Below are 230686 nucleotides of genomic sequence, written 5' to 3'. Positions count from 1 at the left end.
AGATTCAGTTTGCCCGCCTGCGCAAGCTCCTGGATGATCGCAAGATCGATCTGCTGCTTGATGCCAAGGGGCGGAACTGGCTGGCTTACAAGGGATGGGACCCTGCCTATGGCGCCCGACCGCTGAAGCGGGCGATCCAGCGCTACGTCCAGGATCCGCTTGCCGAGATGATCCTGGCGGGCGAGGTCGGCGACGATATGAAGGTGAAGATCTCCGCCGGCAAGAAGAGCCTCACCTTCAATGGCAAGACTCCGGAAATCGTGGACGAGGATGAGTTCGAGGCGGCCTGAAGCTCCCCAATGTCATCCGATCGATAGCTGTATTGCGTATGGGACCAACAAAGGAGAAGGTGTGATGAAAGAGCAGATCAAGCCAAATATGGACGTGATCGGAGCCGATGGCGTGCATGTCGGGACGGTGGATCGCGTCGTGGGCGATCGTATCGAGCTCAAATTGAGCGACAGCTTCGGAGCGCATCGAGGACACCACCACTATATCGAGCTCGGTTTCGTGGCTGGGGTCGAAGGCGAGAAAGTCAGGTTGTCCGCCAATGCCGACATTGCCGTGACCCTCGAAGAAGAGCAGTCCGGGCGTCCCGTCGATTTGGGCTGAAGCCCATCAGCCGCCGGATGGATAGCCGTATGGAGTCGAGTTTGCCCTCTATCGTTTCGCAGCCTGTCGTAGCCTCCCTGACGGGCAGTGCGATATTTCTGGTGGTGACGGTCCAGCCTGGCGCGGAGGCGGAGGCGGCGATCCGGGCGTTGTGCGCGGATCTGTCGGGTCTGTTGCGGGCGGTGGGGTTCCGGGACCTGGAGGGGCGGCTGTCCTGCGTGATGGGCCTGGGCTCGCAGATGTGGGACCGTCTGTTCGGGGCGCCCCGGCCGAAGGAACTGCATCCCTTCCGCGAGATCCATGGTGTGCATCATGCGGTGTCGACGCCGGGGGACATCCTGTTTCACATCCGCGCCCGGCGCATGGATCTTTGCTTCGAACTGGCGGCGCAGATCATGGCGCGGATCGGGGAGGCGGCGGCCAATGTGGACGAGGTGCACGGCTTCAAATATTTCGACGACCGCGACCTGATCGGCTTTGTCGACGGCACCGAGAACCCGGTCGAGCAGGCGGCGGTGGATGCCACCCTGATCGGCGAGGAGGATGCGGCCTTTGCCGGCGGCAGCTATGTGATCGTGCAGAAATACCTGCATGACCTGGCGGGCTGGAACCGGCTGCCGGTGGAGATGCAGGAGAAGATCATCGGGCGTGCCAAGCTGTCGGACATCGAGCAGGAGGATGCGCTCAAGGCGCCCTATGCCCACAATGTCCTGACCTCGATCGAGGAGAATGGCGAGGCGGTGGAGATCCTGCGCGACAACATGCCGTTCGGGGATGCGGGCAAGGGCGAGTTCGGCACCTATTTCATCGGCTATGCCCGTTCGCCCCGCCGGATCGAGCAGATGCTGGAGAACATGTTCATCGGCCGCCCGCCGGGCAATTACGACCGGCTGCTGGATTTCAGCCGGGCGGTGACGGGTTCGCTGTTCTTCGTGCCCTCGGCGACGTTCCTGGACGATGTGGCGGCCGCTGCCGGCGCACCGGCAGCGGGCGAGGCGGCCCCGCCGGAGCCCGAGCCGGCACAGAATCCCGGTTCACGACCGTCCGGCGGCGATGGTTCGCTCGGCATTGGATCGCTCAAGAGGAAGGCAGACCATGAATAATCTCCATCGGGAGCTGGCACCGATCTCCGAGGCTGCGTGGGGGCAGATCGAGGAAGAGGCGGCGCGCACCCTCAAGCGTCATCTGGCGGCGCGGCGGGTGGTCGACCTCGAGGGCCCGCAAGGCCTGGCGGCCTCGGCGGTGGGAACCGGGCATGTGCGCCCGCTTGCCGGGTCTGGCGAGGGCATCGAGGCGGTGCAGCGGGAGGTGCAGGCGCTGGTCGAGCTGCGCGTGGGCTTCGAGCTAGCCCGCTCGGCGATCGACGATGTGGAGCGGGGGGCGCTCGACTCGGACTGGTCGCCGCTGAAGGAGGCGGCGCGCAAGCTGGCCTTTGCCGAGGATCGGGCGGTGTTCGACGGCTTTGCCGCGGCCGGGATCGGGGGCATCCGCCCGGGTCTCAGCAACCCGGCGCTGACGCTGCCGGCCCAGGTGAAGGCCTATCCGGATTTGGTGGCGCAGGCGGTGAGCCAGTTGCGGCTGGCGGGTGTGGAGGGCCCCTATGCGCTGGTGCTGGGGGGCGATGCCTATACGGCGGCGGCCGGGGGGCAGCGATGACGGCTATCCGGTGTTCCACCATGTCGAGCGCCTGGTGGACGGGCCGGTGATCTGGGCCCCGGCGATCGAGGGCGGGCTGGTGCTGACGACACGGGGCGGGGATTTCGAACTCTGCGTGGGCCAGGACATCTCCATCGGCTATGCCAGCCATTCGGCAACGGCGGTACAGCTCTATTTCCAGGAAAGCCTGACCTTCCGCCTGCTCACGGCCGAAGCCGCCGTCGCCCTCCTGCACGCCAAGAAATAGCATGGCGCCGGCAGAAGGCGCGCTCCATGCCGGACGGGGCTTCAGCTTCTCAAGCGCTCGCCCCCTGGGTCGAAGGCAGGCTCGGCGAGGATGCGCGCCTTGCGCGAGGTGCCCAATATGGCCACCGTCACGACATCGCCGGGCTGGGCCAGATCGGCCTTGACGTAGGCAAGGGCCAATGACTGGCCGACCCAATAGCCATAGCTGCCGGAGGAAACCTGTCCGAGCGGGGTGCCGTCCGGCAGGAAGACGGGCTCGCCGCCGGTGGCGTCGGCATCCTCGGTCTCGATGGCCAGCGTGACGAGCCGATCGCGCGCCGGGTTGCCGGCGATGGCCGCATAGGCATCGCGATTGAGGAACTCGCCCTTGTCCAGCTTGATCAGGCGGGCGAGACCGGATTCCTGGGGCCAATATTCGGGTGAGTATTCCCGGCCCCAGCTGCCATAGCCCTTCTCGATACGCAGAGACGTCATCGCCCTCGCACCGACAGGGCCGGCGCCGAGTTCCTTTCCGGCCGCGAGCAAAGCGCGATAGAGCGCTTCCTGGTCACCGGTCCGGCAGTGAAGCTCCCAGCCGAGGTCACCCGTGAAGGAAACCCGCAGGGCCACCACCTCGATGCCGGCTGGATTGAGATGGCGTGCCTGCATGAAGGGGAAGGAGCCGTTGGAAAGGTCTTCGAAGGTCAGGCCCTGCAGGAGTGCCCGCGCCTTGGGGCCGGCGACGCTGAACCCGCACAGGGACTGCGTCATCGAGCGGAACAGCGTTCCCTCCGGCAGCGGCACCGCATTGAAGAAGCGCTGGTGATAGCGTTCCGCCATGCCGGAACCGAAGACCATGTAGGAATCATCGGCGAGCTTGGCGACCGTGAAGTCGCCGGCAACGCCGCCTCGCCGACCGACCAGGGGGGTGAGACGGATCTGGCCGGTCCGGTTCGGCATGCGATTGGCGAACAAAGCGTCGAGCCACGCCTGAGCACCCGGACCGGTGACTTGGTATTTGGCGAAATTGGAGATGTCGATGATGCCCGCATGCTCGCGCAGCATGCGCGCTTCCCGTCCCACCGGTTCCCACCAGTTCTGGCGCGTGAAACCGGCGGTCTCCTCCCGGGGCTCGCCCTCGGCGGCGAACCAGAGCGGATGCTCCCAGCCGAAATTCAGGCCGAAAACCGCGCCCATGCTCTGCTGCATCGCATAGGCGGGGCGCGTGCGCACCGGCCGGCCGGCGCTGCGCTCCTCATTGGGAAAGTGGATCTTGAAGCGATGACCGTATTGGTCGCGCACCCGGGCCTTGGTGAAGGCCTTGTCGGCCCAGGAGCCGAAGCGCGCGAGGTCCCAGGCGAACATGTCGAGGGAGGGTTCGCCCTCGATCATCCATTCGGCCGCGAGCTTGCCCATGCCGCCCGACTGGGAGAAGCCTGGGATGATGCCGTTGCAGCAGAAATAGTTCTTCATTTCCGGCACCGGGCCGAACAGCACGGCGCTGTCGGGTGACCAGATCATCGGGCCGTTGATCACGCGGCGGATGCCGGTCGAGCCGAGCACCGGTACGCGCTCGATCGCCCGCATCATATTGTCCTCGATGCGGTTGAGGTCGTCGGGAAACAGCTCATGGCCGAAATTGGCGGGTGTCTCATCCTCGGCCCAGAACCGCATGTCGCGCTCATAGGCGCCGACCAGCAAGCCCAAGCCTTCCTGGCGCAGATAATATTCGCCGTCTCGATCGGCGACCGAGGGCAGGCGCCGATCGAGCGCGGCGATCTCGGGGATGGTCTGGGTGACGAAATACTGGTGCTCGGTCGGCATCAGCGGCAGGGTCAGCCCGGCCATGGCGGCGACCTCGCGGGCCCACAGGCCGGCGGCGTTGACGACCCATTGGGTGCGGATATCGCCCTTCGGCGTGCGCACGATCCAGCTGCCATCGGGCTGGGCCTCGGTGCCCGTCACCGGCGTGAAGCGGTGGATTTCGGCGCCGCGCCGGCGAGCCCCGGCGGCATAGGCGGCCGTCACCCCTGATGGGTCGACATTGCCGCCTTCGGGCTCGAACATGATGCAGCGTATGCCCGAGAAATCCACGAGCGGATGCAGTTTTTCGGCTTCGTTGCGCGAGACTTCATAGAAGTTCATGCCATAGCGGCGCGCCTTGGCCTCCTGCAGCCGCAGCTGGTGCTCGCGCTCGACGGTCTGGGCCAGGTAGAGAGAGCCGGGCTGGAAGATGCCGCAGCCCTGGCCGGTCTCGGCCTCGAGCTCCTTGTAGAGCGCCATGGTGTAGTGCTGCAGGCGGCTGATATTGGTGGAATCGTGCAGGCCGTGAATGTTGGCGGCCGCATGCCAGGTCGATCCCGAGGTCAGTTCGTCCCGCTCCAGCAGGACGATGTCGGTCCAGCCGAGCTTGGCGAGGTGATAAAGGATCGAACAACCGATCAAACCGCCGCCGATGACGACGGCCTGGGCATGGCTACGCATGGAACGAACTTCCCGATGAACACTCATCCGGCGATGATCGGCTGCCCTTGGAAGGTCCGTGGCAGGGCGATCGCCTGACCGCCCAAGTCTAGGCAGCGGTGGGCAGGGCCGGTAGGCGGCCTTCCGGGCAAAAACACCGGGTTCGGCGAAGAATGACCAAATAAAACGAGGTCATTGGCCTCGCGATCTTCGCTTGTTGCCGAACCTGTCAGACCTAGGATCAGCTCGGGGAAGTCTATCGCTGGATCATCTCAGGCCATGTCGGCCCTGGCGCGGGCCAGGATCCATTCCTTCACGATCTTCACCACGCTGCCCTTGGATGAGGCATTGTCGGAAAGATAATAGCCCCAGGGGCTGGGCGGGCGCACGGCGAAGGGTTCGGCCAGGAGCCCTCTCTTCAGGAAGGGCCGGGCGAGCGAAAGTTGCACGGCGACGCAGCCCGCGCCCGCCGCCGCCAGCTCCAGGGCGATGTTGGAGGAGTTGGTGCTGAGATATTTCTCGTGGTCCGAGGTCTCGATGCCGAGGGCCGTGCCCATGCATTGCCAGTATTCCTGCCGGCTGTGCACGAAGATCCAGCCTTGCCGGAGGATGTCGGCGGGGGAGCGGATCGCATTCGGCCCCGACAGGAACTGCGGTGCGCAGAGCAGAGCGAGGCTCTCGTCCCACAGGGCGAGCGCCGCTGGCGGCTTGTTGTCGAAACGCCGCGCCGCGATGGTGAGATCGGCGGCCGGCTCGCTGGGATCCTCCCAGATCGTGCCATGCAGCACCACTTCGATATCCGGATGCCTGGCATGGAAGGCGGCGATGCAGCCCGCGAGCCAGTTGGTGGCCAGCGTCGCCGGGCAGGAAATCACCACCGTGCGATTCCTGACAGAGGCGAGGATGGCTTCTGTGGCGTGGTCGATCTGGTCGAGCGCCTGCCTGAGCGTCGGCAGGAAGGCCTCGCCCATTTCCGTCAGCTTCAGGCTGCGTGGATAGCGCACGAACAATTGCCGGCCGATATAATGTTCGAGCGCCCGCACATGGGTGCTGATAGCGGCCTGGGTATAGCCCAGTTCCTTGGCCGCCTCGGTAAAGCTCAGATGGCGAGCCGAGCATTCGAAGGAGCGGATGTAGTTGAGCGGAGGAGGGGGCTTCATGGCAGCTCTTGATGTTTGCCGGAAGCTAGTCCGACTGCCTTGGCCGGTTCAATGCCGTTTTTCGCCATGACATCATTTTTTTTGGGCAATGCCGCCAAACTAATCGCGTGAAAGGCTCGTCCCGCCGCACCTATCATGCCGAGTTGTCGGATGAATAAAACAGGGTGGGCGTAGCGGGTATGACACAGGACAGGCGTAGCGGGGGGCGCCGATCGAGAAGCATGCGGGGCGGGGGCATTCCCCAGCTGCCCTGGCAGCGCGTGTCGAATCCCTATTCACCCATGCAGATGCTGGATGAAGAGCGCATGGAGGTGCTGCATCGCAGTTCGATGCGCATCCTCTCCGAGCTCGGCATCCGGGTGATGAGCACACGGGCGATGGATCTGTTCGAAAAGGCCGGCGCGATCGTCGATCGCGAAAGCCAGACCATCCGTATCGACGAGACGCTGGTGAAGGAGGCGCTCCGCACCGCTCCGCGCCGCTTTACCCTGACCGGCCGCAATCCCGACAAGCAGCTCGAGATCGGCGGCAATGCGCTGGTCTTCGGCCTGGTAGCCGGGCCGCCCAACGTGCATGACCGCATCAATGGCAGGCGAGCAGGCAATCTAGCCGACTATGAGAACTTCACCCGCCTGGCGCATTATTTCAACGCCATCCATATCCTGGGCAACCAGGTCTGCGCGCCGATCGAACTGCCGGCCAATTCGCGCCATCTCGACACCTACAAGGCCAACCTCTCTCTCAGCGACCTCAGCTTTCACTGCAGCGCCATCGGGCGCGGCCGGGCCATGGACGCCATCAACATGATGGCGATCGGCCGCGGCATCACGCTGGAGGAGATGCGCGCTTCGCCCGGCGTCATCACCATCATCTCCGTCAACTCGCCGCGTCTCTTCGACGACGCCATGGCGGACGGCCTGATGGCCATGGCCGAGCATGGCCAGCCGGTAACGGTCACCCCCTTCACGCTGATGGGCGCGATGACGCCGGTGACCCTGGCGGCTGCCCTGTGCCAGCAGAACGCCGAGGCCCTGTTCGGCGTGGTGCTGACGCAGCTCGTCAATCCGGGCACGCCGGTGATGTACGGGGCCTTCACCTCCAATGTCGACATGCGTTCGGGTGCGCCGGCCTTCGGCACGCCCGAGAACACCAAGGCCAACATCATCGCCGGCCAGCTCGCGCGGCGCTATGGCCTGCCCTACCGCACTTCCAATGCCAACGCCTCCAATGCTGTTGATCTTCAGGCCGCCTATGAGACGGAGATGGCGACCTGGGGCGCCGTCCTGGGCGGGGCCAACCTGATCTATCACGCCGCCGGCTGGCTGGAGGGCGGCCTCACGGCGTCCTATGAAAAGCTCGTCCTCGACGTCGAGATCCTCCAGAACATGATGGAGTTCCTGCGACCCATGCCGTTCGAGGAGGACGATCTGGGCTTCGAGGCGATCAAGGCCGTGCCGGCCGGCGGGCATTTCTTCGGCAGCGAACACACGATGTCGCGCTACGAAACCGCCTTCTATCAGCCGATGCTCTCCAATTGGCAGAACTATGGCAGCTGGCAGGAGGCAGGGGCGCGTGACGCGCTTGAGCGGGCGACCGGCCTCTGGCAGCAGGCCTTGCGGGAATATCAGGAGCCCGCTTTGGACGAGGCCGTTCGCGAGGAGCTCGAGGCCTATATCACGCGCCGGCGCACGGAGATCGGCGCCGGGGAACCCTGAAGGGATCGATGCCATGGAGACCAGGCCGAGCGAAAGGCAGGCGGGCGAGGCGATCCGCTTTGCCGTGCTGATGTTCCCGGGTTTTCCCCTGATGGCATTCAGTTCGGTGATCGAGCCGCTGCGCGCCGCCAACACGCTGTCGGGCCGGCGCTGCTATTCCTGGATCACGGTCGGGCCAGACGGCGCCAAGGTGCGGGCCTCCAACGGCATCGACATCGAGCCGGATTTCGGCGTTCGGAATGCACCGTCCGTCGATCGCATCGTGGTGTGCTCGGGCGGCGATGCCGATCACCTGGTTGCCGAGGATGCCATGGCCTGGATCCGCCGCAACCTCCGGGCCGGCGCCGATCTCGGATCGGTCGCCGACGCGGCTTTCCTGCTGGCGCGGGCCGGGCTGCTCGACGGCCATGCCTGCACCCTGCATTGGACCAGCCAGCCGGCTTTTCGTGAGGCTTTTCCGGGCCTCGACATGCAGCGAGACCTCTATGTCATCGACCGACGGCGCTTCACGGCGGCGGGCGGGGTGGGCAGCCTCGACATGATGCTTGACATGATCGGCCGCGACCATGGCAGCGAGCTGTCTTCCGGCGTTGCCGAATGGTTCGTGCACAGCCCGCTGCGGTCGAGCGTGGACCGGCGGCTGATGCCCCTGCGCCTCAGGACTGGGATAGGCGACGAGCTCGTGCTGGCCGCGGTGGCGATCATGGAGGATTGCGTCGAGGACCTCCTGCGCATGGATGCGCTGGCGCGGCGCCTCGGCGTATCGGCCGACAAGCTCGAGCGCTCCTTTCGCACCGAGCTCGGCGTCACGCCGAACCATTACTACCGCAGCCTGCGCCTGAGGCGCGCTGCCGACCTGCTCACCCATTCGAGCCTGCGGGTCGGCGAGGTGGCGCTGGCTTGCGGCTTCAACAATGCGGCCAATTTTTCCCGGGCCTTCCGCGACAGCTTCGGCTATGCGCCCCGGGGCGTGCGCCAGCGCAAGTCGATCTCCGGGGAGGCGCCCCGGATATGACGAGAAGGGTCACAAAAGACCGTCCAGCGGAATTGCGCATAGTTTTCGCGGAAAGCGCGCAAACTATGCGCGCGCGGGTTGGTCACTGTTCATGGACAGGAGAACGTTCATGAGCATTGTGGTTTTCGATCCGGATCGCGTCGAAGATGTCGACTTCAAGGATCGCATGCGCCATCCGGCGGCCGCGGATCCGGCCGGCGGCATGTGGCTTTCCGACACCGAGCCTTCCTTCATCGATGCCGATGCCCTGCGCAAGGGGCGCCTTGCCCGGCTGCGCCGATGGATGGCCGAGGCGGGGTATGGCGCGGTCGTGCTGTTCGACCCCTACAACCAGCGCTACGCCACCGGCTCGCGCAACATGTTCGGCTATTTCCTGCGCAATTCCACGCGCTATTTCTTCATCCCCACCGAGGGACCGATCGTCCTGTTCGAATATCCGCAGAGCTACCATGTCTCGATGGTGCTCGACACGGTCGACGAGGCACGGCCTTCCAAGCTCGTCTGGTCGTCGGTGTCGGGCCGGGACGACGAGACGGCCGGCCCCTTCGCCGACGAGATCACCGAACTCCTCAAGACTCATGGCGGCGGGTCGATGAAGCTCGGCCTCGATCGCTGCAGCCATCTGCAGGCGCTGGCGCTGCAAAAGCGCGGCTGCGACGTCAGGGATTGCCAGGGCGAGATCCTGGCGGTGCGTGCCGTCAAGACACCGGAGGAGGTCAAATGCCTTCAGGTTTCGATGGCCGGCGCCGAAGCCGCCGTCGCCGCGGTGCGGGAGGCGATCAAGCCCGGCGTTTCGGAAAACGACCTCTTCGCCATCATGTATCACGAGGTGATCCGGCAGGGCGGCGAATTCATCGAAACGCGTCTGCTGAGTTCGGGTCAGCGCACCAATCCCTGGTTCAACGAGGCGAGCGGACGCAAGATCCGCCCGGGTGAACTGGTGGCCCTCGATACCGACACCATCGGCTGCTACGGCTATTACTCCGATTTCTCCCGCACCTTCCGCTGCGGTCCGGGCAAACCGACGACCTATCAGAAGATGCTGTACCGCATGTCCTACGACCAGGTGCAGCACAATATCGGCATCGTGAAGCCGGGCATGGCCTTCCGTGAGATTGCCGAGAAGGCCTGGAAGATTCCCGAGCGCTTCGTCGACCAGCGCTACACCTCGGTGATGCATGGCGTGGGCATGCATGGGGAAACGCCCTTCATCGCCCATTCGATGGACTACGAGACCTATGGCCGCGACGGGCACCTTGTGCCCGGCATGGTCGTCTCGGTGGAAAGCTATATCGGCGAGAAGGGCGGGCGCGAGGGCGTCAAGCTCGAGGACGAAGTCCTGATCACCGAAACCGGGACGGAACTCCTGTCACGCTTTCCCTATGAAGACGAATTCCTGGAAGGGCAGATCTAAGTGAAACGGACGCTGCATATCGACCGCAACCGGATGGCCGCCATCTTCATCGATCTCCAGGAGGAGCATCGGGCCGACCCGCGCTATCTGGTCGAAGGCTATGCCGGCGTCCTGGCGCAGGCGCGCCGCCTGCAGGATGCGGCTCGCCGGCATGGCGTGCCGCTCTATCACGCCGCCTATGTCGTGGATCCGGCTGCACCTGGCCGCCCGTTCCATCCATTGCAGCCCGACGGGCGCTCGGCCTTCAGCGACAAGGACGATCCGCGCATCGCCATCTGCACCGAAGTGGCGCCGGCGCCAGGGGAAGCGGTCATCTTCAAATCGGAGCCGAGCCTGTTCGGCGCTGCCTCGCCGGCGGAAGAATTGCGGCGTAAGGGCATCGAATGGCTGGCCATCGCGGGGGTGTGGACCGAGGCCTGCGTCGATGCGACGGTCAAGGATGCGGTGGCCCTCGGCTTCCACGTGCTCCTGGTCAAGGATGCCTGCGGCACGGCCAGCACGGCCATGCACCAGACAGCCATCCTCAACCTGGCAAACCGGCTCTATGGCGGCGCGGTGGTGTCGACCGACGAAGCTTGCCATCTGATGGCGGGCGAGCCAGTCGAGGCCTGGCAGGTCAAGGGCTCGGTACCCCTGCGCTTTACCTACGAGAACGCCTCCGGTCTCTACGCGGAACTTTGAGGAGTGATTTGCAGCTACGAACGGCGGCAACAAAACGAGGATTGCGGCACAACGGCATGATGGAAATCCTGACTTTCATCTCCGACAATCTCCATGTGATCGGTGCCAGGGCACTCGAGCACATTTCCATCGTCTTCGTGGCGGTTGGCATCGCCATCGCCACGGCGGTGCCGATCGGCATTGCGATCACCCAGTCCAAAACCGCCGCCGACGCCGTGCTCTACCTCGCCTCGATCATGATCACCGTACCGTCCATTGCGCTGTTCGGGCTGATGATCCCGCTGCTTTCGCCCCTCGGCCACGGCATCGGCTATGTGCCGGCGGTGATTGCGGTGATCCTCTATTCGCAGCTTCCGATCATCCGCAACACCTATACCGCCATCGCCAATGTCGATCCGGCCTTGCGCGAGGCGGCGACAGGCATGGGCATGAGTACGGTTCAGAGGCTGCGCCAGGTCGAGATTCCCCTGGCCGTGCCGGTGATCATGGCAGGGGTGCGTACCGCCGTGGTGATGAATATCGGGGTGACCGCCATTGCCGCCTATATCGGCGCGGGCGGGCTCGGCACCTTCATCTCGCGCGGCATCAGTCAATCCGATCCCCGGCAACTGATCACAGGAGCCTTGGCCGTGTCCCTCCTGGCGATCGCCGCAGACCTGCTCCTTGCTCTGGTGCAGTGGCTGCTGACTTCCAAGGGCATCAAGGGCGGAGCGAGCCGATGATCCGTCTCGAACATCTGACAAAGACCTTCGAAACCGCGGGCAAGCCTTTCGTCGCCGTCGACGACATCAATCTGGACCTGCCGGCGGGGGAGATCTGCGTGCTGCTGGGACCGTCGGGCTGCGGCAAGACGACGACCATGAAGATGATCAACCGCCTGATCCAGCCCACCGGCGGCAAGGTCTATATCGACGGCAAGGATACCAGCGCCACCGACCCGATCCAGCTCCGCCGCTCGATCGGCTACGTCATCCAGCAGATCGGCCTGTTCCCCAACAAGACCATCTGCGAGAACATCTGCGTGGTGCCCGATCTCCTCGGCTGGGACCGCAGGAAATCGCGTGCCCGGGCGGGCGAACTGCTCGAACTGGTGGGCATGCAGCCCGACCTCTTCCTCAGCCGCTATCCGCGTGAACTGTCCGGCGGCCAGCAGCAGCGCGTCGGCGTGCTGCGCGCGCTCGCCGCCGATCCGCCGGTGATGTTGATGGACGAGCCCTTCGGCGCGATCGACCCGATCAATCGCGAGGTGATCCAGGACGAGTTCCTGAAGATGCAGCAGGCGATCCGCAAGACCATCATCTTCGTCTCGCACGATCTCGACGAGGCGGTGAAGATGGCCGACAAGATCGCCATCTTCCGCAGCGGGCGCCTGGAGCAATATGCCAGCCCCGACGCATTGCTGGCCAGGCCGGCCAATGCCTTCATCGAGAATTTCCTCGGCTCCGACCGGGCCCTCAAGCGCCTGCGGCTCGTCACGGCGGGAGAGGCGATGGCCGCGGAGTTCGATGCGGTGCGGCCCGAGGATCCGATCGCGCTCGCGCTCGATAAGATGCAGGCTTCGGGCCAGCACGCCATCATCGTGGTTGCGGCGGACGGCAAACCCGAAGGCCTGCTTGCACTGGACCGCGCCAGGGCCGCGACCGGGACTGTCGGTGACCATGCGCGCCCGGTCGAGACCACGGCCGCGCTCCATTCGGACCTGCGCAATGCGGTGGCCTCGATGTTCGCCCAGGACATGCCGGTGCTGCCCTGCGTTGACGAGGCCGGGCAGCTCAGGGGCGTCCTGACCTATCGCTCGATCGTCGCCAGCCTCAGCCATGCCGGAGAAGCGGGATGAGCGGGCCTGCGGCAGCCATCGCGACCAGTCCGGGCAGAGGGCGTTCACACCTCTTGGTACCGCTCGCGATGTGGGCGGTGCTGCTCGCCATCTGCGTGTGGCTGTGGCTCAGCGGTATGGCGGGCGAGATCCTCGCCTATTGGGACGATATCACCTATCTGAGCGTGCAGCATATCGAGCTGGTGGCCTGGGCGGGCGGGCTTGCCATCCTCACCGCCGTTCCCGTGGGCATCCTGCTGTCGCGGCCGGCCCTTCGGCGCTTTTCCGAATTCGTGATGCAGGTCTTCAATCTGGGCAGCACCATCCCGACGCTCGCCATCCTCGCCTTGTCGATGACCTGGCTCGGCATCGGCACCCTGCCATCCGTGTTCGGGCTGTGGGCAGCGACCTTGCTGCCGATCGTACGCAACACCTATGCGGGGCTCAGGGCAGTCCCGCCCCATCTCCTGGAGGCCGCGCGCGGCATGGGCATGACGCCGCTGCAGACCCTGTGGCGGGTGGAACTGCCCAATGCATTGTTCGTCATCTTCGGTGGCATCCGCACCGCGCTGGCGATCTGCGTGGGCTCGGCCCCGCTCGCCTTCCTGATCGGGGCGGGGAGCCTGGGCGAACTGATCTTCACCGGCATCGCCCTCGACGAGCTGCCGATGATGCTCGCCGGCGCCATTCCCACCGCGATCCTGGCCGTGCTCACCGATTTCCTGGTCGGCCGGCTGCAATATTACCTCGTCCCGCGAGGCATCAATCCGCTGCGCTGAACAGCGGCAACAAGCAACAGAGGGAAAAGACGATGACAATGCTGAAGAAACTGGGCAGGAGCGTGTGTTCGGGCGTGTTTTCAGCCGTCGTGCTGGTGGCTGCCGGGGGCGTGGCCCTGGCGGCCAATCTGACGGTCGGCGGCAAGGATTTCACCGAGCAGCAGATCATCGCCGAGATGACGACGCAGCTTCTGACCGCCAAGGGCTATACGATCGACAAGAAGAACGGCATGGGCACCAAGATCGTCCGCGCTGCCCTGGAGAACGGCGAGGTCGATCTTTACTGGGAATATACCGGCACCTCCCTCGTCACCTTCAACAAGGTGACCGACAAGCTCTCGCCGCAGGCGACCTATGATCGGGTCAAGCAGCTCGATGGCGAGAAGGGGCTGGTCTGGCTGGCGCCTTCCAAGGCCAACAACACCTATGCCATGGTGGTGCGCAAGGACAACCCGAAGACCGACGGGCTGAAGACAGTCTCCGACATGGCCGCTGCCTACAAGGCCGGAACGGCGCTGATGATGGGCACCACGGCCGAATTTCCCAAGCGCCAGGACGGATTGCTCGGCCTCCAGAAGACCTATGATTTCGAGGCCGGCCGGGCCAACGTCAAGCCGATGGACCTTGGCCTTGCCTACAGGGCTTTGGCCAACAAGGATCTCGACGTCATCTCTGCCCAGGCGACGGACGGCCAGATCGCGGCGCTGGGGCTGCGCGTGCTCGCCGACGACAAGGGTTTCTTTCCCAACTATGCCCTCACGCCTGTGGTGCGCAAGACCGTGCTCGACGCCCATCCCGACCTGAAGCCGACCCTCGAGGCGCTCTCGGCCAAGCTCGACGACGCCACTATGCAGAAGCTGAACGGCGAGGTCGACGTCGACAAGAAGACGGTCGAAGTCGTCGCGGCCGATTTCCTCAAGCAGAACGGCCTGAAGTGAGCCCGATGGGCCGGCCCTGACAGGGCTGGCCCCATTCTTCCCAAATTTTCGCGCCAGTGCCGTCCGAGGGCGGCCGGCAGGAGGACAGACCATGATCAGCATTCTGCCGAAGCGCGCGATCGCCGCCTTGTGCGTCGCAGCCTCCTTCGTGGTGTCGACGACGGCCTTTGCAGCCACGCTCACGGTCGGCGGCAAGGACTTCACCGAACAGTTCCTGCTGGCCGAGATGACCAAGCAGCTCCTGGAGAGCAAGGGCTATACGATCAACAAGAAGGACGGCATGGGCACCAATATCGTGCGTGCCGCCCTGGAGAACGGACAGGTCGACCTCTACTGGGAATATACGGGCACCTCGCTGGTGACCTTCAACAAGGTGACGGAGCCGCTCTCGCCCGAGCAGACTTATGCCAAGGTCAAGGAACTGGATGGCGCCAAGGGGCTGGTCTGGCTCGCCCCCTCCAAGGCCAACAACACCTATGCATTGGCGATCCGGCCGGGCAACGCCAAGACGGACGGTCTCAAGACCTTTTCCGACCTCGCTGCCGCCTACAAGGACGGCAAGCCGGTCCTGCTCGGGGCCACGGCCGAATTTCCCAAGCGCGAGGACGGCCTGATCGGCCTGGAGAAGAAATACGGCTTCAAGGCCGGCCGTTCCAATCTGCGGCCGATGGAGATCGGGCTCGTCTATAACGCCCTCGCCAGCGGCGACATCGACGTGGCCACGGTGGGCGCCACCGATGGGCGCATCGCTGCCATGAAGCTGACCCTGCTCAAGGACGACAAGGGCTTCTTCCCGAACTACGCACTCGTCCCGGTCGTCCGCCAGGCCACGCTCGATGCCCATCCGGACCTGAAAGCCACGCTCGAAGCGCTGTCGGCCAAGCTGGACGATGCCACCATGCAGACGCTGAACGGCGAGGTCGACGTCCACAAGAAAGCGATCGAGGATGTCGCCAAGGCCTATCTCAAACAGACAGGATTGCTTTGATTTTGGTGGGCACCTGGACTTGCACGATGAATTACCGTCATTGCGAGCGCAGCGAACTAATCCAGGGCTTCGGACGCAGTGTTGGTAACCTCTGGATTGCTTCGCTGCGCTTGCAATGACGAGCGAACTGCCGACGAGACCTCACCTCATGCCTGCCTGCGGTACCCGATAATGACGCCGGACTACACTCGACTGATAGACGCCGAAACCTGGGGCTTCATCAACCGGACGAATGCCTTCTATCCGCCTGAGGCGGTCGACTGGCCGATCGAACGCAACCGGGAGGTCTATGATCGGATGGCCCGGGCCTTTCATGCCGGTCGTCCCCCCGGCATAGCCGTCGAGACCACGGCTGTGGAGACACCGAGCCATGTCATCCCGATCCGGATCTATTCGACAGAACGTGGCAATGATCGCGCGACGATCCTCTATTTCCACGGCGGCGGCTTCGTGCTGGGCGGCCTCGACAGCCATGACGACGTCTGTGCAGAGTTCTGCGCGGCAACAGGACTGGCGGTCGTCTCGGTCGACTATCGCCTGGCGCCCGAACATGGGGGAACGGCAGCGCTGGAAGATGCCATCGCCGCCTATGACTGGGTAACGGCCGGCCTCGAACGTCCGGTGGTGCTGGCGGGCGATTCAGCCGGCGGCAATCTCGCCGCCTGCCTGGCAGATCATGTGGGCAGAGAGGGGCGGGGACCGATCGGGCAGGCGCTGATCTATCCCCTCTTGGGAGCCGATATCGACAAAGGTTCCTATCTGACCCATGCCGAAGCGCCCCTGCTGACGACCCGCGACGTCCTCTATTATCGCGACGTGCGCAGCGGCGGCATTGATTGCAGCAACGATCCGCGCTTCACGCCACTCGCGAGCTCGAGCTTCCGTCATCTGCCGCCGACCGTCGTCGTCACGGCTCAATGCGACCCGCTTTCTTCCGATGGCGAGGTCTATTGCGGCCGGCTGCGCGTCGAGGGCGTGCCTGCTTCCTGGCACGAGGAGGAGGGCCTGCCGCACAGTTTTCTGAGGGCCCGCGGGATGTCATCGCGGGCCAGGGCGGCGATGGAACGCATCACCCAAGCCCTCACGACACTGGCGGTCGGGAAACGGGCCTAGGCAAGGCGCCGGCAGCGCCACCCGCATCGATATCAGGAAGGAACGAGCAATATGGTCAAGATCTCGCAGGTGCGCGTCCGGCCGCTGGTGCTGCCCCTCAAGCAGCCCTACCACTGGTCCTATGGCATCAGGGAGAATTTCGCCGTCAATCTGATCGAGATCGAGGCCGACAATGGAATGGTCGGCATCGGCGAATGCACCGTGGCACCGGACCAGGCCGGGACGGCGGCGATCCTCAGGCGCCTGACGGGCCATCTGGTCGGCCAGTCCCCCTATGACGTCGCGCCGCTGATCGCACGCATCTTCCACCAGGAATATCTCGGCCATGGCGCCAATATCATGCGTGCGGCCAACCAGATGTTCTCGGGCGTAGACATGGCGACGTGGGACCTGCAGGGCAAGCTTGCCGGCCTGCCGGTCCATCGTCTCCTTGGCGGGGCCCATCGCCCGGCCGTCGGCTATTTCTACTTCCTGCAGGGGGAGACCGCCGAAGAACTGGCACGTGACGCTGCTGAGGGCCGGGCGCGTGGGGAGCGCGTCTTTTACCTGAAGGTTGGCCGGGGCGAGAAGCTCGACCTCGAAATCACCGCGGCGGTGCGCCGCGAAATCGGCGATGCGCGCCTGCGGCTCGATGCCAATGAAGGCTGGGGCGTGCACGAGGCGATCAACATGTGCCGCAAGCTGGAGAAATTCGAGATCGAGTTCATCGAGCAGCCGACGGTGAGCTGGAGCATCCCGGCCATGGCGCAGGTGCGGGAATCCGTCGGCATCCCGATCGTCGCCGACCAGGCGGCCTTCACGCTCTACGACGTCCACGAGATCTGCCGCCAGCGCGCTGCCGACATGATCTGCATCGGGCCGCGCGAAATCGGCGGCATCCAGCCCATGCTGAAGGCGGCGGCTGTCGCCGAGGCGGCGGGGCTGAAGATCTGCATCCATAGTTCGTTCACTACCGGCATCACCACCTGTGCCGAGCACCACATCGCACTTGCCATCCCCAATCTCGATGATGGCAATCAGATCATGTGGCAGCTGGTGCAAAAGGATATCGTGGCCTCGCCTGATCTCGACCCGAAGCAGGGCCGGATCGAGGCCCTCCAAGGGCCGGGCCTCGGCTTCGAGCTCGACGGGGATCTGATCGGGGACGGCGAGAGGCGATTTGCGCAGGCGGCGTGAAGCTGGCAGGTCGCTCGCCGATGGAGCGCAACGGCCTTGGTATCGTGCCTTTGTGCGCCCGGTCAAAGGCCGAGCGCGACTTTTCGCCCGTCGAAGAAGGCATAGGGGGCCTGGCGCGGCGCGGCGCAATCGCCGATCTCGACATAGGATATGCCCTGGGCCGCCAGGTCCGATGCAAGCCAGCTTGCCGGCAAGTTGGTCATGGCCAGCACCAGGCTGTCGGCTGCAATAAACGACCGTTCGCCGCTGTTATGGTCGATGATCGTGGCGCCCTGGCCATGCCATTCGGCAATGCTGACCTCGACCTGCCAGGTGACGCCGAGCTTCTTGAGTGTCCGTCGCAGGGGAACGTCGGCGGTGGTGCGCTGCAGTTCCTTGCCGACAAAGGCGTCCGGCGTGAGGATGGTGACTTCGTGGCCTTCCTCCGCCAGCTTCCAGGCCGTTCCGCCGCCGCGCCAGCCCCCGCCTTCGTCGAGCAGCAGCACCCGTTTGCCGGGGCGGGCCTGTCGGCTCATGACGGCCTCGATCGAAAAGACATTCCCCTTATCGATGCCGGGCAGCGTCTCGATGGCTGGAAGGGCCTTCTGGAAGCCGGTGTCGGGCGGCAGGGAGCCAGTGGCAAGGATGACGGCGTCCGGCGCCATCACCGCCACGTCGTCGGCCTCCATATAGCAGTTCAGGCGGACATCGACGCCGAGCTTATGCAGCTGGCGTTCATACCAGGCAAGGAGATCGAGGATCTGGGCGCGGCGCGGCTGCAGGCCGGCGAGCAGGAAATTGCCGCCCAGCCGGCTTGAGGCCTCGGCCAGCGTTACCTTGTGCCCGCGCTCGGCGGCGACGCGGGCGGCCTCAAGGCCAGCCGGTCCGCCACCCACCACCAGGACGTTCCTTGGCGTGGTGGCCGGCTCGAAGCGGTCGCCGCCCCACATGAACTCCCGCCCGACGGAGGGATTGATCAGGCAGCTGATCCAATAGTCGCGCGAGCGGCGTCCCCAGCACATCTGGTTGCAGGAGATGCAGCCCCTGATGTCCGCGGCGCGATCTTCGCTGGCCTTTCGAGCCAGATGCGGGTCGGCGATCTGGCCGCGTACGATGGAGACCAGGTCGGCCGAGCCTTCACTCAGCACCGTTTCGGCATTTTCGGGCGTGCGGATATGGCTTTCGGCAATGACGACTGCATGCGTCGTCACGGCCTTGATCCTGGCCGCCAGATCCGCACCGAGCTTTTCGGGATAGAGAAAGGTCGGCATCAACTTGTGAAAGTCGAGATAACCGCCGGAACCACAGGTGACGTAGTCGATCAGGCCTTGGCGGTCGTGCAGGCCGACGATTTCGGCCAGTTCGTCGCGGCTGAGCGCGACGCTGTAGTCAGGCTCGTCGCTGATGGCCAGGCCGATGATGAAGTCTTCGCCGCATGTCTCGCGGATGCGGGTGAGGATTTCCCGCGACAGGCGCATGCGGTTTTCCAGCGTGCCGCCCCATTGGTCCTGGCGGCGATTGGTCCAGGGCGTCCAGAACTGGTCGACCAGGCCGAGATAGGCGGCCCAGACCTCCACGCCATCGAAGCCTGCGGCGCGGCACCGACGCGCGGCCTCAACGAAGCCCTCGATCGTCTCCCAGATCTCGGCCTCGCTCATCGCATGCGAGCCGTCGCTGTCATGATAGCTCGGCAGGCCCGACGGGGACCAATGCGGATGGAAGGAATTGTCGGAATCGCCATGGGCGCCGATGTGGTAGAGCTGCTGGATGGCGACGGCACCATTGTCCTTGATGGCGCCGACGAGTTTTTTGAACGGGGCGATGACGCTGTCGTCGCAGGGGCGGAAATTGCCGCGGGTAAGGATGGCGGCGGGGTGGACGGGCATCGGCTCCACCACGATCATGCCGGCACCGCCCTTGGCACGCTCGGCATAATAGGCGGCATGCCGCTCCGTCGGCAGTCCGTTCACCGCCATGTTGGCAGTGTGGGTGCCGAAAACGATCCTGTTCCTCAGCGTGCGCGTGCCGATCGTGAGGGATGAAAACAGGCGGGGGAACTGCTTGGACACCGTGGCCATCCGGCGGGTTGAGAGGGGGGCGAGGGGCAGAACGTTTGGCTCGGCCCCCCGGATTTCTTGCCTCGGCTGCCGCCCGTCAGTGCGAGGGCACGACGGCGGCAGCGAGCTGCCTGAGATTCACCACGCCGATGGGCTTGCCCGCCGGGTCGAGGACGGCGACGTCGTCATGCGGCTGGTGAGCGAGCAGCCGGATGGCGCCTTCCAGGGTGGAGCCGGACGAGACCGTCATGCCCTTTGTCTCGTAGCCCTCGGCGAGGGGGGACATGATCGCGTCCACCTGGATGACGCGGCCGCGATTCACTTCCTTGACGAAGTTCTCGATGTAGTCGTCGGCCGGATTGAGCACGATGTCCTGGCTCGTGCCCTGCTGGATCACCTCGCCGTCGCGCAGGATGGCGATGCGGTCACCCAGCCGCAGCGCCTCGTCGAGATCGTGCGTGATGAACACGATCGTCTTCTTGATCTCCCGCTGCAGGTCGAGGAGCACGGATTGCATGTCCATGCGGATGAGGGGATCGAGCGCGGAAAAGGCCTCGTCCATCAGCAGGATCGGGGCGTCGTTGGTAAGCGCGCGGGCGAGGCCGACGCGCTGCTGCATGCCCCCCGACAGCTGGTTGGGATAGCGGGCCTCGAAGCCGCTGAGGCCGACCCGCTCGATCCAGCGCATCGCTTCCTCGACCTGCCGGGCGCGCGGCACGCCCTGCACTTCGAGGCCGTAGACCGTGTTCTCCAGGATGGTGCGGTGAGGCAGCAATGCAAATTTCTGGAAGACCATCGCCGTCTTGTGCCGGCGAAACTCGCGCAATTCGCGCTGGTTCATCTTGACGACGTCCTCGCCGCCGACCAGCACCTCGCCGTCTGTCGGATCGACGAGGCGGTTGATGTGCCGGATGAGCGTGGACTTGCCCGATCCGGAGAGGCCCATGATGACCTGGATGCCACCGGCCGGCATACTAATGTTGATGTTGCGCAGGCCGAGGACATGACGATGCCGTTCGTTGAGCTCGGCCTTGGTCGCGCCCTGCCGAACGAGCTCAACCATCGCCTTGGCATTTGGTCCGAAGATCTTGGAAAGGTTACGGATATCGATTCCATACTGGTTCGTGCCTTCAGCCATGGACTGTCTCCCGGTGCTTCTGGAGGCGGCGGCCATAGGCCTGGCTCACCCGGTCGAAGATGACGGCGATGCCGACGATCGCCAGGCCGTTGAAGATGCCGAGGGTGAAATACTGGTTGGCGATGGCCTTCAGCACCGGCTGGCCGAGTCCCTGGACGCCGATCATCGAGGCGACGACCACCATGGCGAGCGCCATCATGATCGTCTGGTTGATGCCGGCCATGATGGTTGGCAAGGCAAGGGGAAGCTGGACGTTCTTGAGTTTCTGCCAGCCGGAGGATCCGAAGGCGTCGGCCGCCTCGAGAACATCCTTGTCGACGAGGCGGATGCCGAGATTGGTGAGGCGGATGATGGGTGGAATGGCGTAGATGACCACGGCGATCAGGCCGGGCACGCGGCCGATCCCCAGCAGCATGACGACAGGGATGAGATAAACGAAGCTCGGCATGGTCTGCATGACGTCGAGCAGGGGATTGACCGTCTTCTGCAGGCGGTCATTGAGCGACATCAGAATGCCGATGGGAATGCCGATCACGATGGAGAGCACCGTTGCCACGAAGATCATCGAGATCGTGCGCATGGTGTCGTCCCACATGCCGAAGTAGCCGATCGCCAGCAGGGTCACGAGGCAAGCGAGCACCACCGCCCAGCTGCGGCTGGCGAACCAGGCGATGGCCAGGATGATCAGGATGATGACCGGCCAGGGCGTCTGCGTCATGAAGCGCTCGGCCTGCATCAGAAAATACTGAAGCGGCGAGAAGAAGCTCTCAATGGCATCGCCATAGGTGCGTGTGAACGCGCGGAACCCCTCGTCGATTGCCTTCTTGAGGTCACGAAGGCTGTCGTCGTTCATATGGGGAAACTTGTAGAACCATTCCATCGGATAACCCCTCTTCGCCGCGATGGCAGCCCTGTTGTTCTTGTATGGGCGTCACGAAAGCGGCGCGCGCGATGCGCGCCGCCTTTTTGCCATCAGAGCGCGGCCTTGATCTTGTCGGCCGCCGCCGGGGAGACCCATTGCGTCCAGATGTCGGGATTTTCCTTCAGGAAGTGCTTGGCGCCGTCCTCGCCATTGGCCTGGTTGTCGGTCATCCAGGCCATCACCTTGTTGACGGTATCGTTGTGCCAGGCGCGCTTCTTCAGATAGTCCATGACGTCGGGAGTGACGCGTTCGGAGAACTTCTTGGCGACCAGCGTGTAGACCTTGTCGGGAACCCAGGCATTGGGCTTGGGATCGGCACAGTCGGCGACGGTATTGCAGCGCTTCCACTCTGCCTCGTCGCGCGGATAGCCGTTGTCGAGGCGCACCATCTCATATTTGCCCAGTAGCGCAGTCGGCGCCCAGTAATAGCCCATCCATCCCTTCTTGCGTTCATAGGCCTTGGCGATCGAGCCATCGAGGCCCGCCGCCGAACCGGTGTCGACCAGCCTGAAATTGGCCTTCTCGGCATTGTAGGCCTTGTAGAACTGCGCCGTCACCACGGTGCCGCCCCAGCCCTGCGGGCCGTTGTAGATGGCACCCTTGCTGGAGTCCTCGGGGTCCGGGAAGAGTTCGGGATGCTTGAGGGCGTCGCCGATCGTCTTGATGTCGGGATGGGCATCGGCCACATATTTGGGAATCCACCAGCCCTGCACACCGCCATCGGGCAGGGAGATCGCGGCCGTGATGAGCTTACCCTCGTCCATGCCGCGCTTGACCACGTCCGGCAGGAGATCGATCCAGGCCTCCGGCGCGATGTCGGGCTCGCCCTTCTCGGACATGGAGGTAATCGTCGGCACCGTGTCGCCCACCGTGATCTCGGCGGCGCAGCCATAGCCGTTGTTGAGGATGAACTTGTCGATGTTGGATAGCACTTCGGCGCTCTGCCAGTTCATGCTGGCAATGGACACCGAGCCGCATTCGGCCGCCTGAGCCAGCGATGTCGGCCCGGCCAGGCCGAGGGCAAGGCAACTCGTCAACAGTAGTTTCTTCACGGTCATATCCCTCTGCTTCAGGCGGCTTTGTCAGGCTGTCGGTGCGCCGCCGTCACCGTGCCCCTTGCAGCTAGGTCGACAGACCCATGCTGATGGATTTCCGGAACGCCGCGGCGAGACCCGCCCCGACGGCTTCGTCGAAGCCGTTCGCCTGCATCGCCTCGATGGCGGCGGCGGTGGTGCCTCGGTAGTCGAGAAACACCTCGACCGTGTCCGCCGGGTCATAGCCATTCTTTTCGAACAGCCGCCCCGTGCCGATGAGAAGCTGGGTCACGGCCTGCCGGGCCACTTTCGCCTCGATGCCGTGGGCGGCGGCGTGACGCGCCATCGCCGTAGCCAGCAGCGCCGGAAAGGCGGGGCCTGAGCCGGCAAGGCCGGTCAGATAGTCCAGTTCGCTCTCGCTCTCGAGTTCGGCACCGGTGCCGCAGGCCTCGAATATCCGGCCCACGAGGCGGCGCTCCTCCGCCGATACCGCCGCAGAGGCAACCCAGGGCGTGAAGGAGGCCCGTACTTCGGCCGCGGCGTTGGGTAGCGAGCGCACCACCCGGTCGGAGCCAACGCCCGCAACGAGCTGTTCCAGGCGAATGCCCGCCATGACGGAGATGATGAGTCTGCCCGCCGCCTCGATGTTCAGCGCCGGCCAGTCCACCGGGCGCACGCTGACGACAATGAGATCGACGCTGTCGGCGAGGTCCTGATTGTCCCGGGTCCAGCGTGCGCCGGGAAAGCGGGTCGGCTCGCCGCTACGGAGGGAAAGGACCAGATGCTCGGGTGAGGTGATGCCGGCATTGAGCAGGGCCTGGACGATGGCGCCGCCAAGCCAGCCATTTGCGCCGATCACGCCGATTTTCAGAGGCTCTCTCATCGTGCGTTGCTCATGGGGGTGGCGCAGAACCAGGGCTGGCGATGAGACGGCCACGGTTTCTCCGGTTGGAAAGCGCCGCCGCTCATGGACGGGGACATGCTGCCATAGGTATCCGTTTAGAAGCAATAAAAATGTACACCATTGTCAAAAAACATGACTAGTTCGTTAGCTCATGATTGACACTGGTGTACATTCTGCCTAGCATTTTCGACGCATATGCAACGCTGGACACCGAGCCATGTCGAACGATCCCCTCCTGCAACCCTTTCAGCTCAAGCATCTCACGCTGCGCAACCGCATCATCGTGACCTCGCATGAGCCGGCCTATCCCGAGGACGGCATGCCGAAGGAGCGCTATCGGGCCTATCACGTAGAGCGGGCCAAGGGCGGGGTCGCCATGACCATGACGGCGGGCTCCGCCGCCATTTCGAAGGACAGCCCGCCGGTCTTCAACAATCTGCTCGCCTACAGGGACGAGATCGTCCCCTGGCTCAAGGACCTGACCGACGCCGTTCATGAGCATGGCGCAGCGGTGATGATCCAGCTTACGCATCTTGGCCGCCGCACGCGCTGGGACAAGGGCGATTGGCTGCCTGTCGTGGCACCGTCCCACCAGAGGGAAGCCTCGCATCGCGCCTTTCCCAAGAAGCTGGAAGACTGGGACATCGCGCGCATCATCAAGGATTTCGCCGACGCGGCCGAGCGCATGAAGGCCGGCGGCATGGATGGCATCGAGCTCGAGGCCTACGGCCATCTGATCGACCAGTTCTGGTCACCGCTCACCAACGAACTGGATGGCCCCTATGGCGGATCGCTCGAAAATCGCCTGCGCTTCGGCTTCGACGTATTGAAGGCCATTCGCGAACGGGTCGGGCCCGACTTCATCGTCGGCGTGCGCTACACGGCCGACGAGCAGCTGGAAGGCGGCACGACCAAGGAAGAGGGGGTGGAGATTTCACGCCGCCTCAAGGACAGCGGCCTGATCGATTTTCTCAACGTCATCCGCGGCCATATCGATACCGATGCCGGGCTGACCGATGTCATTCCGATCCAGGGCATGGCGAACTCGCCGCATCTCGATTTCGCGGGTGAGATCCGCGCTGCTACGCAGTTTCCGACCTTCCACGCCGCCAAGATTCCGGATGTCGCCACGGCACGTCACGCCATCGCCGCCGGCAAGGTCGACATGATCGGGATGACGCGTGCCCACATGACGGATCCGCATCTGGTCCGCAAGATCATCGAAAAACGCGAGGACGACATCCGGCCCTGCGTCGGCGCCAATTACTGTCTCGACCGCATCTACCAGGGCGGGGCCGCCTATTGCATCCACAATCCGGCCACTGGCCGCGAGCTGACCATGCCGCATGCCCTGCAGCCGGCGGCAGTCCGCAAGACCGTCGCCATCGTCGGCGCCGGTCCGGCGGGCCTGGAGGCGGCCCGCGTCGCTGCCGAGCGGGGGCACCGGGTCGTCGTCTTCGAGGCTGCCGGCAAGCCGGGCGGGCAGGTCAGGCTCACCGCCCAGAGCCCCCGGCGCAAGGAAATGATCAGCATCATCGAGTGGCGCATGAGCCAGTGCGAGAAGCTGGGCGTGACCTTCCATTTCAACAGCTGGGCGGATGCCGACAGCATCGGGGCCGAGAAGCCGGACGTGGTGATCGTCGCCACGGGCGGGCTGCCGCATACGGAAGTGCTCTCCAAGGGCAACGAGTTCGTCGTCTCCGCCTGGGATATCATCTCCGGCGATGTCAAACCCGGTTCCAACGTGCTCATCTTCGACGATGCCGGCGACCATGCCGGCTTGCAGGCTGCCGAGATCCTGGCGCAGGCCGGGGCGAAAGTGGAGATCATGACGCCGGACCGCTCTTTCGCGCCCGAGGTCATGGGGATGAATCTCGTGCCCTATATGCGTTCCCTGCAGAAGCTGGATGTCACCTTCACCGTCACCTACCGCCTTCTTGCCGTCGAAAAGGCGGGAAACCAGCTGGTCGCCCAGATCGGCAGCGACTATGGCGGCATTGTCAGGCAGCGCAGCTTCGACCAGATCGTCGTCAATCACGGCACGATCCCGCTCGATGACCTCTATTTCGAATTGAAGCCGTCCTCGAGCAATCTCGGCGAGATGTCCTACGAGCAATTGATCGCCGGCCAGCCCCAATCCGTGGTTCGCAACGGGGAGGGCCAGTTCCAGCTCTTCCGCATCGGTGATGCGGTTGCTGCTCGCAATACCCATGCGGCCATCTATGATGGCCTCAGGCTGGCCAAGGATATTTGATCGCGAGGGTTTCGATGACGCAGCGGAGCATGGTCCTTCAGAATTTCGTCGATGCAGCCCGGGAGGCTTTCGGTCAATTCGTGCAGGACCCCGAGGCACGCCGGTCCATCGGAGAGATCTTCAGGGTGCTGGAAGAGCCAAGAGAGGCAAGAGCAGGCGCTGGCGCTCGCCTTCCGGCTTGCGAGCATCTCGATCAGGCTCTTGGGCTCGAAACAGGGCACACGACGCTCGTCAGGCTGCTGGAATGCTTCAGGGCGGTCGAGCCCGACCTCCAATGGCGCCGACGTCCGAACAATGACGGCACGGCCAGCACCAATTTCGAGGACGGGCACGCCAATGCGATGCTTCTGGGCCCCGGTGGCCTGGAGGAACGCGGGGACGTCTGGCTCGGCGTGTCGCTGATGGCGCCGAAGGTACGCTATCCCGACCATGACCATGCCCCCGAGGAGGTCTATCTGGTAATGTCGGACGGCGAGTTCCGGCAGGGGGAGGGAGACTGGTTTTCGCCAGGGATTGGCGGCTCGTTCTACAACAGGCCCGGTATCAGGCATGCGATGCGCTCGCTCGACACGCCGCTATTCGCCTTCTGGGCCTTGCAGGCGGGTAACCGGCCCTGAGGGAGCCCTGGGCTGATCGGGCTCCGAAACAAGTTACGCCCTGAAGTCATGCCTGGCGTGGAACCGATCGAGTTCGCGCTGTTCAGGCCGGACACCGGTGAAGATCTCGACATATTCGGGAATGCGCTTCATGCGAACGCCGACATCTTCCTGCGTCTGCATCGAGATATAGCCGATCTGGGTGAGATAGGTCGTCCGGGCCCGCACGTCGGCCGTGATGGCGGTGTAGCCGAACCGTGTGAACATCTGCGCAAGCGCTTCGAGACGGATCTGGTCGGCAGTCCTCACTTCAGCGAGGATGTCCGAGGATTCGAGAGCCCAGCTGCGTACGGCGAATTCGAACTGGGCGTCGAACAGGCTCTTGTCGATCCAGCAATCATTGACATTGAGCATCGCCTCGGCGATCGATTCGGCATAGGCCTGCGCCTGCTTGACGAGGTTGCCGGTGTTCTTGTCGCGCCAGCGCGCGATGAGGGCGCCGAGGAGTTCCTCGCGATCCTTGAAGAACCAATAGAAGCTCGTGCGCGACAGGCCGAGTTTCTTGGCCAGAGGCAGAATCTTGACCGTACTGACCCCGGATTCGAGCAGGAGTTCATAGGCCGCCTCCAGCCAGACTTCTGCCGAGCCCCGCCAGCCCGTTTCGCCCAAAACCTGTTCCATGAAACGCCCCCATCAAACGGCAAATCGGCGATCAGGCGAAATGCACATAGATGTCGAGCATAGCGTCAATTATGTCGATTTAGTAGACATAAATGTACAGGTCTGCAACCGCATTCGGGCGCCTTGTCGACCCTGATAGTGCCCCATTGCCGGGACGCGGCAAACCAGGACTGCGATGGACACACATGAATGCCCTCCCGCTTCCGGTTGGGAAGGTACTCAAGTCATTGTAGCATCTTGGACCGAAATCGCCTCTTCCCGGGATCGCAGGCATCCTTGGCCCTGGCGCTGGCGTGTCGATCCCCGAATCGACATCTTTCTTTCAGAGGTCTTTCAGCAAGCGCGCCATTTCCAGGACTATCGATCTGGAGATCGACAGTCCAATTCGGCAACATCCTCGTATGGTCAGCACTTATGGGTAAGGATGTCTGCGATCGGCACGGCCATTGCGGTCGGTAGGATCCGCGCCGGGGGGCTATCTGTCGATCACCAGGTCGCTCAGCGGCTTCGAGCAGCAGGGCAGGAAGAAGCCTGCCTCGACTTCGCGCTGGCGAATGCCGCCATTGTGCTGCATGTCGACGCTGCCGCTGACGAGCTTGGATTTGCAGGTGCCGCACAGGCCGTTGGCACAGGAGGAGGGCAGGCGGATGCCGGCCTTCTTGGCCGACGACAGCACCGTCTGCCCGTCGGCCACCTCGATGGTGCGCGACTGCTTGGCGAACTCGACCTTGAAGGCTCTCGCCTGTGGCAGGACTTCGGCTGGCGGCTCCTCGACGCCGGCACCGTCGAAGCTCTCCTCGTAATAGTTTTGGGCGGGGCTTCCCAATTCGGCGCTGAAGGAGCGGACAGCCTGCATGAAGGGCGCCGGGCCGCAACACATGATGACCCGATCCGCGAGATCCGGAATGGCCAGCGACAGGAATGCCTTGGATAACCGCCCGGTCAATCCCGGCCAGGATGGTTCGCCGGTGACCTGCTCGGGAAGCAGGATGAGCCGCAGGCCTTTCAAGCGGTTCGCCAGCACGCCGAGCTCGTCACGGAAGACGAGATCGCGGGGCGTCCTGGCCGCATGGACGAAGACCACGTCCGCGGCTTGCGCGGAGTCGGCAATGTCCCTGACGATCGACATCAACGGGGTGATGCCCGAGCCGCCCGACAGCAAGGCAAGCTTGGCCGGCGCTGTCGCCGGCCGCACGAAGGCGCCAAGCGGCCCCATGGCCTTGACCGTCATGCCGGCAACCAGATTGTCGTGCAGCCAGTTCGAGACGCGGCCGCCCTCGGTGCGCTTCACGGTGACGGTGATGGCCTTTCGCCTCGCCGGCGAGGACGACATGCTGTAGCAGCGGCTTTCAGGTAGGCCGTCGATCTCCAGTTCGAGCGACAGATGCTGGCCTGCCTCGAAATCGAAGGCCTTGCCGTCGGGTGACAGGAAGGTGAAGCTCTTCACGTCATGCGTTTCGTCATGGACATCGACGCACAGGAGCTGGTCGAATGCTTCGGCGTGCAGTGCAACGGCCATACCAGCGCCAGTCTGCAACGAGCTGTCAGTAGCCATTGGCGCGCATCCGATCGATGTACCAGGTGACGAAATTGTCGAGCTGGCCCTCGGTGAAGGGGGAGTAGGGACCGGGTTCATAGGCGGGGTCGACGACGCCCGAATAGGAACGGGCGACCAGTTGCGCGTCCTGTTCGTTGGTGGCGACCCACACGCTGGTCAGCTTGTCGAGATCGTAGTCGCGGCCCTCGACGGCGTCCTTGTGCACCAGCCACTTCGTGCGGACGAGCGTCTCGTCGGCGCTGAGGGGAATGATCATCGTGCACACGGCATGGTCGCCCATGAAATGATGCCAGCAATTATGGCCCCACAGATGCACGTCGCCGAGATCCTTGCGTGTCATCGAGCCGAGGAGCTTGGACGAGGCGGCAGTGGCGTCCGGCGTCTGGGATTCGCCGGCACCTGCGATGATAAGGCGCTGCGTACGGAAATTGGTGGCGCAGTCGACGAGTTGCTCGACGGCTGCCGAGGGATAGCCCTCGGCCTCCCAGGCCTTAGTACGCGCCTCGTAGAGGGCCTGGTGCTGCTCGGCCTCTTCCCGGTCCTCGGGGCTCAGGCTGGCCGGATCGAAGCCGAAATCGAGATCGATGAAGGAAACACAGAGCTCGGGATGATTGGACGAGCAGTGATAGCATTCCCGGTTGTTCTCGATGGTGAGCTTCCAATTGCCCTTCTCGATGATCTCGCTCTGGAAGGCGACCTTGCTGTTGGCGATATCGTAGGGTGCCAAGCGCTCCCGCATCACGGTTTCGAGCGTGCCGATGTCTTCGGGGGGATTGTCCGAGAGGCAGACATAGATCAGGCCGCCGATCGAGCGGAAATGGACCGGCTTGAGGCTCTTGCAGGTCTTGTCGAAGCCCGTGCCCATATGTGGCGCAAAGGCAAGTTCGCCATCGAGCTCATAGGTCCACTGATGATAGGGGCAGACGAGCTTGGAAACGATGGACGTGCCGCTGTCCAGCAGGCGGGCGCCGCGATGGCGGCAGACATTGTGAAGCACCCGGATCTGGCTGTCGTCGTCGCGCAGCAGGATGATGCTGGAGCTGCCGAGATCGATCACATGGGCGTCGCCCGGCTCGGGAACGTCGCACTCCAGGCCGACATAGATCCAGTGCCGGCGAAAGAACACGTCGAGATCTGCCTTGAAGACATCCTCGCGCGTGTAGAGACCGGCGGGGAGGGCATGGCCCGGCATGCGCTGGTCCAGGAGGGGAGAGATCGCAGATGAGAATGTGTTGAGCATGAGTTTTCATCACCAGATTTGGCCCCATATTGCGCGCATGAAACCGCCCTCTCAACGGCATAAATGTTTACGTTTGGCATAACTCAATGTAATGCGTATCTACGCTGCCCTTCTATGCTGCCGTGGGCTGTGAAACGCCTTTCTGGGCAAGAGTTTCCGAGAGCTATGAGCCATGGCCAATCTGCGGCGAAAGCTTCCCCCGCTCACCGCGCTCACCGCCTTCGAGGCGGTGGCGCGCCTGGGCGGCTTCACCAGGGCGGCGGCGGAACTGGGCGTTACCCAGGCGGCGATCAGCCGCCAGATCCATCTCCTGGAGGATATGTTCGGCTTTCCCCTGTTCCGGCGCCTGCACAGACGGGTCGAATTGACGGAGAAGGGAAGGCAGCTTTCGTCCACGGCCACGACGGCTTTCAATCTCATCGCCGAGACGATCTCGGATTGGTCAAAGGAGGAAGCGGAGGACGACCTCGCCATCGCGGCGACGATCGCCTTCTCCCATTTCTGGCTTCTCCCCCGCATTTCCTCGTTCTCGAAAGCCCATCCCGCCATCAGGCTGCGCATCATCACGCAGGACAATGCCGTCAAGGTCGATGGCGAGGACGTCGACCTCGCCATCCGCTTCGGAAGCGGTTTCTGGCCGGATGGGGACGCCGAATTCCTCTTTCGCGACGAGATCTTTCCCATCTGCAGCGCAGACTATGCGCAAGAGATCGGTCAGATCGAGCATCTCGCCCAGCTCACGCGCCATCCCCTGATCACCAATGACACGGCCGATCCCACCTGGACCAATTGGGCCGAGTGGTTTGCGGCGTTCTCCGTGCCGATGCCGAGCAAGGGCTCGGGCATGCATTGCAGTTTCTACACGGAAGCGATCTATGCCGCCTTGAACGGCCACGGCATCGCTCTTGGCTGGCGCCGGCTCGTCGAGGACCTGCTCGCGCAAAACCGGCTGGTCAGGCTGACGAACGAAGCGATCGTCACGCAAAATGCCTATTTCTTCATTGCACCCCGGCGCAAGGCGAGGAAGACGGCCGTCGACCTGTTCACAGACTGGTTGAGGCAGGAAGCGAACGCTCCCCAACCGCAAAGCCAGGACCGGTTCGATCAGCTCAGGCGAATTTGAATGAAGGCTGGAAGATCTCCTCGACCGGGGGATGGCGCCAGGTGCGCAGCGGATATTTGTCGATCAGCCGCTCGAACTGGGCCTGGGCTCGCCGGCGATAGTCTTCCAGATCGATGCCCGGCAGTTGCCGGTCGCGCATCACCACCCGACCGTTGATGATGGTGGTCTTGAAATCCCGGCCGGTGCCACTGAGCATCATGGTCTGGATGGGATCGATGACCGGGCCGAGCTCGAAGGCCCCGAGCTCGAACAATGTCATGTCGGCCTTGGCGCCGGCGGCAAGCCGGCCGAGATCGGGTCGCCCGAGGGCGTCGGCGGCCACCAGGGTGGCAGCATTGTAGAAATCGGCCGAAGAACAGGCGGCGACATCGGCGTCGGCGACCCGGCACAGGCTGATGCCGATGCGCATGTTCTCGACCATGTCGGGCGGAAAGGTGTCGGTGCCCAGGCCGATCGGAATGCCCTGGCGCTTGAGGCGTGCGAAGGATTCCATCGCGCCGCCATAACGCGAGAGCACCAGCGGGCAATGGATCAGGGCGGCACCGGATTGCGCCAGCAGGCCGATATCGTCGCCGGTTCGCGCCACCTTGCTGTGCCCGGTCAGGTAGACGCCATGGGGCAGCAGCGAGCGCCTGGAAAGGAAGCCGAGCGAGGCCAGCCATTCCACCGGCGTCTTGTCGTGGCGCTCGACGATCGTCTCGAACTCGTCCATCCCCTGGCAGCAATGCAGGCGGATCGGGCAGTCGAGCTCGTCGCGGATGCGGGCCGAGCGCAACAGCAATTCGGGGGTGCAATTCTCGATGCGGTCGGGCGCCAGCATGCCGCGGATCAGCCCACCATGCGCGCCGTCATAGGTGCGGACATAGTCCCTGGCCGTCTCCAGCCCCTTGAGGCCGCGTTCCTCGTCCCAGAAGGTATCGAAGCTGCCGTCCTGGCGGATGACGGTGACGCCGGTCATGTAGCAGGGGCCGAGATAGGCCCGGATGCCGATCTCGGCCGCGCTGTCGGCCGAGCGGGCGAACTCGTCATAGGTCTCGGCCCATTGCCTATAGAACATCGAGGTGATCGGCAGGGCGGTGGTGATGCCGTTGCGCACCAGCTGCGCGAAGGCATATTTCATCTTGAAGGTCTGTTCCTCGGTTGAATACATCTCGATCGGACCGGCGGCGAGATAGTCCTCCGGCCAGACGCGCCCCTTCGCCCAGTCGGGCTGGTTGTCGAAGGCGAGGATGGTGGTGTCGAGATCGCCCAGGGCGTTGAGATCGATGAAGCCCGGGCCGAGAATGGCATTGCCCCCGTCGATTTCCTCGTCGATCTCGCCCTGATAGCCGCGCCCGACGAAGACAATGGTATCACCGCGATAGACGACTTCGGCATCGACGAGCGTGCGATGCTGCTCGCCGTCGAAGCCGATCACATAGCGCGCTTTCACTCTGGTGGTGGTCATGGTTTCCGGTCCGTTCGGGATGAGATGCAAAGGAGAGTCAGGGCGTCATCGGCCCAGCCCAGCGATTGAGGCCGATCGGCGTGGCGAGCGCTTGGCGGTACATGCGCCGGTAGTGGGGTTCGAGTTCGTCGGCGGCGGATTTGCAGCGAGCCATGTAGCCGGCGAATTCGCCGGCCAGAAGTCGAGCTTCCTGTTTGAGGGCGTCCTCGTCGACGGTGACCAGGCGGCGGTTCTCGACGACGATCCGCCCGCCCACCATCACCGTGGTGACCGAGGAGCCGTTCTCGCAATAGACGAGCTGGCGCTTGAGGTCGTTGAGGGGCGTGAAGGCGAAGCTGTCGAGGTCGAGCAGGATGATGTCGGCCTGCCAGCCCGGTGCCAGCCGCCCGGTCGGGCGGGGCAGGCGCATGGCCCTGGCGCCGGCCGAGGTCAACGCCGTCAGGATCTCCAGGGGCAGGGGCCAGCGGTCGAAATCGGGGTCGGCGACATTGTGGACCAGGCCGGCGACCTTGCCGACGGTCCATAGATTAATGCCGTCATCGGTGGCCGCCTCGTCATTGCCGAGGCAGACATTGATGCCGCGCTGGCGCAGGCGCCGGAACGGCATGATGCCGCTGCCGATCTTGAGGTTGGACACCGGATTATGGGCGATCGAGCAGCCGGAATCGGCCAGGAGCGCCAGATCGTCCTCGTCGATCCAGATGGCATGGATGACCATGGCCTGCTCGTTGAGCACGCCGCTCTCATGGGCATGGCGGATCAGCGACTTGCCGTAATTGACCGCGCCGAGCACGCGCTGCAGGCGCGTTTCCAGAATGTGCATGTTGTAGGGCAGGTCGCGCTCGCGGGCGAGGGCGCCGAGTGCCGTGAAATAGGAAGGCGTGACGCGCTGGGGCGCCGAACAGGAGACGGCGCAGCGCAGTCGCCCCCTGGCGCGCCCATGCCAGCGTTCGAGGAAGCCCTCATAATGGGCGAGCAGCTCGCCGTCCGACATCAGGGGCACCGCTTCCATGCGCTCGCGCAGGTGGGGCGGCAGCAGGTCCTTCAGGAAGGGGTATTTGGCGTGCTCGACCACATTGGGCTGGTCCAGCGTCACCGTGGCCCTGATGCCGGCATCCTCATAGGCCTGCATGACATTGTCGACTTCCGTCTGCGTGACGACAGGCACGAAGAAGCAGTCGTCATGCACGGAGGTCACGCCCTGGCGCAGCATTTCCATGGCGCCGAGCATGGTGCGCACATAGGCAAAACGCGCGGAGACGACCTCGCGCATCAGCGGCGGTACTTCGTAGAGCATGAACAGCTCGAGCGGCCAGTTGTCGAGCGCCCCCTTCATGAAATTGGCGGGCGAATGGAAATGGCCGTTGACCAGACCCGGCATGGCGAGCTTGCCGGCGGCCTCGATCACCCGCACCCCGCTCGTGGTGACCTCAACCGCAAGATCCGGGGCGATCGCCTCGATGGTGTCGCCGCGGATGAGGATGTCGGCCCTCGAATACTCGCCATCGGCTTCGTCGAGCGTGAGGACGCGGGCATCCTTGATCAGGGTCAGCATGGCCTCAGTGCTCCTTGTCGGCCGGATCGGCCCGGTGCTTGACCAGCTGCAGGCGCGTCTTGGGATCGAGCGAGTCGCGCAGGGAATCGCCGAGCAGGTTGAAGGCCATCACCAGGATGGTGATGGCGAGGCCCGGGATGGCGGCGATATGCGGCGCCACGAACACGAAGCTGCGGCCTTCGCTGGTCATGATGCCCCATTCGGCGATCGGCGGCTGCACGCCGAGGCCGAGGAAGCTCAGGCCCGCGGCGGTGATCACCACGGCGCCGACGATGGTACAGCTGTAGACGACGGAGGCGGCCACCACGTTGGGCAGCATTTCCACGAACAGGATCTTGAGATCGGGTGTCGCCATGGCACGCGAAGCCTCGACATAGGCAAGGTCTCGCTCCTGGCGGGCCGCCGCATAGACGACGCGGGTGTTGTAGGGCACCAGGGTCACCACCAGGGCGATCATCATGTTGACCAGGCCCGGGCCCATCAGGGCCGCCAGCATGATGGCGAGCAGGGCCATCGGGAAGGCGAACAGCACGTCCATCAGGCGCATGATCACTTCGCCGAGCCGGGGATACCAGGCGCCGATCAGGCCGAGCGGGATCGAGATGGCCGCCCCCAGGAACACCGGGATGACGCCCGAGATCAAGGTGAGGCGCGCGCCATAGATCAGGCGCGAGAGGATGTCCCGGCCCTGCTGGTCGAGCCCCAGCAGATGGCCCGGCGTGCCAGGCGGCATCAGCCGCAACGCCGGATTGGCCTCGTTGGGCGGGAAGGGAGCGAGAAGAGGCGCGAAGATCGCCAGGAGCACCAGCACGATGATGATGCCGGCGGCGATGCGGGCGACGGGATCGCCGAGCACGCCGCGCCAGACGAAATAGAGATTGCCGCGGCGCTGCGGCGAAAGCTTGCTGGCCGGCGCCAGGGAAGGAACCGCGGTCATGGCAGCCTCACCGTTGCTTGGGATCGAGGGCGTGGACGACGACGTCCGAGACGAGGTTGCCGAGGACGAAGACGATGGCGACGGCGAGCACGCAGCCCTGGATCACCGGCACGTCGCGCTGCATGATGGCGTCGAACAGCATCAGGCCGATGCCGGGCCAGTTGAAGATGATCTCGGTGAAGATCACGCCGCCGAACAGATAGCCGATCTGCAGCCCGCCGATGCTGGCGAAGGTCGGCAGCGTGTTGCGCACGCCGTGGCGCAGCACGATCTGCCGGCGGCTGAGGCCGCGGGCGCGGGCGGCCAGGATATAGGGCTGGCCGAGAACGTCGAGCATGCGCGAACGGGTAACACGGGTGACGACGGCGATGGAGGAGGCGGCGGTGGCGACTGCCGGCAGCACCATATGATGGAGCAATTGCCCGAGACCGCCAGGATCGATCATGTTGTACATGCCGGAGATCGGGAAGAGTTTCCATTTGAAGCCGAAGAAATAGAGCAGCACGATGCCGAGCCAGAACACCGGCAGGGAAGCCAGCACCAAAGTGAGGGCTACCACCGACTTGTCGGTCAGGCTGCGGAAGCGCGGGGCCGAGATCACGCTGAGGCCGAAGCCGCAGGCCAGCACGATCACAAGGCTGCCGGCCATCAGGATGAGCGAGTTGAGGATCTTGGGCAGCAGGATCTGCACCACCGGCAATTGCTGCGAGACGGAATTGCCGATGTCGCCGTGCAGGAGATGCCACAGCCAGCGCAGATATTGCAGGATCAGCGGCTGGTCGAGGCCGAGGCGCTGGCGCAGGGCTTCGAGCTGCGCTTCGGTGGCCATGCGCCCGAGCAGCGTCAGGGCGATGTCGCCGGGAATGAGCTGGAGCGACAGGAACACCACCAGCGTCACGCCGAGCAGCACCGGGATGGCATAGAGCAGCCGGTTGCCGGCAAAGGCGAAGATGGACATGGCAAAGCCCTTCATTGGCACATCTGGCCGTCCCCACCGAGCCTTCGGATTCACGCATCTCGACCCGGCCGGATGGAACGCGGAGATCCTTCCCCGACTTCGGGGAAGGTGCCGGTGTGCAGCACCGGCGGATGGGGAGAGTGGCGCGACATGGACCAATTGGCAGTCCTGAGCGCCACGCTACCCCACCCGAGCCGGCTTTGCCGGCCCACCCTCCCCGAAGCCGGGGAGGGATCGTTGCGCTTTGCTCGTCTCGGCGTCGATGCGCGAACACCGAAACCTCGGCGGCGGCGACTGGACGAAGGTTGTTGCTACTGCTTGGTGATGCCGGTGAGGTCGAACCAGTGCTGCGGCGCCAGCACGAAGCCCTTCACCTCGGGCCTTGCCGCATAGACGGAGTCGGCCGTGTAATAGGAGGTGAAGGCCATGTCGGTGGCGATGGCGTCGCGCACCTCATGCAGCTTCTTGTCCATAGCCTCGGCCGAGGCGGAACCGCGGGCTTCCGACAGCAGCGTGTCGATCTTGGGGTTGTTGTAATAACCCGAATTGCAGCAATTGGGCGGAAGGGCGGTGGTAGCAACCATCTGGTCGAGCCAGGCGAAGGTGCTCTCGCCCCAGGAGGCCGAGGTCAGGCCGGTGCCCTCGCGCATGCCCTTCGACATCATCTCCCAGAAAGTGTTGTTGTCGAACATCTCGATGCTGGCCTTGATGCCGACCTTCTCGAAGTCGCGCTGCAGCCATTCGGCGTCACCCTTGGTGTTGACGTCGGCGCCGGCGCCGAAGGTCCAGTCCATCCTTGTGGTGAAGCCGTTGGGGTAACCGGCCTCGGCCAGCAGCTTCTTGGCGCCTTCGGGATCGTAGTTGCAGTCCTTGTAGCCGGGATCGAAGCCCGGACCGCCGGGATTGAGCACGCCGTAGGCCGGGCGCGCCAGGCCCTTGCGCTGGTACTTTGCCATGTCGTCGCGGTTGATCGCCATGCAGGCGGCCTTGCGCACGCGCACATCCTTGAAATGCTCGTCCTTGTGGTTGAGCCAGAGCACATAGATCATCGGGCTCTGGCCCGAGATGATCTGGATGCCCTGCTGCTTGAGGAAGTCGAGTGAATCGGGGGAGGGGGTGCCGATCACGTCCACCTCGCCGCCGACCAGCGCCAGTTCACGCGTGGCGACTTCGGGAATGCCCCTGAAGATGATCTGGTCGGCCTTGGGCTTGCGCGCCGGATCCCAGTAATTGTCGTTACGGGCGATGACGAGCTTCTCGCCCACCACTCGCTCCACGAATTTGAAAGGGCCGGTGCCGATGGGATGCTGCTCGATCTTGTCGTTGCCATAGGTTTCGACAGCGGTGGGACTGATCATGCGCGGCGCACCGGAACCGCCGGCGGCCATGCGGCGCAGGAATTCGGCATTGGGCTGCTTGAGATTGATCTTGAAGGTATAGTCGTCGACCACCTCATAGCCGGCGAGGTCCTGCCACATCCAGCCCATCAGGCCAGGGGAGACGGGCTGGAAATATTTGAAATTCTTGTCCGTCATGCGGTCGAGATTGAACTTCGCCGCCTGGGCGTTCCAGGGCGTGCCGTCGTGGAACTGGACGCCCTTGCGCAGGTGGAAAGTATAGCTCTTGCCGTCGGGCGAGACGTCCCAGCTCTCGGCCAGGGCCGGCACGATCTTGGGCGCGATATCGGGGCCCTTGGTAAGGTCCTCCTCGACGAAGGTCTCGAACAGATGGCGCACGACCTTGAAGGTGTTCCAGGTGCGCGAGGCATGCGGGTCGAGGCGGCTGAAATCCGATTCCACCGCGAAGGTGATGGTATTGCCGGCCGCGAACGCCTGCGGCGTCCCGAAGGCCGCAAGACCGCCGGCGACCAGTGCCGCCGCCGTCACGCCGGCGCGCAGCAGGCCCTTCCAGGATCTGTGCGGCCTCGTTCGTTCGTTGCGATGCTTTGTCGTCATGATGGTTCCCCTCGTGATTTTTGATTGTCGTTGGGATGGTGTCTGGACGTTCAGGGCCCGCTATGGCGGAAACAGGCGACCCCCCTTTCGCCGGTGAGAGCCGTCAGTGCCGGTGCCGATCGGGTGCAGGGCTCGAAGCGTTCGGCGCAGTTGCCTGCATAGATGCAGCCCGATCCCGTGAGCCCGGCCGTGCCTTCCAGATCCTCGGCCCGCTCGGCCGCCTGTTCCCAGCGCGAGTCCTTGCGCAGATGCAGCACGGTGCCTAGGAAGTCGCGGGTGAAGGGATGAAGCGGCTCGGCATAGACCTGCTGGCTGCTGCCCTCTTCGAGCACGCAGCCGCGATACATCACCATGGTGCGGTCGCAGAACTGCTTGATGATCTTCAAATCGTGGGAAACGAACAGGAAGGTGAGATCGAGCTTCTTTCTCAGCTCCGCCAGGAGGTTGAGGATCTGGGCCTGGATCGAGACGTCGAGGGCCGAGACCGGCTCGTCCAGGAACAGGAATTCCGGCTCGAGCGCCAAGGCGCGGGCGATGGCGATGCGCTGGCACTGGCCCCCGCTATATTCGTGCGGATAGCGATAGGACTGGCGCGGATCGAGGCCGACGAGTTCGAGCAGTTCGTCGACGCGCCGGTTGGCGGCCACGGTCGCGACGCCGAAATTGAGCAGGGGCCGGGCGATGTTCTCAGCCACCGTGCGCCGCGGATTGAGCGATTGCAGCGGATCCTGGAAGACGATCTGCAGCCGGCGGCGATATTGCCGCATCTGCTCGCGCGAGAGGGCGCGCAGGTCGGTGCCGCCATAGCGCACTTCGCCGCTGTCGGGCTCGATGAGACGCAGGATGATGCGCCCGAGCGTCGACTTGCCCGATCCCGAGCCGCCGACGCAGCCCAGGATCTCGCCCTTGGCGATGGTCAGGCTGACATCGTTGACCGCCTTGGTGCTGGCGGCGGGCCGACGGAACAGGCCGCCCTTGCTGACGCTGAAGGTCTTGTTGACGGACCGCACCTCGATCAGGGCAGGGCGGGTCATTGCGGCCCTCCCGCAGCGGCGAGATGGCAGCGCACCATCCGGCCCGGGCCGGCCGCACGCCACTCCGGCAGCTTCTGGTGGCACAGTCCGATCGCCTGGTCGCAGCGCGGCGCGAAGCGGCATCCGGGCGGCGGCGCCAGCAAATTGGGCGGCTCGCCCTTGATGAAGGTCATGGTGTCGGCCGGGGCATCCGGATCGGGAATGGATCGGATCAGGGCCTTGGTATAGGGATGCAGCGGCTCGGCCAGGAGCTCGTCGATCTCGCCGGCCTCCTGGACATGGCCGCCATACATCACCAGCACTCGGGTGGCGATGGCGCGGACCACGCCGATATCATGGGTGATGATGACGATCGGCAGGCCGGTTTCGCGGCTGCGCTTCTTCAGGAGCAGCAGGATCTTGGCCTGGACCCCGACATCGAGGGCGGTGGTCGGCTCGTCGGCGATGAGGAGTTCGGGCTTGCAGGCCAGCACCATGGCCAGGCCGATGCGCTGGCACATGCCGCCGCTGAGCTGGTGGGGATAGCTTGCCAGCACGCGCGGAATGTCGGGAAAGCCGACTTCCTGCAATGCCTTGGTCGCGGCGGCGCGGGCGCCCTTGCGGCCGAGGGCCGGATCGTGGCGCAGCAATGTCTCCGTGAGCTGGAATTCGATGGTGAAGGAGGGATCGAGCGAGGCGCGCGGGTTCTGGAAGATCATGCCGATGGTCTTGCCGCGAACCGTCTCCATCGCCGTCTCGTCGAGGCTGAGAAGATCGCGTCCGCCGATCTCGATCGAGCCGCCGAGATAGCGCCCGGGCGGCGAGGTGATCAGCCGGATCAGCGAGAGGGCCGTCACGGTCTTGCCCGAGCCGGATTCGCCGATGATCGCCAGGATCTCGTTGCGATGGAGATCGAAATCGACGCCATCGACCGCCACCACCATGCCTGCCGGCGTGGCAAACCCGGTCTTGAGATTGCGCACCCTGAGGACGGGGTGGTTATCGCCATCCATCGACATCTCCCTTGCAGGCGGTTCTGTCGGATACGATTCAAAGCCTCACATGTATACAATTATGTGTCAACAATGAAATTCAATCTATGGATGTATTGCATCCGAAGGGCCGAGCGCGCCGAATTCACCGACTTTCGCGCCGCGCTTCTTCCTGCCAAGCGGAGATCCCTGATCCGATCTGGCGCCAGAGGTTCGGCCGATCGCACTCATGCGCCGGACGGCGTGGGACTGTCGATGCGCATCAACGCCATTGACGCTCGTTGGAAATCACATAAAGATACAACATCGTATACAATACTAAGAACAAGATATTCCGCCGCCTGAGGAAGCCCATGCGCATCAAGCTGATCAATCCCAACACCACGGCATCGATGACCGAGGCGATGCGTGTCAGTGCCTGCGCCGTGGCTGCGCCCGGCACCGAGATCGTCGCCGCGACCTCGCGCTCGGGGGCGGCTTCGATCGAGGGCCATTTCGATGAAGCCATGAGCGTCATCGGCCTGGTCGACGAGATCCGCGACGGGCCGCCGGCCGATGCCTATGTCATCGCCTGCTTCGGCGATCCCGGCCTGCTGGCGGCGCGCGAGATCACCGACGCTCCGGTGATCGGCATCGCCGAGGCGGCCATGCATGCGGCCGCCTTCGTGGCCACCGGCTTTTCCGTGGTCACCACGCTGGAGCGCACGCGCATCATCGCCGAGCATCTGGTGCGCAATTACGGCATGCAGCATCATTGCCGCCGCGTGCGGGCGACGGAACTGCCGGTGCTCGAGCTCGAACAGCCGGGCACGCGGGCGCGCGACGTCATCCTGGCCGAATGCCTCAGAGCGCTGGAGGAGGACAAGGCCGGGGCGATCGTGCTCGGCTGCGCCGGCATGGCGGGCCTGGCCGACTATCTCGAGGACAGGCTGCAGATTCCGGTGATCGACGGCGTCTGCGCAGCGGTCAAATTCGCCGAGGCCCTGGTCGGCATGGGCCTCAAGACCTCCAAGCATGGTGATCTCGCCTACCCGCTTGCCAAGCCCTATGCCGGCAAGCTGGCCGCCTACGCGCCCGCCGGCTGGCGGGGGTCAGCCCAGCGGCCGGAAGAGCGATTTGAAGTCGATGCGGGCCGGAACGTCTGACAGGTCGACCTGGGCCTCCACGTGGCGCAGATGGTGCTCCATGTTGCGGGCGGCATCCTCGCCATCGCGCTTGGCCAGGGCATCGACGATGCGCTTGTGTTCGTCATAGGCGCAGGGAACCGCGCCGGGGGATTCATAAAGGGCGATCACCAGCGAAGAACGCGAGACGAGCTCATGCACGAAATCCTTGAGAACGTCATTGCCGGCCAGGGAGGCGAGTTCACGATGAAAGTCTCCCGAAAGCTGCAGCCGCCGGCGCTTGTCGCCCTGTTCCTGGGCCCGGGCCTCGGCTTCCACTGCGGCCCGCAGCCTGATGATCTCCGCATCGGTGATGGTCGCGGCCAGGCGGCGGATCAGGATGCACTCGATCTCGCGCCGCGCCTCGAACACCTGCCGTGCCTCCTCCACCGAGGGCCGGGCCACGATCGCACCCTTGTTGGGAATGAGCTCGACCAGCTTCTCGTGGGAGAGCTGCTGCAGGACCTTTCGGATCAGTGTGCGGCTGACGCCGAAGGCCGTGGCGAGCGCATCCTCCTGCAAGGGGGTCGCCGGACGAAGCTGATGGTTGATGATGGCCGAATAGATCTCCGAATGGATCCGCTCGTCGGCCCGTCCGCGGCGCTTGGGGGCAGCAGGCACTTGCTTGGCGAGAAGCCCGGACGATGGAGGCATGGTGTGGCCTTGCGATTTGACTCTAGGGAGGAAAACAAGTGTATTCTACATTGTATATTATCGAGTTGGAAACAACCTCTGTTGCGGCGGCCGCAGCCAAGGCGCGACGCCCTGATTGCGAGGCGGCATGACCAGCGCGCACGATGAAGCAGGCAGGGCGACGCCGTTGCCTCCGCCGGTGCTGGAAGTCCGGGGCCTGCGCATCGAATTTCCGGTGCGTACCGGTACGCTGGTCGCCATCGACAATGTCTCCTTCGATATCGCACCGGGCGAGATCCTCGGGGTGGTCGGCGAATCGGGCGCGGGCAAGTCGATGACCGGCAATGCCCTGATCGGGCTCCTGCAAGCGCCGGGGCGTATTGCGGCCGGCAGTATCCATCTGAGTGGCGAGCGCATCGACAACCTTCCTCCCCATCGTCAGCGCTTGATCCGCGGTCGTCGCATCGGCGCCATTTTCCAGGATCCGTTGACGAGCCTCGATCCGCTGTTCACCGTCGGGCGCCAGCTGACCGAAACCATCCGCACCCATTTTCCGGCCCTCGGTCGCGAGGAGGCTCGCAGCCAAGCGATCCGCCTCCTCACCGAAGTTGGAATCGCCGATCCCGTCAATCGTTTCGAGCAATATCCCCACCAGTTTTCGGGCGGCATGCGCCAGCGTATCGTGATTGCCCTGGCGCTGGCGGGGGAACCGGAGCTGATTATCGCCGACGAGCCGACGACGGCGCTCGATGTCTCGATCCAGGCCCAGATCCTCGCTTTGCTGAAGCGCCTGGCGCGGGAGAAGAACACGGCCATCATGCTGGTGACCCACGATATGGGGGTGATTGCCGAGATCGCCGACCGGGTAGCGGTGATGTATGCCGGCCGCGTGGTGGAGATCGGCCCGGTGGAGGCCGTAGTGCAGCGGCCGAGCCATCCCTATGCAGCCGGCCTGATGGCTTCGATTCCCTCGTTGGGCCGCCAGGTCGAGCGTCTGGCCCAGATCGACGGGGCGATGCCGCGCCTGGGCAACTGGCCGAAAGGCTGCGCCTTCCATCCGCGCTGCCGGCAAAACGGGCCGCGCTGCCAGGCCGAGAGTCCCCGGCTCGCCAGTGCAGGCGCCACCACGGCAGCCTGTTTCTTGCATCAAGGCGGTACGACGCTCTGACGATCGCGAGGGAATGCTGTTTCCCGCGTCGTCGAAACTCGTCTCCAACGTCGTCGTACAAGATTGTATACTCTATATAGTACAAATTTGTAGACGGCTGTTGCCGCTTATGGAATGATCGCAGTGGCCGATCCGAGGATGGGCAGGGGAATGGATCGTCTGCGGCGAACGGTGTCACCGACCGTCCGACAAGCAGCCGGTCGCTTGGTGACGAAGCGCGAGACAACAACAAAGCCGCGCCGTCGTGACCGCTGACGAAGGACCGTTTAACCGGGAGATATCCGTGAAGACCTATTTGAAGATCCTGCTGATCGCTTCGTGCGCCGTGCTGGCCACGGGAGCAGCCAGCGCCAAGACGCTGCGCTTCGCCGAAGCCCAGGAAATCAGTTCCATGGACCCGCATGCGGCGCGAGACGACTTCACGCTCAGCCTGCTCAGCAATGTCTATGAAGGATTGGTGCGCTGGAATAAAGACCTCAAGCTCGAGCCGGCTTTGGCCGAGAGCTGGGAGGCCGTTTCGGACACCGAGTGGCGGTTCCATCTGCGCAAGGGCGTCAAGTTCCACAATGGCGACCCCTTCACGGCCGATGACGTGATCTTCTCCTTCGAGCGGGCGGGCGCGCCGGGCTCACCCTTCGCCGGCCTGCTTGAGCCGATCGCCAAGATCACCAAGGTCGACGACCATACGGTGACGGTGACGCTCAAGCGCAAATATGCGCTGCTGCTCAACGATTTCGCCGGCTGGTACATCCTGGACAAGAAGTTCCAGGAATCGGTCGGTGCCACCAAGCCGATCGACCTGTCCTCCAACACCGGCGGCGCCATGACCACCCAGGGCATCGGCACCGGGCCGTTCAAGCTGGCTTCGCGCCAGCCCGATATCCGCACCGTGCTGGTCAAGAACGAGGACTGGTGGGACAAGCCCCAGCACAATCTCGACGAGATCGTCTATACACCGATCACCAATGCCGCCACCCGCGTCGCCGCCCTCTTGTCGGGAGAGGTCGACTTCATCCGCAATGCACCCCCACAGGACGTGGACCGCATCGCATCGACACCCGGCATGAAGATCATGCGCGCGCCGCATCTGCGCTCGATCTTCTTCGGCATGGACCAGCAGAGCAAGACGCTGCCGGGCAGTGGGGTCGAGGGCAATCCGCTTGCCGATGTCAGGGTGCGCAAGGCCATCTACCAGGCCATCGATATCGAGGGCATCAAGCGCAGCATCATGCGCGGCAATTCGCGCCCGACGGCCGTGCCGCTCGCGCCCGAGCTGCCCTTCTACGACGCCAGCCTGGACGTTCGCTTCCCCTATGACGTGGCGGCCGCCAAGGCCCTGCTGGCGGAAGCGGGCTATGCCAAGGGCTTTACCCTGCCGATGGATTGCCCGGCCGGCTCCTTCATCAATGACGAAAGGATCTGCCAGGCCACCGTCGGCATGCTCGCCAAGATCGGCATCAAGGTCCAGTTGACCATGCACACGCCGGTCCAGACCGATACCGAACTGCCCGCGGGCAAATATTCCTTCTACATGCTGGGCTGGGCCGGCCTGCCCTCGATCGATGCCTACAACATCATGTCGGCGACGATCCACACGCCGACCGGCGATCTCGGCACCTGGAATCCCAAGGGTTATTCCAACCCCAAGGTCGACAAGCTGATCGAGCAGATCGGTACCGAATATGATCCGGCCAAGCGCCAGGCCATGATCTCGGAAGTGGTGAAGATCCACCGCGACGAGGTCGGCAAGATCATGCTGCACCAGCAGTTCCTGACCTGGGGCATGAGCGACAAGGTCAATGCCGTGGTGCCCGCCGACGAGTATACGCGCTTCTGGTACTACACCATGAACTGAGGCGCGCGAGGGCAGGCGCCTGCCGCATCTGCTCCGGCCTTCGCTTTGCCGCATGATGTTTTTTCCGGGTCCCCCGAAACTGTCCGGCATCATGCGCAAACGGAGGGGCGGTATCTCCCACCGCCCCTCCGCAAGTTCCGAGCCGTACTGACGAGGTAGCGCCGCACCTCACCCTACCTCGCTTGGCTCTTGCGGGGAGAGGGTAGGGGTGAGGGGCAGCACAATCCGGATTCATTACCGTTGGGCCGCAGACTTCGTCCAATTTTTCGCATTGATGCATCTTCCTCATCGAAGGGCCGATGGGCTCTTCCGGAAAATGCGCCAGGGATCGAGAGACCCTCATGATCTCCATGCTCGCAACTCGTCTCACCAGCGTCATCCTGGTCATGCTGGTCGTCACCGGGTTGTCCTTCTGCATCTTCAACTTCCTCGGCGACCCCGTGAACAACGTGCTCGGCGTCAATGCAACGCTGGCGCAGCGCGAGGAATTGCGGGCCGCCCTCGGCCTCGACCAGCCGACGATCGTGCAGTTCTGGCGTTTCGTCGAACGGGCCGTGGTCGGCGATTTCGGCGTTTCCTACCGCAACAGGCAGCCCGTCCTCGACCTTATCCTCACCCGCCTGCCGGCGACGCTGGAGCTGGTCTTCGCGGCGACCCTGACCGCCCTGCTGGTCGGCATTCCCATGGGGGTCTACACGGCCTTGAGGCCGCGCGGCTGGCTGAGCCGCCTGTTCCAGATGGGCTCGCTGCTGGGCATTTCCATGCCGCAATTCCTGATCGGCATGCTGCTGATCCTGGTCTTTTCGGTGGAGCTGCGCTGGCTGTCGGCCTTCGGGCGCGGCGACACGGTGCGGATCGGCTGGTGGACCACCGGCTTCCTCACGGTGAGCGGCCTCAAGGCCCTGATCATGCCAACCATCACGCTCGCCGTCTTCCAGGTCTCGATGATCATGCGCCTGATCCGCGGCGAGATGCTGGAGGTGCTGCGCTCCGATTTCATCAAGTTCGCCCGGGCACGCGGCCTGTCGGACCGGGCGGTGCATCTCACCCATGCGCTACGAAACAGTCTGTTGCCGGTGATCACCATCGTCGGCCTGCAGATCGGCTCGCTGATCGCCTTCGCCATCGTGGTCGAGGCAGTGTTCCAATGGCCGGGCATGGGCCTCCTGATCCTGCAGGCGATCGAGTTCGCCGACTTTCCGGTGATGGCGGCCTATCTCGCCTTCGTCGGCTTCAGCTTCGTGCTGATCAATTTGATCGTCGACCTGACCTATCTGCTGGTCGATCCGAGATTGAGGGTGAAATGAGCCAACTTGCCGCCATCGTCAGAAGCGTGGCTGCCAGCGAACTCGCCTGGCGCTTTCGGACCTCGCCTGCCGTCATCATAGCCACGATCATCTTCGGCCTTCTGGTGCTATGCGCGGTCTTCGCCAACCTGATCGCACCGCATGATCCCTTCGATCCGGCCACCCTCGACATCATGGATGCGCGCCTGCCACCGGTCTGGTCGGAAGGAGGGAGCGCGCGTTATCTGCTCGGCACCGACGAGCAGGGGCGCGACATCCTGTCGGCGATCTTCTACGGCATGCGCATCTCCCTCCTGGTCGGCGTCGCGGCCGTGCTGTTCTCGGTGACGCTGGGCGTACTGCTCGGCCTGCTCGCCGGCTATTTCGGGGGCTGGGTCGATGCCGTGATCATGCGCCTGGGCGATGTGCAGCTCTCCTTTCCCACCATCATGATCGCCTTCTTCATCGATGGCGTCGCCAAGATCGTGATGCCGGCGGCGCTGCGCGAGGACATGCGCTTCTACGTGGTGATCCTTGCCATCGGCGTCGCCGATTGGGTGCAATTCGCCCGCACCGTCCGCGCCACCACCATGATCGAGCGGCGCAAGGACTATGTCGCCGCCGCGCGGATCTCCAAGGTATCGAGCTTCAGGATCGTGCTCTCCCATATCCTGCCCAACACGATCGGGCCGGTGCTGGTGCTCGCCACGCTGGGCCTCGGCGTCGCCATCCTCACCGAGGCGATCCTGTCCTTCCTCGGGCTCGGCATGCCGCCATCCCAGCCCTCGCTCGGCACGTTGATCCGCGCCGGAAACGACCTCCTGCTGTCCGGCGAATGGTGGATTTCGCTGTTCCCCGGCGCAGCGCTCGTCCTGCTCGTCCTTTCCGTCAACATCGTCGGCGACTGGCTGCGCGATGTCCTCAATCCCCGTCTTCGTTGATGCCCGAGTTGTGAAATGACTGATCTTCTTCTCGCCAATATCCGCCCGGACGCCAGGCAAAGCGCCGACATCCTGATCCGCGGCGGCCGGATCGCCGCCATCGGCCGCGATCTCGACCGGCCCGAGGGTGTGCCGGTGGTCGACGGCAAGGGGGCCATCGCCATCGCGCCCTTCGTCGAGGCGCATGTCCATCTCGACAAGATCCTGTGGGGCCTGCCCTGGCACTCCATCAACGTGCCGCCCTCGCTCCGGGCGATGATCGACAACGAGGTCGCCATCCGCAAGGACCTGCCCTGGGGCGTGCCCGAGCGTGCCGGCAATCTGATGCGGCGTTGCGTGGAAATGGGCTCGACCCATATCCGCAGCCATGTCGATATCTCTACCGGCTACAAGCTCGACAATCTCCATGGTGTCCTGGAAGCCTGGGAGAAGGTGAAGCATGCCGTCGGCCTCGAACTCGTCGCCTTTCCCCAGACCGGCCTGATGATCGACCCCGGCACCGCGGAACTGATGGAGGCAGCTCTGGACGAAGGCGCTTCCGTCATCGGCGGTATCGACCCTGCCACCATCGACGCCGACCCCAAGGGCCATCTCGACACCATCTTCGGCATCGCCAGCCGGAAGGGTGCCAAGATCGACATCCATCTGCACGAGCCGGGGGAGCTCGGCTTGTTCGAGCTCGGCATGATCGCCGAGCGCACGCGGGCGCTGGGCATGCAGGGGCGGGTGGTCGTCAGCCATGCCTTCTGCCTTGGCGACGGCCCGGCCCACAAGGTGCAGCGCATGATCGACGTGCTGGCCGAAGCCGGCATCGGCATCATTTCCGCCGTACCGGGCGAGATCGGCTTCCCGCCGATGTTCGAGCTCGCCGCGCGCGGCGTGCGCTGTGCCGTCGCCTCGGATTCCCTGCGCGACACCTGGAACCCGCATGGCGACGGCGACATGCTCGACCGCTGCTGGCTCCTGGCCTACCGCACCCATTGCCGCGCCGATGCGGAGCTGCTCAGGGCCCTCGACATGGGCACGCGTCGCGGCGCCGATCTGCTCGGCCTGGAAGGCTATGGGCTCGAGGTGGGCTGCGAGGGCAGCCTCGTCCTGATCGCGGGCGAGAACCTGGCGCAGATCCTGGTGGATCGTCCGGCGCGCGCACTCGTGGTGAAGCGGGGCCGGGTGGTGGCCGCCGACAATCAGTGGATCGACGGCGAGGTGCCATGAAGCAGGACAACGCCGCCGCGCTGGTCGAGGTCACCGATCTCTCCAAGACCTTCGACGTCTCCGCGCCCTTCCTGCAGCGCGTCGTCACCCGCGCCGGTCGCAAGCTGGTGCGGGCCGTCGACGGCGTGAGCTTCTCGATCCCGCGGGGCACCACCTTCTCGATCGTGGGCGAGTCCGGCTGCGGCAAATCCACCATCACCCGCCTGATCGCCGGGCTGGAGGCGCCGAGCGAGGGCCGCATCGACTTCGTCGGCCAGGGCGGCAAGCCGGTACACTTGCAGATGGTGTTCCAGGATCCGGTCGGCAGCCTCAATCCGCGCTGGCGCATCGGGCGCAGTATCGCCGAGCCGATGCGGCATCTGCCGCGGGCCGAGCGCCGTGCCCGGGTCGGTGCCCTGCTGTCGACCGTCGGGCTGGCGCCCGGTGACGGCACCAAATATCCGCATGAGTTCTCCGGCGGCCAGCGCCAGCGCATCTCCATTGCCCGCGCCTTGGCTGCCGAGGCTGAATTGCTGCTTCTGGACGAGCCGACCTCCGCTCTCGACGTCTCGGTCCAGGCGCAGGTGCTCAACCTGCTCAAGGACCTACAGCAGCGCCTCGGCCTGACCTACCTGTTCATCAGCCATAATCTGTCGGTGGTGCGCTTCCTGACCGATCGCATCGGCGTGATGTATCTCGGCCGCCTGGTGGAGGAGGGGCCGGGCCGCACCGTGTTCGACAGGCCGCGCCATCCCTATACGCAGCTGCTGCTCGAGACGATCCCTGATATCGAAAACCCCAACCGCGACCGGGCACCCCTGGCCGGCGACCTGCCGAGCCCGCTCAATCCTCCGCCGGGCTGCGCCTTCCATCCGCGCTGCCCGCTGGCCATGGAGATCTGCAAGCGCGAGCGGCCTGAGATGCGCATGGTCGAAAGCGACGTGCGCGTCGCCTGCCATGCGATCGATGTCGGTAGCGGGCAGCCGGCACAGGCTTGAAGCGCAGCGTGTTTGGCGGTGCTCCCAAAACGCAAGGGCGGCGGACCGTCAGCATGCCCCTGGTGGGAGCCTGATCGTCATGTTCCTGCCGCTTCCAGCGATATCGCGATCCACAGCGGGCCGGTACCCCGCCACGCCTAAGCCCTCATCGACTTTTCGGGCGTTGCCAATACGGGTCGGGACGACGTCACGAACGGTGGGGGTGCTGGGATTGGCACGGTAGATCCCGATTCACGACCTATTCCTGTATTTGGTGCGATGGATACGCCGTTTCCGCCGGCGAGACCGGGACCTCAAACAATCGCAGCCGAGCAAAAGGAAACTGGCGCAGTCCCCGGGGGAATAGTCCTCCACGCAGAACCTGCGCAACAATCAGGCCATGACATCTTGAGAAGGAACAGGTCTCATGAGCAATCCTGCAATCGGTGCGATAGGTGGTGCTCTCCCATCATCCAGGCCGGATTCTCCTGTCGCCCTGTCGCATCAGGTATCGTTCGACGCGGCTCTCGATGAAGCAAGGACGTCGGTATCCAAGACGTCCGCTCCGAAGAAAACCTTCGCCTACGCCAACACGCCGATCCACCAAAGGCCGATCAGCGAGCCTGAGCCGGATCACACAACCGTGCTTCCCGAAGGCAGCGATCCGTCGGTGGTGTCATCATGGTGGGGCACTCTGTCCACTGAGACGCGCCAGGATCTGATCGCCAATCACACCGACGAGCTTGGAAAGCTCAGAGGTTTGCCGGCCGAGGACATCGACAAGATAAACAGGAAGCGCGTCAATCTGGATATTGCCAGGGACCAGGAAAGACTTTGGGAAATCCCTAACGAAATTCAAGCGCTGAAAAATGCCGTGCCGAGTGGGGAGGCAGGAAGAGACGGAGTAAACTATCAGGAGAAGATCCGGGCGTTGAAAGATGAGCAAAGCCGCCTGAGAGGTGAACTTTCAATTGCCAAAAAAATCCACATTCAGATGGAGATGCTCGATTCACAAGGAGGATCGGAGGCCTATCTTCTTACATATGATCCTGCAGATGATGGACGATTTGCCGTAGCCTTGGGAAATCCTGATACAGCTCACAATATAGGTGTTCTCGTTCCCGGCGTCAGTCATGACGCCAAAAAAGAAGATGGGATCGGATCTCAGTTCCCGACTGTGACGCAGGGCCTCTCTCTCTTTCACCAGATGAATTTCGAGGGACAACCTAACGCTAAAAATTCCATCATTGTCTGGATGGGGGCGGATATGCCCGACAATATTCCTGCAGGCATAAATGGAACTTACGGCGATAGTCGTCATGGCGCGCAAGCGCTAAAAGAGGATGTCACCGGATACGAAGTGGCGAGGACGAATCCCCATAGTCACATCACTCTTATTGGACACAGCTATGGGTCTTATATGGCGAGTGTAGCCATTCATGAAAATGGTCTTCGTGTTGACGATCTTGTCGTAGTTGGCTCGCCTGGAGTGGACGGGACCAATGCAACCGAGCTTGGTTCGCAGGGACATGTCTGGGCAGCGCGTGCCAAGGGAGATGACGTGGTGCCTCAGGGGTGGCTCGCCGATAGTGAGCCGACCGACAGGAACTTCGGTGCCATAACTTTCTCAACTGAAGGGGCTGAGGGCCATGGTGCATATCTGGACAACGGAACGCAGTCATTAGTGAATATCGCCAGGATCTCGACAGGAAAAACAGGCGATGTTGTAACTCGCGTACCCGATGAATACGGTACGATATTTTTTAAAGACAATGCGGACATAACCAGGCAGTGGAAGACGTCTCAGGTATTTCAGGCATTGAAGTGATTTGACCTTCTTGTTGGGGAGGCGCCGCGTGCGGACAGAATGAGCTGCCGCCGCCTTCTGTTTGCCAATGCTGTATGATGGCTGCTCGCCAAGCTGAATTGGGTGTGGTCTGGCGTAGCGTCATCCGTGTTCAGTGGTTCGCGGAGAAGGCCTGAGTTGCCTGCGGCTGGCGACGTGCCAGCATATAGAATGCGGCAACATGCGTGATCATCAGCAGGGGTACGTAGAGCATCGGGATCGCGTAGGCGGCGCCCAACGCCCCGGCGAGATCCGGAAGGCCGAGCTGGTTGCCGTGATAATAGTCGACGATGATGTCGATTGTTCCCGCGACGTTGAAGGCGACCACGAAGCTCCAGAACAGCGGGCGTATCCTGACCATCACAAGGGCCAGCATGGCCAGCAAGCCGGTGGCGAAGTCGCCATAGGCGGCGAACTCGGCAAAGCCGCTGGGCAGATTGGGACCGACCACACCCGGAACGAGGAAGACGAGCCCGAAAAACCGAAAGCTGTGCAGGGTTGCGATGGCACGTTGCGCCTCGACCCTGTCCATCGACCGGAGCCTCGGCCAGCCATAGGCACCGAAACATAGCAGCCATGGCACATAGCCCAATACCAGATGCAGCAGGAAGATGGTTGCCGGCGACATGTGGAGCCCTCTCACGGGTTGACGCGATTGCCCGGCCTTCGGGCCGGAACGCTTCGAAAACGCCCCTCAAACTATGCTCCCTTTCGATGAGCGCATATCTGCGATAATGTTGATGTGCTATGAAGCAAAACTTCACAGTCAGACACAGCGCGCTGGACGGTGTGGAGGCGTTCTTGAACGTCGCCCAGCACCGCAGTTTCCGTCGCGCGGCCGCCGCGCTCGGGGTGACACCGTCGGCGATAAGCCAGTCGGTACGGGCGCTGGAGGCGCGCCTCGGCGCAGCGCTTCTCCTGAGGACGACACGCAGCGTCGGGCTGACCGAAGCCGGCGAACGCTTCTTGTCGCGGGCAAGGCCCGCCTTCGAGGAACTGGTTGCCGCAAGCGAGGTTGCGCGCGCGCTCGGAAGCAGGCCGACCGGCCTGCTGCGCCTTGCCGTGCCCCCTGGCGTGGTGTCGGTTTTGCTCGAGCCGCTGATCGCATCCTTCTGCCAGGCTTATCCGGAAATCGAGGTAGAGATCGCGGCGAGCGGGGAACTGATCGATCTTGCGGCTCAGGGATTCGATGCCGGCATCCGGATGGGGCAGTTCATTGCGGCCGACATGATCGCGCTGCGCCTGACGCCTGCGTTCCCGTTCGTGGTCGTCGGCAGTCCGGAATATCTAGTCAAGCGCAAGGGCCCCGAGCGCATCGACGATCTGCGCCAGCATGCCTGCATGCGGATGCGCCGCTCGGATGGATCGATCGCGCCATGGCGTTTTGTCGAGGGCAATAGAACGGTGGAGGCGATCGTCTCAGGGCCGCTGATCGCACATGACTTTCCCACCCTCCTGGGCGCGGCGATCCGGGGGCTGGGACTTGCCCACTTGCCCGGCCCGCTCGCCAGGGCGCCGATCGCCGAAGGTCGATTGCAGGCGGTGATGGTGCCTTACGCCATTACCGTGCCTGGCGTCTTTCTCTACTATCCGGACAGACGGCAGGTCTTGCCGAAACTGCGCGCCTTCATCGACCATATGAAACGCCAGAGCACAACTTCGGATCTTCGAGACGACGGGTAGATCGAGGCGGATTTCCGGGCGACATGGATCTTTGGGGCCGCCGCGGCACTTGTCGAGATTGTGGACGAACTTCGCAAAGTCCTTCGCACTATCGGTTCAGGCGGTGCGACTATTCCGCATGCCGAGATAGGTCAGGGGCGGGCTGCCGAAGGCGCGCTTGAACATGATCGTGAAGGCGGCAGGGTTCTCATAGCCCAGATCAATTGCAACCGTCGTGACGGGGTCACCTGCGGCCAGGCGGGGCATTGCGCACAACAGGCAGGCCTGCTGGCGCCAGGCCAGGAAGCTGAGGCCGGTCTCGCGCCGAAAGAAGCGGGTGAAGGTGCGCCGGCTCATGCCGAGCGCCGTGCTCCAGTCGTCGATCCTCTCATGAATGGTCGGCCGCTCGACGAAGCGTCGGCAGCGAAGGGCCAACGCCCCATGCGATGGATAATGCAGGGAAAGCGGCAGCACCGGCATTTGCTGCATTTCGTGCCGTATCAACTCCATCAAGGCGCCCGAGCGGCTGTCGAGGTCATATTCGAGCGGCAGGTTGAGCGCCTCGGTCAACAGGCTTCGCATGAAGGGCGAAATGGAGACGACCTGGCAGTGGGCGGGCATGCTGGGAACCGCGTCGGGTTCGAGATAGAGGCTTTGCATGCCGACCGCACCGACCATGCGCACGTGATGCGTCGTGCCGGGAGGAATCCACATGCCGCGCTGCGGGGGCATGACCCAGGTGCCGCTCGGCGTCGCGAGCACGACGACGCCGGACGCCCCCGAGATCAATTGTCCTCGTCGATGATGATGGGGCGGGACGATGAAGCCGTCGGGATAATCGCGACCGATCGCGATGATCGGTCGGGGGATATGGTCGACCGTGTCGATATGGACATCGCGCATGTTGGCCCACTCTCGTAGGAATATGGCCCAACATTGGTGGCAGGCCGTACGACCTCTCGGTACGCTGTTGATAGGCCGTGCGCAAGATTTTCGCGCCGATCGACCATGGCTTTCTCTGAGGATCTTCCGTGTCTACCCAAGATCTACCGCGTCAACGCATACATCCGCAGCCGCAGAAAAATACGAAGACGGTGTTCTCCGTCCTGTGGGCCGCAAGTTTCTGTCACTTGCTGAATGACATGCTGCAGGCGCTTCTGCCCGCCGTCTATCCGATCCTTCAGGGTAATTTCGAGCTCACTTTCGCGCAGGTCGGCTTTCTGACCTTCATCTACCAGATCACGGCGTCGCTGTTTCAGCCTTTCATCGGCTACTATACCGATCGTCGGCCCCTGCCATATTCCTTGCCGGTCGGCATGACTTCATCGATGTCCGGCTTGTTGACGCTCGCCTTCGCCCCGAACTACGGCGTCCTGTTGATCGGTTCCATGCTGCTGGGACTTGGCTCCTCGATCTTTCATCCGGAGTCCTCGCGTATCGCTCGCCTGGCATCGGGCGGGGCCCATGGGCTGGCGCAATCGCTGTTCCAGGTCGGCGGCAATTTCGGCTCGGCGCTCGGTCCCCTGGCCGCCGCCTTCTTCGTGCTGCCGCGTGGGCAGGCCGGCTTGGGCTGGTTCGCGCTCGCAGCTCTTGCCGGCATCGTCATATTGACGGCGCTCGGGCACTGGTACCGGCTCAACGGCCATGCCAGGCGGCCGTCACACAAGGCACCCACCCATCATGCGACCTTGTCGCGTGGGCAGGTTTCGCGGGCAATGGCCATATTGATCGCGCTGCTTTTCTCCAAATATATCTATCTCGGCAGCTTCACGAGCTATTACATCTTCTATCTCAAGGACAAGTTCGGCCTGGCCACGCAGACGGCCCAGATCTACCAGTTCGTGTTCTTCGCGGCGGTTGCGGCCGGTACGATTGCCGGCGGGCCGATCGGCGACAGGCTTGGCCGGAAGGTCGTGATCTGGGTTTCCATCCTGGGTGTGCTGCCGTTCTCCCTGCTGCTGCCGCATGTCGGATTGATGGCAACCGCCGTGCTGAGCGTGATCATCGGCTTTGTGATCTCCTCGGCCTTCCCTGCAATCGTGGTCTATGGGCAGGAACTGATGCCCGGCCGCGTCGGCATGGTCTCCGGCCTGTTCTTCGGCTTCATCTTCGGCATCGGCGGCATCGGGGCGGCGGCGCTCGGCACGCTGGCCGACTGGACGGGCATCAATTTCGTCTTCCAGCTCTGCGCCTTCCTGCCGGCACTCGGAATTCTCACGGTGCTCCTACCGAACCTGCGAGAACCCAAGCCGCTGCATGCATGAGAGTTGCTGGCAGTGCTGCTTGTCCTGGACGTGCGGCCGGCGCGCTCGCTGCAGTTGTTCTTCGATGGTGAGGCAGTAACTGCCAACCCATCACCACTTGCGTGCTCCAGCGCGCATCGGCCAATTCGGTGACCAGGAAGTCGGCCGGTGCCGAGACCTTGGCGACGGCACGCGAACAAGTCGGCCGCGCGGTCGCTCCAGCCATGCCTGGCGCCCAGGCGCAGGAAACGGGAGCTACGAAACCATCTGCCGGCCTATTCGCTCCCGCGCTGCCCGACGCCACTACCCCGGAGGTAGTTGGGCGACCCCCAGCAAGTGGCTTTACTCCCCTCGACACGAACGATGCCGTTCGCCAGAAATGACGAGGAGCCAACATGCCATCCTATCCCATCCACACCGCCGCCACCGCGCCCGAGGAGGCGCGTCCGGTTCTCGGTGAACTCGCCAAAACCTTCGGCGTGATCCCCAACATCGCAGGTGCGATGGCAAACTCGCCGGCGCTGATCAAGGCGTTCGCCGGCCTGTTCCGGCAGGTTCATTCCGGTACGTTCACCGAGGCGGAGATCCAGATGCTGCTGCTGACCAATGCCGTCGCCAATTCCTGCGATTGGGCGGTGGCATTCCACACCATGCTGGCTCTGAAGGAGGGCCTCGCGCCTGCCGATGTCGAGGCGGTCCGCAGGCGCGGCATCCCTGCGGATGGAAGGCTGGCTGCGCTGTCCAGCCTGGCCCGGAAGCTGATCGAGAGGCGCGGCCATGTGAGCGACCACGATGTCGAAACCTTCGTCGACGCCGGGTTCCATGGGGAGCAGGTGTTGGAGATGCTGGCCGTGACCGCGGCCTCGACGATCACCAATTATGTCGGCACCATTGCCCGGCCGCCACTCGAAGGCTTCTTGCAGCCGCATGCCTGGCGAGCCTGACCGACCACATCGCCGGCGCCGTGCCCTGGGCACGGCGCACTCCCATCCAACGACGTTTCCGAAGGGGCTTGGCCATGTCCATGCAGGATGCGATAGCCACGCCGCGGGGTGGCCAAGTGGGCGCCCTGCTGCGCCACTGGCGTGATTTGCGCCGCAAGAGCCAATTGGAACTCTCATTCGACACGGGCGTGTCGCAGCGACATCTCAGTTTCATCGAGGTCGGTCGCACGGTGCCCAGTCGCCAGATGCTGATCGACCTCGCCACGGCTCTGGACATGCCCTTGCGCGACCGGAATACGCTGCTGCTGGCTGGCGGTTACGCGCCCATATATCGCGACGGTGCCTGGGACGGCGTGGAGATGCGCAGCATCACCAAGGCCCTGGAGCGTATGCTGTATCAGCACGAACCATTCCCGGCCCTGGTCATGGATCGCTATTGGAACGTGCTCATGACGAACCGATCTGCGCCGCGCCTCTTCAGCCGTTTCACGGATTTGTCGGTGCGCAAGGCGCCGCGCAACCTGCTGCATCTGGTTTTTGATCCAAATGGCCTGCGCCCCTTCATTGCGGATTGGCCGGCTGTGGCACGAAGCCTGATCCAGCGTGTTCATCGTGAAGCCGTTGGACGCATCATCGACGACAAGGTCAAGGAACTGCTGGCGGCGCTTCTGGCCTATCCGGATGTCGAGCCCGCCTGGACCTCGCCCGAGGCGGCAAGCCCCCTTGCGGCGATGCCGGTCATCCCGATCGGCCTTGTCAAGGACGGCAGGGTGCTCGACTATTTCTCAATGGTCACCACCGTTGGTACGCCCCAGGCGGTCGCCGCCCAGGAACTGCGCATCGAATGCATGTTCCCGGCTGACGAAGCGAGCGAGGCTTTTCATCTCGAGATACTGGGGCGGGACTGACATGGAGTTAACCGAGGGCGAGCGAGATTCAGTGACGTTTGAGCGAGATTCAGCGACACTGAGCGAGGTTCAGTGACATTCCAGGGCCGTATTGGCCTTGAAAGTGAAAGGACAAGCAATGGCCATCGCCAAGAACACGATCTGCGTATGGTACGACAAGGAAGCCGAGGCTGCGGCCCGCTTCTATGCCGAGATCTTTCCCGACAGCACGGTGCATGCCGTCCACCGCGCACCCGGCGACTACCCGTCAGGCAAGGAGGGCGACGTGCTGACGGTCGAATTCACCGTTGCCGGCATTCCTTGCCTCGGCCTCAACGGCGGACCCGCGTTCAAGCACAGCGAAGCCTTTTCCTTCCAGATCGCCACGGACGACCAGGAGGAGACGGATCGCTACTGGAATGCCATCGTCGGCAATGGCGGTCAGGAAAGCGCGTGCGGCTGGTGCAAGGACAGATGGGGCATCTCCTGGCAGATCACGCCGCGGGTGTTGACCGAGGCCTTGGCTGCCGGTGGCGCGGAAGCCAAACGCGCCTTCGAAGCGATGATGGCGATGCGCAAGATCGACGTCGCGGCGATCGAGGCGGCTCGTCGGGGCTGACGATGCCGCCACCCGTTGGCGGAGATCACCCTGCGATCTCCATATGTTATTTTATCGTGATATGTCAGTATGTTGAGTCGAGATATTCGACGATCGCCTTCACGTCGGATTCGGCGATCGGCGCCTTGTAGGTCTTGATCATCTTGTTGACTTCGGCAGCCCAGAAGGCCTGTCCCTTCTTCGGCGGCTGCGTGCGGATATAGTCCGCCGAATGACAGGCGGTACAATTGTTCTGCGCGGTTTCGAGGTTCGGCCCGTCCTTGAATTTGGAAGCCTCGTCGGGAAGCTGGTAGGTCAGCGGCCGGGCGAAGACCAGGGAGACAGGCAGCAAAGCGAGGGCGGCTGCCAGTGATGCGGTGACGATACGTTTCATCATGGCTCTCCTCAGGCTGCCGTGACCTTGGTGGCTTCGACGCAGTTGCGCATGTAGCCGGCCGGGTTCCACAGCGGCTTGTCGGGCTGGGTCTTGCCGTCATTGCCGGTGGCGCGCACCTTGAGCACATGGGCTCCCGGCTCGAGCCGAATATCGGTGGTCCACTCCCGGAAGGAATAATTGCCGAGATCCTCGCCGAGGCGTGCCGGCAGCCAGGTGGCGCCGTCGTCGGTCGAGATGGAAACCTGCCTGATGCCCGAGCCGCCATCGAAGGCGAAGCCGCGCAGCTTCATGGGTGCGCCGGCCGGCACTTTCTGGCCGTCGAGCACGCTGGTGATGAAGGAGCGCACATTGAACCGGTTGATCGGCACGGTCTTGTCCGGCGCCTTGCCGGGTTCGGTACAGGCGCAGGCATTGTCGGGAATGCGGTAGGCGGATTTCATCCAGAAGCCCTCGAACACCTTGTCGAGCACGGTGATCTCGTTGAGGTGCTTGAGCCAGTAGGTGCCGTACCAGCCCGGTACGACCAGGCGCACCGGGAAGCCGTTCAGCCAGGGCAGGTCCTCGCCGTTCATGGCATAGGCCAGCATCACCTCGCCGTCGCGGGCATGGTCGATGTCGAGGGCCTTGACGAAATCGGGCGTATCGGGCGCAGCCGGACCGTCCAGGCCGCCGAACGATACCTGCACCGCGCCGGGCTGCACGCCGGCCTTGTCGAGGACGGCCTTGAGGGGAACGCCCTTCCACCTGGCATTGCCCATGGCGCCATTGGCGAGCTGTCCGCCGGCGACGCGCGGTTCGACGAAGCCGCGGCTGTTGCCCGAGCACTGGTGGGCGGCCACCATTTCGATCGGCTCGAAAGCCTTGAGGTCATCCAGCGACAGGGAAAGCGGCGTCCTGACCAGCCCCTTGACCTCGACCCGGTAGGTCTGGGGATCGATCCCGAGCGGGATGTCGGAGAGGTGGTAGCGCACGAAGAAGGCGTCGTTCGGGGTGATGATGCCTTCATTGAAGATCTGGAAGGGCGTTTCGAGCTGCGGCGGGCGCTCGGTCAGCCCGATCAGGGGGCGCTTGCCGGGATATGTCACCAAGGGGCGCTCGCCATTGGCAAAGGGCAGGGTGACCGTCTCTTCCGCGTGGGCGAGAGGCGGCAAAATCATTCCGCTTGCCAAGGCGGCGGCAGTCGAGCCGCCCAGCTTCAGGACATTGCGTCGGCTGATCATGGTCACCTTCCTGGGGTTATCGTTGGTGGTGTCGTGCGGTCGTTTGCGCAGATATGCGGGCGTTGACTTGACCGGAAAAACGCGAGGCCGGCCGCCTTGTTCCTGTCCCATGCCTCAAGGCTTGGGGTCACCGTCACCGCCATGGAGGAAGGACGCAGTCGGCTGACGCATGTCGGCCGCCTGGAGCGTGGTGACCGCGATCATGTGATAGGCATCCTCGGCGCTGCAGCCGCGCGAGAGGTCGTTGGCAGGCTTGGCCAGCCCCTGCAGGATCGGCCCGATGGCGCTCGCCCCGCCGATGCGCTGGGCGATCTTGTAGCCGATGTTGGAAGCGTCGAGATTGGGAAAGATGAAGACATTGGCGCCGCCGTGCAGGGGTGAGTTCGGTGCCTTGGCGGCACTCACCGCTTCGACGAACGCACTGTCGAACTGCAGCTCTCCGTCGATGGCAAGATCGGGATCGGCGGCATGGGCAAGGCGCGTCGCCTCCACCACCTTGGAGACGCGTTCGTGCGAAGCGCTGCCGATCGTGGAGAAGGACAGCATCGCCACCTTGGCCGATACGCCGGCCAAGGTCTGGTAGGAGCGGGCGGACACCCGCGCGATATCGGCGAGCTCTGCCGCATCGGGATCGATGACGAGGCCGCAATCGGCAAACAGGAAGGCGCCCTTCTTCACGTGGTAGGGCTGGCACAGCATCATCAGGAAGAAGCTGGAGACCAGGGCGGCGCCGGGCGCCCGGCCGATGCATTGCAGCGCCGCGCGCACGGTATCGGCGGTGGTCGCCACGGCGCCGCCCACCGTGCCGTCCGCTTCGTCCTCGCGCACCATCATGGCGGCGAAGGTCAGCGGTGAACGCAGCGCCTCGGCAGCCGCATGCGCGTCGACGCCCTTGGATTGGCGCAGCCGGTGATAGGAGGCGGCCAGGCGAGGGGCGAGCGGCGAGGTGGCCGGGTCCTCGATGCGGATCTCTTCGCTTGCGGCGCCGGCTTCGAGCAGACGCTGCCTGATGATGTCGCCGCTGCCGAGGAGGATGATCCGGGCGATGCCGTCCCGGCTCGCCCGCAAGGCGGCCTCGACGATACGGGGATCCTCGCCCTCGGCCAGGACGATGCGCCTGGGTGCGGCCTTGGCCGCGGCGATGATGCGGTCGAGCGGTTTCATGACACATGCCCCAGGAGATACATGCCGGCGAGGATGAAGAGGGCGAGGAAGACGGTCTCGGCGACGATGAGGGCGACCGCGTCACCGCCGACGTCGAGCACCCGGCGTAGCGCCGTCTTCATGCCGACGGAGACGATGCCGGCCAGCAGGGCCCAGCGCGAGACCTCGGAGCCCGCTTCGGCGACCACCCGCGGGATCAGGCCGGACGAATTGATCGCGGCCAGGATGAGGAAGGCGATGACGAAGCCGGGCAGCAGGGGCGGGCGGCCGGAAGCATCGTCCGGGCCGGCGATATTGCGGGTGGCCAGCGAATAGACCAGCACCACCGGTGCCAGCATGGCGACGCGGATGAGCTTGACCAGCGTGGCCGCCTCGCCGGCCTCCGGCGAGACGGAAAAGCCCGCCCCGACCACCTGGGCGACGTCGTGGATGGTGCCGCCGAAGAAGATGCCGGTGGCGCGCGCATCAAGCCCGATCGCGTGGGCGAGGATCGGATAGACGATCATGGCGATGGTGCTGAGCACGGTGACCGAGAGCACCGTGAAGATCAGATTGCGCTCGGAGAACTCGTTCTTGGGCAGCACGGCCGCAATGGCCATGGCGGCAGAGGCACCGCAGATCGCCACCGAGCCGCTGGTGATCAGCGCCAGCCGCCAGCCCCGGCCGAGCACCTTGGCGGCCAGCAGGCCGAAACCGATGGTGGCCGCGATGGCCGCGACCAGGAGGAGGATGGTGCCGGCGCCGAGCCCGATCAGCAGGTCGACGCTGATGCGCATGCCCAGCAAGGCCACGCCGAGGCGAAGCACCTTCCTGGCGCACAGGTCGATACCGGGAACGCAGCGCCCTTCCTCCGACAGGAAATGCAGGGCGATGCCGAGCAGCAATGCCATCAGCATGGCCGGCGCGCCATAATGGTCGGACAGGAACTGGGCGGCAATGGCGGTGGCGCCGGTCACCGCCACGCCGGGCCAATAGCGGGCTGCCGCCGAGGGAAACCCTCCGAACCGGCTCGGCGTTACGGCTGAGGTCGTCATGGGCGCGTTTCCTGTGAGATCGGGAACTGGCGTGCGGCGCGAAGGGCCTGCCCGGCTTCGGGCAGGCCGCGGCCGGTCAGGCGCGCTGCTGCGGGCGCATGTCGGCGCGGTCGATGCCGGCGACCGGCACGGGCTTCTTCATGGCGTCGCGCCGGAAGGGTTCGCCCAGCTCCTGGTTGAGCACGACCTCGACGAAGGTGGTTACGCCCCTGGCCTGATCGTCGAGCGCCCTGGCGAGAGCCTCGGTCAGGCCGGCCGGCGTGTCGACGCTGACGCCCTTGAGCCCGCAACCCTCGGCCACCTTGGCGTAGCTGAGATTGGGGTTGAGCTCGGTGCCGACGAAGTTGTTGGCGTACCACAGGGTGGTGTTGCGCTTTTCCGCGCCCCATTGGTAGTTGCGGAAGATCACCATGGTGATGGCCGGCCAGCCCTCGCGGCCGATCGCGCCCATCTCGTTCATCGAGATGCCGAAGGCGCCGTCGCCGGCAAAGCCGACCACCGGCGTGTCGGGACAGCCGATTTTGGCGCCGACGATGGAGGGGAAGCCATAGCCGCAGGGGCCGAACATGCCGGGCGCCAGATATTTGCGGCCCTGCTCGAAGCTTGGATAGGCATTGCCGATCGCGCAATTGTTGCCGATGTCGGTGGAGATGATCGCCTCCTTCGGCAGCGCGGCCTGGATGGCGCGCCAGGCCTGGCGGGGCGACATGCGGTTGGGCTCGCGCCGGCGGGCACCGTCGTTCCACTCCGTGCCGGGATCGTCGTCCTCATGGTCCATCGAGGAGAGCTGCTGCAGCCAGGCCGAACGGGTCTGGTGAATGGTGGCCACGCGCTCCTTGCGGCCCGTATCGCCGGCCGCCGGCGACAATTGCGCCAGAATCTGGCCCGCCACCTGCCTGGCGTCGCCGCAAATGCCGACGGTGACCTTCTTGGTGAGGCCGATGCGGTCGGCGTTGATGTCGACCTGGATGATCGCAGCCTGTTTCGGCCAATAGTCGATGCCGTAGCCCGGCAGGGTCGAGAACGGGTTGAGGCGGGTGCCGAGCGCCAGCACCACGTCGGCCTTGGCGATCAGTTCCATCGCGGCCTTGGAGCCGTTATAGCCGAGCGGCCCGACGGCGAGGCGATGGCTGCCTGGGAAGGCGTCGTTGTGCTGATAGCCGCAGCACACCGGCGCATCGAGCCGTTCGGCCAGCGCCATGGACTCGCCGATGGCATTGCCGATGACGACGCCGGCGCCGTTGAGGATCACCGGGAATTTCGCCTCGGACAGGAGCTTGGCGGCCTGGGCGATCGCCTGCGGCCCGCCGGCCGGGCGTTCGAAGCGGACGATCGCCGGCAAATCGACATCGATCACCTGGGTCCAGAAGTCGCGGGGAACATTGATCTGCGCCGGAGCGCAGCCGCGCCAGGCCTTCTCGATCACCCGGTTCAGCACTTCGGGAATGCGCGAGGGATCGCGCACCTCTTCCTGATAGCACACCATCTCCTCGAACATCGCCATCTGGTCGACTTCCTGGAAGCCGCCCTGGCCGATGGTCTTGTTGGCCGCCTGGGGGGTGACCATCAGGAGCGGGGTGTGGTTCCAATAGGCCGTCTTCATGGCGGTGATGAAGCCGGTAACACCGGGACCATTCTGGCCGATCGCCATGGCCATGGTGCCGGTGGCGCGACTGAAGCCGTCGGCCATCATGCCGGCATTGGTCTCGTGGGCGCAGTCCCAGAACTTGATACCGGCCTTGGGGAACAGATCCGAAACCGGCATCATCGCCGAGCCGATGATGCCGAAGGCATGCTCGATGCCATGCATCTGGAGGACTTTGACGAAGGCTTCTTCCGTGGTCATTTTCATGGCTTGGTTCCTTTCGGAGGGGTAATCCGGTCTTGAGAGAGATTTAACTTTCATTTGTTATTTCAAATAGGTATATTGGTTTTCAGAACCAATTTGATCGGTAGGCACTCTAGAAGATCTCATCCTTGAGGTAGTACCAGCGGTACATGCCCCACTGTCCCAGGCGCCTGAACGGCGTCAGCAGCCCGTGGCCCGGCAGCGGCGAGGTGAAGATCGGCAAATCGAGGCCGCCGCCCTTGCCGGCGACCATCTGGGCCATGCGGCGGCCGGCCTGCGCCGAGTACATGACGCCGTTGCCGCCATAGCCCATGGCGTAGAACAGCGGCTGGGCCGGGTCGGGGCGGAAGATGCGCGGCATCATGTCGTGGCTGACATCGACCCAGCCCCACCAGGAATAGTCGATCTCGATGCCGCGCAGGATCGGGAACTTCCGGTAGAGCCCTTCGAGCAGCAGGTTGAGATGCTTGGGATTGGCCGCATCGCCGCCGGTGATGGCGCTGCGGCTGCCGATCTGCACGCGGCCATCGGGGAGCATACGGTAGTAGTGGCGCAGGGTGCGCGTGTCGGTCAGCGGGATGTGGGTCCTGAAATTCAGCGCCTCTCGCTCTTCCTGCGTGAGCGGGCGGGTGACGACCGAGTTGGACAGGATCGGCATCAGCCGGTGCCGGGTCAGGGGATGCAGCCCGGGCGAAGTGTAGCCGGCCGTGGCGATGCAGACGGCGCGGGCGCGTACGGTGCCGCCCGGCGTCCGCAGATGATGGACGCCGTTCTTGAACTCGCAACCGAAGACGGGGCTCGACACATGCACCCTGGCACCGAGCTTGCGCGCCAGCTTCAGATAGCCGAAGGCGAGCTTGGCGGCATGGATGCCGATGCCGTCGGGCTCGTACATGGCGCCCTTAGCCTCGGCGTCGCGCACGAAATCGCTGTGGATCTCGTCGCGGCCGACCATGCGGGCACGGTAGCCGAACACCTCGTTCAGCAGCTGCGTTTCCTTCTCCAGCGCCGGCATCATCTTCTCGCGATGGGCGATGTAGAGATGGCCGCCATCCTGGGGCTCGCAGTCGATCTCCGGCGAGCGGATCAGTTCTCGGAACAGTTCGAAGGCATCGGCGATCTCGCCATGGAGCTTTTTGGCGACATCCATCCCCCAGCGCTCGATCCATTGCGAGCGCTTCAATCGGCCCGAGGAGATCTGCGCCTGGCCGCCATTGCGAGTCGAGCAGCCCCAGGCGACGCCATTGGCTTCCAGCACCGTCGCCTTGATGCCATGTTCCCTGGCAAGATGGATGGCGCAGGACAGACCCGTATAGCCCGAGCCGATGATGGCGACATCGACATCGAGGTCTCTGGTCACGGGGCCATCGTCGGCGGGCGGCGTGCCCGCCGTGCCGATCCAGTAGGTCGGCGCATAGTCCTTGCCGGTGCCCGGATCGGGGGCATGGATCGGATCATAGGCCGGATCGAAGGGCTGTCTTGGCGCCGTCGTCCTGGTGAGCAGCTGGTCCATCGGATTGTCCTCCCGCGCTGAGCTCAGCCCTGCGCAGCCTGCGGCGGCCGGTTCTTGCGGAAGGCCTGTTTGCGGATGATCTTGCCGTCGGCGAGGGTGAAGAGGTCGCAACCCTCCGCCTCGATGCGGCTGCCGTCGGCCTGGGTGCCGGAGAAGACCCATTCCGAAACCGCCCGGTCGTCATGGACGAAATGGCTGTGATGGGCCCAGCGCGCATCGGGCATCGCCTGCCACACAGCGCTGAAGGCATCGGCGATGGCCTGGCCGCCGGAAAAGCGGGTGCCGTAGACTTCCGGCCCGCCGACGGCGTCGAACACGCAGTCCGGGGCGAAGAAGGCCATGACGCCGTCGATGTCGTGCCGGTTGAAGGCATCGAAGAGGCGGGCAAGATCGGCTGCGGTCATCGACATTTCAGTTTCCTCGTATTTTCGCGGCGGCCCTTCGGGCAAAGCTTCGCCGTGAGCCGGCTGGGGCGGCCCGTTGGTCTTGTTTTCAAGTTGGTCCGGTGCGGCGCCGGCGTCGGGCGATCAGCCCAGGGTGGGCACCCTCAAGTACGGTTGCGCGGCCGTCAGATCTTGCCCTTCCAGGGGATGAGCGCCTTTTCCAGGTGGCGGATCAAAAGGTCGAAGGCGAAAGCGAAGATGCCGATGATGAAGATGCCCATGATCACCGTGTCGCTTTCAAGATTCTCGGCCGCGTTGAGCACCATGAAGCCGAGGCCTCGGTTCGCGGCGACCATTTCGGCCGCGACGAGCGTGGTCCAGCCGACGCCGATGCCGATGCGCATGCCGGTGAAGATCTCCGGAAGGGCGGCCTTCAGAATGACCTGGCTGATGACCTGGCTGCGGGTACCCCCCATCGCATAGGCGGCATGGATCTGTTCGGTCGAGACCGAGCGCACGCCGGCCCGGGCCGCGATGGCCATCGGTGCGAAGATTGCCAGATAGATCAGGAATACTTTCGGGAACTCGCCGATGCCGAGCCAGATGATGATCAGCGGCAGATAGGCGAGTGGCGGCAGTGGCCGGTAGAACTCGATGATCGGATCGAACAGGCCGCGTACGAAGCGGTTGACACCCATCAGGATGCCGATCGGCACGGCGGTGACCAGGGCGAGCAGGAAGGCACCGACGACGCGGCCGAGACTGGCCATGGTGTGTTCGGCGAGGGTCGAGTTGGAGACGCCGTCGGTGAGCGCCAGTACGAACTTGTCCCAGACGGCCAGGGGGGATGGCAGGAACAGGGGCTTGACCCAGCCGGTTTCCGTGACGAGGAACCACAGGGCGATCAGGACGATGGCGGTGGCCAGGCTGATCAGGCCGCTGCTGCCGTCGCCGGGGGCACCGAAGATCTTGCCGGGCTGGACGGGCCGCGCCTTCAGGACACCCTCAAGCATGGGCTGCCTCCGGATTGGCGCGCTCGTCGCCATAGATGATGCCGAGTACTTCTTCACGCATCCTGATGAACTGGGGGCTGGACTTGATGGCACGGGCGTTACCCTCCGCGAGGAACTGGCGATTGAAATCGAGTTCGTAGGTGTGGGTGATGCGGCCGGGGCGCGGCGACATCACGATCAGCCGCGACCCCAGGAACAGCGCTTCCTCGACGCTGTGGGTGATGAAGAAGAACATCTTGTTTGTGAGCTGCCAGACCTTGAGCAGCAGTTCCTGGATGGTCTCGCGGGTCAGCGCGTCCAACGCCGCCATCGGTTCGTCCATCAGGAGCATGGCCGGGTCGCAAGTCAGGGCTCTGGCGATGCCCACGCGCTGCTGCATGCCGCCCGACAGGTGGTAGATCATGTGGCGATGGAAGTCCTGCAGGCCGACCAGGGCCAGGTTCTTGGTGGCGAGCTCCCGCCGCCTGGTCTTGTCGACGCCGCGCAGCTTGAGGCCGAACTCGGTGTTGTCGATCACGTTGAGCCAGGGCAGCAGCGCATGTTTCTGGAACACCACGCCACGGTCGGCGCCCGGACCGCTGATCCGATTGTTCCCGAGTGAGATCTCGCCATCGGACGGCGCCATGAAACCGGCCATGATGTTGAGCAATGTGGTCTTGCCGCACCCCGATGCACCGAGGGCAACGACGAAATCCCCGCTGTTGATGCTGAGATTGACGCCCTTGAGGGCTATGACAGCCTGGTCCGAATAGAGGCCTGGATATGTCAGGCTGACGTTCTTGACACTAAGCGTTTCCATAACGAATGCCTCCCGGCAGCTTGGTCACGGGGCGCGTTGGATGTGCTGTCGGCCGCCCGGAGCAGGGGTTGCACGGGCGATCGACGGTGTGTGCGATCGGGCGCTCTATTTGGCCGCGCTCTGGGCAAAGCTCGCATTCACATAGGGCGCGTAGTCGTCGAGCGACTTGCTGATCTGTTTCTGCTCGACCAGGAACTTTGCGCTCGCATTGAGGGCGCGCACCGCGCCGCCGCCGAGCCAGGTATCCGAAGCCTGTTCGGCTGCATTGGGGAAGGAGAGCAGCTTCAGGGCCTCGACCGTGCTGGGGCCGTTGCCCCCGATCAGCTTAACGATGCCGCGGACCTGCGGGGAGTCAGCCGTCCACGCCGCCTTGTTGGCGTTGTAGTCGGTATAGGCCTGCGCCAGGACCTTGGTGAAGGCCGCCATGAGTTTGGGATTTTCCTCCGCCCAGCCCTTTGAGACCACCAGGCCGTCGAAGGTTGGTACGCTGGCGGCGCCGATGCCCTCGGAATCGGCGATCACCTTGCCCGATTTCAGGATTTCCGACAAAGCGGGCGGCCAGACATAGGCGGCATCGATGTCGCCGCGCTGCCAGGCGGCCACGATCTGCGGCGGCTTGAGATTGAGGATGTTGACCTCGCGCGGGTCGAGCTTCCAGACCTGCTTCATGCCGACCAGAAGATGGAAGTGGGAGGTCGAGACGAAGGGAACGGCGACCTTCTTGCCCTTCAGGTCCTCCGGCTTGGTGATGCCGGAACCCTCTCGTGCCACCAGCGCTTCGGACTTGCCGATATTGTCGAGGATCCAGAAGAGCTGCAGGTCGACCCCGCGGGTGGCGGCCGCGGCGGTGCCGGTGGAGCCGATGACGCCGATCGGCACGTCGCCCGAGGCCAGCGCGGTGGTGATGTCGCCGGCCGAGCTGAACTGGCGCCAGTCGATCTTGTAGCCGGCCTCCTTGGCGGCGGCGTCGAAGCGGCCGTCGGCGATCGCCGTCACGAACGGGCCGACGATCTGCTGGTAGCCCACCACGAGATTGGTTTCGGCATGGGCGAAGGCGGCACTGAAGAGACCGGCGGCCACCGTCATGGCGCCAGCCATACGCTTGATCAGTTGCATGATCATTCCCCTTTGGCTTGCGGCAACCGGGGGTCCCGGTGCCACCGGCTGTTTTGGCCGGATTTTCACCGGTGCCATCAGACCCGGTCTTATTGGCTTAAGGGATAAATCACGCTGGCCTGTTGCCTTAGAGCCAGTTGGCAAGTTGAATGAGTCCAGTTTGCCGGAGCAAGGCGTGCCCGCACACCCACCGCCGCTCCAGGACATCGCAATACGCGCCAGGGATGGGCAGGATGAGCCAGACGACGGTTTCGGAGACGATTTTCTTCGTCGACAAGGCGAGCCGGATCGGGCTCCAGGCCCAGATCCGCGAGACCGTGGTCTCCTCCATCCTGGCGGGGCGCCTGCGCCCTGGCCTACATCTGCCGTCGACGCGCAAGCTCGCCGCCTATCTCACCATTTCCCGGATCACGGTGACGCTGGCCTATCAGGAGCTGGCATCGCAGGGCTATATCCAGGCCTCGAGCCGCAGCGCCTATCGCATCGCCGACAACCCACCCTTCAACACGCTGGAGATCGCTGCGCCTTCGATCGCGACGGAGCGGATCGACTGGAGCGCCAAATTGCGCGCGAGCTTCATCGTCGCCAAGCAGATCCGCAAGCCGCTCGACTGGCGGCGCTATCCCTATCCCTTCCTCTATGGCCAGATGGACAGCTCCCTGTTCGATCTCAATGCCTGGCGCGACTGCGCGCGGCGTGCTCTGGCCCGCGAGGATTTCGAGCTGATGGCCGGCGATTTCGCCGCCGCCGACGATGCCCGGCTCGTCGACTATATCTGTTCTCGGACGCTGCCCAGCCGCGGCATTCGCGCTGCGCCGGACGAGATCCTGGTGACCGTAGGTGCCCAGAACGCCTTGTGGATCGTCATTCAGCTCCTGCTGGGCCGAGGCTCCCGGGCAGTATGCGAAAACCCATGCCATCCCGACATGAGCGCCTCCCTGCAGTTGAGCGGGGCCGACGTCACCGCCATCGACGTCGACGAGGAGGGGCTGCCGCCCGAGGCGCTGCCCGAGCAGGTCGACGCCGTCTTCGTGACGCCGAGCCATCACTGTCCCACGGGAGCTACCATGCCCGTCGAGCGGCGCGTCGCCCTGCTGGAGGCAGCGGCCCGGAAGGATTTCATGATCGTCGAGGACGACTACGAGTTCGAGATGAGCTTCCTGGCCCCGCCTTCGCCGGCGCTCAAGGCCTTCGATCGCAGCGGACGGGTCCTCTATGTCGGCAGTTTCTCCAAATCCCTGTTCCCGGGCCTGCGGCTCGGCTATCTGGTTGCGCCGGCGGCGTTCATCCGGGAGGCAAGGGCCTTGCGCGCCCTCATGCTTCGCCACCCGGCCGGCCACCTGCAGCGCACCGTCGCCTATTTTCTCGGGCTCGGACATTACGATGCCCTCGTCCACCGCATGCGCGGGGCTTATCACGGACGCCACATCGTAATGGCGGAGGCACTCAGGGAGCAGGGGCTGGTGATCGCCGGTTCCGCTGCCTTCGGCGGCAGCTCCTTCTGGATCGCGGGTCCCGACGGCCTGGATGCCGACCTGTTGATGGCGGACCTCAAGGAGGATGGCGTGCTGATCGAAGCGGGCTCGCCCTTCTTTGCCAGGAACGAGGGTCCCTGCCGCTTCTTTCGCATGGGCTATTCCTCGATCCACCGCAGCAGCATCGCGCCGGGGGTAGCGCTCACCCGCAACTGCATGGACCGGCTGCGACCGAGGTCATGAGCCTTTCCGAAGTCCCCGTCACGGCCAAGGTTGTTACGTGACCGAGCGCCCGTGAGACGAGCAGCTTCGGAACCAAGTTCCTCAACATCGGTTCCAACAGGGACGATCTACCTGTCACGGCAGGCAAGGGCGGTGGGGATGGCGACAAGCGGCAAGAAACAGGCAGCCAAGGTAAAGCAGCCGCATCTAATGCAGGCCATGGCCGAGCCCTTGCTGCACGACGATGAAGCGGAGGGCTTCGTACAACAGGCCATCCAGGACCTGTGCGCCTGCGATGTGCCGTTTCTGGTGGCCGGCACCTTTGCCGTCAGCGCCTATACCGGCATCACCCGCCTGACCAAGGATCTGGATATCTTCTGCAAGGCGGGCGATGCCCAGCGCCTGCTCGCCTATTTCCAGGCCGAGAACTACGCCGTCGAGATCGAGGACGATCGCTGGCTCGGCAAGGTTTTCAAGGGCAAGAAGTTCTTCGACGTCATTTTCGCCTCGCCCAACGGCACGATGCCGGTGGGAGACGACTGGTTCGAACAGGGGCGCAAGATCCATCTTTACGACTGCAAGGTCGGCATCGTCGGACCGACCGACCTCATCTGGTCCAAATGTTTCGTGCAGATGCGTCATCGCTATGATGGGGCCGACGTGGTCCATCTCATCCTCAAGACGCATGCGCAGATCGACTGGCAGCGCCTGCTCGCGCATATGGAAGTGCATTGGGAAGTGCTCCTGATGCATCTGCTCAATTTCCGCTGGATCTATCCATCCGAGCGCGACGTCGTCCCGGCCTGGCTGCTGACGGAACTGCTCGACCGGCTTGGCGCACAGCGGCAATTGCCGCCGCCACAGATGAAGATCTGCCGGGGCCGCATGTATTCACGCATAGACTTCGAGATCGACGTCAAGGAATGGGGGTTTGCCGATGTGGGCGGGGAGGGGGACCGCCGCTCTTCCAAGGGACGCAGAAGCGATGAATGACAAGCCAAAGGCCATCACGGTGGCGGCCCTGGCCGACCTGCATGTCAAGGACACGCCGGCAGACTCCTATCGCGATCTCTTCAAGGAGATTTCCGAGGCGGCGGATGTGCTGGTGCTGGCCGGGGATCTCACCGATCTCGGCAAGCCGAAACAGGCCGAACATCTTGCCGCAGACCTCGCCGCCTGCAGCATTCCGGTGGTCGCCGTGCTGGGCAATCACGACTATGAGGCAGGCGAAGCGGACAAGCTGGCTGCGATCCTGGAGGCAGCGAAGGTACACCTGCTCGATGGCCAGCATGTCGAGATCGAGGGAGTCGGCTTCGTCGGCGTGAAGGGATTTGCAGGTGGCTTCGGCCGCTTCATGTTGAGTTCGTTCGGCGAACCCGCCATCAAGGCCATGGTGGCCGAGGGCATCGATCAGGCGATGCGCCTGGAAAATGCCATGCGGCAGGTCCGCGCCGATCGGGCGGTGGTGGTGCTGCACTACGCGCCGATCGTCGAGACGGTGCAGGGCGAGCCGCTCGAAATCTATCCCTTCCTGGGGTCTTCGCGGCTGGCCGAAACCATCGATCGCTTCGAGGTCAGCGCGGTCGTTCACGGCCATGCCCATCGCGGGGCCTATCAGGGCAAGACGTCGCGCGGTGCGCCCGTCTACAATGTGGCGGCCCATATCGAAAAGCCGACGGGACGACCATACGCCTTGCTCGAGATCTGAGCGCGCCGGCGGCTTCTATCGCAGGATCGGCTTCAGTTGCGCCTGCACGCCCAGCAGGGCCGGCAGATAGCGTCCGGTCAGATCCGCCACCGGGCCGGACGCCGGCAGGCCGGTGTTCAGCGCCGCGATCACGCGGCCGCGGGCATTGAGGAGCGGCACCGCGACCGAGCGCAAGCCTTCCTCGACCTCCTGGTCGATGGCGGCATAGCCCTGGGCCCTGACGCGTACCAGTTCGGCGATGACCGCCTCGGGATCGGTCAGGGTGCGCGACGTGCGGGCCGGCAGCCTGTTGGTACCCAGAATGGCGCGGGCTTCCGGTTCGGGCAGTCCGGCCAGCAGTACCCGACCCATGGAAGTGCAATAGGCCGGCAGACGCGAGCCCGGCATCAATACCACCGACATCACCTTCTTCTGCGCGGCACGGGCGACATAAACGATCTCGCTGCCATCGAGAATGGAAACCGACGAGCTTTCGCCGATCTCCTCCGATAGCCTGTCCAGCATCGGCTGCACGATCTGCGGCAAGGGCATGGTCGCCAGGCAGGCCGTGCCGAGCCGCAGGATGCGCGGCGTCAGGGTGAAGAACTTGCCGTCATAGTCGGCATAGCCTTGGTGGGCGAGCGTCAGCAGGCAGCGCCGCGCCGTCGCCCGGTCCAGCCCCGAGGCGGCCGAGACTTCGGAGATGGACTGGCGCGGGCGTTCGGCGGTGAAGGTCTCGATCACCGCCAATCCCTTGGCCAGGCCGCCCATGATGTCGCGCTCACTGATGGCCATCGGAGTTCCTTGTGCGATATGTAAACAAATATCATCATATCGCACAAATTGGATTTACGGAATGCACCATCGCGCTTAATTCTGCGCCTCGAGACCGCGTTCGGACCATGGATGGATGGAGATGGACAAGACAGTCGCGAACCTCGCCAGCGCCGTAGCTAAGATCGAGGACGGAATGACGGTGATGATCGGAGGCTTTGGCGGCGCTGGTTCGCCGATCGAGCTGATCCACGCCCTGATCGACCGCTATCGGGCCACGGGGCACCCCAGGGACCTGACGGTGGTGAACAACAATGCCGGCAACGGGCATGTCGGCCTTGCCGCCCTGATCGAAGCGGGCATGGTGCGCAAGCTGATCTGCTCCTTCCCACGCTCGGCCGACCCGGTGGTGTTCACCGACCTCTACCTTGCCGGCAAGATCGAGCTGGAACTGGTGCCGCAGGGCACTTTGGCCGAACGCATCCGCGCCGGCGGTGCGGGCATCCCCGCTTTCTATACGCCGACCAGCTTCGGCACCGATCTGGCGGCGGGCAAGCCGGTTGAGGAGTTCGAGGGGCGCTCCTATGTGCGCGAGCGCTGGCTCAAAGCCGATGTCGCGCTGGTGAAGGCCGAACTCGCCGATCCCTATGGCAATTTGACCTATCGGATGGCGGCACGGAACTTCAACCCGCTGATGTGTATGGCCTCTGCCGTGACCATCGTACAGGCCAGCCGGATCGTAGCTGCGGGCGAGATCGATCCGGAGGCCGTCGTGACCCCCGGCATCTTCGTCCAGAAGATCGTCGAAGTGCCGCATCCGCATCAGGAAGAAGACCTGAATCGCGCCAATGCCGCCTATCCGCTGGAGGCCTGAGATGAGCAGATTGTCGAGCAACCAGATTGCATGGCGCGCCGCGCAGGACATCGCTGACGGCGCCTATGTCAATCTCGGCATCGGCCTGCCCGAGAAGGTGGCCCAGTATCAGCCCGCCGGGCGCGAGGCGATCTTCCACACCGAGAACGGCATCCTGAATTTTGGCGAGAGCCCGGCGCAGGGCGAGGAAGACTGGGACATGATCAATGCGGGCAAGAAGGCGGTGACGCTGAAGCCCGGTGCCGCCTTCTTCCATCATGCCGACAGCTTCGCCATGGTGCGCGGCGGCCATCTCGATGTGGCGATCCTCGGCGCCTATCAGGTCGCCCAGACGGGTGATCTCGCCAACTGGTCCACCGGCCCGAAGGGCGTGCCCGCCGTCGGCGGTGCCATGGACCTTGTGCACGGCGCCAAGCGCGTGGCCGTCATCACCGATCACGTGACCAAGGACGGCCAGCCCAAGCTGCTCGAGCGCTGCACCCTGCCGCTGACCGGGGTGGGCTGCGTCACCCGGGTCTATACCAGCCTCGCCGTCGTCGACATCGAAGGCGGTCGGTTCGTGCTGCGAGAGAAATTGCCCTCCCTTTCCATCGACGAATTGCAGGCCGTGACGGGAGCAAAGCTGCATGTTCCCGGTCCGGTTGCCGATCTCGTCGTTCCGGAGTTGTGACATGACCGAGGTTTTCATCTGCGACTATATCCGCACACCGATCGGCCGTTTCGGCGGTGCGCTGGCGCCGGTTCGGGCCGACGACCTCGGCGCCGTGCCGCTGAAGGCGCTGATGGCCCGCAATGCCGGCGTGGACTGGCAGGATGTCGACGACGTGATCTTCGGCTGCGCCAACCAGGCGGGAGAAGACAATCGCAATGTCGCCCGCATGTCGCTCCTTCTGGCGGGACTTCCGGTGGGCGTTCCCGGCACCACCATCAACCGGCTTTGCGGCTCGGGCATGGATGCGGTCCTCGCCGCAGCCCGCGCCATCAAGGCCGGTGAGGCCGGTCTGATGATCGCCGGCGGCGTGGAATCCATGTCGCGCGCGCCCTTCGTGATGCCCAAAGCAGACAGTGCCTTTTCGCGTCATGCCGAGATCCACGACACCACCATCGGCTGGCGCTTCATCAATCCGGCGATGCACAAGGCCTATGGCACCGACTCCATGCCGCAGACCGGACAGAACGTCGCGGATGATTTCGGCGTGACCCGCGAAGCGCAGGATGCCATGGCGCTGGCCTCGCAGCAAAAGGCGGCGGCCGCGCAGGCCAACGGGCGGTTGGCACGGGAAATCGTGCCAGTCACCATCCCGCAGCGCAAGGGCGGTCCCGTGATGGTGGAGCGCGACGAACATCCCCGTGCCACCACGGCCGAGGCGCTCGCTAGGCTCAAGCCGCTGTTCGAGGGCGGCTCGGTCACGGCGGGCAACGCCTCGGGGGTGAATGATGGCGCCGCCGCCCTGATCCTGGCCTCGGAAGCGGCAGCCCAGGCTCATGGCCTGACGCCGATCGCCCGCGTCCTCGGCGGTGCGATGGCCGGCGTGCCGCCGCGGATCATGGGCATCGGTCCGGCGCCCGCGTCGCAAAAGCTGATGGCGCGACTGGGGTTGGCGCAGGGCGATTTCGATGTGATCGAACTGAACGAAGCCTTTGCATCGCAAGGACTTGCCACCCTGCGCCAGCTCGGCATTGCCGATGACGATCCGCGCGTGAACCCGAATGGCGGTGCCATCGCTCTCGGCCATCCGCTCGGCATGTCCGGCGCGCGCATCACCGGTACGGCGGCACTGGAACTGGCCGGCAAGGGTGGCAGGCGCTCGCTCTCGACCATGTGCATCGGGGTGGGGCAGGGCATTGCCATCGCGCTTGAGCGCGTTTGAGGTCCGGCTCCCAATCGCTGTCTGCACCCCTCTCTACGCTGCTTACGGTCACGCCCCGTACGAGGGACGTGACCACAACGTATGCGACGGCGATTGCCATCAACTCGGATCCACTTGCAGGAACGACAGCACCTCCGCCACGAATTCCTGCGGAAACTCGATATTGCTGAGGTGGACGGCGGGCAGCACCTTCAGCCGAGCCCCGGGAATGGTGGCGGCTATCTCCTCGCTCTTGCCGAGGGATGTGACCGTGTCGAACTCGCCGGCGATGACCAGAGTGGGGGCGGCGATCAGGGCAATGGTGCGGCGCAGGTCGGCGTCGCGTACGGCTGCCCAGTTGCCGGCTAGGCCCTGGCGCGACGTGTTCAGCAGCATCTCCCGGAAGGTTCGGATGGCTCGCCCATTCGCTGCGATCATGGCCTTCGGAAACCAGTTGCCGAGGAAGGTTTCCGCCGTCTCCGCCATATCCGGCGCGGCCAGCACCGCGGCGATGGCCTTGTCGAAATAGGCTGCAGGGCCGAGCTGGGCGGCCGTGTTGCTCAGGATCAGGCGCTCGATGCGCTCCGGGGCATGAATGGCGAGCCACTGGCCGACGAAGCCGCCCAGAGACAGGCCGAGGAAATGCGCGCGCTCGATCCCGAGCCAATCCATCAGTTCCAGCACGTCGCGGCCGAGCCGGCCATCGGAATAGGCGCCGGGCGGGACGTCCGAGGCACCGTGACCGCGGAAATCATAGCAGATGACCCGGAAATACTGCGACAATGGCGGGATCTGCAGATCCCACATGTGCAGGGTCGTGCCGATGGAATTGGACAGGATGAGCGCCGGGCGGTCTTCCGGGCCGTCGGTCGTGTAGGCGATCCTGACGCCGTCCCCGGTGGTGAAGAACGACGGGGCTGCCGGCTGTTCGCGATCCTGCATAGGCAGGCGGGCGGTGGCGTTGGTCATAGCGTGAACCTTTCATGCCTGTTCTTTCCGGCGTCACTGCCGGGCCCAGGGAGGCGAAATCCGCCCTCCTCGATGGGGTGTTCAGAAATTAAGGCCGCGCAATTTCGATAAAAATTGAAAAGATATTACGATCATTGTAATAAAAAATGACAATGTATGCATTCACGCTTCAGGAAATCCAGTGCTTCGATGCGGTGGTCCGCGAAGGCGGCTTTCAGGCTGCGGCCGTCGCGCTCAATCGCTCGCATGCGGCGATATTTGCGGCGATTGCCAAGCTTGAGGCCAATCTCGGTGTCCTGCTGCTCGACCGCAGCGGCTATCGCGTCTCCCTGACCGAGGCAGGCCGCTCGTTCCATCGCAAGGCCCGGTCCCTGCTCGGCGAGATGGAGGCACTGCGTGTGCATGCCCGCCAACTCGCCATGGGCGAGGAGACGCATCTGCGTGTCATACTCGGCGACACCTGCCCCTTGCATGAAGGCCTGCAGCTGCTGGGCGGCTTCTTCTCGCAATGTCCGCAGACACGGCTGGATCTGCATTTCGAGACGATCGGTGGCCCGGCGGAACGGCTTTTGGAGGACGAGGCCGATGTGATCCTGCATTGGATCGAGAAAGGTGATCCGCGCCTGGAATGGATCGATCTGGGCCCGGTATCATTCGTGCCGGTGGTTGCCCCGGGGTTTTTGCCGTTCGCGCCTACACGCCGGATCTCGCTCGATCAAATGCGTGGCCTCACCCAATGCATCATCCGCGATACTGCTCGGGCGGCGGCGAAGATGAACTTCTACGTCATGGAAGGCGCGCCGCAATGCACGGTCGCCGACCACGCGATGAAGAAGGAGGTCATCATCCGTGGTATGGCCTGGGGACACCTGCCGCGCTTCATGATCGAGCAGGAATTGCGCGATGGACGCCTTCTTTCCATTGCCGGAAGCGCCTTTCCGGGGGTTGAAACCGACCTGGTCGCCGCGCGGCGACGCGATCGCCCGCACGGTCCCGTCGCCAATCGCCTGTGGGACTATATCGCGACCCACGCTCCTGCTTTGTGGGCGAGCTAGGACGGCTTGTGCCCCTTGGAAAAATACCCGGGCCATGCGTTCCGCAGCTTCAGCGCCTTTTCCGATACGCCGCGGCCATTCTTGATGGTTCCATCAAATTGTAGGAGGCCTCAGGCCGATTCCTCATATCGGGCTAGGTTCCGGTTCAAGACCTCCAGGACCCTGTCCCGGTCCGGATCGCGCGCGCCCTTGAGCCAGGCGATCGAAAGAGGCAGCTTGTTGGTCATCGTGCCCGGTTCGACGGCCAATGGCACGAAGGCGACGCCGCTGACCGCTAGGCGGGCGGTCCATTGCGGCACGATGGCGATGCCGATCCGGGCTGCCACGAGATTGACGATGGTCTGCTTCTCATCCGCCAACTGCGCGACCCTGGCCTGAAGTCCCGCTTCGGTGAACAGCTTGATGGTGAGGTCGTGGCTGTGGGGACGGGATCGCCGTTCCGGCACGATGAGTGGCTCGTCCTCGAGTTCATGGATGGTGACATGGTTCCGCCCCGCCAGGCGGTGCTGGACCGACATCGCCACCACCGCGGTCTCGTGAAACAGCCGGACGGTCTTGATGTGAGGGTCGATCACCTCCGGGGGCCGGATGAAGGCGAGATCGATGCCTCCGGACAGCAAGCGGGGCAGGAGTCGGATGGTCTTGTCCTCGATGAGCTGGGTTGCCATCTCCGGATGAACGGCTCGAAGGTCCTGGAGCAGCATCGGCAACAGGCCAGCGGCAGCGCTGTCGATTGCGCCGATCCGCAGCGGTTTGGCCGGGCTCACGCCCATTGCCCTGAAACGGGTCACGATGTCGTCGGACTGGGCGAGGAGCTGGCGTGCCTGGGGCAGGAGCGTCGCGCCCTCGCTGGTCAAGCTGACATTGCGCGTTGTGCGCAGCAGCAATTGCGTACCCAGCGATTCCTCCAGGAGCCGGATATGCCGGCCCAGTGAGGCCGGCAGCATGCCGAGCTTCTGCGCGGCCCGGCCGAAATGCAGCGCCTCTGCCACCACGACGAAACACCGGAGTTGGCCGAGCTCCACGATCTCCTCCTAATTATATAAAATAATTATATAATCTTGGGAACATTGAAGTCCAGGCCTCCTCCGCGGGAAAACGATGGACAAGCGCAGCAGATGCGCCTTGCAAAAAAATGGGAGGAGATTGTCGTGGCAAGCGAGCTGGAAAGTCGTGTCCTGCGCAAGATTTCATGGCGCATCGTGCCCTTCATCATGCTGCTTTACTTCATTGCGTTTCTCGATCGCGTGAATATCGGCTTTGCCGCGCTGGAAATGAACAAGGATCTCGGCTTCTCTTCGACTGTTTTCGGCCTGGGTGCCGGCATCTTCTTCCTCGGCTACTTCCTGTTCGAGGTGCCCTCCAACCTCATCCTCGACAAGGTCGGCGCGCGCATCTGGATCGCGCGGGTGATGATCACCTGGGGCCTCATTTCCGGCCTGATGGCCTTCGTGCAGGGGGTGGCGGGTTTCTACATCCTTCGCTTCCTGCTCGGCGTCGCCGAAGCCGGCTTCTTTCCGGGCATCATCCTCTATCTGAGCTTCTGGTTTCCCGCCCGCCGCCGCGCCGCCGTCACGGCGATCTTCATGGCGGCGGCTCCCCTGTCCACGGCTCTGGGCTCGCCGATCTCCGGAGCGCTCATGGAAATGCACGGACTGATGGGCCTGGCCGGATGGCAGTGGATGTTCCTGATCGAAGCCGCGCCGGCGCTGGTCTTCGGCGTCGTCGTGCTGTTCTATCTCACCGATCGCCCCGAAAAGGCGAAATGGCTGACGGAGGAGGAGCGCGCCTGGCTGGTCGCAACCATGGCGGACGAGCAGAAGGCCAAGGGCGCCAAGGCCCATCACAGCATCTGGGCCGGCCTTGCCGATATCCGCGTCCTCGCCCTTGCCCTGGTCTATTTCGGCACTTCAGCCGGCTTGTATACGCTTGGCATCTGGGCGCCCCAGATCATCAAGGAGTTCGGCCTGACCTCGCTGCAGGTCGGCTTCCTCAATGCCATTCCCGCCGTGATGGCCGTCATAGCCATGGTGATCTGGGCTCGTCATTCCGACCAGACCGGCGAGCGTACCTGGCATGTCGTCTTCGCCTGCCTGCTGGCGGCGGGTGGCCTTGCCTTCGCGTCCGGTGCCGGCGGGGTCGTCACAGTCCTGATCGCCCTGACGCTGGTCAATATCGGCATCAGCTGCTCGAAGCCGCCGCTGTGGAGCATGCCGACCCTGTTCCTGTCCGGCCCGGCTGCGGCAGCGGGCATCGCCACGATCAACTCCATCGGCAATCTCGGCGGCTTCGTCGGTCCCTCGATGATCGGCTGGATCAAGGACGTCACGGGCGGCTTTGCCGGCGGGCTCTATTTCGTCGCCGGACTTCTGGTGCTGTCGGCCGTGCTGACCCTGGTCCTCGCCCGTTCGGCCGCCAACACACCGGATACGGCCAACACCAATGCCGCCGGCCAGCACCCCTGATCTTCTCTTTTCCCACGGAGCACACAAGATGCGCGAATATTCGATCGCAGCCATTCCCGCCGATGGCATCGGCCCCGAAGTCATCGCAGCCGGCACCACGGTGCTGGCCGCCCTCGAAAGGCGCGACGGCGGCCTGAAGTTCAATATCGAGAATTTCGACTGGGGTTCAGACTATTACAAGAAGCACGGCGTGATGATGCCGGCCGACGGGCTGTCCAGGCTCAAGAAGTTCGACGCCATCTATTTCGGCGCGGTCGGCGCGCCCGACGTCCCCGACCACATCACGCTGTGGGGACTGCGCCTGCCGATCTGCCAGGGCTTCGACCAATATGCCAATGTGCGGCCGACCAAGATCCTGCCGGGGATCACCTCGCCCCTGCGTCAGTGCGGGCCGGGCGATCTCGACTGGGTGATCGTGCGCGAGAACTCGGAAGGCGAATATTCCGGGCATGGCGGCCGCGCCCACCGGGGGCTTCCCGAGGAGGTCGGCACGGAGGTGGCGATCTTCACCCGCGTCGGCGTCACCCGCATCATGCGCTATGCCTTCAGGCTGGCCCGATCGCGGCCGCGCAAGTTCCTGACTGTCGTCACCAAGTCGAACGCGCAGCGCCACGGCATGGTGATGTGGGACGAGATTGCCGCCGAGGTCGCCGAGGAATTTCCGGACGTGACCTGGGACAAGATGCTGGTCGACGCCATGACGGTACGCATGACGCTCAATCCCCGGAGCCTCGATACCATCGTCGCCACCAATCTCCATGCCGACATTCTTTCCGATCTTGCCGGAGCGCTTGCCGGCAGCCTGGGCGTGGCGCCCACGGGCAACATCGATCCCGAGCGGCGTTTCCCCTCGATGTTCGAGCCGATCCACGGCTCGGCCTTCGACATCACCGGCAAGGGCATCGCCAATCCCGTTGCGACCTTCTGGACGGCCGCCCAGATGCTCGACCATCTCGGCGAGGCGGAAGCCTCCGCCAGGCTGATGCGGGCGGTGGAAAGGGTGACGGGATCAGGCATCCTGACGCCCGACGTCGGTGGCACCGCCACCACCAAGGACGTCACCGACGCCGTGATTGACGCGATCCATTCGTCCAACGCCTGAATGACCGGGTGATGATCATGACATTGCCGGGGCTTTCGACTCGAATGAATCGCCGGAATATCCTGGCCGGTGCCGCCGCGGGTGCGACGGTGTTTGCAATGGGTCTAGGCAGGAGGGGTGCCGTGGCTGCGGAGGCTCTTGAAGGCGTGAAGACGCTGACCTTCGACGTGCAGGGAACCTGCGTCGATTTCTACCGGCCTATCATGCGCATGGGTGAGGCGCTCAACCGCGCCAAGGGCATCGCGGTGGATTGGGCGCGTTTGTCGGCCGAATGGCGCGATCTCTATCGCCGCACGCTCGACGAGGTCATTGCCGGGCAGCGACCGTGGATCCGGGTGGACGCGATCTATCGCCAGGCGCTCGATGTCCTGCTGGAGCGCCATGCCTTGTCGGGGCGTTTTTCGATCGCGGAGCGGGACGAACTCAACACGGTCTGGACGAAGCTCGATGCCTGGCCCGACAGCGTGGCGGGGCTCGACCGGCTCGGACGCAAATACGTGACCTCGACCCTGTCGAATGCCGGCATGGCGGCGGTGGTCGCCGTGGTCAGGCATGCCGGCCTGCCGTTCGACGCGGTGCTCACCGCGGAACTCGCCCGCAGCTACAAGCCGGCTCCGGCCGTCTATCAGCTCGCCGTCGACTATCTCGGCTATCGGCCCGACCAGATCATGATGGTCGCCTGCCACAAATACGACCTCAAGGCCGCCAGGGCTTTCGGCATGCGGACCGCCTTCGTGGCGCGGCCGCAGGAGTTCGGGCCGGATGCCCGGCCCGATGTCTCGCCCGAGCCCTGGTTCGACGTCCATGCTGGCAGCTTCACCGAATTGGCCGACAGGCTCGGCGCCTGAAACAGCTCAGGCGAGGGCGGATCGGGCCGCCTGGCGCCGCTGGCGGCGCCATTCGAGCAGGATGGCGAGCAGGGTATAGCCGGCGGCGAGCGCCCACAGGCCGAGGAACTGCACCCTGACATCGTCGATCGAGGCGCCCATCTCGACCACCTGGGTCATGCCGGTGATGGCCATGCTGCCGGGAATGAGCTGGGCCACGGCGCGCAGGACGGGCGGCACGGCCTCGATCGGCCAGGAAAAGCCCGAGAGAAAGAAGAGCGGCATGCCGAGGGCGGCGGCCGTGAGCTGCACGGTCAAAGGCGAGCGCAGCATCAGCCCGATCACCATGCCGAGCGCGCTGACCGACAGCACGAAGGGCAGGGCGAGAAGCGCGATGGTGCCGAGGGCGCCCAGCCGGGGAATGTTGTAGAAATAGGGAAGCACGATGAAATAGAACGGCACCAGGAGCGCGGCCACGGCCAGGTAGGCGGCGAGCTTGCCCAGGACCGTGGCGGTTGCGCCGACATTGGGGATGCTCTGGCCGGCGACGCCGGGCATGCCGGCGATGGTGGCGAGCAGGCAGACCGCGATCAGCAGGGTCTGCTGCATGATGATGGTGAAGGCGCCCGGCAGCACATAGGTCGCATAGCCGCCCTGGGGATTGAACAGGGGAATGGAGACGAGCGGCATCGGGCTGGTCGCCGAAGCCGCGACTGCCGGGTCGACGCCCAGCCCGATCAGGCGAGCCGTCTCGACTTCCGTGCCATAGCTGCGGGCCACCGTATTGACGGCGCCGGCGACGCGCGAGTTGATCAGAAAATAGCTGGCGTCGGAATAGAGGGAAATCGGCGAGGCGCGGCCATGCAGGAGGTCGCGCTCGAAATGGAGCGGGATCACCACCGCACCGGAGAGCGTGCGCTTGAAGACTTCGCGCTCGGCGGTGGCGAGGTTGGGCAGGGCCATCGCCACCGCGACGTCCGAGGAGGCATCGAGCCGCCGCGCCAGTTCGCGGCTGGCCGTGGTGCCGTCGAGGTCCACCACCGCGATCGGCACGTCGCGCAGCGCCTCGTTGCGATAGGGCTGGGGATAATAGACCGCATAGATCAGGGCGGCGACGAACAGGGTCGAGAAGATCGCCTTGAGCGCGAAGATGCGTCCCAGCTCGTGCCTGAAGGTCTTGAGGATGCCGCTCATGCCCGCGCCTCCGCCCGCGCTGCCAAGGCGGCCCGCTTTTCAGCCTGGGTATGCCGGCCCATCAGCTCCAGCTTGAGGCCGGACAGCAGCGCCAGGCCGATGACGAAGGCGAGCAGGATCGCAATGGGATGCAGCGACAGATCCGGCGGCGTGCCCCGCAACGTCTGGTCGATGCGGGCGGTCAGGTACCAGGTGCCCGGCAGTCCGGCGCTCCACCAATAGGCGAAGGCGTTCATGCCCAGGCGGGGGAAGCCGATCCCCATATAGCCGAAGGCGGGAGAAACGATCAGCGTTGCCAGGCTGAGGGCGGAGGCGACGGGCTTGATGAACAAGGTCAGCACCAGGCCGTAGAACTGGCAGGCCAGGATATAGAGCGTGCCGGCCGCCAGCAGCAGGAAGGGATTGCCGCGTAGCGGCAAGCCGAGGAGGCCGAACAGGACGGCGTCACCAAGGCCGAGCACGCCGAGGAAAATCAGCGTGTAGGGCAGCATCTTGCCGGCCAGGGCCGGCCATAGCCCCTTGCCCAGCCGGCGCAGGATGCGCAGGCGATGGCGCGTTTGCGTATCGAGGCCGACGGCATAGACCGAGGACAGCACGATCACGATCTGCAGCACGGCCGGCATGATGCAGGCGAGCAGGAAATGGGCGTAGTTCAGGGTGGGATTGAACAGGGCCTGCGTCTGCACGGGGATCGGCGTGATCGCCTGCTGCGCCGCCGCTGCGAGCGTGCCCCGGCTGGTCCGCAGCGAGATGCGCACGGCCCCCTCGACCGCCGGCACGGCGTTGTTGACGCCGCGCGAGGCAAGGCCGCCGGGGGTCATCAGCTGATTGTTGTAGAAGAACACCACCTGAGGCTGGCGCCCGGCAAAGACATCGCGCTCCAGATTCTTGGGCAGCATCAACAGGCCATAGATCTGGCCGGACTGGATGGCCCGCTTGCCTTCGCCGAGATCGGCGACGCGCATGCCGATCGCCGTGTCGGGCGTGGCATCGACGGTGCGGATGACCTGGCGCGACAACTCGCTGCCGTCGAGATCGAGCACCGCGATCGGCAGGCGGGTCACCAGGCCTGCGCTGAAGGTCACCGACAGCACGCCGATCAGGATCAAGGGTATGATCGTGGTCAGGCACAGCAGGAAGGGGCGGCGGCGCAGCCAGGCGAACTCCCGGCAGAACACCAGCCAGAAGCCGGCTCTGATGCGGCCAATACCGGTCATCTCAATGGCCTTGCCGGTTCCAGGCCGCGATGACGCTCATGCCCGGGCGCAATCCCTCCACGCGATCGACCGGCTTGGCCCGGACTTCGAAGGTGCGCAGGTCGAAGTCTCCGGTGGCCCGGGTGGCCCGCCATGTCGCGAACTGGCCCTGTACGTTGATGGTGGTGACATGGACGGTCAGCGTCTTGGCACCCAATGCAGGAATGGTGACCTCGAACTTGTCGCCGACCTTGAGCCCGGCCAGTAGGTCCTCGCGCAAATTGAAGGTGAACCAGGGCTCGTCGAGGTCGATGAGTGAATAGATGGGTGCGCCGGCACTGAAATTCTCGCCGAGTTCGGCGACCCGCGTGGTCACCTGTCCGGAGATCGGGGCCTTGATGGTCATCTCCGCCACATCGGCCTCGCGCTGGCCGAGGCTGGCTTCGGCCTGCTTGACCTGGGCGGCCGACAGGGCCTTCTCCTCGTCGCTCGCGCCCTTTTCCGCCAGCCGCAACTGGGCCTCGGCCGCTTCCTGCTTGCGGGTCGCGGCCTCGAGATTGCGCGTGGCCTCATCGACCCGCTGCTGGGGTGTGTTGCCGCTCCTGACTAGCGCGGCCTGGCGATTGGAGACTTCCTGGTAGAGCACGACGTCGGCCTTCGCCGCAGCGAGGTCCGCCCGGCGCGCGTCTATCGTCTCGGCCCGCGTGCTGTTGACGCGTTCGAAATCGGCCTTGGCGACGTTGAAGGCCGCCCTCGCCGCCAGCAGGCCGGTATCGAGCTGGGGGCTCTCAAGCTGGGCGATCACATCGCCTTGCTTGACATTATCCCCAACATCGACGGCCAGCTTGGCGATGCGGCCGGCCACCCGGGAACTGATATCGACCCGGTTGGCCGTGACTTCACCCTGCACCACCAGCGGGGGAGGGCGTGTGGCGAACCAAAGTACCGCTCCCAGCGCGACGAGAGCGCCAGCGCCGATGATCGACCGAAAAACTGCACGTCCCTTGGAGTCAGTCGCCACGAAACATCCCCCGCAACCAGGTGAATCGCTTGGAAATCACGTTCATTCCCAAGACCGATCTACGGCCCAGTCGCAGAATTGATCAAGCCCGATCAGTGCCTGGACGTAAAAAATGCCTTCTGTCTTGTCTATTCCAGGCAGATGACGTTTCGTTAGCAGTCACACTATCGGTATTCTATCAATTTGAAGCAGAATATTACCTTCCTGTTCTGCCTCGCCGAAAGCGGTAGACTGAGACCTGATACCAAGGAGAACTCACCGTCGCTGCCGGAAAAAAAGCGATGGGCGAGCGTTGCCGCGCTTCAGCTCGTTCCCGCCAGCGCCAAGGCATCGGCGCCGGCGGCGATACGTGGAGGGCAGGACGGGTCGTTCGCGGCGTGCCATACCGCTTCCGCGACGTCCCGTGCCTTCGTCGTTGCGGTTGCCTTTCCCCATTCGGCAAAGACGTTCTGCGCCAGCTCGGCATAGGCATCGGGGATGCCGTCCTGCATGCGAGTTCGCGCATTCTCGCCAAAGCGGGTTTCCGGTGCACGTCCGGGCAACACCAGGCGAACGCGTACGTCGAAGGGAGCAAGCTCGAGCGCCAGCGATTCCGAGAAGGCATTCACCGCCGCCTTGCTGGCGCTATAGACGGCTAGCAGCGGAAAGGGCCTGTAGGTGACGCTTGAGGTGACATTCACGATGACACCGGCCCGGCGCTGTCGAAACTGGGGCAGCAGGGCCTGTGTCATCGCGATGGTGCCGAGTGTGTTGGTCTCGAAGACCTCGCGAATGTCATCCATCGAAGTGCCTTCAAGGGCGTTCAGCACGCCGATACCGGCATTGTTGACCAGGACATCGACCGGCCCCGCGGTTTCCACGGCCTGGCCGATGCTGTGGGGATCGGTGACGTCGAGGGCCAGCAGGCGCATATGCTCGGAGCGTGGCAGGATCTCCTCGCGCGGCATGCGCATCGTGGCGATGACCTTCCAGCCACGGTCGAGGAAATAGCGGGCCGTTTCGAGGCCGAATCCGGATGAGCATCCGGTAATCAGGATGGTTTTCATAAGGCTTCCACAAAAGGGTTGGCGGAGCCGGAAAGCTAGATCGCGAGGCTCGGACTTGCTACAATGAGAAATCCATATTTCATTTGCAGAAGTCCGAATTTGACTGATCCGCTTGCTGAAATCGTCACGCTGCTCCAGCCGGAGGCCCGGTTTTCGAAAATCGTCGGTGCGGCGGGGCCGTGGCGCGTGCGCCGTACCGAGGCCGGCCGGCCGTTCTACTGTGCGGTCCTCGAGGGAGTATGCCGCCTCGCAGCCGATGGACAGGAGCCGATCGCGTTGCAGGTCGGCGATTTTGCGCTGATCCCCGCGGCCTATGGTTTCGCCATGTCGAGCCTGGCTCCGATGGCCTCGAATGTCGCCGACAGCACACCGATTTCCCTCGGTGACAATGAATTCCGGCTCGGCCTTCCCGACGGGCCGCCTGACGTCGTGCTGCTGGTCGGCTACTGCCACTTCGCTTCGCCGGATGCGGCCTTGCTGGTTTCACTGCTGCCGCAACTCGTCCATGTGCGCGGCGAAAGCCGGCTCGCAACCCTGGTGAAACTCGTCGGCGAGGAATCACGCGGGCTGCGACCGGCGCGTGAGGTCGTCTTGGCACGCCTGCTGGAAGTCCTTCTCATCGAGGCTCTACGGTCGACAGCCCGCACCACAGCCTCTCCCGGACTCCTGTGCGGCCTTGCCGACGGGCGCCTCGCGCCTGCGATCCGGCATATGCACGCAGATCCGGCCCGTCCGTGGACAGTGGCGCTTCTTGCACAGGCGGCAGCCCTGTCCCGTTCGGCTTTCTTCGAAAGGTTCAGGCATGTGGTCGGTGTCTCGCCGATGGAGTATCTGCTGTCCTGGCGCATGGCACTGGCCAAGCGCCAGTTGCGGAATGGAGAGGGCGGTATCGCCGAGATTGCCGAGCGGGTGGGCTATAGCTCGGCGAGTACGTTCAGCGTTGCCTTCAGCCGGCATGTCGGCCTGCCACCTGCTCATTACGCCCGAAAGTATCAAGGGAAGCGTGAAAGCACGAGCTCCGAGGAAGCCTTCCCGGCGGCCTGACGACGATGCACATGCAATGCCGTATTGCCCTGTTGCGCCATCGTGCTTGAGCCCCGTTGTCCCGGAGGCATTTTGTCACGGCGAAATCACGAGATCGTGCGAAAATCGAGATACTGCCAGTACCTGCCTTAGGAGGAGCTGGCGGGTGACAGGTCCTAAGACACGACCTTGCCCGGCGTTCAAAACGTCGGGCTCTTTCTGAATGGAGCGGAGGCAGCGAGCCATTTGCCTGTGCCACCGGGAATAGCCTGCCGGTGGCTCGCCGATGACATTCTACGCGATCCGAACGAATGGCGTCTGCGGGGTGGCCTGGTGTCTTTGGCAAAACTCCGAATCCGCATTGGGTGCCGAAAGCCGGGATTGAAGCCTCTTGGGGGGAGGCTCAGCATGAGCACTGGTACTGTCAAATGGTTCGATCCTGCCAAGGGATACGGCTTCATCGCGCCCGATAATGGCAGCCGGGATATCTTCGTCCACATCACCGCCGTGACGCTCTCGGGCCTTGGCGAGTTGCGCGAGGGACAAAAGGTGAGTTTCGAACTCGTCATCGACCGTAAGACGGGCAGCTCGAAAGCGGGCGCTCTGAAGCTCTGCTGAGGTCGCCGCCACGGTGCCGCCTTTAGCCGCCAGAGCGGCTCTCCATCGCAACGCAAGCTCTCCATCAATTTGCCGTCCTCCACCGACATGCATGGCGAGTAAAGGAAACGTAACGCTTCCAGGCTAGCCTGACCCCATGCCGATTGCGGCCGTGCTCGCCTGGTCTTCGCATCGCCTGGTGCTGCGCCTTCTTCGCAGGCCGGTTCGGCGAAAAGAGGGAAAGAACTCACGATGGCTCGGTTGGCGCACATGCTCAAGGCGACCCCTCGCACCCGCAGAATGGAGATCCTGGAAGCAGCCTTTGGGTCGCGCTTTGGAAGGCCGACAAGCTCGGTGCGGCCGAAATCCAGGCTGGCGAAGGGCGTGGGCGTCGCCTGCCTGTTCTTCGGTGCCGCCATCGCCGGCGGATCGAGTGGGGCCCTGGCAGCCGGCATTCCCTCCTGGCTGATGACCTATGTCGGCGAGGGGCAGGGACAGATCGCCTTGCCGGTCCTGCAAAGAGCCCGGGCTCTCTATATCCAGAAGGCAAGCCAGGGGGCCGTCAGCAACCCCTGCTACTTCGCCATGGATGCGACGCGGCCCAACGATCCTGGCAGTTCGGGTGGACGCTTCTACATCATCTGTGAATCCCAGCATTCCTTCCGGGCCATTTCGGCCGGGCATGGCGGCGGCCGCAATCTGAGAGGCGTGGCGGACTTTTCCAACGGGCGACGCTGCGCCAGGCATTTCGGCAATGCGCAGGATTCAGAACTGACGACCGGCGGTTCCTATGTGACGGCCGAAACCAAGACCTCTTTCAAGGGCTATTATCGCGTGGCGGCGAACCAGGACGCAGCATTCCTGCGATCCTTCATCCAGTTCGATGGCGTGGGCGAGACCGCCAATGCCCGCCAGCGCGCGATCGGGGGCCATGCCGCCGTCGCCCTGAAGGGCGTGTGCCTGCGCAAGGCTCCGAGTAGCCCCTATGCGAACCAGGACGGTTATGTTCCCTTTGGAAAGCTGGTGGACTATGCCGGCGGGCGCAGCAATGGCTGCACCAGCTGGTCGCTCGGGGATGTGAAGCAGATCTTGTCCATGGTGAAGGACTATCCGACCACGCTGTATATCTATCCCGAAGCCGCCGACGTCAGCAATGTCGCGCGCGCGGTGGCAGCCGGTCAATCGCCTGCCCGGGCCGGCCTCTATTGGAATGCTGCCTGCCTGAGGGAGATCGGCGCCCCCAAATATTGGTCGCGACAAGTCCTCGAACCGGTCCTGGCGCAATACAAGCTCGATCATCCCGCTCCGCCGCCGCGGCCGACCCCGATCTGCGAAGGCAGCGAATGAGCGCGGCTGCGAGGCCCGCTGCGGTCAGCGCTGGCAGCGCCAATAGCGATGGCCGTCCCTCGTATAATAGACGCGGTGGCAGCCGACGGCACTCGCTGGCTTCCGGGTGATCTGCCGACGGGCTTCGCTAGGCGGGGCCGGAGGTGGCGTCGGTGGAGTTTCCGCGCTCTCCGCCGTTTCGGCAGGGGTTTCCGGAGCCTGTGCTGACTCGGCAGGGGCGGAACCGATCGGCAGCATGGCCTGCAGGCCACGCAGGCGAACCCCGACGACCTTTGCGATCTGGCGAGCATCCTCCTCGTCGCAGGCAAGCTGGGTGAGCTGGGTGAGGGCAGACATCTGGCCGATCACCAAGGCGGCCTGCACCGGCGCGACAGGCAGCGGTCCTCGCTCGATGCGCATCAAGTCCATATTCGCGGAGACCAATGCGCGCTTGATGTCGCTGCAGCTGGCGCCATCGGCCCAGGCCGAGGCGGTGCCCAAGCAGGCGATCAGGCCAGCGCAAGACAAGGCGAAGGCAATCCTCATTGGTGAACTCTCCAGATCGGAGGATGATATTGACGACTTTCTTGAAGTCGTTCAATCGTCAGCCCGTCATGACGGTGGCTATTCCTGGCAACTATGAGGCCGGCCTGGGTCTTCGTTGCGGCAGACGAGGATTGCGTGATGTTTCCGAAGGAACTCCTCGAGGCCAATCGATGGCTCGGCGGAGCGGTGCCACCAGTGCCCTGCCTGGCTGCCTATGGCCTCGGCCTGCATCCGGGAAGAAGAGGGACTGCCTTTTTCTTAAGCATATCGACAGTCTTATACGTGATGGTCGAAGGCCGGGCCGGTCGAATCGCCAGCACTATCGGTGTTGCCTGAGGATAGGCCCAAAGACTTGCCCAGCATGGCTTTACATGGGTGGAAATTTGCTTGAGTGTCACAGACTCACCGCGGCAATAGGGTCCACAACGCTGCGGTCACTAAGAAAACTTCACTCACTTTGAAATCAACACAACAACGAAAGTGGCTCAACGTGCTTGAAGCTGACACGAAACTGGTCGACCTGACGGTCGATATCGTCTCTGCCTATGTGGCGAACAATCAGGTCTCCTCTTCGTCCCTTTCCGAACTCATCAGATCGGTACATGGACGGTTGAGCGATCTGAATACTGGAAGGCCAATCGAACCCGTCGTTGCGGCAGCGCCGGCGGTGCCGATCAAGAAGTCCGTCACGCCCGACTATGTCATCTGCCTGGAGGATGGACGCAAGTTCAAGTCGCTGAGCCGGCACCTGCGCAGCGCCTATGACATGACGCCGGAGCAATACCGCGAGAAATGGGGGCTGCCCGCCGACTATCCCATGGTGGCACCGAATTACTCGGCCCATCGCTCACGGTTGGCAAAGGAACTCGGTCTGGGTCAGCAAGGCCGACAGACCAAGGAGAAGGCTCCGGTTCGCACGGCGCGGGGCAGGGCCAAGAAGGGCAACGCCTAGGGCATTTTCCAGAAAGGTCGACAGGCTTTTCGGTTAAGAAAAAGTGTTGAAACAAGGGGATGGAGAAAGGCGTGGTTTGTAAGGAATGCGCTTTGACACTGGCCCTTTGTTTCGGCGCCCCCTTCCGGGTTCCAGTGACGTCTTCCAAATGCAGCCGCTTCGAAGCGAGGTCGATCGTCCATCCCTCGGCAATTCTGCAGCAGCGCTTTCGCCTGCAATGACTTCCTTGCTCGCGGAGATCGACGCGAGACGGCAGTCTTAAAAGGTTGGTACACCTTTCCGATCCCCCTATGGTAGGCGCATGGAGAGACCATGCAGGATTCCCGGCAAGGCCCGTCCATGGGCCTTGCCGGGAATCCTGCAAATGTCTGGCATGCTGCAAACTCCTCTCGATCGTCCTGGTGGCTCGGTCAGGAGAAGTAGCTTAGGGGAGAGTGATGCGTGACCGGTGAAGTCATCTTGTTGGACGGCCTCGGCATTGTGGCCAGCGATCTGGTCGAGCCGGGAACAGTGGCGATCATGCTACGTGGCGGCGATGTGCAGGTCGTGCCGGTGAGAGAATTGCGGGCGACCGTCAACCAACTCGGGAGCGACAAGATCGAGGGGCTGTCGATGGCCCCTTCCGACTTCACGCAGGTGCAGGCCGTGATCGAACGCCGTAAGGCCGATGAGGATGGCGGGGACAAAGACGAGTAGTCGCCGAACCACGCCGGCTTTCAACCGAGCTTCCCGGCCGCCTCGCGGATGGTCCTGAGCAGAATTGTGAAGGCGGGGTGGGCCACCATGTCGGTGCGCATGGTCAGGCCGACCGGTCCCTTGGTATCACTGGTCTCGATCGGCAGGGTCCTCAAGGTGGCTTCCTCGATGTCGTTGCTGACCACACCGTGCGAGATGACCCAGATCGCATCGCTCCGGCGCACGAAGGCCCGGCCGAAGGAATCCGACACCGTCTCGATTTCCGTCGGCACGGTCGCGACGCCATTGGCGATGAAGATGCGCTCCACGAAGGGGCGGATGACGGAGCCGCGCGTCGGCATCAGCACGGGGTAGGCGCCCATCTGCTCGAACAGGTTGCCACCGCTGTTCAGCAGCGGATGTCCAGGACGCACCACGAACACGACCTGCTCCGAATAGAGGTGCTCGAAGAAAAAGCCCGTCATCTTGTCCGGCGCCGCCAGGCGCCCGACCACGAGGTCGAGTTCACCGATGCGCAACTGCTCCAGGAGGACGCTGTTTTCCCCGGTCACGATCTTGACGGTGACGCCGGTGTCCTCCTTGAGGAAGAACTGCATGGCGAGCGGCATGATATGGGCCGAGACCGTCGGCAGCGCGCCGATGCGAAGGGGCGGCCCCACCTTGGCGCCGGCCAGGGCGACGGAATCGATCCCCTGCCTGAGGGCGCTGACGGCGAGACCGGCATGCTGCATGAACACTTCGCCGGTCCGGGTCATCCTGATGCCGCGGCCGTCCCGTTCGAACACGCTGACGCCCAAGGCTTCCTCGAGCTCACGGATCGTCTTGGTCACTGCCGGCTGGCTGACATGCAGCACACCGGCCGCCTTCACCACGCTTTTCTGGCGCGCGACTTCCAGGAAAGTCTGAAGATGGCGGAACTTGACACGGCTGTCGATCATGGCGATCCATAACCCAGCAGTTAAGATAACGCTAGAAAATATGATTTTACCAAACCAATAGCGTCATCCATCTTCGTGGAGAGGAGACGGCCGTGCAGTTCATTTCCATCGGCGGCATCACGCTGCATTTCGACCACAGACCGGCCGGGCGGGGCGGGCGGCACCTCGTCTTCATCAATTCGCTCGGCACGGATCTGCGCATCTGGAACGAGGTAGCCGGCGCACTTGGCGGCTCGATCTCGACGCTCGTCTATGACAAGCGCGGCCATGGGCTATCCGACCTTGGCGCCACCCCCTATGCGATCGAGGATCATGTCGGCGATCTCCTCGGCCTGATCGATCATCTCGGCATCGAGGACGTTGTGCTGTGCGGCCTTTCCGTCGGCGGCCTTATCGCGCTTGGCCTCGCCGACCGCCGGCCGGAGATCGTCGGAGGCCTGGTGCTGTGCGACACGGCGCACAAGATCGGTACCGCCGATGGCTGGAACAGCCGCATCGCTACCGTTCAGGAGGACGGGATCGCCGCGATCGCCGATACCGTGATGAAATTGTGGTTCACGCCGCGTTTCCATGCCGAGCGCAAGGCCGAACTGGACGGTTGCCGCAACATGCTTACCCGTCAGTCCGTGGCGGGCTATGCCGCGACCTGCGCGGCGATACGCGATGCCGACTATACCAGGACCGCCGAGGCGATCGCCGTTCCCACACTTTGCATCGTCGGCGATCAGGACGGTTCGACGCCACCGGCTCTGGTGCGCTCGATGGCCAAGATCATTCCTGGCTCGCAATTCGAGGTCATCACCGGCGCCGGCCATATTCCCTGCATCGAGCAACCCGCCATGCTCGTTGCCCTCATCACCCAGTTTCTCGCACGCCTGCCATCGGAGTGATCCTGCAATGAGTGTTCCGGCGCCACGCTCGGCCAGATATCGCGAGGGCCTCGCCGTTCGCCGCGCCGTGCTCGGCGATGCCCATGTCGACCATGCGGAGGGCGTTTCCACCGAATTCGACCGCCCGTTCCAGGAACTGATCACCGAGGCTGCCTGGGGAACAGTATGGTCGCGTCCGACCTGGACGAAGCGGGAGCGCTCGATCGTCACCCTCGCTTTGCTGGCGGCACTCGGCCATGACGAGGAAGTGGCGATGCATGTCAGGGCGACCGCCAATACCGGCGCGACGCGGGAGGACATCTGCGAGGCCTTCCTGCATGTGGCTGTCTATGCCGGTGTGCCGGCGGCCAACCGGGCCATCAGGATCGCCAAGCAGGTATTCGCCCAGATGGACGAGGAGGCAGGAAAATCCGATGTCCGCTGAACGCACCGACCTCCGGCCCGAGACGGGCGCCTTCTTCCAGCGCGATAGAAGCTGGCATCCGCCGGCCCTGACGCCGCCCTACAAGACATCCGTGCTGCGTTCGCCGCAAAAAGCGCTGCTGTCGCTCGACAATACACTGTCCGAGATCACCGGGCCGGTGTTCGGCCATGATCTTTTGGGACCGCTCGATGATGACCTCATCCACAATTTCGCCAGGCCGGGCGAGAGTGCCATCGGCGAGCGCATCATTGTCTACGGGCGTGTCCTCGACGAGCGCGGCAAGGGTGTGCCGGGTGCACTGCTCGAATTCTGGCAGGCCAATGCCGGCGGGCGCTACCGGCACAAGAAGGAAGGCTATCTCGCCGCGCTCGACCCGAATTTCGGCGGCTGCGGCCGCACCATCACCGATCAGGACGGCGGCTATGCCTTTCGCACCATCAAGCCCGGTCCCTATCCCTGGCCGAATGGCGTCAATGACTGGCGCCCCGCCCATATCCATTTCTCGGTGTTCGGCCATGGCTTTGCCCAGCGCCTGATCACGCAGATGTATTTCGAGGGTGATCCGCTGATCTGGCTCTGCCCGATCGTGAAGACGATCCCCGACAAGGCCGGTATCGAAAGCTTGATCGCAGCCCTCGACATGCAGGCGACCATCCCCATGGACGCCCGCGCCTACAAGTTCGACATCGTGCTGCGCGGGCGCCGCTCGACGATGTTCGAGAACCGGCTGGAGGGCAATTGATGGTTCAGGCTCTCGACCGCTTCAAGGAAAGCCCCTCGCAGACTGCCGGTCCCTATGTCCATATCGGGTTGACGCCGAATTTCGCGGAGATAGCAGGCGTCTATGACCATGACCTCGGCGATGTCATGGTCAACGATGCGACCAAGGGCGAGCGCATCAGCGTGCGGGTGCGCGTGATCGACGGCCTGGGGACGCCACTCAAGGATGCGCTGGTCGAGATCTGGCAGGCCGACCATGCGGGTCTCTACAATTCGCCGTCGGAACGGCGCGGCAAGGCCGATCCCCATTTCACCGGCTGGGGCCGTAAGGCGACGAACATGACGACCGGCGAGTGCGTGTTCGAGACGGTCAAGCCCGGCCGGGTACCGTTCAAGGATGGCCGCCTGATGGCGCCGCATCTCACCGTCTGGATCGTTGCCCGCGGCATCAATCTCGGCCTGCACACCCGCCTATATTTCGCCGATGAGGCGGAGGCGAATGCCGAGGACCCGGTGCTGGCCCGCATCGAGCATCGCCATCGCGTCGCCACGCTCGTCGCGGCGCGCGAAGGGGATGCCTATGTCTTCGACATCCACCTGCAGGGCGAGCACGAAACGGTGTTCTTCGACATATGACAGTCTCGCCCCTAGATCATCCCGTTCTTGCCGCCCTCTTGGGCGATGAAGAAACGGTGCGCCAGTTCTCCTTCGAGGTGGAGATGGCGGCGATGCTGGCCTTCGAGCTTGCCCTTGCCGAGGCGGAAGCCGAGGAGGGGGTCATCGAAGCCGATGTCGCCGCGACGATCGCCGCCGCCCTGGCCTCGTTCGTCCCCGATCTCGAGGCGCTCAGACGCGGCGTTGCCCGTGACGGCGTCATCGTGCCGGAGCTGGTGCGCCAATTGCGTGAGGCGGTTGGGACGCCCGCCAGCGACAGCTTGCATTTCGGCGCCACCAGCCAGGATGTCATCGATACCGCCCTGATATTGCGGTTGGTGTCGGTTTTGCAGCGGCTGGATGACCTGTTGGTCGAGATGGTCGCGAAACTGGCTGGCCTGGAACTCGAATTCGGCAGCCGCAGGCTGATGGGCCGCACCCGTATGCAGGCGGCGATCCCAATCACTGTCGCCGACCGTATACAGGCTTGGCGCGAACCGCTGGAACGGCACAGGAAACGGCTGGAAACCCTGCGGCCGGCATTGCTGGTGGTGCAGTTCGGCGGGGCCGCAGGCACGCTGGACAAGCTCGGGGCCAAGGCCGCTGCCGTCCGGGCCCGGCTCGCGGCTCGCCTCGGCCTCGGCGATGCCGCGCAATGGCACAGCCAGCGTGACCGGCTCGCCGATTTCGCCAATCTATTGTCGCTGATCACCGGAAGCCTCGGCAAATTCGGCCAGGATATCGCCCTGATGGCCCAGGATGGCGGCGAGATTGCCTTATCGGCGGGTGGCGGGTCCTCCGCCATGCCCCACAAGCAAAATCCGGTGGCGGCGGAGGTGCTGGTCACGCTCGCCCGCTTCAACGCCACCCAGCTTGCCGGCATGCATCAGGCCTTGCTGCACGAACAGGAACGCTCGGGCGCCGCGTGGACATTGGAATGGCTGCTTCTGCCGCAAATGGCCGTGGCGGCCGCGGCGTCGCTGCGGCTGGCGGGGGAACTCGCCGCCCAGATCGACAGTATCGGTGTGCTCGCCGACAGATAGTCGCGATCCCGAAGCAGGAATGGAACGAAAACCGACCCGGGCCTGCCGATGGCATGGAACTCGCGGCGATGAGGGCAGGAAATGCGCACACAGGTGGTCATCATCGGCTCGGGGCCTTCCGGCCTGCTGCTTGGACAATTGCTGGCCAATGAGGGCATCGCCAATATCATCCTCGAACGTGCCAGCCGCGATCATGTGCTCGGTCGCGTGCGTGCAGGCGTGCTCGAGCAAGGTACGCTGGATCTCATCGACGAAGCCGGCGCAGGCGAGCGCATGCATGCCGAAGGCCTGCCGCATGAGGGCATCTCGCTGGCCTTCGACGGCAGGTTGCACCGCATCGACCTGGCGGCCCTGACCGGCGGCAAGCGCGTGATGGTCTATGGCCAGACCGAGGTGACGCATGACCTGATGGACAAACGCGAGGCAGCCGGCTTGGCCACCATCTACGAGGCCGGGAATGTCGAGCCCCACGACTTCAGTGGCGAGGCGCCCTATGTCACCTATGAAAAGGACGGCGTCGGCCATCGCATCGATTGCGACTTCATCACCGGCTGCGACGGCTTCCACGGCGTCAGCCGCAAATCGGTGCCGTCGACCGCGATCAGGACCTATGAGCGAGCCTATCCCTTCGGCTGGCTCGGCATTCTTGCCGAGGTGCCGCCGGCCGGCCACGAACTGATCTATGCCAACCATCCCAGGGGCTTTGCGCTGTGTTCGATGCGCTCGACCCATCGCAGCCGCTATTATGTGCAGTGCCCGCTCGATGACAGGATCGAGGATTGGAGCGACGATCGCTTCTGGGATGAGCTGCGCCGGCGGCTGCCTGCCGAGGCTGCGGCCGGCATCGTCACCGGAGCCTCCTTCGAGAAGTCGATCGCGCCACTGCGCTCCTTCGTTGCCGAGCCCCTGCGTTTCGGGCGACTGTTCCTGGTCGGCGATGCCGCCCATATCGTGCCGCCTACCGGGGCGAAGGGGCTCAACCTCGCCGCAAGCGACGTGCGCTATCTCTATTGGGGATTGCGAGAGTTCTATCGGGAGAATTCATCGGCTGGCATCGATGCCTATTCGAGCCGGGCGCTTTCCCGCGTCTGGAAGGCGGTGCGTTTTTCATGGTGGATGACGACGATGCTTCATCGCTTCCCGGATACCGACGATTTCGGGCAACGCATTCAGGAGGCCGAACTCGACTACCTCGTTCATTCGCAGATGGCGTCTGCGGCGCTTGCCGAAAACTATGTCGGTCTTCCCTACTGAAATCGCTTAGCCTCAGCTCCGTCACATATCCTGTAGGTTATGTTTCGAGCGCTTGTTTTCATTTTACATTACCAATCAACACGTCACATTTGACCAATATGGAAAGCCTGCGATCGGCGTGCCCGAAAAGCGCTGGTCCGGCTTTGGGAGGAAAGAATGAAAAAATCCGTTCTCGCCGCCAGATCTGTTTTCGCTACTTTGGCGATGGTCATGCTGTCCGGTGGTGCCCTGGCCGAAACGATCAAGGTTGGCGTCATCGGTCCGTTCTCGGGGCCCTTCGCCATTCAGGGCAAGAATTTCAAGGCGGGCATTGACGCCTATCAGGCCCTGCACGGCAGCAAGGCCGGCAATGACGACATCCAGATCATCTATCGCGACGTGCCCCAGGCCGATCCTGCGCAGTCCAAGGCGCTGGCCCAGGAACTCGTGGTGAAGGAAGGAGTCCAGTATCTCGCCGGCTTCTATTTCACGCCGGACGCCATGGCCGTCACCCCGCTGCTGAAGCAGGCCAATGTGCCGCTCGTGGTGATGAATGCGGCAACATCAGTCATCGTGACCAAGAGCCCGCTCGTGGTGCGCACTTCCTTCACCACCTGGCAGACCTCCGCGCCGATGGCCAAGGTCGCCAAGGAGCGCGGCGCCAGGAAGGCGATCACGGTGGTCAGCGATTACGGCCCCGGCGTCGATGCCGAGAACGCCTTCAAGACCAGCTTCACCGGCGTTGGCGGCGAGGTCGTCGGCACCATCCGCATGCCCCTGTCGACCAACGATTTCAGTCCGATCATGCAAAGGGTCAAGGATTCCGGCGCCGATACACTGTTCGCCTTCCTGCCGTCGGGGCCGACCACGCTCGGCTTCGTCAAGGCTTATAACGAGAATGGGCTGGCCAAGGCGGGCGTGAAGCTGCTCGCGCCCGGAGACCTTACCCAGGAGTCGGACCTGCCGGCGCTCGGCCAGGCGGCTGAGGGCCTGCTGACCACCTTCCATTATGCCGTCTCGCATGACTCGGCCGAGAACAAGAAATTCGTCGAGGCGGCTCGCAAGGCCATCGGCAACCCGAGCGAATTGTCGTTTCCGGCGGTCGGAGCCTATGACGGCATGCATGTCATCTACAAGATGATCGAGGCGACGGCTGGCAAGCAGGACGCCCAGAAGGCCGTGGATGCCGTCAAGGGCCTGGCCTGGGAAAGCCCGCGAGGACCCGTCTCGATCGACCCTGAAAGCCGTCACATCACCCAGAACATCTATCTGCGCGAGGTCGCCAAGGCCGAGGACGGCAGCTATTACAACAAGGAAATCGCTACTTTCGAGAAGCAGGGCGACCCCGGGCTGGCGGCTTCGAAATAGCAGCCGCTCATCGAGAGCCTCGGGCGGGCGCAAGCGGCATTCTGATGAAAGTATCTTCCGATGGATCTCAATTCATAAAATGCTTCATGAAAAGGAAATAGAGCGAACAACGATTTGAGAAAATCGTTATTCCTCCAATGCTGGATGAGGCCATGCAAACCATTCTCAGCGTGGGTATCGATGCCCTTGCCTATGGCATGGTGCTGTTCGTTATTTCCATCGGGCTGTCCGTGACCATGGGGCTGATGCGGGTGATCAACCTTGCCCACGGCGCGTTCGCCATGATTGGCGGTTATATCGCGTCCTACGCCGCACAATCACTCGGCCTGGGATATGTCCTGGCCATCATGCTGGCCATCGCGGGCACGGTGGTGATCGCCCTTCCGTTGGAGCGTCTGCTCTACCGCCGGCTCTATGGGGCGCCCGAACTCACCCAGGTGCTGATGACCATCGGCATCACCTTCTGTGTCATCGGCATCGCCAATTACGTCTTCGGCCCCACGCTCAAGACCATTCCCTTGCCGGAAATGCTGAGTGGCCCGGCGGATCTCGGCTTTCGCTCGATCGCCGCGCATAAATTGTTCGCCATCGCCTGTGGCCTGGGCGTTGCCCTGGCCCTTTGGTATCTGATCGAGAAGACCGGTTTCGGCATTAAACTGCGTGCCGCGGTGGACAATGCCGCCATGGCTGCTTCGCTCGGCGTGCGCACCGGAACCGTCTACGCCGTCAGCTTCGCGATCGCCGTCGGCCTTGCAGCTTTTGGCGGCATTGTCGGAGCCGAACTCCTGCCGATCGAGCCCTATTATGCCCTGCGCTATATGGTGACCTTCCTGGTGGTGGTCTGCGTCGGCGGAGCGGGCTCGATCCCCGGCGCCTTGCTGGCCTGTCTGGTGCTCGGTCTGGTCGACACCGCCGGCCGCTATCTCCTGCCTGAATATGGGGAATTCTTCTTCTATCTCGCCGTGATCGCCATCGTCTGCGTTTTCCCGCGTGGCCTGATGGGCAGGAGCGCCTAGATGGAGATGGCGGAGAACAAACCTATGGCCGGCCGGGGAGAAACATCGCAAACCAGTTGGCTGAGGCGCGACCTGGCCGGTCTTGCGGCCATCCTAGCCTCCGCCGCCATCGGCTATGTGCTCTTTCCGGATAATCTGGCGCTGCTGACCCGCATCCTCTCGGTTGCGCTGCTCGTGCTTTCGCTCGACCTCGTCACCGGCTTTTGCGGCGTCGCCACGCTGGGGCATGCGGCCTTGTATGGTGCCGGCGCCTATGCCGCCGGCATGGCCGCCGTGCAGTGGAACGTCACCGATCCCCTGGCGATGCTCGCCATCTCGGCCGTAGGCGGTGCGCTCGCCGGCCTGGTCTCGGGGGCGGTGATCCTGCGCGGGCACGGGCTCGCGCAATTGGTGCTGTCGATCGCTGTGGTCCATCTCTTTCATGAAGTCGCCAACAAGGCCTCGGCCTATACAGGCGGCAGCGATGGTCTCTCGGGCATCTCACCCGACCCCGTCTTCGGTCTGTTCGAGTTCGACCTGTGGGGCCGTACCGCCTATGGACTGGGGGTGGCTCTCCTCCTCGTCGTCTTCATCCTGCTCAGGCTGTTGGTGCGCTCGCCCTTCGGCATGCTTTGCCGCGGCATCCGGCAGGACCCCGTGCGCATCCGCGCCATGGGTGCCTCGGTGCAGGGCACGCTCTTGAAGATGTATGTCATCTCCGGCGCCGTGGCCGGCCTGGGCGGCGGGCTCAACGCACTTTCCACCCAGGTTGTCGGCCTCGACAGTCTGAGCTTCACCCTTTCGGCCGAGGCCCTGGTCATGCTCGTGCTCGGCGGCACCGGCTCGCTCTACGGGGCGCTCGTCGGCACCATTGCCTTCATGGGCTTCGAGGATTTCGTTTCGGCGGCCAATCCGTTCCATTGGCTTACCATCATTGGTGCCCTGCTGATCGCGGTCGTGCTGTTCGCGCCGCGTGGCCTCTATGGTTCGGCTGCCGCACTGCTTGCCCGTTTCAAAGGGAGGGGCGGATGAGCGCGGTGTTTCAGACCCTCGATCTGGAGAAATCCTTCGGCGGCCTTGCCGTGACGCAGGGCCTGTCGATCACCTTGAACGTCGGCGACCGTGTCGCCCTGATCGGCCCGAACGGTGCCGGTAAGACCACCTTCGTCAATCTGGTCACCGGCCATCTCGTGCCCAATTCCGGCAAGGTGGTGCTCGCCGGCAGGGACGTCACCGGGCTCGGACCGACGGCGCGCGTCCGCCGGGGTCTGGTACGCTCCTTCCAGGTCACCCGGCTCTTTCCCGACATGACGCCGCAGGAACATTTGGCTCTTGCCGTCATGCAGCGCACGGGCCGTGCCAGCCGTCTCTTCGGCCACTATCGTGCAAAACCCGACGTGATGGCCGAGGTTGACGAATTGCTGGCTACACTCGGCCTGACAGCCATCGCAACCCGCCCGGTCGCGGAAATCGCTTATGGCCAGCAGCGCCTGCTCGAGATCGCGCTGGCGCTGGCGCTCAAGCCCAAGGTCCTCCTGCTCGACGAGCCGGCCGCCGGCGTGCCGCAAAGCGATACGCCCCGCATCGAGGAAGCGCTGGCCTGCCTGCCTGCCGATCTCGCCGTGCTGATGATCGAGCACGATATGGACCTCGTCTTCCGCTTCGCCAAGCGCGTCATCGTGCTCGCTGCCGGCGCCATCATCTTCGATGGTTCTCCTGTGGAGGTGACGAAGGATGCGCGTGTCCGCCAGGCCTATCTTGGAAACTATGCCCATGAGAAGCAGTCAGCATGACCGCAACGCCGCTTGAAATCAGCGATCTCAGCGCCGGCTATGGCCCGACCCGGGTGCTGGAGAACATTTCCTTCGCCGTTCCCGCCGGTGGGCGCCTGGCCGTGCTCGGGCGCAACGGCATGGGCAAGACGACATTGCTCGCCACCATCGCCGGACAGACCCGGCGCTATGGCGGCACGCTGCGCCTTGGCGGCAGGGATATCAGCCCGCTCGACAGCGCCTCGCGCGCCCGCAGCGGTCTGGGCTATGTCCCGCAGGCCCGCTGCATCTTCGCCTCGCTGACGGTGGAGGAGAATCTTTTCGTCGGCCTCAAGAACTGCGGCCGCCCGGCGATCGAGGAAGCCTATGCGATGTTTCCGCGCCTCAAGGAGCGCCGCAGGAATCTCGGCTCGCAACTTTCGGGAGGCGAGCAACAGATGCTCACCACGGCCCGTACCATTCTGGGCCGGCCAACGGTGCTGCTGCTCGACGAGCCGCTGGAAGGGCTGGCGCCCGTCATCTGCGAGGAACTGATGGCCGTGTTCTTGCGCCTCGCCGCCGGGGGCGAGATGACCATCCTGCTGGTCGAGCAGCGCATCCAGACTGCGATCGACTTCGCCGATCATGTCGTCATTCTGGAGAGGGGCCGCATCGCCTGGTCCGGCGCCTCGGCCACGCTTTCCGAGCAACCGGAGGTGATCGAGCGGCTGCTCGGGGTCGGCGGGCTGCATTGAGCATGACCCGCCGCCCGGGTAATTCCGGGGTCGTCAGGCGTCCAGTTGCACCACGCGCAGATAGGGCGTCAGCGTAGTCCAGCCCTGCGGGAAGCGCTCGCGGGCCGCTTCGTCGCTGAGGCTCGGCGAAATGATCACCGGCTGGCCGGGCTCCCAATTGACCGGGGTGGAGACCTTCTGGGCATCGGTCAGCTGCAGGCTGTCGATGGCGCGCAGGATCTCGGCGAAATTGCGCCCGGCGCTCGGCGGATAGGTCAGCACCAGCCTTACCTTCTTGGCCGGGTCGATCACGAACACGGCCCGCACGGTGACATTGGCATCGGCCTCGGGATGGATCATGCCGTAGAGATGCGCCACGGCGCCGTCCGCGTCGGCGAGCAGCGGGAAATTGAGGGCATGGCCCTGGGTCGACGCGATATCCTCGCCCCAGGCGGCATGAGCGTCGAGCGGATCCACCGACAGGCCGAGCACCTTGACGTTGCGCTGGTCCCATTCGGGTTTCAGGCGGGCGACCTCGCCGAGTTCGGTGGTGCAGACCGGCGTGAAGTTGCGGGGGTGGCTGAACAGGACACCCCAGGACTCGCCCAGCCAATCATGGAAGCTGATGCGTCCTTCCGTGCTGTTCTGGATGAAGTTGGGGGCGATCTGGCCGAGCTGGATCGACATCGGGGCTTTCCTTCCTGGATTATGATGATTCAGGCGTTGAAATCGCGACCGGCCTTCACTTCCGCCACATAGCCGGCGCGGATGACGAAATCGCCGAAGCGCTCGCCTTCCTGCCGCTCTTTGGCGAAATGGCCGAGCGTCTTGTCGAGGGCCGCGAGTAGGGCGGTCTCGCCGACATTTTCGAGATACATCTTGTTCAGCCGCTGCCCGTGGAAGCCGCCGCCGAGATAGAGGTTGTATTTGCCTGGGGCCCGGCCCGTGAGACCGATCTCGGCGATATAGGGACGCGAGCAACCATTGGGGCAGCCGCTCATGCGGATGGTGATCGGCTCGTCCGTCAGGTCGTGGCTGCGCAGGATTTCCTCGAGCTTGTCGAGCAGATGAGGCAGATAACGCTCGCTTTCGGCCATGGCGAGACCGCAGGTCGGCAAGGCCACGCAAGCCATCGAGTTGAGCCGCAGCCCGCTCTCGCCTTTGCTGGCGCCCAGGCCATATTCGGTGAGCAGCGCTTTGATGCCGGCCCTGGCCTGTGGCGCGATCTCGGCGATGATGAGGTTCTGGTTGGGCGTGAGGCGGAAGCTGCCGGTATGGATCCGCGCCACCGCGCGCAGGAAGTCCATCAGGGCCCGGCCGGGGTGGTTGGCGATACGGCCGTTCTCGATGAACAAGGTGAGGTGATGGCGGCCATCCTCGCCCACCTGCCAGCCCAGGGCATCGCCATTGGCGGTGAAGTCGAAGGGGCGTGCCGGCTGCAGGCCGAAGCCGAGCCGTAGCTCGATCTCGGCCGTGATCCAGTCGAGGCCACGGTCGTCGATCGTATATTTGAAGCGGGCGTGCGAGCGGTCCCTGCGGTCGCCGTAATCGCGCTGGAGGCCCATCACGGCATCGCAGACCGCCAGCACCTTGTCCGCCTCGACGAAGCCGATCACGTCGGCAAGGCGCGGATAGGTTGCCGACGCCTGGTCGGTGCGGCCCATGCCGCCACCGATGGCGACGTTGAAACCGGCCAGCTTTCCACGCTCGGCGATGGCGATGAAACCGAGATCCTGCGCATAGACGTCGATGTCGTTGATCGGCGGAATGGCAAAGCCGATCTTGAATTTCCGAGGCAGATAGGTCCGGCCGTAGAAGGGCTCCTCCGGCTCGGACGAAGCAACGCGCTCCTCGCCATACCAGATCTCGTGATAAGCGGGCATACGGGGAATGGCGTGGTCGCTGGCCTGCCGGGCGTAGCGGTAGACCTCGGCATGCAGCGCCGACAGATGCGGGTTCACCGAGGCCATCACGCCGCGTGAATCGTCGCCGCAGGCCGCGATCGTATCGAGCAGGACTTCGTGCAGGCCCTGGAGCGTGGCCTTGAGATCGTGCTTGAGCAGCCAGTGGAATTGGAAGGTCTGGCGCGTGGTGAGCCGCAGCGTCTCCTGGCCATAAGCCCGGGCCAGCTCATCGAGCTTGAGCCATTGCGCGGGCGTGCACACGCCACCGGGCAGGCGCACCCTTGCCATGAACTGATAGGCCGGCTCCAACTTCTGACGCCGGCGCTCGTCGCGCAGGTCGCGGTCGTCCTGCTGGTAGATGCCGTGGAACTTCATCAGCTTGGTATCGGTGGGCGTGACCGAGCCGGTCAGCCGGTCGAGCAGACTGGTCTTGATCGTGCCGCGCAACTGGTCGCTGTCGGCTTTCAGGGCTTCGTCGGGACCGAGGTGTTCAAGCGATTGCGACAGGTCGCGGCTGCGGTCGGTGGGGGCGATGAGATCGGTCATAGCAGCCTCAATAGACGTCGCGCCGGTAGCGATGCTCGCGCTGCAGGCGCTGCAGATAATCGTCGGCGGCATCCGCGCCGAGGCCGCCTTGCGTGGCGATGATCGAGCGCAGGGCCTGGTGCACGTCGGGGGCCATGCGGCTGGCGTCGCCGCAGACATAGAAGGAGGCGCCTTCCTCCAGCCAGGCGAAGATGTCGCGCGCCTGTTCCTTTAGCCGGTGCTGGACATAGATCCTCTCATGTCCGTCACGGGAGAAGGCCACGTCCATGCGGGTCAGCACCCCGGCGGACAGCATGGCCAGCCATTCGCTCTGGTAGAGGAAGTCTGTGCGGAAATTGCGCTCACCGAACACCAGCCAGCTGCGCCCGCTGCTCGCGCGTGCCTCGCGCTCCTGCATGAAGGCCCGGTAGGGCGCCACCCCCGTGCCGGCACCGACCATGATGATGGGCACGTCGTCGGCAGGCAGGCGAAAATGCGGATTGGCATGGATATAGACCGGCAATTGTTGGTCCGGCTGGCCGCGATCGGCCAGATGCCCCGAGGCCACGCCGGAACGCGGCTCGCCTGCCAGCTCGTAGCGGACGGTGGAGACCGTCAGATGGGCCTCGTCAGGCGCGGCGGACAGGCTCGAGGCAATGGAATAGAGCCTCGGCTGCAGCGGCCTCAAACCGGCGATCAGCATCTGCGGATCGAGGCCTTTGGCCGGAAAACGCCTGACGACGTCAAGGATGTGGTGCCCGCGCATGAAGGCAGACCGGTCTTCGACCGAGGCAGGATCGCCGAGGCGCCTCAGGGCTTCGGCACCGGTGATTCCTGCCCAATGCTCGATGAAACGCGGCGTCAGCGCGGTGATCTCGACATGGCGGGCGAGCGCCTCCTGGATCGCAAAGGGCGTATCCTTCACCGTGACCGTCGCTGCGCCGTCGAAACCGAGCTCGCCGATCATGGCCTCGACCACAGCCGGATCGTTGCTCGGCATCAGCCCCAGGCAGTCGCCGGGCTCATAGGCCAGTCCCGAGCCTTCCAGGGAGATCTCGACATGGTGGGTCTGCTTGGAGGAACCACGCCCGCTCAGAACGAGATTGTCGAGGATGCGTGCGGCGAAGGGATTCCGCTTGTCGAAGCCAGTGCTGGTGCGCGGTTCCGCCACTGCCGGGGAGCCGGCTATCGTCGAGGCCGGCTTGGCCATGTGGCTGAGCACGTTGGTCATCCAGGCCGCGGCCGGCTCGTCATAGTCGACGTCGCAGTCGACGCGCGGCTGCAGTCTGATGGCGCCGAGTTCCTCGAAGCGCCGGTCGAGGCGCTTGCCCGCCTCGCAATAGCGTTCATAGGTGGAGTCCCCCAGAGCCAGCACGGCAAAGCGCAGCCCCGGCAGTCTGGGCGCCTTGCGGCTTTCGACGAATTCGAAGAAATTCGCTGCCGGCTGGGGCGGGTCTCCTTCGCCATAGGTGCTGGCAATCAGAAGGAGATCCTGTTCCTCCTTCAAGCCGCGCAGTTTGTAGTCGGCCATGTCGAACAACTGGGGCGAGAACCCCTCGGCCCTGGCCCGCTCGGCAAGACTTGCCGCGAGGGCGCTGCTGTTGCCGGTCTCGCTGCCATAGAGGATGGTGATCCGGCGGCTGGAAGCGGCATCTTGTTGCGTCGGCACGAGAGGGGTGTGCGTTCCCCAGTCGCCGGCCTTGAACTCGATGCCGGCGAAGAAGCCGCTCAGCCATTGCAACTGCCGGTTGTCGAGCGTGGTGGCCAGCGTCTTGATCTGGTGCCATTGGCTCTCGGACAATCCGGGGCCCCGAAATTCGGTCATGCTCATGGCGGGTCGATCCCAAAGACAGGGCCTGCCACGGAGACGGCAGCACCAATCAACAAAAATAGAGTGTTGTTTTTTCGATCACCTAAACAATCCTGGCATTTGATTTAAATGCATACAAACGCATTTTCTTGGCAAATAAATCCAAATTTTGTGCAATTAAATTTGGGTCGCGGCAGGAGCTTGCTGGTTCGCCAAGCCACCTGATCAGCGCGTCGCGCCTATCGGATCATGTCGAAATCGATATCGCCGTATTCGGCAAACAGATCCGGGCGTTGCTTTCGCAGCAGCCGGAGGTTTTCGAACATGCTGTCGAGCTGGAATTGGAGGGCCGTGACAGCGGCCTGCTCGCTTCTGGTTTTCAAGCCTTGATAGATCGCGCCATGTTCGGCGATCACGACGTCGAAGCTGTTCTCGAAGGCAAAGGCGAGCCGCCTGACGCGGTCGAGTTGCCCCGTTGCCGCATGCAGAATGCGCCAGCTGTTGCTGATGCCGGAGATTTCGCAGATCAACTGATGGAAGGCATGGTCGAGAGCGAAGAATTCATCGGTGTCGTGCCGCTTGGCGGCCTCGTCCTGCAGGGACAGGGAATGCTCGAAATCCGTGGCCCGGGCCGGGACGAAGTGCCGGGCCGCAAGGCGGGTTATCCGGACCTCCAGCGTTTCGCGGACGATCTGGCCGGTGAGCACCTCGCCGATGTCGATCGCGGCGACGCGAGCTTGCCCCTCAGGCTCGATGACGACGAAGCGTTCGTTTGCCAGTTGCAGGATAGCATCCCGCAAGGACGCAAGGGATACCGACAGTCCGGCGCAGATCTCCTCTTCCCGAACGGCCTCCCCCGGTGCCATCGCCATCGCGATGATGGCGCTCCGCAGAGCTTCATGGATCTGGGTCGTCTCGGACTGGCCTGTATCCAACTTGACGGCTTTGAAGAAGTCGAGGGTCGATGTCATCGCCTACCCCCTGCGCCGGATTGTTGCGGCGGACTATTCCGCTCTTGTTTCAATAAAACACCGCGCCGAAGCGATTGACAACTGTATATTACAAAAGATTGACCCAATTTTATCGGAAAAATTACGAAAATATACTATAAAACGATTAATCCTATGACGTGTACACGCGGTGTGGCCGACTTTGGCGCTCAATTCAAACGAAGGACAATCCCACCTGCGGCCAGCACGCCGACGACGACCCAGGGTGGCGTTTTCCAGACCGTGAGCAGCAGGAAGCCGGCCAGCGCCAGCGCAAAGTCTCGCGGCGAAAGGACCGCGCTGGTCCAGACGGGGGAATAGAGGGCCGCAGCGAGGATGCCGACCACGGCGGCATTGGCCCCGCGCATGGCCGCCTGTGCTGCAGGACGCAAGCGCAGTGCATCCCAGAAGGGCAGCATGCCGTAGACCAGCAGCAGGCCCGGCGCGAAGACGGCGACGAGGGCGATCAGCGCGCCGGCAATGCCGCTCGGCGCTGGTGTCATGACGGCGCCGAGATAGGCGGCAAAGGTGAAGAGGGGTCCCGGCATGGCCTGGGCCAGGCCATAGCCGGCAAGGAAGGCCTCGTTGCCGACCCAGCCGGGCGCCACCACTTCGGCCTGCAACAGAGGCAGGACGACATGGCCGCCGCCGAAGACCAGCGCCCCGGAGCGGTAGAAGGCATCGAACAGGGTGATCGCGCCTTTGAAGGCCGAGTCTCCGCCCGTCGCGCCTGCGAGCAAGACAGGAATGAAGAACAAGGCGGCGAACAGGGCCAGGGCGACAATGCCCTTGCGTGGCGATACCACAAAGCCGAGGCGGCCGACGGGAGCGCTCTGTCCGCTGCGACAGAGCCAGAGCCCGGCAAGCGCACCGATCACGATGGCGCCGATCTGATTGAACCAGCCTGCCGTCAGGGCGGTGATGGCGACGGCCACCAAGGCAATGCCGACACGTTCCCTGTCCGGCGTCAGGGTTTTGGCCATGCCCCAGATCGCCTGGGCGACGACGGCGACGGCCACCAGCTTCAGGCCGTGAAGCGCGCCTGCCGCCAGGGGACCGGCAAGGGCCGACGCGCCGAGGGCAAAGGCAGTCAGGATGACGGCCGAGGGCAAGGTGAAGGCAAGCCAGGCCGCGAGCCCACCCAGCAATCCGCCACCACGCAGGACGCCCAGGCAGAAGCCGACCTGGCTGGAGGCGGGCCCCGGTAGGAACTGGCAGAGCGCAACGAGATCGGCATAGGCGGCTTCACTGATCCAGCGGCGACGTACCACCACTTCATCGCGGAAATAGCCGAGATGGGCAATCGGTCCGCCGAAGGAGGTCAGCCCGAGCTTGAGGAAGACGCCGAAGACCTCCCGGGGTGAGCCGTCGGCAGGTCCGTGCATGGCCGGTAGGCCTTGCTCCTGTCCGGTCTCGGAGGATTGCGCAGACGCATCAGGCCGCTCGGGAGGATCCGGTAGTCCGTCGGCCGCCATTGCCACAGTGCCCGTCTTTTCGAAAACCGTTGTCGTTTATCGATATAGAGGCGGCAGGTTTCGGGTCAATGACGGTGCCGATGGTTTGCGGCAGCGCGCCTGTCAGCGCGCGCCCCAGGTGTCGCTCAGCTTGTAGCCGCCGGGCCAGGGGTCGGAGGGGTCGAGCATGTGCTGGTGGGTGCCGGTGATCCAGGCGCGGCCCGAGATCTCGGGCAGCACCGCCGGCCGGCCGCCGACTTCGGTGGTGCCGACGATGCGACCCGTGAAGGTCGAGCCGATCACCGAAACCGCGGTCAGGCTGTCTTCCTGCGTCATCTGTCCGCGGGCATGCAGCACGGCCATGCGGGCCGACAGCGCCGTGCCCGTCGGCGAACGGTCGACCTTGCCCGGCTGGATCGCCACCGCGGCTCCGGCGCGCAGGCCCTCGGCCGTGCGCTCGACGGCGCCAGCGAACAGGCAGAAGGAAAAATGCTTCCAGTCGGGGTTCTCGGGATGGTGGAAGCCGAGCGCCGCATTGGCGGCGTTGGTGATGCGCACGCCGAGCGTGGCGATGTCATGCGCTTCGTCGGGCTTCAGGCTGAAACCCAGGGCGGCTGCATCGACGATGACGAAACTGTCGCCGCCATAGGCGGTGTCGACGGTGAGCGTACCTAACCCTTCAACTTCGAGCTTTGCATCAAGCTTGTCGGCGAAGCTAGGAAGATTGCGTACGAAAATACGTTCTGCCTTGCCGTTCCGGCACTCCGCGCGGACGCGGACGAGTCCGCCGGGAGCCTCCAGCGTGATCTCCGTCACCGGCTCGTGCATCGGCAGGATACCGCTGTCGAGCAGCACGGTGGAGACGCAGATCGAGTTCGAGCCGGACATGGGCGGGGTATCTTCCGGCTCCATGATGATGAAGGCGGCATCGGCCTCGGGATGCTTGGGCGGCACCAGCAGGTTGACATGGCGGAACACGCCGCCGCGCGGCTCGTTCAGCACGAAGTTGCGCAGGGCCTGGTCGCGGGCGATCCAGCGGCTCTGCTCCCAGATGCTGTCGCCCGGCGGCGGGGTGACGCCGCCGACGATGACGTCGCCGACCTCGCCTTCGGCATGGGCGGAGATCACGTGGATGGTTTTCGTGCTGCGCATGGAAAAGTCCTCAGGAAAGCCAGGTGGGGAGACGATGCGGGGCATGACCGGTCAACGCCGCGGTCACGCAATCGGCGAGGCTGCCGAGGCGCACGGCGCGGCCGGAGAGACCCGGGCCGTAATGGGCGTATTTGCCGGAATTCGTCATCACGGCCCGGGTCCGCGTCGGAAAGACCGGTTCTGAAATCGAGCACCAGCACAGGTCGGGCAGGACCTGCACGCCGCTCTCCTGCAGGCGTGCGAGGGTGCCGTCGCCTTCCGCTTCGCGGATGACCTGCTGTCCGGCGGTGACGATGACGGCGACATCGGCAAGACGCCTGCGGCCCGCCAGCGCCTCGGCAAGGCCGCGGCATTCGTCGAGCGAGGCATGCGGGCTGCCGATGGCGACGAGCTCCACCTGTTCCGGCCCTTCGTTGAGGCGCTGCCAGGCCGCGGCCATGTCGGCGCGCGTGATGACGACAGTGTCGGCGTCATCGGCTGCGGCACCGTCGGCCTCCGGCGTGACCCCTTCGACATGCAGCATCGGTGCGGCCGAGGTGGTGCCGAAGGCGGCACAGAGCGCCTTGAGGTCGTCCCGCGAGGGGCCGGCCTTGGCGAGGCCGCGCAGGAGCGGGATGCGTTCGGGCGCGGCACGGCCGGCGAGATAGCCGATCAGCGGCCAGAAGGCATCGTCCACCTGGTCGGGGAGTTCGACGTCAATGAGACGGCGGGCCTCGCGGTGCCGGTCGAGATAGACGCCGGACAGCGGCGCCCGCCCCGTCACGGCGATGCAGAGGTCGAGGAAATCGGGATGCTTGGCGGTCCGTGCGCCGAGCACGGTATTGGCGAAGATCACCGCATTGGACTCGGCCCAGGCGATGGCTTCGCCCGCATGGGGAGCGCTGTCGAGCAGATAGGGCGAGCAGGTGAAAGTCGGCCGGCAGCCCATGCGGACATAGGCATCGGCAAGGCGCGCGGCCGGCGCGCCGAAGGCGGGCGGCACGCCCTGTTCCCGCCAGTTGGCGTGGTCGACCGAAATGGCGTTCATCGTGGTAGGCACGCGGACACGAGCGCCCATCTCGGCCATCTTCTCGGCAAAGGTCAGGTTGGCGGGGCTGGCATAGATACAGCCGTCGATATGGCCCTGGGTAACGTCCACAAGCCCCTGGGCGCCCTGCTGGGCGGCCATGGCGCAGATGATGCGCATGGCCTGCTGCGCAGCCGGTCCATCCCGTCCATCGAGCATGGCGTGATCGGCCTCGGTGAGGTCGAGCGTCGTGGTGGCAGGAGGTGCGAGAGGCAAGGACAGGCCGTCGATCTCGATGGCTGTCTCGCTGATCCGCGCGGACTTTGCCCGCGCCAGGGCCGCGAAAGCCTCGGGCGCCAGGCGCAGCACGGGCAGAGCCCTGCCGAAGAGCTCGGCGGCGATCAGCGCTCCCAGGGTCAGCACGTCCTCGGGCTCGCAGAAAACCAGTGCCGCAGGTGCCCGCCCATTGAGGACGAGGTCGAGCAGCACGCCCGAACCCGTGCAGGAACCCCGGCTGGACGGCATCATCAGGATGCCGCCGGTGAGGCAGGTCCCGTGCAGCGGATGGTGCACGTCGATCACCCGCCCGGTGGCGGGATCGACACCGCCCCAGAAGCTGAGCGCTTCCTGGCTGGCAATGACGGGCCCGTGGGCGGAGCCTGCGAGGATGCTGCGCGCGGAAGGGGAACTGCTCATTTCAATACGAAACCGGCTTACTTGACCACGAAACCATGGGCGAAGGGGTCGCGATCGTCGATGAAGATGGTGTTGATGCCGGTCATGCGCGCCCAACCCGCGATGGAGGGGATGATCGCCGCGCGGCCGGCGACCTCGGTGGCCGCCTCGATCCGTCCCTTGAACAGCGAGCCGATGATCGATTCATGCACGAAGTCGTCGCCGACCTTGAGCTTGCCCTTGGCGGCGAGCTGCGCCATGCGGGCGGACGTGCCGGTGCCGCAGGGCGAGCGGTCGATGGCCTTCTCGCCATAGAACACAGCATTGCGGGCATGGGCGCCTGCCTGCGTCGGCTTGCCCGTCCACTGGATGTGGCTGAGGCCCTGGATCTCAGGGTGTTCGGGATGGACGAACTCGTATTTGGCGTTGAGCGCGGCACGCAGCTTCGGGCTCCAGCCCACCAGTTCGCCGGCGGTGTGGTCGGCCATATCCAGGAAATTCTTCTGCGGCTCGACGATGGCGTAGAAATTGCCGCCATAGGCGACGTCGACCACGATCTCGCCCAGTCCTTCGACCTCGGCCGTCAGGCCCTCGGCATGGAGGAAGCCGGGCACGTTGGTGAGGCGCACTTCCTCCACGAAGCGGCCTTCCTGGCGGTAGGTGATGTCGACCTTGCCGGCAGGGGCGTCGATCGAGAGCTTGCCGGGCTCGCGCGGGGTGATCAGGCCGTGCTCGATGCCCATGGTGATGGTGCCGATGGTGCCGTGGCCGCACATCGGCAGGCAGCCGGAGGTCTCGATGAACAGCACGGCGACGTCGCAGTCCGGACGGATCGGCGGATAGAGGATCGAGCCCGACATCATGTCGTGGCCGCGCGGCTCATACATCAGGCCGGTGCGGATCCAGTCGAATTCGCGCAGGAAATGGGCGCGCTTTTCCAGCATGGTCGCGCCTTTGAGAAGCGGGCCGCCGCCCGACACCAGGCGGACGGGATTGCCGCAGGTGTGGCCGTCGATGCATGAGAACGTGTGGTTGGCCATGGCAGGACCTTTTCGTCAGAAACGCTGAGGCGAGAAAGAAGCGATATCGATGGCGGGCTTGTGACCGGTCAGGAGGTCGGCGACGATGCGCGCCGTGCCGGCCGACTGGGTCAGGCCGAGATGGCCGTGGCCGAAGGCATGGATTACGCGGGGCGTGGCGCGGGAGCGGCCGATGGCGGGCAGGCTGTCGGGCAGGGAGGGGCGGAAGCCCATCCATTGCACGCCGCCTTCCGGCTTCAGGCCTGGCAGGAAGGCCTGCGCCTTCTTCAGCATGGCTTCCGAGCGCCGGAAATTCGGCTTGAGTTCCAAACCGCCGAGTTCCACGGCGCCACCGACGCGGACGCCCGTCGACAAACGCGAAACGACGAAGCCATGGCCGCCAAAGGTGATCTGGGTGCGCAGATCGAGGGAACCGGGCGGCAGCGTGGTGTTGTAGCCGCGCTCGGTTTCCAGCGGGATGACCTCGCCGATGGTCCGGGCGATCCGGTGCGAGAAGGCGCCTGCAGCGAGCACCACCTTGGCGGCCCGCCGCACGCTGCCATCCGCGCCAAGGATTTCGACGCCACCTTCGAAGGGGGTGAGAGCCTTGACCTCCGCCCGTTCGACCAGTCCGCCGTTCGCGCGCAGGTGCTCTGCCAGTGCCAGCGTATAAAGTTTGGGATCGGCGATGGAGAACCAGCCGGGTGTGAAGGTGCCATGGCTGAAGCGCGGGGCCAGCCCCGGCTGAATCTCGGCCATGCCGGTGGCGTCGAGATGACGGAATTCGATGCCATGGGCCTGCCGGGCATCCCAGCCCGGCAGTGAGGCCTCCAGCTCCGCCTTGCTCTCGTAGACCTGCAGATTGCCTTCCTTGCGCAGCATCTGAAGCGTGCCGGTCTCAGCCAGGAAGGGCTCGAGCTCGGCCTTGGACAGATCCATCAGAGCCGTCTGGGCCGCCGTCGCATGTGCCACGCGCGAGGCCGAGCAGGCCCGCCAGAAGCGGAACATCCAGGGCGCGATCCGCAGCGCATAGGCCGGCGGCACGCTGAGGGGCCCGAGTGGGTCCATCAGCCATTTCGGCGCCTTCCTCAGGATGCCGGGCGAGGCGAGCGGCAGGATATCGGTGAAGGCAAAGGCGCCGGCATTGCCGGCGGAGGCGCCGGCGGCCGGGCCTTCCCGGTCCAGCACCGCGACCGAGAGCCCGCGCGCCTTGGCGGCGATGGCGGAGGACAGGCCCACCACGCCGGCCCCGATGACGATGACGTCGAGATCCGAACTCACCGCACACTCGCCAGGAATTTCTGGGTTTCGGGGTTCTGCGGCGCACCGAAGAGCTGGTCCGGCGTGCCGATCTCCGCCATCACGCCCTGATGGAAGAAGGCTACCCGGTTGGAGACGTCGCGGGCGAACGCCATTTCATGCGTGACGCAGATCATCGTCATGCCCTCTTCGGCCAGCATCTTGAGCGTGTCGAGCACTTCGCCGACGAGCATCGGGTCGAGCGCTGATGTCACCTCGTCAAACAGCATATATTCGGGCGACATCGCAAGGGCCCGGGCGATCGCCATGCGCTGCTGCTGGCCGCCTGACATCCGGGTGGGATAAACGGAGAGCTTCTCGGCCAGCCCGACATGGCTCAGCTGCTTGACCGCGATCTCCTCGGCCTTGGCCTTGGCCATGCCGAGCACCTTGCGCGGGGCGAGCATGACGTTTTCCAGCACGGTCAGATGCGGAAAGGCATTCCACTGCTGGAAGACGATGCCGACCTTCCGGCGCAGCTTGTTGAGGTCGGTGCTCTTGGCATGGACCTCGGTGCCGTCGATGGTGATCTTGCCCGCATTGATCGGCTCCAGGCCGTTGATGCAGGTCAGCAGCGTCGATTTGCCCGAGCCGGAGCCGCCGATGATGCTGACCACCTCGCCCTTGTCGACGGTGAGATTGATGCCCTTCAGCACTTCGAGCGAAGCGAAGGATTTGCGGACGTTCTGGATCTCAATCATTGGGGGACCACCGTCTTTCGAGATAGCCGCCGAGACGGGCGATGGGAAAGCTGATGAGGAAATAGATGGCGCCGCAGATCATCAGGATGAAGAGCGGTTCCTGCAGGCGGGTGACCAGGATCTGCGAGGCGCGCAGGAGCTCGATCAGGCCGAGCCAGAGCACCAGGGCGGAATCCTTCATGACGCCGAGCGTCAGGCCGATCCAGGAGGGCAGGCTGACGCGGATGGCCAGCGGCGCCACGATGTAGCGCATGTCCTGCCACCAGCTCATGCCGAGCGAACGCGCGGCCCGGCGGGTGGTCGTCGGCACCGAGGCGATGCCGCCGCGCACGATCTCGGTGCAGTAGGCGGCCGTATACAAACTCAGCACCACGCAGGAAGTGGTGAAGGGCGGCCAGCCCAGCTTGGCGATCGACTGGAAGGCATTGACCAGCACGAGCTGGATGAGCAGCGGCACCGAGCGGAAAATGTCGAGCAGGAAGGTCAGCGGCGCCGACCAATAGGGACCGAGCTGGACGCGGATCACGCCGAAGAGGATGCCGAGTACGGTTCCGGCGGCGACCGAGACCGCGGTGACCGCCAGTGTCATGCCGGCGCCTTGGGCCAGGAAGGCGAGATCGCTCCAGGTCAGGGTGGTGTTGAACATGATCGACCCCCTCAATACCGGAACATGCGCCAGGCAAATGCCCGGGCCGCCAAAGTGACGGCCTTGGCGATCAGGTAGTAGATCACCGCGGCCAGCGCGAAGAATTCGAAGGTGCGGAAGGAGCGGGCATTCAGCTCCTGGGTGACGCCGGCCAGATCGGTATTCATGCCCACGGTGACGCCGAGCGAGGTCATCAGGATGGCCCAGACCATCTGGTTGGTGGCGGGCAGGAAGGCGACGCGCAACATCTGCGGCAGCATGATCAGACGGAACGCCTGCAGCGAGGTCATGCCGAGCGAGCGGCCGGCGCGGGCCTGCGTGTCGGGAATGGCCTTGAGGGCGCCGCGGAAATTCTCGGCCAGGTAGCCGGCATTGTTGAAGGCGATGCCGACGAGCAGCGCGGTGAAGGGCGTCAGGTGAATGCCGAAATTGCCGAGGCCGAAATGCGCCATGTAGATCTGGAACAGCGCCGGCGTGTTGCGCGCTACCTCGACCCAGGCCGTGGCGAAGCCGCCGAGAAGGCGGTTGCCGGACAGGCGGAACAGGGTGAGGACGATGGCGATGGCAAGGCCGATCGCCATCGACAGGAGGGCGATCTGCAAGGTGACCAGGGCGCCATCGAGCAGCTGCGGCAGCGCTTTCAGGGCCTGATTCCAATGGAAGGCATATTTGAACATGCCGTTTCACCTCTCGAGCGGGATCGGCGGCGCGAGGCTTGGCGACGCGCCGCCGGTGAAACGGTCAGGTCAGCGGTAGGAGCCGTTGACGGTGAGGTTGGGAACGTTTTCGTCCACCCACTTCTTGTAGAGTTCGGCGTAGCGGCCGGTGCGGACCTGCTGGTTGATGAACAGGTTGAGGTAGTTGATCAGGCCGTATTCGTCGCGGGCCGCGAACAGCGCGACATAGTCGATGTCGAAGGGTGCCTTGCCGACCACGGCGATGCCGGGGAACTTGCCGGTCTTCACATTGGCCTGGGCCACCGTGGAGGTGGAGACGGTGGCGTCGAGCTGGCCCTGGCTCAAGGCGAGGAAGACGTCGGCCTGGGTCTGGTAGGGACGGAATTCACCGCTGCCCCAGGCCTTGACCTGCTTTTCGAGCGCGATGGCTTCATAGGTGCCGGCGGTGGCGCCCACGACCTTGCCCTTCATGCCCTCGAAGGACTTCACGCCCGACTTTTCATTGGCCGTCACCGCCATTTCGAAGGCGAAATAGGGGATGGTCATGCCCACCGTCTTGGCACGCTCCAGCGTGTCGGAGGTCGAGGCGACACCGACATCGACGCGGCCGGACATCAGGGCCGGGATGCGCTCGGGGAAGGGGGTCTCGACGATCTCGGCCTTCACGCCGAGGGCCTTGGCGAGATCGTTGCAATAGTCGACGTCGAAGCCGATCGGATTGTTGTTGGCATCGCGCGAGCCCATGGGCGGAAAGTCGAGCACCACGGCGCAGCGCAGCGTTCCCGAAGCGATGATGTCGTCCAGCTTGTCCGCCTTGGCGGGGCTGGCCATGGCGATGGCGGCCATGAGGCCGAAGGCAGCGACCGATTTCCTCATTCTCACGCTCTCTCTTTGCTTTGGCTCGTGTTTTTCACGGCGCAGCCACTATTGCGTTTTCGAGCGCGAAATCAACTAAAAATACAACATGAATACAAAAAGAATTTTATGTGTGGGCATAAATTATTCCGACGTGGTTCCGCCCCCCCTGCCATTAAGGTCGCGTAGCCCCCCGGTGAGCAATTACATTCCGACAGTGCCGCCGTTCCCGGCGCAACCGGAGGCCGGCCGGGGACGGCAGATGCCGTCATTTGCAACGATCGAGGGTCCTGCCTCGAGGTTCAGCCGTCGAGGTCCTCGGGCAGCAGGCCCTGCGGCAGGTTCTGGTAGGCCACGGGACGCAGGAAACGCCGGATCGACAGAGTGCCGACGCTGGTCGCACCGAAATTGGTCGAGGCCGGATAGGGGCCGCCATGGACCATGGCGTCAACGACCTCGACGCCGGTGGGAAAGCCGTTGACGAGCACGCGCCCGGCCTTGCGTTCGAGGATGGGTAGCAGGCGGCGTGCGGCGGCGAGATCCGCCGCTTCCATGTGGATGGTCACGGTCAGCTGCCCCACGAAGGCGCGGGCCAGCCGCTCCATGTCCTCGGCCGACGACGCTCGCACCACCAGGCCAAGCGGGCCGAATACCTCCTCGCCGAGGGCGTGGTCGGTAAGGAAGCGCTCGCTGGAGGTCTCGAACAGGCTCGGCGAGACCTCGCGGCCCGACATCGGCGTCGCCAGCAGGGGACGGACAGCGTTGCGCTCGGACATGCGCGCCTGGCCTTCATGGTAGGAGCGGGCAATGCCGTCCGACAGCATGGTCTGTGGCGCCACCTTGCCGAGTGCTTCGGTCGTAGCGGCGGTGAAGCGGTCGGCCTCGGGCCCCTCGATCACCACGGCGATGCCGGGGTTGGTGCAGAACTGGCCCGCTCCCATCGTCAGGGAGGCAGCCCAGCCCTGGCCGAGAGCCTCGGGCCGCGCCTTGAGCGCTTCGGGCAGCAGGAACATCGGGTTGACCGAGCCGAGCTCTCCGAAGAAGGGGATCGGTTCGGGGCGGGCTGCGCACAGATCGAAGAGCGCGCGGCCGCCGGCGAGCGAACCGGTGAAGCCGACGGCCTTGATAAGGGGATGCTGCACGATGGCCTGGCCGATCTCGCGACTGTTGCCCTGGATCAGGGAGAACACACCCGGATGCACACCGCTTCTGCGGATGGCGGCATCGATGGCCTCGGCGACGATTTCTCCCGTGCCGGGATGAGCGGAGTGGCCCTTGACCACCACGGGACAGCCTGCTGCAAGTGCAGCGGCGGTATCACCGCCGGCGGTCGAGAAGGCGAGGGGGAAGTTGGAGGCGCCGAACACAGCGACCGGGCCGATGGGGCGCTGCATCATGCGGATCTCGGGCCGTGGTGCTGGCTGGCGATCGGGCAAGGCCACATCCACACGGCGATCAAGATAACCGCCCAGCTCGATATGATCGGCAAAGAGCCGGAGCTGGCCGATGGTGCGGGCCCGCTCTCCCTGCAGGCGCGCGGCGGGCAGGCCGGTTTCCTGGCTGCCGATCTCGGTGATCGCCTCGCCGCGGGCCTCGATCTCCTCGGTGATGACGCGCAGGAAGGCGGCGCGCTCCCAGCGCTTGGCATAGCCGAAATACCAGAATGCTTCCTCCGCCGCTTCGCAGGCTCGGTCCACCAGGGCGCCGGTGCCGACGGAAAACCGGTGCGCCGGCCCATGGGCGGGGGAGGATGCGAAGAAGCCTTCGCCTTCGAGCCAGTCACCTGCGACAAGATGCTTGCCTGTGGGAGTGAAACCCATATGCCATTCCTTCCGGACCTTGCGAGGGAAACGCGAAATTCAAACGCGCTTGTCGATTATATGTATACACTATGTATTTTTATCGGCAAGCCGTGATAGGCTGAGACGACGCGAATGACGAGGAAAGGCGAGCTATGACGGACGGGCGTGTGTTGACGACGAAGGAACTGAGCGAGCAGGTGGAAGCGATCTTCCGCAAGGCCGGCTTCAATGCAGCCCAGGCCGGCGCCGTGACGCGCGTGATCGTCGCCGGCGAGCGGGACGCCTGCAAATCGCATGGCATCTATCGCATCGAAGGCGCCTTGCGCACGGTGAAGGCCGGCAAGGTCCGCCCCGACGCCGAGCCTGTCCTGTCGGCAGAGGACGCCTCCGCCGTCGTCAAGGTCAATGCTAGAGGTGGCTTTGCCAATCCGGCCTTCGAGCTTGGCCTGCCCCTCCTGGTCGAGCGCGCCCGCCTCTATGGCCTGGCCGCGCTGGTGATCAATGACTGCACGCATTTCTCGGCGCTCTGGCCCGAAGTGGAGGCCGTGACGGAGCAGGGCCTCGCCGCCCTCGTGATGTGCCCGAGCTACTCGGCCGTGGCGCCCACCGGCGGCAACAAGCCCCTACTCGGCACCAACCCCTTCGGCTTCGGCTGGCCGCGCCAAAACAAGTCACCCTATGTCTTCGACTTCGCCACCTCGGTTGCAGCCCGCGGCGAGATCGAGTTGCACCGTCGGGCCGGCAAGCCGCTGCCCGAGGGCTGGGCGATCGATGCCGAGGGCAAGCCGACGACCGATCCGGTGGCGGCGCTTGCCGGCGCCATGCTGCCTTTCGGTGGTCATAAGGGCTCGGCGATCGGCACGATGGTCGAACTCCTGGCCGGCATCATGATCGGGGATCTCACCAGCCCCGAAGCGCTGGAAGCCCTGGGCACTACCACCCTGGCGCCGGCCCATGGCGAATTGATCCTCGCCTTTTCGCCCGAGAAATTCGCTGCGGGGCGGCCAGGCGATCCCTTTGCCCGAGCCGAGATCCTGTTCGAAACCATCGTCGGGCAGGGCGCCAGGCTGCCATCCCAGCGTCGCTTTGCGGCGCGTGCCCAGTCGGAGGCGGAGGGCATCGTCCTCAGCGCCGCCGAAGTCGATGGGCTCGACCGGCTGCTGGCGCTCGGCCTCGACGCGGTGGATTGAGGGGGGCTGGTCTTCAGAACCAGCCTTTTCAAGGTGTTTGGAACGAACCGGGAAAGGCTGGGATAGGGCAGCACGACCCTCATCCGCCTGCCGGCACCTTCTCCCGCAAGGGGAGAAGGGGATGATTTTTCAAGGCGCTGCGCTCGACAATCGCCTTCTCCCCTTGCGGGAGAAGGTGCCCCGAAGGAGCGGATGAGGGGGCGCGGTGGCCTGTCCCAATCCTTCAAGCCTTCTGCCAAAAAAAGAGGCGGGTCCGAAGACCCGCCACCAATCGTCTCGCCGTTGTCACGATGCCGTCAGGCGGCGCATTTCTGCACGGCGCCGGGCAGGCGGCTCCACTGTGCGTACCAGGTGTCGAACAGCTTGAGCTGGGTCTCGGCATAGCCGCGCTGGCTGTCGGACAGCATATCGGTCTCGTTGAAGTTGAGGGCGTATTCCTTGTCGCCCTTCACCACCATCATGTGCTTGAAGAAGAGGACCAGGTCCGGCCCTTCGTCGAAGGAGGACAGCACGGCCAGGGCCTGCTCCAGTTCCTGGGCGCGCTGGCGGGCGTCGACGTCACCGGCAGCGGCGGCCTCGGACAGCTTGCACAGATGGATCACTTCCTTGGGCAGGACATTGCCGATGCCGGTGATCGCGCCGGTGGCGCCGCAATTGACGAAGCCGTGGAATACGGCGGTATCGACGCCGATCATCAGGGAGACGCCGTCGTCGCGGCTCGTGATGTTTTCGGCCGCATAGCGCATGTCGGCCGGGCCGCCGAATTCCTTGAAGCCGACCAGGTTGGGATGCTCGGCCCGGAGGGCGAAGAACAGGTCGGCGCGGGTGGCAAAGCCGTAGTAGGGGCTGTTGTAGATCACGGCCGGCAGATCGGGGGCAGCGGTCAGGATGGCCTTGAAATGCTCTTTCTGAGCCGCGACGACCGAGCCGCGCGACAGGACGCGCGGGATCACCATCAGGCCCTGGGCGCCGACCTTCTGGGCGTGGGCGGCATGGGCCACGGCCGAAGCGGTGTTGACCGCGCCGGTGCCGACGATCACCGGGACGCCGGCCCTGACCAGGCGCTCGACGCCTTCCATGCGCTGGGCATCGGTGAGGAGGGGCCAGTCACCCATCGAGCCGCAATAGACCACGGCCGACATGCCCTCTCCGATGAGTTGCTTGCCCTTGCGTACGAGGGCCTCGAAATCCGGGCTGCGATCCGCCTTGCACGGGGTCATCAGCGCGGGAATGACACCGGAGAAAATCTTGGCCTTCATCTCGGGCTCCTCTGTTGGCCGGGGGGATAGGCTCGATCGCAGTTCCAGATGGGCGCCGATTCCTATCGTCGGCACCTTCATACGCCTTTGTATTTTATTTGTCGACAAGAAATCGACAAGAGCGCCAAAGAAACTGGCTATCCCGGTACGAAATTTATCCTAATGCCTTGTTTCAAAGGGTCTTTATCTGTCTCGACATGATGCTGCGCAAGGCGTTTCAGAGGGCGATTTCGAGCCGGCGGTCGCGGACCAGCAATTTGCGGATCTGCTCGACGATCTGCTCGGCATGGATCTTGGCGAGCTTGTCGGAGAGGTCGACGTCGCGTGCCACGATCGCCGCGATCATATCCTCATGCTCGTCGACGAAGCGCCGCGGCAGTCGGTCGTCGAAGGATTGATAATAGAGGCGCAGGAAACGCCGGTTCTCGTCGAGCAGCCGCTTGAACAGGCCGGTGAAATAGGGATTGCGGCCGGCTTCGGCGATGGCCGAATGAAAGGCGGCATTGGTGGCGATCATCGCCAGCGCGTCCTGGGCCGTGACGGCGGCGGCGAATTCGCCCTGGCGGGCGCGGATCGCCTCCAGGTCCTGCCCGCGGTGATGCTCGGCCGCCAGCCTCGTCGTCACCCTGTACATCAGCACCAGAGCGTCGAAGAACGGCGACATGTTGAGGAAGTCGATGCTCGACACCATGGTCGAGCGGTTGGGGAGGGTGTCGATCAATCCCTCGCCCGCCAGCCTTACCAGGGCTTCGCGGATCGGCGTGCGGGACATCTTGAAGCGTTCCGCCAACTGGACTTCGTCGATCGGGCTGCCGGGCGGCAGCACCAGATCGAGGATCTCGTCGCGCAGGAGGTCATAGACCATCTTCACGCCGGAGCCACGCTTACGCTCCGCGGAGCCGCCCTTGCTCTCCGTGGCCGCACCACCCGCTGCTTTCTTCTTCATTCTGGAATCCTCTTGTCGACAAGAGGGATAAAGGCGGGCGTGGACGCGATCAACCGTTTCGCGATGAGGGGTGATACCGCGGCAGAGTCGGCGGGGATGTCCGGCGTTAGGTGGCGGCTAGAAACAATCGAAGATAACAATTATGTTTCAAGGTACTCTGTGTATTCTCTAATCATATAAGTGAGGTGAGTTATCCTCGTACGGCAGCGCGGAAGGCAGCTGCGAGTGCGGCGAGTGCCTCGTGTGGCCGGCCTTGTCTGACTCGGCTGTGCAGCAACACCGGCAGACGCGGCAATTCGGGCAGGCCAAGCCTGGCACCAACCTCGACGGCCCCGAGGGGCAGCATGCGCGGCGCCAGGGCGGCAACGCCGAGCCCGGCCATCACGGCTGCCGTCACCGCCGCCACCCCGCCGCCAACGAAACTCTCGCGCCAGGGCAGGCCGGCGTCATCAAGCAGACGGCCGGCCATCGCGCGTACGCCGCAGGGTTCGGCCATCGTCGCCAAGGGCAGGGGTTCATCCGCCCGCTTCTGCCAGTCGGGTGCGGCAAACCAGCCGAATCTCTCCTCGGCGATCACCTCGCCATCGCTTCGGCCGGCATGCAGGCGCACGATCACGGTGTCGAGCTCGCGCCGGTCGAAGCTCTGCAAAAGGTCGCCCGAGGACCCGATGCGGATCTCGATCAGAAGCTGCGGGTCCTGGGCGTTCATGCGCGCGATCAGCGCCGGCAGGTCGGGCCCGGCGACATGATCACTGAGGCCGATGGTGAGGCGCTGGCGCGTGGTCGCAAAGACGGCGAGCGCGCGCTCATGTCCGGCCAGGAGTTCTCGGGCCGGTTCGAGAAAGGCGGCCCCTTGGGGTGAGAGCTGTACATAGCGGGGGGTACGCTCGACCAGGCGGCAGCCGAGCCTTTCTTCCAGCCGCTTCAGTTTCAGGCTGACGGCGGCCTGCGTCGTCTGCAGGACCTCGGCAGCCCGCGTGAAGCTGTCGAGGTCGGCGATGTGCACAAAAGCCCTGACGGCATCGAGATCGAGCGGTCGCTCTATCATTTCCATCTCTTATTACTGATATGCGTATTCATAGAATATCAAAATGAGTGAGCAGCATCTAGGCTCCGATCGGATCACAGAGGAGAAACTCCATGCCGCTTACACACATCGCGATGCGTGCCGGAAAGCCGCGAGCCTATCGCCAGGCAATCTTCGATGGCCTCTACCAGGCCATGCGCGAGACCTTCGACGTGCCCGAGGACGATCAGTTCATGACCATCACCGAGCATGAGGCTGATAATTTCCGCTATGGCGCCCACTATTTCGACGTTGCCCGCAGCGACGACCTCGTGCTGATCCAGCTCACCGTAAGCAATACGCGTAGCGAGGCGCAGAAAAGGGCCTTGTTCCGACGGATCGCAGAGCGCCTTGCGGAGAATCCAGGCATTCGGTCCGAAGACGTCTTCGTCAGCCTCGTCGAGGTTGCCAAGGTGAACTGGTCCCTCGGCCGGGGCCTGGCGCAATATGGCTGAGGCGAGCGGCCAGGGTACGCCGCACGTCAGATATCCCCGTCGTCCCTGAGATGATCGGCGAAAGTCGATCCGCGATACGCTTGCCGGAACAATCCGGCCTCGGCCAGCTGCGGCACGAGATCCTCGAGGGCCAACCGGAGTGCTTCGGCCGATCCGCCGGGCAGGATGACGAAGCCGTCGATCGCGCCGGCACTTGCCCATTGCCGGACCTGCCCGGCGGCGTCCTGCGCCGTTCCGATGACGCGCCAATGCGCCGAGCCGATCACCTCGGGCCGCGTCAGAAGTTCGGCGACCGTCGGCTGTTCGTTGCGGATCAGGCGAAGCAGGAGGTCGGCATGGGTGCGGCTGCGCAGTGCCGGGACCACCTCGGGCAGATCGGCCGCGGTGACGCGGCGGTCGTCAGGCCAGTATGAGAGGTCGAGGCCCGTCATGTCCCGGATCGCCTTGAACTTGCGTCCCGCATCGGCACGGGCATGGGTCTGTGCAAAGAGTGCCCGCGCCTCACTCCGATTGGAAGCGAGATAGAGGCTGAGGCCCGGCAGCACGCGAATGTCCTCGGCTCTGCGGCCATGGCCAAGTGCACGCTGCCTGAGATCGTTGCGCAACTCCAGCGCGGCTGCCATGTCGGGGGTCGAGGCGAAGATGGCGTCGGCGACCGAAGCGGCGAAATCGCGCCCCGTCGGCGAGGCGCCGGCCTGGATCAGCGGAATCGAGGATGTGCCATAGGCCGGCAGATTGAGTGGCCCCTTGACGCTGAAACGGGCGCCCACGTGATCGATCGGCTGTACGAGGGCTGAAACGGCATAGCGGCCGCTCTCGCGATCCTGCTTCAGGGCGTCCTGCGGATAGCTCACCCAGAGCCGGCGCACCACCTGTGTGAATTCGGCTGCACGTGCATAACGTTCCCCGGCCGAGGGCATGGCCGGCAGGCCGAAATTCTCGTTGCCGTCCAGTGCCGTGACGATGTTCCAGCCGACCCGGCCCTTGCTCAGCCAGTTGAGGGATTGCAACTGGCGCGCCACCACATAGGGCGAATTGAAGGTGGTGGAGATGGTGGTGAGCAGGCCGACATGGCTGGTTTCGCGCGCCATGGCCGCCAGCAGGATGGTGGGATCGAGACTGCCGAAGCCGGGGCCGGTTTCAAGCGCCTGGGGATCGAGAAAGAGGGTGTCGGGCCGGAACACGAAATCCAGCCTGGCCGTCTCCGCCCGCCGGGCAATGTCCAGATAGAATTCTTCAGAGTAAATATTCTCGATATTGCTGTCTAGGCGCCGCCAGCCATCGCCACTTAGCCAGGTCGGAGCCAGAGAAAGGCCGATGTGCAGTCTTCTTTTGGTTGTCATATTCTATTACCAGACCTCCAATTGGTGCAATGTTGAATTGTTATAAAGTATCTTGGCTTCAATTTTAGAATTGCGTGATGATTTACCGTAACTTAATCTGTATTCAAGCGTGATTTGCGTTGGGTGATTACACGGTGCTCAGGACGAACAATGTGGTGGCCGGCTATGGCAGGCAGCCCGTCTTGCGGGGAGTGTCGGTCGATTTCGAGCCTGGGCGCCTGAATGTCCTGATCGGCCCGAATGGTTGCGGAAAATCGACCCTGCTGAAAGCGATCATGGGCTTTTTGCCCCTGAGCGCCGGCGAGATCACCCTGGCGGGACAGTCGATCCGGGTCATTGGGCGCAAGACGCTCGCTCGCGAAATTGCCTATCTGCCGCAGGACAGCCACTGTCCCGACTATATGACGCTGGGCGAGCTGATCGAATTGGCCGGCTATGCCCGGACATCGGCGATGGCGGGCCCGAGCGTGCGTGACCGGCTGCTGTTTCGACAGGCCCTCGAGAGAGTAGGCCTTGCCGACATGGCACATCGGCCGCTCACCTCGCTCTCCGGCGGCCAAAGGCAGCGCGCCTGGATCGCCATGGTGCTGGCCCAGGACACGCCCATCATCCTGATGGACGAGCCGGTGAACCATCTCGACCTGAAATATCAATATGCCGTGCTGGAACTGGTGCAGAGCCTCGCCCTCGAGCAAAGCAAGACCATCGTCATGGTGCTGCACGACATCAATCTGGCGACGACCTTCGCCGATGAAGTGATCATGCTGCATGACGGGCAGGTCGTGGCCAAGGGACCCGCCGGGCAGGTGATGACCTCCAGCAATGTCGGGCAGGTCTTCGATCTCGACGTCGACATCTTCGAGCGGCAGGGCAGGCTCGTCTGCCTGCCGCGTGTGCAAGCGGAAAAGCCGGTCGCAGCATGATCCGGCGCTGGCTCCTTCTCGGCGCGGCATGCGCAGTGCTCGTGCTGCTCGTCGTCGCCAATCTGAGCTTCGGGGCGGAGGCGATTCCGCCATCCGAGGTTGTCGCGGCGGTCCTGCGTTTCGAGCCGGCGAGCTATGACGACTATGTCGTCATCTATCAGAGGCTGCCACGCGCCTTGATTGCCCTCTATGCCGGCGCTGCAACGGCTTGCGGCGGCCTGGTGCTCCAAGGCCTGACCCGCAACCCGCTCGCTTCCCCCTCGACCCTGGGCATCAATGCCGGCGCCACGGCCTTTGTCGTCGCCGGGGCCTATCTGTTCGATTTCGGCCTCGATGCGCAGGGCCTCGCCGCCCTGACCGGTGCCGTCGTCGGCTTTGCCGCCAGCCTCACGGTGGCACGGCTCGCCGGACTCTCGCATGATCCGCGCGGCCTGGCGCTCATCCTGGCCGGCGCGCTGGTCTCGATGTTCTTCATCGGCATTGCCAATGCCTTCCTGCTCTCCGATCCGGCCCGGCGCATGGATTTCCTCGGCTGGGTGAACGGCAACATCAACCATGTCTATGCCGACCGCCTTCTGCGCTTCTGGTGGATCGGCCCGATCGCCCTGATCGGGCTGCAATTGCTGGCACGGCCGCTCACCTTGATTGCCCTGGGCGACGGCAAGGCGGCCTCGCTCGGTGTCGACGTCACCCTCGTTTCGCGCCTCGCCTTGACGGCCGTGGCCTGCGCCGCCGGTTCCGCCGTGGCGATCTGCGGGCCGATCGGCTTCGTCGGCCTGGTGGTGCCGCATCTCGTCCGTCCCTTCGTCGGCGGGGGATTCAAGTTTGGCCTGCCGGCCTGCGCCGTCTGTGGCGCAGGCCTGTGCCTGCTCGCTGACCTTGCCGCGCGCGAGGCCTTCAAACCCTATGTCCTGCACACCGGCGTGCTCCTGGACCTGATGGGCGGCGTGGTCTTCGCCCTGATCGTCCGGCGCTATTATCTCGGCACGGCCGCAAGGAGCCCGTCGTGAAGCTGGCGCGGGCTGTCGACGGCAAGGCCGTGCTGCGTTGGCCTGGTGGCCTGCAGATCCGGCTTGGCAATCTCTATGCCGGCTTCTTCCTGATCGTGACCGCTGTCGCCCTGGCGGCATTGTCCCTGGGCATGGGATCGATCAAAGCGGGGCTGGGGGACCTTGCCGCTGCCCTCGGCGCCGCCCCGCTCGATCCCGACAAGGCCTATGCCTTGTGGGATGTCCGGCTGCCCCGCATCCTCACAGGTTTTCTCGCCGGCTGGCTGGTGGCGATGGCGGCTTCGATGCTGCAGTCACTCACGCGCAATCCTCTCGCCGATCCCGGCCTGCTGGGACTCAGCCAGGGCTCGATGATCATGATCATGCTGCTCCTGATCTATGCTCCGACTGCATCGAAGGCCCTGATCCCGCTGGCGGCGCTGGGCGGAGGGCTCGGCGTGGCCCTGGCCCTGCTTATCCTGGTCGGGCGCGAGCGTTCGAACGGCCTCGCCATCCTCTTGATGGGCATCGCGATCGAGACTGTTCTGTCCTCCATCGCTTCCCTGCTCATCCTCTATACGCCGAGCGAGACATCCTACGCCTTGTCGAGCTGGCTGGCGGGGTCGCTGTTCCAGGCGAGTTGGACCGGGATCGCCGCCCTGGCTCCCTGGTTCCTGCTCAGCCTGCCCGTCGCCTTCCTGGCCGGGCACGCGCTCGGCCCCTATGAGCTCGGCGAGGAGATGGCGCTTGCTCTGGGCGAGCCGATCGACCGGTCGAGGCCGATCGTACTCGTACTCGCAGTGCTGCTGGGTGCGGCTGCCGTCACCGCTGTGGGCCCGCTGATGTTCCTGGGTGTGCTGGCGCCACAGCTCGTCGGCTTCCTTTCACCCGCGCTGGCACGGGCGAGGCTGTTCCTGGCCGGGTTGATGGGCGGGGTCCTGGTGATATCGGCCGACGGGTTGACGAGGGCGGTGGCTGGCGAGATCGCCATGCCGCTCGGGCTGAGCCTCACCCTGGTTGGTGTGCCGCTCTTCATCCTCTCCCTGCGCCTGAGGGCGCTCAAATTGTTTCGGACACACTGAAAGGCAAGACCATGCGCAAGACCATGCGATGGGCCGTTTTGATCCCGGCCATGTTGGCGGCACAGATGGCTTTGGCTGCGGACCGCGCCGTGACCGACGATACCGGGCGCTCCGTCACCATTCCCCAGGATCCGAAACGGATCATCGTGCTGCATGAACCCCTTCTGGGGCTACCGCTTCTGGACCTCGGCGTCGACATCGCCGGCAGCTACGGCCGCTCCGAAGACGGGCGGATGCTGACCGCCGTCGATTTCATCGATACGGTGCTGGCGAGAAAAGCTCCCAAGCCGACCGGCATCGGCGCTGTCGGCCAGATCGATCTGGAAAAGGTGCGCAAGCTCGATCCGGACCTGATCATCGGCACCGAGCGCGATGTCGACAAGGCCGGCCAGCTTTCGGCGATCGCGCCGGTCTATCTGCAGAAGGCCAGCACCGGCAGGACGCGCGGTATCGGCGTCGAGGAGGATCTGGCCAGGCTTCTTGGCCGGCAGGATGCATTCGCTGCGCGCAAAAAGACCTATCTCGACCGGGTCGCCGCCCTCAAGGCCAAGCTGCCGCCCAGCGAGCGGGAGCGGACCTATATGGCCGTCATCGTGCATGACCAGGTCAATCTGGTCGGTGAGATCTCGGGCGCGATCCAGGCCCTGGAGGATCTCGGCTATCACCCCGCCAAGGTGGAGGGCATGGGGGCAGGCAAGGGCCTCGGCTCGATCTTCGCCACGCCGCTGAGCCCGGAGATCTTCGGGCGGGTCGATCCCGACCTGCTGGTGATCATGAACAGCTATGCCGAAAAAGACCGCTCGGAAGCGGCGATCCGCGCCCGGCTCGGCAAGATCATGCCGGGCTGGGACAAGTTCCTCAAGCCGGCGCGGGAAGGGCGCATTCTCTATCTCGACTCCGGGGAGGTCGCCACCCCCACCATCGCCAGCGCCGAACACACGCTCGACGCCTTCGCCGCCAGGAAGGAGTGAGCCAGGCTCCGCAGCGGCGGCAGGGTGGGGCGTAGAGAGCAACGCCTTCGTTCCGATCGCAACTCGCCTCGCCGGCTCTCAGCACTCCGGCAGGTTGACGGCAAGCCCGCCGGTCGAGGTCTCCTTGTATTTGAGATTCATGTCGATGCCGGTCTGGCGCATCGTCTCGATGCAATTGTCGAGCGGCATGAAATGCTTGCCGTCACCGCGCAAGGCCAGGCTGGCGGCGCTCACCGCCTTGATCGCGCCGAGCCCATTGCGCTCGATGCACGGCACCTGTACGAGGCCCTTGGCCGGATCGCAGGTCATGCCCAGATGGTGTTCCAGCGCGATTTCGGCCGCGTTCTCCACCTGTTCGTTGGAGCCGCCGAGCGCAGCGCAGAGGCCTGCCGCCGCCATGGCCGAAGCCGATCCGACCTCGCCCTGGCAGCCGACTTCGGCCCCCGAGATCGAGGCATTGTACTTGATGATGCCACCGATGGCGGCGGCGACCAGCAGAAAATCGCGGATGCCTTCATGGCTCGAGCCGCGGCAATGGTCGCGGTAGTAGCGGATCACGGCCGGCACCACGCCGGCCGCCCCGTTGGTGGGCGAGGTGACGACGCGCCCGCCGGCGGCGTTCTCCTCGTTGACCGCCATGGCATAGATCGAGATCCAGTCATTGACGACATGGGGCTGTTCGAGATTGCGGCCCTGTTCGGCCAGGAGCTGCTGGTGAATGGTGCGCGCACGGCGCCGCACCGACAGGCCCCCCGGGAGGATGCCGTCCTGCCGCAAGCCGCGATCGATGCAACCGTCCATCGCAGCCCAGATCGCATCGAGCCTGTCGTCCAGCGTGTCGCCATAGACGAGGTGCTCATTGGCCCGCTTCATCTCGGCGATGCTGAGATTGGAGGAAGCCCCCATCGCCAGCATTTCGGCAGCCGTGCTGAAGGGATAGGGAAAGCCGAGCGCACCCGGTTCGTCGGATGAGGCCGCATCCCTGTTGCGCTGGGCTTCGAGCTCTTCGGCCGACAGGACGAAGCCGCCGCCGATCGAATAATAGGTCCGGCTGAGAAGCAGCTCGCCATTCGCATCCGTGGCGGCGAGGACCAGGCCATTGGCATGGCCGGGCAGAGGCGGACCATAGTCGAAGACGAGGTCGGTGTCGGGGACAAAGGTGAGCGGCGGCAGGCCGGGAAGTCTGATCACGCCCGCCTGGCGGAGCTCGGCTTCCTTTTCCTGTGCCAGGTCCGGGTCGATGGTGGCAGGCAGGAATCCCATCAGTCCGAGGATGACGGCCCGGTCGGTGGCATGGCCGTGGCCGGTGAAGGCGAGCGAACCGTGCAGGCTGACCTTGAGCCGCAGATCCGTCATGGCGGATTTATGCTCCACCAGAGCCCTCAATTCGTCCAGGAAGCGTCCCGCCGCCACCATCGGTCCCATCGTGTGAGACGAGGACGGCCCGATGCCGATCTTGAAGATGTCGAAAATCGACAGAAACATGCCTGGCTCTCTACTCAAGGCAGGCGATCCCGAAGATCGCCTGCATCCAGCGTGGTCATTGAAGTGTTTTCCAGAAAAGTTGATAGACTTTTCGATCAAGAAAACGCGTCAAAACAAAGAGTTGGAGATAAAGTGCGATTCAGAGAAATCGCACTTTGCTCTAGCCCTTATTCGGCGGCCTCGACATAGCTTTCGAGCGGCGGGCAGGAACAGACCAGGTTGCGGTCGCCATAGACATTGTCGACGCGGTTGACCGGCGACCAATATTTGTCGACCCGGAAAGCGCCGGCCGGATAGCAGGCGATCTCGCGGCTGTAGGAGCGGTTCCACTCGCCCACCAGATCTTCCACGGTGTGTGGGGCATGTTTGAGCGGGTTGTCTTCGGGATCGAGCTTGCCCGCCACGATCGCCTCGGCCTCCGCCGCGATGCCGAGCATGGCCGCGATGAAGCGGTCGAGTTCGGCCTTGGGTTCGCTCTCCGTCGGTTCCACCATCAGCGTACCCGCCACCGGCCAGCTCATGGTCGGGGCATGGAAGCCGCAATCGATCAGCCGCTTGGCGATGTCGTCGACGCTCACGCCGGCGCGGTCCTTGAGCACGCGGGTGTCGAGGATACACTCATGCGCCACCCGGCCCCTGGCCGAATAGAGGATCGGATAGGAAGACGCGAGACGGCTGGCGATGTAGTTGGCGTTGAGGATCGCCACCTTGGTCGCCTGGGTCAGGCCCTCGCCGCCCATCAGCAGGCAATAGGCCCAGGAGATCAGCAGGATCGAGGCCGAGCCATAGGGCGCCGAGGATACCGCGCCCTTCTCGCCGCTCTGCGGCAGGGTCGGCAGATAGGGCGCCAGGTGGGCCTTGACGCCGATCGGCCCCATGCCCGGACCGCCGCCGCCATGCGGGATGGCAAAGGTCTTGTGCAGGTTGAGATGGCTGACGTCGGAGCCGATGTCGCCGGGGCGGGCGAGCCCGACCATGGCATTCATGTTGGCGCCGTCGAGATAAACCTGGCCGCCATGGGCGTGGGTGATCTCGCAGATCTCGCGCACCGTCTCCTCGAACACGCCATGGGTCGAGGGATAGGTGATCATGCAGGCGGCGAGATTGGCGGAATGGGCCTCCGCCTTGGCGCGGAAGTCGGCCACGTCGATGTCCCCGTTCGGTGCGACGCCGACGACGACCACCTTCATGCCGCACATCTGCGCGGAGGCGGGATTGGTGCCATGGGCCGAGGTCGGGATCAGGCAGACGTCGCGATGATGGTCGCCGCGCGCCTGGTGATAGGCCTGGATGGTCAGGAGGCCGGCATATTCACCCTGTGCGCCGGAATTGGGCTGCATCGAGAAGGCGTCATAGCCGGTGATCTGGCAGAGCTTGGCCTCCAGATCGGTGATCGCCTCCGCATAGCCCTGGGTCTGGCTATCGGGGGCGAAGGGATGCACGTCGGCGAACTCTGGCCAGCTCAGCGCCGCCATTTCGGCGGTGGCGTTCAGCTTCATGGTGCAGGAGCCGAGCGGGATCATCGAACGGTCGAGTGCGAGATCGCGATCGGCGAGGCGGCGCATGTAGCGCGTCATTTCCGCTTCGGCGCGGTTCAGATGAAAGATCGGATGGGTCAGATAGGGAGACGTCCGCTCCAGGGCGTCGGGCAGCCGATAGTCATGGGTGAGGTCATCGTCCTTGCGGTCGATGCCGAAGGCGCGCCAGATGGCTTCGGTATGGCCGCGGCGGGTGCGCTCGTCATAGGCTATGCCGATCTTGCTGGTGCCGACCCGGCGCAGGTTGATGCCTTCGGCTTCGGCCGATTTCAGGATAGCGCCCTGGACTGCACCGACCTCGACCGTCACCGTGTCGAAGAAGGTCGACGGCTCGACCTTATAGCCCTGGCTTTCCAGGCCCTTGACCAGCCGCACCATCTTGCGATGGACACGCTCGGCGATCGCCCTGAGCCCGGTCGGGCCATGGAACACCGCATACATCGAAGCCATCACCGCCAGCAGCGCCTGGGCGGTGCAGACATTCGAAGTCGCCTTTTCGCGGCGGATATGCTGCTCGCGCGTCTGCAGCGACAGGCGATAGGCGCGGTTGCCGCGCGCGTCGATCGAAACGCCGACGATGCGGCCGGGCATGCTGCGCTTGAGCGCGTCGCGCACCGCCATATAGGCGGCATGCGGGCCACCATAGCCCATCGGTACGCCGAAGCGCTGGGTCGAGCCGATGGCGATGTCGGCCCCCATCTCGCCGGGCGCCTTGAGAATGGTCAGGGCGAGCGGGTCGGCAGCGACGCAGGCCAGCGCCTCGGCGCCGTGCAGCGCCTCGATCACGCCGGTGAAGTCACGCACATGGCCATAGGTGCCGGGATATTGGAAGATCGCGCCGAACACGCCGGCCGGATCGAGATCGGCGAAGGGGTCGCCGACCACGACGTCCCAGCCGAGCGCGGCGGCGCGGGTCTGGATCACCGCAATGGTCTGGGGATGGCAATGGTGGTCGACGAAGAAGGCGTTCGCCTTGGACTTGGCGGAACGCCGGCACAGCGCCATCGCCTCGGCGGCCGCGGTGCCTTCGTCCAGCAGCGAGGCATTGGCGACGTCGAGGGCGGTCAGATCCGAGATCATCGTCTGGAAGTTCAGCAGGGCCTCGAGGCGTCCCTGGCTGATCTCCGGCTGATAGGGCGTGTAGGCCGTGTACCAGGCGGGGTTCTCGAAGATGTTGCGCTGGATCGCCGGCGGCGTGACGGTGCCGTAATAGCCCTGGCCGATCAGCGAGATCATCACGCGGTTCTTGTCGGCGACCTCGCGCAGGCGGTTGAGCACGCCGTGCTCGGACAGTGCCGGCCCCCAGGCGAGCGGCGCCTTCTGGCGGATTGCCGCCGGCACGATGGCATCGATCAGCGCATCGAGGCTGTCGGCACCGACAGCCTTCAGCATTTCCGTCATCTCGGCCGGGGAGGGGCCGATATGGCGCCTGTTGGCAAAATCATAGGGATCATAGGTGGTTTCGGTGTGAGACATCGTGCCCTCTCAGAGCAAAGAGCGTTCGAGACCGAACGCTTGTTTGCTCCAACTCCTTGTTTCCAAGCCAATTCAAAGAATTGGCTCGAGCGTCTTTGCGATACTTGACGATTTCGTCAGATCACAAAATGCTCTAGCCGATATGGGCCTTGTAGGCGGCCTCGTCCATCAGGCCGGCCGCGTCGTCGGCATTGGCGAGCTTGAGACGGAAGAACCAGCCACCGGCCTGCGGATCGGAGTTGACGAGGGACGGGTCATTGACGATGGCCTCGTTTACCTCGACGATCTCGCCGTCGAGCGGGCAATAGACGTCAGAGGCGGCCTTGACGGACTCGACCGTTGCCGCGACATCGCCCTTCGACAGGCGCTTGCCGACACCGGGCAACTCGACGAAGACGAGGTCGCCGAGCTGCTCGGCGGCATGACCGGTAATGCCGACCGTGGCGATGCCGTCGGCGATGTCGAGCCATTCATGGTCTTCGGTGAATTTCGTCATGGTGGGCCTCTCAGCTGCGCTTGTAGCGCGGGGTGATGAAGGGAAGGGTGGCGACGACGACCGGCAGGCGCTTGCCGCGCACCTCGGCGAAGAGCCGGGTGCCCGGTTCGGCGCTGGCCGTGGGAACATAGCCCATCGCAACGGGAGCGCCGAGGGTGGGGCCGAAACCGCCGGATGTGACGCGGCCGATCGGCGCCGGCGCCGTTTCATCGATGAAGAGTTCTGCACCAGCTCGGATCGGTGCGCGGCCTTCGGCGGCGAGGCCGACGCGCCGGCGTGGTGCGCCATGCTCGAATTCGGGTAGGATCACTTCGGCTCCCGGAAAGCCGCCTTCCCGGGCGCCGCCGGTGCGCCGCACCTTCTGCACGGCCCATTCGAGCGCCGCCGCGACAGGCGTCGTGGAGGTGTCGATATCGTTGCCGTAGAGGCAGAGCCCCGCTTCGAGCCGAAGGCTGTCGCGTGCGCCAAGCCCGATGGGATGCACATCAGGATCGGCGAGCAGGGCCTTGGCCAGCTCTTCCGCCTGGGCTGAGGGTACCGAGATTTCGTAACCGTCCTCGCCCGAATAGCCCGAGCGGGAAACCAGGCAGGACACGCCGAGAATGGTCAGCTCCCTCACGTCCATGAAAGCCATGGCGGCGGCCTGCGGCGCAAGCTTGGCCAGCGCGGCCTCCGCGGCAGGCCCCTGGAGGGCAATGAGCCCGCGGTCCGTGAGTTCCTCGATCTCGCAGTCCTCGGACAGATGGGCACGCAGATGGGCGATGTCTTGGCTCTTGCAGGCCGCGTTGACGACGAGGAAGAGATGGTCGCCGCGATTGGCGAACATCAGATCGTCGAGAATGCCGCCCCTCGCGTCTGTGAAAAGCCCGTAGCGCTGGCGCCCCGGCTTCAGCCCAAGCACATCGACCGGGACCAGCCGCTCCAGTGCCAGAGCGGCATCCTCGTATTTCCCGGATTTCGCGCGGAGCACGACCTGGCCCATATGGCCGACATCGAACAGCCCGGCCAGGGCACGGGTGTGGAGGTGCTCCTTCGCCACGCCCTCGGGAAACTGCACCGGCATGTCATAGCCTGCAAATTCCACCATTCGGCCGCCAAGCGCGGCATTGAGCGCGGTCAGCGGCGTCTTTCCAAGGTCATTCCGGTCAAGTTCGTTCCGGTCGTCCATGGGCATGTCCTCGGTGGTGTTCTTGTCAGATCAAGTCTCTTAAATGCCGGTCCACGTGCAGGCCTGGCATCCCGGGCCGCCGGTTGCGCCGACGTCTCCGGATAGCCTGGATATGCCAGATCGTTTGACATTGCAGAAATTCATAGTTCAAATGTTAGAATTGATAATTCTCATGATAATGCCATGCAGAACATTCCCACGGAACTCCTGCGCACCTTCGTGAAGGCCATCGATTCCGGCAGCTTTACGCGCGCCGGTGCATTGGTCGGCCGCAGCCAGTCGGCGGTGAGCCTCCAGGTCCGCCGGCTTGAGGAAATCGTGGCTGCGCAGCTCTTTCAAAGGGATGCGCACAAGCTGCAGCTCACCCAGGAGGGAACGTTGCTCGCCCAGTTCGCGCGCCGCATCCTGGCCTTGAACGACGAAGCGCTTGCCAGTATGCGCCAGCCCAAGGTTGCGGGGCGCATCCGGCTGGGTGCCCCGCATGAATATACAGCTTCGCTGCTGCCGGACTTCCTGGGCAAGTTCGCCCAGTCCCATCCGAATGTGATGCTGGAAGTGACGAGCGACCTGAGCAAGAACCTGCTCAGCCGCCAGGCCGATGGCGACCTCGATCTCGTGATTGCCTTGCATGACGAGCCGAACCTGACGGAGGGACGCCAGATCTTCACCGAGCCGCTGGTATGGATGACGAGCGCCGACCATGAGCGCCACACCCAGAGCCCTTTGCCCCTGGTGGTGGCACCGCCGCCCTGCATCTACAGGCGCCGCATCCTGGAAACATTGAACGGGCTCGGCAGGCCTTGCCGGATCGCCTATCTCAGCTCGAGCTATGACGGCATTTCCGCCGCCGTGCGGGCGGGGCTGGGCGTGACGGTGATGGCGGAGAGTGCGGCGCCGTCGGGCGTGCGCATGCTCGGCGAGCGCGATGATTTCCCGCCGCTCGGCCATCTAGAACTCAGGCTGCACCGGCTTGCCGGCAATTCGAGCGAGGCGATCATTCGCCTCGAGGACTATATCGCCGAGAGCTTCGCCGATACCGAACTGGGACGGGGCGGGCGGCCGCGAGCCTTGCCCCTGCCGGAATAGCAACGGCCGATCCGAGAGAACCCCGGATCGGCCGTGAGGAGGGCTTGTCGCAGCCCGCTCAGAACGTTCCGCGCAACCCGATGCCGATCATGCGCGGCGCGGTCATGGCGGCCTCGACAACCGGAGTTGCGGTAGCGGTAGAGCGGTTGATCTGTCTGAAGGTCGCTGCGCGCTCGTCAAAAATGTTCTTCACATAGCCATAAATCTGGGCGTGCTCGCTGAGCTGATAGCTCACACGCGCATCTGCGATCGTATAGGGCTTGATGGAGAGGTTCGCCGAGTTGGCATCATCCGAGTAATAGCCGTCGAGATGGCGCAGGTCCGCAGAGACGTTGAGTTTGGGGGTGACGTCCCAGCTCACACCGAGGCTCAGCATGTAGCCGGGGGCCTTCTGGAACTCGTTGCCCTGATATTTTGGCTCGCTGGTGATCTTGTCGATATTGGAGACGAGCGCCCCGAATCCGGCCTTGAGCCGGACATTGTCGAGGATGCGGTAATCAAAGCCGAGTTCGGCGCCATAGGCGTGCGCCTTCTCGGCATTCACCGTATAGAGCTGGGTGAGATTGTTGCCGGGGACCGCAACACTGACGAAACGCTGAGCATCCTTGAAATCATTGTAGAAGAGATTGCCGGTGACAAACAGGCGATCATCGAGGAAATGGGCGCGGGTGAACAGCTCGTAGTTCCACACTTTCTCAGCCTTGAATCGCCTCCAGGGATCTTCGCCCGCGGGTGCGGCCGTGTTGAATGAGACACCGCCTGGATTGAAACCGCGGCTGACCAGGGCACCGACAGTGATCTTGTCCGTCAACTTGTAGGCGAGCGACAATTTCGGCAGCAGGGCATCGAAGCTCTTGTCGTAATCGATGGGTATGACACTTAGGCTGGTGAAGCCGTCGCGCTTGACGGTATCATGCTCGTAGCGCAGACCCGCTGTCAGGAGCCAGCGTTCGTCGAACCTGCGATTGACTTCGGCAAACACGCCGACATTGTCCTTGGTGTCGTCGAAGCTCGACAATCCAGGTTGCCGTTGTCGATTAAGCAGGATGAGCGATTCATCCGAGGTGGTGTGGGCATAGTAAAGCCCGACGACGCCGTGCCAGACGTCCTTTTCCTCGCCGAAATTGAGCTTCAATTCGTTGGAGATGTTCTTCTGGGCAATGTCGGCGCTGCCGTTTGAGCGCGGTACGCCGAAGCGATCATAGCGCGACTGCGAATACTGGGTCTGGTTGGAGAGCTTCATGCCGTTCTGAAAATCATAGTCCAGATCGAAGATCACCGTATTGGTGCGCTGCCGGAAGCTCGGCATCTGCAGCGTGCCGCTCTTGAGATCGTCATAGGGCAGAAAGGCTGCTTCCAGGGTCGGCCGGTTCGTGTCGGTATGGGCAAGCGTCAGCTTGGCCTTAAGGCCGGGAATGGCCTGGGGCTGCCAGAGCAGCTTGGCGCGCAGGTTCAATTCGTCGAAGGATTGGTCCGTCTTGCCCTTGGCGAAGGTGGGGGCAATGTAGTCGATGAAGGTGTTGCGACCCCAATAATCCACGGCGATGCGCGCCGCAAAATCCTGGCTGAGCGGTCCCGACAGCATGAAGGAACCGCGCCTGGTGTCGTAGCTGCCATATTCCATCTGATAGGCTGCTTCGGGCTTGAAGGTCGGATCCTTGGTCTTGACTAGGATAGCACCGGCGATGGCATTGGCACCCTGCGACGTGGTCTGCGGCCCGCGGAAGACCTCGACACTGTCGACATCCCAGATCGAGGTGCCGCCGTAGAGATACTCGTAGAAGCTCAGATAGTGGCCATCCACATTGATGCTGGCGCGCGGCACGGTGCCGGACAGAAAGGCGATCGAGCCGGCATTGGGCCCCTGGGTATCCTGGCCGCGAATGGATGGCGCGCCGGTCGTGCCGATCGGCACGAGGTTCGGCACATCGTTGAGCGCCTCCGACAGGGAGTTTTCGCCCGTCTTCTCGGCGAGGTCCTTGTCGGTCAGCACGCTCACCGAGGATGCGGTCTCATCGAGGCTGCGCCGGATCTTCTCGCCGGTGACATAGACTGGATCGAGCTCGATCGGCTCCTCGTTGCCCGCCGGACGATTTTGCGCAGAGGCCGGCATCGTCAGCATGGCAGACAACACCATCGCACTCGCGCCGCACAGAAAACGACTTGTCAAACCTGTAACCACGGCAGCCCTCCACAGCCCAAACAAACGCATGCCGCGCAATGCGCGGCCTCGATGTGCAATCTAGGAGGCGAAGTGCAGGCGCAGTCAATGTAATGGAAGTATATTATATTGATTGACGAAGATATGTGATAATAATGACACAATTTATTGTGCAGTTTGGTAAAATTCTAGATTTTAATTAGAGTATTATTGTAGTGTTATGATTGCATGAATTATAAGAATTCAAAATTGTACGTAATTTGGAGCGGGTAAGCCCTATCGAAGGAAAGGCGGGGGAACGCAGACGCTGCGTTCCCCCGCCTCTGTCGCTGTGGCATGGTTCTGGCGATCCCTGCTCTTTCAGGGACGGAGCGAGCCCGTCAGGCCGGCGCCTGAAACGCGTCGATGGCAGGCCGCAGGTCGACAAGCCGCGTACTGGCACCGCCAGGTTCGGCGAAGTGGTGGAAGATCTTCAGCACGGTCTGGCGGATCAATTCGACCTGCTGCGGGTCGTAATGCTCGGAGCGGTAGGTCATCATCACGCGGATGCAGCGCTCTTCGCCGAGTTTTTCTTCCATCACCTCGAATTGCAGGCCGAGCACGGATTCATGCCGTTCGGGATCCACCTGGCGGAACTCGATCCTGCTCTCGTCCTCCAGCGTGAAAGCGCCGTTGAACTTGTTCTTGGCATGAAGCTGGATGAAGACTTCGAACAGATGTTCCTGCTCGCGCACGATGCCCAGCGCCTCCTCGACCAGGTCGATGGGGATGTCGGTATTGGGCAGGGAGCCGTTGATGGTGCTCTTCACCTGGTCGATCAACTCGGCCACCGTGCTTTCGGGCGAAAAGCCGACCCGATGCGCCACCACCGTGGTGAAATAGCCGATGGTGTCGAAGTAGTCGGGCTCGTTCCGGCCCGAGGCCGAGGTTCCCACCACCAGCTCGTCCAGGGAACCGAGAAGATGCAGGGAACTGGCGATGGCCGCATAGACCACGTTGAACAGCGAGGCGCCGTTCGCCTTGGCGAGGGCATAGAGCCCCTCGGTCACAGCGCTTTCGAGCTTGAGCTCCACCCAGCCACCAGCGTTGGACGGGGAGCGGGACGCATCATCGCTGGCCGCAGGCCGTGGCAGGATCTGCTGGTTGCGCGGTGAATCGCGCAGCATGTCGGTCCAATAGGCGAGATGCGCCTGGTTCAGACCGGCTCCATGCTGGAGACGCGCGAATTCATGGAACGGCGCCGGCTGCTCGGCCCAGATGGGCGCCTTGCCCGCCGCCCGCTGGCGATAGGCATGGCCGAGCTCGTCCATCATCAGGTTCACCGACCATTCGTCCAGCACCATGTGATGGAACAACAGAGACAGAACCTGCTGGCCACTCTCCTCCTCGATCAGGAAACGCAGCCGCAGCGGCAATTCGTGGGACAGGTCGAAGCGGTAAGCGGCTTCCTGGTTGCGATCGCCAGCCTGGCTTTCATGCGAATGCCAGAACCATTTGTAGGCTCCCAGATCTTCCGGTGCCACGATGAGCTGGCCCACCGTCCCGTCTTCCTGCTGACGGAAAAGGGTGCGCAGACCCGAATGCCGCTCCAGCACGTCCTGGAACGCCCTGGCGAAGATGGTTTCGTCGACGCGGTCGAGGAAACGCAGCGCAAAGGGCAGGTTGAAGATCTCGCCGAAACCGAAGGCGGCGTAGATCTTCCACAGCGAGTTCTGGGCCAGCGACAAAGGAGCCATGAGGGCGGAGCCGTCTGCCGCTGTGGGGACGCTTGCCTCTTGCTCGACATCGTGGCGTCGGGCGAGCCCGGCGAGGCCTGCCGCCGTCGGGTGGCGGAAGAGGTCGTTGAAGTTGACCTCGATGCCGTGCGAGCCCAGCAGGCGGCCGATGACGCGGGTGGCGATCAGCGAGTGGCCGCCATGATCGAAGAAATCGTCGTCGGCCGTCATTTCCGGCGAGGAGAGGGCCTGGCGGAACTCGGCCAGGATGATCTCTTCGATCGCATTGGCCCCCTTGTCGGGCGGGGCCGATGCAGGCGATGCGGATATATCAGGCTGGGAATCGAAAACGGCATGTCCAAAGCCCGCTGCCCCAAGCAACGGCGCCGTGCCTGCAAGCATGCCGGCAAAGCGCTCGAGAACAAAGGCACCGGCCGCCGTCGAAAGGGCCTGGCCGGCCATGAGCTCGAGCGCCAGCCGGTCTTCCCTCGCAGCCCGCCCCAGGCCCAGGGCCAGATCCGGCCGCGCTGCGAGGGAGGGCAGGGGCAGGCGTTCGACCGATATCCCGTCGAGCGGAAGGACGAACGCGGGGTCGGTCAGCCAGGTCACATAGGCGTGCGGGCGTGGTGCATCGTTTCGTTCGGCTTGCGGACGCAGGTCGAGCGTACCGACATCCGGGCTCGCCATGCCGGCGAGGATCCGCGCCATCGCGTCCTTGGTATCAGCCACGTCCCGCGGCAAGATGATCCGCAGGAAGCGCTGCGCGCAGAAGGGCAGGGACAGGTCGAGCATGTCGGTCGCCGGCCGGCGAGGCAGGCTCAGATCCACGGCGGCGCTATCGCCGAGCTGAGCCAGGAACCGTCCGAACTGCAGGGCCACGGCGGCGATCAAGGCCGATGGTGTAGGTTGTGGTCCGGCCAGCGCCGAGAGGCTGGCCGTCTCTATGAGGGTACCGCAGCGACCCGCCGCGCGGGCCATCAGGCTTCGTTCCAGCAGCGGCGCCCGGGCAAAATCAATCAGGCCCGGCGCTTCGTTGCCGCCAGTCCTCAGCAGCCAGGGCACCGGCGGCGCGCTGATTTCGGCGTCCACTGCCGGCTCCATCTCCGCGACCTCCGGTGCGGCCTCGCCGCCGGCCGAGCCCCCCATTGCGGACGAGATGCCATTGTAGGAATGGGAGACCGCTTGCAGCAGGGTTCTCCAACGGATGACCCCGCCCAGGATGCGGTGAACCATGAAGCCGAGGATCGTCGCTTCGCCACTCAGCAGGACCAGGGCACGGATCGGGGCATCCCGTTCGAGATCCCAGGTCGCGCCCTGCTCGGCCAGCAGCGTATTGACCGCTTCAGCGGTCGTCTCGACGCGGCGGATGTGAAGGCAGGACGAAACTTCACTGCCGGCAGTCTTCTCCAATTCACCGTCGGGGCTGAAACGATAGCGTACATTCAGCTCCGGCAAGGCCTCGAAAGCACGGTAGAGGGCCGCGACCAGTCGGGGCAGATCGGGTGCGCCATCGAGCCTGAAGGCGATCACATGCTTCAGCACGGCATCGGGATCCTGCTGCTGGCGCAGCCACAAGGCTTCTTCCGCCTGGGTCAGCGCCATCGTCGAGTGGTCCGGCCCGTTCTGAACCACGCTGTCGAGACGCGGCATTTCTTCGACCGACAGCAAGCGGGCTGATCTTTCCGCCATCTCAATCTCCATACGTCCGGCGTGTGCCGGAACAATTCATCTTCGTTGTCAAAGGGCTGCTGCTCGTTTGCGTTCGATGAGGGCATTCCACGCCCGAACCGTCGGGGTAGCGGCCAAATCGGCATAATCGAGCCTGACGCCGGCCAGCCGCGAGATCGGCCCGATCAGAGTCATGATGGCGAGGGAGTGCAGGCCGATCTCGATCAGGTTGAGCTCCTCGGGCACATCTTCGGGCGCGAGATCGAGGACCTCAGCCACTTCCTGCCGGATCCGTTCCAGCGATGGCATTCGTTCGGGAGCGGCCTCCCGCATCCGAACGGACAGCGCGTTCTCAGTCGTCATGATGGTCATGCACCGCGGTGGCGCCGCGCCGCCAATAGCCTGATGCCCGCACCCATTTGGGCAAGGCCCCGCGTTCCCCAATCAGAAAGCGGCGCAGCTCTTTGGCCTGGAGCGACTCGCAGGCGATCCAGGCATGGTAGTCGCCGGCCGGAAATTCCGCCTGTTGCACAGCTTGGAGCAGGGCGCCCGTTTGCCCGGCATGGGCATCGCCGCGGTGGGCCCAGACGACCGTCGCGTCGGCGGCCGTATCGAGCGGCAGGCGATCCTGCCTGCCGTCGACCTCGATGAAGGCCAGCACCCGTGCTCCGGCCGGCAATTCATCGAGCCTTCTGGCGAGAGCGGGCAGGCCGGTCTCATCAGCGATCAGCAGATACCAGTCGAAGGCGAAGGGGATGACGAAAGAGCCACGCGGCCCGGCGATCCAGGCTTCGTCGCCGGCCTTCACGCCGGCGGCCCAGGTGCTGGCGGGGCCCTCGTCGTGCAGCACGAAGTCGATGTCGAGTTCGCCGGCGGCGGGATCATAGCGCCGGGGCGTGTAGTCGCGGGTGATGGGTTTGGGCTGATCCTCCCGCAATTCCATGCCTTCCGGCCCGATATGGGGCAGGCTCGGGCGGCTCTCGCCGGGCGCAGGAAAGAACATCTTCACATGGTCGTCGAAACCCAGGCTGGTAAAGCCCTCCAGTGCCGGGCCGGCCAGGGTGATCCTCGTCATCGAGGGAGCAAGCCGCGTCACCCGGCGCACTTCGAGCTGGCGCAGGCGAACTTCGTGGCGGACGCGTTGGGGAGAGCGGTCCTTTTCGCTCTCCGGGGCGGTGGCAATGGTCATGATGTTGCAAATCCTTTGAGATCAGGCGCCCAGCGTGGCGCCGCCGTCCACGACTACGTCCTGCAAGGTGACGTGGCTGGAGCGGTCGGAGGCCAGGAACAGGACGACGTCGGCAATCTCCTCGGGTGAGGCGAGCTTTCCGAGCGGAATGCCGAGCTTGAAATGCTCGGGCAGGCCGGCCAGCAGCCGCTGCCCATCCGAGGGGTTCTTGAACATGCCGCGCAGCATCGGGGTGTCGGTGGAACCGGGCGAGACCACGTTGCAACGCACGCCAAAAGGGGCGAGTTCCAGCCCGACGCAATGGCTGAGGCTGACCATTGCCGCCTTCGAGGCGCAATAGGCGGTCATGCCAACCCGCGGCACATGGGCGGCATTGGAGGCGACGTTGACGATCACGCCCGAACGCTGGCGTTTGAACAGCGGGATGCAGCGGCGCATGAGGTAGAAAGCGCCGCTGACATTGACACCGAAACAGGCCTGCCAGTCGTCGAGCGTCAGGTCCTCGGCCGCTCCGAGCCGCAGGACGCCGGCGGCGTTGACGAGAATGTCGAGGCTTCCGGACTCGCCAAGTATACGGCCGCATACTTCGTCGACCTGCCGGGGATCGGTGATGTCGAGCGCGATAAGCTCCGCTTCGGCATTGCCATTCCCGCCTGCGTTGGGCGCGGCGAGGTCGAGCCCGACCACCCTGGCGCCCTCAGCGCGAAAGCGTTCGGCCACACATCGTCCGATACCGCCGGCCGCGCCCGTGACCAGCACGCGCTTGCCGGCGAAATTCCATGACGTCATCACGTTCATCCGGTCACGCCGCAATGGCCTGGGGTTGCTTGCTCTCGATCAAGGACCACCAGGCATTGAGTGTGGGAATGCGCGTGAGCTCCTCGAAGCGCACGGCGACGCCACGCTCCTTCAGCTCCGAGGCCAGCAGCATGACCTGAACGGAATCGAGGCCGTAATAGATCAGGTTCTCGTCCGGATCGAAGTCGACCTCCTCCTCGATGAGCGCACGCACACGCTTGACCAGCCAGTCCCGGCTCAGGGTGGGGGCGGCCGTGTCGACGAGGCTTTTGGTGGTGATGACGCTGCCGCAGCGCGTCGCCACGTAGCGTAGCGCCATCAGATGATCGTCCGGCGAGAAATCGGCGACGGCATCGCCGACCAGGAAGGGCTGGATGTCGTTCATGAAGGCATCTGCCGAGGTGATCATGCAGCCGATATGGGCGTAGACGCCACCGACCAGCAGCTGGTCGCGGCCCCATTGGCGCAGAAGGGAAAGCAATTCCGAGCGCTGGAAGGCGCTGTAGCGCCATTTGGTCAGCACTGTGTCGCCCTCTTCCGGTGCAAGGGGCGCCACGATGGCCTGCAGGGCCGGGTCGGCCGTGGTCAGGCCCGGCCCCCACATGTCATTGAGCAGGGCCCGGTCCGCTGCCGGCTGTTCGTGCGGCTGGGCGGTGTAGACCACGGGAACACCGCGCTCCCGCGCCCATCGCCGGATGGCGACGAGATTGTCGACGAGCTGGCGCACCAGGGCGCCGTCAGCATCGTAGAAACGCAGGAAGTAGCGCTGCATGTCATGGATCAGCAGTACCGCGCGGGCCGGATCGGGCTGCCACTGCGTGCGGTTGGCGGGGAACGCCTCCGGCGTGGGCATGGGATAGTCGGTGATGGAGGGAATGGCCATGGGGCACCTTCGTCAGGTCGATAGGGAAACGGGTGGGTTTTGCAGCTGCTGGCGCAGCCGGTTCTTGTCGATCTTGCCGACCGGGGTCAGCGGCATGGTATCGATGAAGCGGAAGCGGTCCGGCAGCTTGTATTCGGCCACGCCCTGGGCGATGAGATGCTGGCGTAGCGCCGAGGGCGGCAGGCCGGGCTTCCTGGCCACCAGGAAGGCGCAGCTCTTTTCGCCCAGCAGCGGATCGCTCATCGCCACCAGAGCGGCCTGCATCACCTCCGGATGCAGCAGCAGCAGGTTCTCGACCTCCTCGGAGGCGATCTTCTCGCCGCCGCGGTTGATCTGGTCCTTGATGCGGCCGACGACGCGCAGATAGCCCTGCGCCGAGCGCTGAACGAGATCGCCCGAATAGTAGAAACCGTCGACGTCGAACACTTTTTCATTGTGCTCGGGGCTGCGGTAATAACCCCGGAACGTGTAGGGCCCGCGCGTGGCAAGCATGCCGGTCTCGCCGTCGGGAACGTCCCGTCCTTCTTCATCGACGACCTTGACCTCGTCATCGGGACTGATCGGGCGCCCCTGCGTGGTGAAGACGAGTTCGTCCGCGTCGTCGAGCCTGGTGTAGTTGACCAGGCCTTCGGCCATGCCGAACACCTGCTGCAGGGCACAGCCGAGCTTTTCCGGCACCTGCCGGGCCAGCGCCTCGGCGAAGCTGGCGCCGCCGACCTGAATGAGCCTGAGGGAACGCAGGGCCGCCTCATGTCCCGGCACGACCTGCAGCCAGAGCGCCACGGCCGAAGGTACCAGCGCCGCCATGTCGATGCCGTGCCGCTCGATCAGTGCGAAACAGCCGAGCGGCTCGGGATTGGCGGCCATGACGACACAGCCGCCGGCATGGAACACGCCCAGCGTGCCCGGCGAACTGAGCACGTAATTATGACCCGCCGGCAGGGCACACAAGAAGCGTGTCTGCGGCGAGAGACGGCAGATCTCGGCACTGGCGCGGACGGAATAGTCGTAGTCGTTGTGGGTGCGGGGAATGAGCTTGGGCGTGCCCGTGCTGCCGCCGGAAAGCTGGAAGAAGGCGACTTCGTCCGCCCTGGTGGGCGTACCGCCATGGGAGGGAGCCCCGCCCTCGGCGAGCCAGAGGTCGAGGCTAGTGTCGGGCGATGTTTCGCCCAGCAGCAGGACCTGGGCGAGCGCCGGGGAAATGGAGCGCAGTTCGCCCATAAAGGTCTCGTCGCTGAAAAGCTCGTGCCGGCGAGCGGCGATCAGCAATCGGGGCTGGATCTGCCGCGCATAGGCACTCATTTCCAGCCGCCGGTGGCTGTAGAGGGCGTTGACCGGCGCGACGCCGATCTTGAGCAGCGCGAAGAAGACGATGTGGAATTCCGCGACATTGGGCAATTGCACCAGCGCAGTGTCGCCATGGCCGAGGCCGAGGGCGCTCAGGCGGGCGGCCAGGTTCGAGGCCAGCCGGTCGATCTCGGCATAGCTGAACCGGCGTTCGCCGCAGATGAGTGCGAGGGCGTCGGGGCGTTCGCGGCATTGCTGGTCGAGGATACGGGTCAGGGGCTGGTCGAGCCAATGGCCGCGTTCCCGGTAGCGCTGCGCCAGGCTTTCCGGCCAGCGCACGAAGTCGACGTTCATAGCGTAACCTGGTTGGGTCTGAAGGGATCGTGTCATGCCGCCAGGCCGCAGGCGTTGAGCATGGTCTTCAGCTTGGTCTGGGTCTCGGCCCATTCGGCCTCGGGCTGCGACGCCTCGACGATGCCGGCGCCGGCAAACAGGCGAACGACTTCCCGCTCGACGATACCGCAACGTAGGGTGACGACCCATTCCCCGTCGCCCCGGCTGTCGCACCAGCCCACCATGCCGGTGAACAGGCCGCGCTCGAAAGGCTCCACGAAACGAATGAGCTTGTGGGCCTGGTCGGTGGGCGTGCCGCAGACGGCCGGTGTGGGGTGCAGGCGGCAAGCCAACTGCAGCGCGCTCATCTGCGGATCGATGAGCCGGCCATGCAGCCGCGTGGACAGGTGCCACAGCGCGGCGGTGCTGATCACGGAAGGGGAGTCCGGAATCACCAGTTCGGTGCAATGCGGTTCGAGCACGCGGCGGATGTCGTCGATGACCACGCGGTGCTCGTAGAGATCCTTCGGCGATCGCAGCAGGGCATCGGCGGCGGCCTGATCAGCTTCCGGGAAGGGCTGGCGCCGCGCCGAGCCGGCCAGCGGATTGGAAACGAAGCGATCGCCCTCCTTCTGCAGCAGCAGTTCCGGGCTGACGCCGATCAATTCCCCGCCATCGGGCAGCGGCACGCGGAACTGATAGCCGCTGGTGTTCTGCATGCGCAGGCTGTCGAGCAGGCCATCCACGTCCACGGATCCGGCAAACCGCAATTCGCGCATGACCGACAGCACGACCTTGCGAATGTCGCCATGACGAAAGTTCAGGATCGCCTGTTCGACCGCCTTCTTGAAGCCGGGCTCGTCGGGAATGCTGCGCTGGTCGAGCAGGGCCGGCAGCCGGTCCGTACTACCAGCGGTTCGGGGCGCTTGGCGTTCCCGCCATTCATAGACCTGCGGCACATAGAGGCAGGATGGCTCGCGCATGTCGAAGGGAATGGCCCCCATCACGATAGGGTTGTCCTGGCCCTCGGTCCGCGCCTCGTCCAGCGCCTGGCGCACGCTGCGCTGGAACTGGCTGCCCCAGTCCTCGCCCCCGCGGGCAGGCATGCTGATCAGCCGACGCGGCCCGAAGGAGCGCAGTTCTCTGCTTCCGGTACTGAATAGTAAATTGCTACCGCTTGCCGAGGAGATAGTTTTCTCATCAGCATACATTGCAACGGCCCCAGCCTGCATAACTACTGCCCTTATTGTAATTCCTATAATCAGGATTTGCACTCTTTTGAATGGTTCTTTACTGCACACTATATTTTCAATGTGTGCGATTGACCATTAAATTTACATGATTATATTTCAGGTAGATTGTCAATATCGCGAATTTGAGATGAGAGAACTAACCATAATGCAGGCCGCCTACTGGGTAGGGCGGCAATCCGCTGCCGCGATGGGTGGCGTCGCGGCGCATCTCTATGCGGAATTCGATCACCAGGGGCTGGACGTGGGAACGCTGCGGCGGGCGGTGGAACGTCTCGGCGAAATGCATCCGATGTTGCGCCTGCGCGTCAGCGCCGACGGCCTGCAGGCTGTGGATGGCGACGGCCCGGCGCTGGAGGTCGATGATCTCAGCACCCTCGGGGAGGAGGCCGTCGCCAAGGCGCTATCGGCCAAGCGTCAGGCCAAGACCAACCAAAGCCTGCCCATTCATCTCGGCCGGGTCTGCGACCTCAGCCTGAGCCTGCTGCCGGGCGACCGCTGCCGCCTGCACGTCGACACCGACATGATCGCCGTCGATCCCCAGAGCTTTCGCCGGCTGATGGAAGATCTGGCCCGCTTCTATGAGGATAGCGATATGCCGGGCCAGCCGCGGCAGGCCTCCTATTTCGACTATCTGACCCGTATGGAGGCGGATGGTGAGCTGGCGGCCCGGCGCGAGAGAGACCGGGAATGGTGGCGCTCCCGCCTCTCCGAGATGCCGCCTGCCCCCGCCTTGCCCTCTCCCGAGGAGCCACAGGCAGGGATATGCAGCGATCGCCTTGCCGCGCAGCTCGGTCCATCGGAGCGCGAGGCGCTGACCCGGACGGCCCGGCGGCATCACCTGACCCTTTCAACCCTGATGCTCGGGCTTTTCGCCGCCGTGCTCGGGGCAAGCACGCCATCCCGGCGCTTCCGCCTGAACGTGCCGATGTTCCATCGCCTGCCCTATGCGGATGGCGTGGATGAGATGATCGGCGAGTTTTCTAATCCGTTGATCCTGCCGGTTACCCGCGTCGCAGGTGAGTCGGTCGAACATCTGTGCCGGCGCATCGGGGCCGAGATGACCCAGGCGATCTCGCATGCCGCCTATCCGGGGCCGAGCATCATGCGTGATCTCTCGCGCCTTAATGGCGAGGTGCAGCTTGCGCCCGTGGTCTTCACGGCAGGCCTCGATCTTCGTGGCAAGCTGTTCTCGGATCGGGTCACCCGGACCTTCGGCGCCATGGGCTTTGTGATTTCGCAGGGGCCCCAGGTCGCGCTCGATGCACAGGTCGTCTCGGCCTATGGCGGTATCCTGATCAATTGGGACGTGCGCCTGGACGCCATTCCCGAGGCCTGGGTCAAGGCGATGTTCGAGACCTATCTCGCCTGCGTGAGACATGTTGCAACCGTGCCCGAAGCCTTGAGCCAGCCCGTCGAAGCTGTGTTGGCCGCCTGCGTCGAAAGCAAGCCTGCCGCCATCAGTCACACCGGCCGCCCCGCGGCTCCCGAGGAACCTCGTTCAATGGCTCATTCTTCAGCTCCCGAAAGGGCGCTCACCCCCTTGCAGCGCGCCTATCTCCTCGGCCGCGGCGACCAGTTCCCACTCGGTGGCGTCGCCATGCAGGAATTTCGCGAATATCGCGGCAAGCTGGCTATCGACGAATTCAAGACCCGCCTGCACGCCCTCGTGCGCACTGTGCCCTGCCTTCGCAACCGCATCGACGCCGAGAACCTGACCCAGCACGTCGATGACGAGGCGAGGCTCAATCTCGATGAGATCGACCTGCGCGGCCTGCCAGCGGCCAAGGCCTGGGAGAGGATCGACGCCATGCGGGAGAGCTATGCGCACCATCTGCATGATCTCAGCCTGCCACCCTGGCACATGCTGGTGTTCCACCTTCCCCAGCCGCAGTCCGGGGAGGGGAGTTACCATTCCCATGCGGTGTTCGCCCGTTTCGACGCCCTCGTCGTGGACGGCCGCTCGATCGCTACGATCCTGCGTCAGCTGTTTGGCTCGGCTCCCCTCGCAACGAGCTCCCTCCTGGCGCCGGCGGCAGACCGGACGCTGTCGGCACAAGCCGAGCGAGAGGCGGATGCGGCCTATTGGACGCGCAAGCTGGAAACCGCCTCCGAACCGCCGCGGCTGCCCTGGAAGCGTCCCCTGGCCGAGATCAGGGCCTCCCGTTACGAACGCCGGAGCGTGACCGTGCCGCGGGACGATTTCGTCAAGCTGACCAAGGTCGGCGCTGCCCGAACGCTCTTCCGCCATTCCGTCCTGACGGCGGTGATCCTTGAAACCCTGGCGCATTGGACAAGCGAGGGGGGGCTCTGCGTCGGCGTTCCCGTTGCCCTGCCGACGGGGCCGATGGGCAATGATTCCACCTTCATCGTTGTCGACTATCGGGCCGGGGAGGGCACTTTCGACGACCGTGCCCGGCGGCTGCAGGCCGACACGCTCGAAGGCCTGGAGCACCTCGCCTTCTCGGGCGTCGATATCAACAGGGTCCTGATCAACCGCCATTCCGAAGGGCCGGCCCTGCCGGTGGTCGTCACCAACGGACTGTCCTGGGAAACGCTGGCCGAGGACAGCCCGGTGCGCCTGCATGGCGGTGTAACGCAGACACCGCAAGTGGCGATGGATATCCGGATGTCGATGGACGAACACAGGAACCTGGTCCTGTGCATCGATCATGCCCGCGAAGCCATCGACGGTACGGTGGTCGAGGCTATTCTGGAGGCCATGGCCAGGGCGATTGCAGCGGTCGGCCGGCGTGGCGAACTCGTCCTGCCGGCCGGCGATGTCCTCGACCTCAGCCATTACAGCCATAATGACAAGCCGACAAACCTGGCGCCTGCCGGCTTCCTTGCCCGCATCGCCGCGCATCTGTTCGGAGGCACCATCGCCAAGGATGCCCTGATCTGCGGCGAACGACGGATCTCCTATGCCGAACTCGGCGACCATGTTTCGCGCATCATGGCAGGCCTGCGCGAGCGCGGCCTCAGCCGGGGAGAGGTGGTGGCGGTCTGCCTTCCGCGCAGCCCCGAGCATGTCATGGTCACGCTCGCCTGTTCCCTCCTGGGGTTGGTCTGGGTCCCCATCGATGTGGGATCGCCGCCGGACCGTGTCGGCTATCTCCTGCAGAACTGCCGGGCGGCGCTCGTGGTCGGCCTCAGTCTCGCACCCGGCATCGGGGCCTTGCCCGTCGAGGCGCTGCTCTCAGCCGAGGTGGCAGCAGACGGGCTGGCCGCACCGGAATTCTTGAACGAACTGTCAGCCAGCGAGGACGCTGCCTATTATCTCTATACCTCCGGCACGACCGGCAAGCCGAAATGCGTGGTTGTCGCCAACAGGGCGACCTGGAACGTCATCGACCACACGCTGCAATTCTGGGGCATCGGCACCGAGGATGTCTTCATCTCCGTCACGCCGCTGCATCACGACATGTCAGTGTTCGATATCTACGGCGCCCTGTGCGCCGGTGCGAGCCTGGTCATGCCGGCCGTTGGCGAGGAGAAGGACGCCATCGGCTGGAACCGGCTGGTTGAACGGCATCGGGTTTCGGTGTGGTGCTCGGTTCCCGCCATCCTCGAAATGCTGCTCGCCTGCCAGCGCGGCGAACAGCTGAAGTCGCTTAGGCTGATCGCGCAGGGCGGCGACTACATCAAGCCGACGGTGATCGAGCAGTTGCGTCGTACCCACCCCGCCACCAGGCTGATCTCGCTGGGGGGCCCGACCGAGACGACCATCTGGAGCATCTGGCACGAGATCGGCCCCGATGATGCCGCCATCATTCCCTATGGGCGTCCCTTGCCGGGCGTGAGCTATTTCGTGCTCGACGAACGAGGCGAACATTGCCCGCCGCATGTCGTCGGGCGCATTCATACGGCCGGCGTCGCTGTCGCGATTGGCTATCTGGAAGATGGCGGGCTTAGCCAGAACGACTTCGTCTCCATCTCCGCCGAGGACGGACGGCAGGTTCGGGCCTTCAGGACGGGCGACCGCGGCTTTTATCGACCTGATGGCACCTTGATTTTCGCCGGCCGGGTCAATGGCTATGTCAAGATACGCGGTGTCCGGGTTTCGCTGCCCGACATCGAGAATGAACTCGCAGCCCATGGCTCGATCAAGCATGTCCTGGCCGTCGATTATCCCGTCGGCGATGCCGGCGAGTTGGCGCTGGCAGCGATCTATGTGAGCGAGGCGGGATCCGGGCTTCCCGTCGGGGAACTGCGCGCCTTCGCGCGCCAGCGCCTGCCCGAGACCCATGTTCCCATCCGCTTCCTTCGCGTCGAGGCTCTACCGCTCTCGGCCAATGGCAAGCCGGACCGCAACCGCGCCAGGCAGATCCTGCTCGAATCGGACGCAGCCGAAGGTGGCGGGAACGGTGCAATTCGCCCGGTTCCTGCATCGCCGTCCTCCAGCGGGCGCATCCTCGACATCTATCTGAGCGTGCTCGGTAAAGCGCGCCAGGATGGCCACGACGAGGGAGTGGATTTCGTGTCGATGGGCCTGCTGCCGTCGCATCTGAAGACCGTCGCCGGCCGTATCAGCGGCGAGTTCGGCGTGAGCCTGACTGCAGCGCACCTGCTGCGCTGCCGCAATGCAAGGCAGGTCGAAGCGTTGCTGGCTCGATGAATGCGCCGAGATCACGGGTGGCCGTCCCGACACCCGACACCCCATTCCAATATTCTGGATTTTTTCGATGCCGATAGAAGACGCCCCCCTCGACTGGATGAAGCTGACACCGCCGCAGTTGGATTTCTGGGAAGAGTTCAGCTTCCATCCCGACCAGCCGCTCTCCACCGTCGCCCATTATCTCGACATTGAGGGGGCAGTCGACGTTTCGGCCCTTTGCCGGGCCATTGCCCGCACCGTTCACGAAGCCGATATCCTCGCGGCGAGCTTTGCGGTTGCCCAGAGCGACGGGTTGCCGCGCCAGTGCCTCGACCCGCGGCGCCTGCCCGAGGTCAAGCAGATCGACCTCACCGATCGCCCGGATCCGGCGCGGGCGGCCATGGGCCTGATGCAGGCCGACATTCGCGCAAAGCTCGACCTCACGCGTCACCCGCTTTCGGCGCAATGGCTGCTGCGCATCGGCGAGAACCGCTATTATTGGTACATCCGGGCCCATCACATCATCCTCGATGGCTTCGGTCTCACCTTGATCGAGCAAAGATGCGCGCAGCTCTATGCCCATTTGCTGGGTCATGCCGGCGCCGGGCGTCCCTTCGATCGCTTTGCCAGTTTCCTGGCGGAGGAGGAGGCCTATCGCACCGGACCGCGCTTCGCCGAGGATCGCCGGTTCTGGCAGGACTATCTCGCCGGTCCCGGTTCGCTGCCGGTGGTGGACAAGGCCGGCGAGGGCTACGGAGCGGAGGGCCTGCAATCGCATGACAGGCTGCCGGACGATCTCGGCCGTATCCTGCGGCAGAGCGCGACCGAACTGGGCATCGCCTGGCCGGATCTGCTGGTCCTGCTGACCGGCCTGTATCTCCTGCGCCATGGCTCGGAGCAGGAAAGGGGCGGCAAAGGGCGGATGACGCTGTGGCTGCCCTTCATGAGCCGCTGGGGTAGCGTGGGCGCCAACATACCGGCCATGCTCTTGAACATCCTGCCGTTCCGCCTCGCCGCCAGCGGGGAGGAGCCGCTGGCGGTCCTGCTGAAGAGAGGAGCCAAGGACCTGCGCCGCCAGCGCGCGCATGGGCGCTACCGGATCGAGCATATTGCCATCGATTGTGGCCTGCCCGCGGGTTCGCGCTTCTTCTTTGCGCCGCTCGTCAACGTGCTGCCATTCGACCAGCCCGAATTCTCCGGTTGCCGGACAAGGCGCCACGTGCTGGCCAGCGGCACCGGGGAGGGCTTCAGCGTGACCTATCGTGCCGAGGACGATGCCGGTGCGCTCATACTCGAACTCGATGCGGATTCCGCCATCACCGGCCGTGATGCTTTCGAACGCCATCGCTTCCAACTGCCGGTCTTTCTCCGCCAGGCCCTGGCACCGCAGACACGGTCCCGTCCGGCGGGAGAGCTCTATGGCGAGGCCATGCCGATCGCCAAGGCCGGATAGCAGGCGCCGGCTCTTACCTCCCCTGGAGGGGGAGGGTAAAGAGTTGGCATTCCCTCACAGCTCATGCTGGCACCTATGAGCAGGGGTGCTTGCGTTCTCCCAGCAAGAGGAACCCTCAACGCTTCTTCAGCGCCTCGGCCAAGGCTGCACCGAAAGCGCCCTGTGCAGCCGGCTTGTCGGGCCGGCCCTGGTTCTGCCGAGATGGATTGGGCCTGGCCTTGTCGTCGCGCCTTGCGGGCTTGTCGGAACCCGACTGGCCGTCCCGCCGCATCGACAGGGCAATACGCTTGCGTGGGATGTCGACCTCGACGACCCGCACCTTCACGACGTCGCCGGCCTTCACCACTTCATGCGCATCCTTGATGAAACGATCGGCCAGTTGCGAGACATGCACGAGGCCATCCTGGTGCACGCCGATGTCGACGAAGGCGCCAAAGGCCGCGACATTGGTGACGGTGCCTTCCAGCAGCATGCCGGGCCTGAGGTCCTTGATGTCATCGATGCCGTCGGCGAAGGTCGCCGTCTTGAATTCCGGCCGGGGATCGCGGCCGGGCTTGTCCAGCTCGGCGATGATGTCACGCACCGTCGGCAGGCCGAAGCGTTCGTCCACGAAAGCCTGCGGATCGAGCTTTCTGAGGGCGGCACTGTCGCCCATCAGCGCACGCACGTCGCGCCCGCAGGCGGCGACGATCTTCTTGGCCACGCCATAGGCTTCCGGATGCACGGCGGAGGCGTCCAGCGGCTCGGCACCATTGGGGATGCGCAGGAAGCCGGCGCATTGCTCGAAGGCGCGCGGGCCCAGGCGGGAGACCTTGAGCAGATCCTTGCGGCTGGCGAAGGGACCGTTGGCATTGCGATGCAGCACGATGCCTTCGGCGAGCGAGGCGCCAAGACCGGAGACGCGGGCAAGCAGCGAGGCCGAAGCGGTGTTGAGGTCGACGCCGACGGCGTTGACCGCGTCCTCCACCACCCCGTCCAGCGAACGGGCCAGGCGATATTGGTCGACATCGTGCTGATATTGCCCGACGCCAATCGATTTCGGCTCGATCTTGACGAGCTCCGCCAGCGGGTCCTGCAGCCGCCGGGCGATCGAGACCGCCCCGCGCAGCGAGACGTCGAGATCTGGAAATTCGGCAGCGGCCGTCGCCGAAGCCGAATAGACCGAAGCACCCGCCTCGCTGACGATGACCTTCAGCGGCTTGGGCGCCGGCAGGGCGGCGAGCATCTCGACCACCAGCTTTTCCGTCTCGCGGCTGCCGGTGCCGTTACCGATGGCGATCAGCTCGACGTTATGGCGGCGGACGAGGGAAGCGAGTTCGGCCTGGGCGCCGCGCACATCGTTCTTGGGCGGGAAGGGGTAGACGGTGGTGGTGGCCAGAAGCTTGCCGGTGCCGTCGACGATCGCGACCTTCACGCCCGTGCGGATGCCGGGATCGAGGCCCATGGTGGCGCGGGAGCCGGCCGGCGCCGCGAGGAGCAGGTCCTTGAGGTTGCGCGCGAAGACCCGGATCGCCTCCTCCTCGGCCCGTTCGCGCAGATCGCCCATCAGGTCGACATAAAGGTGCAGTGAGAGTTTGACGCGCCAGGCCCAACCGACGACCTCCAGCAACCAGCGGTCACCCGGAAGGCTGTCCGCGATCGCATAGGTCTGGGCGATCATGCGCTCCACCGGCTTCACCGCCGAGGCATTGTCGGCGTCGACCTCGATGTCGAGCGACAGCACCTCCTCGTTGCGGCCGCGCAGCATCGCGAGGGCGCGGTGGCTGGGCACGCCCGACCATTTCTCGATATGGTCGAAATAATCGGAGAACTTTGCGCCGGCCGCCTGCTTGCCGTCGATGACGAGGGCGCGCAGGAAGGCCTGCTCCTTCATATAGCTGCGCAGTCGTCCGACCAGTTCGGCATTCTCGCTGAAGCGCTCGACCAGGATGTCACGCGCGCCTTCCAGGGCCACCTTGGCGTCGGGGACCTCGTCGCCGAGATAGGCCGCCGCAAGCTCCGCGGGCACAGCCGCCCGGTCGGCCAGGATGGCCTCGGCGAGCGGCCCCAGCCCGCGCTCGCGGGCGATCTCGGCCTTGGTGCGCCGCTTGGGCTTGTAGGGCAGATAGATGTCTTCAAGTTCCGCCTTGGTGGCGGCAGCGGCGATCTTGGCCTCGAGCGCGTCGTCGAGCTTGCCCTGCTCGCGGATGGAGGCAAGGATGGTCTCGCGCCGGGCCTCGAGCTCGCGCAGATAGGCGAGGCGTTCGGCGAGATCGCGCAACTGCGTGTCGTCGAGCCCGCCGGTCACCTCCTTGCGGTAGCGGGCGACGAAGGGGACGGTGGCGCCTTCGTCGAGCAGGGCAACGGCAGCCGTGACCTGCTGCGGCTTGGCGCCGATCTCGGCTGCAATGATCGTGGCCAGGCGCAGGCTGGCTCCGGTGGCGTGTTGCTTGCCGTTCATGCGCTCCTCGCTCGACAATGAGTCGCGCACCATAGGCAAGGTGGCACGGGATCGCCATGCCCGCGATCGGGGCACAGTGCTTCTCCACAGCCAGCCGATCTCGATCGCACCTCTCTTTCCACCAGCTTTTCAACCACCCGACGCCGATGGCCTGCACCACGTTGCGCGATTTCCCGAACAAGCTTGCCTCAATAAAATCGATGTGATTTATTCGCGTGGCGTCACTGCGCCACCATGAGGCGGAACCGATCCGCCCGATCGAGGAAACACCCCAGGGAGAAACAAGATGCGCAAGCGTCTGGTTGCCGCGTTGCTCGCCTCGGCCGTTGCCTTCGCAACCGCCTCGTCACAGGCCGAAGACCTCGTCACCAAGAGCCGGATCGGGCCGGCCGATGCTCCGAAATCACTGACCTTCCGGCTCACGGGCGACGGGCCTGACAGCACCGACCCGGTCTGGGCGGAGGGTTACAAGAAGCTGTTCGGCGACTTCATCCAGCGCCATCCTGGCTGGAAGATCGAGCTCGAACGCATGTCCGACAATATCGGCCAGGAGCAGGCCCGCATGCTCGAACAGGCCAAAGCCGGGCGGGGCCCCGATTGCGCCGCGGTGGATTCCTTCGTGCTGGCCCTGTTCATCGGTGCCGGCGTGCTCAAGCCGCTCGACGCCTATTTCACCAAGGACGAGGTCAACGATCTCTTCCCCTTCGTGCGCCAGGGCATCACCGGCAAGGACGGCAAGATCTATGCCTGGTGGTGGGATACCGATCTGCGCGTGCTCTACCGCAAGAAGGACGTGGTGCCGGACGCCCCCAAGACCTGGGACGAACTGAAGGCGGCAGCTCTCGCTTCCAAGGAGAAGGGCATGGAGGGCCTGCTCTTCAATGCCGGGCGCTGGGAGGCCACCACCTTCGACTGGCTCGCCAATTTCTGGAGCCAGGGCGGCAAGCTCGTCGACGACAGCGGCAAGCCCGTTTTCGCGGAGGGCGAGAACCGCGAGAAATTCCTCAAGGCTGTCAAATACTTCAAGGATCTCGTTGATTCCGGCGCGGCGCCCAAGCGCGTCACCACCATCATGAATTACGACGAGCTGAACGCCGCGGCCGCAGCCGGGACGACGGCGCTGTTCATCGGCGGCAACTGGCAATATGGCCAGCTCAAGACCATTCTCGAGCCGGAAGCCTTCGAGCAATGGACCTTCTCGGAGATTCCGGGACCGACCGCCGGGCAGAATGCCACCGGTACCGGCGGCTGGACGGTCGGAGCCTTTGCCAACGATCCGGAGAAGGTCGCCATGTGCGCGGCCATCGCCAAGGAAGTCTATTCGGGGCTGGGCAACGCCCTGCAGCAGCAACTGCCGACCTCCAAGGCGCAATATGACAAGTTCGACGTCTTCAAGACCGAGGCGAACAAGGCCTTTGCGGCGGCGCTCACCCATGGCCAGGCCAGGCCGGGCGTACCGATCTATGCCGAGATCTCCAACCAGATCCAGGTGATGATGGGGGATGTGCTGGCCGGCACCAAGACGCCCGAAGAGGCGCTCGATGCCGCCAATGCCGCCGTGCAGGCAGCCTATACCCGGCAAAAATAAGGGAAGGACAGCCGAACCCACAAATTGGTGCCAGACAGGAGAGGGACGCCATGTCGACGACCAGGGCCGCTATCGCCGCCGTGCCGCGCCGCCAGCGCGGGCTCGGCCTGGCCGGGCGGATCGACACCAATCCCTTCGCCTGGCTGGCGCCGGCCGTGCTGCTGCTCGCCGCCTTCTATCTCTATCCGATTATCGACGTCTTCCGCCTGTCCCTGACCAATGCGACGCTGCTCAGTTCCGAGGAGCGCTATACGCTCGACACCCTCTACGCCATGCTCGGCAATGCGGCGCTCGGCGATATCCTCCTCACCACCTTCGTCTTCTGCGCGGCGAGCGTGATCGGCCAGCAGGCGGTCGGCTTCGGCATCGCTTTGGTGGTGGTCCGCGGCGAGCGCCGCCGCCTGCCCGGCATGACGGTGATCCGCACCATCGTGCTGATCGCCTGGGTCATTCCCGGCATCGCCAACGGCTTGATCTGGCAGATGCTGTTCTCGGAGGCGCCTTTCGGGGCGATCAACAGCGTGCTTCGCATGCTGCATATCGCCCCGGTGGCCTGGCTGTCCGATCCGGGCAACGCCATGATTTCGGCCATCATCTCCAATGTCTGGCGCGGCACGGCCTTTTCGATGATCGTGTTCTACGCCGCGCTCAAGGGCATCGATCCTACGCTCTACGAGGCGGCCAATGTCGACGGCGCCAATGGCTGGCAGAAATTCCGCTTCGTCACCCTGCCGATGATGCGCAGCGCCATCCTGGTCAATTCGATCCTGATCACCATCCAGACGCTCAATACCTTCGACGCCATCATCTCCCTCACCGGTGGCGGGCCCGGGCGGGCGACGGAAGTGCTCTCGCTCTTCACCTACAACACCGTCTTCCGCAATTACGACCTCGCCGGCGGCAGCATGCTCTCCGTGCTGATGCTGGCGATCAGCCTGGCGTTGGCCCTGTTTTACGCCGCTTTCCTGCCACGCTGGGAGGATCGGACATGAAGGGCGAGCGCCGCGAGAAATGGGGCGATGTCGCCACCTATATACTGGCCGTGCTGATCGCCGCCTTCTTCCTGACGCCGCTCCTGTGGCTGCTGTCGCTGGCGCTGCGCTCGCGCCAGGAGGTGTTTCTGGGGGCAGCCCGCTTCATCCCCAAGCGCCCGACGCTCGCCAATTTCGAGCAGGTGCTGAGCGACCCCGCCTTCCTGGTCTATCTGTGGAACGGGTTGAAGCTCTCGGCGCTCGGGGGGCTCGGCTGTCTCGCGGTGGCAGCGCCGGCCGCCTATGCCTTTTCACGCTTCTGGTTCACCGGCCGCTCGGTCCTGATGATGGCGATCCTCGCCTTCCAGATGGTCTCGCCCCTGGTCATCCTCGTACCGCTCTATCGCTATATGAGCGATCTCGGCCTGCTCAACAGCCATTTCGGCGTGATCATGGTCTATATCGCCGTGGGCATTCCGATGTGCACCTGGCTGCTCAAGAGCGCCATCGACGCCATCCCGCGCGAATTGGAGGAGGCGGCCGCCATCGATGGCTGCAGCCGCTTCGGCATCTTCTGGCGCATCACTTTGCCGCTGATCACGCCCGGCATCGCTTCGGCCTTCATCCTGATCATGATCCTCAACTGGTCGCAGTTCCTAATCCCCTTCCTGCTGCTCAACAAGGATCCGCAACTGCCGATCGCGGTGGCGATCTTCAATTTCGCCGGCACCTCCAACGCCTCCACCACCCAGGTGCTGGCAGCCGCCTGCCTGGTGGCGGTGGTGCCGGCCATCATCGCCTTCGTGGCGCTGCAGCGCATGGTGGTGGGAGCGCTGACTGCCGGAGCAGTTAAAGGTTAGATCATAACATATTGTTTTATCTAGGAGTTTAAGATGTCTCTTACGATCCAGCAGCGGATCGCCCGCCTCGATGTCCGTGTGCTCGAGCTCGGCTTCTGGCGAGAGCACGAAAAGGTCGCCGTCGAAGGCTGGACCTTCGATGGCGAACCGATCGCCCTCGGCGCCGACTGGCCGAGGCGCGACGGCGTCGTGCATTTCGCCGCCAAGGCCGAGGTGCCCCAGTCCTGGCCCTTGGAGGAGGTCCGCCTGATCCTCGATCTCGGCGGCGAGAGCCTGGTCACGCTGACGAGCGAGGCCGGGCAGAAGCGCTACGGCCACGATCCCTACCACCAGGAATATCCGGTGCCCGGCCGGCGCTTCTCGATCGAGGCGGACAGCGTGGCCCGGCTGCCTTTCGGCGAGCCCGTACCCGAGCCACACCTGGTGGCGGCACGCTTGGCGCGCATCGAACCCGCCGTTCACAAGTTGCGCCTGCTGCTCAAGCAGGTGTCCGAGGTGGCGCACTTCCTGGGTGAGCATGAAGTCGTGCCGCATCTGGTGGGCGCGGCCGAGCGCACCTTCGCGACCCTCGACTGGCCTTCGGCCACCTCGGACTATGTCGCGCGCATGGGCGACTACACCCAGCAGCGCTCGATCTGGCAGTTGCCGGCCCTGAAATCGAACCCCGACGGCCTGCGGCAGGACCATCGCGCCAGCGTGGCGGCGGCGCATGATGCGCTCGTCGCCGAATTGCGCGCCCTCAAGGTCCGCTTTCCCCAGCAGGGCAAGCTCGGTATCACCGGCCATGCCCATATCGATCTCGCCTGGCTCTGGCCCTATGACGAGACGCGGCGCAAGGCGCGCCGCACCTTCCACACGGCCCTGCGCCTGATGGAGCAGTTCCCGAGCTTCGTCTTCAATCAGTCCACGGCTGCCTATTACGCCCAGATCGAGGAGGACGATCCGGCGCTGTTCGCCGATATCGTCGCGGCGGTGAAGAAGGGCCAATGGGAAACCATCGGCGGCATGTGGGTCGAGCCCGACACCAACATGCCGACGGGCGAGAGCTTCGTGCGCCAGATCCTCTACGGCCAGCGCTACTTCCAGCGCCAGTTCGGCGTGCGCCATCGCGTCTGCTGGCTGCCGGATTGCTTCGGCTTCTCGCCGGCCCTGCCGCAGCTGCTCAGGCAGGGCGGCATGGATTCCTTCTTCACCATCAAGGTGAACTGGTCGGAGACCAATCGCTTCCCGCACGACCTCTTCTTCTGGGAAGGCCTCGACGGCAGCCGGGTGATCGCCCACACCTTCGACAATCCGCTGCATGGCTATAATGGCTCGACAGAGCCGGCGGCCGTCATCCCGACCTGGAAGAATTTCCGCCGCAAGGACATCCATGACGAAAGCCTGCTCGCCGTCGGCTATGGCGATGGCGGCGGCGGCACCACGCCCGAAATGCTGGAGCGCCAGGCCCAGCTCGCCGATTTTCCGGCGATCCCGGCACTCAAGCCGGTCCGGGTCGAGGATTTCTACGCTCGTATACACAACGAAGTGCCGGCGGAAAAAATCCCGGTCTGGTCGGGCGAAATCTATCTCGAACTGCACCGGGCCACGCTGACCACGCAAAGTCACACCAAAAAGCTGCACCGCCACGCCGAGAGGGCCCTGATCACGGCAGAGACCGTCGCCTCGCTGGCGGCACTGCTCGGCGGCCCTCTGCCCGACAGCCTGGAGCCGGCCTGGCACAAGGTGCTCAAGAACGAGTTTCACGACATCCTGCCGGGCTCGGGCATTCGCGAGATCTACGAGGATGCCGAGCGCGAGCTCGGCAAGGCGCTGGCGACGGGCCGGGAAGTGCAGAAAGCCGGGCTCGCCGCCGTGGCGGCGCAGCTTCCCAAAAGCGGGTCGGCGGACGTGCTGGTGGTGGTCAATCCCGACCTTCATGCGCGGCCCATCCGCTGCGAAATCGACGGCGCTCCCCTGGCGCCGGAAGGGACGCTGCCTCCTCTGGGCATCGCTGTGCTCGATCGTGCCGGACTGGTGCCGACCTCGGGCCTCACGGTCTCGAAGACCGGCCTCGAAAACCGCTTCGTGCGGGTTGCACTCAATGGCGACGGCACGCTCGCCAGCCTTTACGACAAGCGTGCCGCGCGCGAGGCGCTGGCCGGCCGCGGCAACCAGCTCTGGGCCTATGCCATGGACAAGCCGCGCAACTGGGATGCCTGGGACATCGAGGACGACTACACTGCCAATGGCCAGGAACTGACGGCGGTGGAGGCGATCGAAATCGTCGAGACCGGTCCGCATCGCGTTGCCGTCAGGATCGTCAGGCGCTTCCGCGACTCCACTATCGCTCAGACATTGCGGCTGTGGGCCAACTCGCCGCGCCTGGAAATCAGGACCGATCTCGACTGGCATGATCGCCGCGTGCTGCTCAGGACCCTGACGCCGGTGGCGGTGCGCTCGGACTTCGCCACTTTCGAATGCGCCTTCGGCGTCGTAGGGCGTTCGACCCGCGACAACACCTCCTGGGAGAGCGCCCAATATGAGGTGCCGGCCCATCGTTTTGCCGATCTGTCGGAACCCGGTTTCGGCGTCGCCATCCTGAACGACGCCAAATATGGCCACAGCGTAAAGGGTAACGTGTTGGGGCTGAGCCTGGTGCGTGCGCCCATCTATCCCGATCCGCTGGCCGATGAGGGCGAGCAGAGCTTCACCTATGCGCTCCTGCCGCACCAGGGCAGCTGGCATGAGGGCGGCGTACGCGAGGAGGCGCTCGATTTGAACCAGCCGGTGCTGGCACTCGCTGCCACCGGCCTGCATCCGGGGTCGCATCGGCCGCTCGCCGTCGAGGGCATCGCGGCCGGGCTTGGCGGTCTCAAGCGGGCGGAACAGGGTGGGGGGCTCATCCTGCGCGTCTATGAGCCCGCCGGCGCCCGCGGTGCCTTCGCCGTCAAACCGGCCGCGGGCTGGCGGCTCGGCGAGGCCGTCGACATCCTCGAAGAGGCGGTGTTGCGGGCCGATGGCCCGGATCTCAAGCCCTTCGAGGTGCGCAGCTGGGTGCTGAAGAGGGAGTAACTTTCCGGGAGGGCGGACGTCCCTACGATACTCAAGTGAGTGTCGGACGATCCGCCTTCTCTTCATCGAGCGTCCCGTTTTCAAGAGCGGGCGACGACGCCCGCGCTCCCAGGAGAATGCCCGCGCCGGGCGCCACGGTTGACAAGATGGGATAGCGTGCGGCTTGATCGGTCCGGATATGAAATCCTCCCTCCTGCCGGGCGAGCTTGCCGGCTCCAATTCCGGCCACGCCGCCAGCCACAACCAGGCTGTGATCCTGCGCACCATCCGCTGGAGCCAGCCGATTTCGCGCACCGAGCTGGCGCGCCGTTCCGGCCTCAGCAAGCAGGCGGTCGCCCGCATCACCGAAAAGCTGCTCGATGACGGGCTGATTATCGAGGCACGCCGGCGCTACGGCATGCGCGGGCAGCCGGCGATCGAGCTGGAGATCAATCCCGAGGGCTGCTTTTCGGTGGGCATCGGCCTCGGGCGCGACCATCTCACGATCGTCGCCGTCGATGCGCTCGGCACGGTGCGTGACCGGCTGCATCGGGAGGTGCGCTATCTCTTGCCCGACGCCTTCTTCGCCGAGGTGAAGGAGGCTCTCAAGACCTTCCGGCGTCGCCATGCCATCGACGAGAACAAGCTGGTCGGCATCGGCCTCGCCATTCCCGACCTCCTGGGCGAGATTCCCTTCATCGGCATGCCCGAGGCCTATTCCATCTGGGAAGAGACGGATATCCGCGCCCGCTTTGCCGCCTTCACGGAACAGCCTGTCTTCATCGACAATGACGCGACGGCCGCAGCGATCGGCGAGCTCACCTATGGGCTCGGCGTGGAGATCCGCAGTTTCTTCTACATCTTCATCGGCGCGGGGCTGGGTGGGGGCATCGTGCTCGACGGCGCCTGCTATCACGGCTCGAGCGGCATCAGCGGGGAAATCGGCTGGCTGCCGCTATCGCCGGCGGGGGGGCGGGAAGGCGACGGCGTGCAGCCGCTCGGCCAGCTCGTCTCGCTGCTGCAGCTCTACGATTTTCTGGCCAGGCACGGCATCGCCGTCGCGCAGCCGCAGCAATTGCTGGCCCTCGACGAACGCGGTCGGGATCTGGTGGTGATCTGGCTGCGCATGGCCGCCCGGCATCTGGCCGAGGCAGCCATCGACATCGGCCTCCTGATCAATCCCGATGCGGTATTGATCGGCGGCCGCCTGCCTGTGACCTTGATGGACAAGCTGCTGCTCTTCGTCCACGAGGAACTCTCGCGCGATCCAAGGCCGATACCGCCGGTCTATCGTGCCGGAGGCTCGGAAGATGCAGCGGCGCTGGGGGCGGCAACCATGCCGCTCGCCCATGCCCTCAGGCTGGAGGCGGCCGATCCGGCCCAGCGGACGCGTTCGCCCTTGCGGGCCCGCGATCTTCGCTAAGGCTCTGGCGGACAAGGACGGTTCGGCGCATGTCCGGCAGCAGGATATCGAGGAAGGGGATCGCCGCGATCCCTTGTGCCACGCCCTGCTCGGAGAGTGTACTGCAGCGGATTTCCGGCAGCCAGAACGGGTGTGTCGGGTCGATCATCCGGCTCCGGCGCAGCACCTGCAGGCGTGCGGCAAGCGCTTCCAGAAGCAGCGTCGGCAAGCGGCCGCCCACCACGATCAGGCGCGGCCCGATGAAGGCTGCCATGGCGATGATCATGTCGGTCAGATGCTCGGCGGCATCGTCGAGCCATTGCTGCACGGCAGGGTCCGACAAATCATGGCTGGGCAGGCGGCTGGTCGCTGCTACCTCGTCGAGATAGCGCCCGTCGCGGCCGGTGCGCATCAATCCGACCAGGCCGGCCTTGTGCTCGGCGCCGTCGAAGACGGTGCCGCCGATGATCATGCCGGCGCGCACGGCGGCGCCGAGCAGGATGAAGACGAAACTGTCATCTGCCGTTGCAATGCCGGATTGCCTCTCGCTGATCGCCGCAGCGACCGTATCGCGTTCGACGATGGCCCGGTAGGGAGCAAGCGCGGCCCGGATCGCTTCGGCATGTTCGCCTGCCGTCACGCCGATGCCGAACAGACGGCCGCCCGGTGCCGTCGCCGAGAGCCGGGAGATCGCCCGCCGGATCCAGGCAGTGGCTTCGGCTGGCTCGCTCTCCGCGGCCGGCGCTTCCTCGGCAAAGAGCGGCGTGCCGGCAAGATCGGTGGCGATCAGCCTCGCCCGTGCGCCGGCAAGATCGACCCCGATCGACACGGCGCTGCCCCGGCGAATGGCAAAGCGGTTCGAGCGCCCCGAGCTGTTGGTCTCGATCAGGCCTTCGCCGGTCAGGCGGCGCAGGATGTTGGCGATGCCCGGCACGGTGAGGCCGGTGACATGGGCGAGTTCGAGCCGCGTCATCGCCCCGCCGCGCCGCAATGCCTCCAGAGTGACGCGCAGATTGTGATCGGCTGCCTGCACCAGATTGAGGCCCGAGGTCTGGTCGCGCCTTTCGGGAAAGCGCGCGGGAAGCGGGGGGCTGCGATCGATCGGCATGGTTCTTCGTCAAAGGTCGCTCGGGATGAGGCTGCGTGAACGATAACCTATCGGCGCCCGCCAGGGCAGGGCCGGTTTATGGGAGAGGGCCAAATCCATACGGGTTCTCGCTTAAACCGGCCGCAAGAACCCTGGCGTTATCGTCATCGAATCGTGGCGCGGCCGCCATGTGTCGAACGCTCACTCGACCGTGTCCGAAGGAAAACAGCCAATGGCGCACGATGATCGCACCAAGATCATTTCCAGAAGAACGCCTGAATCAGCGGCCATGCTGGCAAGCGTCCAGCGGGCGATGGCGATCACGGCGGCTCTCAACCGCTTGACGTTCAACGATGCGGATGAGGTCCGGACGCTGTTCGGCGACCTCATCGGCCGGAAGGTGGACGACAGCTTCATGCTGATCCCGCCATTCTACACGACCGGCGGGACGGACATCCGCGTCGGGCGCAACGTTTTCATCAATCAGAACTGTACGTTCTACGACCTTGGCGGTCTGGATATTGCCGATGATGTGATGATCGGCCCGAATGTAAGCATTCTCACGTCCAGCCATCCCCTCGAGCCTTCGCAACGGCGCGCCTCCGTCATCGCAAAGCCCGTTGCGATTGAGAGAAATGTCTGGATCGCTGGCAGCGTGACGATCATCGGCGGGGTGACGATCGGCGAAAATTCGGTTGTTGCGGCGGGTTCCGTGGTCACCAGGGACGTGCCCCCGAATACGCTCGTCGCAGGCAATCCGGCCAGGGTCATTCGCTCGATCGGCGACTGAGCGTGCGTCCACGGGGATGCTCACGGGTTCCAGCATCGCAAAACGCCCCGCAAGACGGCCATTGGGGCCGATCAGTCCCCGCGAGAGGCGCCGGCCTGCAAGGCAGCCTGGGGACTGCGGATGAAGAGCCAGGAGCCGATCCCGTCGGTCCCACCGCCTTGTTCGTCCTCCAGCCAGCCGCATTTGCGATAGAAGTTTCGTGCCACCTGGTTACGCGTCTGGCACTTCAGCGACAGGGCCGGGCCGTATTGCCTGACGGCCTCGCCGAGCAAGGCGGCCCCGACGCCGCAGCCGGCGAGGTCGGGATCGACATAGAGGTGATGCAGGAAATTCTCAGGCGTGTAGACGGCGGCGAAGCCGGCGACCTGGTTGCGCGCCTCGGCCACCAATATTCTTTCGCCCTTCGTGACCTCATCGAAACCAGGGCCGTCGAAGACGGGCCAATCGGCCCAGTAGAAGGCCTGGCGGCCGGCCTTGCACAGGATTCGGGCGCAAGGCTCGCGGTCGGTGGCGCTGAAATCGCGGATGATGACGTCGATCGGCACGCGATCCTCCCGTCTGGAGCGATCATTGGGGCGGGTTGCTTTCGCCAACCCTGGAGCAGATGCGTTCGAGCGCAAGCCTTGCCCGCGCTCTTGCACCTTGTTTCAGGCGTCTTCGCGATTCCCACCGATTCGTCAAACCGCAACCGAACCAGGAGAGGAGGCAGCCATTGCCGGGGCGGAACCGTGATCCGGCGCGCGGGACGAAAGCCCCGCGACATCCGCACATCCCTGTTCATGGCAGTCTCACTCGACGTCGAACTTCACGCCCTGGGCGAGCGGCAGGGTGCGGCCGTAATTGATGGTGTTGGTGGCCCGGCGCATATAGGCCTTCCAGGCGTCCGAGCCGGACTCGCGCCCGCCGCCGGTTTCCTTCTCGCCGCCGAAGGCACCGCCGATCTCGGCCCCGGAGGGGCCGATATTGACATTGGCGATGCCGCAATCGGAGCCGCGCGCCGACAGGAAGGTCTCGGCCTCGCGCAGGTCGTTGGTGAAGATGGAGGAGGACAGGCCCTGCGGCACGTCGTTATGGAGCTCCAGCACCGTGTCGAGATCGCTGTATTTCATCACATAGAGGATGGGGGCGAAGGTCTCTTCCAGCACCGGGCCGACCTGTCCGGGCATTTCCACCAGGGCCGGCGCGACGTAATAGGCATCCTGCAGGCCGAGAGCGACGCGTCCGCCGCCATGCACGCTGCCGCCCGCTTCCTTCGCGGCCGCAAGCGCCTTCTGCATGGCCTTGAAGGCGGCTTCGTCGATCAGCGGCCCGATCAACGTGCCTGCTTCCAGCGGGCTGCCGATCGAGACCGAGGCATAGGCGCGCTTGAGGCGCGGCACCAGGGCCTCATAGACGCTGTCATGCACGAAGAGGCGGCGCAGGCTGGTGCAGCGCTGGCCGGCCGTGCCCATGGCCGCGAAGGCGACGCCGCGCAAGGTGAGGTCGAGATCGGCCGAAGGGCAGACGATGGCGGCATTGTTGCCGCCGAGCTCCAGGATGGAGCGGGCGAAGCGCTGGGACAGGCGCGGCCCGACCGCCCGGCCCATCGCGGTGGATCCGGTGGCCGAAACCAGGGGAACCTTGGGGTGGTCGACCAGGAGTTCGCCGATGCTACGGTCGCCGGCGAGTACGCTGATGAGGCCTTCCGGCGCGGCATCGCCTTCGGCCGCGAAGCGGGCCAGGGCGCGCTCGACCAGCGCCTGCGTCGCCAGGGCGACCAGCAGGGTCTTCTCGGAGGGTTTCCACACCACGGCATTGCCGCAGACCAGAGCGAGGGCCGCGTTCCACGACCAGACCGCCGCCGGGAAATTGAAGGCCGAGATCACCCCAGCGACGCCGAGGGGGTGCCAAGTCTCCATCATGCGATGGTCGCCGCGCTCGGTGGCGATGGTGAGGCCGTAGAGCTGGCGCGACAGGCCGACGGCGAAGTCGCAGATGTCGATCATCTCCTGGACTTCACCCAGGCCCTCGGAAGCGGTCTTGCCGACCTCGATCGAGATCAGCCGGCCGAGCGCAGCCTTGTGGGCGCGCAACTCCTCGCCGAGCAGGCGTACGAACTCACCGCGACGGGGAGCGGGCACGTTGCGCCAGGTGCGGAAGGCCCGATGGGCGGCTTCGATGCGCGCCAGCGCCTCCTCGGTGCCGATGGCCGGCACGGCGGCCAGGGTCTCGCCGGTGATCGGCGAGCGGGCCGGGAGGCTGCCGCCGGTGTAGAGTTCAGGCCTGACGCCGATCTGGTCGAGCAGCGCGATGGTATCGGCGGTGACTGACAAAGGCACGGCAGAGTTGCGAAGCGGGGCGTTCATCGGGTGTCTCCAAGTCTGGATTGGTGAAGTCTGGATTGGCGAAACTGGGGCTGGGACGACGGAGCAAGGCTCTCCAGATGCGCGAGGAGGGCCTGTGCCGGATGGCGGGGGGCATAGCCCTGGCAGCGTTCGGTCTGGCAGCGGCAGGAAAAGCCGGTGGCGAGCACCGCCGAGGGCGCAAGGCCGTCAAGGCGTGGTGCCCAGCTCATGGCGAACAGGCCCTTCGACATCTCGACATGCTCGGCTTCGTGCCCGAACAGGCCGGCCATGCCGCAGCAGCCCGTGGCCGGCACGGTGAGCTCGAGGCCGAAATGCTTGAAGATCCGGGTCCAGGCCTGGCCGGTGCCGGGCCTGGCCGTCTTCTCGGTGCAATGGGGTAGAAGGTGAAAGCCTGCGGTCCCGGAAGCGGAGAGGGCCTGTCCCAGCCGACCGCTTTCGAGCGCCTGCGCCAGGAATTCGTCGAGGCCGAGCACGGCGAGAGGCTCCCCCAATCCGGGCCCGACATATTCATGCCGGCCCATCAGCACGGCGACGGGTTCGATGCCGACCACCGGCAATCCCGTGGCCAGCAATGCGCTTTGATGGGCCCGGGCCGCGCCGGCGACCTTGCTGAACGCGTCGAGCATGCCGAGGGCATGCAGCGCCTTGCCGTTGGCGGCAGGAGACGCCAGGTGCACCTCAAAGCCGAGCCGCGCCAGCAGGCCGGCGACGGCATCGACCACGCCGCCGTCGAAGGAACTGGTGAAACTGTCTTCCATCAGGATGACGGCGTTCGGCCCGGCGCCGGCGGCAAGCCCGCCGAGGTCGCGCGGCTGAAGGCGGGGCGCCGCTGCCGGCACCGACAGGCGCGGCAGGTCGGTGAGGCCGGTCCAGCGCGCCAGGCGCGGCGTCGCCATCAGGCGCAGGCCGAGATTGGCGATTCCGGGAAAGCGCCGGGCCAGAGCCAGGCCGGGCTCCATCGCGGCGACGATGCGATGGCGCAGCGGCCTGCGGCGGCGCGTGAAGTAGCGCTGGAGGAAACGCGCCTTCATGGCGGGAATATCGACCTTTACCGGACATTGGCTGGAACAGGCCTTGCAGGACAGGCAAAGATCCAGCGAAGCCTTGAGCTCGTCCTCGATCTCGGCGGCGTCCCGGGCTTCGGTCGGTTGAGTTTCGATGACCGAGGTCGAACGCGCCCATTCACGCAGCATCGCCGCCCGGCCCTTGGGCGAATGGCGGCGGTCGCGGGTGAATTTGTAGGACGGGCACATCGGATCGTGCTTGTCCCAATTGAAGCAGGCGCCATTGCCGTTGCAGGCGATCGCCTTGTCGTAATCGCGCTGCAGCGGCGCGGCGATGGCGCGGTCCTTCTCGCCGCGCAGCGGCACGGCATCGATGCGCTCGACCGGATGAAGGACGGCATCGGCGCTGGCGAGCTTGCCGGGATTGAGCAGGTTCAACGGGTCGAAGGCCCTCTTCAGGGCGCACAGCTCCTCATAAAGCTTGCCGCCGAAGAAAAAGGGCGAATATTCGCCGCGATAGCCGCGGCCATGCTCACCCCAGAGCAGGCCGCCATGTTTCTTGGTCAGGGCGGCGACGGCGTCGCTGACCGGCCGGATCAGCGCGGCATCCTCAGGCAGGCGCATGTCAAGGGCCGGGCGCACATGCAAGCAGCCGACATCGGCATGGCCGAACATGCCATAGGCCAGGCCGTGACGATCAAGGATGGCGTAGAGCTCTTCCACATAGGGCGCCAGCTTCTCGGGCGGAACGGCGGTATCCTCGACGAAAGGCGTGCCTTGCTTGCCTCCGCCAAGACGACCGAGCAGCCCGACGGCCTTTTCGCGCAGGGACCACAGGCCGGCGATGGTCTTGGGGTCGGTGACGACCTTCCAGTCGAGAACGGCGTCCGGCTCGGCTGCGAGCAGGTTCGACAAGCGGGCCAAAGCCGCGTCGATATCGCTCTGGGCCTCGCCGACGAACTCCACGAAGTTCAGCCCACCCATCGGCCTGCCGTCATCGCGTCCCAGAACGCTTTCGATCTCTCCCCACACCACGTCCTGCCTGGCGAGGGACAGGATAGTGTCGTCCAGAATTTCGATCGCCGCCGGCTCGGCCTGCAGCAGGCGCTGGACGTCGACGAGGGCCGCCTGGAACGTGGCGTAGCGAACCGGCACCAGGGCCCGGTAGGCCGGGCGCCTGCGCAGCCGCAGGGTCAGCCGGGTGGTGAAGGCGAGGGTGCCTTCCGAGCCGGCCAGGAGATAGGACAGGCGGAACAGCCCATCCTCGCCGAGCACCTGCTTGAGATTGTAGCCGGTCAGGCCCCGGTTCATCTGCGGAAAGGTCGAGGCAATCAGCTCGGCGTTTTCATCGACGACCCGCAGGACTTCGCGATGGATGCGGCCGGCAGCGTCCTCGCACCGGGCCAGTTCGCGGGCTTCCGCAATCGGCATCGCCGCGACCTGGACGGTCTCACCATTGGCGAGAATGATCTCCATCGCCTCGATATAGTCGGAGGTCTTGCCATAGATGCGCGAGCCTTTGCCGGAGGCATCGGTCGCAACCATGCCGCCCAGCGTGGCGCGCGAGGCGGTGGAGACGGTGGGCGGAAAGAACAAGCCGTGAGGCTGCAGATAGGCGTTGAGCTGGTTGAGCACCACGCCCGGCTCGACCGTTACCTTTTGCCGTTCGAGGTCGAATTCGAGGATGCGGTTCATATGACGGGAAGTGTCGACCAGCACCCCGCGCGTCAGCGACTGGCCGTTGGTGCCGGTGCCGCCACCGCGCGGCGAGAGTGGAATGCGATGATCAGCCGCCAGCCGGACGACGCGGGCGATATCCTCGCTATCGCGCGCAAACAGCACAGCAGCCGGCTCGACCTGGTAGATGCTGTTGTCCGTGGCATGAACGATGCGGGTCGCGCGATCGCGCGCGATGTCGCCGGCATAGCCGGCAGACACCAGCGCGGACAGGAAAGCATCGAGGCCCGACGGGACGGCCTTGTCCTCGACCTGCACTCTCATATTCATGGCCGCACCGATCCCTACGCGATGGCCATCATCGCCAAATGGGGATCGCCGAGCTGTGCGAGGGCCAGATCAAGCGATCGCTTTTCAGTGGCGGCATAGAGGGCGAGTTCGTCCTGGACGGGGGCACCAAGGGCGCGTTCGAACTCGATGCGGTTCGAGCGCTCGCCATAATTCTGCTGCTCGTCGGTGCCGAGGTTCGATTGGAAGATGCCGGCGGCGCTGACGGGCAGAAAGTCCTCGTAGACGATCGGGTCGAAGCGCAGGAACCCGGCCTGGACCAGTTCGTCGACGCTTGCGGGAAGCCGCTTGCGCTGCCGAGCGGCGAGGCCATGTTCGGTCGCTGAATAGCGGAAATAGGCCAGGCCTTGAGCACGCAATTCGGACCATTCGTCGGGAAAGGCGCGGAAGCGCGCGGCAAGCTGCGACTGGTAGTCGCCGGCATTGGCGCCACTCTGGCCGACGCGGACATCGGAGCGCGCATCGGACAGCAGGGTGTCGTAAAGCCGGCGCCCCTTCGGGGTCAGCGCAATGCCACGCTGCTCGATCTCGCCGAAACGGGCGGTGTGCGTGCCGTCACGATCATCACCATTTTCGGCGCGGAACTCGATCGACTCCTCCAGTGCCTTGAAACTGGTCTGGCGCAGCAGGATGGCGCAGTTGCGCCGGGGGGGCCCCTCGATGACGGCCTTGGGCGTGATGCCGCGGGCGGGCATGCCGGCCTGCACGGCGTCGATATCGAGGGTGCGCGGCGTCAGGTGGTTGATATGCGGGCCCTTGAAGCTGACGACGTCGGCGATCAGGCGATGGGCATCGTGCAGCTTCTCATAGGTGCCGAGCGAGACCGTGGCCTTGGCGTGCCAGCGGAAGGTCTCGAGCGCTTCGGCGACGAACTCCTGCGCTTCGTCCGGCGTCAGGCCGCCCAGCATTTCGGAGCGGGCGACCAGTTCGAGCGCGCGCACCGTGAAGATGCGCCGCCCCGCCAGGATGCGGGCTGCCTCGGCGCGCAACGCCTCGTCCTCGATCAGCTCGAGCCGGAGCAGCGAGGTGAAGACGCGGAAGGGATTGCGGCGCAGGCTGGCATCGTCGATCGGGCGGAAGGCGGTGGAGTGGACGGGAACGCCGGCGACCGAAAGATCGTAATAGCCAACGGGAAACATGCCCATCACGGCGAAGACGCGGCGAATGTCGAACAGTTCCTTGGCTGTACCAAGGCGGATGGCGCCATGACGCTCGACGCTCAGACGGGCGAGTTCGTCATGGCGCGTCAAGGTCTCCCGCAACGCGCCGTCCTCGGCGAGGGTGGCCGCGTTGACGTCGGCGACCAACTCCATGAGCGTGCCATATTGCGGCACCTCGCTACGATACATCCTCGACATGGCCGTCGAGAACAGGGTCCGGATCTCGTCTGGATGCAAGAAGGTCTGGCTGGCCATGTCCCGGGCTCCCATTGCGTCTCGATTGGGTGACGATCTCATTCGCAATCGTCATGTTATCGAGCTTCATGCGCCGGTAGACACAGGTTGGATACCAATGTTATTTCAACAGTTCATACCGAACGGGAATGAGCGTGGTTGCGAGCCAAGCGGGAGCCCAATGAAACGACATTGCTGGCGGAAGTGCCCATCGATAGCCCGGCCTCCGGGACGGCTCATGCCTGTTCGCGGGTGAGGCGATGCAGGGGCCACGCCGTTTTCTGCCTTCGATTTCCCTGCTCTGTGCCTTCGAGGCGGCGGCGCGCACAGGCAGCGTGACAGCCGCAGCCAGGGAGCTCAACCTGACACAAAGCGCCGTCAGCCGTCAGATCAAGCTTCTCGAGGAGCAACTCGAGGTCGAACTGTTCCACCGCGAAAAGCAGACCATCAGCGTCACGCCCGGCGGGGAAGCCTATGCGCGTGAAATCCGCGATGCCCTCCGCAAGATCGGCACCGCCTCGCTGATGCTTCGGGCCAATCCGCTGGGGGGAACGCTCACCCTGGCGATCCTGCCGACCTTCGGCACGCGCTGGCTGGCACCGAGGCTGCCGCAATTCCTGTCGCACAACCCCGGCATCACCATCAATCTGGTGACGCGCCTGTCCTATTTCGATTTCCGCCAGGACCCGGTCGATGCCGCCATCCATTTCGGTGGTTCGGACTGGCCCGGCGGCGAAATGGAAAAGATCCGCTCCGAGACCGTGGTCCCCGCCTGCAGCCCGGCCTTGCGCGATCAGCACGGATTCCAGTCCGCCGCCGATCTCCGCAATGCCTCGCTGTTGCATCTGACCACCAGGCCCGATGCCTGGGAGCGCTGGTTCGCCCTGCATGGTGCGCCGGCCCAATCGGTGCGGGGCATGCTGTTCGACCAATTTGCCACGGCCGCCCAGGCTGCGATCGCAGGGCTCGGGGTCGCCCTGCTGCCCGAATTCCTCATCCTCGAGGAGCTCGAGACGCGCCGGCTGGTCCGAGCCCTCGACTTGCCGATGGTGAGTGCGGAAGCCTATTATCTGGTCTGGCCCGCCGACCGTGCCATGCATCCGCCCCTGCTGGCCTTTCGGCAATGGCTCCGTACACAGGCCTCGCCCGAAGGCGAATAGACGGTCGTCTTGGCGATCAGTTTCAGTATACTAACTTAAAAAATATATATAACTATCTGATTTATATATCATTCATGAAATTAGAGACGCATGTCAACCATGTGGGCAAGCTGGGCGCCCACTTCATAGCCGGTTTCCTTCAAGGACCGGAAGGCGGCCGGCATGAGATCGGTTCTTGCCAGCGGCAACTCGGCTTCGCTTATCGTGCCGAGGATATGATCCGCCAACGCCCGGCCGAAAACGGTGCCCGGGGCGATGCCACGGCCATTATAGCCGGAAAAACCGATGGCCTGCGGTCCGTAGCTGTGGAAGCGGGGCAGGGCATTGCCGGTCATGCCGATCTTGCCGAACCATTCATGCTCGAATTCCACATGCGCGAGGCCCGGGAACAATTTCCGCAAGGCGCGCTTCGCCCAGTTCTTGTGGATGGCGGCGCCGGTTTTGCTCAGCGCGCCCACGCTGCCGAAGACCAGTCGCCCGGACTGATCCATCCGGAAAGACGAGAGCACGGTGCGGGTGTCCCAGACGCCCTCGCCACCCGGCAGGATCTGCTTGCGCAGTTCCGGCGCGAGGGGAGCGGTGGCCAGATTGAAATAGGGCAGATGCACCTGCTCGTTGCGCACCTTTTCCCAGGGTCCCTGACCATAGGCGTCGGTCCCCACCACGATCCAGGCCGCCGTCACCTGCCCCTGCGGGGTGGTTACCACCCAACGGGCGTCGCGATGCTCGACCTCGATAACAGGGCTGCCCGTGTGAATGTGGCCGCCCTGGCGCAGCACCGCATCGGCAAGGCCCCTTGCATAAGCCAAGGGCTGTAGCGTGCCGGCTCTTCTGTCGAGAAGAGCGCCGGCATAGGCCTGCGTGCCAACCCGCCTTGCGGTTTCCCCGGCGTCGAGAAGCTCGACCGGAGCCCCCCGCTTGCGCCACTGACGGGTACGTTCTTCGATTTCCTGCAGCCCCTTGCGCCCCACGGCGCAATGCAGCGTGCCATTGGTTCGGAGCTCGCAGGCAATATCGTGATGGGCGATCAGATGCTTGACCACGGCCGGTGCGTCACCGAGCATCTGCAAAAGGCGTTCGCCATAGACCGGCCCCAGTTCTCCCGGCAGATCCTGCGGCATGACCCACATGCCGGCATTGATCAGGCCGACATTGCGGCCGGAGCCACCAAAACCGATCTCGACGGCCTCCAGCAGATGCACGCATGCACCAGCCTGCGCCAGATGCAGGGCGGCCGACAGCCCCGTATAGCCACCGCCGATGACGGCGACATCAGCGGTAAGGGATTGGCGGAGCGGTTCGGTTTGCGGGGCGCGGGGAGCGGTCTTTTCCCAGAGGCCGTGGGAGCGCGGATCATTCAGCACGGTAGGTCTCGCCAAGAGATGCGGTGGCCGACACAGGCAATGTCATTCGCTGCGGGCCCGAGGGCTAGCCCTATCGCTTTCTTTCGGGCCCCGATATCCACGATTGGGCAAGAGGCCATTCCAGTTTGGAATGGCCCAGCGTGCTGGTCGCACAAGGCAGCATGCCGCCCCCGCACGAGTGCCGAGGTTGCTGGGCAGAAAATTGCTTTTGTCGGGCAAGGGAGGGAGCGTCATTGCTCCCTCGACCCTTCTGGCTAAGATCATAGCCTGATCTCAGTGCCCTATGTGGAAATCCTATATTTCCTGGGAGATTCCGGTATCAGGGCGCAGTCAGGCACTGGCCTTGGTCACGATCGGGGCAGCCTGCATCTCTTTGTCCTGCGTCAGATCCTTGAGGAAAGCGTCGCACCAGTGCGAGACGTCATGCTCGAGCAGGAAATTCATCATGTTCTGCCAGCGCTCGCGTCGCTCCTGCAGCGACATGCTCAAGGCACGGGCAATCGCATTGGCCGTGCCCTCGGTATCGTAGGGATTGACGAGCACCGCGCCTTTCAATTCACGCGCGGCGCCGGCAAAGCGCGACAAAACGAGGACGCCCGGATTATCGGGATCCTGGGCGGCGATGAACTCCTTGGCAACCAGGTTCATACCGTCGCGTAGCGGCGTGACCAGCCCGACCCTGGCAATCCGGTAGAGTCCGGCCAGGATGTGGCGTCCGACTGAGCGATTGACATAGCGGATGGGAACCCAGTCCAGCGTGCCCATGGCACCGTTCACCCGGCCGGCCTCCTCGGCCACCATTTTCTGCATCGTCTCGTATTCCGGTACCTCGGAACGAGATTTCGGTGTGATCTGCAGATAGGTGACCTTGTTGTGGTAACCCGGATAAGCCCTCAGGAAGCGCTCGAAGGCATCGATGCGCTGGGTCAGGCCCTTGGAGTAGTCGAGCCTGTCGACGCCGATGATGAGATCGCGGCTTTCCACGCTCTGGCGCGCCTTGCGGACGGCACTGTTGCCGATCGCGACCTGCGCCATCTGGGCGAACGACTTGGTTTCGATGCCGATGCCATGCACGGCAGCCTTGAAATGCAGGCTATGATATTCGAAACGGCCGTCCCCCAGGTTCCTGGCGATGCCTTCGCGAGCGAGATAGCCTGCGAAATTGTCGAGATCGTAGTCGGTCTGGAAGCCGATGAGATCGTAGTGGGAGAGGCCTCGAATGATCTCCTCGTGCATGGGCATGGCGGCGATCACATCGGAGGGTGGCCAGGGAATATGCAGGAAGAAGCCGATGGTGTTCTTGATGCCCATCTGCCGCAGTTCGAAGGCGAGGGGGATCAGGTGATAGTCATGGACCCACAGGATGTCGTCCGGCTGGATCAAGGGTGCCAGGCGATGGGCGAACAGGCGGTTGACGCGAAAATATCCCGCCATTTCCTTGCGGCCATATTCGGCGAGATCGAGGCGATAGTGGCAGATCGGCCAGAGCACCCGGTTGGCGAAGCCGTGATAATATTCCTCGACATCGGTCTCGGTCAGGTCGGTCAGCACATAAGAGATATTGCCCTGCTGCTGGAACCGGGGGGGAGGGGGCTCCGCGCCAGGGCTGGATTTTCCGGACCATCCGAACCAGATGCCGCCACGCTCCTGCAAGGCGGCGTTGAGGGCAACCGCCAGGCCGCCGGCGGGAGCATCGCCGTTGCGCGTGGGGACGGGAACTCGATTGGAAATAACGACAAGTCGACCCATGGGAACTTTCGAATATTGATGATTGAATTGAATTAGGCTGCAGTGCGGGCGATCAGGGTCCGCAGAGCTGCTGGCGATGATATCAACGCGCGAGCACCTGTTTGGGTCCCCGCCGATCCGACACGGATCGACTGGCCGCCGAGGCTGTTGACGGTTTCGAACATCGCCTCGTCGGTGAGATCGTCACCGATCGCCAGGGGCATCCTGCCTTTGAACGGCGCTTCCTGCAGGAAGGCTTCCAGCGCCTTGCCTTTGCTGGCACGCGCGGGGCGCAGTTCGACCACCATCTTGCCGTGCTGCAGCGTCCAGCCGGGAGCAACAGGCGCGAAACGCGACATCAAGGCCTCGACATCGTCCTTGCGGTCGGCCGCAAGGCGGTAATGCACCCCAACCGCCGCGCCCTTGTCCTCAAACACGACGCCAGGCCACGCGCCGGCCTCGTCGGCAATGTCGCGCTTGAGCTGCTCGAAAGATGCAGGGACGGAGAGGCTGTCCACCACGCCGGACGCATCGCGCCGTTCGGCGCCATGCAGCCCGGCAATGGGGAAAAGATGGGGAGCAAACAATTCGTCGGCGAGCACGATGTTACGGCCGGTGACCAGCGCCATGGCGCCACCCAGATGCCGTGACAGGGCCGCGAGGTCATCCGGTAGAGTCGGCGGCACGAAGATCGACAGCGGCGTCGCGGCAAGATCGATCAGCGTGCCATCAATATCCAGGAAAATCGCCCATTTATCGGGCTCAGATAAGGCTGATGCAAAGACCGTTTCACCAGCCGAGGGCGAATTGCCGAGGCTGTCCCGGCTGTTTCTTTCCTCATACATGGCCCTTTAGGTAGGCGCGGAGTGCGGCCAGGGCAAGAAAAAAAGCCTCGATGCAACGGAGAGGCGCCGGCACGCCATGGTCACCAGGGCGCGGAGCCAAGCTCATTTGCGTCGTACGAAGCGTTCCAGTACGACCGCCGGCAGATAGCCTTCATGTTGAACCTGGCTCCATGGCATATGCCGGAAGGACTTGCCCTGAGGCCGGACAAAACCGTTGAACAGGGCGCCGGCGCAATCGGGCCCGGTATTTGGATTGCCGATGGTTACCAACGCCTTCGGGTCCTGTTCTCGCAGCAGATCAATGAGATCCGCCACAGTCATGGGTTCCGGCAAAACCGGCATTTTTTTCCCCTCTCCCACCAAGAATGTGCAAAGACATTCCAGGCGCCCCCTCGGAGGGTGTATTACGATACCTCCGAATGTCGAGATGCAACTACGCCGATACATGGCGTACCAAAAAGCCCGACGCAACTAGGATATCCTTCAGGCGCTTCGCCTGAAAGAGGAATCGTAACGACAGAATCCTTCTCATCTTCTTGGTAAGCAAAGAGAAAGTGCCATTTCGTCAGATCGGTTGATGGTGCTGCTGATACTCTTCTTAGAACGGGCTGGCCGCAGGCAGGCCGCCGTCGCTTGGACAGGCCGGGTTTGATTATACCTCTTGTCTGTCGAATCGGGTTTTAGACCATATGGTCCAGACATGATGAGGCGTCGGTTCGCTTGAAAACAGGTCGCGGGGTCCACCCATCACCGGCAAGAATAGCCTCTATCGCACATCATGCCTGCGCTCAGCGCAGCACTGCACTGGCAAGCTGCGCGCGCGAGCGGACGCCGAGCTTGTCATAGATGGCCTGGGTCTGGTTGCGGATGGTGGCCGGCGCGCTGCCCAGCATCTGCGCCGCCTGCTTGTGGGTTGCTCCACCGGCGAGCAACTGCGCCACTTCACGTTCGCGCGGGGAAAGGCGATCGAGCCTCGACAGCAACGAAAGTTCCAGCCTTATGAGGCTCGACTGCCGGCCTGCTTCGCTATCCCGGCGGCAGTTCACCGCCACCCCCTCGCGCTCGAACAGATGGATGCCGGGATGCAGCGCGACCTGGCGCAGCGGCCGGGGCAGGCGATCGCCGCTCCAGCCGGGCCAGATGGTCCTGAGGAAGTTTTGGGCCTGATCCAGGCCGAGATGGGCGAAGCCGGCCTCGTCGACCACCAGCGTCGCCCGTCCACCTGATCCATCCGCACTGCGCCGCTCGAAGGTAGCCTGCAGGGCCAGGAACAGGTGGTCGACCGCGCATTGCAGGAGCTGCAGGTCTTCCCCGTCCCAATGCGGATCGTGGCAGCGGGTGCGGTAGACCGAGACGAAGAAGGTGGTGGCGGCCCCCGGCCGGTTATGCATGGCGGAGGCCCATTTGCGGATGCCGTAGCGCTCCGACAATTCGGCCATCTCGTCGGTCTGCCGGGGTTGTCCGCGATCATAGATGCAGACGCGGCCACGATCCCGGCGCAAGGCGGTGGCGACCAGGTCCTGGCTGGCCATGGTCGACCAGAACGGGGCAAAGCCCTCAGGAAGGCCGAGCGTGGAGGAGGCCGGCACGGTGGTGCGATCGTTGAGGAAGCGAGCCCAGCCATACCAGGCACAGTCGAAACCGAGCAGGGGGCGCAAAAGCTCGAGGGCATGCGCGGCCAGGTCGAGATCGGCATCCTTGTCGGCGCGACGGCCGGCCCGGTGAAGATCGACCACGAATTGCGAGAACATGGACAGTTTGGAGGTCACATGCACCGGCCCCGGATGGAGGATTATGTATTTTCGATGATAGTAGCCGTGGACGAAGCTCGTCACAAGGTTGCTCCCCCGCGCCCATAGTGCATCTGCACCATTCCCGCCTCGTCTGCATGCTCTAGCCTGCCTGAAAACCTGCAGACGAGGGAGAATTGTGATGACCACGGGATGGGTGTGGCATGAGCGTTTCGGCTGGCACGACACCGGCACGGCGGCCGGCTTCCTGAAGGGCGAATTCATCCAGCCCCTGCAGCATGTCGAGTCGCCGGAATCCAAGGCCCGCTTCGCGTCGCTGGTGGAGGTTTCCGGCATCGCCAAGGCGCTGAAGCGCATCGAGATCACCAAGGCGAGCGACGAGGACATCCTGCGCATCCACACCAGCGAGCATCTCGACAGGATGAAGGCGCTCAGTGCCGATATTCGCGGCGGCGACATGGGCGACGGCGTCTCGCCCTTCGGTTTTGCCGGCGTGGACCTGGCCTGCTTGGCCGCCGGCGGCACCATCAGCGCCCTGCGGGCCGTGGTGCAGGGCGAGGTCGCCAATGCCTATGCGCTGGTGCGCCCGCCCGGTCATCACGCCCGCCCGGAGAAGGGCATGGGCTTTTGCATGTTCGCCAATGTCGCGGTGGCGATCGCCCATGCGCGGGCCAAGCTCGGCATCGAGCGCGTGGCGGTGGTCGACTGGGACGTGCATCACGGCAATGGCACCGAGGCCTGTTTCGAGGCCGATCCCGACATCCTCACCATTTCGCTGCACCAAGACGGCAATTTCCCGCCCGATACCGGCAAGGTCGCCGATCGCGGCGTCGGTGCCGGGAAGGGGGCAGCGATCAACATTCCCCTGCCGGCCGGCTCGGGCGAGGGGGCTTATCTCGATGCCTTCGACCGGGTGGTGCTGCCGGCGATCGCCCGCTTCAAACCCGATGTCATCCTGGTGGCGAGCGGCTTCGATTCATCCAATGCCGATCCGCTCGGCCGCATGATGCTGGTTTCCGGCTCCTATCGCCGCATGACCCGCCGCCTGATGGATCTCGCCGCTTCGATCTGCGGGGGCCGGCTGGTGATCAGCCATGAGGGCGGCTACTCACCCTTCTACGTGCCCTTCTGTGGCCTGGCCGTGGTGGAAACGCTCAGCGGCGTCGAGACCGGGGTCGAAGATCCTTACCAGACCTTCTGGAAGGACCTGCCCGGACAGACTCTGCAGCCACATCAAAGGGCCTTGGTCGATGCAGTAGTGCAGGCTTGCGGGCTGTGACGCGCTGGCCGGAGCATCCTGCACGATAAAGAACAACAAGAACGGCGCCGGTCGGAGGCCCTGACCAGGGCTTTCGCGACGCGCTTCCCACCCCAGAGGAGAATGTCGAGATGGGAGGACGAAATGGAGAGGCAAGCGACTGACTTTGGCCGGGTCCGCCGCCTGTTGCTGTGGCTCAACCTGATCATCATGCTGTTTCCGCCGATCCATCTGGCGATGGCGCGCGGCAATCTCGGCATGGCGATGTTCTTCTTCATGGGCAGCGGCCTGTTCCTGGTCGTCAGCCTGACCTATCTGCACCGGGCGAGCCCGGATCGGGAAGAGGAGTAGGGCCATGGACTTCCTGATCGGCTATGGGCTGCTGGCCCTGTTCTTCATCGGCGTCGTCGTGGTGCTGGAGCGCACCCGCCAGCAGGGCCGGGACTTTACCGACTATGCGGTGGCGGGGCGCTCGTTCGGTTCGTGGTTCCAGACCATGGCCTTTCTCAACACCTGGCTGCCGGGGACGATCTTCATCGCCTTCGCGGGGCTTTCCGCCTCAGCCGGGGTAATCGGCTATTACGTGATCTCCTATTCGCTGCTCGCCGTGCTGTTCATGTTCCTGATGGCGCAGCGCGTGTTCGACTGGGGCAAAGCCTTCAACCTGCGCACCCAGGCCGATTTCGTCGGCATGCGCTACAATTCCACCAGCGTGCGGGTGATCGCCGCCGTGATCGGCGTGGTCTCGGCCTTTCCCTGGCTGGTACTCGCCTTCCAGTCGCTCGGCCTGGTCTTCTCCTATCTGTCCTTCGGGGCAGTCACGCCGACGACGGCGGTCTTCGTCGGCATCACCGTGCTGGCTATCCGGCAGATCTGGACAGTGCGGCTCGGCATGCGCGGCATCGTGATCTCGGACATGATCCAGGGCATCTTCGCCTATGGCGTCGGCGGGCTGGTGGCGCTCGGCCTGATCGTCTGGCTGCTGTCGCAGGGCCTGGGCTTTGCCGGCCTGCCGGAGAGCTTTGCCAGCCTGCCGGGCCTGAACAGCGAACTCGGCCCGCTCTACTATTTCTCGCTGGTGTTCACCGGCGCGATGGGCTCGTGGTGCTGGCCCGATATCTTCGTGCGGTTGTTCACGGCCAGGAGCGCCCAGGCGGTCCGCAATTCCGCCCTCAAGGCAGCGCCGTTCATGTTCGTGTTCCTCGCCATCATGCTGACCATGAGCATGCTGGCCTCCCAGCTGCCGGAGGTAGCGAAAGCGCCGGACAATGTCTGGTTCCTGACGGCCGGGCATGGCGGGCCGTTCGTGCTGGCGCTGGCGGGCGTGGCCGTGTTCGCCGCCACGGTCGGCAATGTGAATGCCATTACCGCAGCCGTCGGCACCCATACCGCCCAGGACATCATCCATGTCGGCGGCGCGGACGAGGCCACCAACACCCGCACCGCGCGTATCACCATCATCCTCGCCACCCTGCTGGCGGTGGCCGGGGCGGTGGCGACCGCCAATGTCACCGCGGGGCTGCTTACGCTGGCGCTGGCCTCCTATCAGGGCATCGTCCAGCTGGCGCCGGCGCTCTATCTCGGCATCTTCTGGCGGCGAGGCAATGCCGCGGGTGCCGCCAGCGGCATGATCGCCGGCTTTGCGGTGGCGGTGGTGCTGCAGTTCCTCTATCCCGTCTCCATTCCGGCCCTGGCGGGGATGACCTCGGGCGTGGTCGGCCTGATCGTCAACACGCTGGTCTATGTCGCCCTGTCCTACGCCTTGCCGCAGGACGAGGCCGAGCGCCGGCGCATCGGCCGGCTCTTCGACGGTGTCGCCGAAGAGGTGAGCAGTGATCTGCCGGCCGGCAAGACGCAGGCGCGGCCGATCTGACGAGCCCGGTATCCCGCGCCGCAAGACACCGGCGCGGGAATCTCGTTCGAGCTTCCTGCAGACGGGGCTCTGCTGTCCCTGAAAGCAGCAGCTATTTACGGCCTTGAACGTCCCGAGGCCGCGTCGCCGATCATCTGACGGTTCGGCTCCCCTGCAAGATCGAGCACGATGCTGGTGCCGTCCGACACGCGCTTGCGCAAGGCATCGGAGCGGCCGGACCCCAGGCGCAGCCGCTCCCGGCGTTGAAGCGATTGCAGCCTTGATCGCGGCAGGCCGAGTTCGCGTGCCAGGAGGCGGTCCAGGCGGATCCCCGCCGGCAGGTCCATGACGAGTTCGACATGCAGGATGGACCAGACATCCGGCCGATCGAGCACCTGCCTGAGGATATCGATCTTGTCGCATTCCTCGATATGGAAGGCATGCGACCGCAAGGCTGCGAGATCGAAGGCCTGGCAACGGATCCAGATCGGGTCGTTCGTCTGCAGGGCGGCGAGCATCGCCGGCGGGATGTCCCGCACCGACCGGCGTTCGAACAGCGGCCTGTTCCAACTCTTGTCGCAAACCGGGCATTTGTAGATGAGCCAGGCATCGAGCCGGCGGCCATTGGCGTTGAGCCTTGCCTTGCCGCTGCATTGAAAGGGCCTGATGACACCGCATCCGGCGCAAATGAGCAGGGGTCGCGGAGGGATTTGGGGTGTGATGGTCCAGCGGACCTTGAGAAGATTGCACATATCGTCTCGGTCTTCCGCGAGGAAGTCCACCGGGACGGCGATCGGAGAGGCCCGTTACGGGCACGGCATGGCGATGTTCGCTGGGGAAAGAGCTGGGGCAGCGGCCTGTGCGCATGGCACAGTCGGACAAGCCAGACCGGTCTCGGACCACCACCCAGTGAACATGATCATCCGTTGGGCTGCCGGCTGGCCGCCCAAACGGATGGGATGGAAAGGAAGAGACCGGTATTTACTTAGGCAAAATCGAACCTCGGCGCCCCAACGCTTGTCGATGACGTGCGTAGTCGACCGGAAGCCTTCTGGCAATCTGGCAGTGATGAAACGGCAAAAAGAAACCGCCGCACGATCCGAAGATGTACGGCGGCTGCCTGACGTCAATTGCCGAATAGTTCGCCGGTCAGTGCTCGGTGCCGGCGGGCAGGGGGAGCGGTTCGGCCTTGCCGACGATGAAGGCATAGGAAAAGGCGCCCAGGACGGCAAAGCCCGCGGCCAGGGCAAAAGCCGGCGTGTAGTCGCCGTGGAACATGTCGAGCAGGAAGCCGAACATGAAGGGGCTGATGATGCCGGCAATGTTAGAGGCGAAGTTCTGGATGCCGCCGATCGAGGCAACATGGCGCGAACTGGGCGCCACGTCGGCGGGCAGGGACCAGATCCCTGTCGCGGCTATCGCCAGGCTGGAATAGGAAATCGCCAGGAAGAACAGGGCCAGATAGATGGAGGAGGCGAACGCAGCGGGCAGGATGGCAGCCCCGCCCAGCAGGCCGCCGACCATCACCACCTTGCGCACCTTGGTGACGTTGGCGCCATGACGGATCAGGCGGTCGGCATAGGCGCCGGCAATCCAGGCCGTGACCACCGCGGCAAGGCCGGGCAGCATGCCGAGAGTACCGAGTTCCTTCAGGTTGAGGCCGCGGGCATTCTTCAGATAGTCGGGGAACCAGGTCAGGAAGAAATAGATCACGAAGTTGAGGCAGAAGAAGCCCAGCATCATGCCCCAGACCGTGCGGTAGCCGAACAGTTGCGACCAGCGGATCTTCGTCGCTTCGCTGTCGTCATTGGCCTCGGTGCGTCCGCCATTGTCGGCAATATATTGGCGCTCAAGGTCGTTGGCGCCGGGATGATCGACGGGATCGCGATAATACCAATACCAGACGAGCGCCCAGACGACGCCGACCACGCCGAGTATGATGAAGGAATAGTGCCAGGTCGCGACGACGAGCAGGCTGGTGACGATGGGCAATGAGAGCACCGTGCCGACCCGCGAGCCGGAATCGATCACGGCGGTGGAGAAGGCGCGCTCGCCCACCGGAAACCAGCGTGAGGCTGCTTTGGTCGCCGCCGGATAGGCCGGCGCCTCGCCGGCGCCCAAGGCGAAGCGGAAGGCGAAGAAGCCCCAGAAGCTGCGGGCGAGGGGGGTGAGCGCCGTGAAGATCGACCACCAGATCGCCGCGATGGTGAAAGCCCGACGCGAGCCCACCTTGTCGGTGAACCAGCCGGCGATCAGCATCATGCCGTCATAGGCCCAGAAGAAGGCGCCGAGGATCAGCCCCTTCTGGGTATTGGTGAGATTGAGGCCGAGATCCGCGTCGATATAGGGCAGTGCGACGCTCATATTGGCCCGGTCGAGATAGTTGATGACCAGGCCGACGAAACACAGCGTCAGGATGATGTAGCGGGTGCGGGAGGCGCCGGAAGGGGCCTTCTGATTGCCGGCCCGCGCGGGCGTGCTGGCGGCTGTCGTGTGCATGATCGGGGTCCTCCTCCCGTGAGCGTTTGTTCGTGGCGTCCGTCACGACCTTTCTGAGTGGCCGCAATTCATTCCGAGGGCGGTTCGCCTAGGCGGCGAGCCGCGAGCAGGACCCAGGTCCTGGAGATGAAATCAAGCACGATCCACCGGCCTCCCTGATGAAGAGGGCGGGGATGTCTAGACGAGTGTTGAAAGGCGATCACGCTTCACGGTGCGCGCAAATTGCTGACCGGCACCGAAGAGGCCCACAACCAGCTTATATGCCGGCCTTGCCACATTTTCCTCCCGTCCAACTTTGGCCGAACTCTTATTGATTGCGCAATCATTTTGCAAGTTCTATCTTTCTTCTGGGAAACGCCACCAGAGCTTCAAGATGAAAAAACCCAAGAAACGCCCGGGCAAGAAACGTATAACATTGGTCGAGATTGCCGAGGCTGCGGAAGTTAGCGCTATCACGGTGTCGCGTGCTCTGCGCAACCCGCAATCGGTCTCGCACGAGCTCAGGCAACGCATCCAGCAGATCGTCGACGATCTTGGATATGTGCCTGATCCGGCGGCAAGTGCGCTGGCCTCGGCCCGAACGAATGTCATCGGCGTGCTCATTCCGTCGGTGACCAACAACGTGTTCGCGGATGTGATGCGCGGGATCTATGCCGAGGCGGAGGCCACCGCCTTTCGGGTGCAGTTGGGCAACACGCGCTATTCCCTGATCGAAGAGGAGAAGCTGCTGCGGGTGTTCCTCAGCCAGCGCCCGGCGGGCCTGGTCGTGGCCGGTATCGATCAATCGGAGGCAGCCCGGGCCCAGCTCCTGCAGGCCGAATGCCCGATCGTCCAGATCATGGAGGTCGGTCCCGATCCCGTCGATATGATGGTCGGCTTCTCGCACCATCGTGCCGCCTTCGCCGCCACAAGGCATCTGGTCGAGCGCGGCTATCGGCGGATCGCTTTTCTGGGCGCGCGCATGGACCCGCGGACTCAGAGGCGTCTCCAAGGCTTCGTCCAGGCGCTGGACGAAGCCGGCCTGCTCGATGAGAAACTCATCGTCACAACGCCCCGGGCCTCCACCGTGTCGCTGGGCTGCGAGTTGATGTCCGACTTGCTGGCGCGCGCGCCCGACGCCGACGCCGTGTTCTGCAACAATGACGACCTTGCGGTTGGCGTGCTCTTCGAGGCTCAGCGCCGTCGCATTGCCGTTCCCCAGCAATTCGGCATTTGCGGTTTCAACGACCTCGAGATCATGGCAGTTGCAAATCCCGGCCTCACCAGTGTCCGGACCCATCGCGAACAGATGGGAAGAAAGGCCATGCGGATGCTGATTGACAGGATCGATGGAAAGCATGTCGAACCGCGGCTGGTCGATCTGGGCTATGAATTGGTCGCGCGCGAGAGCACGGCACGCAGCGTGGGTAGCCCGTCACCGACTTGAGGATATCGATGGACGGCCGCGCTCCTGGCCCAATGGACCCGTGAAGCCAACCGGTGCCGTTCGACCGCTTCGTCAGCCCGCAAAGCGATAGTCCTGCAGGGATGTCGGCTTCATCTCGATCGAAAAGCCCGGGGCGAGGGGAGGCATATAGGCGGCATCGCGGACCACGCAAGGCACCTTGAAGTGCTCATGCAGATGGTCGACATATTCGATCACCCGGCCTTCGCGCGTGCCCGATACGCAGACGAAATCGATCATCGACAGGTGCTGGACATATTCGCACAGGCCGACGCCGCCGGCGTGGGGACAAACGGGGAGATCGTACTTGGCGGCCATCAGCAGGATCGCCAGGATCTCGTTGACCCCGCCCAGGCGGCAGGCATCGATCTGCACCACGTCGATGGCACAGCGCATGATGAATTGCTTGAACAGGACGCGGTTCTGGCACATCTCGCCGGTGGCGACCTTGACCGGTGCGACGCCTTCGCGGATCTTGCGGTGGCCCTCGACATCGTCCGGGCTGGTGGGCTCCTCGATGAACCAGGGCTTGGCAAAGGCGAGCTTCCGCACGCTGTCGATCGCCTGGTCGACTTCCCAGACCTGGTTGGCGTCGATCATCAGCTGGCGATCGGGACCGATCACCTCGCGGGCGATGCGCAGGCGGCGGATATCGTGTTCGATGTCGCGGCCGACCTTGAGCTTGACATGGTTGAAGCCGGCATCGACGGCTTCCTGGCACAGGCGACGCAGCTTGTCGTCGTCATAGCCGAGCCAGCCGGCCGAGGTGGTGTAGCAGGGATAGCCTTCGCGCTCGAGGACGGCGATGCGCTCGGCCTTTCCAGCTTCCTTCTCGCGCAGCAAGGCGAGAGCCTCGTCCGGGGTGATACAGTCGGTCAGGTAGCGAAAATCGATGGCGCGCACGAATTCCTCGGGCGACATGTCGGCGACGAGGCGCCAGACGGGCTTGCCGGCCATCTTGGCGAGCAGGTCCCAGACCGCGTTGACCACCGCGCCCGTGGCCAGATGAATGGCGCCCTTGTCCGGGCCGATCCAGCGCAGCTGGCTGTCCGAGGTGACGTGGCGCCAGAAGACACCGAGATCGGCCTGGACCTCCTCCAGGGAAAGTCCGACGACGAGGTGGCGCATGGCCTTGATCGCGGCGCAGCAGATCTCGTTGCCACGGCCAATGGTAAAGGTCAGCCCATGCCCTTCGAGACCGGGCCGGTCCGTCTTCAGGATGACATAGGCGGCCGAATAGTCGGGATCGGGATTCATCGCATCCGATCCATCGAGCTGCTGGGAGGTCGGAAAGCGTAGGTCGAGCACTTCGATGTCGACGATCTCGGTCATTGCGTGTCCTCCGCTCGGATTGTGGTCGCTATTGCAGCTCTCGACTGTCGTCTATTCTGTTCAGATCGTCACGCCGCCATCCACCAGGACGGTCTGGCCGGTGACGAAACGGGATTCGTCCGAGAGCAGGAAGACCACCATCGGGGCGATGTCGTCGACACTGGCGAGCCGGCCCATCGGCTGGCGGGCGATGAAGTCCTTCTCGGCCTGTACCGGATCGGCTGCAGCGGCAATGCGCCCGCGCAGCGAAGGCGTGTCGACCGTGCCGGGGCAGATGGCGTTGCAGCGAAGGCCCTGGCGGACATGGTCGGCGGCCAGGGCCTTGGTCAGGCCGATGACGGCAGCCTTCGAAGCGCCATAGGCCAGGCGGTTCGGGAAGCCTTTCACCGAGGATGCCATCGAGGCCATGTTCAGGACAGCACTCGATCCCGTTTCACCCGCGCGATGCAGGAGGCCCGGCAGCAGGGCCTTGATCAGGCGGAACATGCTCTTGACGTTGAGATCGAAGCTGAAGTCCCAATCTTCGTCGCTGCATTCGAAGATGCTGCCATTGTGGACGAAGCCGGCACAATTGAAGAGTCCATCGAGGCCGGGCAGGGACCGGCCCAATTCGGCGATGGCGGCGGGATCGAGCACGTCGAGCCGACGCGTTTCGATACGGTCATCCGCCGCAGCGAGGGCTGCCAGCGCCTCGTCGTTGAGATCGGTAGCGATGACACGGGCTCCCTCGGCTGCACAGGCCAGGGCCGAAGCGCGGCCGATGCCTTGCCCGGCAGCCGTGATCAGGATGCGTTTGCCGTCCAGGCGCATGAGGCGGTCTCCCATCGAGTTCGTGTCACTGCGTGCAGTTCATTGTTGACGGACCAAATATGAACAATATATTCATATGTCAACAAAAGAGAGGGAAGCGCTTTGCCAAGACAACCAAGGGAGCAGGAGGAGGGATCGAGCCGGGAGGCTCTTTATCGGGCACCGGCGCTCGACAAGGGCCTGGACATCCTGGAACTGCTGGCCAGCCGCTCCGATGCACTGACACGGGCGGAAATCGTCAAGGAGCTCGGCAGAGGCGCGAGCGAGATCTATCGCATGCTCGAACGCCTGGTTGCCCGCGGCTATGTCTATCGCTCGGCGGAAGGGGATCGCTTCGCCTTGAGCATGAAGCTGTTCGTGCTGGCGCAACATCATCCGCCCATACGCCGGCTGACTTCGCGGGCCGTGCCCTTGATGGACCGGTTTGCCGAGGAGTCTGGCCAGTCCTGTCATCTCGTCATGCGGGAACGCGACGAGGCCGTGGTCGTAGCCCACGCGGCGGCTTCCTCGGACTGGGTTTTCACGGTTCGCGTCGGCACGCCGATCGATCTGTTGACCACGGGCTCAGGCCAGCTTCTGCTGGCTTTCCAGGACCCGCAGGCCAAAGAGGAGCTGCTGGTTCGCTGGAAGGATAGCGAGAGGGCGACGATCTACGCGGGGCTCGAGGCGCAGCTCTCCTCCTATCGCAAAGCCGCGTACCGCATCGACGAAAGCCAGCAGATCTTCGGCGTGAATGATATCAGCGTGCCGATCCTCTCGGCCGAAAGACACGCCCTGGCAGTGCTCACTTGTCCCCATATCCGCCGAACGACCTCGGAACAGCCCGATGTCGAGCGCACGCTCGTCCTGCTGCAACGGATGGCTGAATCCCTCAGCCTATAGTTTAACTTTAGATATATTATGTAAAATATTGTAATAATTCAAATTAATTAAAAATTTATTCAAGGCCCTGGGGCGATGTATCTCGGGCGACGCGTGCATTGGCTCATGTTCTTGCGAGCCAGGTCGGCATAGCGAGGCGCGCTTCTTACGGACGATACGGACAGGCACGTTCGAGCGCCGGCAGGTCGTCGAAAGTTTCAATCCTGAACCGTCCCGGCATGCCGATCCGTCTCCAGTTGCGGACCACAGTGCGACTGCGCCAAACAAGGTCGGCTGGACGATCACGCCGTAGAAGCGCGCCATGTTGCGCGACGGGTCGGCTCACTGAGGACAAAGCATAGCGGGCGGGTCATCGCACATGCCGCAGTCTTGCGAACCGCCTATATGGGGTCCAGCGCCTTTCTTGAATCGCTCATGGCTGAGTGGCTCAAGATATTGATTATTGGTGCCCGTCGATCGAGGCGAGCCGAATTGCGCGGCCTTGGCAGATAGCCGCCAAAAGCCCGGTTTATCGGGCTTTTGGCCAGGCTGGGGAATGGATTTATATTCCATAAGATATGTTATGCGAATAAAGTCGGTAGCGCCACGATGGAAGGGCCACCCCCTCCTCATTGGACGGGGTATCTTTTCAGAGGCGCTGCCTCGGCGCGCGACAGCTCGCGAAGCGATCACCGTCGAGGCGATACAGGTCTAGGATTTGCCGGTCTCCTTGCCAAACACGAACTCACCCGTGGTTCCATCGCTCAAGGTGAAGGAGCCAGACCCGCTCATTAGACTTGGCCCATTGTGAACGGCGGCATAGCCTTTGCGGCCATCGCTGCAAAGAACCGGAACATAGATCCTTTCCCTGACTCCCGACAGAGCATATGTACCGGAGCACGAAAGCCTGCCATTGCTCACCGAGTAGGAGCCCTGGGTTTGCTCTATACGGACAGATCCATGCAAAATTCCACCGAGGCCCTTGCTTATGACGGCAACAGGCAAAGTTTTTACCGTTCCTGGGGAAGTTCGGATCGGAGTTGCACAGCCTCCAAGATTCGTTGCAACAAGAACCGTGGTAATAAGAAGACACGCAACGGCAGGATGAACGCGCATGAGACCCCTCGAGCAAGAGCGAGGGTGAATTCGTACTATGACTGATATCGCAGGGGCAACTGGCTCCTACCGCACTTTGATCTGTGCCGCTTCAAGAACGGGCGGCGTCGATGTCGCCGCCCTCGCCTGGACTGCTTACTTGCGGAGTTCGGTCCAGATCTTCTTGTAAAGTACATCGACCTCCGGAGGGCACATCAAAGCCACGGTGCCGTGCGCCTTGGCTTCCGCGGGAACGACGATCTCCGGGGCGTCCCGCATCTCGGCCGGCATGAATTTTTCCGAGCCCGCGATGCCGTTCGCATAATGGTGGAAGACCGAGTTCAACGCGGCGTTCTCGGGATCCATGATGAAATTCTGGAACAATTTGGCGTTGTCGACATTCTTGGCCTCCTTCAGCACCGCTACATTGTCGGACCAGTAGGTAAAGCCTTCCTTGGGATAGCCGTAATGGATCTCGGGACGCGCGAGGCGCGTGCGCAGGGCCGCGCCGTTCCAGGTCAACGAGGCCTTGAAGTCGCCTGCCCCCATCTTTTCGATGGCATTGTATTCCATGGCGATCCAGTTCGGCTTGGCAGCCGTCAGAAGGTCACGGGCTTTCCTCAATACCTGCCTGTCGCCGGTACATTGCTCGCCGCCGACATAGCGGATGGCGGCTGTAACGACGTCCTTCATCTCCGGAACGACGTTGACCTTGCCCTTCAGCTCGTCCGGCGTCTTGAAGATGATATCCCAGGTGTTGATATCGCCCTTGTATGTGTCGGTGTTGACCACGACGCCGATCGTGCCCCAGGCCCAGGGCACGGAATATTTGCGGCCGGGATCGAAATCGGGATTGGCCCATTCCGGCGTGACGTTCTTGAAATTCTCCATCTGGCCAGGATTGGTTTCCAGCAGCAGTCCCTCCTTGATCCAGATCGGCAGATATGTCTGCGAGGGCACGACGATGTCGAAGCCGGAGCCGCCTTGGCGAGCCTTGGCCAGAGCCGTATCGTTGGAGTCATAGTCGGTGATGGTGACCTTAACCTTGTATTGCTCCTCAAACTTCTTGATGAGCTTGGGGCTGGTGTAGTTTCCCCAATTATAGATGTTGAGCTCGCCTTCAGCGTGAGCAACACCGGTCATGGCAAGAAGCACCAGCACCGATTTCGGAATGGACCATTTCAAATACACGGGGGATTCCCTCCAACACATTGCTCGAACTATCTGCCGTGAGGCGCCCGAACAGTCCAGAGGCCCAGTGTATGACTGTGGAAATATAGTCTGACCTATTTGACGCAGGCCTCGCCTGCGGCCAGATAGGTTTTGGCCAATCCGGAGCAGCGAAGATGGATCGGCTGCGAACTCGACGGTCTATTGGAGCCACAAATCCGGGAGCGCCGCGTCGCGTTTGCCCAAACGAGCCGCGAGTTCAAATGCCTCAGCAACGGGTGCCTCGGCCAGCCCGGCACCAAGCTCAATTTCAAAAAGTTGAGGAAATTGGCGGATCGGGCTGCACCTAGCGCCCAAATCCTGCCAGGGACGCATAGCCGCGCACGACGCGCTCGCGCTCCTCATGGGTTGCGACGGCTTCGATGTCGTCAAAGCCCTCGGGTGCCCTGGCTTCCACCATGTCGATCACGCCTTCCGGGCCGCCCTTGCGGTTTGCCAGGACTATCTTGGCGGTAACGGGCCGCCGCTCTGCATCATAGGCTGTCAAAGCCGCCTCGATCGTATCCGCGGCGCGGAGATGTTGCGACAAGGAGCGGGCATCGAGGATGGCCTGGCTCGCTCCGTTCGAGCCCACCGGATACATCGGATGGGCAGCGTCTCCCAACAGGGTGACGCGCCCGAACGACCAGCGTGGGAGCGGATCCCGATCACAATTGGGATATTCGTAGAATGCGTCCGTACCCTGGATGATCGCGGCTGGATCGACATAATCGAGGTGGAAGCGGTCACGGACGAATGACAGCACTTCTTCGAGCAAGCCCGGCCTGCTCCAGTTCCCCAGGGAGAGCCCCTGCGTCCGATCATGGCCCGCCCGAGCCATCACCGCCCAGTTGGTGAGAAGATTTCCTGAATTTTGTTTATATTTTTCAATTGGATAGAAGACGAACTTCGCAAAGTTTCCACCAGCGATCGCCATGGTGCGGCCGTCCTGCCATTTCGGCCAGGGGGTGGCCCCGCGCCAGAGCATGATGCCGCTCCAGATCGGCTGCCCCTCCCCGGGATGGAGCGCGGCGCGCACCGCCGAATGAATGCCATCGGCACCCACCAGCAAGTCGCCGACCGCTTGTGCCGGCCTGCCGTCACTGTCCGTCAGATGGACCGTGACGGTATCGCTGTTCTGCTCGAAACCGTTCACTCGACATCCCGTGCGGATTGCGCCCGCCCCCATCCGCTCGATCACGGCTCGATGGATCAAGCCCAGCAGCCTGCCTCTATGAATGCTGAACTGAGGCGCGGGAAGGCCCGCCTCGATACCGCGCAACTCACGCCAGACGACCTGCCCGAACCGGTTCGCATAGATCAATTCGCGCGTCCGGACGCCGGCGGCATCAAGTTCGTCGATCAGCCCTAGTTCCGTCAACAATTCAACGGCATGCGGCAACATGTTGATGCCCACGCCCAGCTCTCGAACCTCCTTTGAAGCCTCGAAAATTTCAACGTCGATCCCAACCCGATGAAGGAATAAGGCCGTGGTCAGCCCGCCGATGCCTGCTCCCGCAATCAATGCCTTCATCATTCTTCTCCGTGTTGAGAATATGCATATGACAGCGGAAAACCTACCGCCTCAAGATCCAAGGTCGTCGGTGGTTATCCGAGCCAGCCCGTCTTGCTCTCGCAGCAACGATCCTGGGCACAAATCTTCGCATTCTCCGCCATTGCTTGTTTCGAAGACGAAGCAGCGCGCGCTTTACCGACATCTGGCGAGAGATATTCTCACTTCTGGGCCACCCCTGCCCTGTTCCCTTTGGCCAGTCTCGGCTGCCACGTTGCGCGACAGGGCTCGACGAGGCTAATTGGCTTGCAGGCCGGAGGCACACTGGCATGGCATTTGCGATTAAAACCGAGATACGGGATCCGGACGCGACAAGCTTCAGCTTCGGTGCGCAGAAGACGATGTATGGGGGCAAGCATATCGCTGCCGACGATATCATCTTCCTATTTGCCAGCGAAAATGAGGGTGGCCGGGGGCTGTTCGCCCGCGGCATCGTGATCTCTGCCGAACCGATTGCGAGGAAACAAAATGTCCTGCGGCAAACCCCTCGCGTAAGCATTGTCGTGCGCTGCACGGCGTTCGCCCAAAGACCGCTCGGACGCCGCGAACTCAAGTCTTTCGGCACCTGGCAGGATGGCCAGCCCGGCACAGAGCTCAATATCAAATTCTATCGGCAGGCGACGAACAAGATCGTCGGCATCTCGGACGAGGCAGCAGCTTTCCTCGATCGCTTCTTCGAACATAGCGAGAAGGAGCCAGGGAAGGATCCAGATAAATGATAAAAATCAATTGCTTGCCAGGAAAATATCTTAATCCGAAGCAAATGTAACGGCTTCAGAAAATTTACGCATATGGCTCCGCTTATTCCCAGCGCGCAAGAATATATGATGACGTCCTCACCAACTGCTTCATGCTTCAGGTGTGATCATCCTGCTCGGGCATTTGCCCAAAATAGGCATTGGTCAGAGCCACGACCTCGGTTCTGTTGCGGGCATTCAGGCGCTTCATGATGTTCCTGACATGCACCTTCACCGTGAACTCGCTCATCTCGAGTTCGGCCGCGATCGCCTTGTTCGGCAGCCCCTTGCGGATCAGGCCGATGACTTCAAGTTGCTTTGCGGTCACCAGATCCCGCAGCGATCTCCTGCCGTCAGACAGGGGTGCGGGCTGGGTCCGAGACTGCATCACGCTGTGGGAGGGCACGAACATGCCGCCGCTACGCACCAGGCGGATGGCTGCAATGGCGACATCGACATTGGAATCCATGGCAATGAAGCCACTGGCCCCGTGCTCCAGGGCCTTCGCAACGTCGCCGGCCGATCTCGTATCGGAAATCACCACAACCCGAATGCCGGGTGCGGCGGCCAGCACTCGCCTCACCATTCGCTCGACCGCGATCGTGGTCTCCCGCACGCCCGTGACGCACAATAGGGCGACAGAGGCCCCCTGCCCCTGCCGGCCCCACTGTTCGACGTCGGCATAGCCCTCCACGGCCAGGCCGGTTTCTGAGCCTGTGAGGCAGTGCATGAGGCAGGTTCGGGTCAAGGTATTGGCACAGATCACGACGATATGGGCACTGGCGTCCCGATAGATCTGGGCGACAGGCGCCGACGCCCCATGATCGAGCGGGAGTTCGACAGCGACGTCCTGCTTGTCGCCGACCGGCTCAATCGGTTTGCGGGACGCTGAGGAAGATAGAGTCATATAGCGCGGTCCCAGCAGATTGGTGGAGACTCAACGAAGAGCGGAATCGCCGGCCCGTGCACTTTCGCACAGCCATCGCCTCAGCAGAGCGTGAGGTTGCTTGAACGACAGAGCAATGTCAAATCCGAATATGAAATTGACATTTTAAAGTCCGTGGGTAAAAAGTTACTTCTCAGAGACAGTATCCAAGCTTTCATGCCCAGATCCCTGCATGCCCGCCGTGTTTCGTCAGACAGCCAGGAACGTGGCGTCAAGACGCGCCAAAATCTGATCGAAACGGCCGGGCGGGTCTTTGCCGACAAGGGCTACCATGCGACGACGAGCCGGGAAATTTGCGACCTGGCCGGCGTCAATACCGCGGCGGTCAACTATTATTTCGGCGGCATCCGGCCGCTCTATGAAGCGGCGGTATCGGAGGCGCGGCGCGAGGTCGTCATCCCGCCCGAGGCCTTTGCAGCGATCCTGGAACATGAAGAGCCCCTGGATCAGCTCAAGGCCTATTATGGCTTGATGGCCCGGCGATTGTTGTCACCCGCCGAACGCTCGTGGCAGATCAGGCTGGTCACCCGTGAGATGGTGATGCCCACGGTTTCCGCGCTGATCGTGGACGAGGACTTCCTGGCGCCCCAGGTTCATTGGCTGCGCGATCTGCTTGCGCGCATGCTCAATCGCCCGCAGGACCACCCCGACATTGGAAGGGCAGAACTGGCGCTCAACGCCCCTTTCATGGTCCTGGCAACGGTGGAACGCGGTGTGCTGGAAGCCATCGCCCCGAGCCTGGCGGAGCGTGAACGGGAGATCGAACCAATGTCCCGTGCACTGGAGACATTCGCGCTCGCCGGTCTCCAGGCCCTGGCGCGCAAATGCTCCAGCCACTAGACAATTAGCGCATTCCGTCTTCCGATCGAGCCGAAGGGCGCCAGCTCTCTTACAGGCCGGTTGCCGTGGCAGCTCGATTGCGGCCGGACCTCTTGGCGTCATACATCGCCTTGTCGGCGGCCTCGATCAGTCTTTCGGGCTGGTCGTCGCCAGCGGGAATGTGGGTTGCCCCGCCAACGCTGATGGTGACCTTGTCAGCGATCGGCGAGGCTGCGTGCGGTAGCCCGAGCGCCTCGATCGCCTGCACCACCTTCTTCGCGAGAAAGACGAGATCACCAGCCGGGGTTTGCGGCAGCACCACGGCGAATTCCTCGCCCCCCATGCGTACCGCCAGGTCCTTCGGACGCTGGAAGGCGCTCCTCACCGCCGTCGCCACGGTTTTCAGCACCTCGTCGCCGGCAAGGTGGCCATAGGTGTCGTTATATTGCTTGAAGTGATCGACATCGATGATCAGCAGCGAGATCGGCTCCCTCGCGCGCATGGCCTGGCGCCATTCGGTATCGAGATATTGATCGAAATAGCGCCGGTTGCTGAGGCCGGTCAGGCCATCGACATTGGTCAGGCGCTGCAATTCGAGATTGGTCTCCATCAGCTCCTGCTGGCTTCGACGCAGGGCGCGATAGGCCTCGTCGCGCTGGATCTGGGTCAGATAGGCAGCCGAATGGTAGCGGATACGGGCAATCAGCTCGATCCGGTCGGGCAGCTTGACGAGGTAGTCATTGGCGCCAATGCGAAAGGCTTCGCTCTTGACGGTCGCCTCCTCCTCGGTCGAGAGCACGATCACGGGAATGGCCTTGGTGGCGGGATCGGAGCGATACTGGCGGACCAGCGTCAGGCCGTTCACGTTCGGCATCACCAGATCCTGCAGGATCACCGTCGGCTTCACCCGCTTGGCGACGGCCAGGGCTTCCAGCGGGTTCGAACAATAGTGCAATTCGATCTCGATCTCGTCGATCAACGCCCGGCGAATGGCTTCGCCGACCATGAGCTGATCATCGACCAGAAGGACCATGACCGACTGTTGGATGGTGTCGAGGGACGCGGCGCCGTGGGATTTGACGTCTGCTGGCTGGCTCATGGGGCAATTCCTCTTCTCAGGCGCGGAGAGCCGAGCAGCTCGGTCAGACGCGGGGCGATTCTGTCCAGCGGCAGAATGTCCGTCGCGGCATCCAGGGCGGCAGCCGCCTTCGGCATGCCGTAGACTGCGCTCGTGGCCTGATCCTGCGCGATAGTGTGATGTCCAAGTTCGCGGAGCGCTTTCAGGCCGCGCGCCCCGTCCGATCCCATGCCGGTCAGCAAGACGCCGGTCACGGGGCCAGCCCACAAACGCGCGACGCTGTCGAAAAAGACGTCTACGGACGGCCGATAGACCTGATCGATCGGATTGGGAGTATAGCCCAATTGTCGGTTTACCTTGAAAACCAGATGATTGTCGGTGCCGGCAACCAGGACCTGCCCCGGCAAGGCCCGGTCCCCCTCGCCTGCCAACTGGACTGGAAGGGGGGAATGCTGGCTGAGCCAATTGGCAAGCCCCGGCGCAAAGCGGGCATCGACATGCTGAACGATAACGATGCTGGCAGCGAAATTGCCGGGCAGTCCTTTCAGAACGGTCGCCAACGCGGTAGGGCCGCCGGCCGACGCTCCGATCGCGACAAGGTGCTGGGCCTGTGAGCGGGCATGGTCGACTGGCTTTTGCCTGGCATTGCCTTCATTGACCAGATTGGCGATCACATCGATTTTCGCCAGCAGAGGACGCGCGCCCCACCGTGTCTCGCGCGAGCCGAGCAGCGGCGTGTCGACCGCATCGAGAGCTCCCTCCCCCATCGCCGCGAAAACCCGGCCCGCATTGGTCTCGACATCGGCGGTCACGATCAGGATGGCGCAGGGCGACTGGGCCATGATCCGACGGGTGGCTTCGATCCCGTCCATGCGCGGCATGATCAGGTCCATCAGCACGAGATCGGGTCGGTCCCGGCTGCACAGCTCCACCGCCTGCACGCCGTCGGCTGCGACCCAGGCAAGCTGATGCTGGGGCGCCATGGCGAGTACCCGGCGCATCGCTTCCACCGCCAGGGGCAAATCGTTGACGATCGCGATCCTCATGCAACAGCCTCGCCAATCAGATCCACCACCGCGTCGATCAAAGTATCATCCTGGAAACTGCCTTTGGTAAGATAATAATCCGCTCCGGCATCCAGGCCGCGCTGGCGATCCTCCGCTCGATCCTTGTAGGATACGATCATCACTGGCAAGGATTTGAGATCCGGGTCCTGCCGGATGCGGTGAACCAGTTCGATCCCGTCGATACGCGGCATGTCGATGTCGCTGATGAGCAGATCGAAGCGGCCATTGCGCAAGGCATTCCAGCCATCCATGCCGTCGACGGCCACTTCGACCTCATAGCCGTGATGATCCAGCAATTTGCGCTGTAATTCGCGCACGGTGAGGGAATCGTCGACCACGAGCACGCGCTTGCGCCTTTCCTCCTGCCGGCCTACCAATTTCCGCCCGACCTGAGCAAGCTGATCGGCGGAGGAGAGCTTCTCCATGGAGCGGATGATGTCCTCCACGTCGATGATCAGGAGCGGCGAACCGTCCTCCATCAGGGCGGCGGCACTGATATCCTTGATCTTGCCGAGGCGCGGATCGAGCGGCTGAACCACGAGTTCGCGACCGCCGAGGAAGCGCTCGACCACCAGGCCATACATGGCGCCGGGGCTGCCGACCACGACGATGCGCAATTCGCCGTCCGCATTGTCCGCCGGCGCGCAGCCGAGAACCTGATCCGCGCCGACCACTCCGACCAGTTGTCCATCCAGGCTGAAATGCTGCCGTCCTTCCAGGGTCTGCACCTGATCGCTCGCGATCTTGATGGCGCGTACGATATGGGCGAAGGGAAAGGCGTAGGGTTCGCCGCCGATTTCCACGATCAGAGAACGAACCACCGAAAGCGTGAGCGGCAATTCCAGCTTGAAGCGTGTGCCTTCGCCGAGTTCGGAGGTTACCCGCACCAGGCCGCGGACCTGGCGGATCATCTCCTGCACGACGTCCAGCCCTACCCCCCGCCCTGAGATGACGGTGACTTCTCCCTTCATGGAGAAGCCGGGCAGGAACAGGAATTCCAGCAACTCCTGGGCACCGAGTTTGCCTGCCGTATCGGGGCTCGCGAGGTTGCGTGCAATCACGGTTTGCCGGATCCGTTCGAGATCGACGCCGCGCCCGTCGTCGGAGACGGTGATCTGCAGCGTGCCCGCCCGATGCGAGGCTTCCAGACGCACCACGCCTTCCTCCGCCTTGCCGGCGGCAAGCCTCTCACGGGGGCTTTCGATGCCATGATCGAGGGCGTTGCGCAGGAGATGGCCGAGCGGAGCGTCGAGCCTGTCCAGGATGTCCCGATCCACCAGCGTGCGCTCGCCAACGATCTCCAGCCTTACTTTCTTGTCGAGTTCGCGCGCAATGTCGCGCACCATGCGAGGATAGGCAGCGATGCCGTCGGAGAAGGGACGCATGCGTATCGCCAGCGCCTGGTCGTAGAGCCGGTGGGCGAGCGTGGTGGCCTGATGGTCGGTGGTTTCCAGTTCCCCCAGGCGTTGAGACAGATGCTGCCGGCATTCCAGAAGGCGCTGCTGAGCCTTGTCGAGAGCCATCCTTGCCCGTTCGTCCAAGGCGTGGGTCGGCAGGATGGCGCGCAGCGACTCCAAGGCGGTGGCGGCTTCGAGCTGAAGGCGCTTGAGACGCTGCAGGGATTGGCCAAAGGGCCCCAACCACCGCGACTCGACCAGCGACTCGCCGGCAAGGTCGAGAAGCCGGTTGAGATTTTCGGCACTGACCCGCAAAGCGCGGTCGGTCGATGCGGAGGCCGCGTCGTCGGTTGCCGGCACGGGCATGGGGGCGGGCTCGGATACCGGCGCCGGCTCGGGCGTTTGCGGGCCTGCGTGCGGCGGCTGGTTGAGCTCCAGCACGAACTGGTCGGCTTCGGCCTGCCAGGCCTCGTCTCGTGAGCCACTTTCGAGATCCGGCGATCTGGCAAAAGACAGGAGCAGGTCGACGCCGCGCAGGAGCACGTCGATGCGGTCATGATCCAGTCGCGCGCCGTGCTGCTGGGCCAGGACGAAAAGATCTTCCATTGCGTGTGCAATGGTCACGGCGGCATGGATCTCGACGATGCGGGCAGCCCCCTTGAGAGAGTGCGCAGCTCGCATGCAGGCCTCGATCTGATCGGCCCGCATCGGGTCCTTGTCGAGCGTCAGCAAGGCCGTCGTCAGGGCTTCGGCCTGTCCTTCCGCTTCGATGCGGAACAGGTCTCGCATGGAGAATTGGCTGAGATCCTGGGTCATCGTGCCAATCCTCGACCGAGAGCCTCAAACAGTGCATGCTCATCGAGCCGGCCGACACTCCTGTCGCGCCAGGACAGCAATCCCCGGGTGAAGCCGGAGCTCGACTGGGCCACGGTTGCCGGTACCGGCTTCAGATCCGCCTCCGTATAGAGATGGGTGTACTGAACCTCGTCGACCGGAAAGGCAAAGCGCGAACCGGCGTGGTGCGCGACGATCAGCCGACCCTGCGGCGAATTCTGTTCCGCGCCGATGAGCAACTGGGCGATCGAGACGCAAATCACCAGTTCACCCCGCACATTGACCAGGCCGAGCAGCGCGGGATTGCGCCGGTGTGGCAGCGAATGAATGGGGCGCAGGCCGGTCACCTCGTCCAGCACCAATGTGGGCAGAGCGAACCATTCGCTGCCCAGGCGGAAGACCAGCACCGATTGGGAATGCGACGAACGCGCGATTATGCCCGCTCCGGCCGGTGTAACGGCGGCTTCCCCTCCCTCGGGAATGTCGCGATCGAGCAGCTGAGAGGCCGCTCGTGAAAACACCTCGCAATTGTGGCAATGCGCATGACGCCGAAGTTCGGGGCACGATTTGTCGCCCCGTACGCCGATCCGTTGCCAGCAATTGTCAATCGCCGCAGAGGGCGCGTCGAAGGCCAGGCTCGTCATCGCACTCTCCGTTTGTCCAGACGTCGCAGGCGCTCATCAAGCAGTTTGGCACCGCCATGGTCGCCCTGTTTCTTGAGCAGGAGGGCGAGATGGCCGAGCGCCTCGGCATTGGCGGGATCCAGATAGAGGGCCTTGCGGTAATAGCGCTCCGCCGCGCCAAGATCGTTGGAGGCATCGCTGATCAAGCCCAGCAGCGCGAGAGCATCGGGGGTTGCGCCGTCCCGACGGATCAGCGCTTCGCATCCCAGTGCGGCCTCCTGCAGCCGCCCCCGATCCGCCAGGAGGCGCAGTTCCTCGAGATTTGGCAGCGCTGCTTCCCTCTTCTCCTCGTGCCGAGGGGATTGAGGCAGAACGGGCCTTGACTTCGCCAATGGCGGCGGTTCCCGCCGCGGCCGATGTATGGGCGGCGATGGCACCGGCCGGGCTTGGGTGGCTCCCGGCTTGGCACTTTCCCTGTGAAAGGCGAACGCCATCGGAATCTTGGCCGAGGTGAAGCCGTTGGCTCCCATCAGCCCTGCCTCCGAATGGCCGACAAAGGCAATGCCATCAGGCGCGAGCAAGCGTCGGATCACGCCGATGACATGCTTTTGCGTTGCTCCATCGAAATAGATCAGCAGGTTGCGACAAAAGACGAAATCGTAGCCTGCCGGATCGGCATGGAAATCCGGGGCGACGATATTGCCCTGGCTGAATTCCACGGGAGCACGAACGGCGTCCCGAAGCCTATGCCCATCCTTCGTAGCGTCAAAATAGCGGTCGCGGAAAGCCAGGTTTTGTCCCCGGAACGAGTTGCGGCCATAGACGCCCTGCCTGGCAAGGGCGAGCGAACGAGCGCTGAGATCGATGGCATCGATGCGGAATTGCCCGGCAGTCAGGCCCGCGTCGAGCAGCGCCATGGCGATCGTATAGGGTTCCTCTCCGCTCGAACAAGGCAGGCTGAGGAGCCGCAAGGGGCGAATGGCATCCGCTTGGGGGAGGCCGCGCATCACCAGCCGTGCCAGGGCTGCAAAGGCCTGGGCATCGCGAAAGAACCAGGTTTCGGGAACGATGACCGCCTCGATCAACTCCTGCACTTCCTCATCGGAATTCTGCAGCAGTTCCCAATAGGCCTGGATGTCGCCGAGCTTGCATGCCTTGCAGCGCGCCGCCACGGCGCGCTCGATCGCCGACGACCCAATCGAGGCCGCGTTCAGCCCGATGGCGCGTCCAAGGAATTGTTCGAAGCGCGGGTCGCTCATTGGCTGGTGACCGGCTGGCCGCGAATGGCCGCCAGAAGCGCGACAGGAAGCAGGTCTTCCAGTTCCACACGCTGAACCAGGCCATGCGGACCCGGGGCGAAAGGGGCGAATTCCGCCGGATCCAGCCGCAGCATCTCCGTGGCTTTTTCTGCGATCAGACCCAGCAACACTGTATCGTCCTGGGGGTGGCGCATGACGATGATGCGGGTGCTCAAGCGCCGACGCGCCGAGCGGCCGAGTTCGAGGGTACACAGATCGATGACCGGTACGAAGCGGCCGCGATATTCGAAGGAGCCGGCCACCGCGTCCGGCGCCCCACGCACCTTCTTCAATTCCGTCAACGGCACGACTTCGACGATCCGCTCGATCGCCATCGCAAAGCCTTCATCGCCGATCCGGAAGTAGAGGAAGAGCATTCTCGGTTCCGTCGTTCCTGGAGCAAGGTACGCTTTGGCGAAAGCGCATGGCAGCTCCAACTCCTTGTTTCCGCACGCCGTTGCGATCGCGACGAATTCCGTCCTGCCGCAAACCGCTTATTGCCTCAGGCCATCTCGAGCTTGAAGCGTGCGATGCTCCCGCTCAGATTGCTGGCGACATGGTTGAGTTCATCGATGGCCGAACTGGACTGGCGCAGGGATTCCACTGTCTGCTGCGTCGCTTCGGTCAGCTGGATGAGCGCCTCGCTGATCTGCTCGGCGCCCGTCGCCTGCGCCTGCATGCCTTCGCTGACGGATTCATAGCGCGGTGTCAGCGCCTGCACTTGCGTGATGATTTCGGAAAGCTTGGCACCGATCTCATGGACATCCTGGAGGCCGCGCCGCACTTCCTCCGAGAACTTGTCCATGCCCATGACGCTGGCCGATACGGCGGACTGGATCTCCTTGACCATCTGCTCGATGTCGTAGGTGGCGACGGCGGTCTGGTCGGCCAGGCGCCGAATTTCCGAGGACACCACGGCAAAGCCACGCCCGTATTCACCGGCCTTTTCCGCTTCGATCGCGGCGTTGAGCGACAACAGGTTGGTCTGGTCGGCCACTTTGGTAATCGCCGTGACCACCTGGTTGATGTCGCTGGCCTTTTCGTTCAGCACGGCGAGCTTGGCGGTGATGGAGCTGGCGGCGCCCATCACCTGGTTCATCGTGTCTTCCATATGCGCCAGTTCGACCTTGCCCCCGGACGCCAGATTGGCGGTATGCTCGGAGACCGTCACGACGTCGGACATCGTCCGGACCAGTTCCCTGGAGGTTGCAGCGATCTCGCGCGAGGTCGCCCCGATCTCCGTGGTGGTCGCGGCGACCTCCGAAGCCGTGGCTTGCTGCTGCTTGGACGTCGCCGCAATCTCGGTCATCGAGGTGCTGACGCGGATGCCCGAGCGCTGGACCTGGCCGACGAGTTCCATCACTTCGTCGGCCATGCGGTTATAGCCTTCGCCGAGATCGCCCAACTCGTCCTGTCGAACGATCTGCATGCGCTGGGTGAAGTCACCCTTGCGCATGGTGTCCATCAATGTCTTCAACTGCAGCAGGGGCCTGGTGATGGCGCGCAACAGCGAAAAGCCCGCGACGGCGGCGACCACCAAGGCCAATGCGAAGGCCACTATCATGGCGCTCAGCAGGGACAGGATCTCGTTGCCGACAATGTCCGGCATGGCGAAGGCGCGTTGCTGGTTGAACGCGATCACGTCGGTAAGGTTCTTGAAGGCCGTGTTGAAGGCTGCATCGACGCCCGAAGCGGCAGAGGCCCTGGCCTCCCCATTCCCACCGGCCTGTTTGAGAAAGCCCTCCTTCAAGCTCTGATAAGAATCGACCGAGTCCTTGAAGCGCGAGAAGAGCTGCCGATCGGCGTCCGCAATGATCGTATCCTCATAGCCCTTAAAAAGCTGAACCATCTTGGTTCGGCCATCGGCAAGCTGATCTTCGGTCAAGGGCTTGGCTGTCGCCTCGCGCGACATGACGAAGGCAAGATAGTCTTGAAAAAGCCCGTCCTTGACGAAAGCGGCCTGTCGTAGCCCGGCCACGGAGTCCGACTTGAGGCTGGTGACGTGGTCGTCGATCGACTTGAGCTGCCAATAGGCAAACAGTCCGATCGCCAAAACGACCAGGAGGATAATGCCGAAACTCAGCATTATACGTGCACGGATAGTCACTTGCTTCATGAAAATAGCCGCATCATCTCAGTCTTGCAACGATCAGCACGTCGAGCATGGTAATATGGCTCGACCGTACGACGAAATCCGTAGGGAAGGTTACATCGAAATGTACGATAAGTAAGGTCAGATCCGCAAATGGAAGCATGCCGGACCAACGGACGCTGGCGCCGACGCCATACATGATTCACCCCCCACCCGAGCGATCTCCTGGCGACGCCCTCATTCGAAGCGACGGATTCCCGGATTCGCTCCGGCGATCATCGGTCGATTCAGGCAACGCGGCGGGAGCAAAATTGCCCCTTGCGACCTTTGATCATGCTCGTCATTCGCTATCGATGCGTACATGTGGCAAGATATGCCGGAAAAACATTAATCGCTTCATAATGAACGACTTACTTCCAAAACATGCTTTTGCGAAGGAAGGCGCCCCATGCATGCCTGACGGATGCGACACGTTCCGGCGAGGCTTCGTTCAGGGGTCCGTGTGATGGCTGGGCACATCGAAGGCTTCCAGTGCCGTCGACCTGGCTCGAGGACCCATTGTCCCGATGCCCTCCTCGTCAGATCCGTGTGCGGCGATGCCAGCCGTAACTCCTGATAGCGGGAACATCCCCCCTGCCCTTACCCCGTTAGTGCCGTCCTCTGATAAATGAGATAAAATTGCATATATAATATACGTTTCTTCGCTATTTCAAATTTAAAGATTATTTTGGTTTTATTTCTTCAGTGTAATATAGTAATAATCAGAATTAAAATTTGAATATTTTTGAAACTCATATCGATGAATTTAAAATTAGAATAATTAAAATATGCGCTCGTTGACTTGAGTTAACAGATATTGTTAGGCGGGCCGACTTTTTCTAAAGAAAGCTTGGGGCCCGTGAATCTCAAATCCCTCCTCCTGGCATCCGTGTCACTTGTCCTGGCGCCCGGTGCCGTCCACGCACAATCCAACGGCGCTGCACCGATCGAGCTCGATCCGGTGGTGGTCGAGGGCAAGGGCCGCGGCGGAATACCGGGCGTGATCAACACCACCGGCTATGTCGCGACGTCCGGCCGGAGTGCCACCAAAACCGATACCCCCCTGCTGGAGGTACCGCAGTCCGTCTCCACCGTGACGCAACCCCAGCTCGAGGAGCGCAAGCCGCAAAATCTGCTCGAGGCGATCGCCTACACCCCTGGCGCCGTTGTGGGCATGTACGGCTTCGACTCCCGCTATGACGGGTTCATGATCCGCGGCATCGACATGACCAACACCGGCGTGTTCCGCGACGGGCTCAGGCAACTCAACAGCCCGAATGGTCTGTTCCGGCTCGAACCTTACGGGGTGGAGGCAATCTCCATCCTGCGCGGCCCCGCCGCCTCCATCTACGGCGCCAGCAGCACGGGCGGTATCGTCGACATCATCTCCAAGCGCCCAACCGAGACGCCGTTCCGCGAGATCGAATTGCAGACAGGGTCCTTCGGCCGGCTCCAGGGCAATTTCGACCTGTCCGGGCCTCTCGATGCCGAGAACACCGTGTTCTATCGGCTGACTGGCGTCATTCGCAATGCGAGCGCCGAAATCAGCGCCGGCCGGGACGACCGGATCTTCATCGCGCCGGCTATCACCTGGAAGCCGAACGACAAGACCAAGCTCACGGTGCTCGGCGAATACATGGATTCCACCGTCGGCGGCACCCAGGCCTATCTCAACACCTATGCGCCCTATGTCGACGGCCAGGGCAATGTCACCGACAAGTCGACCGGTGCCACCAAGCAGTTCGTGGGCGACCGGCGCTACAACGACTTTCGCCAGCAGCAGGGGCGCGTCGGCTACGAGTTCGAGCACAAATTCAGCGACGCGCTGATCCTGCGCCAGAATGCCCGCTATTCGCAGCTCGGCACCAACCAGGAATACTACTATTTTGGTCCCGGCCTGACACGCGAGAGCACCGCCGGCTTCGCCAGCGATACCAGCCTGGAAAGCCACTTTGCCACCGGCCCGGTCGAACACACGCTGCTGACGGGCCTGGATACCAGCTACCTGCACTACCGCTCAGGGGAAGGATATGGCGGGGTGCCGCTCGGGGTCGACCCGCCGCTCACCACCCAGTCCAAGCAGACACTGGCGATGACCGGCATCTACATCCAGGACCAGGTCAAATGGCAGAACTGGCGCCTGACCCTCGGTGGCCGGCATGACTGGCTTTACAGTCGCTTCAGCACGGGCACGGTCGGCAGCGGCATGACGCAAAGCAAGAGCCGCGACACCAAGTTCACCGGCCGGGCGGCCTTGAGCTATGTCACCGATTTCGGCCTCGCCCCCTATGTTGCCTATGGCACCTCCTTTACGCCCAATCCGGGGACGGTGCTCAATGGCAGCGTGGCCACGCCCACCACTGGCGAACAGACGGAAATCGGCGTCAAATACGATATTCCCAACATGAACGCCTCGCTGCGTGCCGCCGTTTTCGACATGCGCCAGAACAACGCCGTGGTCTATGAGGTCGTCGATGGTCTCAACAAGCAGGTCCAGCTCGACGTGCGCTCGCGCGGCGTCGAGATCGAGGGTGTGGCCTCGCTGACCAACGGGCTGAGCGTCCAGGCTTCGTATTCCTACAACGATGCCCGCATCCTCAAGCTCACGCCCGATACGGAGGGGAACCGGCTCTCGAGTGTGCCCTATCACATGGCCTCGCTCTGGCTCGACTATGCCTTCCAGGAGGGGCCTGCCACCGGTCTCGGCATTGGCGGCGGCGTACGCTATGTCGGCTCGAGCCTGGGCGACAACCTCAACCGCGCGATATTTGAAAACAAGCCGCGCACCTTCGTCGATGCCTCGATCCGCTACGATCTCGAGAACATCAATCCCAAGCTGACGGGCATGCGCGTGCAGGTCAGCGCCACCAATCTGCTCAACGAGGTCAAGCAGGTCTGCACGGTCGGTTATTGCTATTTCGATGAGGGACGCAAGGTCATCGCCAGCCTGCGCTATCGCTGGTGAACGACATCAAGCCGGGCAGGTCGGCAAGGCGCGCATTGTCTTCCCCGCTTGCGGTCGTGCTCGGTGTCGGCGGCCTCTATGTCGGCCAGAGCATCATTGGCGGGCTGACCTTCATCGCCCTGCCGAGCGTGCTGCGCGAGCGCAACCTGCCGCTCGACCAGATCGGCCTGCTCTATCTGGCCGTGCTGCCCTGGGCCTTCAAGTTCCTCTGGGCCCCGGCGGTGGAGCGCTATCGGTTGCCGCCCACGGGGCATAGCCGCTCCCGCTCGATCGTGCTGGTCGGGGGCCTGATATCGGCCGTCGGCCTCATCCTGTCAGGGCTGATCGGGCCGACCGGCTTCATGCCCCTGCTCGCCGTGCTGCTGCTGATCGCCTTCGCCACCTCGACCAGCGACATCGCCTGCGACGGACATGCGGTGGAAACCCTGTCCGAGCGCCATCATGGCTGGGGCAATGCGGCGCAAGTCGGAGGCGCCTATCTTGGGTCGGCGATCGGGTCGGGGCTCTTCCTGGTGCTGGTCGCCCAATGTGGCTGGGGTGTCGCCTGCTTTGCCATGGCGGCCCTGCTGATCGTGCTCGGCCTACTCTTCGTGATCTCTCCGGCGCCGCCCTCGCCCGGGCGGGACCATCGGCCTTCCTTGCGCCAGGCGCTGCGGCGCAAGGACATGCATCTGGGCCTGGCATTGGCAGCGGTCAATGTGATCGCCCAGAAATGGGGTGTCAGCATGCAGGGTCCCTTCCTGATCGATAGTGGCCTCGACCTCACCTCGCTCGGCATCGTCAATGGCATTGGCGGCATGGCCGTCGGCTTCGTCTGCGCCCTGATCGGTGGTGCCCTCGTGCGGATGTGGAGTGCGCGGGTCGTCTTGGCGCTGGCTCTCGTCCTGCAGGCCCTGGCACTGTCGGGCCTGGCCTACGCCGCCTGGAAAGGTGATGTCGGCCAGCCCCTCCTGCTCGTCCTCGCCCTGGCGAGTTCGTCCGGCATTATGGCACTGGGCTTCGTCGCGCTCTATGCCCAGTTCATGGCGGTCTCGGATCCACGTCAGGCCGGGATCGACTTCACGCTGCTACAATGCATGGACGCATTGGTCAGCATGGCCGGCGGCATGGGATCGGGCTGGATTGCCCAGCATTCGGGCTATGGGCTCTATTTCGGCCTGGCGGCGTTGCTCGCTTTGGCCGCCGCACCGATCGCCGCGATGCTCAGCCATCGCGTCGCTGCACGGTCCGATATCCGAAAGGGCCAGCGGGAGGCGCTGGCCGGAGTTCCATCCGGCCAATGATCGCATCCCTCGCGCCCTGCTTTGCCGGAAATCTCCACTGGTACAAGGAGACCTTGGCGCTCCCGGGCACACATGGCGGCGCCATTGCCGGTCGTCGACTGCTCGAAAAGGGCGTGGCGGAAGAACTGATGTCGCGATTTGCCGGCACCTATCCAGGTGGCGACCGCAACGCCCTCGTCTCGATGTGGACGCAATGGCATTTCGGAGCGCTAGTCATCCCAGCGACGGCTGCAATCCTGCTGCTCGACCGGGAACTGCCCGTGGATCTCGATGCGATCGGCATCGTTCCGCACGAAAGCGGGCGTACGGCGGCGCTGGTTATTCCCGATGACGGCAAGCCGCATCCCGGCAATGCTACAGAACGCTTTTCGCGCTTGTTCGAGGGACATGTCGAACCGCTGATCCACAGTTTCGCCGGACAATTCGGCGTGTCCAAGCGCCTGCTGTGGACCAATGCCGCTGCCATTTTCGAGTGGACGTTGCAGCAGGCGCTGGAGGTGGGGGCTCCCTGCCCCGCCGCCCTGGAGGAAGGCCGCGTCTTGCTGCGGCAGCGCTGCGGCGGCGACGGCCGGCCCAATCCGATCTGCGGAGCGATATGCTATCCCCTGGAACAGGGGCAGCCTGTGCGTCGACGGAAAGTCTGCTGCCTGCGCTATCTACTCCCCGGCGTGGAGGATTGCGGCAGCCTGTGTCCGCTGCCGCCAACAAGCCGGCAGCAAAAAAGCGCTTCCGCTTAGCACTATAGTCGTGATTTGGTGAGACATTGGGCGTGCATCATCGCAATCGCAGATAAGACTATTGCCCTGGAGCAAACGCCCAGGCGCGCGTTATCCCAGCTTCAGTGCATGATCTCGGCGACCCAGGCGCTGTCCGGGCCACGGGCAAAATAGATACGGATCTGGTTCGCCTGCGCCTGGGGCACGTCCTTCACCATGGCTGTGCAGGTGACGCCCGGACGACCGACGGCCGGCACACAAGTGTTGATATGGGCAGTCTGTTGCTGCTTGGCGGCCAGCGCGGGTATTGCCCGCATGGCGGCAGTTGCCTCTGCATCGCTCGGTTGATCGAGGAGCAAGGCGGTCGCGGACGCCAGGAAAACGAAAACCAGGCCATCCGCCAAAATCCGGTTGATCGGCACGGCGGCCTCCTGTGTTCAACATCGGAAGAACAGGCGGAGTCACGCTTATAAACCAGCAAGGGGGCAGAAATCGGATGGCGTGTTCCGGCTAAGCGGTGCCGGACATGTCCGGCGGCACCTCTGACGTGCCAATGTGGCGGTTCAACCGGCGATATTCACCGGGCGGCAGGCCGAAACGCGCCCTGAAGCTCCGCGAAAACTGGGCCTGGTCGGTGAAACCCCATTGATAGGCGATCTCGGCAGCGGTCTGACCATTAGCGGGATTTTCGAGCGCGGCGCGGCAGGCCGCCAGCCTTTGATCCCGGATCCAGCCCGCCACCGTCTGGTCGGTGTCGCGGAACAGATCATGCAGATAACGGATGGAAACCCCGCAGGCCCGTGCGACCATTTCGGGATCGAGGCGCCAGTCATTGAGGTGGGCGCGGATATAGGCCTCTATCCGAGCGAGATGGGCCTCGCGCACCGTCGAACTGCCCGATGTCAGGATGCGCTCATCCGCCTTGACGGCCAGCACCAGGAGATCGATGAGCTGGCGCCCCACGGCATTACGCGCCTCCTCATCCAGCGCCTCGAAACGCTGAGGCAGGAGATGCAGCATGTCGGCGAACAGGCCGCCGGCGCCATTGGCTGCGTCGAATTGCAGCGAGCACAGCCTGTCTGGACTGCGGATGCGCTCCGACAATGGTTGGGACGCTACCTTCAGCACCCAGAGATCGGCCGGGTCGGCATGGCTGAATTCATAGGGCTCGTGACTGCGCTCAAGGAAGAAGCCACCGGGCGAACAGCGCACCTCGCTGCCGCATTGGGAAAAATTGACCTGGGAGCGGGTCGGCACGGTCACCAGGAACTCTTCCTTGCGGGCACTGCGGAAATGATGCGGCAGGCGCAGATATTGCAGTCCGTCCGAAGACAGCCGGGAGATCGACACGTCGCCGAACTGCCAGATGGTGAGATCGCCGAAGAAATGATCGGGATGGCGGAACGTCAGATCGAGCGGAAAATAGGCTCCGGCGATGGCCTGGTGCCAGTGCCGGCTCCGGTCCATGGTACGGGTCGCGCTCGTGGTGACGGAAGTCTTCATGACGGCTCCGCGGAACGGCTGCCGAGACTAGGCGCGAGAGGCGAGGTTGGCAATCGCCCGGCCCCGCCGTCCGGCCGATTGTGCACTCAGCGTCAAACCATTGCTCTCTCCCTGCAAAGACGGCCGCCGCCAAACCTGATTGGCTGATGGTGACGACGGTGCGCAGACGCCGCTGCAGGGGATCATGCGGAGAAGGAACTCTTCTCACGCCTTGTCGGCGGCTGGCCGGAGCGTTTCGCGATTTTGGCGGCATCGCCAAGAACCGCAAAGACGCTTCAGCCAATCCGCGGGATTGGCTTGGAACCAAAGAGTGAGAGCAAACAAGCGTTCACGCCTGAACGCGCTTTGCTCAGGGGAGGATGGATGTCCACAGAGCGAGTAAAAGTTGATCCCATCACGCTGTCGGTGGTGCGCGGTGTTCTGGAGACCACTCAACGGGAGATGACGCTGGCACTGGAAAAGACGGCGCGCTCTTCCGTCTTCAACCTGGCGCACGATTATTCGACCGCCCTCTTCAACGCCCGCCCGGAGATGATCCTGCAGGGCCAGGACATTCCCATCCACCTCGGCTCCCTGATCCCGGCCATGAAGGCCGTCGCCAAATTCTTCGGCGACGACATCCATGAGGGCGATCTCTTCCTGCACAACGATCCCGCCTTCGGTGGCAGCCACGCCATCGACACCTGCATGTACAAGCCGGTGTTCTATCGGGGCGAACTGGTCTACTGGACCGTGTGCAAGGGCCACCTCACCGATATCGGTGGCCCCGTTCCGGCCGGCTACAACCCCAACGCCACCGAGATCTATGCCGAATGCCTGCGCATTCCGCCGGTGAAGATCTGGGATCGCGGCAAGCCGCGCGAGGACGTACTCAACCTGATCTTCTCCAACATGCGGGCACGGCGCGACCAGGAAGGGGATTTCCGCGCCCTGATCGGCGCCTGCCAGGTCGGCGAGCGGCGCCTGACCGCCCTGCTCGACAAATATGGCAAGCCGACCGTCGATGCCTGCATCGACACACTGCTCGACATGGCCGACCGGCATATGCGCTCGCTGATCGCGAGCGTTCCCGACGGCACCTATGAGGGCAAGGCCATCCTGGAGGATGCCGGGCACGGTTTCGGCGACTTCGAGATCGGCGCCAAGGTCACCATCACAGGCGATGCCTGCCACATCGCCATCTCCAGCCCGCCGCAGGTGCCTTATTTCATCAATTCCTACGAGGGAAATTCGCATTCGGGCGTCTATCTCGGCCTGATGATGTTCGCCGCCTTGCCCCCGCCCTACAATGAGGGGCTCTATCGCTGCGTGAGCGTCGATTTCGGGCCGAAGGGCACGCTGTGCAACGCACAGGAACCTGCCCCTCACATGAACTGCACCACCACGCCGATGGAAACGCTGACCGATGCGGTGCGCCTCGCCTTCGAGAAGGCGATGCCCTCCAAGGTCGCGGCCTCCTGGGGCCATGCCAACGGGCTCAACATCGCCGGCAAGGATGGCCGCACCGGCGAGGAATTCGTGACCATGGTGCTCGCCACCATCATTTCGGGCGGCGGCGCCACGCCCCAACAGGACGGCTGGCACGCCGTCGGCCCGGAATGCTGCTTCGGCGCCCTCACCTCAGGCGACGTCGAGCTTCTGGAATATTCCTATCCCATCATCATCCATCGTTATGCGCTGATGACCGATTCAGGCGGCGCCGGCAAGTTCCGCGGCGGCTCGGGTACGGCCTGGGAGGTCGAGCCCCTGACCGGCGACATGCTGTGCATCGGCTTCGGCGAGGGACGGCGCATTCCGGCCATGGGCGCGGCCGGGGCCAAATCCGCCCTCGTCGACAAGAAGGTCGGCCGCGTCGAGCTGCGGCGCGGCGGTGAGGTCACGGTCGAGCGCAAGAACATCATCGAGACCATCAAGCCCGGCCAGACCATCACCAATCTCAATCCCGGCGGCGGCGGCTATGGCAACCCGTTCGAACGCCCTGTCGACAACGTGGTCTGGGACGTGCGCAACGGCCTCGTCTCCCTCGAGGGCGCCCGCGCCGACTACGGCGTGGCCATCAAGGATGCCGAGACGCTGGAAGTCGACCTCGCCGAAACCCGCCGGCTCCGCGCGGCCTGAAAGACACGATCATGGAACATGCTTTTCGTCTCGGCATCGACGCCGGCGGCACCTTCACCGATTTCGTCATCGCCAATCGCGCCAGCGGCGACGTCAAACTGTTCAAGGCCCTTTCCACGCCTTCCGACCCGACCAGGGCGATCGAGAATGGCCTCAGGCAGATCGCCGAGAACCTGGGCACGACGCCTTCTGCCATCGTGTCCGACTGCGACCTGTGCATCAACGGCACCACCGTCGGCCTCAATGCCCTGATCACCCACCGGGGCGGCAAGACCGGGCTGATCTGCACGGCGGGCCACGAGGATTCCATCGAGATCCGCAACGGCCACAAGGAAGACGGCTTTCGCTACGATCCGGAATATCCGGCGGCTACCATGCTGGTGCCGCGCTATCTCAGGCGTGGCGTGCGCGAACGTGTCCTCTCGGACGGTTCGGTGCGCACCCCGATGCAGGAAGAGGATGTGCGCCAGGCCTGCCGCCTGTTCCTCGCGGAGAAGGTGGAGACGGTAGCGATCTCCTTCGTCTGGTCCGTGCTCAATCCCGGGCATGAGCGCCGCGCCGCCGAGATCGTGCGGGAGATGATGCCCGAGGCGATCCTCACCGTCGGCAGCGAACTCTATCCGCAGATCCGCGAATATACCCGCACCTCCACCGCGGTGACCAATGCCTATCTGGCCCCGGTGATGCGGCGCTACGTGACGGCGGTCGATCGCTATTTCCGCGATCTCGGCGCCAGGCAGCCCGTACGCTATTTCCAGTCCAATGGTGGTCTCGCCGTCGGGCAGGTGATGACCGACCGCTCCGTCTACGCCATCAATTCAGGCCCGGCCTCCGCCCCGCAGGCCGGCCTCTATGTCGGCGCGCCCTTCGGCAAGGAGAATGTCATCACCGTCGACATGGGCGGCACCTCCTTCGACATCACGCTCACCCGCAACGGCCAGACCAACCTCAACAAGAACATCGACTTCCTGCGCTACCGGGTCGGCGTTCCCATGATCCAGGTCGAGACGCTCGGCGCTGGCGGTGGTTCGATCGGCTGGATCGACAGCCTGGGTCTGCTGCAGGTCGGTCCGCAATCGGCAAGCTCGGAACCCGGCCCGGCCTGCTACGGGCGCGGCGGAGCCGATCCAACGACCTCCGATGCCAATCTCGTGCTCGGCTATCTCAATCCCGAGGGCCTGCTCGGCGGCAAGCTGCCGCTCGACGTTGCCAAGGCCCGCGAAGCCGTCGCCAGGGTCGCGGAGCCGCTCGGCATCAGTATCGAACAGGCCGCCTATGGCATGTTTACGATCGTAAACAGCGGCATGGTCAACGGCATCCGGCGCGTGTCGGTCGAGCGCGGCTACGATCCGCGCGACTTCGTTTTGGTCGGGGCCGGCGGCGCCACCGCCGCCCACATCACCGCTCTGGCGCGCGAGATGGGCATCGACACCATCATCCTGCCCAAGCTTGCCTCGGGCCTGTGCGCCTTCGGGCAGATCATCTCGGACGTCAAATACAATTATATGGCCACGGCTCCACTGCGCTTGGATAATGAAGGCGCCTGCGAAAAGATCGACACGCTCTTCGGTGAGATCGAGGCACAGGGCGTCCGCCACCTGGAGGTGGACGGCTTTGCTGCCGACCGCATCGCCATCAAGCGCAGCCTGGAAATGCGCTATGTCGGCCAGGTGCATGAGTGCACCGTCGACATCGACAATTTCAGGATCGACGAAACCACGATCGACAAGGTCAAGGATGCCTTCCACGCCCGCCACGAGGAACTCTACACCTATAGCGAGCGGCACAACCCGGTCGAGGTGGTGAATATCGAATCCACCTTGTACGGGCTGATCGAGAAACCGAGACCTCCCAGGCTGGAGGGAACCGGCAGTCTGGAACTCGCGCTCAAGGGCAAGCGGCCCGCAATCTTCCAGGCCTCAGGCGAGGTAACGTCGACACCTGTCTATGACGGCTCGAAGCTGGGCGTGGGGGTCTCCGTTGCCGGGCCGGCCATCATCGAAGAGGTCACCACCACCATCGTCATCGAGCCCGGCTGGACTGCAGCCTTACACGAAAGCGGCAGCTATCTGCTGACCTGCAAGGATTGACCGGCGATGCCCCCTCTTCCTGCGCTCCTTCCGTTTGCGGCCCTGTCTCCGCTAGCGATTGGGCGGCAGGAAGAAGGCCTGGCGGAAATAGGAGCGGAAGGCCTCCATGGCGGGGGTGAACGCCGCGTCCCGCCGCCAGGCCAGGCCGACATCCATCGAGGGGATCGGCTCGGTCGGCACGATCGTCTCGATGCGCTTGCCCTCCAGCGACCAGGGCCTGAGCACCATGTCCGACAGGATCGCCACTCCCTGCCCGTCCGCCACCAGCGAGCGCACAGCCTCGACCGAGGAGGTTCGCAGCGTCACGTTCGGCCGGAAGGAGGACAGGCTCCAATAGCGCAATGCCGTGTGGGCGGCTTCATCCACGGTCAGCATGATATAGGGCTCCTCGGCGATCTCCTTGAGGCTGACGGTGCTTTGCGCCAGCAGCCGATGACGGGCCGGCACCCAAAGCCGCCGGCGCGAGCTCATCAGCGTCTCGGTGGTCAGATCGGGATTGATGACGTTGGAAGTCAGCAGCACAGCCATGTCGTAGCGATTGGCCAGCAACCCGTCTTCGATCGCCTCGCGGTTGAGCTCGAAGAGCTGGATGTCGAGATTGGGCCAGGCACGGCGCAGGCGGCCGAGATGGTTGGGCAGGAAATAGCCGATGACCGTATAGGTCGCCGCAACCGTCAGCCGGCCGGCGAAATCGTTGGCGGGCAGGAGCAGGCTGGTGGCCTCCTCGACCTTGTTCAGGATCTCATAGGCATGGAACAGGAACTGGCGGCCCGCAGGCGTCATGTCCATGCCCTGGGTGGAGCGGGTGAACAGCTCGACGCCGACGATCTGTTCCAGCTCCTTGATGGCGGTGGTGATGGCCGATTGCGAGATGCCGAGCTCGCCCGCAGCCTGGGACACCTGGCCATGCTCGGCCGTCGCCACGAAATAGCGGATCTGGCGCAGACTGACCGGCATGAGCGACTCCCTTCGCGTTTCAGATCGATATCTACATCAGTATTTGAAAAATCGATAGACATACGATTGCTACTCGATCGCGTCTCCTTGGTACCCGCCCATCCATGTCAAAATGGCCATATGCCGATGGAATCCAAACGAAGTCAGGAAATTCTCAACTTCTGAAAATCAGATATCAATCATCTGATTATATAATTTTTCAATCTACCCGTCTCGCCGTAACGTCAGAGCAAGACCGGCGGCGATGCCGGCGCAGGACTAATTACAGAGGGAGGCTGGCTTGGCGCTGGCTGCAGTCGACATCAATTGCGACATGGGCGAAGGCTTCGGCCAATGGCGCCTGGCGGAGGCGGATGACGCCGCCTTGATGGAACTCATCAGTTCCGCCAACATCGCCACCGGCTTTCATGCCGGGGACCCCTCGCTGATGGACGCCACCGTGCGGCTGGCGGCCCAGCACGGCGTCGGCATCGGCGCCCATCCCGGCTATCGCGATCTCCAGGGCTTCGGCCGCCGCCGCATCGAGGGAGCGCCCGAAGAGATCGTCAACGACATCGTCTACCAGACCGGAGCGTTGCGGGAATTCGCCCGCCGCCACGGCGCCAGCCTGCAACATGTGAAGCCGCATGGCGCGCTCTATATGGAGCTGGCTGTCAATGAGGAACTGTCGCGCTCCTTCGTCCATGCAATGCAGGCCACCGCTCCCAACGCTTTCATCTATTGCATGGATGTCTCGCTGACCCATCGCGTCGCCGTCGAGGCCGGCCAGCCGGTGATCCGCGAATTCTATGCCGACCGCGACTATGGCCGTTCGGGCTCCATCGTATTCACCCGCCGCACCGGCAAGCTCGATCCGGCTGCGATCGCCGACAAGGTGGTGCGGGCCTGCCGGGAACAGCGGGTACGGACCGTCGAGGGCGACGACATCGACATCGCCTTCGATTCCATCTGCTTTCACTCCGATACGCCCGGCAGCCTTGCCATCGCCCGCGCCATGCGCGCGGCCCTGGTCGCCGATGGCATCAAGATCATGCCGGCGAGCGAACTCGCCCACCTGCCCAGAGCCATCACGAGGGGATGAAGAATGGCAATTTCGCAGATCATGTCACCCTTGCCCGGTGTCTTCTACAGACGCCCCTCCCCTGACAGCCCGTTCTTCAAGGAGGACGGGGAGTCCGTCGTGGCCTCCGATGTCATCGGCCTGATCGAGGTGATGAAATCCTTCCACGAGGTCAATGCGGGTATCGGCGGCAGCAATATCCGCTTCCTGGTCGACGATGGCGATGCCGTGATGGCCGGGCAGGTTCTCGCCGAGGTGGAGGCATGAACATCCGTTCCGTCCTTATCGCCAATCGCGGCGAAATCGCCGTACGCATCAATCGCGCGGCCAAGGCGCTGGGGCTGCGCACCGTGCAGGTCTACAGCGCCGCGGACAAGGACTCCCTCGCCGTTCGGCTTGCCGACGAGGCCATCGATATAGGCCCCCCGGCCGCCAAGAAATCCTATCTCGACATCGAGGCCGTGCTTGCTGCCGCCAGGGCGGCCAAAGTCGATGCCGTGCATCCGGGCTATGGCTTCCTGGCCGAGAACGCCGATTTCGCCGATGCCGTGGTGGCGGCGGGCATGAAATTCGTCGGCCCCGCCGGCTCCGCGATCCGCCTGCTCGGCGACAAGGTCGCGGCGCGGACCGAAGCCGAGAAGGCGGGCGTGCCCACCGTGCCGGGCAGTGGCGGGCGCGTCGCCGATCTGGAAGCGGCCGAAGCGATCGTCGCGCGCATCGGCTTTCCGGTGATGATCAAGGCCGCGGCCGGGGGCGGCGGACGCGGCATTCGCGTCGCCGCGGACATGGACGAGTTCCGCCGGCAGTTCCCCCAGGCTTCCGCCGAGGCGGCCGCTGCCTTCGGCGATGGCGGTCTCTATATCGAGAAGGCCATCGAAAAGGCGCGCCATGTCGAGGTGCAGATCCTCGGCGACGGCCGGAACTTCGTGCATTGCTACGAGCGCGAATGCTCGCTGCAGCGCCGGCGCCAGAAAGTATGGGAGGAAGCACCCGCCGTCGGCCTGTCGCCGGAGGTGCGCGAACGCCTGTGCCGGAGTGCAGTCGCCCTCGCCCGCTCGGTCGGCTATAGCGGCGCCGGCACGGTGGAATATCTCTATGACGAAGCCAGCCAGGACTTCTATTTCATCGAAGTAAACACGCGCATACAAGTCGAGCATCCGGTGACGGAGATGGTCACCGGTCTCGACCTGGTCCAGGAGATGCTGCGCATTGCCGGCGGCGAGCCGCTCTCCGTCCGCCAGGAGGACATCGCCGTCGCCGGCCACGCCATCGAATGCCGCATCAACGCCGAGGATCCGTTCAAGAACTTCATGCCCTGGCCCGGCGTGGTCTCGGGATTGTCGGTGCCAGAGACGGAGGACATCCGTTTCGACACCATGCTCTTTGCGGGCTATGCGGTGCCGCCCTTCTACGACTCCCTGCTGGGCAAGCTCGTCGTGCATGGCGAGGACCGCACGGCCTGCCTGGCCACGCTTCGGCAGGCACTGGCCGGCCTGAAGATCGAGGGCATTCCCACCACCATTCCCCTGCACAAGGCCCTGGCCGCCGACGGCGACGTCGCGGCGGGGCGTTTCCACACACGCTTTCTCGAGGGCTGGCTGGAGAACCGTTTTGCGCCGCCGCCAGCCGAACCGGCGAAGGAGGCCGCCCGATGAAAAGCCGATATTCCTTTGGCGGCGATGAGCACCTGTTCGTCGAATGCGACGAGAGCATGTCGCTGGAGGCCTTCTTCAAGAGCCTATCCATGACCCGCGCCATCAGGGAGGCCGGCATTGCCGGCGTCACCGAGATCTGCCCGGCCAATGCCTCCTTCCAGATCCGCTTCGATCCCGATCGCATCAAGCCGGACGACATCCTGGCGGAGGTGAAGGCCATCGAGACCGCGGCTGCGAAGTCAGAGCCGATAATCGGCACACGCATCATCGAGATCCCCGTGTTTTACCAGGATCCCTGGACGCATGAGACGCTGATGCGGTTTCGCGAGCGCCACCAGGATCCGCAGGCCACCGATCTCGAATATGCCGCCCGCATCAACGATCTCGCCTCGGTCGAGGATTTCGTCACCGCCCATAGCGGCTCGCCCTGGTTCGTCTCGATGGTCGGCTTCGTGGCGGGGCTGCCCTTCATGTACCAGATGGTCGAGCGGCAAAGACAGCTCCAGGTCCCCAAATATCTGAGGCCCCGCACCGACACGCCGAAGCTGACGGTCGGCCATGGCGGCTGTTTTTCCTGCATCTATTCGGTGCGTGGCGCCGGCGGCTACCAGATGTTCGGCATCACGCCGATGCCGATCTTCGATCCCGAGCAGAAGACCGGCTATCTGCGCGACTTCATGGTGTTCTTCCGGCCGGGCGACATCGTCAAGTTCAAGCCGATCGGGCGCGACGAGCATGACGCGATCGCGGCCGACGTCGCTTCCGGCCGCTATGCGCCGCAGATGCATGAGGTCACCTTCGACCTCCGGGAATTCCAGAAGGATATCGACGGCTACAACGCCAGGCTGGAGGGCATGATCCATGGGCGTTAAGGTCCTCAATCCAGGCCTGTCCACCACCATCCAGGACCTTGGCAGGCCGGGTTATTTCCATCTCGGCATTCCCGTCGGCGGGGCAATGGACCGGCTGGCCCTGCGTGCCGCCAATCTCCTGGTCGGCAATGACGAGGGGGCAGCCTGCCTGGAGGCCGTGTTCCTCGGCCCCGAACTCGAATTCACCAAGGATGCGACGATCGCCATCACCGGCGGCGAGATGCCGATCAAGATCGGCGGAGTCGAGCAACCCTCCTGGACCGCCCTCAGCGTCAAGGCCGGCCAGACGCTCAGCTTCGGCTTCCTCAAGGCGGGCGCACGCATCTATATCGCCGTCGCCGGCGGCTTCGACGTTCCCCTGGCGCTCGGCAGCCGTTCTACCTACGTGATCGGTGCTCTCGGCGGTTATAAGGGCCGCGCCTTGGCCAAGGGGGACGAACTCGCCATCGGCGAAGCGGGCGCGGTCAAGGAAGGGCGTAGCGTGCCCGAGCCCTTGCGCCGCCGGCCGGGCACACCGGCGCAGCTTCGCGTCCTGCCGGGCCTCTATTGGCACCGCGTCCAGGAGCAGTCGGGACGCGCCTTTTTCGAAGACCAATGGAAGGTCGCGCCGGAAGCCGACCGCATGGGCTATCGCTTCCGGGGCGGGCGTCCACTGCACTTCGTCGAGCGGGAGCCGCCCTTCGGCGCGGGATCGGATCCCTCCAACATCGTCGACAGCTGCTATCCCTATGGCTCGATCCAGGTGCCGAGCGGCACCGAGCCGATCATCCTGCATCGCGACGCCGTGTCCGGCGGCGGCTATTTCATGCTCGGCACCGTGATCTCGGCCGACATGGACCTGATCGGCCAGATGCAGCCCAACACGCCGACGCAATTCGTCGAGGTCGACATGGCCACGGCCCTGGCGGCACGCGCCGAACGCGCAACGCTGCTGGCCTGTATCCGGGCCGTGCTGGCCTCCAGCTAGAACCCTTTGCTCCAGCTCCCGGTCGAAGCGGCCAAAAAGGCCGCCGACCCAAGAACATCCAAAAACATCACCATCCAAGCACGACATCGCTCCACAATCAGTGAGAGGGGAACCATCATGGCAGGCACCGTCACGGCCGCCGAAGCCGATACGCTCGACTATTCCAACCGGGCCGTTCCGCCCGATGCCCGCATGCCCAGAATGGCCCTGACCATGGCCTGGTGGGCCGTGTGCAGCGCCGTGTTCTATATCGTCGTCGGCGCGGCCCTGGCGCTGGGCTTCGGCACCCGCAACGCCATCATCGGCATGGTCATGTCGGTGATCGCCTATGGCGTGATCAACGCCGTGCTCAGCCGCTTTGCCATTCGCACCGGCCTGTCCGTCGCCCTGTTCTCGCGCGTGCTGTTCGGCAATGTCGGCGCGGGGCTGGCCACCCTGATCTTCTGCGCAACCGCCATCTACTATGCCGTGTTCGAAGGATCGGTCATCGCGGTCGGCATCCACACCATCTTTCCCGGCGTGTCCTATGCGATCGCCGCCCTGATTGTGGTGCTCTATTCGGTGCCGTTGATCTTCGGCAGCATCCAGACCTGGCTCGACAAGTTCAACGGCGTGCTGCTGCCCTTCTATATCCTCGGCCTCGTGGTCGCCGTCGGTCTGGCCATCGCCGAATATGGCTATAGCGACAAATGGCTCAATCTCGGCCCGGCCGGCGGGGCGCCGGCGAATGGCTGGTGGTCATGCTTCGTCTATTACATGGGCGTGTGGGTGCTGATGATGTTCACCTTCGACTATGCCCGTTTCGGGCGGCAGGAAGACGCCGGCTACCACGCCCTCTTCAATTTCGGCATGCCCTTCTATGTCATGGTGTTCCTGGTCAGCGGCCTGTTCGGCATGTTCATGATCGGCACCGTGCCCGATCTCGGCGCCGTCAGCGAAGTCACCGTCCTGCTCGCTTTGCTCAAGCTGATGGGCGTTTGGGGCCTGCTCTTCGTCTGGGTTACGCAGACGCGCATCAACACGGCCAATTATTATCTCGCCGCCGTCAATATGGAGGCCCTGGTCCAGCTCTTCGGCAAGCTGCCCTTCGGGCGCATCGGCTGGGCCGTGGTCGTCGGCCTGATCGTCTATCTCCTGATGCTGGCCGATGTCTTCGCCTATCTGCTGCAGGCGCTTGCCTATCAGGGCATCTTCGTGGTGGCCTGGGTCGCCGTGGCCATGGCCCACATTCTCAGCGACCGCTATCGGCGCCTAGCCGGCGATACGATCGAATATCGCTCCAGTCACGTGCCCGCCTTCAACCCACTCGGCCTGGCCGCCTGGTTTGCCGGCGCGGCCGTCGGCATCGGCCTGCACCTGTTCGGTGGCGCCTATGCGGAGTTGTCGGCACCGGCAACGGCCGTGGCCGCTTTCTGCATCTATACGGTGGGTCTTAGCTTCGCCCGCCGCTCCTGGTTCCTGGTTGCGGATTGACGCGAACAATCGCGAGACCCGGCTGGGTGATCAGCCGGGAACTTGCACGGGTGGTCGGTTGCACCGCTTGGGAACGATCGGCCCCGACAGGCGTTTGATTGCAAGATGCGCACGCGTCAACCGGACCTGGCAGTAGAGGGAACAGGGATGGTTTTTCCGGTTTCCCGCCCTGACCAACGAAATGGTAGCCGAGCCCTTGTCCTGCCCGTGCGTATCGCCTCGGCTCGTGAGGCAGGGGCTGATTTCGGGCGCGTTCCGGTTGCTGCCGGAGTAGAGTGGTCAGATTTTGCAGGAGTCGCATGGAGGTCCTGTCCCGGGTGGTGTTCACCGTAGCCAGCATCTGCCTGATGATGTTGGCGGGCGGTCTTGTCGCGATAGCCGGATTTCGGGTCTTTCATGCCGCCTATTACGATGGCCAGTTCGACAACACGCTGCTCGATTCAATAGGCTTCGTGGTGGTCGGCGTCGCGGTCTTCGACGTGGCGCGCTATTTCCTCGAAGAGGAGGTGCTGCGCGCCCGCGAAATGCGCAATGCTGTGGAAGCTTGCCGCAGCTTGACGAAGTTCATGTCAGCCATCGTGATCGCAGTTTTCCTCGAGGCTTTGGTAACGGTGTTCAAGGTAGCCAAGCAAAGCCCGGAGCAATTGCTCTATCCGGCGCTCCTGCTCTTCGGCGGCACCGCGATGATCGTGGGCCTTGGCGTCTATCAAAAGCTGTCCGTCAGCGTCGAGCGGGAAAGTCCGGCAGAACCCCGCAAGGAAAAGGCCGAGAGCAAGCGCAAGACCGGAGAGCGGCAAGCAGAGCCGAGCTAGGCCGGAGGCTCGTCTGGCGTCGCAATAGACATGACTGCGCGACCGCTCGTGACATCCGCGACCATCTGCCGAACATCGACCAGATCCTGTTCGCGGATCGCGGCGACAAACTCGCTTCCCGTCGCAGTATAATCCTGCGTCAGGATCTGCACCGCCTCATGGGCGGACAAGCGGGCCTGTACCAGCGCCAGGTCGGTAAAGGCGCAGGAGATGCGTGCCTCGACCCGTATGACGATCGGCAGCTTTTCGGCAGCGCGCAGGCAGGCGGCAGCCGTGCCGCCGTAGGCCCGGATCAAGCCGCCGCTGCCGAGCAGCACGCCGCCGAACCAGCGCGTGACCACGACGGCGACACCATCCAGGGCCTGGCCATCTATCGCCTGCAGGATCGGCTTGCCGGCGGTGCCGCTGGGCTCGCCATCATCGTTGAAGCGGTAGAGGGGGCCGACTCGCCAGGCCCAGCAATTGTGATTGGCCGCCATGTCGGAATGATCCCTGATGAAGGCCTTGGCGGCCTCTTCTCCCGACACGGGAGCGGCCGTCGCCAGAAAGCGGCTTTTCTTGACCTCCTGTCTGAAGGTCTCGATTCTCTGAAGGCTGAACAAATCCGGCATGGCTGCAATCTAAAGCATTTTCCGGAAAAGCTGACAGCCATCCCTCAACATAAAAAATATCGTTAGAACAATTGGTTATTGATAGATCCCAATGTAAGGAAATGGCAGGTCGTATCCGTGCGGACCGTTTTGCGCCAAATCACCGCGCTCAACCATGGCGGGGGGAGCCCACCATGTCGACGGCATGCGATCCGGCAAGGCCGCTCGCCGCAGAAGCATGCGATGGCGCAACTGCGCTCGCCCAATGCTCATGCGGTGACAACAGGCACAAGCTTTGGCCTGCTTCGTAAACCCAAAATCGAAAGCATGATGTGGGCACCGTTCTGCATCGATTGACTTGACCGGGCGTCACTGCTGTAGTCGCCGGCAGCCTGGATGTTCTCAAAAAAGGGATTTGGATGAGCACGAGGATACATGTAGCGGCGCTGGCCGGAGCGGTCTTGAGCCTGTTCCAGCTTTCAGGCGGAGCCTATGCAGCCCAATGCGGCAAGACTGCAGCCGGCTATGAAGCATGGAAGCAGGAATTTTCCGCCGAGGCACGCGCCAAGGGCGTCGGTCAGGCCGGCATCGCCGCGCTGATGAGCACCCATTACGCCACAGCCACCATCAACGCCGATCGCGGCTTGAAGAGTTTCCGGCTGTCCCTGGACCAGTTCCTTGCCAAGCGCGGTGGCAACACGATCGTTGCGCGCGGACGCCAGCTCAAGAAATCCCAGGGTGCGTTGTTTGCCACTATCGAGCGCCGTTACGGCGTGCCGCCGGGACCGCTGCTGGCGATCTGGGGCATGGAGTCGGGCTTTGGTGCCGTCAAGGGCAACCAGAACATGCTCTCCTCGGTGGCAACGCTGGCTTATGACTGCCGCCGCCCCGAATTCTTTACCGACCAGCTCTATGCCGCGCTCAAGCTCGTCGACAGCGGCCGCTTCACGGCGCAGACCCGCGGTTCCATGCATGGCGAAGTGGGCCAGACCCAGTTCATGCCCAAGACCGTACTGCAATATGGCGTCGGCAATCTCGACACCGCTGCGGGTGCCCTCGATTCGACCGCCAACTATCTGAAGGCCCATGGCTGGAGTGCCGGCCAGGGCTACCAGCCGGGCGAGCCGAATTTCGGGGCTATCCAGGCCTGGAATGCCGCCTCCGTCTATCAGCAGGCTATCGCCCATATCGGCCAGCGCATCGACGCCCAATAGAAAGTCCCGCTGGGGTGGGTGCGAGAACCGCGAGCTCTTTCACCCAGCCGCAATCGACCACCGGTCCATGACGCCGTGGAGCACCAGCTTCCACGGCGTTTTATCTTGATTGACCTATGATCCGAAAGAATGGCCTTCATCTCGGCCTGTTGCCCGCCACTGCATGCCGCGCCCGCGCCGCTACGTGCCTTCGGTGGGAGTCGTTCGCTCCCCTGCCCGCCCGACAGAATGTTCCATCGCCGATATAAACTAAGCCCTTGCGCTAAGTTTTGAAGGCTGATAGTTAGCCTTGAGGATAGGTAATGGGTTTTCACCCACATCCCGAAAAACCGGGGTCGAGCTGCGAAAGGTGATGTCATGAAGCTGGTCTTGATGGAATTCTTGTCCCTCGACGGTGTGTATCAGGGGCCGGGAAGCCCCGATGAAGACACGACCGACGGTTTCACCCGCGGCGGCTGGTTCGTGCCCTTCATCGATGATGCCTTGATGCGTTCGGTGATCGCCTGGGTCACCGAGGCCGATGGCTTCCTGTTCGGGCGCCGAACCTATGAGAATTTCGCGCGCGACTGGCCGAAAATGGATGATCCGAACGATCCGGTCGCCAGCAAGCTGAATGGCGCTCCGAAATATGTGGCCTCGACATCGCTCGAACGTGCCTTATGGGCTCCATCGACCATCCTGTCTGGCGACATTTTCGACGGCATCGCCGCCTTGAAGGCCAAGCCCGGTCGCGAGTTGCAGATCCATGGCAGCGGGCGGCTCGCCTACTCGCTATTGGCAGCCGGATTGGTGGACGAGCTAAGGCTCATGGTTGCTCCCGTCGTACTGGGACAGGGCCGCAAGCTCTTCAGAGATGGCGGGCAGCCTCTCGGCTTCAGGCCGTCGAAGGCCGAGGTGACGCCGGCTGGCCTCACGATCCAGGTCTATGAGAAGGCTGGAACACCCACCTTCGCGACTTACAGTCCTTCGTGATTTGCCGGACCGAGACGGGCCGAGATGGGCCAGGCTCCGCTGGACGAGAGGCGCCGAAATGCCGCGATATCGCCACCGCGCCGAAACAAACGGAAATCGCAGGTTAAGGCAGCACGGGCATGCTGGTGGCCTCTTTCACCGGAGCCAAGCCGATGCTCGAAAGTGTGCTGCTTGCCTTGCTGTTCTCCTTCGTGACCTATTATCTCACCTTCGACCTCTGAAGGGAGGTCGATGCTCCCGTCGATCAACGCCCCGCTTCAGCCAGGATCGGATAGAGTGAGGCGACCAGCGCCAACGCCATCACCACGTTGAAGACGCGCAGCCGCACAGGTTCCGACAGGAAACCGCGCAAAGCGGTCCCTGCTGCCGCCCAGACCAGCAGGCAGGGGCCATTGGCCAGAACGTAAATGGCCGCCACCACCAGGACATAACCGAAGAAGCCGTCGACCGGCGTGTAGGTCGCAATCGCGCCGATCGCCATGATCCAGGCCTTTGGATTGACCCATTGGAAGGCCGCTGCCTGGAAGAAAGTCATCGGTCGATCCCGGCCACCCTCCGAATCCGGCCCGCCCGCTCTCGCGATCTTCCAGGCGAGATAAAGGAGATAGGCCGCGCCCCCATAGCGCAGCAGTGTGTGAAGGAACGGGAAGGCCGTGAACAAGCCGCCTATGCCGAAGCCAGCGGCGAGCACCAGGATGCAGAAGCCCAGATTGATGCCGAGAAGGTGAGGCATGGTGGCCCAGAGACCGTAATTGGCGCCGGAGGCCAGCAGCATCGTGTTGTTCGGCCCCGGCGTGATCGAAGTGACGAAGGCATAGAGGATGAAGGCGGTCAGCAGGTCGGATGTCATGGCAAGGGCCGTCGGTTCCGCAGGGAATTGACGGCACCATAGAGGCGTGACACATTTTCGAAATGCATAATAGTGTCATGTGACACAATTAACGAGTCTACCGTGAAGCTTGCGTCGCCCTGGGAGCCACGCCTGACACCAGGCGACGACCCGCCATTCGAGCGGCTCGCCGCGGCGCTTGCCGACGACATCGCCGCCGGCCTGATCGGCGCCGGCGACCGGCTGCCGGCCCATCGCGATCTTGCCTGGCGCCTCGGCATCGGTGTCGGCACCGTCACCAAGGCCTATGCCAAGCTGGAGCAGCGCGGCCTGGTCAGATCCCTCCACGGCCGCGGCATGTTCGTGGCAGGCACGTCGGCCATGGCGACCGGAAGCATCGACCTCGGCATCAATGCTCCGCCGCAGATGTTGAGCGACAGGTTGCTGCAGGCGACATTGTCGACACTGGCAAAGCGCCTCGATGCCGAAACGTTCGGGGCTTATTCCCATCCTGCGGGGCGCCCGGAGCATCGCCGCCTGATGGCACGCTGGCTGGCCAGATGGGGCGTCGACGCCGGACCGGACCGTATAGTGCTGACCCATGGTGCCCAGCACGCCCTCGCCATTGCGATGGCCATGGCCTGTCCGCCGGGAACCCATCTGCTGACCGAAGCATTGACCTATCCGGGCGGCCTGCTGGTGGCGCGGCAGGCCGGCCTCGAGACCATTGGCCTCGCGATGGACCGGGAGGGCCTTACGCCCGGTGCCCTGGCCGAGGCGCTCGGCGCCGATCACGGCCGGCACCGGGTGCTCTATGTGACGCCCACCCTGCACAATCCGACGACGGCGACGATGGGTGCCGAACGCCGCCAGGACGTGGTCCGCCTCTGCCGTGCCCACGACGTCATCATCATCGAGGACGACGTCTACGGCATTTTCGCGCCAGCCGGCGTTCGCCCCCTGGCCTGCCTTGCACCCGAACGCACCTTCCATGTCACCAGCCTCTCCAAGGCCTTGAGCCCGGGGCTTCGCATGGGTGCACTCGTCGTCCCGTCCGATCGCGTGGCCGAGGCGGAGGCGAGGCTGCAGGCGAGCAGCACCATGGCCTCGGCGCTCCAGGCCGAGATCATGGGGATGTGGCTGACGGACGGAACGGCGGAAGCCGTTGCCTCCTCGATCCGCGCAGATGCCGTCCGGCGCTCGGCCTTCGCTGCCGATCGCCTGCCCAAGCAGGCGGCGCTCAGGATCAATGACGGTTTTCACGCCTGGCTGCCGATGCCGGCCGAAGCGGCGGATCGTTTCGTCGCCCGTGCCGCGCTGCGCGGTGTCGCCCTGATGCCGGCGCGCGCAGCCATGGCCGATCCCTCAGCACCGGACGGTGGAGTGCGGATAAGCCTCGGCGCTCCCGCGATGGCTCAGCTCGACCAGGCGCTGGGCATTCTCGCCGACTTGTTCCTGCCCGAGCGGCCCGTGCTCGTCTGAGCACACAGGCGTTCAGCCACGAGCGCGCTTTGCCTTTGCAGGCCGGCGGACGGCCCTGACTTTTCCGCTTTCGCCGCCACCGCAGAAGAAACGCTCGCCCCCATCGGCTTCGAGCCCGGAGACGACCAGGCCGGCCGGCATCGCAAGGCTGTCGAGGACCGTGCCGGTGGCCGGATCGACATGCCGCAATTCGCTTTCGTCATTTTCCCAAGTGGCATGCCAGAGTTCCCCGTCGACCCAGGTCACGCCGGTGACGAAACGGTTGGATTCGATGGTGCGCAAGGTGGCGCCAGTCTCGGGATCGATCTGGTGAATCTTGCGGTCCTGATATTGGCCGACCCAGAGAGCCCCCTCGGCCCAGGCCAGGCCCGAATCCTTACCGCCGCCGGGCGCTGGAATGGTGGCGAGCACCGTGCCGGTGGCCGGATCGATCTTCTGGATGCGATCCTCCGCGATCTGGAACAGATGCCGGCCGTCAAAGGCGGTGCCGGCATGCGCGGGGACGTCGAGAGCCTTCACGGTCCTGCCGCTGTCGGGATCGAGCGAATTCAGCTTGTCGCCGGAGGCGAACCAGACATTCTCGCCATCGAAGCTGACCCCGTGCACGGCTTCGACCCCGGCGAAGGGGCCATATTCGCGAAGGATTTCTGCTGGTGTCCGTTTCATACGGCCGATCCTAGCTTTATGGCAGCGGTGCCGGGAGTAACAAGGTTGTCGCGAAACTCGGCACCGGCGGCGTCACCCAGCGGCGTGCCCTTCCACGGCCGAAGAATTGCACTTTGGCGGCCAAGGCGAGCTCGTCGAGAGCACGCTGCACGGTACGCTGGCTGGCTCCGAGTGCAAGCGCCAGGGCAGAACTGGACCAGGCCTCGCCATCGGAGAGAAATGCCAGCACCGCCGCATATTTCTCCTCCACCGGCCGGGCCAACACCAGGACCTCGCCGGTGCGGCTCGGCGCCAGCGCAAAACCGCGCTTGGTCGCATTGACGGTGGCCAGTCCCCTCAGGGTCGCACGCAGGCGACCCATTTCGACCCGCAGGCGGGCGCGATGGGACTCGTCGGCCGACTTGGCTCCGAATGCACGCGCCACCAGCTCGTCGCGCGTCACATCGCGGGGCCAGGCCTCGCCGAGTGCACGGACGAGGGCGAACAGCACCGGTCGCCGGGCAAGCGAAGTCGATTTGTCGCCATTGCGCACGACATGGCGGCAGGCATCGATCATGAAGGCTTTCGACATCTGCAAAGCCTCGACTTCATCGAGCAGGACCGGGCGTTCGCCGCCGGCCCTGATCAGGCGGGCCGCCGGCGTATCCAGGATCAGCCTGGCGCTTTCGACTTCCGCCGCCAGCGCCGGGATTGCGGCCTCGCTTGCGGCCCGTTCGGCCCGTGCCAGCGCCGTACGGGCCTGCCGGGTCTCGAGCCGACGCATCGCAATGCCGGCAACCACCAGGTCGTGGGCCGTCCTCAGGGCCGGCGGCAGCGGCGCGGGGTCGAAATTGGCAAGTTCCGCCTCGGCGGCATCCAGACGCCCGATCAGCAGCAGGCGCCGGGCTTCGAGATATCTGGCATGAGCGGCATTCACGCGATCGCCATGCTGCTCCAGCGTCGTGCGTGCGGTATGGAGGGCCTTGGCGGGCCAGCCGAGGTCACGCGAGACGAAGGCGATTTCGGCCTCGGCGACGATGCATCTCGCGCGCGCCACGGCTTGCCTGGCGCCGAAGGCGCGCGCGGCATTTCGGATCAGGGTTCGGGCACGGTCGAGGTCGCCGAGCTGCGCCATAGCGATGCCCCGCAAGGCCAATGCCGGCGCGTCGTCACGCAGGGCAACCCGGTTCAGGGCGCCGAGCGGGTCGCCGGCAGCGAGCGCACGGGCCGCGGCCGTCATCAGCGAGTCCATTCGAATCCCGCCAAGCTTGTCACTCCCATCATCCGCTGGTCCCGGACTAGCACGAAATGCCAGATCTTATCGAGAACACCATGAGTGCCGTCATGAGCCTCATTATGGGATGGCGCATCGGATGCCGGGTAATCGGCGCCGCCGGCCATTCCGAACGGTCTGCAGCCGGGGACTCATTGCAGCCTGAACGCCGCCGGCTGACCGCGATCCTACTGGTGAGCGGCCTGCTGGATCTGCGCAACATGGCGGTCGTCACGGCGGGCATCACCGTCCAAACGCCTCGCACCAAAGGGCCCGCACCCGGATGCTCGCGCCGGAGCTTCCGTGCTCGCATGTTTCAGGTCCTGCGGCGCGCGGTGAAAGCAGGAGGATCGCTGGCGGGAAAGGACTCGTCGCTCGCCTCATCGACCGCGTCCCACGGATCTTCGGGCTGCGCTGCCATGTCCCGGCGCCGGCCGGCCGCTTTCAGCGCCCCGACTTCCTGGCGCAATCGATGATTTTCATCCAGCAGCTTGGCAATAGCGACCAATCCCGCGAGTGAAGCCAGAAAGCCAAGCCTGCGCATGTTGTTCTCCTTTGCAAGCCGCAGATCCTGCTCGAAGGCCGCGGCCTCGATATCGAACTGTCCTGGCGCTGAACCTGCGAACCGGGTTCATGGTTCCCGCCGGCACCACAAAGCGGCCCGGGCTTTGCTCCACTTCGTCGCAGGCAGGAAACCTTTGTTGTCCGCCGCCGTTTCGCCTCCGACAACCATCGAGGTGCCGATCCATGCAAGCTTACGACGTGCGCGCCCTTTTTTCATTTGCCGATAGGGCGAGTCGGCTGGATAGGAGCGATCCATGGCTCGATCGCGATATCTGCTTGAGCCTTCGTTATCTCAATGGCCGCATGTTCGCCGATTGGCTGGTCGTCCTGCCCGACCATCGCCTGTCGTCCGCCGATGGTTCGCATTGTGGCGAGCCTGACGCGCTCACCACCTCCATCGATGCTGTCGAGAGGCTTCGGCGCTGTCTGCTGCCCAGGAGCAGGCTGAGCGTCAGGACGCTCGATGGCCATGCGGAACAGTTTCAGTGCCAGGTACAGTTTGGCGTCGGCACACGTGACACCGGCAGGGCGATCGTCGCCAGTTCCGAGCCTTGTGCCCGGCTGGCGGCCCTCCTTCACGCCTTCGCAAGTTCGACGCTGGGCTGGCCGGAGCCTGCAAGCGAACCAGCCAGACTGCGCTTTGCCCTGGTTGACAAATGAGCGAGCCTGACCGGAAACCGCTGCAGGACGTCGTGGCGGCGCCTGCTCGATAGACAGAAGGTTAGCGTCGCTCGTTCCCGAGCAGGGTCGCACCGACGAAGAGCCCAACGACGAATCCCAGAATGCCGGCCGAGGACAATATCGTCGCGGCCGTGCCGGGATGTTCCCTCGCCGCATCGGTCACGGCATGCGCCTGCTCGCGGGCCTGCTGGAAGGAGGCTCTCGTCTGCCCTCTGGCCCGATCCACGGCTTCGGAAGCCGCTTCGCGTGTGCGTTCCAATGTCTCGGCACCGCGATCCGCGATGGATTTGCCAAGCGCGCTGATTTCCTTGCGGAGATCGGCAATCTGCTTTTCCAGTTCCTTGCGCACATCGTCCGAGGAGATCGAG

At 64.0% G+C, this 230686-nt stretch carries 199 protein-coding genes and 1 pseudogene (2 of these 200 only partly in view); 97 read left to right on the top strand and 103 right to left on the bottom strand.

What is annotated here, in order from left to right; all coding sequences use genetic code 11:
* From clpB to ABXS05_RS15255, 4 genes and pseudogenes are all read left to right on the top strand, one after another.
* Window positions 1–290: the 3' portion of an ATP-dependent chaperone ClpB gene (clpB, locus tag ABXS05_RS15270; protein WP_367624497.1), read on the top strand. 2323 nt of this gene lie to the left of the window's left edge; only the last 290 of its 2613 coding nucleotides appear in the window; the start codon falls outside the window, past its left edge; it ends in the stop codon at window positions 288–290.
* A 64-nt stretch (window positions 291–354) separates the two neighbouring features.
* Window positions 355–612: a DUF2171 domain-containing protein gene (locus tag ABXS05_RS15265; RefSeq protein ID WP_367624496.1), complete on the top strand. Its 258-nt coding sequence runs from the start codon at window positions 355–357 to the stop codon at window positions 610–612.
* Between the two features lie 29 nt (window positions 613–641).
* Window positions 642–1715, top strand: a complete 1074-nt coding sequence (locus ABXS05_RS15260; RefSeq protein ID WP_367624495.1) for a Dyp-type peroxidase — start codon at window positions 642–644, stop codon at window positions 1713–1715.
* Window positions 1708–2515 (top strand): annotated as a pseudogene (locus ABXS05_RS15255) (family 1 encapsulin nanocompartment shell protein). The gene ABXS05_RS15260 and the pseudogene ABXS05_RS15255 overlap by 8 nt, the downstream one beginning before the upstream one ends.
* A gap of 41 nt (window positions 2516–2556) precedes the next feature.
* On the opposite strand, the gene ABXS05_RS15250 reads toward ABXS05_RS15255, so the two are convergent.
* Together ABXS05_RS15250 and ABXS05_RS15245 are read right to left on the bottom strand one after the other, a co-directional pair.
* Complete coding sequence (locus ABXS05_RS15250; RefSeq protein ID WP_367624494.1) at window positions 2557–4977, bottom strand: GcvT family protein; 2421 nt, start codon at window positions 4975–4977, stop codon at window positions 2557–2559.
* Window positions 4978–5228: 251 nt separating this feature from the next.
* Entirely contained in the window at window positions 5229–6116 is an 888-nt protein-coding gene (locus ABXS05_RS15245; protein WP_367624493.1) for a LysR substrate-binding domain-containing protein, read from the bottom strand.
* A gap of 179 nt (window positions 6117–6295) precedes the next feature.
* Between ABXS05_RS15245 and ABXS05_RS15240 the strand changes: the two genes are divergently transcribed.
* The 11 genes from ABXS05_RS15240 (at window position 6296) to ABXS05_RS15190 (ending at window position 17751) form a co-directional block, all read left to right on the top strand.
* Window positions 6296–7831, top strand: a complete 1536-nt coding sequence (locus ABXS05_RS15240; RefSeq protein ID WP_367624492.1) for a trimethylamine methyltransferase family protein — start codon at window positions 6296–6298, stop codon at window positions 7829–7831.
* Between the two features lie 13 nt (window positions 7832–7844).
* Window positions 7845–8846 (top strand): GlxA family transcriptional regulator, encoded by a 1002-nt coding sequence (locus ABXS05_RS15235; protein ID WP_311944476.1) that lies wholly within the window; start codon window positions 7845–7847, stop codon window positions 8844–8846.
* 109 nt (window positions 8847–8955) lie between these two features.
* Window positions 8956–10260: a M24 family metallopeptidase gene (locus tag ABXS05_RS15230; protein ID WP_311944477.1), complete on the top strand. Its 1305-nt coding sequence runs from the start codon at window positions 8956–8958 to the stop codon at window positions 10258–10260.
* Complete coding sequence (locus ABXS05_RS15225) at window positions 10261–10941, top strand: isochorismatase family protein (RefSeq protein ID WP_367624491.1); 681 nt, start codon at window positions 10261–10263, stop codon at window positions 10939–10941. It abuts the gene before it with no gap.
* 59 nt (window positions 10942–11000) lie between these two features.
* Window positions 11001–11663 carry an ABC transporter permease gene (locus ABXS05_RS15220; RefSeq protein ID WP_311944565.1) on the top strand — a complete coding sequence of 221 codons (663 nt, stop codon included), beginning with the start codon at window positions 11001–11003 and terminating at the stop codon, window positions 11661–11663.
* Window positions 11660–12778 (top strand): ABC transporter ATP-binding protein, encoded by a 1119-nt coding sequence (locus tag ABXS05_RS15215; protein ID WP_311944479.1) that lies wholly within the window; start codon window positions 11660–11662, stop codon window positions 12776–12778. The genes ABXS05_RS15220 and ABXS05_RS15215 overlap by 4 nt, the downstream gene beginning before the upstream one ends.
* The gene (locus ABXS05_RS15210) at window positions 12775–13536 is read left to right on the top strand and encodes an ABC transporter permease (protein WP_311944480.1); all 762 of its coding nucleotides are present in this window, start codon (window positions 12775–12777) and stop codon (window positions 13534–13536) included. Before ABXS05_RS15215 ends, ABXS05_RS15210 begins: the two co-directional genes overlap by 4 nt.
* A 32-nt stretch (window positions 13537–13568) precedes the next feature.
* Entirely contained in the window at window positions 13569–14474 is a 906-nt protein-coding gene (locus tag ABXS05_RS15205) for a glycine betaine ABC transporter substrate-binding protein (protein WP_311944481.1), read from the top strand.
* A gap of 91 nt (window positions 14475–14565) precedes the next feature.
* Window positions 14566–15462, top strand: coding sequence for a glycine betaine ABC transporter substrate-binding protein (locus ABXS05_RS15200; protein ID WP_311944482.1), 897 nt, complete (start codon window positions 14566–14568; stop codon window positions 15460–15462).
* 171 nt (window positions 15463–15633) lie between these two features.
* On the top strand, window positions 15634–16575 hold the full coding sequence (locus ABXS05_RS15195) for an alpha/beta hydrolase (RefSeq protein ID WP_367624490.1): 942 nt from the start codon (window positions 15634–15636) through the stop codon (window positions 16573–16575).
* Between the two features lie 51 nt (window positions 16576–16626).
* Complete coding sequence (locus ABXS05_RS15190) at window positions 16627–17751, top strand: mandelate racemase/muconate lactonizing enzyme family protein (RefSeq protein WP_367624489.1); 1125 nt, start codon at window positions 16627–16629, stop codon at window positions 17749–17751.
* Window positions 17752–17813: 62 nt separating this feature from the next.
* Here the strand turns inward: ABXS05_RS15190 and ABXS05_RS15185 are convergent, their stop codons facing one another.
* The 5 genes from ABXS05_RS15185 to ABXS05_RS15165 all read right to left on the bottom strand — a co-directional run bounded on the left by ABXS05_RS15185 (window position 17814) and on the right by ABXS05_RS15165 (window position 23764).
* Window positions 17814–19799, bottom strand: a complete 1986-nt coding sequence (locus tag ABXS05_RS15185) for an oxidoreductase (RefSeq protein ID WP_367624488.1) — start codon at window positions 19797–19799, stop codon at window positions 17814–17816.
* An 85-nt stretch (window positions 19800–19884) separates the two neighbouring features.
* Window positions 19885–20925: a quaternary amine ABC transporter ATP-binding protein gene (locus ABXS05_RS15180; protein WP_311944487.1), complete on the bottom strand. Its 1041-nt coding sequence runs from the start codon at window positions 20923–20925 to the stop codon at window positions 19885–19887.
* On the bottom strand, window positions 20918–21805 hold the full coding sequence (locus tag ABXS05_RS15175) for an ABC transporter permease (protein ID WP_367624487.1): 888 nt from the start codon (window positions 21803–21805) through the stop codon (window positions 20918–20920). The genes ABXS05_RS15180 and ABXS05_RS15175 overlap by 8 nt, the downstream gene beginning before the upstream one ends.
* Window positions 21806–21897: 92 nt before the next feature.
* The gene (locus ABXS05_RS15170; RefSeq protein ID WP_367624486.1) at window positions 21898–22899 is read right to left on the bottom strand and encodes an ABC transporter substrate-binding protein; all 1002 of its coding nucleotides are present in this window, start codon (window positions 22897–22899) and stop codon (window positions 21898–21900) included.
* Window positions 22900–22969: 70 nt separating this feature from the next.
* The gene (locus ABXS05_RS15165; protein ID WP_367624485.1) at window positions 22970–23764 is read right to left on the bottom strand and encodes a pyrroline-5-carboxylate reductase family protein; all 795 of its coding nucleotides are present in this window, start codon (window positions 23762–23764) and stop codon (window positions 22970–22972) included.
* A 238-nt stretch (window positions 23765–24002) separates the two neighbouring features.
* Between ABXS05_RS15165 and ABXS05_RS15160 the strand changes: the two genes are divergently transcribed.
* Both ABXS05_RS15160 and ABXS05_RS15155 read left to right on the top strand, forming a co-directional pair.
* Window positions 24003–26039, top strand: a complete 2037-nt coding sequence (locus tag ABXS05_RS15160) for an oxidoreductase (protein ID WP_367624484.1) — start codon at window positions 24003–24005, stop codon at window positions 26037–26039.
* A 14-nt stretch (window positions 26040–26053) separates the two neighbouring features.
* On the top strand, window positions 26054–26656 hold the full coding sequence (locus ABXS05_RS15155) for a dimethylsulfoniopropionate lyase (RefSeq protein ID WP_311944494.1): 603 nt from the start codon (window positions 26054–26056) through the stop codon (window positions 26654–26656).
* Window positions 26657–26689: 33 nt separating this feature from the next.
* Here the strand turns inward: ABXS05_RS15155 and ABXS05_RS15150 are convergent, their stop codons facing one another.
* The 3 genes from ABXS05_RS15150 to ABXS05_RS15140 form a co-directional block, all read right to left on the bottom strand.
* Entirely contained in the window at window positions 26690–27316 is a 627-nt protein-coding gene (locus tag ABXS05_RS15150) for a TetR/AcrR family transcriptional regulator (RefSeq protein ID WP_311944495.1), read from the bottom strand.
* Window positions 27317–27791: 475 nt separating this feature from the next.
* Window positions 27792–28835 carry an FAD-binding oxidoreductase gene (locus ABXS05_RS15145; protein WP_367624483.1) on the bottom strand — a complete coding sequence of 348 codons (1044 nt, stop codon included), beginning with the start codon at window positions 28833–28835 and terminating at the stop codon, window positions 27792–27794.
* A gap of 25 nt (window positions 28836–28860) precedes the next feature.
* The gene (locus tag ABXS05_RS15140) at window positions 28861–30114 is read right to left on the bottom strand and encodes an aromatic ring-hydroxylating oxygenase subunit alpha (protein WP_367624482.1); all 1254 of its coding nucleotides are present in this window, start codon (window positions 30112–30114) and stop codon (window positions 28861–28863) included.
* A gap of 172 nt (window positions 30115–30286) precedes the next feature.
* Between ABXS05_RS15140 and ABXS05_RS15135 the strand changes: the two genes are divergently transcribed.
* Complete coding sequence (locus tag ABXS05_RS15135) at window positions 30287–31237, top strand: LysR substrate-binding domain-containing protein (protein WP_311944498.1); 951 nt, start codon at window positions 30287–30289, stop codon at window positions 31235–31237.
* Here ABXS05_RS15135 and ABXS05_RS15130 read toward each other — a convergent pair.
* The 7 genes from ABXS05_RS15130 to ABXS05_RS15100 all read right to left on the bottom strand — a co-directional run bounded on the left by ABXS05_RS15130 (window position 31224) and on the right by ABXS05_RS15100 (window position 40115).
* Complete coding sequence (locus ABXS05_RS15130; RefSeq protein ID WP_367624481.1) at window positions 31224–32684, bottom strand: amidohydrolase family protein; 1461 nt, start codon at window positions 32682–32684, stop codon at window positions 31224–31226. The two genes, ABXS05_RS15135 and ABXS05_RS15130, sit on opposite strands and share 14 nt — an antisense overlap.
* 37 nt (window positions 32685–32721) lie before the next feature.
* Window positions 32722–34239 carry an amidohydrolase family protein gene (locus tag ABXS05_RS15125; RefSeq protein ID WP_367624480.1) on the bottom strand — a complete coding sequence of 506 codons (1518 nt, stop codon included), beginning with the start codon at window positions 34237–34239 and terminating at the stop codon, window positions 32722–32724.
* A 4-nt stretch (window positions 34240–34243) separates the two neighbouring features.
* Window positions 34244–35176 carry an ABC transporter permease gene (locus tag ABXS05_RS15120; RefSeq protein ID WP_367624479.1) on the bottom strand — a complete coding sequence of 311 codons (933 nt, stop codon included), beginning with the start codon at window positions 35174–35176 and terminating at the stop codon, window positions 34244–34246.
* 7 nt (window positions 35177–35183) lie between these two features.
* A complete protein-coding gene (locus tag ABXS05_RS15115; RefSeq protein ID WP_367624478.1) occupies window positions 35184–36134 on the bottom strand; it encodes an ABC transporter permease in 951 nt (316 codons plus the stop codon).
* A gap of 311 nt (window positions 36135–36445) precedes the next feature.
* The gene (locus ABXS05_RS15110) at window positions 36446–38089 is read right to left on the bottom strand and encodes an ABC transporter substrate-binding protein (RefSeq protein WP_367624477.1); all 1644 of its coding nucleotides are present in this window, start codon (window positions 38087–38089) and stop codon (window positions 36446–36448) included.
* 50 nt (window positions 38090–38139) lie between these two features.
* Window positions 38140–39123: an ATP-binding cassette domain-containing protein gene (locus ABXS05_RS15105; protein WP_367624476.1), complete on the bottom strand. Its 984-nt coding sequence runs from the start codon at window positions 39121–39123 to the stop codon at window positions 38140–38142.
* Complete coding sequence (locus tag ABXS05_RS15100) at window positions 39120–40115, bottom strand: ABC transporter ATP-binding protein (protein ID WP_311944506.1); 996 nt, start codon at window positions 40113–40115, stop codon at window positions 39120–39122. The genes ABXS05_RS15105 and ABXS05_RS15100 overlap by 4 nt, the downstream gene beginning before the upstream one ends.
* A gap of 332 nt (window positions 40116–40447) precedes the next feature.
* Here ABXS05_RS15100 and ABXS05_RS15095 point away from each other — a divergent pair, with 332 nt between their 5' ends.
* On the top strand, window positions 40448–41239 hold the full coding sequence (locus ABXS05_RS15095) for an aspartate/glutamate racemase family protein (protein ID WP_149249866.1): 792 nt from the start codon (window positions 40448–40450) through the stop codon (window positions 41237–41239).
* On the opposite strand, the gene ABXS05_RS15090 is transcribed toward ABXS05_RS15095, so the two are convergent.
* Window positions 41186–41911, bottom strand: a complete 726-nt coding sequence (locus tag ABXS05_RS15090; protein WP_311944507.1) for a GntR family transcriptional regulator — start codon at window positions 41909–41911, stop codon at window positions 41186–41188. The genes ABXS05_RS15095 and ABXS05_RS15090 overlap by 54 nt on opposite strands.
* 127 nt (window positions 41912–42038) lie before the next feature.
* Here ABXS05_RS15090 and ABXS05_RS15085 point away from each other — a divergent pair, with 127 nt between their 5' ends.
* The 7 genes from ABXS05_RS15085 to ABXS05_RS15055 all read left to right on the top strand — a co-directional run bounded on the left by ABXS05_RS15085 (window position 42039) and on the right by ABXS05_RS15055 (window position 51139).
* Window positions 42039–43058 carry an ABC transporter ATP-binding protein gene (locus ABXS05_RS15085; RefSeq protein ID WP_311944508.1) on the top strand — a complete coding sequence of 340 codons (1020 nt, stop codon included), beginning with the start codon at window positions 42039–42041 and terminating at the stop codon, window positions 43056–43058.
* 283 nt (window positions 43059–43341) lie between these two features.
* Window positions 43342–44913 carry an ABC transporter substrate-binding protein gene (locus ABXS05_RS15080; RefSeq protein WP_311944510.1) on the top strand — a complete coding sequence of 524 codons (1572 nt, stop codon included), beginning with the start codon at window positions 43342–43344 and terminating at the stop codon, window positions 44911–44913.
* A 341-nt stretch (window positions 44914–45254) separates the two neighbouring features.
* Window positions 45255–46220, top strand: a complete 966-nt coding sequence (locus tag ABXS05_RS15075; protein WP_149249863.1) for an ABC transporter permease — start codon at window positions 45255–45257, stop codon at window positions 46218–46220.
* A complete protein-coding gene (locus tag ABXS05_RS15070) occupies window positions 46217–47140 on the top strand; it encodes an ABC transporter permease (protein WP_311944512.1) in 924 nt (307 codons plus the stop codon). Before ABXS05_RS15075 ends, ABXS05_RS15070 begins: the two co-directional genes overlap by 4 nt.
* 15 nt (window positions 47141–47155) lie before the next feature.
* Window positions 47156–48355, top strand: a complete 1200-nt coding sequence (locus tag ABXS05_RS15065; RefSeq protein ID WP_367624475.1) for an amidohydrolase family protein — start codon at window positions 47156–47158, stop codon at window positions 48353–48355.
* Window positions 48352–49332 (top strand): ABC transporter ATP-binding protein, encoded by a 981-nt coding sequence (locus ABXS05_RS15060; protein ID WP_367624474.1) that lies wholly within the window; start codon window positions 48352–48354, stop codon window positions 49330–49332. Before ABXS05_RS15065 ends, ABXS05_RS15060 begins: the two co-directional genes overlap by 4 nt.
* Window positions 49333–49738: 406 nt before the next feature.
* On the top strand, window positions 49739–51139 hold the full coding sequence (locus ABXS05_RS15055) for an alpha/beta hydrolase (protein WP_367624473.1): 1401 nt from the start codon (window positions 49739–49741) through the stop codon (window positions 51137–51139).
* Window positions 51140–51269: 130 nt separating this feature from the next.
* Here the strand turns inward: ABXS05_RS15055 and ABXS05_RS15050 are convergent, their stop codons facing one another.
* A complete protein-coding gene (locus ABXS05_RS15050) occupies window positions 51270–51785 on the bottom strand; it encodes a DUF8737 domain-containing protein (protein ID WP_311944517.1) in 516 nt (171 codons plus the stop codon).
* Between the two features lie 119 nt (window positions 51786–51904).
* Here ABXS05_RS15050 and ABXS05_RS15045 point away from each other — a divergent pair, with 119 nt between their 5' ends.
* Window positions 51905–52840, top strand: coding sequence for a LysR family transcriptional regulator (locus tag ABXS05_RS15045; protein ID WP_367624472.1), 936 nt, complete (start codon window positions 51905–51907; stop codon window positions 52838–52840).
* Window positions 52841–52936: 96 nt separating this feature from the next.
* On the opposite strand, the gene ABXS05_RS15040 is transcribed toward ABXS05_RS15045, so the two are convergent.
* Window positions 52937–53722 (bottom strand): AraC family transcriptional regulator, encoded by a 786-nt coding sequence (locus ABXS05_RS15040; protein ID WP_311944520.1) that lies wholly within the window; start codon window positions 53720–53722, stop codon window positions 52937–52939.
* A 158-nt stretch (window positions 53723–53880) separates the two neighbouring features.
* On the opposite strand from ABXS05_RS15040, the gene ABXS05_RS15035 reads away from it, so the two are divergent.
* The 4 genes from ABXS05_RS15035 (at window position 53881) to ABXS05_RS15020 (ending at window position 57512) form a co-directional block, all read left to right on the top strand.
* A complete protein-coding gene (locus ABXS05_RS15035) occupies window positions 53881–55083 on the top strand; it encodes an MFS transporter (protein WP_437178673.1) in 1203 nt (400 codons plus the stop codon).
* A 374-nt stretch (window positions 55084–55457) separates the two neighbouring features.
* A complete protein-coding gene (locus ABXS05_RS15030; protein ID WP_367624470.1) occupies window positions 55458–56006 on the top strand; it encodes a carboxymuconolactone decarboxylase family protein in 549 nt (182 codons plus the stop codon).
* 74 nt (window positions 56007–56080) lie between these two features.
* Window positions 56081–56914, top strand: a complete 834-nt coding sequence (locus ABXS05_RS15025; RefSeq protein WP_437178668.1) for a helix-turn-helix domain-containing protein — start codon at window positions 56081–56083, stop codon at window positions 56912–56914.
* A 124-nt stretch (window positions 56915–57038) separates the two neighbouring features.
* Window positions 57039–57512, top strand: coding sequence for a VOC family protein (locus ABXS05_RS15020; RefSeq protein ID WP_367624599.1), 474 nt, complete (start codon window positions 57039–57041; stop codon window positions 57510–57512).
* 64 nt (window positions 57513–57576) lie between these two features.
* On the opposite strand, the gene sorB is transcribed toward ABXS05_RS15020, so the two are convergent.
* From sorB to tauA, 10 genes are all read right to left on the bottom strand, one after another.
* A complete protein-coding gene (sorB, locus tag ABXS05_RS15015) occupies window positions 57577–57885 on the bottom strand; it encodes a SorB family sulfite dehydrogenase c-type cytochrome subunit (protein ID WP_367624469.1) in 309 nt (102 codons plus the stop codon).
* Window positions 57886–57896: 11 nt separating this feature from the next.
* Window positions 57897–59108, bottom strand: a complete 1212-nt coding sequence (gene sorA / locus ABXS05_RS15010; protein ID WP_367624468.1) for a SorA family sulfite dehydrogenase catalytic subunit — start codon at window positions 59106–59108, stop codon at window positions 57897–57899.
* A gap of 114 nt (window positions 59109–59222) precedes the next feature.
* Window positions 59223–60272, bottom strand: coding sequence for a phosphate acetyltransferase (pta, locus tag ABXS05_RS15005; RefSeq protein ID WP_367624467.1), 1050 nt, complete (start codon window positions 60270–60272; stop codon window positions 59223–59225).
* Window positions 60269–61306 carry a YeiH family protein gene (locus tag ABXS05_RS15000; protein WP_367624466.1) on the bottom strand — a complete coding sequence of 346 codons (1038 nt, stop codon included), beginning with the start codon at window positions 61304–61306 and terminating at the stop codon, window positions 60269–60271. Before ABXS05_RS15000 ends, pta begins: the two co-directional genes overlap by 4 nt.
* A gap of 76 nt (window positions 61307–61382) precedes the next feature.
* On the bottom strand, window positions 61383–63158 hold the full coding sequence (gene xsc / locus ABXS05_RS14995) for a sulfoacetaldehyde acetyltransferase (RefSeq protein WP_367624465.1): 1776 nt from the start codon (window positions 63156–63158) through the stop codon (window positions 61383–61385).
* Between the two features lie 109 nt (window positions 63159–63267).
* On the bottom strand, window positions 63268–64668 hold the full coding sequence (locus tag ABXS05_RS14990; protein ID WP_367624464.1) for an NAD(P)/FAD-dependent oxidoreductase: 1401 nt from the start codon (window positions 64666–64668) through the stop codon (window positions 63268–63270).
* A 23-nt stretch (window positions 64669–64691) separates the two neighbouring features.
* Window positions 64692–65072, bottom strand: a complete 381-nt coding sequence (locus ABXS05_RS14985) for a nuclear transport factor 2 family protein (RefSeq protein WP_311944567.1) — start codon at window positions 65070–65072, stop codon at window positions 64692–64694.
* Between the two features lie 164 nt (window positions 65073–65236).
* Window positions 65237–66064 carry an ABC transporter permease subunit gene (locus ABXS05_RS14980; protein ID WP_367624463.1) on the bottom strand — a complete coding sequence of 276 codons (828 nt, stop codon included), beginning with the start codon at window positions 66062–66064 and terminating at the stop codon, window positions 65237–65239.
* On the bottom strand, window positions 66057–66863 hold the full coding sequence (locus ABXS05_RS14975; protein ID WP_367624462.1) for a taurine ABC transporter ATP-binding protein: 807 nt from the start codon (window positions 66861–66863) through the stop codon (window positions 66057–66059). Before ABXS05_RS14975 ends, ABXS05_RS14980 begins: the two co-directional genes overlap by 8 nt.
* Before the next feature lie 105 nt (window positions 66864–66968).
* A complete protein-coding gene (gene tauA, locus ABXS05_RS14970) occupies window positions 66969–67979 on the bottom strand; it encodes a taurine ABC transporter substrate-binding protein (protein ID WP_437178667.1) in 1011 nt (336 codons plus the stop codon).
* A gap of 233 nt (window positions 67980–68212) precedes the next feature.
* Between tauA and pdxR the strand changes: the two genes are divergently transcribed.
* The 3 genes from pdxR to ABXS05_RS14955 all read left to right on the top strand — a co-directional run bounded on the left by pdxR (window position 68213) and on the right by ABXS05_RS14955 (window position 71384).
* On the top strand, window positions 68213–69697 hold the full coding sequence (gene pdxR / locus ABXS05_RS14965; protein WP_367624460.1) for a MocR-like pyridoxine biosynthesis transcription factor PdxR: 1485 nt from the start codon (window positions 68213–68215) through the stop codon (window positions 69695–69697).
* Between the two features lie 138 nt (window positions 69698–69835).
* Window positions 69836–70669, top strand: coding sequence for a nucleotidyltransferase family protein (locus ABXS05_RS14960; protein ID WP_367624459.1), 834 nt, complete (start codon window positions 69836–69838; stop codon window positions 70667–70669).
* Window positions 70662–71384, top strand: a complete 723-nt coding sequence (locus tag ABXS05_RS14955; RefSeq protein WP_367624458.1) for a metallophosphoesterase family protein — start codon at window positions 70662–70664, stop codon at window positions 71382–71384. Before ABXS05_RS14960 ends, ABXS05_RS14955 begins: the two co-directional genes overlap by 8 nt.
* Before the next feature lie 15 nt (window positions 71385–71399).
* Here ABXS05_RS14955 and ABXS05_RS14950 read toward each other — a convergent pair whose 3' ends face one another.
* On the bottom strand, window positions 71400–72158 hold the full coding sequence (locus tag ABXS05_RS14950) for an IclR family transcriptional regulator domain-containing protein (RefSeq protein ID WP_311944541.1): 759 nt from the start codon (window positions 72156–72158) through the stop codon (window positions 71400–71402).
* A gap of 121 nt (window positions 72159–72279) precedes the next feature.
* On the opposite strand from ABXS05_RS14950, the gene ABXS05_RS14945 reads away from it, so the two are divergent.
* The 3 genes from ABXS05_RS14945 to pcaF are packed head-to-tail and all read left to right on the top strand — an operon-like array spanning window position 72280 to window position 74882.
* Window positions 72280–73011: a 3-oxoacid CoA-transferase subunit A gene (locus ABXS05_RS14945; protein WP_367624457.1), complete on the top strand. Its 732-nt coding sequence runs from the start codon at window positions 72280–72282 to the stop codon at window positions 73009–73011.
* Between the two features lies 1 nt (window position 73012).
* Window positions 73013–73681 carry a 3-oxoacid CoA-transferase subunit B gene (locus ABXS05_RS14940; protein ID WP_187829337.1) on the top strand — a complete coding sequence of 223 codons (669 nt, stop codon included), beginning with the start codon at window positions 73013–73015 and terminating at the stop codon, window positions 73679–73681.
* Window position 73682: 1 nt separating this feature from the next.
* A complete protein-coding gene (gene pcaF, locus ABXS05_RS14935; protein ID WP_367624456.1) occupies window positions 73683–74882 on the top strand; it encodes a 3-oxoadipyl-CoA thiolase in 1200 nt (399 codons plus the stop codon).
* Window positions 74883–74981: 99 nt separating this feature from the next.
* Here the strand turns inward: pcaF and ABXS05_RS14930 are convergent, their stop codons facing one another.
* The gene (locus ABXS05_RS14930; protein WP_367624455.1) at window positions 74982–75830 is read right to left on the bottom strand and encodes an alpha/beta fold hydrolase; all 849 of its coding nucleotides are present in this window, start codon (window positions 75828–75830) and stop codon (window positions 74982–74984) included.
* A gap of 152 nt (window positions 75831–75982) precedes the next feature.
* Between ABXS05_RS14930 and ABXS05_RS14925 the strand changes: the two genes are divergently transcribed.
* Window positions 75983–76885, top strand: coding sequence for a LysR family transcriptional regulator (locus ABXS05_RS14925; protein WP_367624454.1), 903 nt, complete (start codon window positions 75983–75985; stop codon window positions 76883–76885).
* 110 nt (window positions 76886–76995) lie between these two features.
* Here ABXS05_RS14925 and ABXS05_RS14920 read toward each other — a convergent pair whose 3' ends face one another.
* Window positions 76996–77910 carry a LysR family transcriptional regulator gene (locus tag ABXS05_RS14920; RefSeq protein WP_367624453.1) on the bottom strand — a complete coding sequence of 305 codons (915 nt, stop codon included), beginning with the start codon at window positions 77908–77910 and terminating at the stop codon, window positions 76996–76998.
* Between the two features lie 126 nt (window positions 77911–78036).
* On the opposite strand from ABXS05_RS14920, the gene ABXS05_RS14915 reads away from it, so the two are divergent.
* The 3 genes from ABXS05_RS14915 to ABXS05_RS14905 all read left to right on the top strand — a co-directional run bounded on the left by ABXS05_RS14915 (window position 78037) and on the right by ABXS05_RS14905 (window position 81300).
* On the top strand, window positions 78037–79350 hold the full coding sequence (locus ABXS05_RS14915; RefSeq protein WP_437178666.1) for an MFS transporter: 1314 nt from the start codon (window positions 78037–78039) through the stop codon (window positions 79348–79350).
* 28 nt (window positions 79351–79378) lie between these two features.
* Window positions 79379–80452, top strand: a complete 1074-nt coding sequence (locus ABXS05_RS14910; RefSeq protein ID WP_311944553.1) for a tartrate dehydrogenase — start codon at window positions 79379–79381, stop codon at window positions 80450–80452.
* A gap of 122 nt (window positions 80453–80574) precedes the next feature.
* Window positions 80575–81300, top strand: coding sequence for a haloacid dehalogenase type II (locus ABXS05_RS14905; protein ID WP_311944554.1), 726 nt, complete (start codon window positions 80575–80577; stop codon window positions 81298–81300).
* 6 nt (window positions 81301–81306) lie between these two features.
* On the opposite strand, the gene ABXS05_RS14900 is transcribed toward ABXS05_RS14905, so the two are convergent.
* From ABXS05_RS14900 to ABXS05_RS14885, 4 genes are all read right to left on the bottom strand, one after another.
* A complete protein-coding gene (locus ABXS05_RS14900; RefSeq protein ID WP_311944555.1) occupies window positions 81307–82473 on the bottom strand; it encodes an ABC transporter permease in 1167 nt (388 codons plus the stop codon).
* Window positions 82470–83690, bottom strand: coding sequence for an ABC transporter permease (locus ABXS05_RS14895; protein WP_367624451.1), 1221 nt, complete (start codon window positions 83688–83690; stop codon window positions 82470–82472). The genes ABXS05_RS14900 and ABXS05_RS14895 overlap by 4 nt, the downstream gene beginning before the upstream one ends.
* Before the next feature lies 1 nt (window position 83691).
* The gene (locus tag ABXS05_RS14890; protein ID WP_367624450.1) at window positions 83692–84690 is read right to left on the bottom strand and encodes an HlyD family secretion protein; all 999 of its coding nucleotides are present in this window, start codon (window positions 84688–84690) and stop codon (window positions 83692–83694) included.
* A 302-nt stretch (window positions 84691–84992) separates the two neighbouring features.
* Window positions 84993–85736, bottom strand: a complete 744-nt coding sequence (locus ABXS05_RS14885) for an SDR family oxidoreductase (protein ID WP_367624449.1) — start codon at window positions 85734–85736, stop codon at window positions 84993–84995.
* 99 nt (window positions 85737–85835) lie between these two features.
* Between ABXS05_RS14885 and ABXS05_RS14880 the strand changes: the two genes are divergently transcribed.
* The 3 genes from ABXS05_RS14880 (at window position 85836) to ABXS05_RS14870 (ending at window position 88703) form a co-directional block, all read left to right on the top strand.
* A complete protein-coding gene (locus ABXS05_RS14880) occupies window positions 85836–86780 on the top strand; it encodes an AraC family transcriptional regulator (protein WP_311944560.1) in 945 nt (314 codons plus the stop codon).
* Between the two features lie 387 nt (window positions 86781–87167).
* Window positions 87168–87377 carry a cold-shock protein gene (locus ABXS05_RS14875; protein ID WP_367624448.1) on the top strand — a complete coding sequence of 70 codons (210 nt, stop codon included), beginning with the start codon at window positions 87168–87170 and terminating at the stop codon, window positions 87375–87377.
* 231 nt (window positions 87378–87608) lie between these two features.
* On the top strand, window positions 87609–88703 hold the full coding sequence (locus tag ABXS05_RS14870; protein WP_367624447.1) for a hypothetical protein: 1095 nt from the start codon (window positions 87609–87611) through the stop codon (window positions 88701–88703).
* 24 nt (window positions 88704–88727) lie between these two features.
* Here the strand turns inward: ABXS05_RS14870 and ABXS05_RS14865 are convergent, their stop codons facing one another.
* Complete coding sequence (locus ABXS05_RS14865) at window positions 88728–89102, bottom strand: hypothetical protein (protein ID WP_311944563.1); 375 nt, start codon at window positions 89100–89102, stop codon at window positions 88728–88730.
* Here ABXS05_RS14865 and ABXS05_RS14860 point away from each other — a divergent pair.
* The 3 genes from ABXS05_RS14860 (at window position 89095) to ABXS05_RS14850 (ending at window position 90876) form a co-directional block, all read left to right on the top strand.
* Window positions 89095–89325, top strand: coding sequence for a hypothetical protein (locus ABXS05_RS14860; protein WP_311944564.1), 231 nt, complete (start codon window positions 89095–89097; stop codon window positions 89323–89325). The two genes, ABXS05_RS14865 and ABXS05_RS14860, sit on opposite strands and share 8 nt — an antisense overlap.
* Before the next feature lie 393 nt (window positions 89326–89718).
* Window positions 89719–90180 (top strand): Ros/MucR family transcriptional regulator, encoded by a 462-nt coding sequence (locus ABXS05_RS14855; RefSeq protein ID WP_311944570.1) that lies wholly within the window; start codon window positions 89719–89721, stop codon window positions 90178–90180.
* 441 nt (window positions 90181–90621) lie between these two features.
* A complete protein-coding gene (locus tag ABXS05_RS14850) occupies window positions 90622–90876 on the top strand; it encodes a hypothetical protein (RefSeq protein WP_311941039.1) in 255 nt (84 codons plus the stop codon).
* Between the two features lie 20 nt (window positions 90877–90896).
* Here ABXS05_RS14850 and pcaQ read toward each other — a convergent pair whose 3' ends face one another.
* Entirely contained in the window at window positions 90897–91814 is a 918-nt protein-coding gene (gene pcaQ, locus ABXS05_RS14845; protein ID WP_367624446.1) for a pca operon transcription factor PcaQ, read from the bottom strand.
* Between the two features lie 92 nt (window positions 91815–91906).
* Between pcaQ and pcaD the strand changes: the two genes are divergently transcribed.
* From pcaD to ABXS05_RS14790, 11 genes are all read left to right on the top strand, one after another.
* Entirely contained in the window at window positions 91907–92704 is a 798-nt protein-coding gene (pcaD, locus tag ABXS05_RS14840; protein ID WP_311941045.1) for a 3-oxoadipate enol-lactonase, read from the top strand.
* 7 nt (window positions 92705–92711) lie between these two features.
* The gene (gene pcaC / locus ABXS05_RS14835) at window positions 92712–93128 is read left to right on the top strand and encodes a 4-carboxymuconolactone decarboxylase (RefSeq protein ID WP_367624445.1); all 417 of its coding nucleotides are present in this window, start codon (window positions 92712–92714) and stop codon (window positions 93126–93128) included.
* Complete coding sequence (gene pcaH, locus ABXS05_RS14830) at window positions 93118–93870, top strand: protocatechuate 3,4-dioxygenase subunit beta (protein WP_367624444.1); 753 nt, start codon at window positions 93118–93120, stop codon at window positions 93868–93870. Before pcaC ends, pcaH begins: the two co-directional genes overlap by 11 nt.
* Window positions 93870–94484: a protocatechuate 3,4-dioxygenase subunit alpha gene (pcaG, locus tag ABXS05_RS14825; RefSeq protein WP_311941054.1), complete on the top strand. Its 615-nt coding sequence runs from the start codon at window positions 93870–93872 to the stop codon at window positions 94482–94484. Before pcaH ends, pcaG begins: the two co-directional genes overlap by 1 nt.
* Window positions 94481–95545 (top strand): 3-carboxy-cis,cis-muconate cycloisomerase, encoded by a 1065-nt coding sequence (locus ABXS05_RS14820; RefSeq protein WP_367624443.1) that lies wholly within the window; start codon window positions 94481–94483, stop codon window positions 95543–95545. Before pcaG ends, ABXS05_RS14820 begins: the two co-directional genes overlap by 4 nt.
* Window positions 95546–95626: 81 nt before the next feature.
* Entirely contained in the window at window positions 95627–96799 is a 1173-nt protein-coding gene (gene pobA / locus ABXS05_RS14815; RefSeq protein ID WP_367624442.1) for a 4-hydroxybenzoate 3-monooxygenase, read from the top strand.
* A 156-nt stretch (window positions 96800–96955) separates the two neighbouring features.
* A complete protein-coding gene (locus tag ABXS05_RS14810; protein WP_437178665.1) occupies window positions 96956–98146 on the top strand; it encodes an ABC transporter substrate-binding protein in 1191 nt (396 codons plus the stop codon).
* 152 nt (window positions 98147–98298) lie between these two features.
* Window positions 98299–99162 (top strand): branched-chain amino acid ABC transporter permease, encoded by an 864-nt coding sequence (locus ABXS05_RS14805; RefSeq protein WP_367624441.1) that lies wholly within the window; start codon window positions 98299–98301, stop codon window positions 99160–99162.
* 24 nt (window positions 99163–99186) lie between these two features.
* Entirely contained in the window at window positions 99187–100173 is a 987-nt protein-coding gene (locus tag ABXS05_RS14800) for a branched-chain amino acid ABC transporter permease (protein ID WP_367624440.1), read from the top strand.
* Window positions 100170–100934, top strand: a complete 765-nt coding sequence (locus tag ABXS05_RS14795) for an ABC transporter ATP-binding protein (RefSeq protein WP_367624439.1) — start codon at window positions 100170–100172, stop codon at window positions 100932–100934. The genes ABXS05_RS14800 and ABXS05_RS14795 overlap by 4 nt, the downstream gene beginning before the upstream one ends.
* Window positions 100931–101647 carry an ABC transporter ATP-binding protein gene (locus ABXS05_RS14790; protein ID WP_367624438.1) on the top strand — a complete coding sequence of 239 codons (717 nt, stop codon included), beginning with the start codon at window positions 100931–100933 and terminating at the stop codon, window positions 101645–101647. The genes ABXS05_RS14795 and ABXS05_RS14790 overlap by 4 nt, the downstream gene beginning before the upstream one ends.
* A gap of 33 nt (window positions 101648–101680) precedes the next feature.
* Here ABXS05_RS14790 and ABXS05_RS14785 read toward each other — a convergent pair whose 3' ends face one another.
* From ABXS05_RS14785 to ABXS05_RS14720, 14 genes are all read right to left on the bottom strand, one after another.
* Window positions 101681–102313: a peroxiredoxin gene (locus ABXS05_RS14785; protein ID WP_367624437.1), complete on the bottom strand. Its 633-nt coding sequence runs from the start codon at window positions 102311–102313 to the stop codon at window positions 101681–101683.
* Between the two features lie 29 nt (window positions 102314–102342).
* A complete protein-coding gene (locus tag ABXS05_RS14780) occupies window positions 102343–104076 on the bottom strand; it encodes an NADPH-dependent assimilatory sulfite reductase hemoprotein subunit (RefSeq protein ID WP_367624436.1) in 1734 nt (577 codons plus the stop codon).
* A gap of 7 nt (window positions 104077–104083) precedes the next feature.
* On the bottom strand, window positions 104084–105886 hold the full coding sequence (locus ABXS05_RS14775; RefSeq protein ID WP_367624435.1) for an assimilatory sulfite reductase (NADPH) flavoprotein subunit: 1803 nt from the start codon (window positions 105884–105886) through the stop codon (window positions 104084–104086).
* Between the two features lie 218 nt (window positions 105887–106104).
* Window positions 106105–106836, bottom strand: a complete 732-nt coding sequence (locus ABXS05_RS14770; protein ID WP_367624434.1) for a GntR family transcriptional regulator — start codon at window positions 106834–106836, stop codon at window positions 106105–106107.
* Window positions 106837–107024: 188 nt separating this feature from the next.
* Window positions 107025–108239: a chromate efflux transporter gene (gene chrA, locus ABXS05_RS14765; protein ID WP_367624433.1), complete on the bottom strand. Its 1215-nt coding sequence runs from the start codon at window positions 108237–108239 to the stop codon at window positions 107025–107027.
* Window positions 108240–108431: 192 nt separating this feature from the next.
* Window positions 108432–109460 carry a trans-3-hydroxy-L-proline dehydratase gene (locus tag ABXS05_RS14760; protein ID WP_311941090.1) on the bottom strand — a complete coding sequence of 343 codons (1029 nt, stop codon included), beginning with the start codon at window positions 109458–109460 and terminating at the stop codon, window positions 108432–108434.
* 10 nt (window positions 109461–109470) lie between these two features.
* Entirely contained in the window at window positions 109471–111162 is a 1692-nt protein-coding gene (gene lhpI, locus ABXS05_RS14755) for a cis-3-hydroxy-L-proline dehydratase (RefSeq protein ID WP_367624432.1), read from the bottom strand.
* Between the two features lie 17 nt (window positions 111163–111179).
* A complete protein-coding gene (locus ABXS05_RS14750) occupies window positions 111180–112181 on the bottom strand; it encodes a 4-hydroxyproline epimerase (protein WP_367624431.1) in 1002 nt (333 codons plus the stop codon).
* A gap of 15 nt (window positions 112182–112196) precedes the next feature.
* The gene (locus ABXS05_RS14745; RefSeq protein WP_367624430.1) at window positions 112197–113441 is read right to left on the bottom strand and encodes an NAD(P)/FAD-dependent oxidoreductase; all 1245 of its coding nucleotides are present in this window, start codon (window positions 113439–113441) and stop codon (window positions 112197–112199) included.
* Window positions 113438–114160, bottom strand: a complete 723-nt coding sequence (locus tag ABXS05_RS14740; RefSeq protein ID WP_367624429.1) for an amino acid ABC transporter ATP-binding protein — start codon at window positions 114158–114160, stop codon at window positions 113438–113440. Before ABXS05_RS14740 ends, ABXS05_RS14745 begins: the two co-directional genes overlap by 4 nt.
* Window positions 114153–114806 carry an amino acid ABC transporter permease gene (locus tag ABXS05_RS14735; protein ID WP_367624428.1) on the bottom strand — a complete coding sequence of 218 codons (654 nt, stop codon included), beginning with the start codon at window positions 114804–114806 and terminating at the stop codon, window positions 114153–114155. The genes ABXS05_RS14740 and ABXS05_RS14735 overlap by 8 nt, the downstream gene beginning before the upstream one ends.
* 11 nt (window positions 114807–114817) lie before the next feature.
* Window positions 114818–115483 (bottom strand): amino acid ABC transporter permease, encoded by a 666-nt coding sequence (locus ABXS05_RS14730; RefSeq protein ID WP_367624427.1) that lies wholly within the window; start codon window positions 115481–115483, stop codon window positions 114818–114820.
* 69 nt (window positions 115484–115552) lie between these two features.
* Window positions 115553–116359, bottom strand: coding sequence for an ABC transporter substrate-binding protein (locus tag ABXS05_RS14725; RefSeq protein WP_311941111.1), 807 nt, complete (start codon window positions 116357–116359; stop codon window positions 115553–115555).
* A 281-nt stretch (window positions 116360–116640) separates the two neighbouring features.
* Window positions 116641–118158 (bottom strand): aldehyde dehydrogenase (NADP(+)), encoded by a 1518-nt coding sequence (locus ABXS05_RS14720; protein WP_367624426.1) that lies wholly within the window; start codon window positions 118156–118158, stop codon window positions 116641–116643.
* A 134-nt stretch (window positions 118159–118292) separates the two neighbouring features.
* Here ABXS05_RS14720 and ABXS05_RS14715 point away from each other — a divergent pair, with 134 nt between their 5' ends.
* Window positions 118293–119330, top strand: coding sequence for an Ldh family oxidoreductase (locus tag ABXS05_RS14715; protein WP_367624425.1), 1038 nt, complete (start codon window positions 118293–118295; stop codon window positions 119328–119330).
* A 296-nt stretch (window positions 119331–119626) separates the two neighbouring features.
* On the opposite strand, the gene ABXS05_RS14710 is transcribed toward ABXS05_RS14715, so the two are convergent.
* The 3 genes from ABXS05_RS14710 to ABXS05_RS14700 form a co-directional block, all read right to left on the bottom strand.
* Window positions 119627–120589, bottom strand: coding sequence for a dihydrodipicolinate synthase family protein (locus ABXS05_RS14710; RefSeq protein WP_367624424.1), 963 nt, complete (start codon window positions 120587–120589; stop codon window positions 119627–119629).
* A 217-nt stretch (window positions 120590–120806) separates the two neighbouring features.
* A complete protein-coding gene (locus ABXS05_RS14705; RefSeq protein WP_311941122.1) occupies window positions 120807–121535 on the bottom strand; it encodes a GntR family transcriptional regulator in 729 nt (242 codons plus the stop codon).
* A gap of 190 nt (window positions 121536–121725) precedes the next feature.
* Complete coding sequence (locus ABXS05_RS14700; RefSeq protein WP_367624423.1) at window positions 121726–122583, bottom strand: LysR family transcriptional regulator; 858 nt, start codon at window positions 122581–122583, stop codon at window positions 121726–121728.
* A 92-nt stretch (window positions 122584–122675) separates the two neighbouring features.
* Here ABXS05_RS14700 and ABXS05_RS14695 point away from each other — a divergent pair, with 92 nt between their 5' ends.
* Window positions 122676–123056: a tautomerase family protein gene (locus tag ABXS05_RS14695; protein ID WP_367624422.1), complete on the top strand. Its 381-nt coding sequence runs from the start codon at window positions 122676–122678 to the stop codon at window positions 123054–123056.
* Window positions 123057–123082: 26 nt separating this feature from the next.
* On the opposite strand, the gene ABXS05_RS14690 is transcribed toward ABXS05_RS14695, so the two are convergent.
* A complete protein-coding gene (locus ABXS05_RS14690) occupies window positions 123083–124399 on the bottom strand; it encodes an NtaA/DmoA family FMN-dependent monooxygenase (protein ID WP_367624421.1) in 1317 nt (438 codons plus the stop codon).
* A gap of 134 nt (window positions 124400–124533) precedes the next feature.
* Between ABXS05_RS14690 and ABXS05_RS14685 the strand changes: the two genes are divergently transcribed.
* The 4 genes from ABXS05_RS14685 (at window position 124534) to ABXS05_RS14670 (ending at window position 128364) form a co-directional block, all read left to right on the top strand.
* The gene (locus tag ABXS05_RS14685; protein WP_367624420.1) at window positions 124534–125322 is read left to right on the top strand and encodes an ABC transporter ATP-binding protein; all 789 of its coding nucleotides are present in this window, start codon (window positions 124534–124536) and stop codon (window positions 125320–125322) included.
* Window positions 125319–126332 (top strand): FecCD family ABC transporter permease, encoded by a 1014-nt coding sequence (locus ABXS05_RS14680; RefSeq protein WP_367624419.1) that lies wholly within the window; start codon window positions 125319–125321, stop codon window positions 126330–126332. Before ABXS05_RS14685 ends, ABXS05_RS14680 begins: the two co-directional genes overlap by 4 nt.
* Window positions 126329–127393, top strand: a complete 1065-nt coding sequence (locus ABXS05_RS14675; protein WP_367624418.1) for a FecCD family ABC transporter permease — start codon at window positions 126329–126331, stop codon at window positions 127391–127393. The genes ABXS05_RS14680 and ABXS05_RS14675 overlap by 4 nt, the downstream gene beginning before the upstream one ends.
* 65 nt (window positions 127394–127458) lie before the next feature.
* A complete protein-coding gene (locus ABXS05_RS14670) occupies window positions 127459–128364 on the top strand; it encodes an ABC transporter substrate-binding protein (RefSeq protein WP_367624417.1) in 906 nt (301 codons plus the stop codon).
* 78 nt (window positions 128365–128442) lie between these two features.
* Here ABXS05_RS14670 and ABXS05_RS14665 read toward each other — a convergent pair whose 3' ends face one another.
* From ABXS05_RS14665 to gcvT, 4 genes are all read right to left on the bottom strand, one after another.
* Entirely contained in the window at window positions 128443–129849 is a 1407-nt protein-coding gene (locus ABXS05_RS14665; protein WP_367624416.1) for an L-serine ammonia-lyase, read from the bottom strand.
* A 167-nt stretch (window positions 129850–130016) separates the two neighbouring features.
* Window positions 130017–132863, bottom strand: coding sequence for an aminomethyl-transferring glycine dehydrogenase (gene gcvP / locus ABXS05_RS14660; RefSeq protein ID WP_367624415.1), 2847 nt, complete (start codon window positions 132861–132863; stop codon window positions 130017–130019).
* Window positions 132864–132996: 133 nt separating this feature from the next.
* Window positions 132997–133359 carry a glycine cleavage system protein GcvH gene (gene gcvH, locus ABXS05_RS14655; RefSeq protein ID WP_367624414.1) on the bottom strand — a complete coding sequence of 121 codons (363 nt, stop codon included), beginning with the start codon at window positions 133357–133359 and terminating at the stop codon, window positions 132997–132999.
* Between the two features lie 10 nt (window positions 133360–133369).
* The gene (gcvT, locus tag ABXS05_RS14650; RefSeq protein ID WP_367624413.1) at window positions 133370–134527 is read right to left on the bottom strand and encodes a glycine cleavage system aminomethyltransferase GcvT; all 1158 of its coding nucleotides are present in this window, start codon (window positions 134525–134527) and stop codon (window positions 133370–133372) included.
* Window positions 134528–134710: 183 nt separating this feature from the next.
* Between gcvT and ABXS05_RS14645 the strand changes: the two genes are divergently transcribed.
* Window positions 134711–135613: a LysR substrate-binding domain-containing protein gene (locus ABXS05_RS14645; protein WP_367624412.1), complete on the top strand. Its 903-nt coding sequence runs from the start codon at window positions 134711–134713 to the stop codon at window positions 135611–135613.
* A gap of 58 nt (window positions 135614–135671) precedes the next feature.
* On the opposite strand, the gene ABXS05_RS14640 is transcribed toward ABXS05_RS14645, so the two are convergent.
* The 8 genes from ABXS05_RS14640 to ABXS05_RS14605 all read right to left on the bottom strand — a co-directional run bounded on the left by ABXS05_RS14640 (window position 135672) and on the right by ABXS05_RS14605 (window position 146879).
* Entirely contained in the window at window positions 135672–137735 is a 2064-nt protein-coding gene (locus ABXS05_RS14640; RefSeq protein WP_367624411.1) for a TonB-dependent receptor, read from the bottom strand.
* Window positions 137736–138154: 419 nt separating this feature from the next.
* Window positions 138155–141178, bottom strand: coding sequence for a condensation domain-containing protein (locus ABXS05_RS14635; protein WP_367624410.1), 3024 nt, complete (start codon window positions 141176–141178; stop codon window positions 138155–138157).
* 48 nt (window positions 141179–141226) lie between these two features.
* Window positions 141227–141529, bottom strand: coding sequence for a phosphopantetheine-binding protein (locus ABXS05_RS14630; RefSeq protein WP_367624409.1), 303 nt, complete (start codon window positions 141527–141529; stop codon window positions 141227–141229).
* Entirely contained in the window at window positions 141510–142346 is an 837-nt protein-coding gene (locus ABXS05_RS14625; RefSeq protein ID WP_367624408.1) for a siderophore-interacting protein, read from the bottom strand. Before ABXS05_RS14625 ends, ABXS05_RS14630 begins: the two co-directional genes overlap by 20 nt.
* 21 nt (window positions 142347–142367) lie before the next feature.
* Window positions 142368–143135 carry a 2,3-dihydro-2,3-dihydroxybenzoate dehydrogenase gene (gene dhbA / locus ABXS05_RS14620; RefSeq protein WP_367624407.1) on the bottom strand — a complete coding sequence of 256 codons (768 nt, stop codon included), beginning with the start codon at window positions 143133–143135 and terminating at the stop codon, window positions 142368–142370.
* Between the two features lie 13 nt (window positions 143136–143148).
* Window positions 143149–144027: an isochorismatase gene (locus tag ABXS05_RS14615; RefSeq protein ID WP_367624406.1), complete on the bottom strand. Its 879-nt coding sequence runs from the start codon at window positions 144025–144027 to the stop codon at window positions 143149–143151.
* Window positions 144028–144039: 12 nt separating this feature from the next.
* Complete coding sequence (locus ABXS05_RS14610; protein ID WP_367624405.1) at window positions 144040–145668, bottom strand: (2,3-dihydroxybenzoyl)adenylate synthase; 1629 nt, start codon at window positions 145666–145668, stop codon at window positions 144040–144042.
* Between the two features lie 32 nt (window positions 145669–145700).
* Window positions 145701–146879, bottom strand: coding sequence for an isochorismate synthase (locus ABXS05_RS14605; protein ID WP_437178664.1), 1179 nt, complete (start codon window positions 146877–146879; stop codon window positions 145701–145703).
* A gap of 148 nt (window positions 146880–147027) precedes the next feature.
* Here ABXS05_RS14605 and ABXS05_RS14600 point away from each other — a divergent pair, with 148 nt between their 5' ends.
* Both ABXS05_RS14600 and ABXS05_RS14595 read left to right on the top strand, forming a co-directional pair.
* A complete protein-coding gene (locus ABXS05_RS14600) occupies window positions 147028–151515 on the top strand; it encodes an amino acid adenylation domain-containing protein (RefSeq protein WP_367624403.1) in 4488 nt (1495 codons plus the stop codon).
* A 67-nt stretch (window positions 151516–151582) separates the two neighbouring features.
* Window positions 151583–152947 (top strand): condensation domain-containing protein, encoded by a 1365-nt coding sequence (locus ABXS05_RS14595; protein WP_367624402.1) that lies wholly within the window; start codon window positions 151583–151585, stop codon window positions 152945–152947.
* Between the two features lie 115 nt (window positions 152948–153062).
* Here ABXS05_RS14595 and ABXS05_RS14590 read toward each other — a convergent pair whose 3' ends face one another.
* Window positions 153063–155387, bottom strand: a complete 2325-nt coding sequence (locus tag ABXS05_RS14590) for a Tex family protein (protein ID WP_367624401.1) — start codon at window positions 155385–155387, stop codon at window positions 153063–153065.
* A gap of 286 nt (window positions 155388–155673) precedes the next feature.
* Between ABXS05_RS14590 and ABXS05_RS14585 the strand changes: the two genes are divergently transcribed.
* From ABXS05_RS14585 to ABXS05_RS14565, 5 genes are all read left to right on the top strand, one after another.
* Window positions 155674–156975, top strand: a complete 1302-nt coding sequence (locus ABXS05_RS14585; RefSeq protein ID WP_311941193.1) for an extracellular solute-binding protein — start codon at window positions 155674–155676, stop codon at window positions 156973–156975.
* A gap of 50 nt (window positions 156976–157025) precedes the next feature.
* Window positions 157026–157967, top strand: coding sequence for a carbohydrate ABC transporter permease (locus ABXS05_RS14580; protein ID WP_311941196.1), 942 nt, complete (start codon window positions 157026–157028; stop codon window positions 157965–157967).
* The gene (locus ABXS05_RS14575) at window positions 157964–158806 is read left to right on the top strand and encodes a carbohydrate ABC transporter permease (protein WP_367624400.1); all 843 of its coding nucleotides are present in this window, start codon (window positions 157964–157966) and stop codon (window positions 158804–158806) included. The genes ABXS05_RS14580 and ABXS05_RS14575 overlap by 4 nt, the downstream gene beginning before the upstream one ends.
* Window positions 158807–158839: 33 nt before the next feature.
* Window positions 158840–161860 (top strand): alpha-mannosidase, encoded by a 3021-nt coding sequence (locus ABXS05_RS14570; RefSeq protein ID WP_367624399.1) that lies wholly within the window; start codon window positions 158840–158842, stop codon window positions 161858–161860.
* A 178-nt stretch (window positions 161861–162038) separates the two neighbouring features.
* Window positions 162039–163262: an ROK family transcriptional regulator gene (locus ABXS05_RS14565; RefSeq protein WP_367624398.1), complete on the top strand. Its 1224-nt coding sequence runs from the start codon at window positions 162039–162041 to the stop codon at window positions 163260–163262.
* Here ABXS05_RS14565 and ABXS05_RS14560 read toward each other — a convergent pair.
* Window positions 163195–164349, bottom strand: a complete 1155-nt coding sequence (locus ABXS05_RS14560) for an ROK family transcriptional regulator (RefSeq protein ID WP_367624397.1) — start codon at window positions 164347–164349, stop codon at window positions 163195–163197. The genes ABXS05_RS14565 and ABXS05_RS14560 overlap by 68 nt on opposite strands.
* Before the next feature lie 211 nt (window positions 164350–164560).
* On the opposite strand from ABXS05_RS14560, the gene ABXS05_RS14555 reads away from it, so the two are divergent.
* On the top strand, window positions 164561–165118 hold the full coding sequence (locus tag ABXS05_RS14555) for a sugar O-acetyltransferase (protein ID WP_367624396.1): 558 nt from the start codon (window positions 164561–164563) through the stop codon (window positions 165116–165118).
* A 71-nt stretch (window positions 165119–165189) separates the two neighbouring features.
* On the opposite strand, the gene ABXS05_RS14550 is transcribed toward ABXS05_RS14555, so the two are convergent.
* From ABXS05_RS14550 to hglS, 4 genes are all read right to left on the bottom strand, one after another.
* On the bottom strand, window positions 165190–165663 hold the full coding sequence (locus ABXS05_RS14550; RefSeq protein ID WP_367624395.1) for a GNAT family N-acetyltransferase: 474 nt from the start codon (window positions 165661–165663) through the stop codon (window positions 165190–165192).
* A gap of 243 nt (window positions 165664–165906) precedes the next feature.
* The gene (gene amaB / locus ABXS05_RS14545) at window positions 165907–167463 is read right to left on the bottom strand and encodes an L-piperidine-6-carboxylate dehydrogenase (RefSeq protein ID WP_367624394.1); all 1557 of its coding nucleotides are present in this window, start codon (window positions 167461–167463) and stop codon (window positions 165907–165909) included.
* On the bottom strand, window positions 167460–170474 hold the full coding sequence (locus ABXS05_RS14540; RefSeq protein ID WP_367624393.1) for an FAD-binding and (Fe-S)-binding domain-containing protein: 3015 nt from the start codon (window positions 170472–170474) through the stop codon (window positions 167460–167462). The genes amaB and ABXS05_RS14540 overlap by 4 nt, the downstream gene beginning before the upstream one ends.
* A 14-nt stretch (window positions 170475–170488) precedes the next feature.
* Window positions 170489–171907 (bottom strand): 2-oxoadipate dioxygenase/decarboxylase HglS, encoded by a 1419-nt coding sequence (gene hglS, locus ABXS05_RS14535; protein WP_367624392.1) that lies wholly within the window; start codon window positions 171905–171907, stop codon window positions 170489–170491.
* Window positions 171908–172146: 239 nt separating this feature from the next.
* Between hglS and ABXS05_RS14530 the strand changes: the two genes are divergently transcribed.
* Window positions 172147–173046 (top strand): LysR family transcriptional regulator, encoded by a 900-nt coding sequence (locus ABXS05_RS14530; RefSeq protein WP_367624391.1) that lies wholly within the window; start codon window positions 172147–172149, stop codon window positions 173044–173046.
* An 80-nt stretch (window positions 173047–173126) separates the two neighbouring features.
* Here ABXS05_RS14530 and ABXS05_RS14525 read toward each other — a convergent pair whose 3' ends face one another.
* The 5 genes from ABXS05_RS14525 to ABXS05_RS14505 form a co-directional block, all read right to left on the bottom strand.
* Window positions 173127–174410, bottom strand: coding sequence for an NAD(P)/FAD-dependent oxidoreductase (locus tag ABXS05_RS14525; protein WP_367624390.1), 1284 nt, complete (start codon window positions 174408–174410; stop codon window positions 173127–173129).
* A gap of 330 nt (window positions 174411–174740) precedes the next feature.
* Window positions 174741–176159: an alpha,alpha-trehalose-phosphate synthase (UDP-forming) gene (gene otsA, locus ABXS05_RS14520; RefSeq protein ID WP_367624389.1), complete on the bottom strand. Its 1419-nt coding sequence runs from the start codon at window positions 176157–176159 to the stop codon at window positions 174741–174743.
* A gap of 32 nt (window positions 176160–176191) precedes the next feature.
* Window positions 176192–176983 carry a trehalose-phosphatase gene (gene otsB, locus ABXS05_RS14515; protein ID WP_311941235.1) on the bottom strand — a complete coding sequence of 264 codons (792 nt, stop codon included), beginning with the start codon at window positions 176981–176983 and terminating at the stop codon, window positions 176192–176194.
* Between the two features lie 102 nt (window positions 176984–177085).
* Entirely contained in the window at window positions 177086–177325 is a 240-nt protein-coding gene (locus ABXS05_RS14510) for a hypothetical protein (protein WP_311941238.1), read from the bottom strand.
* A gap of 446 nt (window positions 177326–177771) precedes the next feature.
* On the bottom strand, window positions 177772–178752 hold the full coding sequence (locus tag ABXS05_RS14505; protein ID WP_367624388.1) for a helix-turn-helix transcriptional regulator: 981 nt from the start codon (window positions 178750–178752) through the stop codon (window positions 177772–177774).
* A gap of 163 nt (window positions 178753–178915) precedes the next feature.
* On the opposite strand from ABXS05_RS14505, the gene ABXS05_RS14500 reads away from it, so the two are divergent.
* The 3 genes from ABXS05_RS14500 to ABXS05_RS14490 all read left to right on the top strand — a co-directional run bounded on the left by ABXS05_RS14500 (window position 178916) and on the right by ABXS05_RS14490 (window position 181865).
* Entirely contained in the window at window positions 178916–180013 is a 1098-nt protein-coding gene (locus tag ABXS05_RS14500) for a class II histone deacetylase (RefSeq protein ID WP_367624387.1), read from the top strand.
* 123 nt (window positions 180014–180136) lie between these two features.
* The gene (locus ABXS05_RS14495; protein WP_311941246.1) at window positions 180137–180343 is read left to right on the top strand and encodes a hypothetical protein; all 207 of its coding nucleotides are present in this window, start codon (window positions 180137–180139) and stop codon (window positions 180341–180343) included.
* Between the two features lie 4 nt (window positions 180344–180347).
* Entirely contained in the window at window positions 180348–181865 is a 1518-nt protein-coding gene (locus tag ABXS05_RS14490; protein WP_367624386.1) for a sodium:solute symporter family protein, read from the top strand.
* A 95-nt stretch (window positions 181866–181960) separates the two neighbouring features.
* On the opposite strand, the gene ABXS05_RS14485 is transcribed toward ABXS05_RS14490, so the two are convergent.
* A complete protein-coding gene (locus tag ABXS05_RS14485; protein WP_367624385.1) occupies window positions 181961–182596 on the bottom strand; it encodes a DUF1062 domain-containing protein in 636 nt (211 codons plus the stop codon).
* A 397-nt stretch (window positions 182597–182993) separates the two neighbouring features.
* Window positions 182994–184343 (bottom strand): MFS transporter, encoded by a 1350-nt coding sequence (locus tag ABXS05_RS14480; protein ID WP_311941255.1) that lies wholly within the window; start codon window positions 184341–184343, stop codon window positions 182994–182996.
* A gap of 373 nt (window positions 184344–184716) precedes the next feature.
* Here ABXS05_RS14480 and gntR point away from each other — a divergent pair, with 373 nt between their 5' ends.
* Window positions 184717–185769 carry an HTH-type transcriptional regulator GntR gene (gntR, locus tag ABXS05_RS14475; RefSeq protein WP_311941258.1) on the top strand — a complete coding sequence of 351 codons (1053 nt, stop codon included), beginning with the start codon at window positions 184717–184719 and terminating at the stop codon, window positions 185767–185769.
* Window positions 185770–185841: 72 nt separating this feature from the next.
* Here gntR and ABXS05_RS14470 read toward each other — a convergent pair whose 3' ends face one another.
* Together ABXS05_RS14470 and ABXS05_RS14465 are read right to left on the bottom strand one after the other, a co-directional pair.
* On the bottom strand, window positions 185842–187119 hold the full coding sequence (locus tag ABXS05_RS14470) for an L-fuconate dehydratase (protein ID WP_367624384.1): 1278 nt from the start codon (window positions 187117–187119) through the stop codon (window positions 185842–185844).
* Between the two features lie 60 nt (window positions 187120–187179).
* On the bottom strand, window positions 187180–187929 hold the full coding sequence (locus tag ABXS05_RS14465; RefSeq protein ID WP_311941263.1) for an SDR family oxidoreductase: 750 nt from the start codon (window positions 187927–187929) through the stop codon (window positions 187180–187182).
* A 102-nt stretch (window positions 187930–188031) separates the two neighbouring features.
* Here ABXS05_RS14465 and ABXS05_RS14460 point away from each other — a divergent pair, with 102 nt between their 5' ends.
* Window positions 188032–188811, top strand: a complete 780-nt coding sequence (locus tag ABXS05_RS14460) for an IclR family transcriptional regulator (RefSeq protein ID WP_311941266.1) — start codon at window positions 188032–188034, stop codon at window positions 188809–188811.
* Window positions 188812–190041: 1230 nt separating this feature from the next.
* Here the strand turns inward: ABXS05_RS14460 and ABXS05_RS14455 are convergent.
* Entirely contained in the window at window positions 190042–191097 is a 1056-nt protein-coding gene (locus ABXS05_RS14455; RefSeq protein ID WP_437178663.1) for an ABC transporter substrate-binding protein, read from the bottom strand.
* Window positions 191098–191401: 304 nt separating this feature from the next.
* The gene (locus tag ABXS05_RS14450) at window positions 191402–192628 is read right to left on the bottom strand and encodes a flavin-dependent oxidoreductase (protein WP_367624383.1); all 1227 of its coding nucleotides are present in this window, start codon (window positions 192626–192628) and stop codon (window positions 191402–191404) included.
* A gap of 308 nt (window positions 192629–192936) precedes the next feature.
* Here ABXS05_RS14450 and ABXS05_RS14445 point away from each other — a divergent pair, with 308 nt between their 5' ends.
* A complete protein-coding gene (locus tag ABXS05_RS14445; protein WP_367624382.1) occupies window positions 192937–193386 on the top strand; it encodes a hypothetical protein in 450 nt (149 codons plus the stop codon).
* Between the two features lie 136 nt (window positions 193387–193522).
* Here ABXS05_RS14445 and ABXS05_RS14440 read toward each other — a convergent pair whose 3' ends face one another.
* Window positions 193523–194311, bottom strand: coding sequence for a LuxR C-terminal-related transcriptional regulator (locus ABXS05_RS14440; RefSeq protein ID WP_311941275.1), 789 nt, complete (start codon window positions 194309–194311; stop codon window positions 193523–193525).
* Window positions 194312–194506: 195 nt separating this feature from the next.
* Here ABXS05_RS14440 and ABXS05_RS14435 point away from each other — a divergent pair, with 195 nt between their 5' ends.
* On the top strand, window positions 194507–195190 hold the full coding sequence (locus ABXS05_RS14435; protein WP_367624381.1) for a TetR/AcrR family transcriptional regulator: 684 nt from the start codon (window positions 194507–194509) through the stop codon (window positions 195188–195190).
* A 49-nt stretch (window positions 195191–195239) separates the two neighbouring features.
* Here the strand turns inward: ABXS05_RS14435 and ABXS05_RS14430 are convergent, their stop codons facing one another.
* From ABXS05_RS14430 to ABXS05_RS14400, 7 genes are all read right to left on the bottom strand, one after another.
* Entirely contained in the window at window positions 195240–196268 is a 1029-nt protein-coding gene (locus ABXS05_RS14430) for a diguanylate cyclase domain-containing protein (RefSeq protein ID WP_367624380.1), read from the bottom strand.
* A complete protein-coding gene (locus tag ABXS05_RS14425; protein ID WP_311941284.1) occupies window positions 196265–197293 on the bottom strand; it encodes a chemotaxis response regulator protein-glutamate methylesterase in 1029 nt (342 codons plus the stop codon). Before ABXS05_RS14425 ends, ABXS05_RS14430 begins: the two co-directional genes overlap by 4 nt.
* The gene (locus tag ABXS05_RS14420; protein WP_311941287.1) at window positions 197290–199527 is read right to left on the bottom strand and encodes a hybrid sensor histidine kinase/response regulator; all 2238 of its coding nucleotides are present in this window, start codon (window positions 199525–199527) and stop codon (window positions 197290–197292) included. Before ABXS05_RS14420 ends, ABXS05_RS14425 begins: the two co-directional genes overlap by 4 nt.
* The gene (locus ABXS05_RS14415; protein WP_311941290.1) at window positions 199524–200189 is read right to left on the bottom strand and encodes a chemotaxis protein CheW; all 666 of its coding nucleotides are present in this window, start codon (window positions 200187–200189) and stop codon (window positions 199524–199526) included. The genes ABXS05_RS14420 and ABXS05_RS14415 overlap by 4 nt, the downstream gene beginning before the upstream one ends.
* Window positions 200186–201427, bottom strand: coding sequence for a CheR family methyltransferase (locus ABXS05_RS14410; RefSeq protein WP_367624379.1), 1242 nt, complete (start codon window positions 201425–201427; stop codon window positions 200186–200188). Before ABXS05_RS14410 ends, ABXS05_RS14415 begins: the two co-directional genes overlap by 4 nt.
* Window positions 201424–201843 (bottom strand): chemotaxis protein CheW, encoded by a 420-nt coding sequence (locus tag ABXS05_RS14405; protein WP_367624378.1) that lies wholly within the window; start codon window positions 201841–201843, stop codon window positions 201424–201426. Before ABXS05_RS14405 ends, ABXS05_RS14410 begins: the two co-directional genes overlap by 4 nt.
* A 125-nt stretch (window positions 201844–201968) precedes the next feature.
* Window positions 201969–203582, bottom strand: coding sequence for a methyl-accepting chemotaxis protein (locus tag ABXS05_RS14400; RefSeq protein ID WP_311941298.1), 1614 nt, complete (start codon window positions 203580–203582; stop codon window positions 201969–201971).
* A gap of 874 nt (window positions 203583–204456) precedes the next feature.
* Here ABXS05_RS14400 and ABXS05_RS14395 point away from each other — a divergent pair.
* From ABXS05_RS14395 to fhuF, 3 genes are read left to right on the top strand one after another with little or no spacing between them, the layout of a single operon-like run.
* Window positions 204457–206562, top strand: a complete 2106-nt coding sequence (locus ABXS05_RS14395) for a TonB-dependent siderophore receptor (RefSeq protein ID WP_367624377.1) — start codon at window positions 204457–204459, stop codon at window positions 206560–206562.
* A gap of 35 nt (window positions 206563–206597) precedes the next feature.
* On the top strand, window positions 206598–207845 hold the full coding sequence (locus tag ABXS05_RS14390) for an MFS transporter (RefSeq protein WP_367624376.1): 1248 nt from the start codon (window positions 206598–206600) through the stop codon (window positions 207843–207845).
* Window positions 207842–208582 (top strand): siderophore-iron reductase FhuF, encoded by a 741-nt coding sequence (gene fhuF / locus ABXS05_RS14385; protein ID WP_367624375.1) that lies wholly within the window; start codon window positions 207842–207844, stop codon window positions 208580–208582. Before ABXS05_RS14390 ends, fhuF begins: the two co-directional genes overlap by 4 nt.
* A 101-nt stretch (window positions 208583–208683) precedes the next feature.
* Here the strand turns inward: fhuF and ABXS05_RS14380 are convergent, their stop codons facing one another.
* Together ABXS05_RS14380 and ABXS05_RS14375 are read right to left on the bottom strand one after the other, a co-directional pair.
* Window positions 208684–208983 (bottom strand): hypothetical protein, encoded by a 300-nt coding sequence (locus tag ABXS05_RS14380; protein ID WP_311941312.1) that lies wholly within the window; start codon window positions 208981–208983, stop codon window positions 208684–208686.
* A gap of 88 nt (window positions 208984–209071) precedes the next feature.
* Window positions 209072–210064, bottom strand: a complete 993-nt coding sequence (locus ABXS05_RS14375; RefSeq protein WP_367624374.1) for an AraC-like ligand-binding domain-containing protein — start codon at window positions 210062–210064, stop codon at window positions 209072–209074.
* A 363-nt stretch (window positions 210065–210427) separates the two neighbouring features.
* On the opposite strand from ABXS05_RS14375, the gene capB reads away from it, so the two are divergent.
* On the top strand, window positions 210428–212182 hold the full coding sequence (capB, locus tag ABXS05_RS14370; protein WP_367624373.1) for a caprolactamase subunit beta: 1755 nt from the start codon (window positions 210428–210430) through the stop codon (window positions 212180–212182).
* A gap of 11 nt (window positions 212183–212193) precedes the next feature.
* The gene (gene capA / locus ABXS05_RS14365; protein WP_367624372.1) at window positions 212194–214272 is read left to right on the top strand and encodes a caprolactamase subunit alpha; all 2079 of its coding nucleotides are present in this window, start codon (window positions 212194–212196) and stop codon (window positions 214270–214272) included.
* Window positions 214273–214323: 51 nt separating this feature from the next.
* On the opposite strand, the gene ABXS05_RS14360 is transcribed toward capA, so the two are convergent.
* Window positions 214324–215229, bottom strand: a complete 906-nt coding sequence (locus ABXS05_RS14360; protein WP_311941323.1) for a LysR family transcriptional regulator — start codon at window positions 215227–215229, stop codon at window positions 214324–214326.
* Window positions 215230–215509: 280 nt separating this feature from the next.
* On the opposite strand from ABXS05_RS14360, the gene ABXS05_RS14355 reads away from it, so the two are divergent.
* From ABXS05_RS14355 to ABXS05_RS14325, 7 genes are all read left to right on the top strand, one after another.
* The gene (locus ABXS05_RS14355; protein WP_367624371.1) at window positions 215510–216310 is read left to right on the top strand and encodes a 5-oxoprolinase subunit PxpA; all 801 of its coding nucleotides are present in this window, start codon (window positions 215510–215512) and stop codon (window positions 216308–216310) included.
* Between the two features lie 3 nt (window positions 216311–216313).
* Window positions 216314–216556 (top strand): acetyl-CoA carboxylase, encoded by a 243-nt coding sequence (locus ABXS05_RS14350; protein ID WP_367624370.1) that lies wholly within the window; start codon window positions 216314–216316, stop codon window positions 216554–216556.
* Window positions 216553–217944: an acetyl-CoA carboxylase biotin carboxylase subunit gene (locus ABXS05_RS14345; RefSeq protein ID WP_367624369.1), complete on the top strand. Its 1392-nt coding sequence runs from the start codon at window positions 216553–216555 to the stop codon at window positions 217942–217944. Before ABXS05_RS14350 ends, ABXS05_RS14345 begins: the two co-directional genes overlap by 4 nt.
* Window positions 217941–218816, top strand: coding sequence for a 5-oxoprolinase subunit B family protein (locus ABXS05_RS14340; RefSeq protein ID WP_367624368.1), 876 nt, complete (start codon window positions 217941–217943; stop codon window positions 218814–218816). The genes ABXS05_RS14345 and ABXS05_RS14340 overlap by 4 nt, the downstream gene beginning before the upstream one ends.
* A complete protein-coding gene (locus ABXS05_RS14335; RefSeq protein WP_367624367.1) occupies window positions 218806–219783 on the top strand; it encodes a 5-oxoprolinase subunit C family protein in 978 nt (325 codons plus the stop codon). The genes ABXS05_RS14340 and ABXS05_RS14335 overlap by 11 nt, the downstream gene beginning before the upstream one ends.
* A 117-nt stretch (window positions 219784–219900) precedes the next feature.
* Window positions 219901–221256 carry a purine-cytosine permease family protein gene (locus tag ABXS05_RS14330; RefSeq protein WP_367624366.1) on the top strand — a complete coding sequence of 452 codons (1356 nt, stop codon included), beginning with the start codon at window positions 219901–219903 and terminating at the stop codon, window positions 221254–221256.
* 299 nt (window positions 221257–221555) lie between these two features.
* Complete coding sequence (locus ABXS05_RS14325; RefSeq protein ID WP_367624365.1) at window positions 221556–222068, top strand: GNAT family acetyltransferase; 513 nt, start codon at window positions 221556–221558, stop codon at window positions 222066–222068.
* Here the strand turns inward: ABXS05_RS14325 and ABXS05_RS14320 are convergent.
* Window positions 222065–222670 (bottom strand): IMPACT family protein, encoded by a 606-nt coding sequence (locus ABXS05_RS14320; RefSeq protein WP_311941378.1) that lies wholly within the window; start codon window positions 222668–222670, stop codon window positions 222065–222067. The two genes, ABXS05_RS14325 and ABXS05_RS14320, sit on opposite strands and share 4 nt — an antisense overlap.
* A 407-nt stretch (window positions 222671–223077) precedes the next feature.
* Here ABXS05_RS14320 and ABXS05_RS14315 point away from each other — a divergent pair, with 407 nt between their 5' ends.
* Together ABXS05_RS14315 and ABXS05_RS14310 are read left to right on the top strand one after the other, a co-directional pair.
* Entirely contained in the window at window positions 223078–223872 is a 795-nt protein-coding gene (locus ABXS05_RS14315) for a lytic murein transglycosylase (RefSeq protein ID WP_311941345.1), read from the top strand.
* A 372-nt stretch (window positions 223873–224244) separates the two neighbouring features.
* On the top strand, window positions 224245–224844 hold the full coding sequence (locus ABXS05_RS14310) for a dihydrofolate reductase family protein (protein ID WP_367624364.1): 600 nt from the start codon (window positions 224245–224247) through the stop codon (window positions 224842–224844).
* Between the two features lie 244 nt (window positions 224845–225088).
* On the opposite strand, the gene ABXS05_RS14305 is transcribed toward ABXS05_RS14310, so the two are convergent.
* On the bottom strand, window positions 225089–225694 hold the full coding sequence (locus ABXS05_RS14305) for a LysE family translocator (protein ID WP_311941352.1): 606 nt from the start codon (window positions 225692–225694) through the stop codon (window positions 225089–225091).
* A 102-nt stretch (window positions 225695–225796) separates the two neighbouring features.
* Here ABXS05_RS14305 and ABXS05_RS14300 point away from each other — a divergent pair, with 102 nt between their 5' ends.
* Window positions 225797–227155 (top strand): aminotransferase-like domain-containing protein, encoded by a 1359-nt coding sequence (locus tag ABXS05_RS14300; protein ID WP_367624363.1) that lies wholly within the window; start codon window positions 225797–225799, stop codon window positions 227153–227155.
* Window positions 227156–227167: 12 nt separating this feature from the next.
* Here the strand turns inward: ABXS05_RS14300 and ABXS05_RS14295 are convergent, their stop codons facing one another.
* The 3 genes from ABXS05_RS14295 to ABXS05_RS14285 form a co-directional block, all read right to left on the bottom strand.
* On the bottom strand, window positions 227168–227821 hold the full coding sequence (locus tag ABXS05_RS14295) for a Vgb family protein (RefSeq protein WP_367624362.1): 654 nt from the start codon (window positions 227819–227821) through the stop codon (window positions 227168–227170).
* A 16-nt stretch (window positions 227822–227837) separates the two neighbouring features.
* Window positions 227838–229052 (bottom strand): helix-turn-helix domain-containing protein, encoded by a 1215-nt coding sequence (locus ABXS05_RS14290; RefSeq protein WP_367624361.1) that lies wholly within the window; start codon window positions 229050–229052, stop codon window positions 227838–227840.
* A 337-nt stretch (window positions 229053–229389) separates the two neighbouring features.
* Entirely contained in the window at window positions 229390–229617 is a 228-nt protein-coding gene (locus tag ABXS05_RS14285; protein WP_311941363.1) for a hypothetical protein, read from the bottom strand.
* A gap of 296 nt (window positions 229618–229913) precedes the next feature.
* On the opposite strand from ABXS05_RS14285, the gene ABXS05_RS14280 reads away from it, so the two are divergent.
* Window positions 229914–230297: a hypothetical protein gene (locus ABXS05_RS14280; protein WP_367624360.1), complete on the top strand. Its 384-nt coding sequence runs from the start codon at window positions 229914–229916 to the stop codon at window positions 230295–230297.
* 61 nt (window positions 230298–230358) lie between these two features.
* Here the strand turns inward: ABXS05_RS14280 and ABXS05_RS14275 are convergent, their stop codons facing one another.
* Window positions 230359–230686: the 3' portion of an ElaB/YgaM/YqjD family protein gene (locus ABXS05_RS14275; RefSeq protein ID WP_311941369.1), read on the bottom strand. It continues 8 nt past the right edge of the window; only the last 328 of its 336 coding nucleotides appear in the window; its start codon lies off the right edge, out of view; its stop codon occupies window positions 230359–230361.

Source organism: Labrys neptuniae (assembly GCF_040797145.1).
GTDB classification, from domain to species: domain Bacteria; phylum Pseudomonadota; class Alphaproteobacteria; order Rhizobiales; family Labraceae; genus Labrys; species Labrys neptuniae.
Note: the sequence above shows the minus strand (reverse complement) of the source record. Positions and strands in the feature narration are given on the sequence as shown.

What these genes read in the sequence shown, in the direction of transcription:
- ABXS05_RS15265 (WP_367624496.1), top strand. Translation starts at nt 355, where the DNA reads ATGAAAGAGCAGATCAAGCCAAATATGGACGTGATCGGAGCCGATGGC.
- ABXS05_RS15260 (WP_367624495.1), top strand. Translation starts at nt 642, where the DNA reads ATGGAGTCGAGTTTGCCCTCTATCGTTTCGCAGCCTGTCGTAGCCTCC.
- ABXS05_RS15250 (WP_367624494.1), bottom strand. Translation starts at nt 4,977, where the DNA reads ATGCGTAGCCATGCCCAGGCCGTCGTCATCGGCGGCGGTTTGATCGGT.
- ABXS05_RS15245 (WP_367624493.1), bottom strand. Translation starts at nt 6,116, where the DNA reads ATGAAGCCCCCTCCTCCGCTCAACTACATCCGCTCCTTCGAATGCTCG.
- ABXS05_RS15240 (WP_367624492.1), top strand. Translation starts at nt 6,296, where the DNA reads ATGACACAGGACAGGCGTAGCGGGGGGCGCCGATCGAGAAGCATGCGG.
- ABXS05_RS15235 (WP_311944476.1), top strand. Translation starts at nt 7,845, where the DNA reads ATGGAGACCAGGCCGAGCGAAAGGCAGGCGGGCGAGGCGATCCGCTTT.
- ABXS05_RS15230 (WP_311944477.1), top strand. Translation starts at nt 8,956, where the DNA reads ATGAGCATTGTGGTTTTCGATCCGGATCGCGTCGAAGATGTCGACTTC.
- ABXS05_RS15220 (WP_311944565.1), top strand. Translation starts at nt 11,001, where the DNA reads ATGGAAATCCTGACTTTCATCTCCGACAATCTCCATGTGATCGGTGCC.
- ABXS05_RS15215 (WP_311944479.1), top strand. Translation starts at nt 11,660, where the DNA reads ATGATCCGTCTCGAACATCTGACAAAGACCTTCGAAACCGCGGGCAAG.
- ABXS05_RS15210 (WP_311944480.1), top strand. Translation starts at nt 12,775, where the DNA reads ATGAGCGGGCCTGCGGCAGCCATCGCGACCAGTCCGGGCAGAGGGCGT.
- ABXS05_RS15205 (WP_311944481.1), top strand. Translation starts at nt 13,569, where the DNA reads ATGACAATGCTGAAGAAACTGGGCAGGAGCGTGTGTTCGGGCGTGTTT.
- ABXS05_RS15200 (WP_311944482.1), top strand. Translation starts at nt 14,566, where the DNA reads ATGATCAGCATTCTGCCGAAGCGCGCGATCGCCGCCTTGTGCGTCGCA.
- ABXS05_RS15195 (WP_367624490.1), top strand. Translation starts at nt 15,634, where the DNA reads ATGACGCCGGACTACACTCGACTGATAGACGCCGAAACCTGGGGCTTC.
- ABXS05_RS15190 (WP_367624489.1), top strand. Translation starts at nt 16,627, where the DNA reads ATGGTCAAGATCTCGCAGGTGCGCGTCCGGCCGCTGGTGCTGCCCCTC.
- ABXS05_RS15180 (WP_311944487.1), bottom strand. Translation starts at nt 20,925, where the DNA reads ATGGCTGAAGGCACGAACCAGTATGGAATCGATATCCGTAACCTTTCC.
- ABXS05_RS15175 (WP_367624487.1), bottom strand. Translation starts at nt 21,805, where the DNA reads ATGGAATGGTTCTACAAGTTTCCCCATATGAACGACGACAGCCTTCGT.
- ABXS05_RS15165 (WP_367624485.1), bottom strand. Translation starts at nt 23,764, where the DNA reads ATGAGAGAGCCTCTGAAAATCGGCGTGATCGGCGCAAATGGCTGGCTT.
- ABXS05_RS15160 (WP_367624484.1), top strand. Translation starts at nt 24,003, where the DNA reads ATGTCGAACGATCCCCTCCTGCAACCCTTTCAGCTCAAGCATCTCACG.
- ABXS05_RS15155 (WP_311944494.1), top strand. Translation starts at nt 26,054, where the DNA reads ATGACGCAGCGGAGCATGGTCCTTCAGAATTTCGTCGATGCAGCCCGG.
- ABXS05_RS15150 (WP_311944495.1), bottom strand. Translation starts at nt 27,316, where the DNA reads ATGGAACAGGTTTTGGGCGAAACGGGCTGGCGGGGCTCGGCAGAAGTC.
- ABXS05_RS15145 (WP_367624483.1), bottom strand. Translation starts at nt 28,835, where the DNA reads ATGGCCGTTGCACTGCACGCCGAAGCATTCGACCAGCTCCTGTGCGTC.
- ABXS05_RS15140 (WP_367624482.1), bottom strand. Translation starts at nt 30,114, where the DNA reads ATGCTCAACACATTCTCATCTGCGATCTCTCCCCTCCTGGACCAGCGC.
- ABXS05_RS15135 (WP_311944498.1), top strand. Translation starts at nt 30,287, where the DNA reads ATGGCCAATCTGCGGCGAAAGCTTCCCCCGCTCACCGCGCTCACCGCC.
- ABXS05_RS15130 (WP_367624481.1), bottom strand. Translation starts at nt 32,684, where the DNA reads ATGACCACCACCAGAGTGAAAGCGCGCTATGTGATCGGCTTCGACGGC.
- ABXS05_RS15125 (WP_367624480.1), bottom strand. Translation starts at nt 34,239, where the DNA reads ATGCTGACCCTGATCAAGGATGCCCGCGTCCTCACGCTCGACGAAGCC.
- ABXS05_RS15120 (WP_367624479.1), bottom strand. Translation starts at nt 35,176, where the DNA reads ATGACCGCGGTTCCTTCCCTGGCGCCGGCCAGCAAGCTTTCGCCGCAG.
- ABXS05_RS15115 (WP_367624478.1), bottom strand. Translation starts at nt 36,134, where the DNA reads ATGTCCATCTTCGCCTTTGCCGGCAACCGGCTGCTCTATGCCATCCCG.
- ABXS05_RS15110 (WP_367624477.1), bottom strand. Translation starts at nt 38,089, where the DNA reads ATGACGACAAAGCATCGCAACGAACGAACGAGGCCGCACAGATCCTGG.
- ABXS05_RS15105 (WP_367624476.1), bottom strand. Translation starts at nt 39,123, where the DNA reads ATGACCCGCCCTGCCCTGATCGAGGTGCGGTCCGTCAACAAGACCTTC.
- ABXS05_RS15100 (WP_311944506.1), bottom strand. Translation starts at nt 40,115, where the DNA reads ATGGATGGCGATAACCACCCCGTCCTCAGGGTGCGCAATCTCAAGACC.
- ABXS05_RS15095 (WP_149249866.1), top strand. Translation starts at nt 40,448, where the DNA reads ATGCGCATCAAGCTGATCAATCCCAACACCACGGCATCGATGACCGAG.
- ABXS05_RS15090 (WP_311944507.1), bottom strand. Translation starts at nt 41,911, where the DNA reads ATGCCTCCATCGTCCGGGCTTCTCGCCAAGCAAGTGCCTGCTGCCCCC.
- ABXS05_RS15085 (WP_311944508.1), top strand. Translation starts at nt 42,039, where the DNA reads ATGACCAGCGCGCACGATGAAGCAGGCAGGGCGACGCCGTTGCCTCCG.
- ABXS05_RS15075 (WP_149249863.1), top strand. Translation starts at nt 45,255, where the DNA reads ATGATCTCCATGCTCGCAACTCGTCTCACCAGCGTCATCCTGGTCATG.
- ABXS05_RS15070 (WP_311944512.1), top strand. Translation starts at nt 46,217, where the DNA reads ATGAGCCAACTTGCCGCCATCGTCAGAAGCGTGGCTGCCAGCGAACTC.
- ABXS05_RS15065 (WP_367624475.1), top strand. Translation starts at nt 47,156, where the DNA reads ATGACTGATCTTCTTCTCGCCAATATCCGCCCGGACGCCAGGCAAAGC.
- ABXS05_RS15060 (WP_367624474.1), top strand. Translation starts at nt 48,352, where the DNA reads ATGAAGCAGGACAACGCCGCCGCGCTGGTCGAGGTCACCGATCTCTCC.
- ABXS05_RS15055 (WP_367624473.1), top strand. Translation starts at nt 49,739, where the DNA reads ATGAGCAATCCTGCAATCGGTGCGATAGGTGGTGCTCTCCCATCATCC.
- ABXS05_RS15050 (WP_311944517.1), bottom strand. Translation starts at nt 51,785, where the DNA reads ATGTCGCCGGCAACCATCTTCCTGCTGCATCTGGTATTGGGCTATGTG.
- ABXS05_RS15045 (WP_367624472.1), top strand. Translation starts at nt 51,905, where the DNA reads ATGAAGCAAAACTTCACAGTCAGACACAGCGCGCTGGACGGTGTGGAG.
- ABXS05_RS15040 (WP_311944520.1), bottom strand. Translation starts at nt 53,722, where the DNA reads ATGCGCGATGTCCATATCGACACGGTCGACCATATCCCCCGACCGATC.
- ABXS05_RS15030 (WP_367624470.1), top strand. Translation starts at nt 55,458, where the DNA reads ATGCCATCCTATCCCATCCACACCGCCGCCACCGCGCCCGAGGAGGCG.
- ABXS05_RS15025 (WP_437178668.1), top strand. Translation starts at nt 56,081, where the DNA reads ATGTCCATGCAGGATGCGATAGCCACGCCGCGGGGTGGCCAAGTGGGC.
- sorB (WP_367624469.1), bottom strand. Translation starts at nt 57,885, where the DNA reads ATGAAACGTATCGTCACCGCATCACTGGCAGCCGCCCTCGCTTTGCTG.
- sorA (WP_367624468.1), bottom strand. Translation starts at nt 59,108, where the DNA reads ATGATCAGCCGACGCAATGTCCTGAAGCTGGGCGGCTCGACTGCCGCC.
- pta (WP_367624467.1), bottom strand. Translation starts at nt 60,272, where the DNA reads ATGAAACCGCTCGACCGCATCATCGCCGCGGCCAAGGCCGCACCCAGG.
- ABXS05_RS15000 (WP_367624466.1), bottom strand. Translation starts at nt 61,306, where the DNA reads ATGACGACCTCAGCCGTAACGCCGAGCCGGTTCGGAGGGTTTCCCTCG.
- xsc (WP_367624465.1), bottom strand. Translation starts at nt 63,158, where the DNA reads ATGAAAATGACCACGGAAGAAGCCTTCGTCAAAGTCCTCCAGATGCAT.
- ABXS05_RS14990 (WP_367624464.1), bottom strand. Translation starts at nt 64,668, where the DNA reads ATGGACCAGCTGCTCACCAGGACGACGGCGCCAAGACAGCCCTTCGAT.
- ABXS05_RS14985 (WP_311944567.1), bottom strand. Translation starts at nt 65,072, where the DNA reads ATGACCGCAGCCGATCTTGCCCGCCTCTTCGATGCCTTCAACCGGCAC.
- ABXS05_RS14980 (WP_367624463.1), bottom strand. Translation starts at nt 66,064, where the DNA reads ATGCTTGAGGGTGTCCTGAAGGCGCGGCCCGTCCAGCCCGGCAAGATC.
- ABXS05_RS14975 (WP_367624462.1), bottom strand. Translation starts at nt 66,863, where the DNA reads ATGGAAACGCTTAGTGTCAAGAACGTCAGCCTGACATATCCAGGCCTC.
- tauA (WP_437178667.1), bottom strand. Translation starts at nt 67,979, where the DNA reads ATGCAACTGATCAAGCGTATGGCTGGCGCCATGACGGTGGCCGCCGGT.
- pdxR (WP_367624460.1), top strand. Translation starts at nt 68,213, where the DNA reads ATGAGCCAGACGACGGTTTCGGAGACGATTTTCTTCGTCGACAAGGCG.
- ABXS05_RS14960 (WP_367624459.1), top strand. Translation starts at nt 69,836, where the DNA reads ATGGCGACAAGCGGCAAGAAACAGGCAGCCAAGGTAAAGCAGCCGCAT.
- ABXS05_RS14955 (WP_367624458.1), top strand. Translation starts at nt 70,662, where the DNA reads ATGAATGACAAGCCAAAGGCCATCACGGTGGCGGCCCTGGCCGACCTG.
- ABXS05_RS14950 (WP_311944541.1), bottom strand. Translation starts at nt 72,158, where the DNA reads ATGGCCATCAGTGAGCGCGACATCATGGGCGGCCTGGCCAAGGGATTG.
- ABXS05_RS14945 (WP_367624457.1), top strand. Translation starts at nt 72,280, where the DNA reads ATGGACAAGACAGTCGCGAACCTCGCCAGCGCCGTAGCTAAGATCGAG.
- ABXS05_RS14940 (WP_187829337.1), top strand. Translation starts at nt 73,013, where the DNA reads ATGAGCAGATTGTCGAGCAACCAGATTGCATGGCGCGCCGCGCAGGAC.
- pcaF (WP_367624456.1), top strand. Translation starts at nt 73,683, where the DNA reads ATGACCGAGGTTTTCATCTGCGACTATATCCGCACACCGATCGGCCGT.
- ABXS05_RS14930 (WP_367624455.1), bottom strand. Translation starts at nt 75,830, where the DNA reads ATGACCAACGCCACCGCCCGCCTGCCTATGCAGGATCGCGAACAGCCG.
- ABXS05_RS14925 (WP_367624454.1), top strand. Translation starts at nt 75,983, where the DNA reads ATGTATGCATTCACGCTTCAGGAAATCCAGTGCTTCGATGCGGTGGTC.
- ABXS05_RS14910 (WP_311944553.1), top strand. Translation starts at nt 79,379, where the DNA reads ATGCGCGAATATTCGATCGCAGCCATTCCCGCCGATGGCATCGGCCCC.
- ABXS05_RS14900 (WP_311944555.1), bottom strand. Translation starts at nt 82,473, where the DNA reads ATGAGCGGCATCCTCAAGACCTTCAGGCACGAGCTGGGACGCATCTTC.
- ABXS05_RS14895 (WP_367624451.1), bottom strand. Translation starts at nt 83,690, where the DNA reads ATGACCGGTATTGGCCGCATCAGAGCCGGCTTCTGGCTGGTGTTCTGC.
- ABXS05_RS14885 (WP_367624449.1), bottom strand. Translation starts at nt 85,736, where the DNA reads ATGAAAACCATCCTGATTACCGGATGCTCATCCGGATTCGGCCTCGAA.
- ABXS05_RS14875 (WP_367624448.1), top strand. Translation starts at nt 87,168, where the DNA reads ATGAGCACTGGTACTGTCAAATGGTTCGATCCTGCCAAGGGATACGGC.
- ABXS05_RS14870 (WP_367624447.1), top strand. Translation starts at nt 87,609, where the DNA reads ATGGCTCGGTTGGCGCACATGCTCAAGGCGACCCCTCGCACCCGCAGA.
- ABXS05_RS14860 (WP_311944564.1), top strand. Translation starts at nt 89,095, where the DNA reads ATGCGCATCAAGTCCATATTCGCGGAGACCAATGCGCGCTTGATGTCG.
- ABXS05_RS14865 (WP_311944563.1), bottom strand. Translation starts at nt 89,102, where the DNA reads ATGCGCATCGAGCGAGGACCGCTGCCTGTCGCGCCGGTGCAGGCCGCC.
- pcaQ (WP_367624446.1), bottom strand. Translation starts at nt 91,814, where the DNA reads ATGATCGACAGCCGTGTCAAGTTCCGCCATCTTCAGACTTTCCTGGAA.
- pcaC (WP_367624445.1), top strand. Translation starts at nt 92,712, where the DNA reads ATGAGTGTTCCGGCGCCACGCTCGGCCAGATATCGCGAGGGCCTCGCC.
- pcaH (WP_367624444.1), top strand. Translation starts at nt 93,118, where the DNA reads ATGTCCGCTGAACGCACCGACCTCCGGCCCGAGACGGGCGCCTTCTTC.
- pcaG (WP_311941054.1), top strand. Translation starts at nt 93,870, where the DNA reads ATGGTTCAGGCTCTCGACCGCTTCAAGGAAAGCCCCTCGCAGACTGCC.
- ABXS05_RS14820 (WP_367624443.1), top strand. Translation starts at nt 94,481, where the DNA reads ATGACAGTCTCGCCCCTAGATCATCCCGTTCTTGCCGCCCTCTTGGGC.
- pobA (WP_367624442.1), top strand. Translation starts at nt 95,627, where the DNA reads ATGCGCACACAGGTGGTCATCATCGGCTCGGGGCCTTCCGGCCTGCTG.
- ABXS05_RS14810 (WP_437178665.1), top strand. Translation starts at nt 96,956, where the DNA reads ATGAAAAAATCCGTTCTCGCCGCCAGATCTGTTTTCGCTACTTTGGCG.
- ABXS05_RS14805 (WP_367624441.1), top strand. Translation starts at nt 98,299, where the DNA reads ATGCAAACCATTCTCAGCGTGGGTATCGATGCCCTTGCCTATGGCATG.
- ABXS05_RS14800 (WP_367624440.1), top strand. Translation starts at nt 99,187, where the DNA reads ATGGCCGGCCGGGGAGAAACATCGCAAACCAGTTGGCTGAGGCGCGAC.
- ABXS05_RS14795 (WP_367624439.1), top strand. Translation starts at nt 100,170, where the DNA reads ATGAGCGCGGTGTTTCAGACCCTCGATCTGGAGAAATCCTTCGGCGGC.
- ABXS05_RS14790 (WP_367624438.1), top strand. Translation starts at nt 100,931, where the DNA reads ATGACCGCAACGCCGCTTGAAATCAGCGATCTCAGCGCCGGCTATGGC.
- ABXS05_RS14785 (WP_367624437.1), bottom strand. Translation starts at nt 102,313, where the DNA reads ATGTCGATCCAGCTCGGCCAGATCGCCCCCAACTTCATCCAGAACAGC.
- ABXS05_RS14780 (WP_367624436.1), bottom strand. Translation starts at nt 104,076, where the DNA reads ATGACCGATCTCATCGCCCCCACCGACCGCAGCCGCGACCTGTCGCAA.
- ABXS05_RS14775 (WP_367624435.1), bottom strand. Translation starts at nt 105,886, where the DNA reads ATGAGCATGACCGAATTTCGGGGCCCCGGATTGTCCGAGAGCCAATGG.
- ABXS05_RS14770 (WP_367624434.1), bottom strand. Translation starts at nt 106,836, where the DNA reads ATGACATCGACCCTCGACTTCTTCAAAGCCGTCAAGTTGGATACAGGC.
- chrA (WP_367624433.1), bottom strand. Translation starts at nt 108,239, where the DNA reads ATGCACGGACCTGCCGACGGCTCACCCCGGGAGGTCTTCGGCGTCTTC.
- ABXS05_RS14760 (WP_311941090.1), bottom strand. Translation starts at nt 109,460, where the DNA reads ATGCGCAGCACGAAAACCATCCACGTGATCTCCGCCCATGCCGAAGGC.
- lhpI (WP_367624432.1), bottom strand. Translation starts at nt 111,162, where the DNA reads ATGAGCAGTTCCCCTTCCGCGCGCAGCATCCTCGCAGGCTCCGCCCAC.
- ABXS05_RS14750 (WP_367624431.1), bottom strand. Translation starts at nt 112,181, where the DNA reads ATGGCCAACCACACGTTCTCATGCATCGACGGCCACACCTGCGGCAAT.
- ABXS05_RS14740 (WP_367624429.1), bottom strand. Translation starts at nt 114,160, where the DNA reads ATGATTGAGATCCAGAACGTCCGCAAATCCTTCGCTTCGCTCGAAGTG.
- ABXS05_RS14735 (WP_367624428.1), bottom strand. Translation starts at nt 114,806, where the DNA reads ATGTTCAACACCACCCTGACCTGGAGCGATCTCGCCTTCCTGGCCCAA.
- ABXS05_RS14730 (WP_367624427.1), bottom strand. Translation starts at nt 115,483, where the DNA reads ATGTTCAAATATGCCTTCCATTGGAATCAGGCCCTGAAAGCGCTGCCG.
- ABXS05_RS14725 (WP_311941111.1), bottom strand. Translation starts at nt 116,359, where the DNA reads ATGAGGAAATCGGTCGCTGCCTTCGGCCTCATGGCCGCCATCGCCATG.
- ABXS05_RS14720 (WP_367624426.1), bottom strand. Translation starts at nt 118,158, where the DNA reads ATGGGTTTCACTCCCACAGGCAAGCATCTTGTCGCAGGTGACTGGCTC.
- ABXS05_RS14715 (WP_367624425.1), top strand. Translation starts at nt 118,293, where the DNA reads ATGACGGACGGGCGTGTGTTGACGACGAAGGAACTGAGCGAGCAGGTG.
- ABXS05_RS14710 (WP_367624424.1), bottom strand. Translation starts at nt 120,589, where the DNA reads ATGAAGGCCAAGATTTTCTCCGGTGTCATTCCCGCGCTGATGACCCCG.
- ABXS05_RS14705 (WP_311941122.1), bottom strand. Translation starts at nt 121,535, where the DNA reads ATGAAGAAGAAAGCAGCGGGTGGTGCGGCCACGGAGAGCAAGGGCGGC.
- ABXS05_RS14700 (WP_367624423.1), bottom strand. Translation starts at nt 122,583, where the DNA reads ATGATAGAGCGACCGCTCGATCTCGATGCCGTCAGGGCTTTTGTGCAC.
- ABXS05_RS14695 (WP_367624422.1), top strand. Translation starts at nt 122,676, where the DNA reads ATGCCGCTTACACACATCGCGATGCGTGCCGGAAAGCCGCGAGCCTAT.
- ABXS05_RS14690 (WP_367624421.1), bottom strand. Translation starts at nt 124,399, where the DNA reads ATGACAACCAAAAGAAGACTGCACATCGGCCTTTCTCTGGCTCCGACC.
- ABXS05_RS14680 (WP_367624419.1), top strand. Translation starts at nt 125,319, where the DNA reads ATGATCCGGCGCTGGCTCCTTCTCGGCGCGGCATGCGCAGTGCTCGTG.
- ABXS05_RS14670 (WP_367624417.1), top strand. Translation starts at nt 127,459, where the DNA reads ATGGCTTTGGCTGCGGACCGCGCCGTGACCGACGATACCGGGCGCTCC.
- ABXS05_RS14665 (WP_367624416.1), bottom strand. Translation starts at nt 129,849, where the DNA reads ATGTTTCTGTCGATTTTCGACATCTTCAAGATCGGCATCGGGCCGTCC.
- gcvP (WP_367624415.1), bottom strand. Translation starts at nt 132,863, where the DNA reads ATGTCTCACACCGAAACCACCTATGATCCCTATGATTTTGCCAACAGG.
- gcvH (WP_367624414.1), bottom strand. Translation starts at nt 133,359, where the DNA reads ATGACGAAATTCACCGAAGACCATGAATGGCTCGACATCGCCGACGGC.
- gcvT (WP_367624413.1), bottom strand. Translation starts at nt 134,527, where the DNA reads ATGGACGACCGGAACGAACTTGACCGGAATGACCTTGGAAAGACGCCG.
- ABXS05_RS14645 (WP_367624412.1), top strand. Translation starts at nt 134,711, where the DNA reads ATGCAGAACATTCCCACGGAACTCCTGCGCACCTTCGTGAAGGCCATC.
- ABXS05_RS14640 (WP_367624411.1), bottom strand. Translation starts at nt 137,735, where the DNA reads ATGCTGACGATGCCGGCCTCTGCGCAAAATCGTCCGGCGGGCAACGAG.
- ABXS05_RS14635 (WP_367624410.1), bottom strand. Translation starts at nt 141,178, where the DNA reads ATGGCGGAAAGATCAGCCCGCTTGCTGTCGGTCGAAGAAATGCCGCGT.
- ABXS05_RS14630 (WP_367624409.1), bottom strand. Translation starts at nt 141,529, where the DNA reads ATGACCATCATGACGACTGAGAACGCGCTGTCCGTTCGGATGCGGGAG.
- ABXS05_RS14625 (WP_367624408.1), bottom strand. Translation starts at nt 142,346, where the DNA reads ATGACCATTGCCACCGCCCCGGAGAGCGAAAAGGACCGCTCTCCCCAA.
- dhbA (WP_367624407.1), bottom strand. Translation starts at nt 143,135, where the DNA reads ATGACGTCATGGAATTTCGCCGGCAAGCGCGTGCTGGTCACGGGCGCG.
- ABXS05_RS14615 (WP_367624406.1), bottom strand. Translation starts at nt 144,027, where the DNA reads ATGGCCATTCCCTCCATCACCGACTATCCCATGCCCACGCCGGAGGCG.
- ABXS05_RS14610 (WP_367624405.1), bottom strand. Translation starts at nt 145,668, where the DNA reads ATGAACGTCGACTTCGTGCGCTGGCCGGAAAGCCTGGCGCAGCGCTAC.
- ABXS05_RS14605 (WP_437178664.1), bottom strand. Translation starts at nt 146,879, where the DNA reads ATGCAGGCTGGGGCCGTTGCAATGTATGCTGATGAGAAAACTATCTCC.
- ABXS05_RS14600 (WP_367624403.1), top strand. Translation starts at nt 147,028, where the DNA reads ATGAGAGAACTAACCATAATGCAGGCCGCCTACTGGGTAGGGCGGCAA.
- ABXS05_RS14595 (WP_367624402.1), top strand. Translation starts at nt 151,583, where the DNA reads ATGCCGATAGAAGACGCCCCCCTCGACTGGATGAAGCTGACACCGCCG.
- ABXS05_RS14590 (WP_367624401.1), bottom strand. Translation starts at nt 155,387, where the DNA reads ATGAACGGCAAGCAACACGCCACCGGAGCCAGCCTGCGCCTGGCCACG.
- ABXS05_RS14585 (WP_311941193.1), top strand. Translation starts at nt 155,674, where the DNA reads ATGCGCAAGCGTCTGGTTGCCGCGTTGCTCGCCTCGGCCGTTGCCTTC.
- ABXS05_RS14580 (WP_311941196.1), top strand. Translation starts at nt 157,026, where the DNA reads ATGTCGACGACCAGGGCCGCTATCGCCGCCGTGCCGCGCCGCCAGCGC.
- ABXS05_RS14575 (WP_367624400.1), top strand. Translation starts at nt 157,964, where the DNA reads ATGAAGGGCGAGCGCCGCGAGAAATGGGGCGATGTCGCCACCTATATA.
- ABXS05_RS14570 (WP_367624399.1), top strand. Translation starts at nt 158,840, where the DNA reads ATGTCTCTTACGATCCAGCAGCGGATCGCCCGCCTCGATGTCCGTGTG.
- ABXS05_RS14565 (WP_367624398.1), top strand. Translation starts at nt 162,039, where the DNA reads ATGAAATCCTCCCTCCTGCCGGGCGAGCTTGCCGGCTCCAATTCCGGC.
- ABXS05_RS14560 (WP_367624397.1), bottom strand. Translation starts at nt 164,349, where the DNA reads ATGCCGATCGATCGCAGCCCCCCGCTTCCCGCGCGCTTTCCCGAAAGG.
- ABXS05_RS14555 (WP_367624396.1), top strand. Translation starts at nt 164,561, where the DNA reads ATGGCGCACGATGATCGCACCAAGATCATTTCCAGAAGAACGCCTGAA.
- amaB (WP_367624394.1), bottom strand. Translation starts at nt 167,463, where the DNA reads ATGAACGCCCCGCTTCGCAACTCTGCCGTGCCTTTGTCAGTCACCGCC.
- ABXS05_RS14540 (WP_367624393.1), bottom strand. Translation starts at nt 170,474, where the DNA reads ATGAATATGAGAGTGCAGGTCGAGGACAAGGCCGTCCCGTCGGGCCTC.
- hglS (WP_367624392.1), bottom strand. Translation starts at nt 171,907, where the DNA reads ATGGCCAGCCAGACCTTCTTGCATCCAGACGAGATCCGGACCCTGTTC.
- ABXS05_RS14530 (WP_367624391.1), top strand. Translation starts at nt 172,147, where the DNA reads ATGCAGGGGCCACGCCGTTTTCTGCCTTCGATTTCCCTGCTCTGTGCC.
- otsA (WP_367624389.1), bottom strand. Translation starts at nt 176,159, where the DNA reads ATGGGTCGACTTGTCGTTATTTCCAATCGAGTTCCCGTCCCCACGCGC.
- otsB (WP_311941235.1), bottom strand. Translation starts at nt 176,983, where the DNA reads ATGTATGAGGAAAGAAACAGCCGGGACAGCCTCGGCAATTCGCCCTCG.
- ABXS05_RS14510 (WP_311941238.1), bottom strand. Translation starts at nt 177,325, where the DNA reads ATGCCGGTTTTGCCGGAACCCATGACTGTGGCGGATCTCATTGATCTG.
- ABXS05_RS14500 (WP_367624387.1), top strand. Translation starts at nt 178,916, where the DNA reads ATGACCACGGGATGGGTGTGGCATGAGCGTTTCGGCTGGCACGACACC.
- ABXS05_RS14495 (WP_311941246.1), top strand. Translation starts at nt 180,137, where the DNA reads ATGGAGAGGCAAGCGACTGACTTTGGCCGGGTCCGCCGCCTGTTGCTG.
- ABXS05_RS14490 (WP_367624386.1), top strand. Translation starts at nt 180,348, where the DNA reads ATGGACTTCCTGATCGGCTATGGGCTGCTGGCCCTGTTCTTCATCGGC.
- ABXS05_RS14485 (WP_367624385.1), bottom strand. Translation starts at nt 182,596, where the DNA reads ATGTGCAATCTTCTCAAGGTCCGCTGGACCATCACACCCCAAATCCCT.
- ABXS05_RS14480 (WP_311941255.1), bottom strand. Translation starts at nt 184,343, where the DNA reads ATGCACACGACAGCCGCCAGCACGCCCGCGCGGGCCGGCAATCAGAAG.
- gntR (WP_311941258.1), top strand. Translation starts at nt 184,717, where the DNA reads ATGAAAAAACCCAAGAAACGCCCGGGCAAGAAACGTATAACATTGGTC.
- ABXS05_RS14470 (WP_367624384.1), bottom strand. Translation starts at nt 187,119, where the DNA reads ATGACCGAGATCGTCGACATCGAAGTGCTCGACCTACGCTTTCCGACC.
- ABXS05_RS14465 (WP_311941263.1), bottom strand. Translation starts at nt 187,929, where the DNA reads ATGCGCCTGGACGGCAAACGCATCCTGATCACGGCTGCCGGGCAAGGC.
- ABXS05_RS14455 (WP_437178663.1), bottom strand. Translation starts at nt 191,097, where the DNA reads ATGTGTTGGAGGGAATCCCCCGTGTATTTGAAATGGTCCATTCCGAAA.
- ABXS05_RS14450 (WP_367624383.1), bottom strand. Translation starts at nt 192,628, where the DNA reads ATGAAGGCATTGATTGCGGGAGCAGGCATCGGCGGGCTGACCACGGCC.
- ABXS05_RS14445 (WP_367624382.1), top strand. Translation starts at nt 192,937, where the DNA reads ATGGCATTTGCGATTAAAACCGAGATACGGGATCCGGACGCGACAAGC.
- ABXS05_RS14440 (WP_311941275.1), bottom strand. Translation starts at nt 194,311, where the DNA reads ATGACTCTATCTTCCTCAGCGTCCCGCAAACCGATTGAGCCGGTCGGC.
- ABXS05_RS14435 (WP_367624381.1), top strand. Translation starts at nt 194,507, where the DNA reads ATGCCCAGATCCCTGCATGCCCGCCGTGTTTCGTCAGACAGCCAGGAA.
- ABXS05_RS14430 (WP_367624380.1), bottom strand. Translation starts at nt 196,268, where the DNA reads ATGAGCCAGCCAGCAGACGTCAAATCCCACGGCGCCGCGTCCCTCGAC.
- ABXS05_RS14425 (WP_311941284.1), bottom strand. Translation starts at nt 197,293, where the DNA reads ATGAGGATCGCGATCGTCAACGATTTGCCCCTGGCGGTGGAAGCGATG.
- ABXS05_RS14420 (WP_311941287.1), bottom strand. Translation starts at nt 199,527, where the DNA reads ATGACCCAGGATCTCAGCCAATTCTCCATGCGAGACCTGTTCCGCATC.
- ABXS05_RS14415 (WP_311941290.1), bottom strand. Translation starts at nt 200,189, where the DNA reads ATGACGAGCCTGGCCTTCGACGCGCCCTCTGCGGCGATTGACAATTGC.
- ABXS05_RS14410 (WP_367624379.1), bottom strand. Translation starts at nt 201,427, where the DNA reads ATGAGCGACCCGCGCTTCGAACAATTCCTTGGACGCGCCATCGGGCTG.
- ABXS05_RS14405 (WP_367624378.1), bottom strand. Translation starts at nt 201,843, where the DNA reads ATGCTCTTCCTCTACTTCCGGATCGGCGATGAAGGCTTTGCGATGGCG.
- ABXS05_RS14400 (WP_311941298.1), bottom strand. Translation starts at nt 203,582, where the DNA reads ATGAAGCAAGTGACTATCCGTGCACGTATAATGCTGAGTTTCGGCATT.
- fhuF (WP_367624375.1), top strand. Translation starts at nt 207,842, where the DNA reads ATGATCGCATCCCTCGCGCCCTGCTTTGCCGGAAATCTCCACTGGTAC.
- ABXS05_RS14375 (WP_367624374.1), bottom strand. Translation starts at nt 210,064, where the DNA reads ATGAAGACTTCCGTCACCACGAGCGCGACCCGTACCATGGACCGGAGC.
- capB (WP_367624373.1), top strand. Translation starts at nt 210,428, where the DNA reads ATGTCCACAGAGCGAGTAAAAGTTGATCCCATCACGCTGTCGGTGGTG.
- capA (WP_367624372.1), top strand. Translation starts at nt 212,194, where the DNA reads ATGGAACATGCTTTTCGTCTCGGCATCGACGCCGGCGGCACCTTCACC.
- ABXS05_RS14360 (WP_311941323.1), bottom strand. Translation starts at nt 215,229, where the DNA reads ATGCCGGTCAGTCTGCGCCAGATCCGCTATTTCGTGGCGACGGCCGAG.
- ABXS05_RS14350 (WP_367624370.1), top strand. Translation starts at nt 216,314, where the DNA reads ATGGCAATTTCGCAGATCATGTCACCCTTGCCCGGTGTCTTCTACAGA.
- ABXS05_RS14345 (WP_367624369.1), top strand. Translation starts at nt 216,553, where the DNA reads ATGAACATCCGTTCCGTCCTTATCGCCAATCGCGGCGAAATCGCCGTA.
- ABXS05_RS14340 (WP_367624368.1), top strand. Translation starts at nt 217,941, where the DNA reads ATGAAAAGCCGATATTCCTTTGGCGGCGATGAGCACCTGTTCGTCGAA.
- ABXS05_RS14335 (WP_367624367.1), top strand. Translation starts at nt 218,806, where the DNA reads ATGGGCGTTAAGGTCCTCAATCCAGGCCTGTCCACCACCATCCAGGAC.
- ABXS05_RS14330 (WP_367624366.1), top strand. Translation starts at nt 219,901, where the DNA reads ATGGCAGGCACCGTCACGGCCGCCGAAGCCGATACGCTCGACTATTCC.
- ABXS05_RS14325 (WP_367624365.1), top strand. Translation starts at nt 221,556, where the DNA reads ATGGAGGTCCTGTCCCGGGTGGTGTTCACCGTAGCCAGCATCTGCCTG.
- ABXS05_RS14315 (WP_311941345.1), top strand. Translation starts at nt 223,078, where the DNA reads ATGAGCACGAGGATACATGTAGCGGCGCTGGCCGGAGCGGTCTTGAGC.
- ABXS05_RS14310 (WP_367624364.1), top strand. Translation starts at nt 224,245, where the DNA reads ATGGAATTCTTGTCCCTCGACGGTGTGTATCAGGGGCCGGGAAGCCCC.
- ABXS05_RS14305 (WP_311941352.1), bottom strand. Translation starts at nt 225,694, where the DNA reads ATGACATCCGACCTGCTGACCGCCTTCATCCTCTATGCCTTCGTCACT.
- ABXS05_RS14295 (WP_367624362.1), bottom strand. Translation starts at nt 227,821, where the DNA reads ATGAAACGGACACCAGCAGAAATCCTTCGCGAATATGGCCCCTTCGCC.
- ABXS05_RS14290 (WP_367624361.1), bottom strand. Translation starts at nt 229,052, where the DNA reads ATGGACTCGCTGATGACGGCCGCGGCCCGTGCGCTCGCTGCCGGCGAC.
- ABXS05_RS14285 (WP_311941363.1), bottom strand. Translation starts at nt 229,617, where the DNA reads ATGCGCAGGCTTGGCTTTCTGGCTTCACTCGCGGGATTGGTCGCTATT.